This is a genomic window from Streptomyces sp. NPDC007872 (genome assembly GCF_042868165.1).
In the GTDB taxonomy this organism is placed as follows: domain Bacteria; phylum Actinomycetota; class Actinomycetes; order Streptomycetales; family Streptomycetaceae; genus Streptomyces.
In genome coordinates this window covers 1-224,175 of sequence record NZ_JBIAEA010000009.1, presented here as the reverse complement: position 1 = coordinate 224,175, position 224,175 = coordinate 1, and the positions used below count along the sequence as shown (strand labels likewise).

Annotated in this window: 208 protein-coding genes, 1 tRNA gene, 3 pseudogenes and 1 riboswitch (1 of these 213 only partly in view); of the genes and pseudogenes, 106 read left to right on the top strand and 106 right to left on the bottom strand. The window is 74.0% G+C overall.

Annotated elements, in window-relative coordinates:
- Positions 1-279, top strand: partial view of a uracil-DNA glycosylase gene (ung, locus tag ACFYNX_RS28430; protein ID WP_125660780.1) — the 3' portion only. 405 nt of this gene lie to the left of the window's left edge; only the last 279 of its 684 coding nucleotides appear in the window; its start codon lies beyond the left edge, outside the window; it ends in the stop codon at positions 277-279.
- Between the two features lie 69 nt (positions 280-348).
- Positions 349-822, top strand: coding sequence for a hypothetical protein (locus ACFYNX_RS28425; RefSeq protein WP_365547631.1), 474 nt, complete (start codon positions 349-351; stop codon positions 820-822).
- Between the two features lie 51 nt (positions 823-873).
- Here ACFYNX_RS28425 and ACFYNX_RS28420 read toward each other — a convergent pair whose 3' ends face one another.
- The 3 genes from ACFYNX_RS28420 to ACFYNX_RS28410 all read right to left on the bottom strand — a co-directional run bounded on the left by ACFYNX_RS28420 (position 874) and on the right by ACFYNX_RS28410 (position 2,522).
- Positions 874-1,170, bottom strand: coding sequence for a hypothetical protein (locus tag ACFYNX_RS28420; RefSeq protein ID WP_388665375.1), 297 nt, complete (start codon positions 1,168-1,170; stop codon positions 874-876).
- Positions 1,171-1,336: 166 nt separating this feature from the next.
- The gene (locus ACFYNX_RS28415) at positions 1,337-1,873 is read right to left on the bottom strand and encodes a DinB family protein (RefSeq protein ID WP_365547636.1); all 537 of its coding nucleotides are present in this window, start codon (positions 1,871-1,873) and stop codon (positions 1,337-1,339) included.
- A gap of 34 nt (positions 1,874-1,907) precedes the next feature.
- Positions 1,908-2,522, bottom strand: a complete 615-nt coding sequence (locus tag ACFYNX_RS28410; protein WP_388665373.1) for a TetR/AcrR family transcriptional regulator — start codon at positions 2,520-2,522, stop codon at positions 1,908-1,910.
- A gap of 119 nt (positions 2,523-2,641) precedes the next feature.
- Between ACFYNX_RS28410 and ACFYNX_RS28405 the strand changes: the two genes are divergently transcribed.
- Together ACFYNX_RS28405 and ACFYNX_RS28400 are read left to right on the top strand one after the other, a co-directional pair.
- The gene (locus ACFYNX_RS28405; RefSeq protein WP_388665371.1) at positions 2,642-3,931 is read left to right on the top strand and encodes an FAD-dependent monooxygenase; all 1,290 of its coding nucleotides are present in this window, start codon (positions 2,642-2,644) and stop codon (positions 3,929-3,931) included.
- A gap of 56 nt (positions 3,932-3,987) precedes the next feature.
- Positions 3,988-4,893: a Gfo/Idh/MocA family protein gene (locus tag ACFYNX_RS28400; protein ID WP_388665369.1), complete on the top strand. Its 906-nt coding sequence runs from the start codon at positions 3,988-3,990 to the stop codon at positions 4,891-4,893.
- A 44-nt stretch (positions 4,894-4,937) separates the two neighbouring features.
- Here ACFYNX_RS28400 and ACFYNX_RS28395 read toward each other — a convergent pair whose 3' ends face one another.
- The 3 genes from ACFYNX_RS28395 to ACFYNX_RS28385 form a co-directional block, all read right to left on the bottom strand.
- Positions 4,938-5,111, bottom strand: a complete 174-nt coding sequence (locus tag ACFYNX_RS28395) for a hypothetical protein (RefSeq protein WP_185893328.1) — start codon at positions 5,109-5,111, stop codon at positions 4,938-4,940.
- Between the two features lie 86 nt (positions 5,112-5,197).
- Positions 5,198-6,070, bottom strand: a complete 873-nt coding sequence (locus ACFYNX_RS28390; protein ID WP_388665367.1) for an undecaprenyl-diphosphate phosphatase — start codon at positions 6,068-6,070, stop codon at positions 5,198-5,200.
- Between the two features lie 139 nt (positions 6,071-6,209).
- On the bottom strand, positions 6,210-6,965 hold the full coding sequence (locus tag ACFYNX_RS28385) for a TVP38/TMEM64 family protein (RefSeq protein WP_388665365.1): 756 nt from the start codon (positions 6,963-6,965) through the stop codon (positions 6,210-6,212).
- A gap of 131 nt (positions 6,966-7,096) precedes the next feature.
- On the opposite strand from ACFYNX_RS28385, the gene ACFYNX_RS28380 reads away from it, so the two are divergent.
- The 3 genes from ACFYNX_RS28380 (at position 7,097) to ACFYNX_RS28370 (ending at position 9,741) form a co-directional block, all read left to right on the top strand.
- Positions 7,097-7,978: a DNA alkylation repair protein gene (locus tag ACFYNX_RS28380; protein WP_388665363.1), complete on the top strand. Its 882-nt coding sequence runs from the start codon at positions 7,097-7,099 to the stop codon at positions 7,976-7,978.
- Positions 7,975-8,829, top strand: a complete 855-nt coding sequence (locus ACFYNX_RS28375) for a patatin-like phospholipase family protein (protein WP_388665361.1) — start codon at positions 7,975-7,977, stop codon at positions 8,827-8,829. The genes ACFYNX_RS28380 and ACFYNX_RS28375 overlap by 4 nt, the downstream gene beginning before the upstream one ends.
- Positions 8,830-8,895: 66 nt before the next feature.
- Positions 8,896-9,741, top strand: coding sequence for a fused MFS/spermidine synthase (locus ACFYNX_RS28370; protein WP_365547656.1), 846 nt, complete (start codon positions 8,896-8,898; stop codon positions 9,739-9,741).
- On the opposite strand, the gene ACFYNX_RS28365 is transcribed toward ACFYNX_RS28370, so the two are convergent.
- Positions 9,703-11,055 carry an MFS transporter gene (locus ACFYNX_RS28365; protein WP_388665359.1) on the bottom strand — a complete coding sequence of 451 codons (1,353 nt, stop codon included), beginning with the start codon at positions 11,053-11,055 and terminating at the stop codon, positions 9,703-9,705. The genes ACFYNX_RS28370 and ACFYNX_RS28365 overlap by 39 nt on opposite strands.
- Positions 11,056-11,166: 111 nt before the next feature.
- Positions 11,167-12,306, bottom strand: coding sequence for a hypothetical protein (locus ACFYNX_RS28360; RefSeq protein WP_388665357.1), 1,140 nt, complete (start codon positions 12,304-12,306; stop codon positions 11,167-11,169).
- 133 nt (positions 12,307-12,439) lie between these two features.
- On the opposite strand from ACFYNX_RS28360, the gene ACFYNX_RS28355 reads away from it, so the two are divergent.
- Positions 12,440-12,877 carry a DUF4442 domain-containing protein gene (locus ACFYNX_RS28355; protein ID WP_030214413.1) on the top strand — a complete coding sequence of 146 codons (438 nt, stop codon included), beginning with the start codon at positions 12,440-12,442 and terminating at the stop codon, positions 12,875-12,877.
- A gap of 216 nt (positions 12,878-13,093) precedes the next feature.
- Positions 13,094-13,753 (top strand): DedA family protein, encoded by a 660-nt coding sequence (locus ACFYNX_RS28350; protein WP_388665355.1) that lies wholly within the window; start codon positions 13,094-13,096, stop codon positions 13,751-13,753.
- A gap of 77 nt (positions 13,754-13,830) precedes the next feature.
- Here ACFYNX_RS28350 and ACFYNX_RS28345 read toward each other — a convergent pair whose 3' ends face one another.
- A complete protein-coding gene (locus ACFYNX_RS28345) occupies positions 13,831-14,358 on the bottom strand; it encodes a gamma carbonic anhydrase family protein (protein ID WP_365547664.1) in 528 nt (175 codons plus the stop codon).
- A 147-nt stretch (positions 14,359-14,505) separates the two neighbouring features.
- Between ACFYNX_RS28345 and ACFYNX_RS28340 the strand changes: the two genes are divergently transcribed.
- Positions 14,506-15,264, top strand: coding sequence for an acyltransferase (locus ACFYNX_RS28340; protein WP_388665353.1), 759 nt, complete (start codon positions 14,506-14,508; stop codon positions 15,262-15,264).
- An 87-nt stretch (positions 15,265-15,351) separates the two neighbouring features.
- Positions 15,352-15,915, top strand: coding sequence for a YbaK/EbsC family protein (locus ACFYNX_RS28335; RefSeq protein ID WP_365547669.1), 564 nt, complete (start codon positions 15,352-15,354; stop codon positions 15,913-15,915).
- Between the two features lie 9 nt (positions 15,916-15,924).
- Here ACFYNX_RS28335 and ACFYNX_RS28330 read toward each other — a convergent pair whose 3' ends face one another.
- A complete protein-coding gene (locus ACFYNX_RS28330; protein ID WP_365547672.1) occupies positions 15,925-16,365 on the bottom strand; it encodes a CoA-binding protein in 441 nt (146 codons plus the stop codon).
- 124 nt (positions 16,366-16,489) lie between these two features.
- On the opposite strand from ACFYNX_RS28330, the gene ACFYNX_RS28325 reads away from it, so the two are divergent.
- The 3 genes from ACFYNX_RS28325 (at position 16,490) to ACFYNX_RS28315 (ending at position 21,474) form a co-directional block, all read left to right on the top strand.
- Positions 16,490-17,116 carry a YigZ family protein gene (locus ACFYNX_RS28325; RefSeq protein ID WP_388665350.1) on the top strand — a complete coding sequence of 209 codons (627 nt, stop codon included), beginning with the start codon at positions 16,490-16,492 and terminating at the stop codon, positions 17,114-17,116.
- A gap of 138 nt (positions 17,117-17,254) precedes the next feature.
- Positions 17,255-18,433: an exonuclease SbcCD subunit D gene (locus ACFYNX_RS28320; protein WP_388665348.1), complete on the top strand. Its 1,179-nt coding sequence runs from the start codon at positions 17,255-17,257 to the stop codon at positions 18,431-18,433.
- The gene (locus tag ACFYNX_RS28315; RefSeq protein WP_388665346.1) at positions 18,430-21,474 is read left to right on the top strand and encodes an AAA family ATPase; all 3,045 of its coding nucleotides are present in this window, start codon (positions 18,430-18,432) and stop codon (positions 21,472-21,474) included. The genes ACFYNX_RS28320 and ACFYNX_RS28315 overlap by 4 nt, the downstream gene beginning before the upstream one ends.
- On the opposite strand, the gene ACFYNX_RS28310 is transcribed toward ACFYNX_RS28315, so the two are convergent.
- The 3 genes from ACFYNX_RS28310 to ACFYNX_RS28300 all read right to left on the bottom strand — a co-directional run bounded on the left by ACFYNX_RS28310 (position 21,464) and on the right by ACFYNX_RS28300 (position 24,285).
- Positions 21,464-21,913 carry an Lrp/AsnC family transcriptional regulator gene (locus tag ACFYNX_RS28310; RefSeq protein ID WP_388665344.1) on the bottom strand — a complete coding sequence of 150 codons (450 nt, stop codon included), beginning with the start codon at positions 21,911-21,913 and terminating at the stop codon, positions 21,464-21,466. The genes ACFYNX_RS28315 and ACFYNX_RS28310 overlap by 11 nt on opposite strands.
- Before the next feature lie 121 nt (positions 21,914-22,034).
- Entirely contained in the window at positions 22,035-23,738 is a 1,704-nt protein-coding gene (locus tag ACFYNX_RS28305; protein WP_388665342.1) for a DUF885 domain-containing protein, read from the bottom strand.
- 49 nt (positions 23,739-23,787) lie between these two features.
- Complete coding sequence (locus tag ACFYNX_RS28300) at positions 23,788-24,285, bottom strand: Lrp/AsnC family transcriptional regulator (protein WP_125666854.1); 498 nt, start codon at positions 24,283-24,285, stop codon at positions 23,788-23,790.
- Between the two features lie 59 nt (positions 24,286-24,344).
- Between ACFYNX_RS28300 and ACFYNX_RS28295 the strand changes: the two genes are divergently transcribed.
- A complete protein-coding gene (locus ACFYNX_RS28295; RefSeq protein WP_388665340.1) occupies positions 24,345-25,562 on the top strand; it encodes a trans-sulfuration enzyme family protein in 1,218 nt (405 codons plus the stop codon).
- On the opposite strand, the gene ACFYNX_RS28290 is transcribed toward ACFYNX_RS28295, so the two are convergent.
- The 5 genes from ACFYNX_RS28290 to ACFYNX_RS28270 form a co-directional block, all read right to left on the bottom strand.
- Complete coding sequence (locus ACFYNX_RS28290) at positions 25,483-26,928, bottom strand: GNAT family N-acetyltransferase (RefSeq protein ID WP_388665338.1); 1,446 nt, start codon at positions 26,926-26,928, stop codon at positions 25,483-25,485. The genes ACFYNX_RS28295 and ACFYNX_RS28290 overlap by 80 nt on opposite strands.
- An 88-nt stretch (positions 26,929-27,016) precedes the next feature.
- Complete coding sequence (locus tag ACFYNX_RS28285; RefSeq protein ID WP_388665336.1) at positions 27,017-29,734, bottom strand: DUF6493 family protein; 2,718 nt, start codon at positions 29,732-29,734, stop codon at positions 27,017-27,019.
- A gap of 197 nt (positions 29,735-29,931) precedes the next feature.
- A complete protein-coding gene (locus ACFYNX_RS28280) occupies positions 29,932-31,305 on the bottom strand; it encodes an SWIM zinc finger family protein (protein WP_388665334.1) in 1,374 nt (457 codons plus the stop codon).
- A 167-nt stretch (positions 31,306-31,472) separates the two neighbouring features.
- Positions 31,473-33,161 (bottom strand): alkaline phosphatase D family protein, encoded by a 1,689-nt coding sequence (locus ACFYNX_RS28275; RefSeq protein ID WP_388665332.1) that lies wholly within the window; start codon positions 33,159-33,161, stop codon positions 31,473-31,475.
- A 163-nt stretch (positions 33,162-33,324) separates the two neighbouring features.
- The gene (locus ACFYNX_RS28270) at positions 33,325-34,818 is read right to left on the bottom strand and encodes a PLP-dependent aminotransferase family protein (protein ID WP_388665330.1); all 1,494 of its coding nucleotides are present in this window, start codon (positions 34,816-34,818) and stop codon (positions 33,325-33,327) included.
- Here ACFYNX_RS28270 and ACFYNX_RS28265 point away from each other — a divergent pair.
- Positions 34,809-35,702: pseudogene (locus ACFYNX_RS28265) on the top strand (EamA family transporter); the annotation flags it as partial. The gene ACFYNX_RS28270 and the pseudogene ACFYNX_RS28265 overlap by 10 nt on opposite strands.
- A 45-nt stretch (positions 35,703-35,747) precedes the next feature.
- On the opposite strand, the gene ACFYNX_RS28260 reads toward ACFYNX_RS28265, so the two are convergent.
- Positions 35,748-36,578 (bottom strand): alpha/beta fold hydrolase, encoded by an 831-nt coding sequence (locus ACFYNX_RS28260; RefSeq protein WP_388665328.1) that lies wholly within the window; start codon positions 36,576-36,578, stop codon positions 35,748-35,750.
- Between the two features lie 299 nt (positions 36,579-36,877).
- Here ACFYNX_RS28260 and sigJ point away from each other — a divergent pair, with 299 nt between their 5' ends.
- Positions 36,878-37,717, top strand: coding sequence for an RNA polymerase sigma factor SigJ (gene sigJ / locus ACFYNX_RS28255; protein ID WP_388665488.1), 840 nt, complete (start codon positions 36,878-36,880; stop codon positions 37,715-37,717).
- Between the two features lie 83 nt (positions 37,718-37,800).
- On the opposite strand, the gene ACFYNX_RS28250 is transcribed toward sigJ, so the two are convergent.
- Positions 37,801-38,523, bottom strand: coding sequence for a S1 family peptidase (locus tag ACFYNX_RS28250; RefSeq protein WP_388665326.1), 723 nt, complete (start codon positions 38,521-38,523; stop codon positions 37,801-37,803).
- A gap of 462 nt (positions 38,524-38,985) precedes the next feature.
- Here ACFYNX_RS28250 and ACFYNX_RS28245 point away from each other — a divergent pair, with 462 nt between their 5' ends.
- Complete coding sequence (locus tag ACFYNX_RS28245; protein WP_365547710.1) at positions 38,986-39,726, top strand: GntR family transcriptional regulator; 741 nt, start codon at positions 38,986-38,988, stop codon at positions 39,724-39,726.
- 58 nt (positions 39,727-39,784) lie between these two features.
- Here the strand turns inward: ACFYNX_RS28245 and ACFYNX_RS28240 are convergent, their stop codons facing one another.
- From ACFYNX_RS28240 to ACFYNX_RS28225, 4 genes are all read right to left on the bottom strand, one after another.
- Positions 39,785-40,942, bottom strand: coding sequence for an ROK family transcriptional regulator (locus ACFYNX_RS28240; protein WP_365547713.1), 1,158 nt, complete (start codon positions 40,940-40,942; stop codon positions 39,785-39,787).
- Positions 40,943-41,245: 303 nt separating this feature from the next.
- Positions 41,246-41,749 carry a G/U mismatch-specific DNA glycosylase gene (gene mug / locus ACFYNX_RS28235; RefSeq protein ID WP_125662368.1) on the bottom strand — a complete coding sequence of 168 codons (504 nt, stop codon included), beginning with the start codon at positions 41,747-41,749 and terminating at the stop codon, positions 41,246-41,248.
- A 62-nt stretch (positions 41,750-41,811) separates the two neighbouring features.
- Positions 41,812-43,254: an adenylosuccinate lyase gene (purB, locus tag ACFYNX_RS28230; protein WP_388665323.1), complete on the bottom strand. Its 1,443-nt coding sequence runs from the start codon at positions 43,252-43,254 to the stop codon at positions 41,812-41,814.
- Between the two features lie 74 nt (positions 43,255-43,328).
- Entirely contained in the window at positions 43,329-44,126 is a 798-nt protein-coding gene (locus ACFYNX_RS28225; RefSeq protein ID WP_388665321.1) for an SGNH/GDSL hydrolase family protein, read from the bottom strand.
- Between the two features lie 64 nt (positions 44,127-44,190).
- Between ACFYNX_RS28225 and ACFYNX_RS28220 the strand changes: the two genes are divergently transcribed.
- Entirely contained in the window at positions 44,191-45,213 is a 1,023-nt protein-coding gene (locus ACFYNX_RS28220) for a maleylpyruvate isomerase N-terminal domain-containing protein (protein ID WP_388665319.1), read from the top strand.
- A 59-nt stretch (positions 45,214-45,272) separates the two neighbouring features.
- Here the strand turns inward: ACFYNX_RS28220 and ACFYNX_RS28215 are convergent, their stop codons facing one another.
- From ACFYNX_RS28215 to bioB, 7 genes are all read right to left on the bottom strand, one after another.
- Positions 45,273-46,292, bottom strand: a complete 1,020-nt coding sequence (locus ACFYNX_RS28215) for a hemolysin family protein (protein ID WP_388665317.1) — start codon at positions 46,290-46,292, stop codon at positions 45,273-45,275.
- The gene (locus ACFYNX_RS28210; RefSeq protein ID WP_388665315.1) at positions 46,289-47,629 is read right to left on the bottom strand and encodes a hemolysin family protein; all 1,341 of its coding nucleotides are present in this window, start codon (positions 47,627-47,629) and stop codon (positions 46,289-46,291) included. Before ACFYNX_RS28210 ends, ACFYNX_RS28215 begins: the two co-directional genes overlap by 4 nt.
- 202 nt (positions 47,630-47,831) lie before the next feature.
- Positions 47,832-48,257: a GNAT family N-acetyltransferase gene (locus tag ACFYNX_RS28205; RefSeq protein ID WP_388665313.1), complete on the bottom strand. Its 426-nt coding sequence runs from the start codon at positions 48,255-48,257 to the stop codon at positions 47,832-47,834.
- 66 nt (positions 48,258-48,323) lie between these two features.
- Positions 48,324-48,989 (bottom strand): class I SAM-dependent methyltransferase, encoded by a 666-nt coding sequence (locus ACFYNX_RS28200; RefSeq protein WP_388665311.1) that lies wholly within the window; start codon positions 48,987-48,989, stop codon positions 48,324-48,326.
- Positions 48,990-49,162: 173 nt separating this feature from the next.
- On the bottom strand, positions 49,163-49,891 hold the full coding sequence (gene bioD, locus ACFYNX_RS28195) for a dethiobiotin synthase (protein ID WP_388665309.1): 729 nt from the start codon (positions 49,889-49,891) through the stop codon (positions 49,163-49,165).
- 19 nt (positions 49,892-49,910) lie between these two features.
- Complete coding sequence (locus ACFYNX_RS28190; protein WP_365548353.1) at positions 49,911-51,191, bottom strand: adenosylmethionine--8-amino-7-oxononanoate transaminase; 1,281 nt, start codon at positions 51,189-51,191, stop codon at positions 49,911-49,913.
- On the bottom strand, positions 51,184-52,503 hold the full coding sequence (gene bioB / locus ACFYNX_RS28185) for a biotin synthase BioB (RefSeq protein WP_388665306.1): 1,320 nt from the start codon (positions 52,501-52,503) through the stop codon (positions 51,184-51,186). The genes ACFYNX_RS28190 and bioB overlap by 8 nt, the downstream gene beginning before the upstream one ends.
- Positions 52,504-52,684: 181 nt before the next feature.
- Here bioB and ACFYNX_RS28180 point away from each other — a divergent pair, with 181 nt between their 5' ends.
- Positions 52,685-53,938: an 8-amino-7-oxononanoate synthase gene (locus ACFYNX_RS28180; RefSeq protein ID WP_388665304.1), complete on the top strand. Its 1,254-nt coding sequence runs from the start codon at positions 52,685-52,687 to the stop codon at positions 53,936-53,938.
- A gap of 164 nt (positions 53,939-54,102) precedes the next feature.
- A complete protein-coding gene (locus ACFYNX_RS28175) occupies positions 54,103-54,540 on the top strand; it encodes an ATP-binding protein (RefSeq protein ID WP_388665302.1) in 438 nt (145 codons plus the stop codon).
- Between the two features lie 104 nt (positions 54,541-54,644).
- On the opposite strand, the gene ACFYNX_RS28170 is transcribed toward ACFYNX_RS28175, so the two are convergent.
- The 3 genes from ACFYNX_RS28170 to ACFYNX_RS28160 all read right to left on the bottom strand — a co-directional run bounded on the left by ACFYNX_RS28170 (position 54,645) and on the right by ACFYNX_RS28160 (position 56,583).
- A complete protein-coding gene (locus ACFYNX_RS28170) occupies positions 54,645-55,121 on the bottom strand; it encodes a C40 family peptidase (RefSeq protein ID WP_388665300.1) in 477 nt (158 codons plus the stop codon).
- A 3-nt stretch (positions 55,122-55,124) separates the two neighbouring features.
- A riboswitch (cyclic di-AMP (ydaO/yuaA leader) is annotated at positions 55,125-55,255 on the bottom strand.
- A 400-nt stretch (positions 55,256-55,655) separates the two neighbouring features.
- On the bottom strand, positions 55,656-55,952 hold the full coding sequence (locus tag ACFYNX_RS28165; RefSeq protein WP_365548337.1) for a hypothetical protein: 297 nt from the start codon (positions 55,950-55,952) through the stop codon (positions 55,656-55,658).
- A gap of 7 nt (positions 55,953-55,959) precedes the next feature.
- On the bottom strand, positions 55,960-56,583 hold the full coding sequence (locus tag ACFYNX_RS28160) for an ATP-dependent Clp protease proteolytic subunit (protein WP_388665297.1): 624 nt from the start codon (positions 56,581-56,583) through the stop codon (positions 55,960-55,962).
- Positions 56,584-56,641: 58 nt separating this feature from the next.
- Here ACFYNX_RS28160 and ACFYNX_RS28155 point away from each other — a divergent pair, with 58 nt between their 5' ends.
- The 8 genes from ACFYNX_RS28155 (at position 56,642) to ACFYNX_RS28120 (ending at position 63,458) form a co-directional block, all read left to right on the top strand.
- Positions 56,642-56,920: a type II toxin-antitoxin system Phd/YefM family antitoxin gene (locus ACFYNX_RS28155; RefSeq protein ID WP_388665295.1), complete on the top strand. Its 279-nt coding sequence runs from the start codon at positions 56,642-56,644 to the stop codon at positions 56,918-56,920.
- Between the two features lie 193 nt (positions 56,921-57,113).
- Complete coding sequence (locus ACFYNX_RS28150; protein ID WP_125662317.1) at positions 57,114-57,416, top strand: urease subunit gamma; 303 nt, start codon at positions 57,114-57,116, stop codon at positions 57,414-57,416.
- A gap of 14 nt (positions 57,417-57,430) precedes the next feature.
- Positions 57,431-57,823, top strand: coding sequence for an urease subunit beta (locus ACFYNX_RS28145; RefSeq protein ID WP_388665292.1), 393 nt, complete (start codon positions 57,431-57,433; stop codon positions 57,821-57,823).
- Complete coding sequence (locus tag ACFYNX_RS28140; RefSeq protein ID WP_388665290.1) at positions 57,816-59,537, top strand: urease subunit alpha; 1,722 nt, start codon at positions 57,816-57,818, stop codon at positions 59,535-59,537. The genes ACFYNX_RS28145 and ACFYNX_RS28140 overlap by 8 nt, the downstream gene beginning before the upstream one ends.
- The gene (locus tag ACFYNX_RS28135; protein ID WP_388665288.1) at positions 59,537-60,226 is read left to right on the top strand and encodes an urease accessory protein UreF; all 690 of its coding nucleotides are present in this window, start codon (positions 59,537-59,539) and stop codon (positions 60,224-60,226) included. Before ACFYNX_RS28140 ends, ACFYNX_RS28135 begins: the two co-directional genes overlap by 1 nt.
- A gap of 55 nt (positions 60,227-60,281) precedes the next feature.
- A complete protein-coding gene (gene ureG / locus ACFYNX_RS28130; RefSeq protein WP_388665286.1) occupies positions 60,282-60,959 on the top strand; it encodes an urease accessory protein UreG in 678 nt (225 codons plus the stop codon).
- On the top strand, positions 60,956-61,699 hold the full coding sequence (locus tag ACFYNX_RS28125) for an urease accessory protein UreD (protein WP_388665486.1): 744 nt from the start codon (positions 60,956-60,958) through the stop codon (positions 61,697-61,699). Before ureG ends, ACFYNX_RS28125 begins: the two co-directional genes overlap by 4 nt.
- Positions 61,700-61,877: 178 nt before the next feature.
- Positions 61,878-63,458 (top strand): alpha/beta hydrolase, encoded by a 1,581-nt coding sequence (locus tag ACFYNX_RS28120; protein ID WP_388665284.1) that lies wholly within the window; start codon positions 61,878-61,880, stop codon positions 63,456-63,458.
- A gap of 49 nt (positions 63,459-63,507) precedes the next feature.
- On the opposite strand, the gene ACFYNX_RS28115 is transcribed toward ACFYNX_RS28120, so the two are convergent.
- Positions 63,508-64,551, bottom strand: coding sequence for an NAD-dependent epimerase/dehydratase family protein (locus ACFYNX_RS28115; protein WP_388665282.1), 1,044 nt, complete (start codon positions 64,549-64,551; stop codon positions 63,508-63,510).
- Between the two features lie 64 nt (positions 64,552-64,615).
- A complete protein-coding gene (locus ACFYNX_RS28110) occupies positions 64,616-65,356 on the bottom strand; it encodes a lysophospholipid acyltransferase family protein (RefSeq protein ID WP_365548309.1) in 741 nt (246 codons plus the stop codon).
- Positions 65,357-65,466: 110 nt separating this feature from the next.
- Here ACFYNX_RS28110 and ACFYNX_RS28105 point away from each other — a divergent pair, with 110 nt between their 5' ends.
- The gene (locus tag ACFYNX_RS28105) at positions 65,467-66,459 is read left to right on the top strand and encodes a DUF3048 domain-containing protein (RefSeq protein ID WP_388665279.1); all 993 of its coding nucleotides are present in this window, start codon (positions 65,467-65,469) and stop codon (positions 66,457-66,459) included.
- 18 nt (positions 66,460-66,477) lie between these two features.
- On the opposite strand, the gene ACFYNX_RS28100 is transcribed toward ACFYNX_RS28105, so the two are convergent.
- From ACFYNX_RS28100 to ACFYNX_RS28080, 5 genes are all read right to left on the bottom strand, one after another.
- Positions 66,478-66,711 (bottom strand): hypothetical protein, encoded by a 234-nt coding sequence (locus ACFYNX_RS28100; protein ID WP_388665277.1) that lies wholly within the window; start codon positions 66,709-66,711, stop codon positions 66,478-66,480.
- Between the two features lie 123 nt (positions 66,712-66,834).
- Positions 66,835-67,785, bottom strand: coding sequence for a cytochrome c oxidase assembly protein (locus ACFYNX_RS28095; protein ID WP_388665275.1), 951 nt, complete (start codon positions 67,783-67,785; stop codon positions 66,835-66,837).
- Between the two features lie 124 nt (positions 67,786-67,909).
- Positions 67,910-68,935 (bottom strand): 6-phosphofructokinase, encoded by a 1,026-nt coding sequence (locus ACFYNX_RS28090; RefSeq protein ID WP_125667137.1) that lies wholly within the window; start codon positions 68,933-68,935, stop codon positions 67,910-67,912.
- 158 nt (positions 68,936-69,093) lie between these two features.
- Positions 69,094-69,822, bottom strand: coding sequence for a type 1 glutamine amidotransferase (locus ACFYNX_RS28085; RefSeq protein WP_125667136.1), 729 nt, complete (start codon positions 69,820-69,822; stop codon positions 69,094-69,096).
- A 19-nt stretch (positions 69,823-69,841) separates the two neighbouring features.
- Positions 69,842-71,089 carry a MurT ligase domain-containing protein gene (locus ACFYNX_RS28080; RefSeq protein ID WP_388665272.1) on the bottom strand — a complete coding sequence of 416 codons (1,248 nt, stop codon included), beginning with the start codon at positions 71,087-71,089 and terminating at the stop codon, positions 69,842-69,844.
- Between the two features lie 126 nt (positions 71,090-71,215).
- On the opposite strand from ACFYNX_RS28080, the gene def reads away from it, so the two are divergent.
- Positions 71,216-71,776 carry a peptide deformylase gene (def, locus tag ACFYNX_RS28075; protein WP_388665270.1) on the top strand — a complete coding sequence of 187 codons (561 nt, stop codon included), beginning with the start codon at positions 71,216-71,218 and terminating at the stop codon, positions 71,774-71,776.
- A gap of 75 nt (positions 71,777-71,851) precedes the next feature.
- On the opposite strand, the gene ACFYNX_RS28070 is transcribed toward def, so the two are convergent.
- Entirely contained in the window at positions 71,852-72,499 is a 648-nt protein-coding gene (locus ACFYNX_RS28070; protein WP_125667133.1) for a TetR family transcriptional regulator, read from the bottom strand.
- 213 nt (positions 72,500-72,712) lie between these two features.
- Between ACFYNX_RS28070 and ACFYNX_RS28065 the strand changes: the two genes are divergently transcribed.
- The gene (locus tag ACFYNX_RS28065) at positions 72,713-73,927 is read left to right on the top strand and encodes an acyl-CoA dehydrogenase family protein (protein ID WP_365548287.1); all 1,215 of its coding nucleotides are present in this window, start codon (positions 72,713-72,715) and stop codon (positions 73,925-73,927) included.
- Between the two features lie 60 nt (positions 73,928-73,987).
- Here ACFYNX_RS28065 and ACFYNX_RS28060 read toward each other — a convergent pair whose 3' ends face one another.
- The 6 genes from ACFYNX_RS28060 to ACFYNX_RS28035 all read right to left on the bottom strand — a co-directional run bounded on the left by ACFYNX_RS28060 (position 73,988) and on the right by ACFYNX_RS28035 (position 80,163).
- Positions 73,988-74,533 carry a flavoprotein gene (locus ACFYNX_RS28060; RefSeq protein WP_388665267.1) on the bottom strand — a complete coding sequence of 182 codons (546 nt, stop codon included), beginning with the start codon at positions 74,531-74,533 and terminating at the stop codon, positions 73,988-73,990.
- 50 nt (positions 74,534-74,583) lie between these two features.
- The gene (locus ACFYNX_RS28055; RefSeq protein WP_388665265.1) at positions 74,584-75,795 is read right to left on the bottom strand and encodes a helix-turn-helix domain-containing protein; all 1,212 of its coding nucleotides are present in this window, start codon (positions 75,793-75,795) and stop codon (positions 74,584-74,586) included.
- Positions 75,796-76,012: 217 nt separating this feature from the next.
- On the bottom strand, positions 76,013-76,957 hold the full coding sequence (locus ACFYNX_RS28050) for a hypothetical protein (RefSeq protein WP_365548278.1): 945 nt from the start codon (positions 76,955-76,957) through the stop codon (positions 76,013-76,015).
- A 42-nt stretch (positions 76,958-76,999) separates the two neighbouring features.
- On the bottom strand, positions 77,000-78,655 hold the full coding sequence (locus ACFYNX_RS28045) for a DUF6801 domain-containing protein (RefSeq protein WP_388665263.1): 1,656 nt from the start codon (positions 78,653-78,655) through the stop codon (positions 77,000-77,002).
- 89 nt (positions 78,656-78,744) lie between these two features.
- On the bottom strand, positions 78,745-79,395 hold the full coding sequence (locus ACFYNX_RS28040; RefSeq protein ID WP_388665261.1) for a hypothetical protein: 651 nt from the start codon (positions 79,393-79,395) through the stop codon (positions 78,745-78,747).
- Positions 79,396-79,521: 126 nt separating this feature from the next.
- Positions 79,522-80,163 (bottom strand): hypothetical protein, encoded by a 642-nt coding sequence (locus tag ACFYNX_RS28035; protein WP_365548269.1) that lies wholly within the window; start codon positions 80,161-80,163, stop codon positions 79,522-79,524.
- Positions 80,164-80,871: 708 nt separating this feature from the next.
- Between ACFYNX_RS28035 and ACFYNX_RS28030 the strand changes: the two genes are divergently transcribed.
- The 13 genes and pseudogenes from ACFYNX_RS28030 to ACFYNX_RS27970 all read left to right on the top strand — a co-directional run bounded on the left by ACFYNX_RS28030 (position 80,872) and on the right by ACFYNX_RS27970 (position 93,107).
- The gene (locus ACFYNX_RS28030) at positions 80,872-81,885 is read left to right on the top strand and encodes an ABC transporter ATP-binding protein (protein WP_388665258.1); all 1,014 of its coding nucleotides are present in this window, start codon (positions 80,872-80,874) and stop codon (positions 81,883-81,885) included.
- A pseudogene (locus ACFYNX_RS28025) lies at positions 81,794-82,646 on the top strand (MlaE family ABC transporter permease); the annotation flags it as partial. The gene ACFYNX_RS28030 and the pseudogene ACFYNX_RS28025, both read left to right, overlap by 92 nt.
- Positions 82,647-82,651: 5 nt before the next feature.
- The gene (locus ACFYNX_RS28020) at positions 82,652-83,458 is read left to right on the top strand and encodes an ABC transporter permease (RefSeq protein WP_125667045.1); all 807 of its coding nucleotides are present in this window, start codon (positions 82,652-82,654) and stop codon (positions 83,456-83,458) included.
- A gap of 1 nt (position 83,459) precedes the next feature.
- Positions 83,460-84,713 (top strand): MCE family protein, encoded by a 1,254-nt coding sequence (locus ACFYNX_RS28015; RefSeq protein ID WP_388665256.1) that lies wholly within the window; start codon positions 83,460-83,462, stop codon positions 84,711-84,713.
- Entirely contained in the window at positions 84,710-85,765 is a 1,056-nt protein-coding gene (locus ACFYNX_RS28010; protein ID WP_365548258.1) for an MlaD family protein, read from the top strand. The genes ACFYNX_RS28015 and ACFYNX_RS28010 overlap by 4 nt, the downstream gene beginning before the upstream one ends.
- Positions 85,762-86,811 carry an MCE family protein gene (locus ACFYNX_RS28005; protein WP_365548255.1) on the top strand — a complete coding sequence of 350 codons (1,050 nt, stop codon included), beginning with the start codon at positions 85,762-85,764 and terminating at the stop codon, positions 86,809-86,811. The genes ACFYNX_RS28010 and ACFYNX_RS28005 overlap by 4 nt, the downstream gene beginning before the upstream one ends.
- Positions 86,808-87,833, top strand: a complete 1,026-nt coding sequence (locus ACFYNX_RS28000; RefSeq protein WP_388665254.1) for an MCE family protein — start codon at positions 86,808-86,810, stop codon at positions 87,831-87,833. Before ACFYNX_RS28005 ends, ACFYNX_RS28000 begins: the two co-directional genes overlap by 4 nt.
- A complete protein-coding gene (locus ACFYNX_RS27995; protein WP_388665252.1) occupies positions 87,830-89,140 on the top strand; it encodes an MCE family protein in 1,311 nt (436 codons plus the stop codon). The genes ACFYNX_RS28000 and ACFYNX_RS27995 overlap by 4 nt, the downstream gene beginning before the upstream one ends.
- Positions 89,137-90,432, top strand: coding sequence for an MCE family protein (locus ACFYNX_RS27990; protein ID WP_388665250.1), 1,296 nt, complete (start codon positions 89,137-89,139; stop codon positions 90,430-90,432). The genes ACFYNX_RS27995 and ACFYNX_RS27990 overlap by 4 nt, the downstream gene beginning before the upstream one ends.
- Entirely contained in the window at positions 90,429-90,959 is a 531-nt protein-coding gene (locus tag ACFYNX_RS27985; protein WP_388665248.1) for a hypothetical protein, read from the top strand. The genes ACFYNX_RS27990 and ACFYNX_RS27985 overlap by 4 nt, the downstream gene beginning before the upstream one ends.
- Positions 90,956-91,690 carry a hypothetical protein gene (locus ACFYNX_RS27980; RefSeq protein WP_388665246.1) on the top strand — a complete coding sequence of 245 codons (735 nt, stop codon included), beginning with the start codon at positions 90,956-90,958 and terminating at the stop codon, positions 91,688-91,690. The genes ACFYNX_RS27985 and ACFYNX_RS27980 overlap by 4 nt, the downstream gene beginning before the upstream one ends.
- Before the next feature lie 50 nt (positions 91,691-91,740).
- Entirely contained in the window at positions 91,741-92,283 is a 543-nt protein-coding gene (locus tag ACFYNX_RS27975) for a nuclear transport factor 2 family protein (RefSeq protein WP_388665244.1), read from the top strand.
- Between the two features lie 47 nt (positions 92,284-92,330).
- Positions 92,331-93,107: a hypothetical protein gene (locus tag ACFYNX_RS27970; protein WP_388665243.1), complete on the top strand. Its 777-nt coding sequence runs from the start codon at positions 92,331-92,333 to the stop codon at positions 93,105-93,107.
- Positions 93,108-93,197: 90 nt separating this feature from the next.
- Here ACFYNX_RS27970 and ACFYNX_RS27965 read toward each other — a convergent pair whose 3' ends face one another.
- Together ACFYNX_RS27965 and ACFYNX_RS27960 are read right to left on the bottom strand one after the other, a co-directional pair.
- Complete coding sequence (locus tag ACFYNX_RS27965) at positions 93,198-93,980, bottom strand: putative protein N(5)-glutamine methyltransferase (protein WP_365548234.1); 783 nt, start codon at positions 93,978-93,980, stop codon at positions 93,198-93,200.
- Positions 93,973-94,455, bottom strand: coding sequence for a glutathione peroxidase (locus ACFYNX_RS27960; protein ID WP_388665242.1), 483 nt, complete (start codon positions 94,453-94,455; stop codon positions 93,973-93,975). The genes ACFYNX_RS27965 and ACFYNX_RS27960 overlap by 8 nt, the downstream gene beginning before the upstream one ends.
- 46 nt (positions 94,456-94,501) lie before the next feature.
- Between ACFYNX_RS27960 and ACFYNX_RS27955 the strand changes: the two genes are divergently transcribed.
- Positions 94,502-94,729 (top strand): DUF6011 domain-containing protein, encoded by a 228-nt coding sequence (locus tag ACFYNX_RS27955; RefSeq protein ID WP_388665240.1) that lies wholly within the window; start codon positions 94,502-94,504, stop codon positions 94,727-94,729.
- Between the two features lie 110 nt (positions 94,730-94,839).
- Positions 94,840-95,910 carry an RNA ligase (ATP) gene (locus ACFYNX_RS27950; RefSeq protein WP_365548225.1) on the top strand — a complete coding sequence of 357 codons (1,071 nt, stop codon included), beginning with the start codon at positions 94,840-94,842 and terminating at the stop codon, positions 95,908-95,910.
- A gap of 16 nt (positions 95,911-95,926) precedes the next feature.
- Here ACFYNX_RS27950 and ACFYNX_RS27945 read toward each other — a convergent pair whose 3' ends face one another.
- Together ACFYNX_RS27945 and ACFYNX_RS27940 are read right to left on the bottom strand one after the other, a co-directional pair.
- Positions 95,927-96,790 (bottom strand): acyl-CoA thioesterase II, encoded by an 864-nt coding sequence (locus tag ACFYNX_RS27945; RefSeq protein WP_365548365.1) that lies wholly within the window; start codon positions 96,788-96,790, stop codon positions 95,927-95,929.
- Positions 96,791-96,803: 13 nt separating this feature from the next.
- Entirely contained in the window at positions 96,804-99,317 is a 2,514-nt protein-coding gene (locus ACFYNX_RS27940; protein WP_365548222.1) for a DUF3516 domain-containing protein, read from the bottom strand.
- Between the two features lie 132 nt (positions 99,318-99,449).
- Between ACFYNX_RS27940 and ACFYNX_RS27935 the strand changes: the two genes are divergently transcribed.
- Positions 99,450-100,241, top strand: a complete 792-nt coding sequence (locus ACFYNX_RS27935) for a metal-dependent hydrolase (RefSeq protein ID WP_365548219.1) — start codon at positions 99,450-99,452, stop codon at positions 100,239-100,241.
- 103 nt (positions 100,242-100,344) lie between these two features.
- Here ACFYNX_RS27935 and ACFYNX_RS27930 read toward each other — a convergent pair whose 3' ends face one another.
- Positions 100,345-102,126: an ABC transporter ATP-binding protein gene (locus ACFYNX_RS27930; RefSeq protein WP_388665237.1), complete on the bottom strand. Its 1,782-nt coding sequence runs from the start codon at positions 102,124-102,126 to the stop codon at positions 100,345-100,347.
- Complete coding sequence (locus ACFYNX_RS27925) at positions 102,123-103,937, bottom strand: ABC transporter transmembrane domain-containing protein (RefSeq protein ID WP_388665235.1); 1,815 nt, start codon at positions 103,935-103,937, stop codon at positions 102,123-102,125. The genes ACFYNX_RS27930 and ACFYNX_RS27925 overlap by 4 nt, the downstream gene beginning before the upstream one ends.
- Positions 103,938-104,126: 189 nt before the next feature.
- Here ACFYNX_RS27925 and ACFYNX_RS27920 point away from each other — a divergent pair, with 189 nt between their 5' ends.
- Positions 104,127-105,743, top strand: coding sequence for a peptide-N4-asparagine amidase (locus tag ACFYNX_RS27920; RefSeq protein ID WP_388665233.1), 1,617 nt, complete (start codon positions 104,127-104,129; stop codon positions 105,741-105,743).
- 66 nt (positions 105,744-105,809) lie between these two features.
- On the opposite strand, the gene ACFYNX_RS27915 is transcribed toward ACFYNX_RS27920, so the two are convergent.
- The 3 genes from ACFYNX_RS27915 to ACFYNX_RS27905 all read right to left on the bottom strand — a co-directional run bounded on the left by ACFYNX_RS27915 (position 105,810) and on the right by ACFYNX_RS27905 (position 110,897).
- On the bottom strand, positions 105,810-107,213 hold the full coding sequence (locus ACFYNX_RS27915) for a Gfo/Idh/MocA family oxidoreductase (RefSeq protein WP_365548212.1): 1,404 nt from the start codon (positions 107,211-107,213) through the stop codon (positions 105,810-105,812).
- Positions 107,214-107,408: 195 nt separating this feature from the next.
- Positions 107,409-110,333 carry an FAD-binding and (Fe-S)-binding domain-containing protein gene (locus ACFYNX_RS27910; RefSeq protein ID WP_388665230.1) on the bottom strand — a complete coding sequence of 975 codons (2,925 nt, stop codon included), beginning with the start codon at positions 110,331-110,333 and terminating at the stop codon, positions 107,409-107,411.
- Positions 110,334-110,372: 39 nt separating this feature from the next.
- Positions 110,373-110,897 (bottom strand): MarR family winged helix-turn-helix transcriptional regulator, encoded by a 525-nt coding sequence (locus tag ACFYNX_RS27905; protein WP_388665228.1) that lies wholly within the window; start codon positions 110,895-110,897, stop codon positions 110,373-110,375.
- 89 nt (positions 110,898-110,986) lie between these two features.
- On the opposite strand from ACFYNX_RS27905, the gene ACFYNX_RS27900 reads away from it, so the two are divergent.
- Together ACFYNX_RS27900 and mltG are read left to right on the top strand one after the other, a co-directional pair.
- Entirely contained in the window at positions 110,987-112,837 is a 1,851-nt protein-coding gene (locus ACFYNX_RS27900; protein ID WP_388665226.1) for an ABC transporter ATP-binding protein, read from the top strand.
- A gap of 91 nt (positions 112,838-112,928) precedes the next feature.
- The gene (mltG, locus tag ACFYNX_RS27895) at positions 112,929-113,807 is read left to right on the top strand and encodes an endolytic transglycosylase MltG (RefSeq protein WP_388665223.1); all 879 of its coding nucleotides are present in this window, start codon (positions 112,929-112,931) and stop codon (positions 113,805-113,807) included.
- Between the two features lie 73 nt (positions 113,808-113,880).
- On the opposite strand, the gene ACFYNX_RS27890 is transcribed toward mltG, so the two are convergent.
- The 5 genes from ACFYNX_RS27890 to ACFYNX_RS27870 form a co-directional block, all read right to left on the bottom strand.
- The gene (locus tag ACFYNX_RS27890; RefSeq protein WP_388665221.1) at positions 113,881-115,023 is read right to left on the bottom strand and encodes an NAD(P)-binding domain-containing protein; all 1,143 of its coding nucleotides are present in this window, start codon (positions 115,021-115,023) and stop codon (positions 113,881-113,883) included.
- 60 nt (positions 115,024-115,083) lie between these two features.
- Positions 115,084-116,295: an LLM class flavin-dependent oxidoreductase gene (locus ACFYNX_RS27885; protein ID WP_365548194.1), complete on the bottom strand. Its 1,212-nt coding sequence runs from the start codon at positions 116,293-116,295 to the stop codon at positions 115,084-115,086.
- Entirely contained in the window at positions 116,295-117,326 is a 1,032-nt protein-coding gene (locus ACFYNX_RS27880; RefSeq protein ID WP_388665219.1) for an ABC transporter substrate-binding protein, read from the bottom strand. The genes ACFYNX_RS27885 and ACFYNX_RS27880 overlap by 1 nt, the downstream gene beginning before the upstream one ends.
- Before the next feature lie 142 nt (positions 117,327-117,468).
- A complete protein-coding gene (locus tag ACFYNX_RS27875; RefSeq protein ID WP_388665217.1) occupies positions 117,469-118,200 on the bottom strand; it encodes an ABC transporter ATP-binding protein in 732 nt (243 codons plus the stop codon).
- Positions 118,173-119,048 carry an ABC transporter permease gene (locus ACFYNX_RS27870; RefSeq protein WP_388665215.1) on the bottom strand — a complete coding sequence of 292 codons (876 nt, stop codon included), beginning with the start codon at positions 119,046-119,048 and terminating at the stop codon, positions 118,173-118,175. The genes ACFYNX_RS27875 and ACFYNX_RS27870 overlap by 28 nt, the downstream gene beginning before the upstream one ends.
- 410 nt (positions 119,049-119,458) lie before the next feature.
- Here ACFYNX_RS27870 and ACFYNX_RS27865 point away from each other — a divergent pair, with 410 nt between their 5' ends.
- From ACFYNX_RS27865 to ACFYNX_RS27850, 4 genes are all read left to right on the top strand, one after another.
- Positions 119,459-120,619: a hypothetical protein gene (locus ACFYNX_RS27865; protein ID WP_388665213.1), complete on the top strand. Its 1,161-nt coding sequence runs from the start codon at positions 119,459-119,461 to the stop codon at positions 120,617-120,619.
- A 347-nt stretch (positions 120,620-120,966) separates the two neighbouring features.
- Positions 120,967-122,067 carry a helix-turn-helix domain-containing protein gene (locus tag ACFYNX_RS27860; protein ID WP_365548179.1) on the top strand — a complete coding sequence of 367 codons (1,101 nt, stop codon included), beginning with the start codon at positions 120,967-120,969 and terminating at the stop codon, positions 122,065-122,067.
- 76 nt (positions 122,068-122,143) lie between these two features.
- Positions 122,144-122,686: an FABP family protein gene (locus tag ACFYNX_RS27855; protein ID WP_388665211.1), complete on the top strand. Its 543-nt coding sequence runs from the start codon at positions 122,144-122,146 to the stop codon at positions 122,684-122,686.
- Between the two features lie 49 nt (positions 122,687-122,735).
- Positions 122,736-124,823: a prolyl oligopeptidase family protein gene (locus ACFYNX_RS27850; RefSeq protein WP_388665209.1), complete on the top strand. Its 2,088-nt coding sequence runs from the start codon at positions 122,736-122,738 to the stop codon at positions 124,821-124,823.
- Here the strand turns inward: ACFYNX_RS27850 and ACFYNX_RS27845 are convergent.
- Complete coding sequence (locus tag ACFYNX_RS27845) at positions 124,771-125,754, bottom strand: LuxR family transcriptional regulator (protein WP_388665207.1); 984 nt, start codon at positions 125,752-125,754, stop codon at positions 124,771-124,773. The two genes, ACFYNX_RS27850 and ACFYNX_RS27845, sit on opposite strands and share 53 nt — an antisense overlap.
- Before the next feature lie 148 nt (positions 125,755-125,902).
- Between ACFYNX_RS27845 and ACFYNX_RS27840 the strand changes: the two genes are divergently transcribed.
- The 8 genes and pseudogenes from ACFYNX_RS27840 to ACFYNX_RS27805 all read left to right on the top strand — a co-directional run bounded on the left by ACFYNX_RS27840 (position 125,903) and on the right by ACFYNX_RS27805 (position 133,278).
- The gene (locus ACFYNX_RS27840; protein WP_388665205.1) at positions 125,903-127,315 is read left to right on the top strand and encodes an aminopeptidase P family protein; all 1,413 of its coding nucleotides are present in this window, start codon (positions 125,903-125,905) and stop codon (positions 127,313-127,315) included.
- A gap of 196 nt (positions 127,316-127,511) precedes the next feature.
- Positions 127,512-128,699: an exo-alpha-sialidase gene (locus tag ACFYNX_RS27835; RefSeq protein ID WP_388665203.1), complete on the top strand. Its 1,188-nt coding sequence runs from the start codon at positions 127,512-127,514 to the stop codon at positions 128,697-128,699.
- A 96-nt stretch (positions 128,700-128,795) separates the two neighbouring features.
- Positions 128,796-129,200, top strand: coding sequence for a nuclear transport factor 2 family protein (locus tag ACFYNX_RS27830; protein WP_388665201.1), 405 nt, complete (start codon positions 128,796-128,798; stop codon positions 129,198-129,200).
- Positions 129,201-129,308: 108 nt separating this feature from the next.
- Positions 129,309-129,707, top strand: a complete 399-nt coding sequence (locus ACFYNX_RS27825; RefSeq protein ID WP_365548163.1) for an STAS domain-containing protein — start codon at positions 129,309-129,311, stop codon at positions 129,705-129,707.
- Between the two features lie 61 nt (positions 129,708-129,768).
- Positions 129,769-130,284: a PadR family transcriptional regulator gene (locus ACFYNX_RS27820; protein WP_365548160.1), complete on the top strand. Its 516-nt coding sequence runs from the start codon at positions 129,769-129,771 to the stop codon at positions 130,282-130,284.
- Positions 130,285-130,449: 165 nt separating this feature from the next.
- Positions 130,450-131,013, top strand: a pseudogene (locus tag ACFYNX_RS27815) (DUF2306 domain-containing protein); the annotation flags it as partial.
- A gap of 643 nt (positions 131,014-131,656) precedes the next feature.
- On the top strand, positions 131,657-132,607 hold the full coding sequence (locus tag ACFYNX_RS27810) for a hypothetical protein (RefSeq protein ID WP_388665496.1): 951 nt from the start codon (positions 131,657-131,659) through the stop codon (positions 132,605-132,607).
- 32 nt (positions 132,608-132,639) lie between these two features.
- Positions 132,640-133,278 (top strand): isochorismatase family protein, encoded by a 639-nt coding sequence (locus ACFYNX_RS27805; RefSeq protein WP_388665483.1) that lies wholly within the window; start codon positions 132,640-132,642, stop codon positions 133,276-133,278.
- Positions 133,279-133,561: 283 nt separating this feature from the next.
- Here ACFYNX_RS27805 and ACFYNX_RS27800 read toward each other — a convergent pair whose 3' ends face one another.
- A complete protein-coding gene (locus tag ACFYNX_RS27800) occupies positions 133,562-135,271 on the bottom strand; it encodes a protein kinase (protein WP_388665481.1) in 1,710 nt (569 codons plus the stop codon).
- Between the two features lie 465 nt (positions 135,272-135,736).
- Here ACFYNX_RS27800 and ACFYNX_RS27795 point away from each other — a divergent pair, with 465 nt between their 5' ends.
- Positions 135,737-137,731 carry a SpoIIE family protein phosphatase gene (locus ACFYNX_RS27795; RefSeq protein WP_388665198.1) on the top strand — a complete coding sequence of 665 codons (1,995 nt, stop codon included), beginning with the start codon at positions 135,737-135,739 and terminating at the stop codon, positions 137,729-137,731.
- A gap of 100 nt (positions 137,732-137,831) precedes the next feature.
- On the opposite strand, the gene ACFYNX_RS27790 is transcribed toward ACFYNX_RS27795, so the two are convergent.
- The 3 genes from ACFYNX_RS27790 to ACFYNX_RS27780 form a co-directional block, all read right to left on the bottom strand.
- Positions 137,832-138,227: a molybdopterin-binding protein gene (locus tag ACFYNX_RS27790; RefSeq protein WP_125668274.1), complete on the bottom strand. Its 396-nt coding sequence runs from the start codon at positions 138,225-138,227 to the stop codon at positions 137,832-137,834.
- A gap of 83 nt (positions 138,228-138,310) precedes the next feature.
- Positions 138,311-138,790 carry an Lrp/AsnC family transcriptional regulator gene (locus ACFYNX_RS27785; RefSeq protein WP_388665196.1) on the bottom strand — a complete coding sequence of 160 codons (480 nt, stop codon included), beginning with the start codon at positions 138,788-138,790 and terminating at the stop codon, positions 138,311-138,313.
- A gap of 67 nt (positions 138,791-138,857) precedes the next feature.
- Complete coding sequence (locus ACFYNX_RS27780; RefSeq protein ID WP_388665194.1) at positions 138,858-139,229, bottom strand: hypothetical protein; 372 nt, start codon at positions 139,227-139,229, stop codon at positions 138,858-138,860.
- 421 nt (positions 139,230-139,650) lie between these two features.
- On the opposite strand from ACFYNX_RS27780, the gene ACFYNX_RS27775 reads away from it, so the two are divergent.
- Positions 139,651-141,153, top strand: a complete 1,503-nt coding sequence (locus ACFYNX_RS27775) for an FUSC family protein (protein ID WP_388665479.1) — start codon at positions 139,651-139,653, stop codon at positions 141,151-141,153.
- Between the two features lie 124 nt (positions 141,154-141,277).
- Positions 141,278-142,342: a lactonase family protein gene (locus tag ACFYNX_RS27770; RefSeq protein WP_388665192.1), complete on the top strand. Its 1,065-nt coding sequence runs from the start codon at positions 141,278-141,280 to the stop codon at positions 142,340-142,342.
- A gap of 91 nt (positions 142,343-142,433) precedes the next feature.
- Here the strand turns inward: ACFYNX_RS27770 and ACFYNX_RS27765 are convergent, their stop codons facing one another.
- Entirely contained in the window at positions 142,434-143,357 is a 924-nt protein-coding gene (locus tag ACFYNX_RS27765; protein ID WP_125666910.1) for a sirohydrochlorin chelatase, read from the bottom strand.
- Positions 143,358-143,534: 177 nt separating this feature from the next.
- Complete coding sequence (locus ACFYNX_RS27760) at positions 143,535-144,539, bottom strand: N-acetylglucosamine kinase (protein WP_388665189.1); 1,005 nt, start codon at positions 144,537-144,539, stop codon at positions 143,535-143,537.
- Positions 144,540-144,622: 83 nt separating this feature from the next.
- Between ACFYNX_RS27760 and ACFYNX_RS27755 the strand changes: the two genes are divergently transcribed.
- On the top strand, positions 144,623-145,300 hold the full coding sequence (locus ACFYNX_RS27755; protein ID WP_125666912.1) for a uracil-DNA glycosylase: 678 nt from the start codon (positions 144,623-144,625) through the stop codon (positions 145,298-145,300).
- 22 nt (positions 145,301-145,322) lie between these two features.
- On the opposite strand, the gene ACFYNX_RS27750 is transcribed toward ACFYNX_RS27755, so the two are convergent.
- Positions 145,323-146,405 carry a WD40/YVTN/BNR-like repeat-containing protein gene (locus ACFYNX_RS27750; protein ID WP_388665187.1) on the bottom strand — a complete coding sequence of 361 codons (1,083 nt, stop codon included), beginning with the start codon at positions 146,403-146,405 and terminating at the stop codon, positions 145,323-145,325.
- Positions 146,406-146,572: 167 nt separating this feature from the next.
- A complete protein-coding gene (locus ACFYNX_RS27745; RefSeq protein WP_388665185.1) occupies positions 146,573-147,655 on the bottom strand; it encodes an NADH:flavin oxidoreductase/NADH oxidase in 1,083 nt (360 codons plus the stop codon).
- 137 nt (positions 147,656-147,792) lie between these two features.
- On the opposite strand from ACFYNX_RS27745, the gene ACFYNX_RS27740 reads away from it, so the two are divergent.
- Positions 147,793-148,191, top strand: a complete 399-nt coding sequence (locus ACFYNX_RS27740) for an ArsR/SmtB family transcription factor (RefSeq protein WP_388665183.1) — start codon at positions 147,793-147,795, stop codon at positions 148,189-148,191.
- A gap of 23 nt (positions 148,192-148,214) precedes the next feature.
- Here ACFYNX_RS27740 and ACFYNX_RS27735 read toward each other — a convergent pair whose 3' ends face one another.
- A complete protein-coding gene (locus ACFYNX_RS27735) occupies positions 148,215-148,862 on the bottom strand; it encodes a DUF305 domain-containing protein (RefSeq protein ID WP_388665181.1) in 648 nt (215 codons plus the stop codon).
- A 175-nt stretch (positions 148,863-149,037) separates the two neighbouring features.
- On the opposite strand from ACFYNX_RS27735, the gene ACFYNX_RS27730 reads away from it, so the two are divergent.
- On the top strand, positions 149,038-150,564 hold the full coding sequence (locus ACFYNX_RS27730; protein ID WP_365548114.1) for a hypothetical protein: 1,527 nt from the start codon (positions 149,038-149,040) through the stop codon (positions 150,562-150,564).
- On the opposite strand, the gene ACFYNX_RS27725 is transcribed toward ACFYNX_RS27730, so the two are convergent.
- From ACFYNX_RS27725 to ACFYNX_RS27710, 4 genes are all read right to left on the bottom strand, one after another.
- Complete coding sequence (locus ACFYNX_RS27725; protein ID WP_388665178.1) at positions 150,552-151,223, bottom strand: TetR/AcrR family transcriptional regulator; 672 nt, start codon at positions 151,221-151,223, stop codon at positions 150,552-150,554. The genes ACFYNX_RS27730 and ACFYNX_RS27725 overlap by 13 nt on opposite strands.
- A 129-nt stretch (positions 151,224-151,352) precedes the next feature.
- A complete protein-coding gene (locus ACFYNX_RS27720) occupies positions 151,353-152,039 on the bottom strand; it encodes a phosphatase PAP2 family protein (protein ID WP_388665176.1) in 687 nt (228 codons plus the stop codon).
- Between the two features lie 103 nt (positions 152,040-152,142).
- On the bottom strand, positions 152,143-153,078 hold the full coding sequence (locus ACFYNX_RS27715; RefSeq protein WP_365548108.1) for a M56 family metallopeptidase: 936 nt from the start codon (positions 153,076-153,078) through the stop codon (positions 152,143-152,145).
- A gap of 142 nt (positions 153,079-153,220) precedes the next feature.
- Entirely contained in the window at positions 153,221-153,793 is a 573-nt protein-coding gene (locus ACFYNX_RS27710; RefSeq protein WP_388665174.1) for a DUF5134 domain-containing protein, read from the bottom strand.
- 170 nt (positions 153,794-153,963) lie between these two features.
- On the opposite strand from ACFYNX_RS27710, the gene ACFYNX_RS27705 reads away from it, so the two are divergent.
- The 8 genes from ACFYNX_RS27705 to ACFYNX_RS27670 all read left to right on the top strand — a co-directional run bounded on the left by ACFYNX_RS27705 (position 153,964) and on the right by ACFYNX_RS27670 (position 159,621).
- Positions 153,964-154,515: a GNAT family N-acetyltransferase gene (locus ACFYNX_RS27705; RefSeq protein ID WP_388665172.1), complete on the top strand. Its 552-nt coding sequence runs from the start codon at positions 153,964-153,966 to the stop codon at positions 154,513-154,515.
- 191 nt (positions 154,516-154,706) lie between these two features.
- A complete protein-coding gene (locus tag ACFYNX_RS27700; protein ID WP_388665170.1) occupies positions 154,707-156,119 on the top strand; it encodes a DUF6421 family protein in 1,413 nt (470 codons plus the stop codon).
- Between the two features lie 83 nt (positions 156,120-156,202).
- Complete coding sequence (locus tag ACFYNX_RS27695; RefSeq protein WP_388665168.1) at positions 156,203-157,432, top strand: helix-turn-helix domain-containing protein; 1,230 nt, start codon at positions 156,203-156,205, stop codon at positions 157,430-157,432.
- 94 nt (positions 157,433-157,526) lie between these two features.
- Positions 157,527-157,757, top strand: a complete 231-nt coding sequence (locus ACFYNX_RS27690) for a hypothetical protein (RefSeq protein ID WP_388665166.1) — start codon at positions 157,527-157,529, stop codon at positions 157,755-157,757.
- On the top strand, positions 157,754-157,984 hold the full coding sequence (locus ACFYNX_RS27685; protein ID WP_388665165.1) for a hypothetical protein: 231 nt from the start codon (positions 157,754-157,756) through the stop codon (positions 157,982-157,984). Before ACFYNX_RS27690 ends, ACFYNX_RS27685 begins: the two co-directional genes overlap by 4 nt.
- 211 nt (positions 157,985-158,195) lie before the next feature.
- A tRNA-OTHER gene (locus ACFYNX_RS27680) sits at positions 158,196-158,295 on the top strand.
- A 97-nt stretch (positions 158,296-158,392) separates the two neighbouring features.
- Positions 158,393-158,857: a glycine-rich domain-containing protein gene (locus tag ACFYNX_RS27675; protein ID WP_388665163.1), complete on the top strand. Its 465-nt coding sequence runs from the start codon at positions 158,393-158,395 to the stop codon at positions 158,855-158,857.
- Between the two features lie 71 nt (positions 158,858-158,928).
- Positions 158,929-159,621, top strand: a complete 693-nt coding sequence (locus ACFYNX_RS27670) for a class I SAM-dependent methyltransferase (RefSeq protein WP_388665161.1) — start codon at positions 158,929-158,931, stop codon at positions 159,619-159,621.
- Positions 159,622-160,235: 614 nt separating this feature from the next.
- On the opposite strand, the gene nrdJ is transcribed toward ACFYNX_RS27670, so the two are convergent.
- The gene (gene nrdJ, locus ACFYNX_RS27665) at positions 160,236-161,921 is read right to left on the bottom strand and encodes a ribonucleoside-triphosphate reductase, adenosylcobalamin-dependent (RefSeq protein ID WP_388665159.1); all 1,686 of its coding nucleotides are present in this window, start codon (positions 161,919-161,921) and stop codon (positions 160,236-160,238) included.
- 116 nt (positions 161,922-162,037) lie between these two features.
- On the opposite strand from nrdJ, the gene ACFYNX_RS27660 reads away from it, so the two are divergent.
- The 4 genes from ACFYNX_RS27660 (at position 162,038) to ACFYNX_RS27645 (ending at position 164,935) form a co-directional block, all read left to right on the top strand.
- Positions 162,038-162,361 (top strand): hypothetical protein, encoded by a 324-nt coding sequence (locus ACFYNX_RS27660; RefSeq protein ID WP_388665157.1) that lies wholly within the window; start codon positions 162,038-162,040, stop codon positions 162,359-162,361.
- A gap of 44 nt (positions 162,362-162,405) precedes the next feature.
- Complete coding sequence (locus ACFYNX_RS27655; RefSeq protein WP_365548097.1) at positions 162,406-163,167, top strand: SDR family oxidoreductase; 762 nt, start codon at positions 162,406-162,408, stop codon at positions 163,165-163,167.
- On the top strand, positions 163,164-164,243 hold the full coding sequence (locus tag ACFYNX_RS27650; protein WP_388665477.1) for a threonine aldolase family protein: 1,080 nt from the start codon (positions 163,164-163,166) through the stop codon (positions 164,241-164,243). The genes ACFYNX_RS27655 and ACFYNX_RS27650 overlap by 4 nt, the downstream gene beginning before the upstream one ends.
- A 74-nt stretch (positions 164,244-164,317) precedes the next feature.
- Positions 164,318-164,935: a transglutaminase family protein gene (locus tag ACFYNX_RS27645; RefSeq protein ID WP_388665154.1), complete on the top strand. Its 618-nt coding sequence runs from the start codon at positions 164,318-164,320 to the stop codon at positions 164,933-164,935.
- Here ACFYNX_RS27645 and ACFYNX_RS27640 read toward each other — a convergent pair.
- The gene (locus tag ACFYNX_RS27640) at positions 164,922-165,641 is read right to left on the bottom strand and encodes a 1-acyl-sn-glycerol-3-phosphate acyltransferase (RefSeq protein ID WP_125665077.1); all 720 of its coding nucleotides are present in this window, start codon (positions 165,639-165,641) and stop codon (positions 164,922-164,924) included. The genes ACFYNX_RS27645 and ACFYNX_RS27640 overlap by 14 nt on opposite strands.
- A 247-nt stretch (positions 165,642-165,888) precedes the next feature.
- Between ACFYNX_RS27640 and ACFYNX_RS27635 the strand changes: the two genes are divergently transcribed.
- From ACFYNX_RS27635 to ACFYNX_RS27615, 5 genes are all read left to right on the top strand, one after another.
- Positions 165,889-166,200, top strand: coding sequence for a thioredoxin family protein (locus ACFYNX_RS27635; RefSeq protein WP_365548090.1), 312 nt, complete (start codon positions 165,889-165,891; stop codon positions 166,198-166,200).
- Positions 166,201-166,479: 279 nt separating this feature from the next.
- A complete protein-coding gene (locus tag ACFYNX_RS27630; protein WP_365548087.1) occupies positions 166,480-167,004 on the top strand; it encodes a flavin reductase family protein in 525 nt (174 codons plus the stop codon).
- Between the two features lie 199 nt (positions 167,005-167,203).
- Positions 167,204-167,989 (top strand): electron transfer flavoprotein subunit beta/FixA family protein, encoded by a 786-nt coding sequence (locus tag ACFYNX_RS27625; RefSeq protein ID WP_388665151.1) that lies wholly within the window; start codon positions 167,204-167,206, stop codon positions 167,987-167,989.
- A gap of 90 nt (positions 167,990-168,079) precedes the next feature.
- Positions 168,080-169,042 (top strand): electron transfer flavoprotein subunit alpha/FixB family protein, encoded by a 963-nt coding sequence (locus ACFYNX_RS27620; RefSeq protein ID WP_388665149.1) that lies wholly within the window; start codon positions 168,080-168,082, stop codon positions 169,040-169,042.
- A gap of 152 nt (positions 169,043-169,194) precedes the next feature.
- The gene (locus ACFYNX_RS27615; protein ID WP_365548078.1) at positions 169,195-170,484 is read left to right on the top strand and encodes a DUF6986 family protein; all 1,290 of its coding nucleotides are present in this window, start codon (positions 169,195-169,197) and stop codon (positions 170,482-170,484) included.
- A 46-nt stretch (positions 170,485-170,530) separates the two neighbouring features.
- On the opposite strand, the gene ACFYNX_RS27610 is transcribed toward ACFYNX_RS27615, so the two are convergent.
- Positions 170,531-171,565 (bottom strand): LacI family DNA-binding transcriptional regulator, encoded by a 1,035-nt coding sequence (locus tag ACFYNX_RS27610; protein WP_388665147.1) that lies wholly within the window; start codon positions 171,563-171,565, stop codon positions 170,531-170,533.
- Positions 171,566-171,717: 152 nt separating this feature from the next.
- Between ACFYNX_RS27610 and ACFYNX_RS27605 the strand changes: the two genes are divergently transcribed.
- Entirely contained in the window at positions 171,718-172,707 is a 990-nt protein-coding gene (locus ACFYNX_RS27605; protein ID WP_388665145.1) for an ROK family protein, read from the top strand.
- Between the two features lie 64 nt (positions 172,708-172,771).
- Here ACFYNX_RS27605 and ACFYNX_RS27600 read toward each other — a convergent pair whose 3' ends face one another.
- The gene (locus tag ACFYNX_RS27600) at positions 172,772-172,996 is read right to left on the bottom strand and encodes a hypothetical protein (RefSeq protein WP_365549485.1); all 225 of its coding nucleotides are present in this window, start codon (positions 172,994-172,996) and stop codon (positions 172,772-172,774) included.
- A gap of 147 nt (positions 172,997-173,143) precedes the next feature.
- On the opposite strand from ACFYNX_RS27600, the gene ACFYNX_RS27595 reads away from it, so the two are divergent.
- A complete protein-coding gene (locus ACFYNX_RS27595) occupies positions 173,144-174,178 on the top strand; it encodes an NUDIX domain-containing protein (RefSeq protein WP_365549482.1) in 1,035 nt (344 codons plus the stop codon).
- A 16-nt stretch (positions 174,179-174,194) separates the two neighbouring features.
- On the opposite strand, the gene ACFYNX_RS27590 is transcribed toward ACFYNX_RS27595, so the two are convergent.
- A complete protein-coding gene (locus ACFYNX_RS27590; RefSeq protein WP_365549479.1) occupies positions 174,195-174,893 on the bottom strand; it encodes an MBL fold metallo-hydrolase in 699 nt (232 codons plus the stop codon).
- 96 nt (positions 174,894-174,989) lie between these two features.
- Entirely contained in the window at positions 174,990-176,354 is a 1,365-nt protein-coding gene (locus tag ACFYNX_RS27585) for a dipeptidase (protein WP_388665142.1), read from the bottom strand.
- 414 nt (positions 176,355-176,768) lie between these two features.
- Here ACFYNX_RS27585 and ACFYNX_RS27580 point away from each other — a divergent pair, with 414 nt between their 5' ends.
- Positions 176,769-178,100, top strand: coding sequence for a geranylgeranyl reductase family protein (locus ACFYNX_RS27580; protein ID WP_388665475.1), 1,332 nt, complete (start codon positions 176,769-176,771; stop codon positions 178,098-178,100).
- 76 nt (positions 178,101-178,176) lie between these two features.
- On the opposite strand, the gene ACFYNX_RS27575 is transcribed toward ACFYNX_RS27580, so the two are convergent.
- A complete protein-coding gene (locus tag ACFYNX_RS27575; RefSeq protein WP_388665140.1) occupies positions 178,177-178,659 on the bottom strand; it encodes a nitroreductase family deazaflavin-dependent oxidoreductase in 483 nt (160 codons plus the stop codon).
- A 186-nt stretch (positions 178,660-178,845) separates the two neighbouring features.
- Here ACFYNX_RS27575 and ACFYNX_RS27570 point away from each other — a divergent pair, with 186 nt between their 5' ends.
- From ACFYNX_RS27570 to ACFYNX_RS27560, 3 genes are all read left to right on the top strand, one after another.
- Entirely contained in the window at positions 178,846-179,541 is a 696-nt protein-coding gene (locus tag ACFYNX_RS27570; protein ID WP_388665138.1) for a TetR/AcrR family transcriptional regulator, read from the top strand.
- Positions 179,542-179,674: 133 nt separating this feature from the next.
- Positions 179,675-180,874, top strand: a complete 1,200-nt coding sequence (locus ACFYNX_RS27565) for a sensor histidine kinase (protein ID WP_388665136.1) — start codon at positions 179,675-179,677, stop codon at positions 180,872-180,874.
- 92 nt (positions 180,875-180,966) lie between these two features.
- Positions 180,967-181,629: a response regulator gene (locus ACFYNX_RS27560; RefSeq protein WP_388665473.1), complete on the top strand. Its 663-nt coding sequence runs from the start codon at positions 180,967-180,969 to the stop codon at positions 181,627-181,629.
- 44 nt (positions 181,630-181,673) lie between these two features.
- Here ACFYNX_RS27560 and ACFYNX_RS27555 read toward each other — a convergent pair whose 3' ends face one another.
- Positions 181,674-183,185, bottom strand: a complete 1,512-nt coding sequence (locus ACFYNX_RS27555; protein ID WP_365549462.1) for an MFS transporter — start codon at positions 183,183-183,185, stop codon at positions 181,674-181,676.
- Between the two features lie 88 nt (positions 183,186-183,273).
- On the opposite strand from ACFYNX_RS27555, the gene ACFYNX_RS27550 reads away from it, so the two are divergent.
- The gene (locus ACFYNX_RS27550; protein WP_388665133.1) at positions 183,274-183,684 is read left to right on the top strand and encodes a MarR family winged helix-turn-helix transcriptional regulator; all 411 of its coding nucleotides are present in this window, start codon (positions 183,274-183,276) and stop codon (positions 183,682-183,684) included.
- 54 nt (positions 183,685-183,738) lie between these two features.
- Here ACFYNX_RS27550 and ACFYNX_RS27545 read toward each other — a convergent pair whose 3' ends face one another.
- From ACFYNX_RS27545 to ACFYNX_RS27535, 3 genes are all read right to left on the bottom strand, one after another.
- A complete protein-coding gene (locus ACFYNX_RS27545; protein WP_365549456.1) occupies positions 183,739-184,227 on the bottom strand; it encodes a VOC family protein in 489 nt (162 codons plus the stop codon).
- 102 nt (positions 184,228-184,329) lie between these two features.
- The gene (locus ACFYNX_RS27540) at positions 184,330-185,079 is read right to left on the bottom strand and encodes a maleylpyruvate isomerase family mycothiol-dependent enzyme (protein ID WP_388665471.1); all 750 of its coding nucleotides are present in this window, start codon (positions 185,077-185,079) and stop codon (positions 184,330-184,332) included.
- An 84-nt stretch (positions 185,080-185,163) separates the two neighbouring features.
- Positions 185,164-186,396: an MFS transporter gene (locus tag ACFYNX_RS27535; RefSeq protein ID WP_388665130.1), complete on the bottom strand. Its 1,233-nt coding sequence runs from the start codon at positions 186,394-186,396 to the stop codon at positions 185,164-185,166.
- 466 nt (positions 186,397-186,862) lie between these two features.
- On the opposite strand from ACFYNX_RS27535, the gene ACFYNX_RS27530 reads away from it, so the two are divergent.
- Positions 186,863-188,089: an ROK family protein gene (locus ACFYNX_RS27530; protein WP_365549450.1), complete on the top strand. Its 1,227-nt coding sequence runs from the start codon at positions 186,863-186,865 to the stop codon at positions 188,087-188,089.
- A 13-nt stretch (positions 188,090-188,102) separates the two neighbouring features.
- Here ACFYNX_RS27530 and ACFYNX_RS27525 read toward each other — a convergent pair whose 3' ends face one another.
- On the bottom strand, positions 188,103-188,567 hold the full coding sequence (locus tag ACFYNX_RS27525) for an SRPBCC domain-containing protein (RefSeq protein WP_388665127.1): 465 nt from the start codon (positions 188,565-188,567) through the stop codon (positions 188,103-188,105).
- 93 nt (positions 188,568-188,660) lie between these two features.
- On the opposite strand from ACFYNX_RS27525, the gene ACFYNX_RS27520 reads away from it, so the two are divergent.
- Positions 188,661-189,431, top strand: coding sequence for an SAM-dependent methyltransferase (locus tag ACFYNX_RS27520; protein ID WP_388665125.1), 771 nt, complete (start codon positions 188,661-188,663; stop codon positions 189,429-189,431).
- On the opposite strand, the gene ACFYNX_RS27515 is transcribed toward ACFYNX_RS27520, so the two are convergent.
- On the bottom strand, positions 189,404-190,000 hold the full coding sequence (locus ACFYNX_RS27515) for a DUF4865 family protein (protein WP_388665123.1): 597 nt from the start codon (positions 189,998-190,000) through the stop codon (positions 189,404-189,406). The genes ACFYNX_RS27520 and ACFYNX_RS27515 overlap by 28 nt on opposite strands.
- Positions 190,001-190,077: 77 nt before the next feature.
- Entirely contained in the window at positions 190,078-190,668 is a 591-nt protein-coding gene (locus tag ACFYNX_RS27510) for a TetR/AcrR family transcriptional regulator (RefSeq protein ID WP_388665121.1), read from the bottom strand.
- A 169-nt stretch (positions 190,669-190,837) separates the two neighbouring features.
- Between ACFYNX_RS27510 and ACFYNX_RS27505 the strand changes: the two genes are divergently transcribed.
- Positions 190,838-191,125 (top strand): SHOCT domain-containing protein, encoded by a 288-nt coding sequence (locus ACFYNX_RS27505; protein WP_365549436.1) that lies wholly within the window; start codon positions 190,838-190,840, stop codon positions 191,123-191,125.
- 42 nt (positions 191,126-191,167) lie between these two features.
- Here ACFYNX_RS27505 and ACFYNX_RS27500 read toward each other — a convergent pair whose 3' ends face one another.
- Positions 191,168-191,767, bottom strand: a complete 600-nt coding sequence (locus ACFYNX_RS27500) for an ATP-binding protein (protein WP_388665118.1) — start codon at positions 191,765-191,767, stop codon at positions 191,168-191,170.
- Positions 191,768-192,004: 237 nt separating this feature from the next.
- Positions 192,005-192,361, bottom strand: coding sequence for a hypothetical protein (locus tag ACFYNX_RS27495; protein ID WP_365549430.1), 357 nt, complete (start codon positions 192,359-192,361; stop codon positions 192,005-192,007).
- Positions 192,362-192,571: 210 nt separating this feature from the next.
- Between ACFYNX_RS27495 and ACFYNX_RS27490 the strand changes: the two genes are divergently transcribed.
- On the top strand, positions 192,572-193,783 hold the full coding sequence (locus ACFYNX_RS27490) for a pyridoxal-phosphate dependent enzyme (protein WP_388665116.1): 1,212 nt from the start codon (positions 192,572-192,574) through the stop codon (positions 193,781-193,783).
- Here ACFYNX_RS27490 and ACFYNX_RS27485 read toward each other — a convergent pair.
- From ACFYNX_RS27485 to ACFYNX_RS27475, 3 genes are all read right to left on the bottom strand, one after another.
- Complete coding sequence (locus tag ACFYNX_RS27485) at positions 193,743-194,243, bottom strand: SRPBCC family protein (RefSeq protein WP_365549424.1); 501 nt, start codon at positions 194,241-194,243, stop codon at positions 193,743-193,745. The genes ACFYNX_RS27490 and ACFYNX_RS27485 overlap by 41 nt on opposite strands.
- A gap of 162 nt (positions 194,244-194,405) precedes the next feature.
- Positions 194,406-194,846, bottom strand: a complete 441-nt coding sequence (locus ACFYNX_RS27480; protein WP_365549422.1) for an SRPBCC family protein — start codon at positions 194,844-194,846, stop codon at positions 194,406-194,408.
- The gene (locus tag ACFYNX_RS27475) at positions 194,843-195,670 is read right to left on the bottom strand and encodes a DeoR/GlpR family DNA-binding transcription regulator (RefSeq protein ID WP_388665114.1); all 828 of its coding nucleotides are present in this window, start codon (positions 195,668-195,670) and stop codon (positions 194,843-194,845) included. Before ACFYNX_RS27475 ends, ACFYNX_RS27480 begins: the two co-directional genes overlap by 4 nt.
- A 141-nt stretch (positions 195,671-195,811) precedes the next feature.
- Between ACFYNX_RS27475 and ACFYNX_RS27470 the strand changes: the two genes are divergently transcribed.
- Positions 195,812-198,265 carry a hypothetical protein gene (locus ACFYNX_RS27470; protein ID WP_388665112.1) on the top strand — a complete coding sequence of 818 codons (2,454 nt, stop codon included), beginning with the start codon at positions 195,812-195,814 and terminating at the stop codon, positions 198,263-198,265.
- Here the strand turns inward: ACFYNX_RS27470 and ACFYNX_RS27465 are convergent.
- The 5 genes from ACFYNX_RS27465 to ACFYNX_RS27445 form a co-directional block, all read right to left on the bottom strand.
- Entirely contained in the window at positions 198,235-200,667 is a 2,433-nt protein-coding gene (locus ACFYNX_RS27465) for a right-handed parallel beta-helix repeat-containing protein (protein WP_388665110.1), read from the bottom strand. The genes ACFYNX_RS27470 and ACFYNX_RS27465 overlap by 31 nt on opposite strands.
- Before the next feature lie 180 nt (positions 200,668-200,847).
- Positions 200,848-201,456, bottom strand: coding sequence for a hypothetical protein (locus ACFYNX_RS27460; RefSeq protein WP_365549411.1), 609 nt, complete (start codon positions 201,454-201,456; stop codon positions 200,848-200,850).
- A gap of 110 nt (positions 201,457-201,566) precedes the next feature.
- Complete coding sequence (locus ACFYNX_RS27455; protein ID WP_388665108.1) at positions 201,567-202,391, bottom strand: MOSC domain-containing protein; 825 nt, start codon at positions 202,389-202,391, stop codon at positions 201,567-201,569.
- Between the two features lie 51 nt (positions 202,392-202,442).
- Positions 202,443-202,946: a DUF6643 family protein gene (locus tag ACFYNX_RS27450; RefSeq protein WP_365549405.1), complete on the bottom strand. Its 504-nt coding sequence runs from the start codon at positions 202,944-202,946 to the stop codon at positions 202,443-202,445.
- A gap of 511 nt (positions 202,947-203,457) precedes the next feature.
- Positions 203,458-204,651: a glycosyltransferase gene (locus ACFYNX_RS27445; protein WP_388665106.1), complete on the bottom strand. Its 1,194-nt coding sequence runs from the start codon at positions 204,649-204,651 to the stop codon at positions 203,458-203,460.
- Positions 204,652-204,709: 58 nt separating this feature from the next.
- Between ACFYNX_RS27445 and ACFYNX_RS27440 the strand changes: the two genes are divergently transcribed.
- The 6 genes from ACFYNX_RS27440 to ACFYNX_RS27415 all read left to right on the top strand — a co-directional run bounded on the left by ACFYNX_RS27440 (position 204,710) and on the right by ACFYNX_RS27415 (position 211,451).
- Positions 204,710-205,504: a glutamate racemase gene (locus ACFYNX_RS27440; protein WP_388665104.1), complete on the top strand. Its 795-nt coding sequence runs from the start codon at positions 204,710-204,712 to the stop codon at positions 205,502-205,504.
- Between the two features lie 62 nt (positions 205,505-205,566).
- Complete coding sequence (locus tag ACFYNX_RS27435) at positions 205,567-206,133, top strand: hypothetical protein (RefSeq protein WP_388665102.1); 567 nt, start codon at positions 205,567-205,569, stop codon at positions 206,131-206,133.
- A 118-nt stretch (positions 206,134-206,251) separates the two neighbouring features.
- Positions 206,252-208,039, top strand: a complete 1,788-nt coding sequence (gene lnt / locus ACFYNX_RS27430) for an apolipoprotein N-acyltransferase (RefSeq protein ID WP_388665099.1) — start codon at positions 206,252-206,254, stop codon at positions 208,037-208,039.
- A gap of 83 nt (positions 208,040-208,122) precedes the next feature.
- Positions 208,123-208,605: an NUDIX domain-containing protein gene (locus ACFYNX_RS27425; RefSeq protein ID WP_365549394.1), complete on the top strand. Its 483-nt coding sequence runs from the start codon at positions 208,123-208,125 to the stop codon at positions 208,603-208,605.
- Positions 208,606-208,660: 55 nt separating this feature from the next.
- Complete coding sequence (locus ACFYNX_RS27420; protein ID WP_388665096.1) at positions 208,661-209,488, top strand: 3-hydroxybutyrate dehydrogenase; 828 nt, start codon at positions 208,661-208,663, stop codon at positions 209,486-209,488.
- 67 nt (positions 209,489-209,555) lie between these two features.
- Entirely contained in the window at positions 209,556-211,451 is a 1,896-nt protein-coding gene (locus tag ACFYNX_RS27415) for a helix-turn-helix domain-containing protein (protein WP_388665094.1), read from the top strand.
- A 69-nt stretch (positions 211,452-211,520) separates the two neighbouring features.
- Here ACFYNX_RS27415 and ACFYNX_RS27410 read toward each other — a convergent pair whose 3' ends face one another.
- The 6 genes from ACFYNX_RS27410 to ACFYNX_RS27385 form a co-directional block, all read right to left on the bottom strand.
- On the bottom strand, positions 211,521-212,888 hold the full coding sequence (locus ACFYNX_RS27410; RefSeq protein ID WP_365549387.1) for an MFS transporter: 1,368 nt from the start codon (positions 212,886-212,888) through the stop codon (positions 211,521-211,523).
- 843 nt (positions 212,889-213,731) lie between these two features.
- On the bottom strand, positions 213,732-214,703 hold the full coding sequence (locus ACFYNX_RS27405; protein WP_388665092.1) for a collagenase: 972 nt from the start codon (positions 214,701-214,703) through the stop codon (positions 213,732-213,734).
- A 460-nt stretch (positions 214,704-215,163) separates the two neighbouring features.
- Complete coding sequence (locus tag ACFYNX_RS27400) at positions 215,164-216,399, bottom strand: metalloprotease (RefSeq protein ID WP_388665090.1); 1,236 nt, start codon at positions 216,397-216,399, stop codon at positions 215,164-215,166.
- 83 nt (positions 216,400-216,482) lie between these two features.
- A complete protein-coding gene (locus ACFYNX_RS27395) occupies positions 216,483-217,250 on the bottom strand; it encodes a hypothetical protein (RefSeq protein WP_388665088.1) in 768 nt (255 codons plus the stop codon).
- A gap of 20 nt (positions 217,251-217,270) precedes the next feature.
- Complete coding sequence (locus ACFYNX_RS27390) at positions 217,271-217,867, bottom strand: papain-like cysteine protease family protein (protein ID WP_388665086.1); 597 nt, start codon at positions 217,865-217,867, stop codon at positions 217,271-217,273.
- Positions 217,868-218,628: 761 nt separating this feature from the next.
- Positions 218,629-219,537 (bottom strand): hypothetical protein, encoded by a 909-nt coding sequence (locus tag ACFYNX_RS27385; protein WP_388665084.1) that lies wholly within the window; start codon positions 219,535-219,537, stop codon positions 218,629-218,631.
- Between the two features lie 1,077 nt (positions 219,538-220,614).
- Between ACFYNX_RS27385 and ACFYNX_RS27380 the strand changes: the two genes are divergently transcribed.
- Together ACFYNX_RS27380 and ACFYNX_RS27375 are read left to right on the top strand one after the other, a co-directional pair.
- A complete protein-coding gene (locus ACFYNX_RS27380; protein WP_388665082.1) occupies positions 220,615-221,640 on the top strand; it encodes a glutaminase in 1,026 nt (341 codons plus the stop codon).
- 764 nt (positions 221,641-222,404) lie between these two features.
- Entirely contained in the window at positions 222,405-224,003 is a 1,599-nt protein-coding gene (locus ACFYNX_RS27375) for a M4 family metallopeptidase (protein WP_388665080.1), read from the top strand.
- The last annotated feature ends 172 nt before the right edge of the window (positions 224,004-224,175 follow it).

Here is a 224,175-nt window from a genome sequence, read left to right as displayed (position 1 = left end):
AACTCGCACAAGGGCAAGGGCTGGGAGAAGTTCACGGACGCGGTCATCACCGCGGTCGCCTCGCGCCCCGACCCGGCCGTCTTCGTCCTGTGGGGCAACTACGCGCAGAAGAAGCTGCCGCTCATCGACGAGGAGCGGCACGTGGTGGTGAAGGGCGCCCACCCCTCGCCCCTGTCGGCGAAGAAGTTCTTCGGATCGCACCCCTTCACGCAGATCGACGAGGCCGTGGCGGCCCAGGGCCACGAGCCGATCGACTGGCGCATCCCCGACCTCGGCTGAGCCTCGGCCCGATCCGGGCCGGCGACGGCTAGCGTCGGCCCTCCCAGTGGTGATCTTGTGGAGGTCGCGGTGACCGAGCAGCAGCAGGTGTCGGACGACGGGGTCATGACCAGGATCGGGCAGACCCTGATGCTGCTCCACGGCGGCGACCGCGAGGAGGCCCGCAACCGCTTCGGGACGCTCTGGCAGCAGATCGGCCCGGACGGGGACCCCCTGCACCGCTGCACCCTCGCGCACTACATGGCGGACACCCAGGACGACCCCGAGACCGAGCTGGCCTGGGACCTGCGGGCGCTGAGCGCGGCCGGGGACCTCACGGACGAGCGGCTCGCCGCGCACGACGCGTCGGCCGCGGTCCGGGCGCTGTACCCCTCGCTCCACCTCAACCTGGCCGCCGACTACGTCAAGCTCCACCGACCCGACGCCGCGCGCGCCCATCTGGACCTGGCCCGCGCGGCGTCGGCCCACCTCGACGACGACGGCTACGGGAACGGGGTACGGGCCGCGATCGAGCGCCTGGAGCTGCGACTGCGGGGGGAGTGAGGGACCGCCGACCGCTCTGGGAGGGCGCCCCCCCGGGGGCCTACCGCCGACTCACTGTCCGTACGGGGCGGGCGGCGCGGCCGGTCCGTACGGGGCCGGCCGGGCCGACGCGCGCGGCTGTTCCCGTCGTCGCGGTACGAGGTCGGGGCGGGGCTCCCGCGGAAGCGGCGGGGCCGCCGCGGACGGCGGGGGAGCGGGGAGCGCCGCTTCGAGGGCCTCGCGGGCCGGGCCGTCGACGATCTGCGGTGCGACGTCCTTCCCGGGCCGTACGGGCTCCGCCGCCGGGGCGGCGGGGGCGGGCGCGGCCGGTGGCGCGTCGACCGAGACGCAGCCGGTCAGGGCGGCCATCGCCGCCCCTAACAGGATCTTCGCTGTGGTTCGGGTTCCATGCACCCGCGCCACTCTGCTGCTCCGGCGGTGATCTTCGCGCCCCTACCGGCGGGGAATGCCCCGCACGGGTGAGCCGGCGCGTGTCCGCCCTTGACCCGCCGTGCGGCCCGGCGGTCCGGTCGCCTCAGTCGCCGGTCGCGCCGTCGATCCGCTCCCGGAGCAGGTCCGCGTGGCCGTTGTGGCGGGCGTACTCCTCGATCATGTGGAGGTAGATCCAGCGGAGGTTGTACTTCTCCCCGTTCTGGCGCCTGCCGACGCCCAGGTCGTCGAGGCCGCGGGTCGCCGCCAGGGCGCGGGCGTGGGCGATCTCGGCCTGCCAGGTGGCATGGGCCTCCTCGTAGGTGTCCCCCTCCCCGGTGTGGATGTCCCGGTCGAGGTCCTCCTCCGTCGAGTAGATCCAGGGGGCTTCCTCGCCGGCCAGGGTGTGGCGGAACCAGCCGCGCTCGACCTCGGCCATGTGCCGGACGAGACCGAGCAGGTTGAGGTCCGAGGGCGGGACGGAGGGGGTGCGCAGTCGGGCGTCGTCCAGCCCCTCGCACTTCCTCGCGAGGGTCGCGCGGTGGAAGTCGAGCCACTGCTCCAGCGCTTCGCGCTCGCCCGAGGTGGTGGACGGGGAGACGCGCGGGGTGGTGTCGCTCTGTTCGGTGATCATGCCCGGCATCGTCCCCCATGACCGGGAGACGGCGCCAGGGGATTCACGCCGGTGCGGACCGGGGCGGGCCCCCGAGCATGCCGCGCAACAACTCGTCGATTCCGGTGCGCAGTTCCGCGAGGCCCGGCACGGACGCGTGGAAGGAGCCCGCCGCGCAGGAGAACATCAGCCCCTCGGACCAGGCGATCAGGGACAGCGCGTGCCGTTCGGGGGACGCCGAGCCGGCCGCCGCCATCATCGCGGTCAGCGGGTCGTGGAACACCGCGCCCGCCCGGTCGAAGAAGCTCCGCAGCTCGGGGCGGCGGGTGGCCTCCAGGGCCAGCTCGTAGCGGGAGACGAGCAGCGGGCGGTGGTCGGTGAGGTAGCGGTGCAGGGCGAGGGCCAGCGCGTCCACGAGCGCGTCCCCGCCGCCGTCCGGACCCGGCATCTCGTGCGGGGTGAGGACCCGGGACTCCAGCTCGACCTGGCGCCGCACGGCCGTCTCCAGGAGGGCCTGGCGGGTGCGGGCGTGGTTGGACGTCGACCCCTGCGGCAGCCCGGCCCGCTCGTCCACGGCCCGGTGGGTGAGGCCCCGCATCCCCCGTTCGACGAGCAGGTCGAGGGCGGCGTCGCCGATCCGGTCGGCACGCGAGGCGGGGAAGTCGGGAACCGCGGTCATGGAGGACAACCTACTACCGGCCCCTCCCCGCGGCACTACACCTGTAGTACGGTCGTGGTGCCGGGGTCACTACACCTGTAGTTTCCGGTTCGACGGTCGCCCGCCCCGAGGGAGCAGCCATGGAACAGCACCGCGCCGACACGAGCCGCCCCGACCCGAGCCGCCCCGACGCAGACGGCTCCGGCCCGGACGGCCCCGACGCGCGCCGTGCCCTCGTCGTCGGAGCCGGCATCGGAGGGCTCACCGCCGCCGTCGCCCTGCACCGGCGGGGCTGGCGGGTCACCGTCCTGGAACGGGCCGCCGACCTCACCCCCGTCGGCGCCGGCATCGGCCTCGCGCCCAACGCCCAGCGGGCCCTGGACGTCGTCGGCCTCGGCGACCGGGTCCGCGCCCTCTCCGCCTGGCAGGGGGACGGTGGCATGCGGACCCCCGGCGGCCGCTGGCTCGTCCGTACCGACGCGGCGGCCGCCGCCGCGCGCTTCGGCGGCCCCCTCGTCCTCCTCCACCGCGCCACCCTCGTGGAGATCCTCACCTCCGCCCTCCCGGACGGGACCGTCCGGACCGGCACGACCGCCACGGTGACGGACCCGGGGGACGACCGACGCCCGGCCCGCGTCACGGCCGTGACCGGGAGAGGGGAGACGGAGTGGGAGGCCGAGCTCGTCCTCGCCGCCGACGGCATCCACTCCGCGACCCGGCGGGCGCTCTTCCCCGGCCACCCCGGCCCCCGCTACTCCGGCCGCACCAGTTGGCGCATGGTCGTGCCCGCCCCCGCACGCCCCTTCGCGCCGCACGAGACCTGGGGCGCCGGACGGTTGTGGGGCACCCAGCCGCTCAAGGACGGCCGGGTCTACGCGTACGCCATGGCCAATGCCCCCGAGGGCGCCCGCGCGCCCGACGACGAGAGGGCCGAACTCCTGCGCCTCTTCGAAGGCTGGCACCACCCGGTGCCCGAGCTCCTCGCCGCCGTCGCACCCGACCGGGTCCTGCGGCACGACGTGCACCACCTGATCACCCCGCTGCCCGCGTACCACCGGGGCAGGGTGGCCCTCCTCGGGGACGCCGCGCACGCGATGATGCCGTCCCTCGGCCAGGGCGGGAACCAGGCCGTCGAGGACGCCGTCGTCCTCGCCCACCACGCGTGCGCCGACGCCGCGTTCACGCCGAGCCGCGCGCTCGCCGCCTACACGGCGGACCGGCTGCCGCGCACCACCGCCGTCGTCCGCAAGGCCGCCCGCACCGGAGCGCTCACGATGCTCTCCGCCCGCCCGGCCGTCGCCCTGCGCTCCGCCCTCGTCGTCGCCGTCTCCCGTCTCGGACCCGGCTTCCTCCTGCGGGGCTTCGACGGCATCGCCGACTGGCGGCCGCCCGGCGGCCCGGCCCGCCCCGGCCCGTCCCGCGTAAGCTGACCGGCGCGAACGGCCCGTACGAGCGGGGCCGGCGAACGACGACAAGGGAGACACCCGTGAAGGTTGGCTGCATCGGACTCGGCGACATCGCGCAGAAGGCCTACCTCCCGGTCCTCGCCACCCTCCCCGGGGTCGAACTGCACCTCCAGACCCGCACCCCCGCCACCCTGGAGCGGGTCGCCGACACCCTGCACCTGCCCGCCGCCCGGCGCCACACCACCCTCGACGGGCTGCTCTCCGCCGGACTCGACGCGGCCTTCGTGCACGCCTCGACCGCCGCGCACGCCGAGATCGCCGAGCGGCTCGTCGAGGCCGGCGTCCCCACGTACGTCGACAAGCCCCTCGCCTACGAGTACGCCGACTCCGAGCGGATCGTGGAGCTCGCGGAGAAGCGCGCGGTCTCCCTCGCCATCGGCTTCAACCGGCGCTTCGCCCCGGGCTACGCCCAGTGCCTCGACCACCCGCGCGACCTGATCCTGCTCCAGAAGAACCGGATCGGCCTGCCCGAGGACCCCCGCACGCTGGTCCTCGACGACTTCATCCACGTCGTCGACACCCTGCGCTTCCTGCTGCCCGGCGAGGTCGAGCACGTCGACGTGCGGGCCCGGGTCCGCGACGGGCTCATGCACCACGTGGTGCTCCAGCTCTCCGGCGACGGGTTCACCGCCCTCGGCATGATGAACCGGATGAACGGCTCCACCGAGGAGGTCCTGGAGGTCTCGGGCCGGGACACCAAGCGCCAGGTCCTCAACCTCTCCGACGTCGTCGACCACAAGGGCCAGCCGACCGTCCGCCGGCGCGGCGACTGGGTGCCCGTGGCCCGCCAGCGCGGCATCGAGCAGGCCGTGCTCGCCTTCCTCGACGCGGTGCGCGAGGGCCGGGTGCTGGGCGCCCGCGACGCCCTGCTCACCCACGAACTGTGCGAGCGGGTCGTACGGGAGTCGCTGGCCCAGGCGTCCTGACGCACGGGGGCCTCCGGAGCCGTACGGGCGCCGCGCCGGGGAGCCTAAGCGGCGAGCTCCTGCTCGGCGCGCACCGCGGCCTCCCACTCGAGGAGCAGCCGGGCGTACTCCTCGCGGTCCGCCCCGGTGAGCTCGCCGCGGCCGAGCAGAGCACGGATCCGGCAGTTGATGACGGCGGGATCGGCGGTCTGGGCGGCGGGCTCGGGGGTCTTGGACATGAGGACAAGCCTACGGGGCGGGACTGACAGAACCGGCCCCCGGACGACGTGACTCGTGTCTCCGACGGGAGAGGAGCGGGAGACGATCAGCCCGCCGACTCGCCCGCGTGCGGGCTCAGGACGTCCGTGCCGACCAGGATGAAGAGCAGGATGCCCAGCAGGATCCGGTAGATCACGAAGGGCATGAAGCTCTTGGTGGTGATGAACTTCATGAACCACGCGATGACGGCGTAGCCGACGGCGAAGGCGATGATCGTCGCGAAGATCGTCGGGCCCCAGGAGACGTGCCCCTCGCCCGCGTCCTTCAGCTCGTACGCGCCCGAGGCGAGGACCGCCGGGATCGCGAGGAGGAAGGAGTAGCGGGCCGCCGCCTCGCGGGTGTAGCCCATGAGCAGGCCGCCGGAGATCGTCGCGCCCGAGCGGGAGACGCCGGGGACCAGGGCCATGGCCTGGCAGACGCCGTAGATCAGGCCGTCCCGCACGCCGAGGTCCTTGAGCGTCTTGCGCTCGCGGATCGCCCGGTGGCGGCCGCCGATCTCGTCCCGGGCGGCCAGCCGGTCCGCGACGCCGAGGACGACGCCCATGACGATCAGGGTGGTGGCGATGAGCCGCAGGTCCCGGAAGGGGCCCTCGATCTGGTCCTTGAGCGTGATGCCGAGGACGCCGATCGGGATCGAGCCGACGATCACCAGCCAGCCCATCTGGGCGTCGTGGTCGGACCGCATCGACTTGTCGGTGAGGGAACGGAACCAGGCCGAGACGATCCGGACGATGTCCTTGCGGAAGTAGATCAGGACCGCCGTCTCCGTACCGATCTGGGTGATCGCGGTGAACGCCGCCCCCGGATCGTGCCAGCCGGCGAACGCCGCCGTGAGGCGCAGGTGCGCGCTGGAGGAGATGGGGAGGAACTCCGTCAGCCCCTGGACGAGTCCCAGGATGAACGATTCGAACCAACTCATGGGGCCAGGGCCGTCCCGTTATGTACGTGTGTGGTCAGAAGGTCGTGCGCAGCGTACCGCCCAGAGGTGAAGAATCCCCCGACAGAGCATGTACACGAGGTAGCGCCCGCCATATCTCCCGGAACGCCGTCGGCAAACCTCAGCGGGCTCCTGCCACCAGCTCCGGCTCCGGCACGTCGTCCCGCGCGGGAGCCGCAGCCCGCAGGCCGTGGCGCTTGCGCCAGGCCACCACCGCGGCGCCGAGCCCCGACAGGACGATGAAGCCCGCGGAGAAGAGGAAGGCCGGCGAATCCGGCGAACCGGCCTGGGCGCCCGCCACCACGTACGCCGCCGTGTTCGGGACCGAACCGATCCCCGTCGCCAGGAGGAACGGCACGTACTTCATCCGGGAGACCGCCGCGCAGTAGTTGGCCGCGGCGAACGGCACCCCGGGGAACAGCCGGATCGCCAGCATCGAACGGAACCCGTGCCGGCTCAACTGCCCGTCCGCCGCCGTCAGCCAGCGGCCCCGCACCAGCGGCCGCAGCGCGTCCTGCCCCAGGTACCGGCCGAGGGTGAACGAGATCCCGGCGCCGAGCACCGTCCCCGCGACCGCCCCCGTCAGACCGGCGGCCGAGCCGAAGAGCGCGCCCGCCGCCAGGTTCAGGACGGGGCGCGGCACGAAGGCCGCCGTGCACACCCCGTACGCCAGGGCGAAGAGCAGCACCGCGTCCGCGCCGCTCGTCCGCGGCGGCCGGCCCGAGGCCAGCAGCCGCTGCGGCTCGTAGAGCACCACGAGGACGGCCGCCGTGAGCAGCAGCAGCGCGAGCAGCGAGAGGCGCGAGCGGGGGGCGAGGAGGGCCCGGGAACAGCGGGCGGCGAGGGAGCCCGGCGGCCGGGGCACGGAAGCGAGCATTCGGGGAGAGTAACGGACGGGTGCGTAGGAGCGCCGTAATGTGCGTCATGTCCGTCCGGACCGGATTCCGGAACGCGCCGCGACCGAGAGGCCCGTCCCATGACCGATTCCGTCGCCGGAGGGATCCCGCGATGACCGATCCCACGCCCGGGAGAGCCCCGGCCGAGAGGTCTCCGGCGGCCGGGGCCGCGTCCGGAGGAGCCTCGACCCGGAGGCCCCCGGCGGTCGGCCCCGGGGTCACGGGCGCCCCGGCCGAGACGCCCCTCACGGGGGTCGGTTCCGTACCCGCCAGCGCCCTCGCCGACACCGTCCTCGAACGGCTCACCGCCCTCTACCCCGCCGCCGGGAACCCCTTCCGCGCGCAGGAGACGGTCGCGTACATGAAGGGCGTCGCGCCCTTCCTCGGGGTGCGGACGCCCGAGCGCCGGGCCCTGTCCCGGACCGTCCTCGACGGCACCCCCCGCCCCGACGAGGACGACTGCGCCGCGATCGCCCTGCGCTGCTTCGCGCTGCCCGAGCGCGAGTACCACTACTTCGCCGTCGACTACCTCCGCCGCCACGTGCGGCGCTGCTCCTCCGGCTTCCTGCCCGTCGCCCGCCGCCTCGTCACCACCGTCTCCTGGTGGGACACGGTCGACCACCTCGCGGCCCACGTCGTCGGCGGCCTGGTCGCGGCCGACCCCGCCCTCGCCGCCGAGATGGACGCGTGGATCGACGACGAGGACCTGTGGGTCGCGCGCACCGCCCTCCTCCACCAGCTCCGCTTCAAGGGGGCCACCGACGCGGACCGCCTCTTCGGCCACTGCCTGCGCCGCGCCGGCCACCCCGACTTCTTCGTCCGCAAGGCGATCGGCTGGAGCCTGCGCGAGTACGCCAAGACGGCCCCCGCCGAGGTCCGCGCCTTCGTCGCCGCCCACGGATCCCGGCTCTCCCCCCTCTCCGTCCGCGAGGCCCTCAAGAACCTCACCCCGCCCGCCGATCTCCCCAACCGCCGGACCAGAATGGGGACATGACGCAGAAGACGGAGCGGCGGACGGCACTGGTACTGGGCGCGGGCGGCATGGTCGGGGCCGCCTGGGAGACCGGCGTGCTGCGGGGACTCCTCGACGCCGGCACCGACCTGACCGGGGCGGACCTCGTCGTCGGCAGCTCCGCCGGCGCGGTCGTCGGGGCGCGGCTCGGCGCGATCGGCCTCCCCGAGCTGTACGAGCGGGAGCTCGGCGACGAGGACGTGGAACCCGCCGCGCGCCTCGGAGGCCCCACGCTCCTGCGGTACGCCGTCGCCGTCCTGCGCTCCCGCACCCCGGAGGAGTACGGACGCAGGATCGGCCGGCTCGCCCTCGGGTCCCGCACCGTCGACGGGGCGACCCGCCGGGAGACCGTGGTCCGGCGGCTCGGACCGGCCACGGAGTGGCCCGGCCGGCCGCTGCTCGTGACCGCCGTCGACGCCGTCACCGGCGAGCTCGTCGCGTACGGCGCGACCGACGGCGTCCCCCTGGCCGACGCCGTCACCGCGAGCTGCGCCGTCCCCGGCCTCTGGCCCCCGGCCACCGTCGGCGGGCGCCGGCTGATCGACGGCGGCATCCACTCCACGGCCAACGCCCACCTCGCCGCCGGATACGAGGGTGTCGTCGTCCTCGCCCCCGACGGACGCGGCAGCAAGGTGATCCCCTCGCCGGAGCGGCAGGGCGCCGACCTCGCCGCCGCGGGGGCCCGCGTCGAGGTGATCACCCCCGACGCCGACTCCCGCGCGGCCTTCGGACGCAACGCGCTCGACCCCGCCCATCGGGCCGCCGCGGCCCGCGCCGGACGCGCCCAGGCCGCCCGCCACGCGAAGGCCGTCGCCGCCGTCCGGAACGGCTGACCCCGCGACCGGCGGGTGCCCGGCCCCGTCCCGCACCGGTCCGTCCCGCCCCGTCACAATGGAGGCGTGAACGAGCACATCCCCGTCGTCCGCGAGGTCGACCAGGGCACCGCGCGCCTGATGCCCGACGTGGACCGGGAGCGGGCCTGGCTCCTGACGGTCGACGGCGCACCCCAGTCGTACGTCGACCTCGACGACCCGGCACACCTGGAGTTCGAGTACGCGCGCCGGCTCGCCCACGTCGTCGACGGCGCGGCCGGCGAGGGCGAGCCACTGGACGTCCTGCACCTGGGCGGCGGGGCGCTCTCCCTGCCCCGGTACGTCGCCGTCACCCGGCCCGGCTCGCGCCAGGACGTGGTCGAGGCGGACCGCGGTCTGCTCGCCCTGGTCGCGGAGCACCTGCCGCTCCCCGCGGACTCCGGGATCGCCGTGCACGGCGCGGACGCCCGGCGCTGGCTGGAGGCGGCGCCCACCGCCTCGGCCGACCTGATCGTCGGCGACGTCTTCGGCGGCTCGCGCGTGCCCGCCCACCTCACCTCCGTCGAGTACGCGCGCGAGGTCGGGCGCGTCCTGCGGCCCGGCGGCGTCTACGCCGCCAACCTGGCCGACGGCGCCCCCTTCGCCTTCCTCCGCTCCCAGCTCGCCACCTTCGCCGCCGTCCTCCCCGAGCTCGCGCTCGTCGCCGAACCGGGGGTCCTGCGCGGCCGCCGCTTCGGCAACGCCGTCCTGGTCGCCTCCACGCGCCCGCTCGACACCGCCCGCCTCGCGCGCCGGGCCGCGGCGGACGCGTTCCCCGCGCGCGTGGAGCACGGGGACGCGCTCGCCCGGTTCACCGGGAACGCGGAACCGGTCGGGGACGCGGGGGCCGTGCCGTCACCCGTTCCCCCGGACGGCGCCTTCGGCATCGGCTGAGCGCGCCTGCGGCGGCACGGCTCCCGGCTCCTTCCCCACGGGCACGTGCGGACGCCGGGTCAGGTTCCGCACGTCCGGCACCAGCAGGACGAGGGCGGTGACGAGCACCATCAGCGCCGCCGCGCCCCACAGCGCCCCGCTCCGGCCGAACGCGCCCTCCGCCGGGCCCGCGAGCGCCGTCGTCAGCGGCAGCAGGGCCGTCGAACCGAACCAGTCGTAGGCGGAGACCCGGGACAGCTTCTCCTCCGGGATCTCCTGGTGCATCGTCGTCATCCACGAGACGCCGAAGACCTCGATCGCCACGCCGCTCACGAACATCGCGGCCGTCAGGCCGATCGCGGGCAGCGGCACCGCGAGCGCCGCCGAGGGCAGCGCGATCGGGAAGACGCCCAGCGTCCCGACGAACAGCATCCGGCGCGGCTTCCACCGGGTCATCAGGACCGCGCCGGCGACCGTCCCCACTCCGTACGCGGCGAGCGCGAAGCCCCAGGGGCGCGCGCCGCCCAGCTCCTCCCGGGCGACCAGCGGCCCGTACACCGCCTCGACCGCCCCGATCAGTCCCACCACCACGGAGAACTGGGCGACGATCGACCACAGCCAGGGGCGGCCGACGAACTCCTGCCAGCCCTCCCGCAGGTCGGCGAGGAGACCGCCGCCGGGGGCGCGCTCGGGGACGCCCTTCACGTCGAGGAAGGCGCGCAGCCCGCCCGCGACGGCGAAGGCGACGGCGTCGACCACGAGGACCCAGCCGGATCCGACGAAGGCGACGAGCGCGCCGCCGAGCGCGGCGCCACCGATGGAGGCGCCGTGCATCGCCATCCGGAAGACGGCGAACGCCCGGCTCGCCTGCTCCCCGCTGACGGTGGCCAGGAGCATGCCCTCGGCCGCCGGGTTGAAGAAGGCCTGGCCGGTGCCGCAGAGCGCGGTGAGCACCATCATCTGCCAGACGCGGGCCCCGCCGGAGAGGACGAGGGCGGCGAAGACGGCCTGCGACACGCAGTTGAGGGCGTTGGCGGCGACCATCACCCGGTGCCGGGGCAGCCGGTCGGCGACGGCGCCGCCGACGAGCAGGAAGAGGACGAGCGGCAGGAAGCGCGCCATCGCCACGAGGCCGACGTCGCCCGCGTCGCCGCCGGAGTCGAAGACCGCCCAGGTGGTGGCGATCAGGGCGCCGTGCGTGCCGAGGTTGGTCACGACCGTGGCGGCGGTCAGCAGGAGGTAGTTGCGTCCGGCCCACTCGGGCCGGCGGGAGCGGGTCGGGGCGGGGGAGCCGGGAGGGGCGGAGGGAGCGGGGGAGCCGGCGGGTGAGGTCACCCCGGGACTATCCCCGCCACCTGCCCGAACTGCCAAACCGCCGTGCGGACGGGCCGTGGCTCCCCGGGGCGGCGGCCCGCCGCCCCGGGAACCACCACTGGTCTCCGGCCGTCACGAGTCCTCGGCGAGCCGGACCGTGGAGAGGATCTGCCGGATCGTGGCGTCCGGCAGTTCGCCGGAGACGCCGTCGGCCGCGTTGAGGACCCAGGTCGAGAAGTCGTTCTTCGCGTTCTTGAAGGTGAAGGCGATCGCCTTGCCGTCCGACTCGCACTTGTTGCGCTTCTTGACGCCCGGCGCGGTGGCCGTCGACAGGCTGCCGGCCAGGCCCGACTTCGTCGTGTACGGCACGGCCTTGGTGATCTTGATCGTGTTGCGCGGCATGTGCTGCGCGTAGCCGCCCCACACCCACGTGGCGGCCTCGTTGTACGCGGCCTCCGCGGTGCTCTTGGCACCCTGGCCGCCCTTGGTGCCGGCCGACGCCAGGCTCCAGGACTCCTCGCTGCCGTCCTTGTTGGTGTCGTAGGTGCACCACTTGCTCTTGAGGTGCGTGGGCCCGGACATCGTGACGAGCGGGGTGCCGTCGCCCTTCTTCTCGTCCTCCAGGAAGCTGATCGTCCCGGGCTTCGCCACGTCCCACTCCGGCGGCACGTCGAAGAGGGTGCCGTACTTCGGGTTGTAGACGACCTTCCAGCCGGGGATCGTCGGCTGCCGCGCGGCGTCGTCGCGCGGGTTGTCGAGGTCGGACGACGGGCCGGGCTCGGGGGCCGTCGACGGGTCCACGGAGGCGGTGGCCGTCGCGGACGGCTTCGGGTCGGCGACGGCCGGCTTCTCGTCGTCCTCGCCGAGCACCAGGAAGGCGGTGACGCCGGCCGCGACGACCACGGCGGTCGCGGCGACGATCGCCACGACGGTCGTCCTCTTCTTCCCGCCGGGACCGCCCGGGCCGCCGGGCTGCCCCGGTCCCGGGACCGCGTACTGCTGCGGCACGGTCGGCTGCTGGTACGGGTTCACCTGTCCCGGCTGCGGGCCGTACCCCTGCTGCGGGTACCCCGGCGGGACCGGCGGCTGCCGGCCGTACCCCGGCTGCTGCTGCGGATGGCCCGGCTGCGCCGGTGGCTGCTGCGGGTATCCGGGCGGGGCCGGCGGCTGCTGGTACGGGTTCGGCTGCTGGTACCCCGGCTGCTGGTAGGGGTTCTGACTCTGGTCCTGCGGGTTCTGCTCGCCCCCGGGCGGCTGCTGTCCTGGCCACATGGCCAGTAACCATAGAGGTGCGGGGGGCGTCCGACCACGCCCGCCCCCGGTCCCGGGAGTCCGCGAAGGTCCCGAGGGGGATGGCCAAGAGTTCTACCCGCGAGTAACATCACGCTCCATGAGCGCAGACCAGATGACCGTCGGCGAGATGCTCGCCGCGACGGTTCCCATGGCCGGGACCCTGAACCTGGAGTTCCTGGAGACCACCGCCGAGCGCGCCGTCGTGCGCCTGCCGGACCAGCCCGCCTACCACAACCACGTCGGCGGCCCGCACGCCGGAGCGATGTTCACCCTGGCCGAGTCCGCCAGCGGCGCCATCGTGCTCGCCGCCTTCGGCGACCAGTTGAGCCGCGCGGTCCCGCTCGCCGTCAAGGCCGAGATCGGCTATAAGAAGCTGGCCATGGGCGTCGTCACCGCCACCGCCACCCTGGGCCGCCCCGCCGCCGAGGTCGTCGCCGAGCTCGACGCCGGACAGCGCCCGGAGTTCCCGGTGCGGATCGACATCACCCGCGAGGACGGCGCCGTGACCGGCGAGATGACCGTCGTATGGACCCTGCGCCCGAACGCCTGACCCGGCCGGACCGCCGCTCCTCCGCCCCCGCACCCCTTCCGGCGCGGGGGCGGACGCGTTCCGCCGGGCCCGGCCCGCCCCGGCGCTCGGCGTCGGGGCCCGGCCTCCCCGACCGGGTAGGCTTCCCCGGCGTGCCCGCCGCGGTGCACGCCGGCGCCACGTCCCCCGACCACGGACGGGGCGCGCACAGGGGAGTCCACACGGGAGGAAGCCGCGTTGCACGTCCAGGAGTGGCTGGAGACCATCCCCCCGATCGCCGTCTACGTCCTCGTGGGAGTGGTGATCGGGCTGGAGAGCCTGGGCATCCCGCTGCCCGGAGAGATCGTCCTCGTCAGCTCGGCGCTGCTCGCCTCGCAGCACGGCGACATCAATCCGTACGTGCTCGGCGCCTGCGCCACCGCCGGCGCGATCGTCGGGGACTCGATCGGCTACGCCATCGGCCGCAAGGGCGGCAGACCCCTGCTCGCCTGGCTGGGGAGCAAGTTCCCCAAGCACTTCAGCGAGGCCAACATCGGACTCGCGGAGAGCTCCTTCCGGAAGTGGGGCATGTGGGCGGTCTTCTTCGGCCGCTTCGTCGCCCTCCTGCGCATCTTCGCCGGACCGCTCGCGGGCGTGCTGCACATGCCGTACTGGAAGTTCCTCGTCGCCAACGTCTTCGGCGGCATCCTGTGGGCCGGCGGCACCACGGCCGTCATCTACTCGGTCGGCGTCGTCGCCGAGGCGTGGCTGAAGCGCTTCTCCTGGCTCGGCCTCGTCCTGGCCGTCCTGATCGGCCTCACCTCGATGCTGGTCATCAAGAACCGCGCCAAGAAGGCGGCCGCCGAGCGGGCCGCCGCGTCCGCCGCCGAGCCGGAGCCGGCCCCGGTCGCGGACTGAGCACCTCCCGTACGGCACGGAGGGCGGCACCCCGGCGGGGTGCCGCCCTCCTCCGCGTGCCCGCCGTCCGGGCGCGCTCAGTCCTCGAAGGCCTCCGCGTGGCCCTTGGCGAGGTGCAGGTACATCTCGGCGTTGAGCCGGATGCCCGCCTGCTCCTCCTCGGTCAGCGGGCGGCGCACCTTCGCCGGGACCCCCGCGACCAGTGAGCCCGGCGGGACCTCCATGCCCTGCGGGACGAGCGCCTGGGCGGCGACGAGCGACCCGGCGCCGATCCGGGCCCCGTTGAGGACCGTGGCGCCCATGCCGACGAGCACGTCGTCCTCGATGACGCAGCCGTGCACGGTCGCGTTGTGCCCGACGGTCACCCGGGCCCCGATCGAGACGGGGAAGCCGGGGTCGACGTGGACCGTGCAGTTGTCCTGGACGTTGGAGTCCTCGCCGATCTCGATCGGGCCGCAGTCCGCCCGCAGCACCGTGTGGTACCAGACGTTCGCGCGGGCGCCGAGGGTGACCTCGCCGAGGACCACCGAGGTGGGGGCGGTGAAGGCCGTCGGGTCGATCCGCGGCTCCTTGCCGCCCACACCCTTGATCAACGCCTCTGTCATGGTTCCTCGCTCCTGGTCGTCAGCGGTCGTGTCGCGCCCGGGGATGCCCCCGCGCCGCAGCCTATGCCGTGCTCATGACGGGACTCATGACGGACATCACAGCGCACGGCGGTCATCGGGCGCGGCGCCGCCGACTACCGTGTCCGGGTGCCCAGGAACAGAAACACGTTCTCATCCCTCGCCGCTTGGCGGCGCCGGGTCGTCGCGCACGCCCTCCAGGGCGGCTGGCGCTGGGCGCAGCAGGCCGGCGCCGTCACCGCCGAGCACCAGGGGAGGCTGCGCTTCCGCCGGCTCGGCGAGGGCACCCGGCTCGCCTTCCCGCAGGGCACGGTCTTCGGCGAGCGGTGGATCGAGATCGGCGCGTGCTGCATCATCGCCGAGCAGGTCACGCTGACCGCCGGGATGCTGCCGGACCTCGACCTCGGCACCGAGACGGTCCTGACCCTCGGCGACGGGGTCGTCCTCGGCCGGGGCAGCCACGTCATCGCCGACGCGAGGGTGACGATCGGCTCGGACACGTACTGCGGCCCGTACGTCTACATCACCTCGACGAACCACAGCTACGACGACCCGGACGAGCCGGTCGGCCGCCAGTGGCCCCGCTCGGCACCGGTCTCCATAGGCCCCGGCTGCTGGCTCGGCACGGGCGCGGTGGTCCTCCCCGGCGCGCGCCTCGGCCGGAACGTGGTCGTCGCGGCGGGCGCGGTCGTGCGCGGCGAGGTCCCCGACCACGCGGTCGTGGCCGGCGCCCCGGCGAAGGTGGTCCGGAGCTGGGACCCGGAGAACGGCTGGCAGCCCCCGCTCCGCACCCCCGCGCCGGTCCCGATCCCGCGGGACGTCACCCCCGAGCAGCTCGCGGCGCTCGCGGCGTGGGAGGTCGAACAGGCGGGCACGGCGGCGTCCTGAGGGCCTGTTCGGGACTGTTCGTACGTCCCCGCCCGTACTCCGAGACGGCGCCCCGTCCACCCCGCGCCGGTTGTTAGCGTGGCGGGCATGCGCGCACCCATCGGAGACTTCACCGACGCCCGCCCCGCCGCGGACCGCCTCGACCTCCTGACCGGACCCGTCGCCGCCGCCGTCCGCGCCTGGACGGGACCCGTCCCCGCGGACCAGGTGCTCTACGTCGACACCGACCCGGCCGTCGCCGACACCGCCGTCTTCGTCGAGCACCACGGCGCCGACCTCCTCGACACCTCCGCGAACTGCGTGGTCGTGGCGGCCAAGCGGGGCGGTGGGACGACCCTCGCCGCCTGCGTCGTCGGCTCCGCCACCCGCGTCGACGTCAACGGAGCGGTGCGCCGTCACCTCGGCGCCCGCAAGGCCTCGTTCGCCCCGATGGACACGGCCACCGGCGAGAGCGGCATGGAGTACGGCGGCATCACCCCCGTCGGCCTCCCCGCCGACTGGCCGCTCCTCGTGGACGCCGCCGTCGTCGACACGCCCTGGGTCCTCGTCGGCAGCGGCCGCCGCCGGGGCAAGCTCATCCTGCCGGGCAAGGCCCTCGGCCAACTCCCCGGCGCGGTCGTCCTGGAGGGCCTCGGCGTTCCCCCGGCCTGATCCTTCCGGTCAGCCCAGACGCGGGATCTCGATCGCCGGGCAGCGGTCCATCACCATGTCCAGGCCCGCCTCGCGCGTACGGGCGAAGGCGGCCTCGTCGATCACGTCGAGCTGGAACCAGACCGCCTTGGCGCCGATCGCCACGGCCTCGTCGGCGACCCCGCCCGCCAGGTCGCCGTTGACGAAGACGTCGACGACGTCGACCGGGAACGGGACCTCGGCGAGGGAGGCGTAACCCCGCTCGCCGTGGACCGTCTCCGCCTTCGGGTGGACCGGGACGATCCGCTTCCCGAAGCGCTGGAGGACGGCCGCGACCCCGTAGGCCGCCCGCGCCCGGTTGTTCGAGAGGCCCACCACCGCCCAGGTGTCGCCCGTGGACGTCAGGATCCGCCGTACCGCCTCCGACGCGGAGTACTCGGCGGGACCGGTGGTCGTGCTGTCGGCGCTCATCGTCTCTGCTGCCTCTCCTCGGCGCGGTCCGTCTCCTGGGGGAACGAGCCGCGCCGGTCCTTGATTCCCGCGGCCCCCACCGGCCGCCGGGGAGCGCCGGCCCGGCGGAACGTAGGCTGGCCGGATGCAGGAGCAGTACCGCACCTTGGCCCGCGAGGGCGTGCACGAGACCGAGGTCAACCGTTCGCGCTTCCTCTGCGCGCTCGCGCCCGTCGCCGACGAGCGGGAGGCGCAGGAGTTCGTCGCGCGCGTCCGCGCGGAGCACCCGACGGCCACCCACAACTGCTTCGCCTACGTCCTCGGCGCCGACGCCTCCGTGCAGCGGGCCGGCGACGACGGCGAACCGGGCGGCACGGCCGGCGTCCCCATGCTCCAGATGCTGCTGCGCCGCGAGGTGCGGTACGTCGCCGCCGTCGTCACCCGCTACTACGGCGGCGTGAAGCTCGGCGCGGGCGGTCTGATCCGTGCCTACGGGGGAGCGGTCGGCGAGGCCCTCGACGCGCTCGGCACCGTGACCCGGCAGCGCTTCCGGCTCGCCACCGTCACCGTCGACCACCAGCGGGCGGGCAAGCTGGAGAACGACCTGCGGGCGACGGGCCGCGTCGTCCGGGACGTGCGGTACGCCGACGCCGTCACGATCGGGATCGGCCTCCCCGACGCCGACGTCGAGGCCTTCCGCGCCTGGCTCGCCGACGCCACGGCGGGCACGGCCGCCCTCGAACTCGGCGGCGAGGCGTACGGCGACGTGTGACGCACGACCCCGGTGCCCCGTCACCGGGACGGCCGTCCCCACGCCCCCGCTCGGGATAGCGTGGTGGGCGCACACGAACGGCGACCGGTGCGGGACCGGTGGGGGAGGGACGGCACACATGCGGGGCGGGACGGCGACGTGAGGCTTCTGCACACCTCGGACTGGCACCTCGGCCGGTCCTTCCACCGCGTCGGACTCCTCGGCGCCCAGGCCGCCTTCCTCGACCACCTCGTGGCCACCGTCCGCGAGCACCGCGTCGACGCCGTCCTCGTCGCCGGCGACGTCTACGACCGGGCCGTGCCCCCGCTGCCCGCCGTCGAACTCTTCGACACCGCCCTGCACCGGCTCGCCGAGGCCGGGGTCCCCACCCTCATGATCTCCGGCAACCACGACTCGGCCCGCCGCCTCGGCGTCGGCGCCGGACTCATCGAACGGGCCGGCATCCACCTCCGCACGGACCCCGGCGGCGTCGGCACCCCCGTCGTCCTCGCCGACGCCCACGGCGACGTCGCCCTCTACGGCCTGCCCTACCTCGAACCCGTCCTCGTCCGCGAGCGGCTCGGCGCCGGGAAGGCCGGTCACGAGGCCGTGCTCACCGCCGCCATGGACCGGGTCCGCGCCGACCTCGCGGCCCGGCCCGCCGCCACCCGCTCCGTCGTCGTCGCCCACGCCTTCGTCGCCGGCGGCGCGCCCAGCGACAGCGAGCGGGACATCACCGTCGGCGGCGTCGCCGCCGTCCCCGCCGGGATCTTCGACGGCGTCGACTACGTCGCCCTCGGCCACCTCCACGGCAGCCAGACCCTCACCCCCCGCGTGCGCTACTCCGGCTCCCCCCTCGCGTACTCCTTCTCCGAGGCCGACCACCGCAAGACCATGTGGCTCGTCGACCTCGGCCCGGCGGGCCCCGACGGCGCGGAGCTCGACGCCGAACGCCTCGACTGCCCCGTCCCGCGTCCCCTCGCCCGGCTCCGGGGCCGGCTCGACGACCTCCTCGCCGACCCCGCGCACGCCCGCCACGAAGGCTCCTGGGTCGAGGCCACCCTCACCGACCCCGTACGGCCCGCCGACCCCATGAACCGGCTCGCCGAACGCTTCCCGCACACCCTCAACCTGGTCTTCGACCCCGAGCGGACCGGCGACGGCACCGGCGCCTCCTACGCCCGGCGGCTCCGGGACCGCAGCGACCAGCAGATCGCGGAGGACTTCGTGTCCCACGTGCGCGGCGGCGCGGCGCTCGACGGACCCGAACGGGCGGTCCTGTACGGCGCCTTCGACGACGTACGGGTCGACACGGCCGAGCGCGAGGTGGGCCGGTGAGGCTGCACCGCCTGGAGATCACCGCGTTCGGCCCCTTCGGCGCCACCCAGACCGTCGACTTCGACGCCCTGTCCTCCGCCGGCCTCTTCCTGCTCCACGGACCGACCGGCGCGGGCAAGACCTCCGTCCTCGACGCCGTCTGCTTCGCCCTGTACGGAAGCGTGCCCGGCGTCCGCCAGACCCCCGGCGGCTCCCTGCGCAGCGACCACGCCCCCGCCGGCACGTACACCGAGGTCCTCCTCGAACTGACCGTGGGTGACCGGCGGTTGGAGATCACCCGCCGCCCGGCCCAGCAGCGGCCCAAGCGGCGCGGCACCGGCTTCACCACCGAGAAGGCGCAGACCTGGCTGCGCGAGTACGACCCGGCCACCGGCGTCTGGAACGGCCTCAGCCGCTCCCACCAGGAGACCGGCGAGGAGATCACCCAGCTCCTCGGCATGAGCCGCGAGCAGTTCTGCCAGGTCGTCCTCCTCCCGCAGGGCGACTTCGCCCGCTTCCTGCGCGCCGACGCCGAGGCCCGGGGCAGGCTCCTCGGCCGCCTCTTCGACACCCGTCGCTTCGCCGCCGTCGAGGAACGCCTGGCCGACCTGCGGCGCGTGGCCGAACAGCGGGTGCGGGAGGGGGACGAGCGGCTGCTCGCCCTCGCCCACCGGATGGCCCAGGCCGCCGGCGGGCTCGACGCGGCCCGCACCCCGGTCGACGGCCGGCCCGGCGAACCCGGACTCGCCGCCTCCGTCCTCACCTGGGCCGCCGTCGCCCGCACCGAGGCGCGCGAGACCCTGGACGTCGCGGACGCGCGGCTCGCCGCCGCCGAGCTCCGGCGGACCGCGGCGCGCGCCGCCCTCGACGCCGAGCGCGACCTCGCCGCCCGCCAGGAGCGCCACGCCGACGCGCTGCGCCGCCGCGAGCGGATCGCCGAGCGCGCCCCCGAGCGCGACCGCCTCCGGACGACCCTGGACCGGAGCCTCCGGGCCGACCGGGTCGCCCCCGCCCTGGCCCTGCGCCGGGACGCCGAGCACGAGCACGCCGCCGCCCTGTCCGCCCTCGCCCGCTCCCGCGACCGGTTGCCGTCCGACCTCGCCGACGCCGGGACCGAGCAGCTCTCCGCCCTGGAGAACCGGATGCGCGGGGAGCTCGGCGGCCTCGGAGCGGCCCGCCGCGCCGAGCACCGCGCCGCCGCCGTCGCCGAGGAACGGACCGCACTGGCACGGGAGGCGCGCGCCGACGAGGACGTCCTGCGCGACGCGGCCGACTGGCTCGCCGGGTGGGAGCCGCGCCGCGCCCGGCTCGCCGAGCGCGTCGAGGCCGCCCGGGACGCCGCCGCCCGCGCCGAACACCTCGCGGGCCGCCTGGAGCCCGCCCGCCGCAGGCTCGCCGCGGCCCGCCGCCGCGACGCCCTGGCCCGGGGCGCCGAGGCGGCCGAGCACCGCCTCGCGGAGGCCCGCGAGCGGCGCAACGACGCCCACGAGACCTGGCTCGACGTCAAGTCCCGCCGCCTGGAGGGCATCGCCGCCGAACTCGCGGCCGGCCTCGCCCCCGGCGACCCCTGCCAGGTCTGCGGCTCCACCGCCCACCCGGCCCCCGCCCGCACCACCGCAGGCCACGTCGACCGCGCTGCCGAGGACGCCGCCTACGCGGCCTACGGCGACGCGGAGGAGACCCGTACGGCCGTCGAGCGCGAGCTGGCCGTCACCCGCGAGTCCTGGACGGCGGCCCGCTTGGAGGCCCGGACCGGACCGGACGACGACCCGGCCGCCGCCGACCCCACTGTCGAGGAACTCGCGTCCGAGGTGCGGGAGTTGGACGGACTCCACGCCGAGGCCCACGCGCTCGCCGGACAGGCGCACGCCGCGCGCGAGGCGCTCGCGCGGGCCGAGCGGGAGCACGAGGAGCGGGTGGCGGCGCAACGGGAGGCCGAGCGGAGGGTCGCCATCCGGACCTCGCGGCGCGAGACGCTGGACCGGCGCCTGGCCGAACTCGACGAGGAGATCGCCCGGGGACGCGGCGCGTTCGCCACCGTGGCCGAACACGCCGCCCGCCTGGAGCGGCGCGTCGAGCTCCTCGTCGACGCCGCCGGCACCGTGAGCGCCGCCGAACTCGCCGCCCGGCGCCTCAAGGAGGCCGACGACCGGCTCGCCGACGCCGCCTACCAGGAGGGCTTCACCACCCCCGACGAGGCCGCCGCCGCGCTCCTGGCCGAGCGGGAGCGCCGCGAGTTCCAGCAGCGCCTCGACGCCTGGCAGGCCGAGGAGGCCGTCGTCGCCGACCGGCTCGCCGAACCGGGCACCGCGGCCGCCGCCGCGCTCCCGCCAGCCGACCCGGCCGCCGCCGAGGCCGCCCACGCGGCGGCCGAACGCGCCCTGCGCGAGGCCGACTCCGCCCTCGCCGCCGCCCGCGAACGGGTCGCCGGCCTCACCGGGCTCTCCCGGCAGGCCGTCGCCGAGGTCCGCCGCCTGGGACCGCTCCGCGAGGAGTACGAACGGGTGGCCCGCCTCGCGGCCCTCACCGCCGGCACCTCCGCCGAGAACGAGCGCCGGATGCGCCTGGAGTCGTACGTCCTGGCCGCCCGGCTCGAACAGGTCGCCGCTGCCGCGACCGCCCGCCTCCTGCGCATGTCCTCGGGCCGCTACACGCTCGTCCACTCCGACGCCCGCTCCGGCTCCAAGCGGGCCGGCCTCGGGTTGCACGTCGTCGACGCCTGGACCGGCCACGAGCGCGACACGGCCACGCTCTCCGGTGGCGAGACCTTCTTCGCCTCCCTCGCCCTCGCCCTCGGCCTCGCCGACGTGGTCACGGACGAGGCGGGCGGCGTCCGGCTCGACACCCTCTTCATCGACGAGGGCTTCGGCAGCCTCGACGAGCAGACCCTCGATGAGGTCCTCGACGTCCTCGACTCGCTGCGCGAGCGGGACCGCAGCGTCGGCATCGTCAGCCACGTCGGGGACCTGCGCCGCCGGATCCCGGCCCAACTGGAGGTCGTCAAGGCGCGGCAGGGCTCGGCGGTGCGCCTTCGCACCGGCGGGGACGCGCTCAGCGGCTGAGGGGGCGCCGGGGCAGCGGCGAGGAGTAGACGACGCTGGTCGTCACCGCGCCGAGCCCGGAGATCTTCCCGGTGATCGTCTCCAGATCGCGCATGGAGCGGGCCGCGACCTTCAGGACGAAGCAGTCGTCACCGGTGACGTGGTGCGCCTCCAGGACCTCCGGCGTGCTGTCGAGCAGGTCGTGGAACGGCTTGTAGTTGCCGTGCGGATAGCGCAGCCGCACGAAGGCGAGGACGGTGAGCCCGAGCCGTTCCCGGTCGACGAGGGCGGTGTACCCGGTGATCACCCCGGCCTCCTCCAGGCGCCGCACCCGGTCGGTCACCGCGGACGGCGACATCGACACGGCGCGCGCGAGCTCGGCGAAGCTGGCGCGGCCCTCGGACTGGAGGGCCTCGAGGATGCGCCAGTCGGTGGCGTCCGGCGTGTAGGCGGTGGTCATGGGGGAGGAATAGCAGGAGGATCCCGTGCCGATCAAACGAGATCCCCTTGAACGAGATCCCCTCGTACGGGATCCCCGGCCGATCACGCGGACGGCCGGGGAACCGCCGCCCCGGCCCCGCTCAGAGCCGCGAGATCTCGTCCACCAGGTCGTCCAGGCCGAGGGGCCCCTGCGAAAGGGCCGCCATGTGCCAGGCCTTCGCGTCGAACGCCTCGCCGTGCGCCGCCCGGGCGTTGGCGCGGCCGAGCAGCCAGGCGCGCTCGCCCAGCTTGTAGCCGATCGCCTGACCGGGCACCGAGAGGTAGCGGGTCATCTCGCTCTCCACGAAGGCCGGCGGGCGGCTGCTGTGCCGCTGGAAGAACTCCTGGGCCAGTTGCGGGGTCCACCGCTCGCCCGGACGGAAGGGGGAGTCCGCCGGGATCTCCAGGCCCAGGTGCATGCCGATGTCCACGACGACCCGACAGGCGCGCATCATCTGGGCGTCGAGGTAGCCCAGGCGCCGCTCGGCGTCGGGCAGGAAGCCGAGCTCGTCCATCAGGCGCTCCGCGTACAGCGCCCAGCCCTCCATGTTGGCGCTGACCTTGCCGATGGTCGCCTGGTAGCGGGAGAGCCGGTCGGCGACGTGCGCCCACTGCGCGCTCTGGAGGTGGTGGCCCGGCACGCCCTCGTGGTACCAGGTCGACACCAGGTCGTACACCGGGAAGCGGGTCGCGCCGTCCACGGGCAGCCAGGTGCGGCCGGGGCGCGAGAAGTCCTCGGACGGGCCGGTGTAGTACGGCGCGGCGGCGCCGCCCGGCGGGGCGATGCGGGACTCCACCCGCCGCACCCGCTCGGCGAGTTCGAAGTGGGTGCCGTCGAGCGCCTCGATGGCCTCGTCCATGAGCCGCTGGAGCCAGGCGCGCACCTCGTCGACGCCCTCGATGTGGGCGCCGTGCTCGTCCAGGTGGGCGAGCGCCTCCCAGGGGTCCGCGCCGGGCAGGATCCGCTCGGCCTCGGTCCGCATCTCGCCGAGGAGCCGGTGGTACTCGGACCAGCCGTACGCGTAGGCCTGGTCGAGGTCCAGGTCGGTGCCGTTGAAGAAGCGGGACCAGCGCCGGTAGCGCTCGCGGCCCACCGTGTCCGGGGCGCCGGCGACGGCCGGGGCGTACACGTCCCGCATCCAGTCCCGCAGCGCCCCGACGGCCGCGGTGGCCTCCTTCCCCGCCGTCGCGAGTTCGGCGCGGAGCCCCGCGGGGAGCGCGTCGGGCCCGGTGGCGGCGAACTCCTCGAACCAGCCCGGCCGTCCGTCCGCCCCGTCCGCCCACTCGGTGAGCTGTCCGACGAAGGTGGCGGTGGCGCGGGGGCCGCCGAGCAGCCCGCGCTCCAGGCCGAGGGCGAGCGAGGAGCGGTAGCCCTCCAGGGCGGCCGGGACCGCGCGCAGACGGGACGCCACCGCCGTCCAGTCCTCCTCGGTCTCCGTCGGCATCACGGTGAAGGAGATGCGGACGCTGTGCGCGGGCGAGCGCATGTTGCTGACGGCGCGCAGACCCTCCTCGGCCTCGTGCACGGCCAGTTCGGCCGTCAGCCGCTCCCGCAGCAGCCGGGCGCACCGCCGCTCGGCGTCGCCGTCCGCGCCCGGCGCCCGCTCGGCCCCGTCGAGCCGGGCGAGCGTGCGGCGGGCGAGATCGGCCACGGCCCGCTGGCCGGCGGGCGAGAAGTCGGGCAGCAGTCCGGCGCTCTCCCTGACGCCCAAGTACGTGCCGACGATGGGGTCGAGGGCGATGAGTGCGTCGACGTGGTCGTCGGCGACCTGGCGGGGCAGCGGGCTGCTGGAGATCTCTGGCATGGGGGCCATCCTGGCCTCTCCGGCGGGCCGCCGTCACCCTCGTCGGGCCTCAGACGGCTGACAAGGAGGGGCCCGCAGAAGGCGGCAGGAGCGGCCCGCACTCCCACTGCTGGAAGATCAGCCGGGTCTCGACCCGGGCCACCTCGCGGCGGGAGGTGAACTCGTCCAGGACGAGTCGTTGCAGGTCGGTGGGGTCCGCCACGGCCACGTGCACCAGGTAGTCGTCGGGCCCGGTGAGGTGGAACAGCGCCCGGGACTCCGGCAGCGCCCGGATCCGTTCGACGAACGGACCGATCAGTTCCCTTCGGTGCGGGCGGACCTGGACGAGGAGGAGCGCTTCAAGGCCACGGCCGAGTTTGGCCGGATCCAGACGTAGTTGGTGACCGAGGATCACACCCGTGCGCCGCAGCCGGGCGACCCGGTCCAGGCAGGTGGAGGGAGCGACGCCGACTTCGGCGGCGAGCTCGCGGTAGGTGGTCCGGGCGTCGTTCTGCAGGAGGCGAAGAATGTGCAGATCGACCGGGTCCAGTACGACGGAATCGGCCATCGCCCGAACGTAGCACGGAGCTTTCCTGCTACTTGCCGGTATCCGTTCACAGTGCCGCCATGGACGCCATGGATCTCGGCCCCTCGGTCACCCCGAGGGCCCTTGCCACCGAAGCCGTGCACGCGGGCCGCGAGGACCTCGCCGACCTCGGGCTGCACGCCCCGCCGATCGACCTGTCCACCACCTACCCCTCGTACGACGCCCGGGCCGAGGCCGCCCGGATCGACGAGTTCGCCACCACCGGCGCCCGGCTCGACGGCCCGCCCGTCTACGCCCGGCTCGACAACCCGACCGTCGCCCGCTTCGAGGAGGCCCTCGCCCGTCTGGAGGGCACCGACGCGGCCGTCGCCTTCGCCAGCGGCATGGCGGCCCTGACCGCCGTCCTGCTCGCCCGGGCGAGCCAGGGCCTGCGCCACGTCGTCGCGGTCCGCCCGCTGTACGGCTGCAGCGACCACCTCCTGGACGCCGGTCTGCTCGGCACCGAGGTCACCTGGACCGACCCGGCCGGCATCGCGGAGGCGATCCGGCCCGACACCGGCCTGGTCATGGTCGAGTCGCCCGCCAACCCCACCCTCGCCGAGGCCGACATCCGGGCCCTCGCCCACTCCTGCGGCTCCGTGCCGCTCCTGGTCGACAACACCTTCGCCACCCCCGTCCTCCAGCGGCCGGTCGAGCAGGGCGCCCGGATCGTGCTGCACAGCGCCACCAAGTACCTCGGCGGCCACGGCGACGTCATGGGCGGGGTCGTCGCCTGCGACGAGGAGTTCGCGCGGACCCTCCGGCAGGTCCGCTTCGCCACCGGCGGGGTGCTCCACCCGCTCGCCGGCTACCTGCTGCTCCGCGGCCTCTCCACCCTGCCGGTGCGGGTGCGGGCGGCGTCCGCGACGGCCGCCGAACTCGTCCGGCGGCTCGCCACCGACCCCCGGATCGCCCGCGTCCACTACCCGCGGATCGGCGGCGCGATGATCGCCTTCGAGGTGTACGGGGAGCCGCACGACGTGATCGCCGGGGTGCGGCTGATCACCCCGGCGGTCAGCCTCGGCAGCGTCGACACCCTCATCCAGCACCCGGCCTCCATCAGCCACCGGATCGTGGCCGAGGGCGACCGGCGCTCGGCGGGCGTCAGCGACCGCCTGCTGCGGATGTCGGTCGGCCTGGAGGACGTCGAGGACCTCTGGCGGGACCTGACGTGGGCGCTCAGCGCTCCGCCGGCCGGGACCCTCCGTGCTGCTGCGTCCGGGCGCCCGGACGCGGTGCCGGGGCCAGCCGGGCGGTGATCACCAGGGTGCCCTCCTCGATCTGGTAGTCGAGGGGCAGGTTCAGCGCCCGCATCGCGGCCACCATTCCCGTGTTGGACGACTGGGTCACGGCGTACACGCTGTCGCAGTTCGCCTCCTCGGCCATCGCCACGAGCCGGCCGAGGAGCTCGGAGCCGATGCCGCGCCGCTGCCAGTCGTCCTCGACCATCAGCGCGACCTCCGTCTCGTCCCCGTCCCACAGCAGGTGGCCCAGGGCGACGAGGCGGCCGGACGCGGTCTGCACGGCGAGGGTGCGCCCGAAGCGGGGGCTGAGCAGGTGGTCGAGGTAGCGGTCGGCGTCGCCGACCGGACCGTGGTAGCGCAGGCCCAGGGTGCGGGCCGAGCAGCGGTCGTGCATGGCCCGCGCGGCGGCCAGGTCGCGCTGGTCGGCGCGGCGGACGGTGATCGCGTTGCCCTCGGGCAGGGTCAGCACGTCCCGGCCGCGCGGGAGGCGCGGGCCCAGGCGGGCGTCGAGCTCGACCAGGGCGCGCGCCCGCGCGAACTCGGTCGGGGTGAAGGGGAGATAGGGGCGCTCGACGACGAGCGTGCCGCCGTGCGGGTCGCGCAGCCGCATCACGGTCTCCTCCAGGACCCCTTCGACCGGGGCCTGCTCGCCGGTGGGACGTCCGGTGAGGGAGACGGCCGGCACGGAGTGGAGGGTGCAGCGGCCGAGGAGCTGGCGCAGCGCGAGCGGCAGTTCGGCCGCGTCGAGCGCCGTACGGGTGGCGAGCCCGAGGACCCGGGTGGGCGTGTCCACCAGGTCGTGGGCGTCGGCCCGCTCGGTCCAGGTGTCCCGGCCGCCGGCCGCCGCGGTCTCCCGGGCCAGGGCCTGGGCGGAGAGGTCGGCGGGGGCGCGCAGCAGGAACTCGTCGACCGTACCGTCCGCCAGCGGATGGGTCTGGAGGGTGAGGATGTCCACGTCCAGGCGGGCGAGGACCGTGCACAGGGCGGCGAGGCTGCCCGGGGTGTCCGCGACGGTGGTGCGCATCCGCCACAGCGAGGTCCCGGCCGCCCGGCCGGACCCGCCGTCCGCACCGGGCCCCTCCGCCGTCGCGGGCTCCGGCCGCGCGGCGGGGACGACGGCCGGATGCCCGCCGGGATCACCGGCGGGCGGGGCATGACTGGCATGACTGCGCCTCCGCGCCCACCAGGTGTGGAAGGCGGCGGTGGCGACCAGCGCGACCGCCGAGAACACCAGCAGGTAGGGGCCCTCCGGGCCCTTGGCGATGGTCTTGGCGATCGTGTCGGCCACCACCACGGCGGTGAACAGCGCGGCCAGCTCGATCAGGTCGTGCCGCCAGTGGTGCGGATGGCGGGCGCTCTTCGAGGACGTCACATCGGTCATGACTTCACTGTGGCCCAGTGGTGTTGCGTGATCACGAACGCTTTGTGACTGACGGGTTAAGCGCCCCTCTGGCGGCTTAACGACCGATTCAGGCCGTTTCTGTCGGAGGCTGATCGGCCTCCTGACGGAGTGCGTTCAGCAGCCGCTCGGCCTGGACGACGAGCTGCGAGGAACCCCGCGCCGAGGCCGCCGCATCGAGACCGTCGACCTCCCCCCGGGCCCCGCACCGCTCCACGCAGTCGGCCGCGACCGCGAGCAGTTCGCCCAGCCCCCGCACCGGCTTCGCCGCGCCGAGCAGCTCCGGCAGCATCGCCTCCAGGACCGCCCAGACCGTCCCGTACGCCCCCGTGACGGCCGCCGTACGAGCCGCGTCCGCCAGCCGGTTCGGCTTGAGCGAGCCCTCCGCCACCAGCCACGCCAGCTCCGCCCCGAGCGCCCGGGCGTTCAGCTCGCCCCGCGACGCCAGGACGAGCAGCGCGTCCACCGCCCGCAGCCGGTCGTCGGAGTCGAGGCAGCCGAGACCGAACGCCAGGGCCAGGTGCACCGCGCGGCCCACCGGCCCCCCGGCCTCGGCCAGCGCGGTCAGCGGCTCGGTCGTCCCGCGCTGGTCCCCGTCGACGGAGTGCGCCATGGCCGGAAGCAGACAGGCCGCCAGGACCTCGCGGTCGGCCGGGAGCACCGAAGCCCACTGCGCCCGGTCCCCGATCCAGTGGTAGCAGCGCCGGGGAGTCGCCCGCACGGCACCGCCCAGCCAGTGGAAGGCCGGCGGGAACTCCTCCCGGACCACGGCACGCTTCCCGAACTCCACCACGGTCCGGTCGACCAGCCACCACTTCCCCGAGAACTGCTCGGCCCCCCGGGGGAAGAACCGCACGGTCGCCCCCAGCGCGTCCTCGTCCCGCAGCCAGGCGGCGAGCCGCAGACCGGCCGGAGTGCCGAGCGCCGCCGCCTCCCCGGCCGCCCGCCCCGCCGACGGGTCGGTCCGCAGGACCCGCACCAGAGCCTGGGCGAGATCGACCGGGGCGGGCTCCACGGCCGCGTCCCGGTAGGCCCGCAGCCGCTCCACGAGGACCGCCGGATCGATCCCGCCGGTGTGCAGGGTCGGCGTGGCGAGCAGGAACGGCAGCCCGTCCGTGCCCACCAGGGCGGCGGCCTCCCACAGGCGCGCTTCGAGGACGCCCGACAGGCCCTCGTGGGAACAGGAGTCCCGGTCGGGCACCTCCGCCCGGTGGCCGTCGATCACCGACCGCTTCACGAGGCCGAGCAGCGACGCGAGCACCACGTGGATGCCGTGGGTGTAGTGCGTGAAGTGGTGGGGCGTCTCCCAGGTCCCCCTCGGGAACGCCTCCCGCACCGCCTCCACCACGGCCGCCCGATCCCGGTGCGCGTGCCGCACCAGACCGTCGAGCGCCCGCTCGAACGCCACGGGGTCCTCCATGAGCCCCTTCGCCACCAGCTCCTCCACCAGCGCGCCGACCGTGGCCGCCACGGGCGCCACCGGCTCCGGTCCCGGCACCGGCGGCAGGACCTCCTCGTACGGCCCGGCGTCGGCCGCCCCCAGGGCGTCCCCGAACAGCTCCACGGCCGCCCGCCGGTGCGCCGGGCCGAGCAGCCCGGCCGCCTCGGCCAGCTCCGCCCGCACCTCAGCGTCCACGGCGGACAGATACCTGCCCACCAGCTTGAGCGCCCGCTCCTGGACGCCGGTGTCCTCGTGCCCGAACGCCTCCGCGACGGCGGGCAGCAGCTCGCCTGCCGCGCCCCGCTCCCGCGCGAGCACCTTGCCCACCAGGGTGAGCTGGGCCCGCACCAGCTTCTTCTCGGTGCGGAAGAGCACCGCACCCGTCATCTCGGCCAGCGCCCCCGTCGGCAGCGCCCCCTCCACGGCGAGCCCCGCCAGGACCTCCTGCGCGTACCCGGCGACCGGCGACGGGGCGTCGGCCGCCATCCCGGTCCAGTCCGGGACCCGCTCCCGCAGCTCCTCCCGGGTCGGCGCGAGGAGCCGCAGCACCTCCAGCGGGAACCTCAGGTCCCGCGCCCGCCCGCCGCACAGCAGCCGGGACGCGCACAGGTCCACCACCCCGGCCCGGTCGAGCACCCCCTCCGCGACGAGCGTCGTGATCGCCGTGGGCCAGTGCGTGGGCGCCTCCGGACCGACCGACCAGGTCATCCGGTCGGGGGTCTCGCCCATCGAGAGCGCGTGCGCCACCAGGACCGGGGTCTGCGGGTCCGCGCGCAGCCGCTCCAGGAGCCGCTTGTCGGTCACCTTCCGCGTCCAGCCCAGGACGTAGCCGTCGGTCGCCGGGACCGGACAGCCGGAGCGCACCACGAGCCCGCGGATCAGTTCGTAGACGGTCTCCGCGACGTTCCGCCGCTTGGCGAGCCGTCCCGCCACGTCCGCCAGCCAGGCCGGGTCCCGGTCGGCGAGCACCGCCAGGACCGGGGTCGCGTCCTTGAGCTGCCAGCCCAGCATGTCGCCGCCGGCGAGCCAGGTCGAGGCCGCCGCCGCGCCCGTGTGGCACCCGGCCCCCGCCACGTACAGGCCGCGCCGGATCCGGGCCGCCTCCTGCCCCCGCTTCCAGTCCCAGGAGCGGACCTCGGCGCGCAGCGCCTTCAGCCTCCCGAGGGCCTCCTTGCGCGCGGCGGCGTCCAGCGGCTCCAGGAGCTTCGGCACCTGGCGGTCCCGCCCGGCGCGCACCGCGTCGAGCAGCCGCTCGACCGCCGCGCCGCCTCCGGTCGCACCTCGCGCACCGTCCTCCACCGACACCGCCGCACCGCTCTCCGCGCCGTTCTCCGCACCGATTTCCATGCCTGCCCCCATTGTCTTCCGTCCCGCCCCTTCGACCCGTTCCCCGATGCCGGCCACCGCTCCGGCCGCCCGCTCCCTGATGCCGGCCACCGCTCCGGCCGCCCGCTCCCTGATGCCGGCCACCGCCCCGGCCGCCCGTTTCCCGATGCCGGCCACCGCTCCGGCCGCCCGCTCCCCGATGCCCGCCGCCGGGCCCGTCACGGCGCGGCCCCGGCCGCGACCACCGCGCCCCGCCGGGCCATCCGCACCGCGAGCGCGTGCTTGCACGGCCCCCGGCGCCCCCGGTGGTCCGCCCACCACTGGCAGGTGCAGCTCAGGACCCCGTCCGACTCCCGCACCCGGTAGCGCCGGTCGCCCGAGGCCACCGCCGCCGACGCGCCGTCGAGCTCCACGGCCCCCTCCGCGACCAGTCGGCGCGCGCTCACCAGACGCGGGTTGTGGCGCTCGGCGCGGTCCGCGTCGTACGGCAGCTCCCGGTGGAAGTAGGCCGCGTCCGCCACGTCGTACCCCACCCGCCCGGCCGTGCCGAGCCGGGTCAGCGCCGCCCGCACCCGGTCGGCCGTCAGGCCCGCCTGCGCCGCGAGGTCGGCCGGGTCGATGCGCGGCTCCCAGGCGAGCAGCACCGCGACCAGCTCGGCGTCCTGCTCCGCCTCCTCCGTCGCGAGCGCCTCCAGGACCCCGCCCTCGCCGGAGAAGCCCCGCGCCGGGTCGGGCGACAGCGTGAGCGTCAGCCGCATGCCCGGCAGCGTCACCTCCCAGGCGCTCGCCGCGGCCGTGCCGTCCGGCACCGGCCCGTACACCCGCAGCCCCGTCGCGTACCGCAGCACCCGCTCCAGGGCGGCCAGCCGGTCCGGCCCCGGCAGGCAGACCGCGCCCGCGCCCGGCCGGGTCGTCGGCCGCAAGGTCCGGCCCGACTGCGTGATCCACAGCGGACCGCGCCCCCGGGATCGCGTGCGCGGCAGGGACCGGAGGAACCGCACGGCCTCCGCCCCCGTCAGCTCCGCCCGCAGGTCGAACCGCGCCGAGGCGACCTGGGCCTCGGCGAACCCCCGCAGCCAGCGGTCCGGCAGCGGCACCTTCTTCTCCACGACCGCGCCCGCGAGGGTGCTCACCGCCATCTCGTCGGGGCCGACCCGCAGGTGCAGCGGATCGTCCCCCGTCATCCGCGACAGCGCCTCGCGCAGCGGATCGTTGACGTCGACGTTGGTGGTGCCGTGCTCCGTCTCCGCGCCGCCCAGGCCCTCGTCGAGCACGTCCAGGCGCGCGTACACCCCGCCGCAGCCGGAGAAGGACTCGAACCGCAGCCGGTCCCCGTTCCCCGTCACCACCGGATCCAGCGAACCCGGCCGTGTCCGCTGGTAGTAGCGGGCCGCGGCCACGTCGGCGACCGCGAGCAGACCGCGGGCGGCGACCTGCGGCGAGGCCAGGAAGCCGGAGAAGAAGCGGGGACGGGCCTCGGCCCCGCGGGGCGTGAGGCCTCCCGCCGTCTCCAGACCGAGCAGCCGGCCGGAGCCCGTGGACTCCAGCGCGGACGGGCGTGCGTAGGCGAGCGCCTGTACGGATCGCGTCATGGAAAAACCGTAGGACCCACCACTGACAACGCCCCTCCGGAGGCCTTCCAGGACCGAGCCCTTTCAGGCCGGGGCCCTTCCAGGGCGGAACTCCTTCATGACGGAGCCCCATCGGGCCGGAACCTCCTCACCTCCTCAGGGCGGAGCCCCATCGGGCCGGAACCTCCTCACCTCCTCAGGGCGGAGCCCCATCGGGCCGGAACCCCCTCAGAGGCCCGGGGCCACTGCCCGACACGCCCCGGTCGCAGCACCTTGCTGAACAGCACCTTCCCGCCCTCCGCCCGCAGGCGCACGGTCAGGTCCCCGCTGTGGCCGTCGATGTCGACCTCGCCGAAGTACGAGGGGCTCTCCATCGGCGACAGGTTCCCCCGCTCCGGAGCCCGTATGAACACCCGGTCGGGCCCGAAGGTCCCGTCCAGCGCGCTCGCCGGGAACGCGCCCGCCGCCAGCGGCCCCGTCACGAACTCCCAGAAGGGGGCGAAGTCCTCGAAGGCCGCCCGCTCCGGCGCGTAGTGCTGCGCCGAGGTGTGGTGCACGTCCGCCGTCAGCCACAGCGTGCCGGTGATCCGCCGGTGCTTGACGAACCGCAGCAGCTCCGCGACCTGGAGCTCCCGGCCCAGCGGCGCGCCCGGGTCGCCCTGCGCGACCGCCTCGAAGTTCGCGGTCCCGTCCGGCACCACCAGGCCGATCGGCATGTCGGCCGCGAGCACCTTCCACACGGCCGTGGACGCGGCCAGCTCCCGCTTCAGCCAGGCCAGTTGCTCCGCGCCCAGGATGCCGGTGGTGTCGTCGGCCTGCCGGTTGGGAGAGTTGGGGTTCCGGTACGAGCGCATGTCGAGCACGAACACGTCGAGCAGCGGCCCGTACCGCACCACCCGGTGCACCCGCCGCCCGTGCCCGCCCCGCCCGCTCCGTCCGCCGTGTCCGCCCGGCACGTGGAGGGTGGAGACCGGCGTGTACTCGCCGAAGGCGCGCGCCGCCCGGGCGGCGAGGACGTCCACGTCCTTCTCCGCGTACCGGGGGTCGTCCAGGATCTGCCCCGGGTACCAGTTGTTCCGCACCTCGTGGTCGTCCCACTGCACGATCGACGGCACCTGCGCGTTGAACGCCCGGACGTTGTGGTCGAGGAGGTTGTACCGGAAGTTGCCCCGGTACTCGGCGAGGGTCTCGGCGACCTTCGCCTTCTCCGGCGTCGTGACGTTCCGCCAGACCCGCCCGTCCGGCAGGGTCACGCTCGGCTCGATCACCCCGTCCGCGTAGATCGCGTCCCCGCTGCACAGGAAGAAGTCCGGGTCGAGACGGCGCATCTCGTCGTACGCGCGGAAGCCGCCGATGTCCGGGTTGATGCCCCAGCCCTGCCCCGCGACGTCCCCGGACCACAGGAAGCGGACGCCGTCGCGGCGCCGGTCCGGGGCCGTGCGGAACGTGCCGGTGACCGGCTCGCCCGTACGGCGCGGGTCGTCCGGGTCCGCCAGGGTGACCCGGTAGTGGACCTGCTCGCCCGCCGGGAGGCCGCGCAGGGCCGTGGTGCCGGTGAAGTCCGTGCCCGCCCCGAGCAGCGGCCCGCGGTGGCGGCGTGCCCGCCGGAAGGACTCGGTCGCGGAGGTCTCGACGATCATGCGCGCCGGACGGTCGGAGCGCACCCACACCAGGCCGGAGGAGGCCGTGACGTCGCCCGCCTGCACGCCCCACGCGGCCCGGGGCCGGCCGGAGAGCGCGAACGCGGGGGCCGCGAGGCCGGCGCCGCCGAGGGCGAGCGCGGCCGACGCGGCCAGCGAGCCGCGCAGGAGGCCGCGCCGCGCGGGCGCGGACGCGGGGGCGGGCACGGGGGAGGAGCCGGGCACGGGGTGGGACATGGAAGGGCCTCCGGGAGGTGGTCGATTCCGGTCGTGGTCGCTACGCCGCCCCCTGCCTAACGGCCGGGAACGGCGCCCGCGCGAACCCCGCGTGAACAGATCGTCCCGCCGGTCCCGCCCCGTCCGGGCCTCCCGCGCGAACAGCCCACCCCACCGGCTCCGTTCAGCCCCCCACCGCCCCCGCCACCAGCCCGATCCCCTCCGCGATCGCCGACGGCGCCAGGTGCGCGTAGCCGATGACGAGCCGTACGTCCCCGTCCGCCGGGCGGGCCGTGCCGTACTCCTCCAGGGACCGCAGCGCCACCCCCGCCCCCGCCGCCCGCGCCAGGAACCGCTCCGGCGGGCCGAAGCGCGCCGGTGCGCGCGCGATGACGTGCAGTCCGGCCGCGATGCCGCTCACGCCGGTGCCGGGGAGGTGCTCGGCGAGGGCGGCGAGCAGCACGTCCCGCCGCTCCCGGTAGGCGCGCTGGCAGCGGCGCAGTTGCCGGTCGTACCCGCCCCGCGTCACGAACTCCGCGAGGACGGCCTGGTCGAGCACCGGATTGCCGAGGTCCATCGTCCGCTTCCGCTCCACGACCTCGTCGAGCAGCTCCTCGGGGACGAGCGTCCAGCCGAGCCGCAGCCCGGGCGCCAGCGACTTGCTGACCGACCCCGCGTAGACGACCCGCTCCGGATCGAGGCCCTGGAGCGCGCCGACCGGCGCCCGGTCGTACCGGAAGTCCCCGTCGTAGTCGTCCTCCAGGACGTAGCCGTCGACCGCCCGCGCCCAGTCGAGGAGCGCGGCGCGCCGCCCGGCCGACCAGCCGATCCCGGACGGGAACTGGTGCGAGGGCGTCACGACCACGGCCCGCACCCCCGAGGCGGCGAGCGGTCCCGGACGCAGGCCCTCCCCGTCCAGCGGCAGCCACACCGTCTCCATGCCGGTGGAGGCGAAGAGGCGTCCGTGCTCGGGGCTGCCGGGATCCTCGACGCCGACCGTGCGCAGTCCCCGCGCCCGCAGCACGAACCCCAGGAGCGTCGACGCCTGCGCCACGCCCGAACAGACCACGAGCCGCTCCGGATCGGCCACCACGCCCCGCCGTCGCGCCAGCATCCCGGCCAGCGCCTCGCGCAGTTCGGGAAGCCCGCGCGGGTCCGGGTAGCCGAGCGCCCGGTGGGGCAGCCGCGCCAGGACGGACCGCTGCGCCGCCGCCCACGCGCTCCTCGGGAACAGCGACAGGTCCGGGGTCCCCGGCCGGAAGTCCACCCGGACGCCCGGCCCCGGCACCCCGGCGCCCGGACCGCGCCCCCCGCGCCCGTCCGCCCCGGCCGTACCGCCCGTCCCGCCCCCGCCCCCGCCCCCGCCGGGCACCCGCACCGCGCCGCCCACCCAGGTCCCCGCGCCCCGTGCGCCGCGCAGGTACCCCTCGGCGGTGAGCTGCTCGTACGCCTCGGTGACGAGGCCCCGCGAGACGCCGAGGTCGGCCGCGAGCTCACGCGTGGACGGCAGCCGCGTCCCGACCGCGAGCCGCCCCGAGCGGACCGCCTCGCGCAGCGCCTCCTGGAGCGCCCGGCCCCGCCGCCGCGCCGGCGCCCCGGCGGCCGGGAGCAGCAGCTCCCACGCGGGCTGTCCGGCGGGATCCGTCGCCCCGCCCGAAGTGGTCCCCGATGGCGTCATGGAAGTGGACCTTAACGGGGGCCGCGCGGATTCCTAGCGTCGGGACCGTGAACGCGAACTCCTTGCGCGGCGTCCTGATCGTGACCCTCGCCTACGCCCTCGTCGGTGCCTCCTTCACCGCGAACAGCCTGCTCGGCGCCTATCCGTACGCGGGCGGACAGGCGCTCCGCTACGGGGCCGCCTGTCTGCTCCTGCTCCCGCTGCTCGGCCGCGGCGGGATCGCCCCGCTCCGGCTCCTGACCGCCCGGCACCGGCTGCGGCTCGCCGCCCTCGCGGCCGTCGGCATGGTCGGCTTCAACCTCGCGGTGCTGGCCGCCGAGCGGACCGCCGAACCGGCCGTCCCCGGCGTCCTGGTGGGCTGCGCGCCGGTCGTCGTCGCCGTCCTCGTCCCGCTGGCCGAGGGCCGCAGGCCGGCCCGCGCCGTGCTGTACGGGGCGCTGCTCGTCACCGCCGGCGCGTTCACCGTGCAGGGCTGGGGGCGTACGGACACGGCCGGGATCGGCTGGTCGCTGGCGGCGCTCGCGGGCGAGGTGGGGTTCACGGTCCTGGCCGTCCCGGTGCTGCGGATCCTCGGCCCGAAGCTGCTCACCGCCGCCGTCTGCGGGGTCGGCGCGGCCGAGGCGGCGCTCCTCGGCCTGCTCGCGGACGGCACCGGCTTCGTCCGGATGCCGACGGGCGTCGAGGCGGGGGCGCTCGCGTGGCAGGCGGTCCTGGCCACGGTCGTCGGCTTCGTCCTCTTCTACATGGGCGTCCAGCGGATCGGCGTGGAACGGGCCACCCTCTTCACCGGGGCGATCCCGGTCGCCGCCGCCCTGAGCGCCGCCCTGGTCGCGGGCGCCGCCTTCGGCCTCCCGCAGGCGGTCGGCAGCCTGCTCGTGGGGGCCGGCGCCGCCCTCGGCACCGGCCTGTTCACCCGTACGAAGACGGCCTCAGCGGCTGCCGTCCAGGATCACGCGCGCGACGAGGGCCGGATCGTCGTTCATGGGCACGTGGCCGCAGCCGGGCAGCCGGACGAGGCGCGCGGCGGGCAGGGCCCGCTTGGCGCGGACGCCCTGGCGGCGGAGGAGCAGCCGGTCGCGGGTGCCCCAGGCGACGGTGACGGGGACCGCGGGGACGTCGTCGCGGAAGAGCACGGTCCGGCCCGCCGCCAGGGTCTGGTGGAAGCCGGTCGCGCCGCGCAGCGCGAGCGTCTCGGCGACGACCGCCTCGGGTGAACGCCGCGCGGGCCGGGCGTAGATGGTGCTGGTGAGGGCGGTGCGTCCGGCGGGCGTGCGGGAGAGCCGCTCGATCACCGGCACGGGCAGCGACAGGGCCGCGCCGCGCATGGCCCGCAGCGTCCCGAAGGCGTACCGCCGCTCGGCCTCCGTCCAGAAGCCGGCGGGGGAGAGGGCGGTGACCGAACGCACCAGCTCCTCCCGGCCGAGCTCCAGCGCGAGCAGCCCGCCGAGCGAGTTCCCGGCCACGTGCGGACGCTCCACGCCGAGGGCCCCGCAGAAGGCGCCGAGGACGGGGACGACGCCGGACAGGTCGTACGGGGAGCCGTCCGGCAGCGCGTCGGAGGCGCCGAAGCCGGGCAGGTCGACGGCGATCACGTCCCGCTCGGCGGCCAGGACGTCGAGGACGGGCTCCCAGGCCTGCCAGTGGTGTCCGATGCCGTGGAGGAGCAGCAGGGGCTCGCCCGAGCCCCTCCTCTCGTACGTCAGGGACGTCGTGCGGGGACCCGTGGGGGTCTCGATCGTGAACGTGTTCCGTGCGGGCATGCGGACTCCCTGTCGAGGCGCTTCTTGGACGTCCCGTCAGTAAGAATTACCGGTCGGTAGCCGGGAGTTCAAGAGCCCGCTCCGAACTGGACAGGCCGCGGGAGGTGGGCTGGGATGGACGGGTGCCCACCGACATCCCCGCCGACGCCCCGCCCGGCACCACCGGACCCGCTTCCGGCGGTACCGGCGGCCCTGCCTCCGGCGATACCACCGACCCCGGCTCCGGCGGTACCACCGCTCCCGGCTCCGGCGGCGTTCCGACCGACGCCCTGACCGCGCTCTTCGAGGAGCACCGCCCGATGCTCCTCGGCGTCGCCTACCGGATGCTCGGGCGCGCCGCCGACGCCGAGGACGTCGTCCAGGAGGCCTGGCTGCGCTGGACCGCCGAGGACCGGGCCGCCGTCCGCGAACCGCGCGCCTTCCTCGTACGGATCACCACCCGCCTCGCCCTCGACCGGCTCCGGCTCGCCCACACGCGCCGCGAGACCTACGTCGGCCCCTGGCTTCCCGAGCCCGTCGTCACCGACTTCGGCCCGGCCGCCCCCGACACCGCCGAGCGCGCCCTGCTCGCCGACTCCGTCTCGCTCGCCGTCCTCGTCGTCCTCGAATCCCTCTCGCCCCTGGAGCGGGCCGTCTTCGTGCTGCGCGAGGCCTTCGGCTTCCCGTACGGGGAGATCGCCACCGCCCTGGACCGCTCCGAGGCGGCCGTGCGCCAGCTCGCCGGACGCGCCCGGCGCCACGTCGACGAGGGCAGGCCGCGCTACGACGTCGACCCGGCCGAGCGCCGCGACCTCACCGAACGCTTCCTCGCGGCGGCCTCCGGCGGCGACCTCGGCGAACTCCTCGCCCTGCTCGCGCCGGACGTGCGCCTCGTCGGCGACAGCGGCGGCAAGTCCAAGGCGCCGCTGCGGGTCATCGACACCGCGGCCAAGGTCGGCCGCTTCCTCAACGCCGTGGCCCGGGAGGCGGACTTCCTGTACGAGCACCGCCTCGTCGAGGTCAACGGCGCCCCGGCCCTGGTCTCGTTCATCGACGGGCACGTCGACACGGTGCTCCAGATCGAGGTCAGGGACGGACGCGTCCAGACCGTCCACATCATCCGGAACCCCGACAAGTTCCGGGGCCTGAAGGGCATCTGACGCAGAGCCGGGAAAGGGAAGGGCGAGGGACCTCCCACCGCACCGCGGCGGAAGGCCCCTCACCCGTCAGGGACGGAAGCGCGTCACACGCCCGCGATCGACTTGATCCAGGAGCGGTACGCCGTCACGTTGGTGTACGCCGTGGTGGTCTGGCGGTCGCTCGTGGAGGCGACGCCGACCTGGGCTCCGGCGGCCGTCATGGGGCCGCCGGAGTCGCCGCCGGCGGTGATGCCGTCGCCCCGGCGGGCACAGATCGCGGAGCCGCCGTAGGCGTCGGTGCAGCCGCCGGTGACGGTGACGTTGGCGACCTTCAGGTAGCGGGACTGGCAGGTGGCCTCCGAACCGCACTGGGACGTGGCGCCCCAGCCGTACACCTGGACGTTCTGGCCGACGCGCACGGTGCCCGGCTGGCCGAGCGTCGCGTAGGTCGCCGAGACGGAGCGGTCGAGGCGGACGAGGGCCAGGTCCGCGCTGTGCGTGTACGTCTGGGCGCCGTTGGCCACGGTGCCGCCGCTGTACTGGTCGAGGCTGCCGATGCGGAACGAGAGCCCGCCGCCGGTGACGCAGTGCTTGGCGGTGAGGATCCAGGTCGGGGCGATGATCGTGGCCGAACAGGTCTCCCGGCCGTTCGAGAGCAGCCGGGCCGCCCACGGGGCGTTCGAGGCGTAGCCGCCGCCGATGATCGGCTGCACGGCCCGGACCGCCGGGGCAGCGGGCGCCGGCGCCGCCGAGGCGCTGGGGGAGAGGAGGGCGAGGACGGAGACCGCCGCGGCCGCGAGGGCGGGCACGAGCCGTGAGATGCGCAAGGTTCCTCGATTCGGTGGGCGCGTCCGCCGGACGCGCGTGTGGGGGGCGGCGGCCCGGAGGGGGCCGCGCGCATGCCGGAGCCCCGCCGGCGGGGCGGTGGTTCGGCATGGACATGACCCATGATTCCGAAGGGAGGGGCGCGCGGGGTAATAACACTTGGCCATAACACGGCGCTCTCTCCCGCCGGGGCGCGCTTCTCGGCCGTCCGGCGCCGCCGGCGCCGCACGAACCCCCGCCTCCGCCGTCCCGGAGCGGGAGTTTTCCGCTACCGGCGCCTCACAGGGGTGCGAACGTCCTGTGAACGATCTAGGTCAGAGAGCCACATTCCGGGGTTTTCGGCGGAGGATTGGTCTTGACCAAGGGGGTGGCTCGCCTTATGGTCGCAGAGTTAGTGCAGGAACCTTTAATAAACAAGGGCGCGGAAAAACGCCGCGGGACACGGCGAATTGCGGAGGATCAGGGTGGGGACCACGCGGCTGGCATCGGTGCCGGAACCGAAATACCAGCACCTCAAGACGGTGATCGGCGAAGCGCTCGACTCGGACTTCGCCGTCGGGGAGATCCTCCCCAACGAGCGCGAGCTCGCCGCGCGCTTCGGCGTCGCCCGGGCCACGCTCCGGCAGGCCCTGGAGCAGTTGGAGCTGGAGGGGCGCCTCCAGCGGCGCCGCGGCGTCGGCACCACGGTCGCCCCGCCGCGCGTCGGCGTGGACGTCTCCACCACCCAGCACGCCTGGCCGGGCGTCGGCGACGAGGCCTGGCAGTCCCTGGACTCCGCCTCCGACGTCCCCCCGGCCGCCGTCGCGCGCGTCCTGGAGACCGGCGCCGAGGACCGGGTGCACGTCGTCCGCCGCCTCCGCATCAGCCAGGGCCAGCCGGTCGCCGCCGAACTGCTCTACGTGCCGGCCGACTCCGTCCCCGGCCTCAGCGGCATCGACGCCCCCGCGGGCACCGCCCGCGCCCGCGCCGTGCTCCGCGAGCTCCAGCACCTCGCCCTGGACGGCCAGGACCGCTCCGTCGAGCTCGGCTCCGCCCGCGCCGACGACGCCAAGGAGCTCGACCGGCTGCCGGGCGCGCCCGTCCTCGTCGTGACGACCCGCTACCTCTCCGGGGGCCGCACCGCCGCCGTCTCCGTCGCCACCTACCGCGCCGACACCTGCCGCCTCACCTTCGGCGACTCGGGCGACCTGGTCATGGCCTCGTAGCCGTCCTCCGTACGCCCCCGCCCGTACCGGCCCGTCCCGGGACCGCCCCTCCGGCGGTTCAGCGGCGGGCCGTCACCGTTCCGTCGACCGCGAAGAGCTGCTCCTCGACGTGGTCGAGGGCCAGGCGCAGCGCCCCCGTGCCCACCGCGGCCTCGCCCAGCAGGGACAGCACCACCCGGGGCGGCCGCAGGCAGAACCGGGCCAGCTCCTCGCGGAGCGGCTGGAGCACCCCGTCGAGACCGGCCGCCCAGCCGCCCACCACGACCAGCTCGGGGTCGATGGCCAGGACGAGGGCCGCCACGTCGTGCACGAGCCGCTGGATGAACCGCTCCACCGCCGCCTCCGCCCGCGCGTCGCCCTTCCTGGCCAGCGCGAAGACCTCCGCGACCGCCTGCTCGTCCAGCGGGTGCAGCGGCTCGTCCGTCGTCGAGAGCAGGTGCTCCGGGGTGACGCCCCGGCCGAGCAGGTGCAGGGCGCCGATCTCCCCGGCCGCCCCGCCGAAACCGCGGTGCAGCCGGCCGCCGATCAGCGAACCGGCCCCCGGGCTCAGCCCGGCCAGGACGAACACGATGTCGTCGGAGTCGGTCGCGGCACCCTTCCAGTGCTCGGCGACGGCCGCCGCGTTGGCGTCGTTCTCCACGATCACGGGGCAGCGGAAGGAGCGCCGCAGCCGCTCGCCGAGCGCGAGCCCCGTCCAGCCGGGCAGCGCCGTCCCCAGCCGCACGGTCCCGTCGGCCTCCACGATGCCGGGCGTGCCCACGCCCACGGCCCGCAGGTTGGACCGGGCGACCCCGGCCCTGCGCAGCACGTCCGCGACGACCGTGCGCACCCGGTCGAGCCGCTCGTCCTCGGGCGCCGTCTCCGACACCACGCGGGACCCCGCGCCGATGATCCGTCCGTCGAGGCCGGAGAGCAGGGCGGCCACCCGGTGCGGGCCGATCTCGATGCCGAGCAGGTGGCCGGCCTCCGCGCGGAAGCGGAACCTCCGCGCCGGACGCCCCTGCCGCCGGGCCTCGCCCTCCTCGGGCGCCGACTCGACGACGAGCCCGCCCTCCATGAGACCTTCGACGACGCCCTCGACCGTGGGCCGCGACAGACCGGTGATCCGGGTCAGATCGGTGAGCGTGGGCGCGTCGGCGCCCCGCAGCGCATGGAGTACCACCGCGGAGTTGATCCGCCGCAGCAGAGACGGATCCCCGCCGGTCAGCCGCCCCACCGTGTGTCCTCCCAGCTCGTGGCCCTTCAGCCGGATGGTACTCAATGGGTCCCGACGCGGCGAGTGCCGCCCCCGTCACGCTTGGGTGACGGTCCGTGCGCGCGGTGCCGACGGCGGTCCGGGCCCCCGGCCGGCGGAACCGGCGACGGACGGGCGCGTCCGGGAGGAAGCGGGAGGGGGTACGAAGCGGAACGGGACGTGCCGGACGCCCCGTTCACCGCCCGCGGGCCCGCGCGAGAGCCGTACGGGACCCCGGTCGCCGTACGGCCCCGGCCCGGTCCGCACGGCGGGACCGGAACCGCCCTACGCTCCCGCCTCCGGGAGCCCCGCCGCCTCGCGGAGCCGGGCGAACTCCTCGGCCATCGCCGCCGTCGACCAGTGGGCGTTGAGGCCGCTCGGGCTGGGCAGGGCCCAGATCCGGGTGGTGCCGATCGTCCGCTCCTGCGGCCCGATCACCGCCTTCGGCTCGTCGAAGGCCGCGCGGTACGCCGTGACGCCGGCGATCGCGAGCCAGCGCGGGGCCAGTCGCTCCACCCGCTCGGAGAGCAGCCGCCCGCCCTCCAGGTACTCCTCGCGGGTCAGCTCGTCGGCCCGCGCGGACGGCCGCGCCACCACGTTGGTGATCCCGAGGCCGTACGCCAGGAGCTCCTCCTGCTCGTCCGGCCGGAGCTGCCGCGGCGTGAACCCCGACAGGTGCAGCACCGGCCAGAACCGGTTGCCCGGCCGGGCGAAGTGGTGGCCGGACGCCGCCGTCATCAGACCCGGGTTGATCCCGCAGAAGAGCACCGAGAGGCCGCCCGCGACCACGTCCGGAACGACGCGGTCGCGAGCGGCCTCCAGCTCCTGCCGGGTGAACCGGGGGGAGGGGGTCAGAGGATCGCCCCGGGGGTGTAGGCGGCGGCCTCCGGGTGCTGCTTCACGATCGCGTCGACGCGCGCGACCACGGCGGCGACCTGGTCGGCGGCGGCACCCGTGAAGGACAGCTTGTCCGCCATCAGCTCGTCGAGCTGCGCCCGGTCCAGCGGGATGCGCTCGTCGGCGGCCAGCTTGTCGAGGAGCTCGTTGCGCTCGGCGCCCTGCTCGCGCATGGCGAGCGCGGAGGCCACGGCGTTCTCCTTGATGGCCTCGTGGGCGACCTCGCGGCCGACCCCGGCGCGCACCGCGCCCATGAGGACCTTGGTGGTCGCCAGGAAGGGCAGGTAGCGGTCGAGCTCGCGGGCGACGACGGCCGGGAAGGCGCCGAACTCGTCGAGCACGGTGAGGAAGGTCTCCAGGAGGCCGTCCAGGGCGAAGAAGGCGTCCGGCAGCGCGACCCGGCGGACCACGGAGCAGGACACGTCGCCCTCGTTCCACTGGTCGCCGGCCAGCTCGCCGGTCATCGAGGCGTAGCCGCGCAGGATGACCATGAGGCCGTTGACGCGCTCGCAGGAGCGGGTGTTCATCTTGTGCGGCATCGCCGAGGAGCCGACCTGGCCGGGCTTGAAGCCCTCGGTGACCAGCTCGTGGCCCGCCATCAGGCGGATCGTCTTGGCGGTCGAGGACGGCGCGGCGGCGAGCTGGACGAGGGCGGTGACCACGTCGTAGTCGAGCGAGCGCGGGTAGACCTGGCCGACCGAGGTGAAGGCGTGCGCGAAGCCGAGGTGACCGGCGATCCGCTGTTCGAGCTCGGCCAGCTTGCCGGCGTCGCCGCCGAGCAGGTCCAGCATGTCCTGCGCGGTGCCGACCGGGCCCTTGATGCCGCGCAGCGGGTAGCGGCCGAGCAGCTCCTCCAGGCGCGCGTACGCCACGAGCAGCTCGTCCGTCGCCGTCGCGAACCGCTTGCCGAGGGTGGTCGCCTGCGCGGCGACGTTGTGCGAGCGGCCGGCCATGACCAGCTCGGCGTACTCGGCGGAGAGCCGGCCCAGGCGGGCGAGGACGGCGACCGTGCGGTCCCGCATCAGCTCCAGGGAGAGCCGGATCTGGAGCTGCTCGACGTTCTCGGTGAGGTCGCGCGAGGTCATGCCCTTGTGGACGTGCTCGTGGCCGGCGAGGGCGTTGAACTCCTCGATGCGGGCCTTCACGTCGTGCCGGGTGACCTTCTCGCGCTCGGCGACGGAGCCGAGGTCGACCTGGTCGAGGACGCGCTCGTAGTCGGCGAGGGCCTCCTCCGGAACCTCGATCCCGAGGTCCTTCTGCGCACGCAGCACGGCGAGCCACAGGCGCCGCTCCAGCTTCACCTTCTGCTCGGGGGACCAGAGGACGGCGAGCTCCGCGGAGGCGTAGCGGCCGGCCAGAACGTTGGGGATGCGGGGCTTCGCAGTCACAGCAGTCACGTGGGCAGAGTTTACCTGGCGGTTTCTGCAGGTCGCCGCCGCCGCCCGATGTGGAGCTTGCTACGAGACGCGGGTCACGGGCGCTCCGACCGGACGCTCACCGAGGGCGCGTACGGAAGCAGCTCCGGGCGCTTGGGCGCGAGGCCGTCGCCGGAGGAGCGGCCGGTCAGACGCCGCCCGATCCAGGGGCCCAGGTGCTCCTTGGCGAAGCGGGCGTCCGCGAGCCGCCGGCTCGCCCAGCGGGGGCGCGCGGTCGGCGGCATCGGGGTGCGCCAGTCCTCCCCGGGCTCCAGGCCGAGGGTCTGCCACACGGCCTCGGCGACCCGCCGGTGCCCCTCGGCCGTCAGGTGGAGCCGGTCCACGTCCCAGAGGCGGGGGTCGCCGAGCGACGGCGCCCCGTACAGGTCGACGACCAGGGCGCCGTGCCGGGCGGCGAGCGCGTCGACGTGGGCGAAGAGCTCCTCCATCCGGGGCCGGAAGCGCTCCATGACGGGGCCGTTCCGGCCGGGGCTGCGCATCAGGACGAGCTGTCCGCAGGCGGGTGTGAGGCGTTCCACTGCCTCGGTGAGGAGGTCCCTCACCCGGACCATGTCGACCTTGGGGCGGAGGGTGTCGTTGAGGCCGCCGACGAGGGTGACCACATCGGCCTCCATCGTTGCGGCCGGGCCGACTTGCTCCTCGACGATCTGTCCGATGAGCTTCCCGCGCACGGCGAGGTTCGCGTAGCGGAAGCCGGGGGAGCGGGCGGCGAGACGGCCCGCGAGGGCGTCGGCCCAGCCTCCGTAGGAGCCGTCGGGCCTCAGGTCCGACATACCCTCGGTGAAGCTGTCGCCGAGGGCGACGAAACTGTTGTACGTGGCATTGATCTCCATGGCGGAGCGATCATACCGTGCGGTATGCGAGGCGTGCCGTGGAGAACCCGGGAGGGGAAGTCCGATGAGCGAAGCGCTCCTGAGCGCCCTGGCCGAGGCACTGGCCGGACTGGTGACGGCGGTCGAGGACGCCGACGAGGACGTCCTCGACCCCGATACGGCGGTGAGATGGCTGGAGTCCACCGGCCACACCCTTCTCTCCGGGCTCACGGCGGCCGACCGGCGGACCCTCGACGGGCTGCTGCGCGCGGCCGCCCCGCGCGCGCCTGAGGGCCCCCGGCGGGACGGGCCGCTCGGGGTCTCCGGCGGCTTCGGGCTCACCGGGGACACCCACGCCGCCGCCTGCGACGCCGTCCTGGACCACGCCCGCCGCCTCGCCGCCGTCGTCCGCGACGCCGACCCCGCGACGCCCGTCCCCGGCTGCCCCGACTGGACCCTCGCGGACCTCGCCCGGCACGTCGGCACCGTCCACCGCTGGGCCGAGCACCTCGTACGGACCCGCTCCGCCACCCGTATCCTCGCGGAGGACGTCCCCCTCGACCCGCCGGCCGGCCCCGCCGCGTACGCCGACTGGCTCGTCGCCGGCGCCGAGCGCTTCGCCGCCACCGCGCGCGACGCCGACCCGGACGCCCCCGTCTGGTCCCCGGGCGCCGACCCGCACGTCCGCCACTACCCCCGCCACGTGCTCTTCGAGACCCTGGTCCACCTCGCCGACGCCGAACTCGCCGTCGACGGGAAGACCGGCCCCCTCGACCCCGCCGCGGCCGCGGACGCCGTCGACCACTTCCTGACCGACGCCCCGTACATCGCCCGGATCGCGGAGCCGCTCTCCCGGCTCGGCCGGGACGGGACGGTCCTGCGCCTCACCGCCCGCGACACCGGGGCCGTCTGGACCATCGTCCCCGGCGGGGGCGGCTTCACCTGGACCCGGGGGAGCGGCGGCGCGGAGCCCACCGCCGCCGTCGAGGCGGACGCCGGGGAGCTGCTCCTCCTCCTGCACCGCCGCTACGGCGCCGACGACCCCTGCTTCACGCACACCGGCGACCGGGGCCTCCTGGACGACTGGCTGGCCGCCACCGCGCTCTGAACGAAGCCCGAAGGGCCCCGGGACGGATCCCGGGGCCCTTCGTCCTCCCTGCGCGGCCGCTACGACGCCGCGGGGCGCCCCACCAGCTCGCGCAGCACGTCCTCCATCGCCACGAGCCCGGCCTGCCGGTCGTTCTCGTCGAGGACCGCCGCCAGGTGCGTCCGGCTGCGGCGCATCGCGGTCAGGACGTCGTCCAGCGGCGTCTCCGCCCGCACCCGGGCGATCGGCCGCAGCGACGACACCGGGAACGGCAGGTCGCGCGGGACGATGTCCAGGGCGTCCTTGACGTGCAGATAGCCCAGGATGCGGCCCTCCGCGTCGACCACGGGGAAGCGGGAGAACCCGGTCCGCGCCGACAGCGCCTCCAGCTCCTCGGGGGTGGTGCCGACCGGGGTGGACACCACCTTGTCCGCCCGCATCACCACGTCCCGCACGGGACGGCGGCCCAGCTCCAGGGCGTCGTGCAGCCGCTCGGCGGCCCGGTCGTCCAGGAGCCCGGCGTCACCGGCGTCGGTGACCATGCGGGCCAGCTCGTCGTCCGAGAAGGTCGCGGACACCTCGTCCTTGACCTCCACCCGCAACAGCTTGAGCAGGGCGTTCGCGAAGGCGTTGATCGAGAAGATCACCGGCCGCAGCGCCCGGGCGAGCGTCACCAGGGGCGGCCCGAGCAGCAGCGCGGAGCGCGTCGGCTCGGCGAGCGCGATGTTCTTCGGCACCATCTCGCCGAGCAGCATGTGCAGGTACGTCGCGAGCGACAGGGCGATCACGAACGAGATCGGGTGCACCAGGCCGTGCGGGACGCCGACCGCGTCGAAGACCGGTTCGAGCAGGTGCGCGATGGCCGGCTCGGCGACGATGCCCAGGACCAGGGTGCAGAGCGTGATGCCGAGCTGGGCCGCCGCGAGCATCGCGGAGACGTGCTCCAGGCCCCACACCACACTGCGCGCCCGCTTGTCCCCGGCCTCGGCCAGGGGCTCGATCTGACTGCGGCGGACCGAGATCAGGGCGAACTCGGCGCCGACGAAGAAGGCGTTGACGACCAGGGTGAGCAGGCCGATCAGCAACTGGACCGCGATCATCGGCCGGCCTCCCCGGTCTCGTCCCCGGCGTCGTGCGCGGGCGCGTGCAGGAGCACGCGGGCCGCGCGCCGGCCCGAGGCGTCCACGACGTCGAGCCGCCAGCCGGCGAGCTCCACGCCGTCGCCGACGGCCGGGATGCGTCCCAGCTCGTGGGCGACGAAGCCCGCGAGCGTCTCGTACGGGCCGTCCGGCACCCGCAGGCCGATCGTGCCGACCTGGTCGGTGCGGGCCGCGCCGTCGGCGGACCACAGCGCGCGCCCGTCCGCGTCCTCGCCGGCCCGTGCCAGGTCCGGCGTCTCGTGCGGGTCGTGCTCGTCGCGGACCTCGCCGACGACCTCCTCGACGATGTCCTCCAGGGTGACGACCCCGGCCGTACCGCCGTACTCGTCGATGACGACCGCCATCGTCTGCTTCCCGGACAGCCGGTCCAGGAGCCTGTCCACGGTCAGCGTCTCGGGGACGAGCAGCGGCTCGCGCAGCATCTCCCCGATCGGGCGGCGGTACCGCTCGGCGGCCGGTATGGCGAGGACGTCCTTGATGTGGGCGATGCCGACGACCGCGTCGAGGCTGTTGCGGTAGACCGGGAAGCGGGACAGCCCGGTCGCGCGGGTCGCGTTCGCCACGTCCTCGGCGGTGGCCTGCACCTCCAGGGCGGTGACCTGCACGCGGGGCGTCATCACGTTCTCGGCGGTCAGCTCCGCCAGGTTCAGGGTGCGGACGAACAGCTCGGCCGTGTCCGCCTCCAGGGACCCCTCCTTCGCGGAGTGCCGGGCGAGGGCCACCAGCTCCTGCGGGGAGCGCGCGGAGGCCAGCTCCTCGGCCGGCTCCATGCCGAGCCGGCGCAGGATCCGGTTCGCGGTGTTGTTGAGGTGGCTGATCAGCGGCTTGAAGGCGGCCGTGAACACGCGCTGCGGCGTGGCCACCACCTTCGCCACGGCGAGCGGCGAGGAGATGGCCCAGTTCTTGGGGACCAGCTCGCCGACCACCATCAGGACCACGGTCGACAGGGCGGTGCCCAGGACCAGGGCCACCGAGGAGGCGACCGAGGCGGAGAGGCCGAGGGCCTCGACCGGGCCCTTGATCAGGGCGGCGATCGACGGCTCGGACAGCATGCCGACCACCAGGTTGGTGACGGTGATGCCGAGCTGGGCGCCGGAGAGCTGGAACGTCAGCGACCTGACGGCCTTGAGCGCGCCCTCCGCGCCGCGCTCGCCGCGCTTCGCGGCGGCTTCGAGTTCGCCGCGCTCGACCGTGGTCAGCGAGAACTCGGCCGCGACGAAGGCGCCGCACGCGAGGGAGAGCAGGAGCGCGAGGAGGAGCAGGAGCACTTCGGTCATCGGTTCACCTCCGTCCCATGATCACGCGGCGGGAGGAGGACCGCTCGGCGCCGACGGCCGGAGCCGCGGCTTTCGAGTCTTTCGGAACCAGTGCTACTGGGAGGCTCGCCCATGGGCGGACGCTCACACCTTTCGATCGTCGGGATGGGAGACCATGGTAAAGGACGGGCAAAGCGAGCATGTCGATCGCCCCCTGTGGTCCTTATCGCGCGAGCGGCTTCACCCAGCGGCGCCAGTGGTCCTCGCGCTGATACCCGGCGGCGGCCCAGAGCATCCGTCCCGTCTCGTTCGCCTCCAGGACCATGGCGTCCGCACGCCGCCCGCCGAGCACGGCGAACCGTTCCTCGGCCGCCCGCAGGAGCGCGGTGGAGATCCCCCGGCGCCGGTACGGGGGCAGGACGGCGAGCCGGTAGAGCGAGGCGCGCCAGCCGTCCCAGCCGGCGATCACGGACCCCACGATCCGCCCGTCGGCCACCGCGAGGAGCAGGGCCTCCGGGTCGCGCTCGACGAGCCGGGTGACCCCCGGCACGTCGTCCGAGACGGACGTCCCCTCGGCGGACTCCCGCCAGAAGGCCAGGACGGCCTCGGCCTCGTCGACGGTGGCGGCACGTATCTGCAGGTCGATCATGGCCGGATCCCATCACGGGGGCCACCGGCCGTGCCAGGGGGTTCCGGAGAGCGGGACGGCGGCGCCTCACCGCCTCGCCGTGCCCAGGACGCAGGGGGAGGACGGTAGTCTCGGTCCGCCCTCCGGGACGTCGAAGGAGCGGTACGGGCCGAGGACGAAACCGGCCTCCTCGATCTCCGCCGCCGGGACGCGGGAGGTGTGGCAGCCGCCGAAGAGCAGCGGCCACACCGTGCGGTCGAGACCCCGCTGCACCCGCGCGAGCCCGGGTGTGTCCGCCGCCCCGTGCTCGAAGAAGCGCAGCTCGCCGCCGGGACGCAGGACGCGGCGCAGCTCGGCGAGGGCCGCCGGCACGTCCCGTACCGTGCACAGGACCAGGGAGACCACCGCCGCGTCGAAGGCGCCGTCCGGCGCGGGCAGCGCCTCGGCCGTGCCCGGCACCACGGTCACCGGAACGGCGGCCCGCCGCGCGGCCTTCCCGGCCAGTTCGCGCAGCCGGTTCTCCGGCTCGACGGCCACGACCTCCGTGACCCCGACCGGATAGTGCGTGAAGTTCAGCCCGTTCCCGGCCCCGACCTCCACGACCCGGCCGGCGAGCCCGGCGAGCAGCTCGGCCCGGAGCGCCCCGATCCCGCCCCGGGTCTCGGCGGAGACGCTGAACCGGGCGTAGAAGCCGGCGAAGAGGGGGTGGCGCACCCGGGGCGGGCCCCCGGGTGCCGGCCGCGAAGACGTCATCGGATGCTCCTCGTGCCTGGGCGCGCGTACCTCCAGCCTACGGAGCCGCGCGCCCCGGGGCCGCACGACGGGCCGGGGCCCGGCCCGTACGAGGGGCCCGCACCCCGGGAGCACGGCCGGGACCGCGACCCGGGCGCGCGGGGCGCCGGAGTCCCCGGGCGCCCCGGCCGGTGTCAGCCCCCGTACGGCTCCGCGTGCGTTTCCGTGAACGCGTCCGCGTCCCACGTCCCGCCCAGGGCCGGGGCCAGCCAGTTCCCCGCCGTCGCGCGGAAGTCCGCCGGGGACAGGGAGCCCGAGCCCTCCGGTACGGCTCCGAGCAGGGGCGCGCCCGCCGCCTCCGGCAGGTCGGCCAGGTTGCAGCGGGCCGCCAGGTCCGGCGCGGCCGGCCAACTGCCGACCACCACGCCCAGGTGGCCGATGCCGCGCGCCCGCAGCGCCTCGCCGGTCAGGGCCGCCGAGTTGAGCGTCCCGAGCCCGGCCGGGGCCACCACCAGGACCGGCGCGCCGAGCAGCGCCGCCGCGTCCGCGAGCGTGCCGCCCTCCTCGTCGAAGCGGACGAGCAGCCCGCCCGCCCCCTCCACGAGGACCAGGTCGTGCTCGGCGGCCAGCTTCCGGGCGGCCTCGGCGACCTCCCGGGGCCCGACCGGTGCGAGCCCGGCCCGCCGGGCGGCCGTACCGGGGGCCAGCGGCTCCGGGAAGCGGCCCAGTTCGGCCGAGGCGGCGGCGCCCGAGAGCCGTACGACCTCGTCCGCGTCACCCCGCTCGTCCGGCCCGACGCCCGTCTGCGCCGGCTTCAGTACGGCGACCGACCGCCCGGCGGCGGTCGCGACGGCGGCGACGGCCGCGGTCACGACCGTCTTGCCGATCTCGGTCCCGGTGCCGCTGACGACGACGATTCCCACAGTCCGCTCCATCCTTCGGTCAGCCCGCCGCCGCGGCGGCCCGTACCGCCGCGCAGATCCGGGCCACGTCCTCGTCGCCGGTCACGTACGGCGGCATCGTGTAGATCAGGTCCCGGAACGGGCGCAGCCACACGCCCTCCCGGACCGCCGCGCGCGTCGCCGCCGCCATGTCGACCCCGTGGTCGAGCTGGACGACCCCGATCGCGCCGAGCACCCGCACGTCCCGCACGCCCGGCAGGGCGGCCGCCGGGGCGAGCCCCTCGCGCAGCCCGGCCTCGATCCGCTTGACCTCGACCTGCCAGTCCCGCGAGAGCAGCAGGTCGATCGAGGCCAGGGCCACCGCCGAGGCCAGCGGGTTCCCCATGAACGTCGGTCCGTGCGCCAGGACCGGCACCTCGCCCCGCGAGATCCCGTCGGCCACCCGGCCCGTGCAGAGCGTCGCGGCCATCGACAGGTAACCGCCCGTCAGCGCCTTGCCCACGCACATCACGTCGGGGGAGACTCCGGCCGCGTCGGCCGCGAACAGCGTGCCCGTGCGCCCGAACCCGGTCGCGATCTCGTCGAACACCAGCAGCACGCCGTGCTCGTCGCAGGCCTCCCGCAGCACCCGCAGATAGCCCGGGTCGTGGAAGCGCATCCCGCCCGCGCCCTGCACCACCGGCTCCACGACCACCGCGGCCAGCTCGTGCGCGTGCCGCCCGATCGCGGTCCGCAGCAGCTCCGCGTACGACTCCTCGTACGCGGCCGGCGGGGCGTCCGTGAAGACCTGCGGCTGGAGGACCCCGGTCCACAGCTCGTGCATCCCGCCCTCGGGGTCGCACACCGACATCGGCTGCCAGGTGTCCCCGTGGTAGCCGCCGCGCCAGGTGAGGAGCCGCCGCTTCTCGGGACGCCCGAGCGAACGCCAGTACTGCAGGCACATCTTGACCGCCACCTCGACGGAGACCGAGCCCGAGTCGCTGAGGAAGACGTGCCGCAGCGGCTCGGGGGTGATCTCCACGAGCCGGCTCGCGAGGCGGACGGCCGGCTCGTGGGTGAGCCCGCCGAACATGACGTGGCTCATCCGGTCGAGCTGGCCGCGCACCGCCTCGTTGAGGACGGGGTGGTTGTAGCCGTGGACCGCCGACCACCACGAGGACATGCCGTCGATCAACTCGGCCCGCCCCTCGGCGGGTTCGGCGAGCCGGAGGCGCACCCCGGACGCGGACGCGACGACCAGCGGCTCCGCGCGGCCCGGCATGGGGCCGTACGGGTGCCAGACGTGCGCCCGGTCCAGGGCGAGGAGCTCGTCGTTACGCATTCGGCGCGAGGTCCGTCCCGGCTCCCCGGCGGCGCACCGCCACCAGATCGGTCCGGGCGCCGCCCGGCGCGGCCTCGGCGGCCGGGGCCGCGCCGGGCTCCCGGTCCGGGACGTGACCGCCGCAGGGACCGCAGCCGCCACCGGAGTGCGAGCCGCAGCCCGTACCGGCCTCGGCCGACGCGTGCGAACCGCAGCCCGCGCCACCCTCCGCCGCGCCGCTCTCCGCCGGGGCGTGCGAGCCGCAACCGCCCCCGGCCTCCGCGCCCGCGCCCGAACCGCAGCCGCCGCCGGCCGCCGCGAGCGCGTCCGCGCGGTGCGCGGGCAGCGTGGGCGTGCCCATGCCCTCCACCTCGAAGCCCGCGTCCGCGATCATGTCCAGGTCGGCCTGGCCGGCCTGGCCCTCACTGGTGAGGTAGTCGCCCAGGAAGATCGAGTTCGCGATGTGCAGCGCGAGCGGCTGCATCGAGCGCAGGTGCACCTCGCGGCCGCCGGCGATCCGCACCTCGACGTCGGGGCAGACGAAGCGGACCATCGCCAGGATCCGCAGACAGCGCTGCGGGGTCAGGTTCCACTCCTTGGCGAGCGGGGTGCCCTCGAACGGGATGAGGAAGTTGACCGGCACCGAGTCCGAGCCCAGCTCCCGCAGCGCGTACACGACGTCGACCAGGTCCCCGTCGGCCTCGCCCATGCCCGCGATCAGGCCCGAACAGGCCGACAGGCCCGCCGCGTGCGCCTTCTGCACGGTGTCCACCCGGTCGGCGTACGTGTGGGTCTTGGTGATCCCCCCGTACGTCGCCTCGGAGGTGTTCAGGTTGTGGTTGTACGCGTCGGCGCCGGCCTCCCGCAGCCGCTCCGCCTGGCCGTCCGAGAGCAGGCCGAGGCAGGCGCACACCTCGACGCCCTCGTTCTGCTCCTTGATGGCCTCGATGGTCCTGCCGACCCGCTCCACGTCCCGGTCCGTCGGACCGCGCCCGCTCGCCACCAGGCACACCCGCTTGGCGCCGCCCGCGACGCCCGCCGCGGCGGCCTGCGACGCCTCGTCCGGCTTCAGCCAGGTGTACTTGAGGATCTCCGCCTTGGAGCCGAGCCGCTGCGAGCAGTACGAGCAGTCCTCGGGGCACAGGCCGGACTTGAGGTTGACCAGGTAGTTGAGCTTCACCCGCCGCCCGAACCACCGACGGCGCACCTTGCCGGCCGCGGCCACCACATCGAGCAGTTCGTCGTCGGAGGTCGCCAGGACGGCGAGCGCTTCTTCACGGGTCGGCGGCTCGCGCCGCAGCCCCTTCTCCACCAGCGTGTTCAGCAGGTCCATAACCGCTGATCCTTGCCTACCGCCCGCCCCCGGGCCAAGGAGGATCCGAACAAACGGCGCCGTTCGGGGTGTGTGGATGACCACACCACGATCCCGTTCTCCTGCGGTTAGGGTCTGTGCGCTGCCTACAAAAGCCGCCGACGGCCGACCGGCCGGCGAGGGCGCCGACGGAGGATCCCGCATGCCACAGGCCGACGACGCACAGGCCGCCGACGGACGGGCGGACGGGCGGGCGGACGACACACAGGCCGCCGACGCACGGGCCGACGACGCGCGGGCGGCCGCGGCTCCGCGCCGCACCGCCTTCGACTGGACCGACGCCGAGGCGCGCCGCCGGGCCGACGCCGGCCTCGTCCGCACGCTGCGGCCCCGGGCGGCCGAGTCGGACCTCCTCGACCTGGCGGGCAACGACTACCTGGGCCTCACCCGCAGGCCCGAGGTCACCGGGGCGGCGGCCGGGGCGGCCCGGCGCTGGGGCGCCGGCGCCACCGGCTCCCGGCTCGTCACCGGCACCACCCTGCTCCACACCGACCTGGAGCGCGAACTCGCCGCCTTCTGCGGCTTCGAGGCGGCCCTCGTCTTCTCCTCCGGCTACGCCGCCAACCTCGCCGTGCTCACCGCGCTCGGCGGCCGGGACTCCCTGATCGTCTCGGACGCCGCCAACCACGCCTCCCTGGTGGACGGCTGCCGCCTGGCGCGCGCCGAGACCGCCGTCGTCCCGCACGCCGACCCCGAGGCCGTACGCAAGACGCTGGAGGCCCACCCCGGGCGCCGGGCCCTCGTCGTCAGCGACTCCGTCTTCTCCGTCGACGGCGACCGGGCCCCGCTCGCGGAACTCGCCGCCGCCTGCCGCGCGCACGGCGCCGGGCTCGTCGTGGACGACGCCCACGGCTTCGGCGTCCTCGGCGACGGCGGCCGGGGCGCGTCGCACGGCGCCGGGCTAGCGGGCGACGAGGACGTGGTCGCCACCCTGACCCTCTCCAAGTCCCTGGGCAGCCAGGGCGGCGCGGTCCTCGGCCCGGCCCGGGTCATCGAGCACCTGGTGAACGCCGCCCGCACCTTCATCTTCGACACCGGCCTCGCCCCGGCCGCCGTCGGCGGCGCCCTCGCGAGCCTGCGCCTGATCGCGGCCGAACCGGGGCTCGCCGGGCGGGTCCGCGCCGTCGCCACCGGCCTGTACGAGCGGCTGACCGCGGCCGGCCTGACGGCGGCCCGGCCCGACGCGGCCGTGGTCTCGGTCCGCGCCCCCTCCCCGGAGGCGGCGCTGCGCTGGGCGGCGGACTGCCGGGAACAGGGCCTGGCGGTCGGCTGCTTCCGGCCCCCGTCCGTCCCCGACGGCGTCTCGCGCCTGCGCCTCACGGCACGCGCCGACCTGACAGATGCGCAGATCGACCGCGCCGTGGAGACGGTCCTGCGGACCGCGCCCGCCGTCTGACGTACGGGCCGGGGGCGTTCACACGTCGTACGGTTCACCGCTTCGGGCGACAGACGGGCCCTTTCCCGGTGGAACCCGGTACGGCGCGGCAGCATCGGTGGGACTCTGACGCGCAGTGCGAGATCCGGGGCAGCGGCCCCGGCGGGAAAGGGACAGAGTTCGCCATGGCAGACCATCAGGAAGCATCCGTCACCCTGCCGAGCGAGCCCGCCTCGGTCCCCACCGCCCGGCGGTTCGTCGCGGAGGTCCTCACCGACTGGGGGCTCGACGAGTTCTCCGACCAGGCGGACGCGGTCCGTCTGGTCGTCTCGGAACTGGCCACCAACGCCGTCCTGCACACCTTCGGTCAGTCGCCCACCTTCACGGTGGACGTCCGCCTGGACCGCGGCGAGCAGCTCCACGTCGGCGTCACGGACAGCCATCCGCGCCGCCCCCGCCGCCTTCCGGCGGCGGTCCAGCAGGACAACGGGCGCGGCATGGTGATCATCCGCTCCCTGGCGGCGGAGTCCGGCGGTCGCCTCTCGGTGACCCCGACCGCGGACGGCGGCAAGACGGTCGGCATCGTCCTGCCGTGGAAGGCGGCCGCACCGGTGGGCTGTTAGGGCCCGTCCGGCGACCGGGACCCCCCGGGACGGCGGTTCGGGTGCGGCGGCGCCACCGCACCCCCCGGCGTCCTCCACGGCGCCCGGTCAGCGCCCGGGCGGGGTCACCGGACGCGTCCGTAGTAGACCTTCGAGGACCAGATCTTGTCGAGCTTCACCCAGGAGCCCGTCTTGGGCGAGTGCCAGATCTTGCCGCTCCCGGCGTAGATGCCCACGTGGTAGACCTTCCCGCCGGAGTGGAAGAAGACCAGGTCCCCCTTCTGCCTGCTGCCGGCCGTGATGTGCCGGGTCTTGTTGTACTGCTGCTGCGCGGTGCGGGGCAGCGACTTGCCCGCCTTCTTGTACGCGTAGAGCGTCAGGCCCGAGCAGTCGAACCGGGAGGGCCCCGCGGCCCCGTAGCGGTACGGCGCCCCCTTCTTGGAGGCGGCGATGCTCAGCGCCTTGTTCGCGTGTGAGGTCACCGCCTGGGCCTCCGGTGCCGTGCCCGGCGCGAGCAGCGTGCCGCCGACGGCGGCGAGGGTGAGAGCCGAGACGGCTCCGGCCCGGGACAGCAGGGACGGGACGTGCATCTGCGCAGTCATGCGCAACCCTTCGTCAGCCGCCTGTGAAGGATGACCTGTCGGGTTCGGGCAGGCGAAGATGCCCGGCCGCGGCTGCGGCTTCACCCCAAGGGCCGGCCCCGCTGCGGAAACAGCGCGTACGGCCCGTACTGCTCGGGTCCTCCACTCCTGCCGATCCAATCCTGTCGACCAGGCGTCCGGGACGGCGGCAGGACTCGGCGTCCGCCCGGACCGCCCCGCCTCGGATGGCGGGGGCTTGTCGTCGGCAGGGATCTTGCCCCACAGCTTGGTCGAAATCCGAGTGGAAACAGCGATATGTGAGAGTCCTCACGACTGATCCATTCGGGTGGACAGGATGCTTTCGTGATCGTCGGAGGTTTGGCCCACGGGCCCCGCACCAGCAAGGGAGCGCCCGATTCGGCCGGATGTGTACCCCCGGTGCGCAACTCGCCGGAGCCATATGTCGACTCGTCGACTCCATCGAACGGACGAGTGCTTCCGGTGCGGCTGTCGGCCGTCCGGCCCTCGACACGACATGCCGGAATGTCAACTCCGTCAGGCCCGGGGGAGCGTGACCCGGCCGGCCCGCCGCTCCCCGTCCAACACCCGCAGGGCGCGCGCCAGGGTGTCCGCGTGGACCTCGCTCTCGCCCCGCGCGTGCATGAGCGCCAGGGCCTCGCGCAGCTCCTCCGCACGCCCCACCAGGGCCTGAGCCGCCCTCAGGGCCCCATAGGTATGCGTACTTCTGGATGGGTTGATCCTCCCCAGGAGGTCGACGACCGCGAGGTACGCGTCGACCAGCTCGCCCTCGGCCCGCGTCAGGGCCGGCAGCGGCGGCAGCTCGGGAACCACGGCCCGCTCACCGTGCCGCGCCGCCGGCCGCGGCGCGCCGGCTCGTGATCACGTGGTCCACGAGCCCGTACTCGACGGCGGCCGGGGCGTCCAGGACCGTGAGGCGGTCGAGGTCGGCGTCGACCCGCTCGCTGCTCCGTCCGGTGTGCTCGGCGAGCAGTCCGGCCATCAGGGCGCGCCGGCGGAGCAGTTCGCGGGCCTGGATGGCCATGTCGCCCGGCCGGCCCCGCAAGGGCTCCTCCACGGCGGGCTGCCGGAGCGTGACCCGGGCGCCGGGGAGCATCGTGCGCTTGCCCGGCGTCCCGGCGGCGAGCAGGACGGCGGCGGTGGAGGCGGCCTGGCCCAGGCAGGTGGTGGCCACGTCGCAGGCGAGCGTCCGGATCGTGTCGTGGATCGCGGTCATGGAGGTGACGGAGCCGCCGGGGGAGTTGATGTAGAGCGCGACGTCCCGGTCGGGCGCCGCGTACTCCAGGTACAGGAGCTGGCTGATCACGTCGTTGGACGAGGTCTCGTCGATCCGGGTGCCGAGGAAGACGATCCGGGACTCCATCAGCTTCGCGTACAGATCGAGGGTCCGGGCCCCGAAGGCGGTCCGCTCCGTGAACTCGGGCAGGACGTGTCGAGCATCCATGGCGGTCGCCTCCATCTGTAAAAAATGTACAGGACGTACAGGCCGTAAGATGAGGAGCATGACCTACGAGATCCCGGTGACGCAAGCGCGAGCCGAGCTCGCGGACCTCATCAACCGCGTCGTGTACGGCGGTGAACGCGTCGTCGTCACCCGCCACGGGAAGCCCCTCGTCGCCCTGGTGTCCGCCGCTGACCTGGACGTACTCGAAGCGGCGGCGCAGCAGGAGGAGGAGCGGGTGATCCGGTCGGTCTCCGGCTTCCACTCCGTCGACTCCGCCCCCGGCGAACAGGGGCGCTTCGGCCTCGCCGCCCGCCACCGCGAGCCCGGCGCGCCCTGAGGGGTCCGTGCGGGCGCCATCAGTCGGATGATCATGGGAACGCAAAGCCGGAGTTAACGAGCCGGAAAAACTTCCGCCCTAACGTGCAATGTCTCTCCGTGGGCCGCATCCAGGCAGTTCAACAGAGTGTTGACGGTCGGTAGGGTCCGCGCTGTCCGGGTGCCGTCCCGGTCGACGACTGTGAGGTGGAAGAGTGCAACTGAGCCCGCACGAGCAGGAGCGCCTGCTCATCCATGTGGCGGCGGACGTGGCCGAGAAGCGCCGGGCCCGGGGCGTACGGCTCAACCACCCCGAGGCCGTCGCCCTCCTGACCTCCCACATCCTGGAGGGCGCCCGCGACGGCCGGACCGTCGCCGAGCTGATGGCCTCCGGCCGCAAGGTGCTCACCCGCGCCGACGTCATGGAGGGCATCCCCGAGATGATCCACGACGTCCAGGTCGAGGCCACCTTCCCGGACGGCACCAAGCTCGTCACCGTCCACGACCCCATCGTCTGAGCGGGCGCCGCCGAATGATCCCCGGAGAGATCCTGCACGCGGACGGCCCCGTCGTCCTCAACGAGGGGCGCCCCGTCACCCGCCTCACCGTGCTCAACGCCGCCGACCGGCCCGTCCAGGTCGGCTCCCACTACCACTTCGCCGAGGTCAACCCCGGTCTGGAGTTCGACCGCGCCGCCGCGCGCGGGCGGCGGCTGCACATCGCCGCCGGGACCGCCGTCCGCTTCGAGCCCGGCATCCCGGTCGAGGTCGAACTCGTCCCGATCGCCGGCCGCCGCGTCGTGCCCGGACTGCGCGGCGAGACCGCCGGTCCGCTCGACGCGGAGACCGCCGGTCCGCTCGACGCCGAGACCCTCCCGAGCACCGAAGCGACCCCCGCCGGGGCGAACGGAGACCCCCGTGCCTGAGCTGCACCGCGCCGTGTACGCCGACCTGTTCGGCCCCACCACCGGCGACCGGATCCGCCTCGCCGACACCGACCTGTTCGTGGAGATCGAGGAGGACCGCTCCGGCGGCCCCGGCCGCGCGGGCGAGGAGGCCGTCTTCGGCGGCGGCAAGGTCATTCGCGAGTCCATGGGGCAGGCCCGCACCACCCGCGCCGAGGGCGCCCCCGACACCGTGATCACCGGCGCCGTGGTCATCGACCACTGGGGGATCGTCAAGGCCGACATCGGCATCCGGGACGGACGGATCACCGCCCTCGGCAAGGCCGGCAACCCCGACACCATGGACGGCGTCCACCCCGACCTCGTGATCGGCCCCGAGACCGAGGTCGTCGTCGGCAACGGGCGGATCGTCACCGCCGGAGCCGTCGACGCCCACGTCCACTTCATCTCGCCGACCGTCGTCGAACAGGCCCTCGCCACCGGTGTCACCACCCTCGTCGGCGGCGGCACCGGGCCGGCCGAGGGCACCAAGGCGACCACGATCACCCCCGGCCCCTGGCACCTGGCCCGGATGTTCGAGGCGCTCGACACCTTCCCCGTCAACATCGGCCTCCTCGGCAAGGGCAACACCATGTCCCTCGAGGCCATGCACTCCCAACTGCGCGGCGGAGCCCTCGGATTCAAGATCCACGAGGACTGGGGCGCCACCCCGGCCGTCATCGACGCCTGCCTGACCGTGTGCGAGGAGACGGGCGCCCAGCTCGCCATCCACACCGACACCCTGAACGAGGCCGGCTTCGTCGGCGACACCCTCGCCGCCATCGCCGGCCGCACCGTCCACGCGTACCACACCGAGGGCGCGGGCGGCGGGCACGCCCCCGACATCATCACGGTCGTCTCCGAGCCGTACGTCCTGCCCAGCTCCACCAACCCGACCCGGCCGCACACCGTCAACACCATCGAGGAACACCTCGACATGCTGATGGTCTGCCACCACCTCAACCCGGCCGTCCCCGAGGACCTCGCCTTCGCGGAGTCCCGCATCCGGCCCTCCACCATCGCCGCCGAGGACGTCCTGCACGACCTCGGCGCCCTCTCGATCATCTCCTCCGACTCCCAGGCCATGGGCCGGATCGGCGAGGTCGTCATGCGGACCTGGCAGACCGCCCACGTCATGAAGAAGCGGCGCGGCGCCCTGCCCGGGGACGGCCGCGCCGACAACCACCGGGCGCGCCGCTACGTCGCCAAGTACACGATCAACCCGGCCGCCGCCCAGGGCATGGACCACCTCATCGGCTCCGTCGAGCCCGGGAAGCTCGCCGACCTGGTGCTCTGGGAGCCCGCCTTCTTCGGTGTGAAGCCGCTCGTCGTCATGAAGGGCGGCCAGATCGCCCACGCCCAGATGGGCGACGCCAACGCCTCCATCCCCACGCCCCAGCCGATCCTGCCCCGGCCGATGTTCGGCGCGCTCGGCAAGGCCGCCGCGGCCGGCTCCTTCAACTTCGTCGCGGAGGCGGCGATCGAGGACGACCTGCCGCGACGCCTGGACGTGCACAAGGAGTTCACCCCCATCGGGAACACCCGGCGGGTCACCAAGGCCGACATGCGCGAGAACGACGCGCTGCCCCGGGTCGAGGTCGACGCGGACACCTTCACGGTGACCATCGACGGCGAGGCGGTCGAACCCGCCCCCGCCGCCGAACTGCCCATGGCCCAGCGCTACTTCCTCTTCTGATGGGGACGCGAACGGAGATGCGGACGGGGACGCGCTCGGCCCTGCTCGTGCTCGCCGACGGGCGGTTCCCCGCCGGCGGGCACGCCCACTCCGGAGGTGCCGAGGCCGCGGTCAAGGCCGGCCGGATCAAGGACGCCGACGACCTGGAGGCCTTCTGCCGGGGGCGCCTGCACACCACGGGCCTCACCTCCGCCGGGCTCGCCGCCGGAGCCGCGCACGGGCTCGACCCGGACGCGCTCGACGCGGCGGCCGACGCCCGCACCCCCTCGCCCGCCCTGCGTGCCGCCGCCCGCCGGCTCGGCCGCCAGATGATGCGGGCCGCCCGCGCCGCCTGGCCCGACCCCGGGCTCGACGCGCTCGCGGCCGCCTTCCCGCGCGGCGCCCACCAGCCCGTCGTCCTCGGCGCCGCCGCCCGGGCCGCCGGACTCGGCCCCGAGGACGCGGCGCACTGCGTGGCGTACGAGACGGTCGGCGGTCCCGCGACCGCGGTGGTGCGCCTCCTCGGCCTCGACCCCTACCGGGCCACCGCCGTCCTCGCCCGCCTCGCCCCCGACATGGACCGGGTCGCCGAGCGGGCGGCGGCCGCCGCCCGGGACGGGGTGGACGCCCTGCCGGCCGCCTCCGCGCCCCTGCTCGACCTCACCGCCGAACAGCACGCGTCCTGGCCGGTCCGCCTCTTCGCGTCCTGACGCCCCGGCGCCCCGCCCCCCCTTCCGCGACACACGACCACCCCGGAGCCGCCCCATGCACCTCGACCACGCCCACAGCCACCACGGCGCCGTCTCCGCCGACGCCCACCGCCCCGACGGCACCCGCCGCGCCCTGCGCGTCGGACTCGGCGGACCGGTCGGCTCCGGCAAGACCGCCACCGTCGCCGCCCTCTGCCGCGTCCTGCGCGACACCCTCTCCCTCGCCGTCGTCACCAACGACATCTACACCCGCGAGGACGCCGAGTTCCTGCTCCGCGAGGCCGTCCTGCCGCCCGAGCGCATCCGCGCCGTGGAGACCGGCGCCTGCCCGCACACCGCCATCCGCGACGACATCTCCGCCAACCTCGAAGCCGTCGAGGAGCTGGAGGACGCCGTCGGACCGCTCGACCTGATCCTCGTCGAGTCCGGCGGCGACAACCTCACCGCCACCTTCTCCAAGGGGCTCGTCGACGCCCAGATCTTCGTCATCGACGTGGCCGGCGGCGACGACATCCCCCGCAAGGGCGGCCCCGGCGTCACCACCGCCGACCTCCTCGTCGTCAACAAGACCGACCTCGCCCCGTACGTCGGCTCCGACCTGGAGCGGATGGCCCGCGACGCCGAGGAGCAGCGCGGCGACCTGCCCGTCCTCTTCACCTCCCTGCGCTCGGCGCAGGGCGTCGGGCCCGTCGCCGACTGGGTCGGGGCGCAGCTCGCGGCGTGGACCGCGTGAGCCTGCGCGCCACCGCCCGGATCGCCGCCGACGCCGACGGAGGGCTGCCGCTCCTGGTGAGCGACGGCCCGCTCGCCCTGCGCCGCACCCGGGCGGCGGAGCCGTACACCCGGGTCACCGTCGTCGGGGCGATGAGCGCCCCGCTCGGCGGCGACCGGCTCGCGATCGAGGCGGGGGTACGGGCCGGGGCCCGGCTCCTGGTCGACTCGGCCGCCGCCACCCTCGCCCTGCCGGGCCGGAGCGCCGGGCCCGCCGCGTACGACGTCCGGATCGACGTCGAGGACGACGGCGTGCTCCGCTGGCTGCCCGAGCAGGTCGTCTCCGTCGAGGGCTCGCACCTGCGGATGCGGACCACCGTCGAACTCGCCCCCACCGCCCGGCTCGTGCTGCGCGAGGAGCAGGTCCTCGGGCGGCACGGCGAACCGCCCGGCACCCTCGCCACCCGCCTCACCGTCCGCCGCGCCGGGCACCCCCTGCTCGACCAGGAGCTGTCCTTCGGCCCCGGCGCCCCCGGCGGCTGGGACGGCGGCGCGGTCCTCGGCGGCCACCGCGCCACCGGACAACTCCTCGTCGTCGACCCGGCGTTCGAAGAAAAGCCGGTGGAGACCCGGTTGCTCGGGGAGCACGCGGTGATCGCCCCGCTCGCCGGCCCCGCCGCCCTCGTCACCGCCGTGGCCCCGGACGCCCTGGCCCTGCGCCGCCTCCTCGACACCGCCCTGGACGCGCTCGCCCCGTTCTGAGCCCCACCGGCCCGCGCCGGACGGTTCACCGCTCAGCGGTACACCGCTCTCCGGTTATTGGTTCGGCAAAGAAACACCTGTTCTCCCTTTCCTCCCGGGTCCCCCTGGCGAAAGGATCCCCTGGACCACCAACACCCGGCGCCACCACGGGAAACGGCGCCCCACCGGGGGAGGACACATGAGACGCACCACAGTGCTCGGCTCGGCCGGCACGCTGATAGCGGGCACGCTCGTCGCGGGCGCGCTCGCGGCTCCGGCGGCGAACGCCGAGAGCAACCGGCACCACAAGGACGCCGAGTCGATCGGCGTCGCCGTGGCCGCGGCCAGGGCCGCGGCCACCGGCATCGACTGGCAGGACTGTCCGGCCGACTGGGGCCTGGAGAAGCCGATCCAGTGCGGCTGGGTCACCGTCCCCGTCGACTACGCCAAGCCCAACGGCAAGAAGATCAAGCTCGCCGTGGACCGGATCAACTCCACCGGCACCCCCGCCGAGCGCCAGGGCGCCCTGCTCTACAACCCCGGCGGCCCCGGCGCCTCCGGCCTGCGCTTCCCGCGCCGCGTCACCACCAAGAACGCCGTCTGGGCGGGCGCCGCCAAGGCCTACGACTTCGTCGGCTTCGACCCGCGCGGCGTCGGCCACTCGGCCCCCATCTCCTGCGTCGACCCGACCGAGTTCGTCAAGGGCCCCAAGGCCGACCCGGTCCCCGACAGCGAGGCCGACAAGCGCGCCCAGCGCAAGCTCGCCGCCGAGTACGCCGACGGCTGCGCCGAGAAGAGCGGCGCCATGCTGCCCTTCACGACCACGCCCAACAGCGCCCGCGACCTCGACGTCATCCGCGCCGCCCTCGGCGAGAAGAAGCTCAACTTCGTCGGCGTCTCCTACGGCACCTATCTCGGCGCGGTCTACGGGACCCTCTTCCCGACCCACGTCCGCCGCATGGTCCTCGACAGCGTCGTCAACCCCTCCCGGGACAAGATCTGGTACGAGGCCAACCTCGACCAGGACATCGCCTTCGAGGGCCGCCTCAAGGACTGGATGACCTGGGTCGCCCGCAACGACGCCGCGTACCACCTCGGCGACAGCTACGCCAAGGTCCGCAAGCAGTGGGACGTCCTGCGCGCCGCCGCCAAGAAGAACCCCCTCGGCGGCAAGGTCGGACCGGCCGAGCTCATCGGCTTCTTCCAGAACGCGCCCTACTACGACTCCATGTGGGCCCCGGTCGCGGAGGCCTGGAGCGCCTACGCCGCCGGTGACCCGCAGCCGCTGATCGACTCGGCCGCCGCCGACCCCACCGACACGGCCGGCAACATCTCCTCGGAGAACGGCAACGCCGTCTACACCGCCGTCGAGTGCGCCGACGCCCCCTGGCCGACCAGTTGGAAGAAGTGGGACCGGGACAACACCCGCCTCCACCAGAAGTACCCGTTCATGACCTGGGCCAACGCTTGGATGAACCTGCCCTGCGCCACCTGGGCGGCCCCGCACCGGCGGCCCGTCGAGGTGAAGACCCACCAGGGTCTGCCGCCGGTGCTCATCGCCCAGTCCGAGCGCGACGCCGCCACCCCGTACGACGGCGCCGTCGAGCTGCACAAGCGGTTCAAGGGCTCGCGCCTGATCACGGAGCGGGACGCCGGCTCGCACGGCATCACCGGCCTGGTCAACCCGTGCCTCAACACCAAGGTCGAGGCCTACCTGCTGACCGGGAAGCTGGACGCCAGGGACCAGACCTGCGCCCCGCACGCCACCCCGCAGCCGTAGCGGCACCGGCGCGGGGGTGGGGGGGAGCGCCCCTCCCTCCACCTCCGCGTCACCCGCGCGCCGCGAGCCAGGCGTCCTCCGCCGCGTAGTCGAACCAGTCCACCCCGTACTTCGCGAGGTTCGGGAACGCCTCCCGCCACTCCCGCTCCCGCACCCGTCCGGCCAGCCACTCCACCGTCTCCGGCAGCGAGTCGGCGTACGACACCACCGGCCGGTAGCCCAGCTCCCGCTCCGCCGCCGCCATGTCGTAGACGACCGGGTGCTCCGACGTCCACGGCGTGAGCCCCACCAGGCCCCCGGGGCCCTCCGGCGCCCCCTCGATCAGCACCCGCTCGCTCTCCACCCCCAGGACCGCGTCGATCGCGGCCCCGATCTCCGCCACCGTCGGCGCCTGCGGATCGGCGCCGTTGAGCACCCGGCTCCCCGGCCTCGCCGCCGCGAGCCGGACCAGCTCCGCGAGGTTGTCCACGTGCGCCGGGTGGAACCGCGACCTCCCGCCGTACGCGAGGATCCGCACCGGCCGCCCGTCGAGCGCCCGCTTCACGAACCACAGCTCGCGCGGCCCCGGGCAGTGCGGCCCGTGGATCGCGCCCGCCCGCAGCAGCGTCGTCGGCAGCGAGTCGCCCGCCGCGAGCAGCTCCCGCTCCAGGGCGATCTTCCGCGTCCCGTACGTGGCGTCGCCCGGTGCGACCGTCGGCCACTCCTCGGGGATCGGCACCGGGTAGGCGGGGAAGCCGCCCGGCTCGTCCTGGGTGTCGAAGCTGCGCCCCCGGTCGTCCTCGTAGACCGCGCCGCTCGACACCACCACCGCCGAACCGACCCGGTCGGCCAGCCCCGTCAACTGCCGGGCGTGGTCCCGGTCGTACGCGACGATGTCCACGAGCACGTCGCAGCCGTCGCCGATCCCCGCCGCGAGCGCCCCCTCCTCGGTCCGGTCGAGCCGCACCGACCGGACCTCCTCCGGCCACCTCCCGTCCCTGCCACCGCCCCGCGAGGCGGCCGTCACCTCCCAGCCGTCCGTGGCGAGGGCCCGTACGACCGCCCGCCCCACCTGTCCCGACGCTCCCAGCACGAACGCGTGTCCCTCGGTCATGCACCGGACGCTACGGCCGCCCGGTGCGCGGGCCCAGGGGTTTGCGCCGTGCGCGGATCCGCCCTCAGCGTTCCCCGCCGGGGAACTTTCGCGGCTCTCCGTCCGGCGCCCCGCCGGGCTTCCCGGCCCCGGCCTCCGCGGCCTTCACCACCGCCGCGTACTCGTCCACGTACTCCTGTCCCGACAGGCGCAGGATCTCGTACATGATCTCGTCCGTGACCGCGCGGACCACCGCCTTCCGGTCCTCCTGCCCGGCGAACCGGGAGAAGTCCATCGGCTCCCCGAACCGGATGGTGACCCGGCGGATCCGCGGCACGACCCGCCCCGGCGGCTGGATCTCGAAGGTCCCCACCATCGCGCAGGGCACCACCGGCACCCCGGCCCGCAGCGCCATCACCGCCACGCCCACCTTGCCCTTGTAGAGCCGCCCGTCGTGCGAACGGGTCCCCTCGGGATAGATGCCGAGCAACTCGCCCCGGTCGAGCACGCACAGGCCCTCGCGGATCGCCGCCTGCCCGGCCTCCTTGCCCGAGCGGTCCACCGGGATCTGCCCGGCGGCCCGGAAGAAGGCGGCCGTGAGCCGTCCCTTGAGGCCCGGCCCCGTGAAGTACTCCTGCTTCGCCAGGAAGGTGATCCGCCGGTCCAGGACGGCCGGCATCAGGAAGTGGTCGGAGAAGGAGAGGTGGTTGCCCGCCACGATCGCGGCCCCCTCCGCCGGGACGTGTTCGAGGCCCTCGATCCGCGGCCGGAACAGCAGCTTGAGCAGCGGCCCGAGGAGCACGTACTTCATCAACTGGTAGAACACCCGAGACCCCGTTCGCCCGTGCGACAGTCTCTCTGTCATCCGTTCGTCTTCCCGCCACGCCCGTTGTATCCGCACGCGGGCCCGTGGTCCACTGGTGGGGGAGCGTCACCATGACGAACGGGCACGGAACGAACGGAACGAGACGCCCCGGCCGGATCCTCACCGCGCTCCTCTGCGCGCTGACGGCGGCCGGGCTGTACGGCTGCTCCGGCACGGCCGCCCCGGACCCGCCCTCCGGCACCACGGCGCCCGCCGGCCGCTCGCCCTTCACGGGCCTCCCCGCCGGACCCGCCCCCGTCCTCGCCGTCAAGATCGACAACGTGGCGGCGGCCCGCCCCCACACCGGGCTCGGCGCGGCCGACCTCGTCTACGTCGAACAGGTCGAGGGCGGCACCACCCGGCTCCTGGCCGTGTACTCCTCCCGCCTCCCCGGGCGCGTCGGACCCGTCCGCAGCGCCCGCGAGTCCGACATCGCCCTGCTCGCCGCCTTCGGCCGGCCCGCCCTCGCCTACTCCGGGGCGCAGTCCGCCCTGAACCCGCTGCTCCGGGCCGCGCCGCTGTACCCCGTCACCGAGAGCACCGCGCCCGCCGCCTTCCTGCGCTCCCCGGACCGGGCCGCCCCGCACAACCTCTACCTGCGCCCCGCCCGCGCCCTCGCCGCCGCCCCGGACGCCGGGGACGCCGGGGACATCGGCCTCCGCTTCGGGGCCGCCCCACCGGACGGCACCCCGACCACCACCTCGACCGTCCGCTACCCGGCGGCCCGCTACGCCTTCACCTGGTCCGCCGCCGACCGCGCCTGGCGGGTCGCCATGGACGGCCGCGAGGCCCGCGCCACCGACACCGGACCGCTCACCCCGGAGACGGTCGTCGTCCAGCGCGTCACCGTCCGCCCCTCCGGCTTCCACGACCGGACCGGCGCGGTCTCCCCGTACACCGAGACCGTCGGCGAGGGCACCGCGCTCGTCCTGCGCGACGGGCGCGCCCACGAGGCCCGCTGGTCCCGGCCCTCCACCGCGTCCGGCACGTCCTTCACCACCCCGGACGGCGCGCCCCTGGCCTTCGCCCCGGAGCAGGTCTGGATCGTCCTCGCGCCGCGCTGAGGGGGCGTACGAAAGGGGTCAGAGGCCCGTGGGACCCATCGGGCCCATGGGGCCGGGGCGCTCCGGCGGGCGCCGGCGCGGACCGGCGGCGGCCGTCCCGCTCTCCGAGGCGGCGACCCCGATCGTCACCACGATCAGCACCATCAGACCGAACCAGAGCCAGCCGCTGCTGCCGAGCGCCACCGTGTACGCCGTCGTGAGCACCAGCGCGGCGCAGGTGAGCACCGTCATCGTCTTCGTGGGACCGGACATGGGTCCGTCCTCCTCCCGACCAGGCGACCGAGGCCGCGGAAGCCGTCCCGACCATGGTGACCCGCCGGAGGGGGCGCGCGCTACTCCCCGGACGCTCCGGCGTGCGCCGGAAACCGCCCCGGGTCAGTTCTGCCGCGCCCGGAGCGAGGCCAGGTAGGCGTTGTACGCCTCCAGCTCCTTGTCCCCGTCCCGGTCGGCGGCCCGGTCCTTGCGGACCGCCTGCCGCTGCTCGGAGTGGTACCACTGGTAGACGAGCGCGATGAGGACCAGCACGGACGGGATCTCGCTGAACGCCCAGGCGATGCCGCCCGCCGCGTTCTGGTCGGTGAGCGCGTCGATCCCCAGCGAGGCCGGCGGGCTCGCGTACGTCCCGACCATCGGCTCCGAGGCCATCATCAGCGCGATGCCGAAGAAGGCGTGGAACGGCATGCCCGCGAACAGTTCCAGCATCCGCATCACGTACCCCGGCCGGTGCGGGCCCGGGTCCACGCCCATGATCGGCCAGAAGAACACCACGCCGACCATCAGGAAGTGGACCATCATCCCGATGTGTCCGGGCTTCGAGCCCATCAGGAAGTCGAACAGGGGCGTGAAGTACAGCGCGTACAGGCTCGCGATGAACATCGGGATCGTGAAGCCGGGGTGCGTGACCACCTTCATGTACCGGCTGTGCAGCAGCTTCAGGAGCAGCTCGCGCGGCCCGGTCGAGCCCCGGCCCGCCACCGGCAGCGCCCGCAGCGCGAGCGTCATCGGCGCGCCGAGCAGCAGCAGGATCGGCGACAGCATGGAGACCACCATGTGCTGCACCATGTGCACGCTGAACATGACCATGCCGTAGTCGTTCAGCTTGGTGCACATCACGAGCGCGACCGTGAGGACGCCGACCGTGAAGAACGCCGTCCGGCTCACCGGCCACGCGTCCCCGCGCCGCCGCAGCCGCGCCACGCCCCACCCGTACAGGACGAGCGCCGCGAGGCAGCCGATCAGGAAGAAGGGGTCGGGAGAGAATTCCAGGCCCCGCCCCAGCGTGAACGGCGGCAGATCCGTGGTCATGCCGTGCCCGCTGTGATCCATCCGTACACTCCTGGAGCCCGATTCGCGCTTGTTGTCCGCACCAGACTAGAACCGCCCCCGGCCGCGGCGGCGACCGGGGGCGGGTGTCACGTACGGAAGGGCGTACGGTCACGCACGGGAGCCGTCAGAGCACGCACTCCGCCTCGGCGTAGCGGTCGGCCGGGACGGTCTTGAGGGTCTCCACGGCCCGCGCCAGCGGGACCATCGTGATGTCCGTGCCGCGCAGCGCGGTCAGCATGCCGAACTCGCCGCGGTGCGCCGCCTCCACCGCGTGCCAGCCGAAGCGGGTCGCGAGGACGCGGTCGTACGCGGTCGGGGTCCCGCCGCGCTGGACGTGGCCGAGGATGACCGGGCGGGCCTCCTTGCCGAGCCGTCGCTCCAGCTCCACGGAGAGCTGGTTGGCGACGCCGGTGAAGCGCTCGTGGCCGTAGATGTCGGTGCCGGCGGTCTTGAACTCCATCGAGCCCTCGCGCGGCTTCGCGCCCTCCGCGACCACCACGATCGCGAAGCGCTTGCCGTCCTCGAAGCGGGCGCCGACCCGGGCGGTCAGCTCGTCCATGTCGAAGGGGCGCTCCGGGACGACGACGGCGTGCGCGCCGGCCGCCATGCCGGAGTGCAGCGCTATCCAGCCGGTGTGGCGGCCCATGACCTCGACGACCAGGACCCGCTGGTGGGACTCGGCGGTGGTCTTCAGCCGGTCGAGGGCCTCGGTCGCCACGGTGACGGCCGTGTCGAAGCCGAAGGTGACGTCGGTGGAGGCGATGTCGTTGTCGATGGTCTTCGGGACGCCGACGATCGGGAGGCCCGCCTCGGAGAGCAGGTTCGCCGCCTTCAGGGTGCCCTCGCCGCCGATCGGGATGATGGCGTCCAGGCCGAGGTCCGCGACGTGGCCCCGGGCGCGCTCGACGCCGTCGACCAGATGGGCGGGCTGGACCCGGGAGGAGCCGAGGATGGTGCCGCCGCGGGCGAGGATGCCGCCCACCGCGTCGAGGTCCAGCTTGCGGTAGTCGCACTCCAGGAGGCCCTTCCACCCGTCGTGGAAGCCGATGACCTCGTCGCCGTGGTCCACCACGGCGCGGTGTACGACGGACCGGATGACAGCGTTCAGACCGGGGCAGTCTCCGCCGGAGGTGAGCACGCCAATGCGCATAGCCCGAAAACCTTTGCAACGTGGGCCGACTCCCGGACCACGTCGTCCGGCTGGATCCCCGCCACCCTATCGCCGCGGGGTGGCGGGGCCGAACCGGATGTCCGCACCGTGGACAGCGCACGTGCGTACGAGAGGTGCGGACGGACCGTGCGGGACGGTCAGGCGGGCTGCGTGGCCGCCGCGATGCGCTCGGCGCGCAGCGCCTCGTACCAGCGGTCGTCCGTCGGCGGCAGCGCGTTCACGTCGAGGGCCAGCTTCAGGAGCAGGTCCGCGATCTGCGGGTTGCGGGCCATGACGGGGCCGTGCATGTACGTGCCGAAGACGGTGTCGTTGTACGCGCCCTCGGTGCCGTCGCCGGTGCCGTTGCCCTTGCCGAGGACGGTCCGGGCGAACGGCCGGGCCGTCGGGCCGAGGTGGGTGATGCCCTGGTGGTTCTCGAACCCGGTGAGCTGGGGCAGGCCCAGGCGCGGGTCGATGTCCGCGAGGACGTCGCCGACGCACCGCTCGCCCTCGCCGCGGGTCGAGATCACGTCGATGAGCCCGAGGCCGGCCTCGCGCTCGCCGAGGTCGTTGATGAACTCGTGGCCCAGGATCTGGTAGCCGGCGCAGACCGAGAAGATGATCGCGCCGTTGGAGGCGGCCCGGCTCAGGCCGCCGTCCCGCCGCAGCCGCTCGGCCGCGAGCCGCTGCGGGCGGTCCTCGCCGCCGCCGATCAGGTAGATGTCGCCCGAGGTCGGCACCGGCTGGTCGCTGCGGACGTCGACGCGCTCGACGCTGAGACCGCGCTGGAGGGCGCGGCGCTCGACGACGAGGGCGTTGCCCTGGTCGCCGTAGGTGCTGAGCAGGTCCGGGTAGACCCAGACCAGGCGCAGGCTGCTGTCACTCATGCTGCATGTCCTCTACGGGTCAGTTGCCGACGCGGCGGCGGACGTCCTGGAAGGCGGTGTAGTTGGCGATCAGCTCGATCTGCCCGGGCGGGGCCATCGTGACGGCCTCGTCGAGGGTGTCGCAGACGCGGAAGTCCACGCCCGCGACCTCCAGGCGGACCGCCAGGTCGAGCCGGCGGTCGCCGATCACCATGATCGGGTGGCCGGCGAGCCGGCCGTAGTCGACGTCCCACAGCCAGGAGGTGTCCGTGCCGTCGGCGCCGCGCGCGTTGACGGAGAGGATCACCGGGGCCGGCGGGCCGTCGATGAGCGAGAACGTCTCCAGCCAGCCGGCCGGGTTCTTCGCGAGGAGCAGCCGCAGGTCGCGGTTCTGGAAGGAGACCACGTCGTAGCGGCCGGCGACGGCCTGCACCTGGTACATGCGCTCCAGGGCCACCTGCGGCGGCACCCCGAAGACGGCGGCGACGGCGGCCGAGGTGGTGGCGTTCGCCTTGTTGGCGCGGCCGGGGAGCTGGAGGCGGATCGGCCAGGCCGACCCGTGCGGGTCGAGCACGTGGTCACCGCTGAGCGCCCAGCTCGGCGCGGGGCGCCGGAAGCCGCACTCGCCGCAGAACCAGTCGTCGCCGGGGCGCTGCATGACGCCGCCGCAGGCGGGGCAGGACCAGGCGTCGTCCTTCCACTCCTGGCCCGCGGCGACCCACACCACGTTGGGGGAGGAGGAGGCGGCCCACACGATCAGCGGGTCGTCGGCGTTGGCGATGACCACGGCCTTGGTGCCGCTGAGGCCCTCGCGCCACTTCTCGGCGAGCATCCGGGTCTCGGCGGCGCGGTCGAGCTGGTCGCGGGAGAGGTTGAGCAGCGCGATCGCCTTGGGCGTGGTGTCCCGGGCGACGCCCGCGAGGTACTTCTCGTCGACCTCGATCACGCCGTACCGGGAGTCCGAGCCGCCGGCGAGCGCCGAGGTGATGCCCGCGGGCATGTTCGCGCCCAGGGCGTTCGAGACCACGGGGCCCGCGGCGCGCAGCGCCTCCGCGATCAGCCGGGTCGTGGTCGTCTTGCCGTTGGTCGCCGACACCAGGACGACGTCCAGGTGCTGGGCGAGGCGTCCGAGGAGGTCGGGGTCGAGCTTGAGCGCCACCCGGCCGCCGATCACCGATCCGCTGCCGCGTCCCGCCGCCCGCGACACCGCGGCCGCGGCCCTGCCCGCCGTCACGGCCAGCTTGGCGCGCGGCGACAGCGGCTCTGGATTACCGGGGTGTCCTGACATCGTTCTTGTTCCTCCTCGCGTCGGTCCGGGCTCAGCCTATCGAGATCCGGCCAGGAGCCCGAACAGCGGCACCGCCGAGCGATCGTACGAAACAGGCAGGTCACGGCGGACCGTACCCTTACCGGCATGCGAAACCGCCCCATCCCCGGCAGTTCCGGCCTGGTCCGAGCGATGACCCTGCTCGGCGACCCCGTGCTGCACGCGACCTGCGAGCCCGTCACCGACTTCGGACCCCAACTGGCCCGGCTCGTCGAGGACATGTTCGCCACGATGTACGCGGCGAACGGGGTGGGCCTGGCGGCGAACCAGGTGGGCGTGGGCCTGCGGGTCTTCGTCTACGACTGCCCCGACGACGAGGAGGTCCGCCACCTGGGGCACGTGGTGAACCCGCGCCTGGTGGAGGCGGACGGAGACGTGGTCAGGGGGCCGGAAGGGTGTCTCTCCCTGCCGGGCCTGGAGGCCCCGACGCCCCGGTTCGACCGCGCGGTGGTGGAGGGCGTGGACCTGGACGGGGCGCCGGTGCGGGTCGAGGGCACCGGGTTCTTCGCCCGCTGCCTCCAGCACGAGGCCGACCACCTGGCGGGCGGGGTCTACGCGGACCACGTCACGGGGTGGCGCAGATCACGTCTGCTGCGGGCGGTCCGCAAGCAGCCGTGGGGCGGCGGGGTCTCGGCCCTGGAGGGCTGAGGGGTTCCCCCGCGTGCGCGAGACCCTCTCCGGAAGTGCGCGGGGACCCTTTCCGGAAGCGCGCGGGGATCCTCGCTAGAAGCCCGGCCCGTCCGCGCGGTCGTCGGCCTCGGCCAGGCGGCCCCAGAGGAGGTCGGCCAGGCTGCGGACGAGCTCGGCGCGGGAGCAGGGGCGTTCGCCGAGCCACCAGTCGCCGGCCGCGTGCATCATGCCGACGATGCCGTGGCCCCAGATCCGGGCCTGGGCCTCGGCGGCGGGCCCCAGGTCGACGCGTTCGGCGATGACCTGGCCGAGCTCCTCGCCCATGCGGCGAAGGAGCGGGGCCGAGTGGCGGCCGACGTCGAAGCCCTGCTCGGTCTGGTGGGACTCCTCGGCGGGGTGCATGAGGAAGCGGTAGACCTGCGGCATCGCCTCGATCGAGGCGAGGTAGGTGTCGAGGGTGGACTCGACCCGGCGGCGCCGGTCGGCGGGGGCGTCGAGCGCGGCCCGCAGCGCGTCGAGGAGCGCGTCGGTGTGCCGGGTGGCGAGGGCGCGGTAGAGGCCGCCCTTGTCGCCGAAGTGGCGGTAGAGGATCGGCTTGGTGATGCCGGCCTCGGCCGCGATCGCGTTCATGGACGCCTTGGGGCCGTCCCGGAGCACCACCCGGTCCGCCGCCTCCAGCAGTTCGCGCCGCCGCTGCTCGGCGGGCGTCTGCCGGTCGGTGGTCCGGTGCGCGATGTCCATGTGCCTGTCTCCCCGGCCGTACGGTCTCGGTCCCGCCGTTCCGCGCCCGACGGTCCGGCGGTGCTGCGTGCTGTGTGTGTCGGGCCGTCGCAACGTAACACCCGGTCCGGCCCCGGTGCCGGTCGGGCCGGGCCGCCTCCGCGCAGGTTGACAGCCCCTACCCGGCGGTAACAGACTGCTGTTACCGCAAGTAACATACTGCTGGGAGGGAAAATGGGCGAGTTCACGTTCGAACTCAACGAGGACCAGAAGCAGGTGCGCGACTGGCTCCACGGCTTCGCGGCCGACGTCATGCGTCCCGCGGCCGCCGAGTGGGACGAGCGTGAGGAGACCCCCTGGCCGATCATCCAGGAGGCGGCCAAGCTCGGAATCTACTCCCTCGACTTCTACGCCCAGCAGTTCTTCGACCCGACCGGCCTCGGCATCCCCATGACGATGGAGGAGCTCTTCTGGGGCGACGCGGGCATCGCCCTCTCCATCGTCGGCACCGGCCTCGCCGCCGTCGGCGTCCTCGCCAACGGCACCGAGGAGCAGATCGGCACCTGGGTCCCGCAGATGTACGGCGACGCCAACGACGTCAAGGTCGCCGCCTTCTGCTCCTCCGAGCCCGACGCCGGCTCGGACGTCGCCTCCATGCGCACCCGGGCCGTCTACGACGGGGCCAAGGACGAGTGGGTCCTCAACGGCACCAAGACCTGGGCGACCAACGGCGGCATCGCCAACGTCCACGTCGTCGTCGCCGTCGTCGACCCGGAGCTCGGCTCCAAGGGCCACGCCTCCTTCATCGTGCCGCCGAACACCCCCGGCCTCTCCCAGGGCCAGAAGTTCCAGAAGCACGGCATCCGCGCCTCCCACACCGCCGAGGTCGTCCTGGAGGACGTCCGGATCCCCGGCCACTGCCTCCTGGGCGGCAAGGACAAGCTCGACGAACGCCTCGCCCGCGCCCGCGAGAAGGCCAAGGCGGGCGGCGAGCGCGTGAAGAACGCCGCGATGGCCACCTTCGAGGCCTCCCGCCCCGCCGTCGGCGCCATGGCCGTCGGCACCGCCCGCGCCGCGTACGAGGTGGCCCTCGACTACGCGAAGACCCGCGTCCAGTTCGGCCGCCCGATCATCGAGAACCAGGGCGTCGCCTTCCAGCTCGCCGACATGGCCACCCGGATCGACGCGGCCCGCCTCCTGGTCTGGCGCGCCTCCTGGATGGCGACCGCCGGCAAGCCCTTCACCTCGGCCGAGGGCTCCATGTCCAAGCTGTACGCCAGCGAGGTCGCCAAGGAGGTCACCGCCCAGGCCATCCAGATCCTCGGCGGCAACGGCTACACCCGCGAGTACCCGGTGGAGCGCATGCACAGGGATGCCGCCATCTACACCATCTTCGAGGGCACCAGCGAGATCCAGCGCCTGGTCATCAGCCGGACGATCGCCAAGTAAGTCAGGTCGCCGCGGCGCGCGTCCGCCCCGCACCCCCTCCCGGGGCGCGGGGCGGACGCGTCAGAACGGCCGGACCACGTCCCCGACCGCGTCCAGGGCGGTCCGCCACGGGTAGGCCGCCGGATCCCCCTGGCCCGGCTCGTGCGGCACGAACCCTCCCTCGCCGTACAGGACCCGCACGCCGGCGCCGCGCAGGATGTCCAGGGACAGGTCGAACCGGGGGTGCGCGGCGTACGCGGAGTTCACGCACGGCATCACCGCCATGGGGACCCGCTTCCCCATGCCCTCGGCCGCCACCGCGACGAGCCACGTGTCCGTGAGCCCGAGCGCCCACCGGTTGACCGTGTTGAAGGTGGCCGGCGCCACCACGATCGCGTCCGGCTCCGGCCACACGGCCGGCTCGCCGGGCAGCCGGTGGTCCCAGCGCACAGGGTGCCCGGTGAGGGCGGCGAGGCCGTCGAGGGAGCCGGCGAGCCAGCGGGCGGCCGTCGGCGTGAGGCCGAGGCACACGTCCCAGTTGTCGGCCTGCGCCTCCTCGACGACCCGTGCGACGTCGAAGACGGGGGAGGCGGCACTGCTGAACAGGTACAGGGTCCGATCGTTCATGACCGCCATCCGATCACATGGTGGTCGTACGAAGGCGATCCCGCCCGGACTCAGTCCTTCCGCTTCCCGTCGTGGAGGTGCAGCGAGCGCAGCACCGCTTCGAGGGCGAAGCGGTGGTCGGGGTCGAGGAGCCGGTCGCCGAAGTGGCTGTCCAGGTTCCGCAGGCGGTAGCGGACCGTCTGGGCGTGCACGCCCAGCATCTCGCCGACCTGCTCGGCCGGGGCCCGGGTGGAGACGTGGACGCGCAGGGTCTCGATCAGCCGGTCGCGCCGGCTGCCGGACAGCGCGTCGAGCGGGGCCAGTTCGCGCGCGGCGAGGTGGTGGACGAGCGCCGGGTCGGAGAGCAGCCACAACGTTGTCAGGTGGTCCTCGCAGCGCACCAGGGGCGCGTCCGGCACGACGCCGTCGTCGACGAGCTGGAGGACGCGCCGCGCCCAGCGGATGGAGTGGGCGGCCTGCGGCGGCGGCACGGTCAGACCGACGACGGCGGGGGTGCCGGCCAGGGCCGATTCGAGCATCGCGAGGCGCTCGGCGGTGAGCGGACCGGGGATGAGCAGGTGCGGCTGGGGAAGGCTGAGGTCGGCGAGGACGTCCCGGTCGAGGCCGGCCTGGACGAGTTCGGCGACCGGGGCCCGTAACGCGACCATGGTGCACTCGGAGGGCAGTTCCCAGGAGGACTCCCGGCACAGCTCGGCGATGGTCGTCCGGGGCAGCGGCGGACCGGCGAGGACGAGGTGGAGGAGCTGTCTGCGCAGCGCCGCCGTGTCCGACATCGCGCGCCCCTGGACCATGACGTACCCCTCGCGGGAGAGCGCCTCCAGCTCCTCGACGTAGGCGAAGAGGGCGTCCGCGAAGGCCAGGATGAGGGTGGGGGAGAGGTTGTACGTGCGCCCGATGCTCTTGGCCCGGCGCAGCGCGATGCGGGCGCCGAGACGGTAGGCGCCCTGCAGGGTGTCCAGGTCGCGGCCCTCGTAGGCCTCCACCCGGCCGAACTTGCGCAGCAGTTCGTCGCGGACGGCCGAGTTCGTCCCGGGGTCGGCGACCCGGTCCACGAAGGCCGCCAGGGCCTGCTCCACGCCCTGGCGGATCGCGTCCGAGTGGGGCCCGTTGAAGAGGTGGGCGTACACGGGGTAGGTCCGCTGGACCTCCACCCCGATCTCCTTGATGAGCCCGGGGATCTCCGGCCTCATCAGATCGGCGAACTCCCGGGGGAGCGGGTCGAGGGGCTCACCGACGCTCGGCGGCTGTGCGATAGCGGGCATGGACCGATCCCTTTGCTCTTCTGCGCGACCGGTGGGGGAACGGCGGTGCGGCGCCCCGCCCGGAGTACGGGGCGCCGCCACGGCCGTCAGGTGCGTACCTGCGGGAACTGCTGAAGCTAGGACACCTGCTCGTCGCTGTACACAACTTGCGCAGGAGTTGGCGTCCCCGGGAGGGCGAGCACCGCCGACTAGGCCGGTAATCGCCCCTGGGTGGCCGTTACTTGACGGCGGAGTGCCAGCTCTGGGAGAAGACCTTCCCGGCGTCGGGGGCGACGACCCCGGGCGCGTACAGGCCGGTCAGATAGGTCTGGGTGTTGTTGAGGACGAGGCTGTTCTTCCCGGCGGGGGAGGGCAGGCCCGTCTTGAGGTTGACCGCGCCGTCGATCAGGCCGAGCAGCCCGAGGCCGCAGCCGCTGGCGCCGGGGACGGCGAAGGTGTTGTCGCCCTGGGTGGAGCCGAGGAGGTTGATGCGGCTGATGTCGCCCTCCTCGTTCGGGGTGCCGTCGGCGCTGAAGCGGTCGAGGCCGAACTCGGGCGCGGTGAAGTTGCGCGGGCGCAGGAGGATCGGCTTCTCCTTGGTCCCGATGTAGCAGTTGCTGCCGAGGAACGGGTTCTCCAGGTGGATCCGGACCGGGAGCGTGACGATCGGCTGGTCGGTGAGGACGCCCGCGATCTGGTCGAAGTCCGAGGGGGTGCCGACCGACTCCAGGGTGGCGGTGATCTTGTTGAGCTTCCCGTCGGTCAACTGCTTGCAGATGCCGGAGATGAACGGGATGTCGCTCGGACACATCAGGCCGAGCAGGCCGCCGGGAACGGTGGCGGAGTCGGCGATGATCGCGCCGGAGGGCGGGGCGACGACCGTGCTGGTGCCGTCGGCGTTCTGGATGGCACCGATCTGGAGGTTGGTCTTCCCGGTGTTCACGGTCGTCTTGCCCAGCTTGATGGAGCCGCTGAGCGAGAAGGAGGCGACGCACTGCGGCGTCCTGTCGAGGCCGTCGGTGGCGAGCATCGCCGGGGCGTCGACGGGGCAGCGGGTGGACGGGGCCCAGCCGCCGTTCAGTTCGGGGACGGCGGCGGTCGCCGTGCCCATGGAGGCGAAGGCGCCGAGGGCGGTGAGGGCGGAGACGGTGGCCAGTTTCGTACGGGCGGGGACGAGGGGCATGGCGGAGGCCTTTCTGGCGGAAGGGGAACGGGGCGGGGCGGGTCAGCGCTCGGGCTTGGGGATGACGAGGGGCTGGGAGTCCTCGGTGCACTCGAGCGGGTTCCAGGCGTTGGGGTCGACGGCACAGGTCTGGCCCTGGATCTGCTTCACGTAGTTGCCGGGACCGGAGATGGAGGCGGTGAGCAGCCGGTCGAGGTCCTCTCCGTCGGCACCACAGCCCTCGAAGGCGGGAATGGTCGTCTCGCCGGTGAGCGGGCCGCCACTGGAGACCAGGTAGCCGACGGCGTCGGTGCCGTTGACGAGTTGTCCCTTCCCCAGGAGCACCAGGTGCTTCCCCGGGTGCCGGGCGGGGTCGGGATCGGTGGAGGTGAGCGGCTGCGCCGTACGGCAGGAGGGGCCCACGTCCAGTTCGACGCCGTTGACCTTGACGTCGAGGACGCGCAGGACGAGCGGTGCCCGGACCACGGTCTCCGTGAAGTTCGAGAAGTCCGACAGGAAGATGCGCAGGAGCGCTTCGACCGTGATGGGACCGGTCTGTTCCAGGACCATGGTCGCCGTGACCGGCTGGAAGTCGAAGGTCAGGAAGGTGGAGGTGAAGGGCGGGGTCTGTTTGCGCCCCTGGTAGGACAGGTTGGCCGTCGACGGGACGAAGAAGTTGATCTCGCCCGGTGGGGCGGGGTGGGGCGGCTCCCCCGAGAGGCCCTGTTCGATCAGCATGCAGGACAGCGGGAGGAGCGAGGCGCCTTTCAGTTTCCGCACGTTGGTGTAGCCGGTGACGTAGGCGGACAGCGACATGGGCGTCGGATTCTCGGTCAGGCAGGGGGGCGCCGCCGGCCGGGTCGCCGGTGTGGGGGACGCGTTCCCGTCGGCCGCCGTCGCGCTCTCGTCCGTCCGCCGGCCGACCCGCGGACCCTTCGGGGCTCCGCTCGTCCCGTTCGTGGTCTCCGGCTTCGTCGGGGCCGTCCGGTCCGCCGGGAGCGACGGCGCGGGCGGACCGGACGAGGGGGCGGACGGCGAAGGGACGGCCGATGACGTGGGAGGGGGTGTCGGTTCCGTGGTGGGGGCGTCCGCGCCGACCGGGAGGGTGACGAGCCGCATGCGCTCCCCGGCGTCCGGGCCGGGGGCGCAGGTGACGGAGAGGGACGCGGGGATGGTGGCCGCACCGTCGGCCGTGCTCGGGGCGAGGTCGACGGCGAACGCCCCGGCGACGAGGGTCAGATCGCCGGGGACGTCGGTCGTCAGGGAGGGGACGTCCCCGGTCGTGGTGAGCACGAGGGGTCCTTCGGCGGGCACGGCGACGGGCTGCGACGTACCGCTCCACGTGGCCTCCGCGCGCTTTTCGTTCTGGGCCACGCCGACCGCGAGCCGCGTCTCCGCCCGTACGGCGGCGGCCTTGAGCGCGGTGAGGTCGGCCACGGCCCCGGCGGGGAGTTCCACCGTCGTGGTGACGTCGGTGGGGCGTATCTCCTCGCCCACGGCCGCCCTTTCGGGGAAGGCCGCCGTGATCCGTACCGTCGCGGCCTGCTGTCCCGAAGGCAGGGTGCAGACGTAGGGCAGCGCGGTGTCGACCTTCAGCGTCCCCACGGCGACGGCCGAGGCCGGGAGCAGGGGGGCGAGCGCCACGAACGCGGCGACCGTCGCGCCGCGCGCGTGGACGCGGACGCGGGGGGATCGGGTGGTGGGCCCGGGGCCTCTCATCTGGGTGCTCCGCTCGGGTCGTTGGGTGCCGACGGGAGGAGGGGCCGGCGCGGGGCGCGGCCGGCCCGCGAAGGCGGGAAGCCGCGCCCTTACGGGTGGGAGCCGACGATCGTCGGGACAGTGGCGGTGCCCGTCTTCTTGAGCAGGTAGTCGGCCTTGACGATTAGACTGGCGCCGACCGGGGCGGCCTCACCGCAGTTGGTCTGCGAGACGACGGTCAGACCGCCGGTCGTGCCGGCGAGGTTCAGCCTGCCCGTCGCGTTGGTATAGGTGACGGGTATCGTCCCGCGGACCCGGAAGACGCAGGCGCCCCAGGTGACCCGGGTGTCGACGTCGCCGAGGTGGCCCCTGGTGACGCCGGCGGAGGCGTCGTGGTCCCGGGCGACGAGGGTCCAGGGGGTGGTGGGGGCGAAGCTCACGGTGCCGAGCACGCTGCTGCAGGGCACGCCGGGGGCGCCGAACGCGAAGGAGTCGACGGTGCCGACGGTGGCCGGGTTGCCGGTGGCGCTCCGCAGGCCGCCCGAGAAGGACGACCGCGAGCACGTCACGGCGATGCCGTTGTCCTTGACGAGTTCGATCAGCATGACGACGTTCGCGCTGTTCGTCGCGGAGACGCCGACCGGTGACGGACCCACGGTCCAGACGGTCGAGGGAGCCGCCGAGGCAGGGGCCGCCGCGAGGACGAACGCGGCCGCAGCCGCTCCGGCGGCGACGCCGCACTTCCTGATCGGTTCCTTCACGGTGCGGGACTCTCCTCGGTGGTCGTCGCCCCCGCGCGGGAGCGGAGGGGAAGGGCGGTGGGACGCGCGGACAGCCCGCGCCCGCCCGGCCGGGGTCACCGGCCGGGCGGACACGGAGGGAACGCCTTACGGGTTGGAGCCGACGATCGTCGGGATGACGGTGGTGCCCGTCTTCTTGACGAGGTAGTCGCCCTTGAAGGTCGGCTTGGCGCCCACCGGGACGGCGCTGCCGCAACCGGTCGACGAGACGACGGTCAGTTCGCCGGCGAGGCTGTTGACGGAGAGCTTGCCCGTCGAGTTGGTGTACGTGCCGGACGCCTTGCCCGTGACGCGGAAGACGCAGGCGCCCACGGTCACCTTGGCGTCGACGTTCCCGACGTAGCCCTTGGTGACCCCGGTCCCGGCGGTGTAGTCCTGCGCCACGATGGTCCAGGGGGTGGTCGCGACGGTGGTCACATTGCCCAGGACGCTGGTGCAGGGGGCGCCGGAGGCGCCGAAGGCGATGGCGCTGATGGAGGCGACGGTCGCCGGGTTGCCCGTGGCGCTGGACATCGAGGCCGTGGCGGTCGACTTCGTACACGTCATGGCGATGCCGTTGACGCTCAGGACGATGTTCCCGCTGTTCGTCGCGGAGGCGGCGACGGGCGACGGCGCCGGGCTGACGGTCCAGACCGTCGACGGCACGGCCGAGGCCGGGGACACCGCCAGGGCGAACGCGGCGGAGGCGCCACCGGCGACGACGGCGAGCTTTCTGATGGGCTTCTTCATGACTCTGGGACTCTCCTTGGGGATTGACCAGCAGAGGTGGCCGCGGTGGAGGGGGACGAGCGGCCGGCGGCACGGGATTCCCCGGCTGCGAAACCTGACGTTACTTGCGGGAAACTTAGCTGAACAATGGCGAAGTCCATGATTCTTTGAACTCGTTCCATTGCCTGTCAAGTGGGTGAGCGGTAACGGGAATCGCCTTGGTTCCGGGGTGCGCAATGTCGACAATTATGATCGATCGGTCGAGGGGTGGGATCAAGCCGCTCCGCAGCGGCCCCAGGGGCCCCGAAGAGGCGTGTATTCGCTCTTCCGGATGACAAGTCGAGGGGTGGCTCTGTTTCCCCGATGACAAATATCCGGCCGTTCTTCCCCGTCTTCCGAAAACTCGGAACCCGGTATTGCCCCGGGAGGTTACTCGGCCGTAACGTTCCCCGGGCGGCGCTCAGTCGCAGGTCGGCGCGCACCCACGGGCCGGACCGAGCACCGCAACGGGGTGCGGCTCCGCCGACGGAGACCCGCCCGCCGGGCCCTGAGGAGAAGCGATGCCCGCTGTATCTCGGCGGAGACAAGAACCGGTCCGGTCTTTGTCTCCGCGGTGACAAGAACGGCAATGGATCAAGGATCGCGGCGACGCGCCTATTGTCCCGGTGATCCGCACCGACTTAACGTGCGCCCGCGGTGCACACCCGACTCGCGCCTGCTGGAGGTGGTATGGGAATCGAAGTAGTCGTTGAGGGTCTGACCATGTCCTTCGGCAAGCAGAACATCTGGCAGGACGTGACGCTGACATTGCCGGCCGGAGAGGTGAGCGTGATGCTCGGCCCTTCCGGAACCGGCAAGACGGTCTTCCTGAAATCGCTCATCGGACTGCTGAAACCCCAGCGGGGCCGTGTCCTCATCAACGGGGTCGACATGGTCAGCAGCCCCGAGCGCGACATCTACGAGACCCGCAAGCTCTTCGGCCTCATGTTCCAGGACGGGGCCCTCTTCGGCTCCATGACCCTCTTCGACAACATCGCCTTCCCGCTGCGCGAGCACACCCGCAAGCGGGAGTCGGAGATCCGGCGCACCGTCATGGAGCGCATCGAACTCGTCGGCCTCCTCGGCGCCGAGGGGAAGCTGCCGGGCGAGATCAGCGGCGGCATGCGCAAGCGCGCCGGCCTCGCCCGCGCCCTCGTCCTCGACCCGCAGATCGTCCTGTGCGACGAACCGGACTCCGGGCTCGACCCCGTCCGCACCGCCTACCTGTCCCAGTTGCTCATCGACCTCAACGCGCGGATCGACGCGACGATGCTCATCGTCACCCACAACCTGGACATCGCCGCCACCGTCCCCGACAACATGGGGATGTTCTTCCGGCGCAACCTGGTCACCTTCGGCCCCCGCGAAGTCCTCCTCACCAGCGACGAACCGGTCGTCACCCAGTTCCTCGCGGGGCGCCGCGAAGGGCCCATCGGCATGTCCGAGGAGAAGGACGCCGCCACCCTCGCCGCCGAGGCCGACAGCGCCGGGGGCGCACGCGCCCACGCGCCCCGCGTCATCGTCCCGCAGTTGGAGCCCTCGCCCGGCCTGCCGCCCCGCGCCGCCGTCGCACGGCGCAGGGAACGGGTCCTCGGCATGCTCGACCGGCTGCCGCCCGCCGCCCGCGCCGCCATCGAGGACACCTACGCGCGGACCGCCGTGGCGCCCACCCTGCGCATGCCGGCCGCCGGGAGCGGCGCGTGATCACCGGCGCGCTGCGGCAGACCGGCCGCCTCTTCGCCCTCGCCGCCGAGGTGAGCAGGGCCGTCTTCCGGCGCCCCTTCCAGTTCCGGGAGTTCATCGAGCAGTTCTGGTTCGTCGCGAGCGTCACCATCCTGCCGGCCGCGCTCGTCTCGATCCCCTTCGGCGCCGTGATCGCCCTCCAGGTCGGCTCGCTCACCCAGCAGCTCGGCGCCCAGTCCTTCACCGGCGGCGCCAGCGTCCTCGCCGTCATCCAGCAGGCCAGCCCCCTCATCGTCGCCCTCCTGATCGCCGGCGCCGGCGGCTCCGCCATCTGCGCCGACCTCGGCTCCCGCACGATCCGCGAGGAGCTCGACGCCATGGAGGTCATGGGCGTCTCGCCCGTCCAGCGCCTGGTCGTCCCGCGCGTCCTCGCCACCATGGCGGTCGCCGTCCTCCTCAACGGCATGGTCTCCGTCGTCGGCACCCTGGGCGGCTACTTCTTCAACATCGTCCTCCAGGACGGCACCCCCGGCGCCTACCTCGCCAGCTTCTCCGCCCTCGCCCAACTGCCCGACCTCTACATCAGCGAACTCAAGGCCCTGATCTTCGGGTTCATCGCGGGCATCGTCGCCGCCTACCGGGGGCTCAACCCCCGCGGCGGCCCCAAGGGCGTCGGCGACGCCGTCAACCAGTCCGTCGTCATCACCTTCCTGCTGCTGTTCTTCGTGAACATGGTGCTGACGGGCATCTACCTGCAGATCGTCCCGCCGAAGGGAGGCTGAGGCCGATGGCCTCCCCGTTCGTCTGGCTCGACCGCTCCGGCGACCAGCTCCTGTTCTACGTCCGGGCCCTGCTCTGGATCCCGCGAACCCTGCGCCGCTACCTCAAGGAGGTGCAGCGGCTGCTCGCCGAGGTCGCCTTCGGCTCCGGCGGCCTCGGCGTCATCGGCGGCACCATCGGCGTGATGGTCGCGATGACCCTCTTCACCGGCACCGTCGTCGGCCTCCAGGGCCACGCGGCCCTCGAACAGATCGGCACCGCCGCCTTCACCGGCTTCGTCTCCGCCTACTTCAACACCCGGGAGATCGCCCCGCTCGTCGCCGGACTCGCCCTCTCCGCCACCGTCGGCGCCGGCTTCACCGCCCAGCTCGGCGCCATGCGCATCAACGAGGAGGTCGACGCCCTCGAAGGCATGGGCATCCGCTCCATGCCGTACCTGGTCACCACCCGCATCATCGCCGGCGTCGTCGCCATCGTCCCGCTCTACGCGATCGGCCTGCTCTCCTCCTACCTGGCCTCCCGTTACATCACGGTCCTCTTCAACGGACAGTCGGCGGGGACCTACGACCACTACTTCAACCTCTTCCTGTCACCGACGGACGTCCTCCTGTCGGTGCTCAAGGTGCTGGTCTTCAGCGTGATGGTGATCATCGCCCACTGCTACTACGGCTTCCGCGCCTCCGGCGGCCCCGCCGGCGTCGGCATCGCCGTCGGCCGCTCCGTGCGCAACGCCATCGTGCTGATCAGCGTCACCGACTTCTTCCTGTCGCTGGCCCTCTGGGGCGCGACCACGACCGTGAAGGTGGCGGGGTGAGATGAGCGATCCACGCGGCCAGACCCTGCGCCGCCGGTCCGCCGGCGTCGTCTTCCTCCTGGTGCCCGCCCTGCTCGCCTGGCTGGCGGTCGCCGTCTACGAGAAGCGCTTCACCGACTCCGACCCGGTCGTCGTCGAGACCGGCAGCGTCGGCAACGAGATGCACCTCGGCGCCGAGGTGAAGCTGCGCGGCGTCGTCGTCGGCGAGGTCCGCGCCATCGACTCCACCGGCACCGGGGCCCGGCTCACCCTCGCCATGCGGCCCGGCACCCTGGACCACGTCCCCTCCGACGTACGCGCCCAGATGCTGCCCACCACGCTCTTCGGCGAACGGTTCGTGGCCCTCGTACCGCCCGGCAACCCCTCGGCGAAGCCGCTGGGCCCCGGGTCCGTCATCCCCGAGGACCGCTCCGAGAACGCCGTCGAACTCCAGCAGGTCCTCGACAACGTCCTGCCCCTGCTGACCGCCGTCCAGCCGCAGAAGCTCTCGGCGACCCTCTCCGCCGTCTCCAAGGCGCTGGAGGGGCGCGGCGACCAGCTCGGCGACACCCTCACGCAACTCGACGCCCACCTGCGCGAGTTCAACCCCCACCTGCCCGCCCTCAACCGCGACCTGAAAGAACTCGTGAAGGTCAGCCACCTCTACGCGGACGCCGCCCCGGACATCCTCACCGCGCTCACCGACTTCACCACCACCAGCGGCACCCTCGCCGAGAAGGAGGCCGAACTGTCCGGCACCCTCGGCGCCACCACCCGCACGGCCCAGGACCTGACCACCTTCCTGCGCCAGAACAAGGACAACATCATCCGGCTCGGCGCCACGAGCAGGCCCACCCTGGAACTGCTCGCCGAGTACTCCCCGTCCTTCCCCTGCACCCTGCGCACCCTCGCCCAGTTCGTGCCCGCCATGGACAAGGCGCTCGGCAAGGGCACGAACCGGCCCGGACTCCACGTGAACGTCACCGCCGTGCCCGCGCGCGGCGCCTACGTCCCCGGCCGCGACACCCCCTCCTACGGCTCCGGCGGCGGCCCGCGCTGCCACCCCGTGCCCTACCTCGGCGCCTCCGTCGCACCCGCCGCCCGGGCCTCCGCCGCCGCCGACCAGGACCTCGGGCCCGCCAACTCCCCGCAGGAGAACGACCTCGTCAACGAACTCCTCGCCCCCGCCGCGAAGAAACGGCCCGGCGACCTGCCGGACTGGAGCAGCCTCCTGGCCGGACCCGCCTTCCGCGGAGCGGAGGTGACCCTCCGATGACGACGCCACCCGCCCACACGCGACGGCGCGGCCTGACCGGGACGGTCCTGAAGTCCCTCGTGTTCGTCCTGGTCACGGCGCTCGCCACCACCGTCCTCGGCTTCAGCATCGCCGACACCGGGGTCGGCTCCGCCACCCGCTCGTACAAGGCGCTCTTCACCGACGTCACCGGACTCGTGGAAGGCGACTCCGTCCGCATCGCCGGGGTCGAGGTCGGCGAGGTGACCGACGTGCGCGTCGTCGAACGGCGCACCGCCCAGGTCACCTTCACCGTCCGAGAGGACCGCACCCTGCCCCGCTCCGCGACCGCCGCCGTCAAGTACCTCGACATGGTCGGCCAGCGGTACGTCTCCCTCGACCGGGGCAGCGGCGCCCTGTCCGGCGCCCTCCAGTCCGGGGAGACCATCCCGCTGGAGCGCACCACGCCCGCACTCGACCTCACCCTGCTGTTCAACGGCTTCAAACCGCTCTTCGAGGGCCTCTCGCCCGCCGACGTCAACGACCTCGCCGGCTCCCTCGTCCAGGTCCTCCAGGGTGAGAGCGGCACCGTCGACAGCCTCCTGCGGCACATCGGCTCCCTCACGAAGACCGTCGCCGCCAAGGACGAGGTCGTCGGCCAGGTCATCACCCACCTCAACACCGTCCTGACCACCCTCAACCACCGCGAGGCCGGCTTCGAGGACCTCGTCGTCACCCTCCAGAAGCTCGTCACCGGCTTCAACGCCGACCGCAAACCCCTCGGCCAGGCCGTCCGGGCGATCGGCGACCTCACCACCACGACCGCCGGGCTGTTCCAGGAGGCACGCGCCCCCCTCAAGCAGGACATCCGCGAACTGGGCCGGCTCTCCGGGACCCTCGGCGACCACACCCCCCGCATCGAGTCCTTCCTCGCCAACACCCCCGCCAAGATGACCGCCCTGGCCCGCCTCTCCTCGTACGGGTCCTGGTTCAACCTCTACCTCTGCGAGGCGCGCGTGAGCGGCGTGGGCACCTCCGACGGCTCCGAGCCGCCGACCGGCGTCACCGTGACCGAATCGAGGTGCCGCGGATGAGCCGCCGCCCCCTGCTCAAGCCGGTCAAGGAGCGCAGCCCCGTCGCCGTCGCCGTCGTCGGACTCCTCCTCCTCGCCCTCCTCGCCGCCCTCGCGTACAACGTGGAACGCCTCCCCCTCGTCGGCGGCGACACCGCCTACAGCGCCGACTTCACCGAGGCCGCCGGACTCGACGAGGGCGACGAGGTGCGCATCGCCGGCGTCAAGGTCGGCCAGGTCACCGCCGTCGCCCTCGACGGACCCAAGGTCAAGGTGACGTTCGAGGTCGGCGACGCCTGGGTCGGCGACCGGTCGACCGCCGCCATCGCCATCAAGACCCTCCTGGGCGAGAAGTACCTGGCGCTCGACCCCCTGGGCTCCGCCCCGCAGGACCCCGGGACCCGCATCCCGCAGTCCCGCACCACCTCCCCGTACGACGTGACGCAGGCCTTCCAGGACCTCAGCGGCACCGTCGACGCACTCGACACGAAGAAGCTCGCGGACAGCTTCGCGACGATCTCCGACACCTTCAAGAACTCCCCGCCGCACGTCCGCAACGCCGCCACCGGCCTCTCCGAACTGTCGAGGACCGTCTCCAAGCGCGACGCCGAACTCGCCCGCCTCCTGGAGAACAGCGAGAAGTTCACCAAGACCCTGGAGGACAGGAAGTCCAGCTTCGAGACGCTCATCGAGGACGGCGGCTCGCTGCTCGGAGAGCTCAGGAAGCGCCGCGACGCCATCCGCGCCCTCCTCAAGGGCAGCAGGGAGCTGGGCACCCAGCTCGGCGGCCTCGTCGGCGACAACGACCGGCAGCTCGGCCCGACCCTCAAGTCCCTCGGCCGCGTCACCGAGGTCCTGGAGAGGAACAGCGGCAAGCTCGACCGGACCCTCGCGCTCGTCGGCCCGTACTACCGGCTCGTCGGCAACACCCTCGGCAACGGCCGCTGGTTCGACAGCTACCTGTGCGGCGTGGTGCCCCGGACCTACCTGCCCGAAGCCTCGCAGCCCACGACCGGATGCCTGCCGCCGAAACAGCCGGCGACGGGCAAGGGGAGCGGTGAACGATGACCAAGCCCAGAACGCCCCTCGCCGCCGGACTCGCCCTCGTGGTGCTCGCCGCCTGCGGATTCGTCGCCGTACGCGTCCTCGAACCCGACGGCACCCGCGTCACCGCCTACTTCGACCGGACGGTCGGCGTCTACGCCGGCTCCGACCTGCGCGTCCTCGGCGTCCGGGTCGGAGAGGTCGAGTCCGTCGAACCGCAGGGCACCCGCGTCCGCGTCCGGCTCCACCTCGACGAGGGCGTCCGCGTCCCCGCCGACGCCCGGGCCGTCGTCGTCGCCCCGAGCATCGTCGCCGACCGCTACGTCCAGCTCACCCCCGCCTACGGCACCGGCCCCGCCCTCGCCGACGGCGCCGAACTGCCCGCCTCGCGCAACCGCGTCCCCGTCGAGATCGACCAGCTCTACGCATCGATCACCGACCTGAGCGAGGCCCTCGGCCCGGACGGTGCCAACTCCGCAGGAGCCCTGTCCGCACTCCTGGACACCGGCGCGAAGAACCTCAAGGGCAACGGCGCCTCCATCGGCACCTCCATCGAGGAGTTCGGCAAGGCCGCCAAGACCCTCGACGGCAGCAGCGAGCAGCTCTTCACCAGCCTCGGACAGCTCCAGACCTTCACCACCATGCTCAAGAAGAAGGACGGCGACGTCCGCACCGCGCAGGAACGCCTGGACGAGGTCGTCGGCTACTTCGCCGAGAACAAGGACGACCTCACCGGCGCCCTGGAAGAACTCGGCAAGGCCCTCGCCCGGGTCAAGACCTTCATCAAGGACAACCGCGGCGAACTGAAGAAGAACGTCGACCGGCTCGTGCCCCTCACCCGGACCCTCGTCGACCAGCGGGCCTCCCTCGCCGAGGCCCTCGACGTCGCCCCGCTCGCCGCCGGCAACCTCGTCAACGCGTACGACCCGAAGACCCGCACCCTCGACGGCCGCGCCAACCTCAACGAGATCAGCATGGGCGGACCGCTGCTCCCGCTGCCGGTGGCCGGCGGCTCCGCGGCGGGCACCGGGAAGGGGGAGCGATGAGCCGCCCCACCTCGTCCGCCGGGAAGCTCCTCGGCGCCGGAGCCGTCGGCACCGTCGCCCTCGGCCTGGGCATCGCCGTCGTCCTCGGCCTGGTCCCCGCCCCTTCGCTCCGGTTCGACGGCATCGAGGACCTGCCGCTGCCCGGCGGCGCCGACCTCGGCCCCCACCCCTACACGGTCACCGCCGAACTCGACGACGTCCTGAGCCTCGTGCCGCAGTCCGCGGTCAAGGTCAACGACGTCGCCGTCGGACGCGTCACCGCCATCGAGCTGGTGCCCGGGAGCTGGACCGCCCGCGTCACCCTGAGGATCAACGGCGACGTCCGGCTGCCCGCCGACGCCGGCGCCCGCCTGGAGCAGTCCAGCCTCCTCGGCGAGAAGTACGTCCAGCTCGTCGCCCCGACCTCCGGCGGCACCGGACGGAGCGGCGTCCGACAGACGGCCGCAGGGCAGGGCGACGGCGGACGACTCACCGACGGCAGCGTCATCCCGCTGGCCCGCACCAGCCGGAACACGGAGGTCGAGGAGGTCTTCGGCGCCCTGTCCCTGCTGCTCAACGGCGGCGGCGTCAACCAGCTCAAGACCATCACCCGGGAGCTCAACGCGGCGCTCGGCGGACGCGAACCCGAGGTCCGCTCGATGCTGAACCGGGTGAACACCCTGGTCGGCAACCTGGACGCGCACCGGGGCGACATCACCCGCGCCCTCGACGGGGTCAACCGGCTCTCCGCCACCCTCGCCGGCCGCAAGAAGGACGTCGACACCGTCCTCACCGGTCTCTCGCCCGGCCTGAAGACGCTGGAGAACCAGCGGGGCTCCCTGCTGACCATGCTGCGCGCCCTGGACACCCTGTCCGGCGTCGCCGTGACCACCGTCAACGCGAGCAAGAAGGACATGGTGGCCGACCTGAAGGCCCTCGCGCCGACCCTGAGGGCGCTCGCGGACGCCGGCGCCGACCTGCCCGCGTCGCTCCAGGTCCTGCTGACGTACCCCTTCACCGACGAGGTGATGCGGGGCATCAAGGGCGACTACCTCAACACCTATCTGCACCTCGCCGCCGTCCCCGGCACCGAGGTGATCCCGCCCCTGGTCCCCAAGGCCGACCCCACCCCCGACCCCACCCCGTCGGCCCCGGAGACGACGGACCCGGAGCCCGAACCGGAACCGGAGCCAGAGCCGGAACCCGAGCCGGAACCCGAACCCGAACCGGGCGCCCGGCAGAGCCGGGGACAGAGCACCGGACCGGCCCTGCCGCTGCCCCCGGTCCGCACCGGCGGCACCCCGACGGACGGAGGCGAGAACCGGTGATCACCCGCACCGTACGGCTGAAGAACCTGGCGTTCCTCGTCATCGCCGTCCTCGTCCTCGGCTTCGTCGGCATCCGCTACGCCGACCTCGGCCGCCACGTCGGCGTCGGCGACCACTACACCGTCAAGGTCCACCTCGCCCGTACGGGAGGCCTGTTCACCCACTCCGACGTCACCTACCGGGGCGTCTCGGTCGGACGCGTCGGCGACATCGACCTCACCGCCGACGGGGTCGTCGCCGAACTGCGCATCAAGAAGTCCGCCCCCCGGATCCCCGCCGACGCGAAGGCCGTGGTCGCCGGGCTCTCCGCCGTCGGCGAGCAGTACATCGACCTGCGCCCCGAGAGCGACGGCGGCCCCTACCTCGCCGACGGCGCCCGCATCGAGCAGACCGACACCCAGGTGCCGGCCCCGGTCACCGACGTGCTCGCGAGCATGAACGACCTCACCACCTCCGTACCGCTCGACTCCCTGCGCACGGTCGTCGACGAGTTCGGCAAGGCCTTCGAGGGGCACGGCGACGACCTCCAGGCCCTCCTCGACAACGGCAGCGCGTTCGTCCGGGCCGCCGACCGGGCCCTGCCGTCCACCACACGGCTCATCGACGACGGCGAGGTCGTCCTGCGCACCCAGGCCGACGAGAGCCGCGCCATCCGGGGCTTCGCCACCGGAGCGCGCGACCTCGCCGCCGCCCTCAAGGGCTCCGACGCCGACCTGCGGCGCGTCCTGACCGTCACCCCCGACGCGGCCGGACAGGTCAGCGGCCTCCTGCGCGACCTCGACCCCAGCCTGGGCGTCGTCCTCGCCAACCTCCTGACCACCTCGGAGGTCGCCGTCACCCGGCAGCGCGGCATCGAGGAACTGCTCGTGACGTACCCGGCGGCCGTCTCGGCCGGAGCCACCGCCGTCGACGGCGGAAAGGTGAACTTCGGCATGGCGGTCACCTTCTTCAAGCCCCTGCCCTGCACCTCCGGATACGGCGGTACGCGCTACCGCAACGGCCTCGACCTGGGCACCGCGCCCGCCCTCAACACCGGTGCGGCCTGTACGGGCTCCGCGGCGGCCGGGATCAACGTCCGCGGCTCGGCGCACGCCCCGAAGGGCGGCCCCGTGCCCGCCCCGGCCACACCCGGCTCCCTGCCCTCGGGCAATACGGGCAGCACGGGTGGTACGGGCGGGACGACGGGCTCCCCGCGCCCGTCCCTGCCCGGCGCGCTCGCGCTGCCCGGCCAGGGCGACGGCCCGGCGGACATGGCCGGGCTCCTCGGCCTGGGCACCGGAGGCACGCGATGAGGCGGGCGGGGATCCTCGGCGCCGGCGCCCTCGTCGTCGCCCTCGGCTTCTGCGGCACCGGCGCGTGGACCTACGCGCAGGCCCGCTCCGACGAGGGCCTCTCCTTCGGCCGCGCACGGGACACCGCGCTCGCCGAGGGCCGGCGGCACCTCACCGTCCTGAACACGCTCGACGCCTCGACCCGCGAGCGCGCCGCGGCGGGCGTACGGGCCTGGCGCGACGCCTCCACCGGCCCGCTCCGCACCGAACTGGGCCGCACCGAGCCCGCGGTGGGCGCCTCGGCGCGCGCCACGGTCACCGAGGCCGCCCTCACCGCGCTCGACACCCGCGCCGGTACGGCGAAGCTCATCGCGACCGTACGCGTCGACGTCACCCCGCGCGGGGGCGCCACCGCGACCAGTGACCGCAAGCGCCTGGAGGCCGTCCTGACGCGCACCGGCGAGGACACGTGGAAGGTCGCGGCCCTGAGCGCGGTCCCCGTCGCGGGCGCGGAGGGAAGCGAGAAGGAGGAGGGCGGGGACGAGTGACGCGACTGCTGCGCGGAAGGGCCGGGGAGACGGACGGAAAGGCTCCGGAGCCGGGGGAGACGGCGATCGGGGCGGCTCCCGCCGAGGGCGGCCCCGAGCCGGACGCCCAAGACACCCCGGACACCCCGGACGACGGTGACAACGAGAGCGACAACGACAACGACAGCGACGGAGACGACGACAGCGACGGCGACAACGACAACGACGGCGACGACGGTGGCGGCCGGTTCACCCCCCGCCGGCGCACGGCCGTCCTCGTCGCGGCCGTCGTCGCCCTCCTCCTCGGTGGAAGCGGCTTCTTCTACGGCGCCCACCAGCTCCGGTCCACCCCGTCCGCCCGCAACCACGCGCTCACCGACACCGCCGCCACCACCCGCGTCGGCGGCGACGTCGGCGAGGGCCTCGCCCGGGTCTTCTCGTACGCGCCCGGCCAGGCGGACGCCGCCGAACGCTCCGCCGCGACCGTCCTCTCCGGACGCGCCGCACGCCAGTACACCGACCTGTTCGCCCAGGTCCGCGCGAGCCTGGTCGAGCAGCGCCTCACCCTCACCACCCAGGCCGTCCGCACCGGGGTGATCGACCTCCACGGGAACACCGCGCGCCTGCTCGTGTTCCTCGACCAGACCTCGCGGCGCGACACGGCACCCGCCACGTCCGCCGCCGCCCAGCTCACCGTCACCGCGGAGTTCCGGGACGACCGGTGGCTGATCGTCGACATCAAGGCCCGCTGACCATGGGCACGAACGTGCGCATGCGCACGAGCGGGAGACGGGAGCACTCCATGACACGCGCGGTCCGCACCCCGGCGGGCATCCGGCCGGCCCTGACGGTGGCCCTCGTGCTCACCCTCGTCGCGGGCGCCTTCGCGGCCTGGGCGGGCCGGGACTGGTACGCCGCGGCCCACGACGACTCCGCCGCGTACGCCGTGCAGCGCGACCGCGCGCTGGCGGCGGGGGAGCAGGCCGTGCAGAACCTCAACACGCTCGACCACCGGCGCGTGGACCAGGGCCTGGACCTCTGGGAGTCCTCCACGACCGGCGAGCTGCACGAGCAACTCGTGGACGGGCGAACGGAGTTCGCCGGACAGGTCAAGGCCGCGAAGACGGTGACCACGGCCCGGGTGCTCTCCGGCGCCGTCACCGAGCTCGACGACCGCGCGGGGCGGGCCCGGCTGCTCGTCGCCCTGCGCATCACCGTCACGACGCCCGACAGCAAGAGCACGGACAAGGACAGCCGCATGCTGGGCGAACTCACCCGGACCGACGGGCAGTGGAAGCTCAGTGCCCTGGGGCAGGCCCCCGTGGGCGGCTCGGCGGCCGGCTGACCGGCCCGCGTCCCGAGAGCCGCCCGCACCCGAAAGGACGACGCACGATGCCCACGCCCCGCCACCACCTCAACCGCCAGCGCCGCCGCCAGGCCCTCGCCACCGCCGCGCCCGAGGGCACGGACCCCCGCCCCCGCGCGTCCGTGGGCCTCCTGACCGGGCCGTCCCCCCGGACCGGACGGCCGACGACGGCGAAGCCCGTACGGGAGAAGGCCGGAGGGACGGCTGAAGAGACGGCCGGGGAGCCGGAGCGGAAGGTCACCGGCAGGAGGACCCGGTCACGCGGGCCCGTCCCCCTCGTGGTCCTCTGCGTCCTCACCCTCCTCCTCGGCGGCTTCGCCGGCTGGGCGCACAGCAGGGCGGCCGGGCTCCGCGACGACCCCGCCCGCGGCAACACGGCCCTCACCGACCTCGCCCGTACCAGCGAGATCAAGGGGCAGACCGCCGCGGCCGTCGCCGCGCTCTTCTCCTACGACCACGCCGACCCGGCCGCCTTCGAGAAGGCCGGGAAGACCCTGCTCACCGGGAAGGCCGTCGCACAGCACCGGACGCTGTTCGGCGGGGTGCTCGCCCGCGCGGCCGAGGAGAAGACGGTGATCACCACGGCGGTCACCGACAGCGCGGTCGAGCGGATCGACGGCGACCGCGCCCGGGTCCTGGTCTACGCCGACCAGAGCAGCGTGAGCACGGCCGGGACCGCCAAGGGCGGCAAGCAGCCGAAGGCACAGGACCAGGGGGTCTACGCGGGCGCCATGTTCGCCGTGGACGTCGTCCACCGGGACGGCCGCTGGCTCGTCGAGAACATCGACACGTTCGGCCGCTGAGCCGCTGAGCCATCGAACTGCCGAGCCGCCGAGCCGCCGAGTCACCGAACTGCCGAGCCGCCACGGGCCTTGCCTTCCGGGAAAGCCCGGTCACCCCGCCCGCGTGGCGACGAGCACCGTCGCGTACAGCTCCTCGCACGTGACGATCCGCGCCGCCAGGCCGTGCGCGGAGACCGCCCCCACCGCCCGGTCCGCCTGTCGCTCGCCCGTCTCCACCAGCAGGTGCCCGCCCGGCGCCAGCCACTCCGGCGCCCCGGCGGCGACCCGCCGCAGTACGTCGAGGCCGTCCGGGCCGCCGTCGAGCGTGACGAGCGGCTCGTGGTCGCGGGCCTCGGGCGGCAGCAGGCCGATGTCCCCGGTGGGCACGTACGGCACGTTGGCGACCAGGACGTCGACCCGGCCCCGCAGCTCCGGCGGCAGCGGCGCGAACAGGTCCCCCTCGTACACCCGGCCGCCCCGCGGCTCGACGTTCCGCCGGGCGCAGTCCACCGCCGCCGGCTCGACGTCCGAGGCGTGCACCTCCGCGCCCTCGACCCGGTCGAGCAGCACCGCGGCCGCCGCTCCCGAGCCGCAGCACAGGTCGACGCAGAGCGCGCCGGGCGCGGCCAGCTCCACCGCCCGCCCGACCAGGAACTCGGTCCGCCGCCGGGGCACGAACACCCCCGGGCCGACGGCGATCCGCAACCCGGCGAACTCCGCCCACCCCACGACGTGCTCCAGGGGCAGGCCGGCGGCCCGCCGCTCGACCATCAGGTCGAGCTCGGCGGGCCCGGGCGCCGCCGCGAGCAGCATCGCGGCCTCCTCCTCGGCGAAGACGCACCCGGCGGCCCGCAGCCGCTCGACCACCCCCGCGCCGTACGCCACGTCAGGCAAGCCGCGCCTCGACGGCCGCCACGACCTCGGGGGCGTCCGGCTCGGTGCGAGGACGGAAGCGGGTGACCTCCCCGTCCGCGCCGATCAGGAACTTCTCGAAGTTCCACTGCACGTCACCGGCCTCGCCCTCGGCGTCCGCGGCCTTCACCAGCTCCGCGTAGAGCGGGTGGCGGTCCGCGCCGTTGACGTCCGTCTTCTCCAGGAGCGGGAAGGACACCCCGTACGTCGTCGAGCAGAACGTCCGGATCTCCTCCGCGCTGCCCGGCTCCTGGCCCGCGAACTGGTTGCAGGGCACGCCGAGCACGGTGAGGCCGCGCTCCCCGTACTCCTTCTGCAGCCGCTCCAGACCCGCGTACTGCGGGGTCAGACCGCACTGGGAGGCGACGTTCACCACCAGGACCGCGCGGCCGCGGTAGTCGGCCAGGGTGACCGGCTCGCCGGTCAGGGTCTTCAGCGGGATGTCGTACAGGCTCATGGCCGCTCCTCGTGTGCACGGGGGGGGGATGGGGTTTGATCTGACCATGGGCGACGAACCACTGGCAATCCCGATCGACTCCACCGCACGCCCGGCGCCGCGCCGGGTCCTCTGCCGGCTCTGCGGCCGCCCCCTGACGGGCGCGGACTCGCGCCGCACCGGCCTCGGCCCGACCTGCGACGCCAAGCTCCACCCGCCGGGCCCGGAGATCCGCACCCGCCGCCACGAGGTGGAGCAGGACGCGCTGCCGGGCCTGGACCCGCCGGGGGCGTGAGCCGCGCGACGCTACCAGCCGCGAAAACCGGTGGGCCAGCGGTTTCCCGGCCCGGCAGGCTGGCCGGGATGAGAACGCCACCCGAGCCACCGGAACCGGAGTCCTGAACCGTGTCGACCCTGCGCGTCACCGCCGAAGTCCTGACCGTCCACCCCCACCCCGACGCCGACGCCCTGGAACTGGCCCAGGTCGGCCTCTACCGGGCCGTCGTCGCCAAGGGCGCCTACGAGACCGGCGACGCCGCCGTCTACATCCCCGAGCAGGCGGTGCTGCCCGCCGCGCTCATCGAGGAGCTGGGGCTGACCGGACGCCTCGCCGGCGGGAACGCGGACCGGGTCAAGGCGGTGCGGCTGCGCGGGGAGCTGTCCCAGGGACTCGTCTGCCGGCCCGCCGCCCTCGCGGACACCGACCTCGTACGGGCCGCGGCCGAGGGCACCGACTTCGCGGAGCGGCTCGGCATCGTCAAGTGGGTGCCGCCGATACCGACGCACATGAGCGGGGACGTGGAGGCCGCGCCGGACCTGCTGCCCTGGGTCGACGTCGAGAACCTCCAGCGCTACCCGGACGTCTTCGAGCCCGGCGAGCCCGTCGTCCTGACGGAGAAGCTCCACGGCACGGCCTGCCTGCTGACGTACGGGGCCGGGGACGGGCGCGTCCAGGTCTCCTCCAAGGGCTTCGGGGCCAAGGGCCTCGCCCTCAAGGAGGACCCGCGCAACCTGTACTGGCGCGCCGTCCACGGCCACGGCCTGGCCGCCGTCGCCGAGCGCCTGGCGAAGCGCCTCGGCGCCCGCCGCGTCGGCCTCTTCGGCGAGGTGTACGGCTCCGGTGTCCAGGACCTGGTGTACGGCGCCGACGCCCGGAGCGGGACCGTCGGCTACGCGCTGTTCGACGTGTCCGCCGAGATCGACGGACAGGTCCGCTGGCTGGACCCGGCCGAGGTCCTGGAGCCCGGCGAGGTCCCGCTCGTCCCGCGCCTGTACTCCGGCCCGTACGACCTGGACACCGTCCTCGCCCACGCGAGCGGCCGGGAGACGGTCTCCGGCCGGGAGGCGCACCTGCGGGAGGGCGTCGTCGTGCGGCCCGCGACCGAGCGGTACAGCCCGGTCCTGGGCGGCCGGGCCATCGCCAAGGCGGTCAGCCCGGCCTACCTCACCCGCAAGGGCGGCACCGAGTTCGAGTGAGCGGAGCCGAAGGGCCTCACAGCTTCCGGAACAGGCCCTCCTGGACCACCGACACCAGGAGCCTGCCCTCGCGGTCGTAGATCCGGCCCCGCGCGAGTCCCCGGCCGCCCGTGGCGATCGGGGACTCCTGGTCGTACAGGAACCACTCGTCCGCCCGGAACGGCCGGTGGAACCACATCGCGTGGTCCAGCGACGCCATGTCGAAGCCGCGCGGCCCCCAGAGGGGCTCGACCGGGATCCGGACCGCGTCGAGCAGGGTCATGTCCGAGGCGTACGTCAGGGCGCAGGTGTGGACCAGCGGGTCGTCGCCCAGCGGCCCCACGGCCCGCATCCACACCGCGCTGCGCGGGTCCGCGCCCTCGACCTCCTCCTTCGTCCAGCGCAGCCGGTCCACGTACCGGATGTCGAAGGGCTGCCGGCGGGCCATCCGCTCCAGGGCCTCCGGCAGCGCCCCGAGGTGGTCGCGGATCTCGTCCGCCAGCATCGGCAGGCCCTCCGGGTCCGTCAGGTGCCGGGGCGGGAGCTGGTGCTCGAAGCCCGCCTCCTCCGGCCGGTGGAAGGAGGCCGTCAGATTGAAGACCGTCCGCCCCTCCTGCACCGCCGTCACCCGGCGGGTCGTGAACGAGCGCCCGTCGCGCACCCGCTCCACCTGGTACACGATCGGCACCCCGGGGCGGCCCGGCCGCAGGAAGTAGGCGTGCAGCGAGTGCACCGGCCGGTCCTCCTCCACGGTCCGGCCGGCCGCCACCAGGGCCTGTCCGGCGACCTGCCCGCCGAAGACCCGCTGGAGCGACTCCTGCGGGCTGCGGCCCCGGAAGACGTCGACCTCGATCCGCTCCAGGTCGAGCAGGTCGACCAGTCTCTCGGCGGGGTTGGTCACCACGGAACTCCTCCTACAACTGTCCGACGGACGTCACGCGGACGACCGCGCGGCCCTCCTCGTCGGAGGCCGCGAGATCCACCTCCGCGCTGATGCCCCAGTCATGGTCGCCGTTGGGGTCGGCGAAGGTCTGCCGGACGCGCCACAGGCCGTGCGCCGCGTCCTCCTCGATGGCCAGCAGCTTCGGGCCGCGCGCGTCCGGACCCGTGCCGAGGTCGTCGTACTCGTCCCAGTACGCGTCCATCGCCCCGCCCCACGCGTCCGCGTCCCAGCCGGACTCGGCGTCCAGCTCGCCGAGCGCGTCCACGTTGTCCAGGGCGGCCAGCTCCACCCGGCGGAACAGGGCGTTGCGCACCAGGACCCGGAAGGCGCGGGCGTTGGCCGTGACCGGCTTGACCTGGTCGGCCTTCTCCTGGGCCTCCTCGGCCGTCTGGACCTCCGGGTTCGCCAACTGCTCCCACTCGTCGAGCAGGGAGGAGTCCACCTGGCGCACCATCTCGCCCAGCCAGGCGATCAGGTCCTCCAGGTCCTCGGTCTTCAGGTCGTCCGGGATGGTGTGGTCCAGCGCCTTGTACGCGCTCGCGAGGTACCGCAGGACGATGCCCTCGGTCCGCGCCAGCTCGTACCAGGAGGTGAACTCGGTGAAGGACAGGGCCCGTTCGTACATGTCGCGGATGACCGACTTCGGCGACACCGGGTGGTCGCCCACCCACGGGTGCGACGTCCGGTAGACGCCGTACGCGTGCCAGAGCAGCTCCTCCAGCGGCTTCGGGTACGAGATCTCCTGGAGCCGCTCCATCCGCTCCTCGTACTCGACGCCGTCCGCCTTCATCCTCCCCACGGCCTCGCCGCGCGCCTTGTTCTGCATGGCGGCGAGGATCTGGCGCGGGTCGTCGAGCGTCGACTCCACCACGGACACCATGTCCAGGGCGTACGAGGGCGATTCGGGGTCGAGGAGGTCGAACGCGGCGAGCGCGAACGTCGACAGCGGCTGGTTGAGCGCGAAGTCCTGCTGGAGGTCGACCGTCAGCCGGATCGTGCGGCCCTCGGCGTCCGGCTCGTCGAGCTGCTCCACCACGCCGCCGTCGAGCAGCGAGCGGTAGATCGCGATGGCCCGGCGGATGTGCCGCAACTGCGCCTTGCGCGGCTCGTGGTTGTCCTCCAGGAGCTTGCGCATCGCCTCGAAGGCGTTGCCCGGCCGGGCGATCACCGAGAGCAGCATGATGTTGGTGACCTTGAAGCGGGAGGTCAGCGGCTCCGGTTCGGCCGCGATCAGCTTCTCGAAGGTCGTGTCGCTCCAGGCGACGAAGCCCTCCGGGGCCTTCTTGCGGACCACCTTGCGGCGCTTCTTCGGGTCGTCGCCGGCCTTCGCGAGCGCCTTCTCGTTCTCGATGACGTGCTCGGGGGCCTGCGCGACGACCAGACCGGCCGTGTCGAAGCCGGCCCGCCCCGCCCGGCCCGCGATCTGGTGGAACTCGCGGGCGCGCAGCGTGCGCACCCGGTTGCCGTCGTACTTGGTGAGGGCCGTGAAGAGCACCGTGCGGATCGGCACGTTCACGCCCACGCCGAGCGTGTCCGTCCCGCAGATCACCTTCAGCAGACCGGCCTGCGCCAGCTTCTCCACCAGGCGCCGGTACTTGGGCAGCATGCCGGCGTGGTGCACGCCGATGCCGTGGCGCACGAACCGGGAGAGGTTCTGGCCGAACTTGGTGGTGAAGCGGAAGTTGCCGATCAGCTCGGCGATCCTGTCCTTCTCCTCGCGCGTGCACATGTTGATGCTCATCAGCGACTGCGCGCGCTCGACGGCCTGCGCCTGCGTGAAGTGCACGATGTAGACGGGCGCCTGCCGGGTCTCCAGGAGCTCCGTCAGGGTGTCCGTGATGGGGGTGAGCCGGTACTCGTACGAGAGCGGCACCGGCCGGGTTGCCGAGCGGACCACCGAGGTCGGCCGGCCCGTGCGCCGGGTCAGGTCCTTCTCGAACATCGACACGTCGCCGAGCGTCGCCGACATCAGGACGAACTGCGCCTGGGGGAGTTCGAGCAGCGGGATCTGCCAGGCCCAGCCGCGGTCCTGCTCGGCGTAGAAGTGGAACTCGTCCATGACGACCTGGCCGATGTCGGCGTACTTGCCGTCCCGCAGCGCGATCGAGGCGAGGACCTCCGCCGTGCAGCAGATCACCGGCGCGTCCGCGTTCACGGAGGCGTCGCCGGTCAGCATGCCGACGTTCTCGGTGCCGAAGAGCTTGCACAGGTCGAAGAACTTCTCCGACACCAGCGCCTTGATCGGCGCGGTGTAGAAGGTCACCTGGTCGTTCGCGAGCGCGGTGAAGTGCGCGCCCGCCGCCACCAGCGACTTTCCCGATCCGGTGGGGGTGGACAGGATGACGTTCGCCCCGGAGACGACCTCGATCAGCGCCTCTTCCTGGGCCGGGTAGAGCGTGATGCCCCGCTCCTCGGCCCAGGAGGAGAAGGCCTCGAAGAGGGCGTCGGGGTCGGCGGTCGGCGGAAGCTGGTCGATAAGGGTCACGCCCCCATCTTGCCTGGATTCCGTCCGGAGGAGGGAACCGGCCGGCGACGGTGTTGATCACGAGCGGTAGGCTCGTCCGTCGACCGGGCGCCAACCGAGCGGCCGGCAGGGGAGAAACGGGGCGGGCCAACCATGATGGGACCGGCGCACTCGCTGTCCGGAGCGGCGGCCTGGCTGGGGGTCGGGGCCCTCGCGGCGGCCTACGACCGCCCGATGCCCTGGCCGGTGCTCGTCGTCGGCGCGCTCATCTGCGCGGGCGCCGCCCTCGCCCCCGACCTCGACCACAAGTCCGCGACCATCTCGCGTTCCTTCGGGCCGCTCTCCAAGATCCTCTGCGGGATCATCGACAGGCTGTCGTACGCCGTCTACAAGGCCACCCGCTCCAAGGCCGACCCCCGGCGGACCGGCGGCCACCGGACCCTCACCCACACCTGGCTCTGGGCGGCCCTGATGGGCGTCGGGGCCTCCGCGGCGGCGGTCAGCGGCGGCCGGTGGGCGGTCCTCGCCCTCCTCTTCGTCCACCTCGTCCTGGCCGTGGAGGGTCTCCTGTGGAAGGCCGCCCGCGCCTCCAGCGACGTCCTGGTCTGGCTGCTCGGCGCGGCCGGCGCCTGGATCATGGCGGACATCCTGGAGGACCCCGGCAACGGCGCGAACTGGTTCTTCACCGGCCCCGGCCAGGAGTACCTGTGGCTCGGCCTGCCGATCGTCCTCGGCGCCCTCGTCCACGACATCGGCGACGCCCTGACGGTCTCGGGCTGCCCGGTCCTCTGGCCCATACCCGTCGGCCGCAAGTTCTGGTACCCGGTCGGCCCGCCCAAGTTCATGCGGTTCCGGGCCGGAAGCTGGGTCGAGCTGAAGGTCCTCACCCCCGCCTTCATGCTCCTGGGCGGGCTCGGCGGAGCCTTCGCGCTCGGTTACGTGTAGCTCCACCCGCACCTGTGGCTCCGCCCGCACAGGTGGCTCCGCCCGCACGGGAGAGGGCCCGCACCGGACATCCGGTGCGGGCCCTCTCCCGCGTGCGGCCCGGTCACCCGTGCCAGGACCGCCACAGCGCCGCGTACGCCCCGTCCGCCGCGACCAGCTCGTCGTGGCTGCCCAGCTCGCTGATCCGGCCCGACTCGACGACCGCGATCAGGTCGGCGTCGTGCGCGGTGTGCAGCCGGTGCGCGATCGCCACCACCGTGCGCCCGTCGAGGACCCGGCCCAGGGACCGCTCCAGGTGGCGGGCCGCCCGGGGGTCGAGCAGGGAGGTCGCCTCGTCCAGGACCAGGGTGTGCGGGTCCGCCAGGACGAGCCGGGCCAGGGCGATCTGCTGGGCCTGCGCCGGGGTCGGGGCCCGGCCGCCCGAGCCGACCTCGGTGTCCAGGCCCCCGTCGAGGCCCCGGGCCCAGTCCTCCGCGTCCACGGCCGCGAGCGCCGCCCACAGCTCGGTGTCGTCGGCCCCGGCCCTGGCCAGGAGCAGGTTGTCCCGGAGGGAGCCCACGAAGACGTGGTGCTCCTGGTTGACCAGGGCCACGTGCTCGCGGACCCGCTCGGCGGGCATCCGCGCCAGCTCGGCCGCGCCGAGGGTGACCGACCCGGCCCGGGGCGCGTACACCCCGGCGAGCAGCCGCCCGAGGGTGGACTTGCCCGCGCCGGACGGGCCGACCAGGGCGAGCCGGGTGCCCGGCGCCACCGTCAGGGTCACCTCGTGCAGCACGTCGACGCCCTCCCGGTAGCCGAACCGGACCCCGTCCGCCCGCACCGTCCGGCCCTCGGGCCGCACCGTCCCGTCGCCCGCCTCCGGCTCGACGTCCCGGACGCCGACGAGCCGGGCGAGCGACACCTGCGCGACCTGGAGCTCGTCGTACCAGCGCAGCACGATCCCGATCGGCTCCACCAGCATCTGCGCGAGCAGCGCGCCCGTGGTGAGCTGTCCCACGTCCATCCAGCCCCGCAGGACGAACGTCCCGCCGAGCAGCAGCACGACGCACAGCACCACCACGTGCGTGAGGTCCACGACGGGGAAGAGGACCGAGCGCAGGAAGAGCGTGTACCTCTCCCATCCGACCCACTGTCCGACCCGCCGGTCCGACAGGGCGACGCGGCGCGCACCGAGGCGGTGCGCCTCGACCGTGCGGCCCGCGTCGACGGTCTCCGCCAGCGCGGCGGCCACCGCCGCGTACCCCGAGGCCTCCGAGCGGTACGCCGAGGGCGCCCGCCGGAAGTACCACCGGCAGCCCACGACGAGCAGCGGCGCCGCGAGGAGCGGGGCGAGCACGAGCGGCGGGGCGGTCATCACGAGGCCGCCGAGCAGCAGCCCCGCCCACACGACGCCGACGGCGAGCTGGGGCACGGCCTCGCGCATGGCGTTGGCGAGCCGGTCGACGTCCGTGGTGATCCGGGAGAGCAGGTCGCCGGTCCCGGCCCGTTCGAGCACGCCCGGCGGCAGGCCCACCGCGCGCACCAGGAAGTCCTCGCGCAGGTCCGCGAGCATCTCCTCGCCGAGCACCGCCCCGCGCAGCCGCACCAGCCGCACGAAGACGGCCTGGACGAGCAGCGCGACCGCGAACAGCGCGACCGTCCGCTCCAGGTGCAGGTCCCGTGCCCCGGCCGCCAGGTCGTCCACCACCGAGCCGAGCAGGTAGGGGGCGACCATCGAGGCGATCACGGCGGCCGCGTTCACCCCCACGAGCAGGGCGAAGGCCTTGTGGTGGCGGCGGAGCAGGTCGCGGACGTAGGCGCGGACGGTCGCGGTCGCGGCGACCGGCAGCGTCGTCGCCGTCGTCGGGGCCCCCGGGTCGTACGAGGGCGGCGTCAGGCCGATCATGCCGATTCCCCTTCCCGTGCTTCGAGAGCGTCCCCGGGAGCGGGGACGGCGGCGAGCTCCTCGTCCGTCTCGCGGGTGACGACCGCGCGGTAGCGCGGCTCCCGGGCCAGCAGTTCGCGGTGGGTGCCGACGGCGACCGCCTCGCCCCCGTCGACCAGGACCACCCGGTCGGCGCGGTCCAGGAGCAGCGGCGAGGAGGCCAGGACGACGGTGGTCGCGCCCGCGCGCAGCCCGGCGATCCCGGCGGCCACCCGGGCCTCGGTGTGCGCGTCGACCGCCGAGGTCGGCTCGTCCAGGACGAGCACCTCCGGGTCGGCCACCAGGGACCGGGCGAGCGCGAGGCGCTGGCGCTGCCCGCCGGAGAGCGACCGGCCCCGCTCGCTGATCCGGGTCCGCATCGGGTCGCCCCCGGTGTCCACGGACGCCTGGGCCAGCGCGTCGAGGACGTCCTCGCAGCGGGCGGCGGCCAGCGCGTCCCCGGCCCGCACCACGCCCGACGCGGGCACGTCGAGCAGCTCGCGCAGGGTGCCGGAGAGCAGCACCGGGTCCTTGTCCTGCACGAGGACGGCGGTGCGGGCGGCCTCCAGGGGCAGTTCGTCCAGCGGGACCCCGCCCAGGAGCACCGAGGTGTGGTCCGCCTCCGGTTCGGCCGGGTGGCCGCCGAGCCGGTCCGCGAGCCGCCCGGCCGCGTCCGGGTCGCCGCAGACGACGGCGGTGAACAGACCGGCCGGGGCGCGCAGCCCGGTCAGCGGGTCGTACAGGTCGCCGCCCGCCTTCGGCTCCCCGTCCCCGGCGGCCGCGGTCGCGGTCGTCGTGGTGCGGGTCAGCGCGAGGACCCGCGCGGCCCGCTTCGCGGACGGCCGGGAGAAGGAGAAGGCCATCGCGATCTCCTCGAAGGTGCGCAGCGGATGGTGGGCGAGGGCCACGGCGCCGTAGACGGTGACCAGTTCGCCGACCGCGATCCGCCCGTCGAGCGCGAGCCGGACGCCGTGCACCACGACCGCGATGAGCAGCAGGCCGGGCAGCACGACCTGGACCGCGGCGATCAGCGCCCACATGCGGGCGCTGCGCACGGCCGCCCCGCGCACCTCCTGGGAGGCGGCGCGGTAGCGGCTCAGGAACAGCTCCTCGCCGCCGATGCCGCGCAGCACGCGCAGCCCGGCGACGGTGTCGGAGGCCAGCTCCGTGGCCCGGCCCGCCTTCTCGCGCTGTTCGTCCGCCCGGCGGGTCGCGCGGGGGAGCAGCGGCAGCACGGCGAGGGCGAGGACGGGCACGCCCACGGCCACCACCGCCCCCAGGGCGGGCTGGTAGACGAGGAGGCCCGCGCAGACGGCCACCAGGACGACGGCGCTCGCCGCGAACCGCGACAGGGCCTCGACGAACCAGCCGATCTTCTCGACGTCCCCGGTGGAGACGGCCACGACCTCGCCGGCCGCGACCCGCCGGGTCAGCACGGAGCCCAGCTCGGCGGTCTTGCGGGAGAGCAGTTGCTGCACCCGGGCGGCGGCGGTGATCCAGTTGGTGACGGCGGTGCGGTGCAGCATCACGTCGCCCGCCGCGATCGCGGCCCCGAAGGCGAGGAGCAGCGCCCCGGCGAGCCCGAGCCGCCCGCCGTCGCGGTCCACGACCGCCTGGACGGCGAGTCCGATGGGGAACGGCAGTCCGGCGATGCCCGCGTAGTGCAGCAGCCCCCAGGCCAGGGACCTGAGCTGCCCGCCGAGCTGTCGGCGGCCGAGCCAGACGAGGAACCGCGTGCCCGAACGGACGTCGGGGACCCCGGGATCGGCGTGGGGAAGATCTCGAATCTGCATGGCGTCCCAGGGTCTCCGGGTAGGGCGGGGGAGACGCGCGTCGGGGGTGCGACGGCGCCGGAAACCGTGCAAGGTTCGCGTTTCCCTCGGAGGCCGGGCAATCGATTTTCCCCAGGAGGGAACAGATCGCGCCACGTCCGATCATCGTCCTCTGGACCGGCCGGGGCCACCGCGCTTCACTTCCGCCCCATGAGATCACCCAGGACCACGAGGGCGATCGGCGCGCTGCTCCTGACCGCCGCCGCGCTGTTCACCCTCCAGCCGGCCGCCGCCGCGGGCCCGGACGGCCCCACGCCCCCGGCCGAGTTCACCACCGACTGGCACGACCCGGTCACCGCCGCCCCGCCCGTCGACACCCCCGGAACCCCGAGCTGCGAAGTCGTCCTCGCGGCCGCGCGGTTCCGCGACTTCACCCCGTACCGGGGGAGTTACACCCCGCCGAAGGAGTGCGGCACCGCCTGGAACAAGGTCGTCCTCCGCCTGGAGGGCACGGTGAAGGGCCGCCAGTACGACCGGCTCGGACACGTCGCCGTCGGCGGCGTCGAGATCCTCCGCACCTCCACGCCCCAGCCCTCGCCCGACGGCATCACCTGGTCCGTCGAGAAGGACGTCACCCGCTACCGCGACGTCCTCGCCCGGCCGCAGCCCGTCGAGATGCTCATCGGCAATGTCGTGAACGAGACGTACACCGGCGTCCTCGACGTCCGCGTCACCCTCACCTTCCACACCGCCCGGGGCCGCGTGAAGCCCGCCGCCGGCACCCCCGACCGGGTCCTCCCGCTCACCGGCGCCACCCTCACCACCCCGCGCAACACCGAACGCCTCCTCGCCGAGGTGTACGCCACCGGCTCGGGCGGCGGCTGCGAGGAGTACTGGTACCTCTCCGTCCCCGACGCCGCGCCCTCCTCCTGCCGGGCGTCCGGCGGACCGCACCGCGAGGTCCGCGTCTCCGTCGACGGACGCCTCGCCGGCATCGCCGCCCCCTTCCCCACGGTCTGGACCGGCGGCTGGTCCAACCCCTTCCTCTGGTACGTCACCCCCGGCCCCCGCGCCTTCGACGTGCGGCCGGTCGTCCACGACCTGACCCCCTTCGCCGGGATCCTCAACGACGGGCGCCCCCACCGCGTGGAGGTCACCGTCGCCGGCGTCCCGGCCGGCCAGGCGGGCTGGTCCGTGCCCACCAACATCCTCCTCTGGCAGGACGAGGGCAGCCGGGTCGTCACCGGGGGACTCGACCGGCACGAGGAGACCGCGCCCCGCAACTCCTCGGTGTACACGCCAGGTTCGGCGGACGCCCTCCACCGGCTCGACACCGACGCCGGCCACCGGCTCACCGTCGCCGGCCACCTGAACACCTCGCACGGCCGGGTCGCCACCACCGTCACTCGGACCGTCGGCCACACCTCCGTCCACCGCTGGGGCGAGGGGGAGAACCCGGACGCGCTCACCGCCCGCTGGACCGACCGCGAGACCGTGACCAGCGGCCGCACCACCACCCGCGCCGACCGTACGTACACCATGGACGGCGAGACCACGATCGGCGCGGGCGACCGGCTGCGGACCGTCCTCACGCTCGGGGACCGCGCCGACACCACCGTCCTGCGCGACGGACGGCGCCCGTCCCGGACGCACCTCGACGACACGTACACCGGCGACGCCACCTACACCACCGGCGTGCCGCGCGAGGAGCGGCACGCCGTCGGCACCACGACCGAGCGCTACCGCCTGTACGGCTCCGGGGGCTGCCACGACCGGACCCTGACGGCCGTCCAGGGCACCGTGACCCGGGACCTGCGCCGCTGCTGAGGAAGCCGTGCCCGGCGCCCCGCACGCGCGGGGGGCCGGGCACGGTCCTTCCCCGGGCCCCGGACCTCAGACCGGCTTCACCGAGTCCACGCCCGGGCGGGCCCGCTGCCACTCCCCGCGCGTGAAGTCCGGGATTTCCTGCGGCGCCCCGCCCGCCCTGATCGAGGCGTGGCTCAGCGGCACCGGAGCCGTCCAGACGGCGGCGTCGTACACGTCGAAGTCCGGCACGAGCCCCTTCTGCAGGCACTGCACCAGGCGGTAGACCATGAGGTAGTCCATGCCGCCGTGCGCGCCCGGCGGGTTGGCGTGCTCCTTCCACAGCCAGTGGTCGAACGCGGCGGCGTAGGCCGAGAAGTCGCCCCACTCGTCGTCCTTGTGGTCCGGCTCCAGATAGATCCGGGGCGGATAGTCCTCGAAGACGCCCCGGGTGCCGCCCAGGCTGTTGACCCTGCTGTACGGGTGCGGGGTGGAGACGTCGTGTTCGAGCCGGATCACCCGCCCCCTGGCCGTCCGGACGAGACTGACCGTCCGGTCGCTCCCGACGTACGTCTCCTTCCAGCTCGGGTCGCCGGACGGCACGTGCTCCTTCCGGTACTCGGCGAGTCCGAGCGCCGGGGTGCCGAGGCTGCTGATGCTCACCGCCCGGTCGCCCCGGTTGAGGTCCATGTAGTTCGCGACCGGGCCGAAGCCGTGGTTGGGGTAGAGGTCGCCGCGCAGCCGGGTGTGCCACAGCCGGCGCCAGGGCCCCTCGTAGTACGTCGGCGAGAACAGCAGGGCGCGCAGGTCGTGGTTGTACGCCCCCGCGCCGTGCAGGAGTTCGCCGAACTTCCCCGCGTGCGCCATCCGCAGGACCCGCATCTCGTTCCGCCCGTAGCAGCAGTTCTCCAACTGCATGCAGTGCCGGCGGGTCCGCTCCGAGAGGTCGACCAGCTCCCACAGCTCGTCGATCGTCATGGCGACCGGGCACTCCACGCCGACGTGCTTGCCGTTCAGCATCGCGGCCCGGGCGACGGCGAAGTGGGTGTCCCAGGGGGTGGCCACGTAGACGAGGTCGAGGTCGGTGCGGGCGCAGAGGTTCGCGTAGTCCTCCTCGCCGTTGGCGTACAGGGCGGGGGCCGGCTGTCCCGCGGCGACCACCCGCGCGGCGGCCCGCTCGGCCTTCTCCCGCACCGGGTCGCAGACGGCGACCACCCGCACCCAGGAGTGGGCGAGGAAGTGGCCGATCACGGAGCCGCCCCGGTTGCCGAAGCCGACGATGCCCACCCGGACCGTGGAACGGGCCTCGAAGGGGACCCCGGCCATGGTGGCGCCCCGGGGCGCCGGCACGGCCGCGGGGGCCGCTCCGGGAACCGCGTGGGCGGTCCCGGCCCCGGCGCCGACGGCGGTGAGACCGAGCCCCGCTCCGGCCGCCCCCGCGCCGGTCCTGAGGACCTCGCGGCGGCTCGGGGCGTGCGGCGTCTGCTCGTCCAAGGGACCTCCCGGGGCTGTGGGCACGGCTGCTCGATGCGTCCCGCACGGCCCCGGCTCCGGTGACCGACGGTGCGCGAGGGCGCCGACAGGCCCCCGTGCCGGACAGTCGGACCCTACTGTTCCGGATCCCGCCCGGGGTCGCACCGGACGCCGACTGTCACCCGAACGTACGAAGGCGCCGCCGCGCGGGGGAGGTCAGGGGCGCGTGGCGCGCTCCAGGGCGATCAGCGCCGACCGGTAGGTCCGGCCCGTCGCCCGGTCCATCCCGATCTCGCACGTCCGGTTGGCCGAGAGGTGCGCGTCGAACGGGCGGGCCGTGACCTCGGCCGCCTCCCGGGCCGTCGCCGACGCCGTCAGCTCCGGGTGCAGCATGCCCCGGTCGCCCGCGAAGGCGCAGCAGCCCGCGTCGGCGGGGACGACGACCTCCTCCGCGCAGGCCCCGGCCAGCCCGGTCAGCCGGTCCTCGACGCCCAGGTGCCGCATCGAACACGTCGGGTGGACCACGGCGGAGCCGACCCGGCGGCGCACGTCGAGCCGGGGGAGCAGCTCGTCCGCCGCCCACACCAGCGAGTCCACCACCGTGAGCCCGGCGTGCAGCTCCCGGTTCTCCTCCGTCAGGTACGGCACCACCTCGCGCGCGATGCCGAGCGTGCACGAGGAGGCGTCCACCACGAGCGGCAGCGTCCCGCCCGCCGTCCACCCCCAGGCCGCCTCGACGATCCGGTTGGCCATCACCTCGTTGCCCCGCTCGTACCCCTTGGAGTGCCAGATCGTCGCGCAGCAGGTGCCGGCCACGTCGTCCGGGATCCACACCGGCCGCCCGGCCCGCGCCGACACCGCGACGACGGCCTCGGGGAGCGAGGGCCCGGCCTCGCCGTCCGGTTCGCCGAAGATCCGGTTCACACAGGCCGGGTAGTAGACGGCGGTCGCCGCCGGGCGGTGGGTGCGGGGCAGCCGCCGCCGCGCCGCGCCGGGGACCTCCGGCAGCCACTCCGGTACGAGGTCGGGGCGGACCGCCCGGCGGGCGAGGGCGGTCACCGACTCCGCGACCCGGTCGCCGAGCCGGTCGGCGGCGGCGACCGCGAGCCGCGCGGAGGCCTCCACGGCCCGGAAGTTCTTCGCGGTCAGGGCGGCGATCCGCTCCTCGCCCGGCGAGTGCCGCTCGTGCCGGAACTCCTTCATCAGGGCGCCCGTGTCGATGCCGACCGGGCAGGCGAGCGCGCACGTGGAGTCGCCGGCGCAGGTGTCGACGGCGTCGTAGCCGTACTCCTCCAGGAGGCGGGTCTCGACCGGCGAGCCGTCGTTCTGCCGGAGCATCTCCCGGCGCAGCACGATCCGCTGGCGCGGCGTGGTCGTCAGGTCGTGGCTGGGGCAGGTCGGTTCGCAGAAGCCGCACTCGATGCAGGGGTCGGCGATCCGCTCCACGGCCGGGATCGTCTTCAGGCCGCGCAGATGGGCCTGCGGGTCGCGGTCCAGGATGACCCGCGGGGCCAGCACCCCGGCCGGGTCGAAGGCCTCCTTGATCCGCCACATCAGCTCGGTCGCCCGCGTCCCCCACTCCAGCTCCAGGAAGGGCGCGATGTTGCGGCCGGTGGCGTGCTCGGCCTTCAGGGAGCCGTCGAAGCGCTCCACGGTCAGCTTGCAGAACTCGTCCATGAAGGCCGCGTACCGCTCGACGTCCGAGGGGTCGGCCGCGTCGAAGGCGAGCAGGAAGTGCAGGTTGCCGTGGGCCGCGTGGCCGGCCACGGCCGCGTCGAAGCCGTGCTGCTCCTGGAGGTCGAGCAGCGCGGCGCAGGCCTCCGCGAGCCGGGCCGGCGGCACCGCGAAGTCCTCGGTGATCAGGGTCGTGCCGGAGGGGCGCGAGCCGCCGACCGCCGTCACGAACGCCTTGCGCGCCCTCCAGTAGCCGCCGATCCGCTTCGGGTCGCGGGTGAACGCGTTCTCCACGGACGCCACCGGGGCGACGAGGCCGAGCCCGGCGAGGACCCCGTCCGCCGCCCGCTCGCACGCCTCCAGGGCGGCCGGGTCCGGGGCCCGGAACTCGACCAGGAGCGCCGTGGTGTCCTTGGGCAGCTCGGCCCAGTCGGCGGGCACGCCCGCCACGCTGACCGAGGCCCGCAGCGTGTTGCCGTCCATCAGCTCGACGGCGATCGCACCGGCGTCGTTGAACAGCGGCACGGCCGCGGCGGCGGCCGGCAGCGAAGGGAAGAAGAGCAGCGCCGTGGAGACCTCGCGGTCCAGCGGCAGGGTGTCGAAGACGACCTCGGAGAGGAAGCCGAGGGTGCCCTCGGAGCCCACCATGAGGCCCCGCAGGATCTCGACGGGCGTGTCCCCGTCGAGGAAGGCGTCGAGCCGGTAGCCGTTGGTGTTCTTGAGGGTGTACTTGGCCCGGATGCGGGCGGTCAGCTCGGCGTCCGCCTCGATCTCGGCCTTCAGCGCGAGCAGCTCCGCGCAGAGCGCCGGTTCGGCGCGCGCCAGCTCCTCGTCGGCGTCCGGGTCGGCGGTGTCGACCACGGTGCCGCTCGGCAGGACGGCGGTGAGCGAGGCGACCGTCCGGTAGGAGTTGCGGGTCGTGCCGGCCGTCATGCCCGAGGCGTTGTTGGCGACGACCCCGCCGATCGTGCAGGCGATCGCGCTGGCGGGGTCGGGGCCGAGGACCCGCCCGTGGGGGGCGAGCGCCGCGTTGGCCCGCACGACGGTGGTGCCGGGGCGGATCCGGGCACGGGCGCCGCCGTCCAGGACCTCGACGCCGGCCCAGTGGCGGCGCACGTCCACGAGGACGTCCTCGCCCTGCGCCTGCCCGTTGAGACTGGTCCCGGCGGCCCGGAAGACGACCTCGCGGCCCTTGCCGTGGGCGTAGGACAGGACGGCGGAGACGTCGTCGATGTCCTCGGCGACCACGACGACCTGCGGGACGAAGCGGTAGGGGCTCGCGTCCGAGGCGTAGCGGACGAGGTCGGAGATCCTCCCGAGCACCTTCCCGGGGCCGAGGATCCCGGTCAGCTCCTCGCGCAGCCGGCGCGAGGTCCCCTTGGCGTGCAGATCCGGGACCCGGTCCGGGGCCGGGGTCCGCTCCCGGCCGGGACGGAGGGCCTGCGGATCCGGTTCCAGCAGCGGCATGTCACGGCTCCCCTTCGGCGCGATCCCGTCCCCGAGGGGTCAGCAGCCGCCCTCCGGGCCGGGGTCGACCAGGGCGGTCAGCAGGCCTCCGAGCACCTCGCGCTGTTCGGCGGTCAATGGGGCAAGGATGTCCTCTGCGGCCGCCCGGCGCGCGCTGCGCAGCTCCCGCAGCGTGGCGCGGCCCGCGTCGGTGAGCTCGATCCGGATCACGCGGCGGTTGTCCGGATCGGGCGCCCTGCGCACCCGGCCGGCCGCCTCCAGACCGTCGACGAGGCTGGTCACCGCCCTGGGGACGACCTCCAGACGGGCCGCGAGGTCGGCCATCCGGGGCGGCTCCCCGAAGGCCGCGACCGTGCGCAGGAGCCGGGACTGCGCGGGGGTGATGCCGACCGGCTCCAGGTGGCGCTTCTGGATGCGGTGCAGCCGGCGGGTGAGCCGGAGCAACTGCTCGGCGAGGAGTCCGTCGGCGTCGGAGGCGCCCGGCCCGCCCGCACGGCCCGGGGCGCCCTCCCCGCCCGTGCGGACGGGGGCGTCCGGATCGCTCGTGCGGTCGGTAGTGCTCATGACGGGAACAATATCAGGACCCCGTTCATTGTGAGTATAGGTAACAGTGACCTATGCTCTGATCGACACCGAGACCTCCGAAGGAGCCCATGCGCCCCCAGGAACAGTCCGAATGGACGCCCCCGCCCCGTGACCCCGGAGAACCGAAGGAGCCCGCCCAGGTGCGGCGCATCCTGCGGCTCTTCCGCCCCTACCGCGCGCGCCTGGCGCTCGTCGGCCTCCTGGTCGGCGCCGCCTCGCTCGTCTCGGTCGCCTCGCCGTTCCTGCTCAGGGAGATCCTGGACGTCGCGATCCCCCAGGGCCGCACCGGGCTGCTCAGCCTGCTCGCCCTCGGCATGATCGTCACCGCCGTCCTGACCAGCGTCTTCGGCGTGCTCCAGACCCTCATCTCGACCACCGTCGGCCAGCGCGTCATGCACGACCTGCGCACCGCGGTCTACGAGCAGCTCCAGCGGATGCCGCTCGCCTTCTTCACACGCACGCGCACCGGCGAGGTCCAGTCCCGCATCGCCAACGACATCGGCGGCATGCAGGCGACCGTCACCTCCACGGCCACCTCCCTCGTCTCCAACCTCACCGCCGTCGTCGCGACCGTCGTCGCCATGCTCGCCCTCGACTGGCGCCTCACCCTCGTCTCGCTGCTCCTGCTGCCGGTCTTCGTCTGGATCAGCCGCCGCGTCGGCCGCGAGCGCAAGCGGATCACCACCCAGCGCCAGAAGCAGATGGCCGTCATGGCCGCGACCGTCACCGAGTCCCTCTCGGTCAGCGGCATCCTGCTCGGCCGCACCATGGGCCGCGCCGACTCGCTGACCCGGTCCTTCGCCGAGGAGTCCGAGCGCCTGGTCGACCTGGAGGTCCGCTCCTCCATGGCCGGACGGTGGCGGATGTCCACCATCGGCATCGTCATGGCCGCCATGCCCGCCCTGATCTACTGGGCCGCCGGCCTGGCGACCGGATCGGCCGGCACCGCCATCTCCCTCGGCACGCTCGTCGCCTTCGTCTCGCTCCAGCAGGGCCTCTTCCGGCCCGCCGTCAGCCTGCTCTCCACCGGCGTGCAGATGCAGACCTCCCTCGCGCTCTTCCAGCGCATCTTCGAGTACCTCGACCTGCCCGTCGACATCACCGAGCCCGCCGAGCCGGTCCGGCTGCCGGCGGTCCGCGGCGAGGTCGCCTTCGAGAAGGTCGAGTTCTGGTACGACGCCGGGGCCCCCGGCCGCCCGACCCTGGACGCCGTCGACCTGACCGTCCCCGCCGGCGGCAGCCTGGCCGTCGTCGGCCCGACCGGCTCCGGCAAGTCCACCCTCAGCTATCTGGTGCCCCGGCTGTACGACGTCACCGAAGGGCGCGTCACCCTCGACGGGGTCGACGTGCGCGACCTGGACTTCGACACCCTCGCCCGCGCGGTCGGCGTCGTCTCGCAGGAGACGTACCTCTTCCACGCCTCCGTCGCCGACAACCTCCGCTTCGCCAAGCCGGACGCCACCGACGAGGAGATCGAGGCCGCCGCCCGCGCCGCCCAGATCCACGACCACATCGCCTCGCTGCCCGACGGCTACGACACCCTGGTCGGCGAGCGCGGCTACCGCTTCTCGGGCGGCGAGAAGCAGCGCCTCGCCATCGCGCGCACCATCCTGCGCGACCCGCCCGTGCTGATCCTCGACGAGGCGACCAGCGCCCTGGACACCCGCACCGAGCACGCCGTGCAGCGGGCCATCGACGCCCTGTCGGCCGGCCGCACCACGATCACCATCGCCCACCGGCTCTCCACCGTCCGCGACGCCGACCAGATCGTCGTCCTGGAGGAGGGGCGGATCGCCGAGCGCGGGACGCACGAGGAGCTGCTCGCCCGGGACGGGCGGTACGCCGCCCTGGTCCGCAGGGACGGCGCCACGCCCCCGGAGGACGAATCGGTGGGGGCGGCCGTCTCCCGGACCGCGTGAGCGTCCCGGGAGACGGCGCCCGGCCGCCGTACGGGGGCCGTCGCGTGCGGGGTTCCCCGGATTCCCGTACGGGCCGGGTTAGCGTGCGCCCATGACGTACCGGCCGACACCGTACGCACCCCCGCGCCGTTCCCGCCCTCCCCGGCCGCCCCGCCGCCCCCGCCTCACCCGGCGCGGGTGGCTGGTGCTCCTCCTCGGAGGCGTCCTCGCCGCCGCCGCGGTCACCGTCGCCCTGCTGCTCGCCCACGACGAGCGGCCGGCCGCCGAGCGGCCCCGGCCCCTGCTCGTCCCGGAGGGCTGGCGCTCGGCCCAGGTCTACACGGCCGTCGACCGGGCGCTCGGACTCCCTCCGGGAGCCGCCCGGAAGACCGCGACCGCCCCCACCACCGCCCTCCCGCTGCCCGCCGAGGCCCGCGGCAACCCCGAGGGCTACCTCTTCCCCGCCACCTATCCGGTCCTCTCCACCACCGCACCGGAGGGCCTGCTGCGCTTCATGGTGGACACGGCCGGAAAGCGGTTCGGCACCCCGGAGATCGCCGAGGGCGCCCGGTCCCACGGAATGAGCGTGTACGAGACGGTGATCGCGGCCAGCATCGTCCAGGCCGAGGCCGACAACCCGGACGACATGGCCAAGGTCGCCCGGGTCGTCCACAACCGGCTCGCCCGGGGCATGGCCCTCCAGATGGACTCGACCCTCAACTACGCCCTGGGCCGCAGCACCGTGGACACCACCCACGAGGACACCCGCTCCACCAGCCCGTACAACACCTACGCGCGCAAGGGCCTGCCGCCGACCCCCATCGGCAACCCGGGGGACCAGGCCCTGGAGGCGGTGGTCCGCCCGGCGGACGGGGACTGGCTCTACTTCGTCACGGTGGCCCCGGGCGACACCCGCTTCGCCGCCGACTACGCCTCCCACCGGGCGAACGTGGCCGAGTTCAACGCCCACCGGAAGGCGGAGAAGCCCTGAGACGGCGGGAACGGGCCCGCCGGCGAGGACGGGTCGGCCCGTCCGCGGGGACGGGTCGGCCGGCGGGGGCGGGTCAGCCCGCGGGGACGGCGGCCCGGTCCTGCTCCCGGCCCTCCTCGCGGTCCTTCTCGCGGCGCAGGAGCCGGCGGACGCCGGAGACCGCCGCGCGTCCGGCCCGGTTGGCGCCGATCGTCGAGGCCGAGGGGCCGTAGCCCACGAGGTGGACGCGCTCGTCCCGCACCGCGCGCGTGCCCTCCAGCCGGATGCCGCCGCCCGGCTCCCGCAGCCGCAGCGGGGTCAGGTGGTCGATCGCCGCCCGGAAGCCGGTCGCCCACAGGATCACGTCCACGTCGACGCTCCGGCCGTCGTCCCAGGCCACCCCGGTCGGGGTGATCCGGTCGAACATCGGGAGCCGGTCCAGGACCCCCCGCGCGCGTGCCGCCCGGATCGCGTCGTTGAGGGGCAGGCCGGTGACCGAGACGACGCTCTGCGGCGGCAGCCCGCGCCGCACCCGCTCCTCGACGAGCGCGACGGCCGCGCGGCCCTCCGCCTCGCCGAACGGGCCCTCCCGGAAGACGGGCTCGCGCCGGGTCACCCAGAAGGTGTCGGCGGCGACCTCGGCGATCTCCATCAGGTGCTGGGTGCCGGAGGCCCCGCCGCCCACCACGAGCACCCGCCGCCCGGCGAACTCCTCCGGACCCGGGTATCCGGCCGTGTGCAGTTGGCGGCCCCGGAAGGTCTCCTGGCCCGGGTAGCGCGGCCAGAAGGGGCGGTCCCAGGTGCCGGTGGCGTTGATCAGGGCCCGGGCCGCGTAGACGCCCTCCGAGGTCTCGACCCGGAGCCGGCCGCCCTCGCCCTCCCGGACGGCGGTCACGTCCACGGGCCGGTGGACCCGCAGGCCGAAGGTCCGCTCGTACGCGTCGAAGTAGCCGCCGATCACCTCGGAGGAGGGGCGCGCGGGGTCCGCGCCGGTCAGCTCCATCCCGGGCAGCGCGTGCATCCCGTGGACCTTGCCGTACGTGAGGGAGGGCCACCGGAACTGCCAGGCGCCGCCCGGGCGCGGGGCGTGGTCGAGGACGACGAAGTCCCGGTCCGGCTCCAGGCCGGTGCGCCGCAGGTGGAAGGCGGCGGAGAGGCCCGCCTGCCCGGCGCCGGTCACGACGACGTCCACCGCGCGCGCTTCCCCGGCCGCCTCTTCCCTCACGAAATCGTTCACGCTTCTACCAACCGGGGCGGGGGTGCGGATCTTCCCGCACCCCCGCCCCGCCGGCGGCTCCTACCGGCCGCCCGGCACCAGCAGCGGGGCGCCGCCCGGGGCCGAGGCCGGACGTCCGTTCGTCGCCGGGACGCCGAGGAGCGGGGAGGGCGGGGGAGCGGGCAGCAGTCCGCGCGCCGCCAGCTCCGGCGTCACGCCCTCGCCGAACCAGTACGCCTCCTCCAGGTGCGGGTAGCCCGACAGCACGAAGTGCTCCACCCCGAGGTCGTGGTACTCCTCGATCCGGTCCGCGACGTCGGCGTGGCTGCCGACGAGCGCGGTCCCGGCCCCGCCGCGCACCAGACCCACGCCCGCCCACAGGTTCGGCGAGATCTCCAGGCGCTCGCGGTCCAGCGAACCGCCCCGGTGCAGCGCCAGCATCCGCTGCTGGCCGACCGACTCGCTGCGGCCGAGGAGCTCCTGCGCGGCGGCGACCGTCTCGTCGTCCAGGTCGGAGAGCAGCCGGTCGGCGGTCGCCCACGCCTCGCGGGCCGAGTCCCGGGAGATGGTGTGCAGCCGGATGCCGAACCGGACCGTCCGGCCGCGCTCCTCCGCGAGCCGCCGGATCCAGTCGATCTTCTCCTTCACCTGCCACGGCGGCTCGCCCCACGTCAGGTACACGTCGGCGTGCTCCGCCGCCACCGGCCCGGCCGCCTCGGACGAGCCGCCGAAGAAGATCTCGGGCAGCGGGTCCGGCGGAAGGGCCGTGAGCCCGCCCTCGACGTGGAAGTGCTCGCCCTCGAAGTCGTACGGCCGCCCGCTCCACACGCCCCGCACCACCGAGAGGAACTCGGCCGTGCGCGCGTACCGCCGGTCGTGGTCCAGGTGGTCGCCGAAGCGGCGCTGCTCGGCCGAGTCGCCGCCGGTCACCACGTTGAGGAGGAGCCGGCCCCGGGTGATCCGCTGGTACGTGGACGCCATCTGGGCCGCGAGCACCGGTGAGATCACCCCCGGCCGGAACGCCACCAGGAACTTCAGGCGCTCGGTGTGCTGGGCGAGGGCGACCGTGGTCAGCCAGGCGTCCTCGCACCACGTGCCGGTCGGGGTCAGCACCGCCTCGAAGCCCAACTGCTCGGCCGCCTTGGCGATCTGGACCAGATAGTCGATGTCGGGCGCGCGCACCCCGGACACGGTCCGGTTCCGGGTGATCCCGCCGTCCGTGTAGGCGTGCCGGTCGACGAGGGTCCGGCCGTCGCCGCCGGTCGGCAGGAACCAGTGCAGATGGACGCTCATCAGGAGGCCTTTCCGTAGCTGCGCGCCGCGGTGGTCGACGGCGGCAGGTCCTTGTTGAAACGGGTGTCCACGTAGTCCGCGAAGCGGAACTTCCCGGGGATCAGCTTGAGTTCGGCGAAGGTGTCGGCGATCTTCTGCTCGGAGGCGATGGCCGCCTCGTCGAGGGCGACGGGGACGCGGGTGCCGTTGCTGCGCTTCACTGCGGCGAGCGCCACCTCGTACGGCAGGCCGGTCTCCTTCGCCCATGCCTTCGCCCACACCTCCGGGTGCTCGTACACCCAGTCCTGGGCGCGGCGCAGCCGCTCGACGAAGTCCCCGATGGCCTTCGCCTTCTCCTCGTCGGCGAGCGCCGAGGGGGAGGCGACCTGGAAGTTGAGGCCGTTGACGGATCCGCGCCCGTCGGTGAGGACCCGGCCCTTCCCGCTGAGCAGGACCTGCGAGGTGTACGGATCCCAGACGGCCCAGGCGTCCACCTTGCCGGTGGTGAACGCGGCCAGCGCGTCGGCGGGCTGGAGCAGGGTGACCCGGACGTCGGACGGCTTCAGACCGGCCTTCGCGAGCGCGGCGACGAGCTGGAAGTGGGCGGAGCTGCCCTGGGCGACGGCGACCTTCTTGCCCTTCAGGTCGCGCGCGGTGCGCAGCGGCGAGTCCCTGGGCACGAGGATCGCCTCGCCCGCCGGGTCACCGTGGCTCGCGGCGACCACGGTGATCTTCGAGCCGGCGCCGGCGGCGAAGACGGGCGGGGTGTTGCCGACGGAGCCGATGTCGACGGCTTTCGCGTTCACCGCCTCCAGGAGGGGTGGACCGGAGGTGAACGTCGACCAGGTGACGCGGTACGGCAGGTCGTCGAGCTCACCGGCGGCGCGCAGCAGGGCCTCGGCGCCGCCCTTCTGGTCGCCGACGTTCAGGACGAGGGAGCCCTTGCCGTCGGAGTTCGAGGACTCACCGGCCGCGGAGGCGCCGGAGCAGGCGGAGGCGAGGAGCGCCAGCGGCAGGAGCAGGGCGGCGAGGGACGGGCGGAAGGACTTCACGGGACTCTCTTCTCGGAGGGCGTACGGGGACCGGGGACGCGGGCGAAAGCGTGTGCGGGGGCGTGCGTGGGGACAGGGCGTATGCGGGGACGAGGGGCGTGCGCGGGCGTGCACGGGGACGGGGCGTGTACGGGGGCGGGGCTCAGGCCGCCTTCCCGGCGGCCTCCCCCTCCTCGACGCCGAGTTCGGCGAGCAGGCGGGTGCGGAGCGCGGCGAGCGCGGGGTCGCCGGGGGAGCGGGGCCGGTCGAGGCCGACGGCGGTGTCGTACGCGATGACCCCGTCCCGCATCACCAGCGCGCGGTCCGCGAGCAGCAGCGCCTCGTCCACGTCGTGCGTGACGAGCAGGACCGTGCAGCCGCGCCGCTGCCACAGCTCGGCCACCAGGCGCTGCGCCTTGATCCGGGTGAGCGCGTCGAGCGCGCCGAACGGCTCGTCGAGCAGCAGCAGGTCCGGATCCCGTACCAACGCCCTGGCGAGGGAGGCGCGCTGGGCCTCGCCGCCGGAGAGGGTCTTCGGCCAGGCGCCCGAGCGCTCGCCGAGGCCCACCTCGGCCAGGGCCTTCTCCGCGACCTCCCGGTCCGGCTTGCCCGGCAGGCCGAGCAGCACGTTGCGCCAGACCCTCTTCCAGGGCATGAGGCGCGGAGCCTGGAAGGCGACGGCGCGGCGGCGCGGGACCAGGACGGTGCCGGACACCTCCCGGTCGAGCCCGGCCAGGACGCGCAGCAGCGTGGACTTGCCGCAGCCGCTGTGCCCGAGCAGCGCGGTGAACTGCCCGGCGTGCAGGGTCAGATCGAGCCCGTCGACCACGGGCCGCCCGTCGAAGGAGCGGGTGAGGCCCCGGACGGTCACTGCCCGGTGAAGGTCGGTCGCCATTGCAGCAGCAGCCTTTCGAGAGTGCGGACGAGGGCGTCGGCGAGCAGGCCGAGGAAGGCGTAGACGACCAGGCAGACGACGATCACGTCCGTGCGGAAGAACTCCCGGGCCTGGTTCATGAGGAAGCCGATCCCGGCGTCGGCGTTGATCGACTCGCCGAAGACGAGCGCCAGCCAGGCCGTGGCGAGGGAGTACCGCAGACCGGTCATGGCGCCGGGCAGCGCGCCCGGCAGGACGACGTGCCGGACCAGGCCCCACCGGCCGAGCCCCAGGGACTCGCCGGCCTCGACGAGTTGGGCGTCGACGCCCCGGATCCCGGCGTACACGTTCAGATAGAGATGGAAGGCGACGCCCAGGGCGATGAGGGCCACCTTCGGGGCCTCCCCGATCCCCAGCCAGATGATGAACAGCGGGATGAGGCCGACCCAGGGGACCGTCCGCAGCATCTGCACGGGGGCGTCGACGAGGTCCTCCCCGAGCCGCGAGAGCCCGGACACCAGGGCGAGGGCGATCCCCACCGCCCCGCCGAGCAGCAGCCCCACGGCGACGCGGCGCAGCGAGATCCCCATGGCGTGCGGCAGCGTGCCGTCCCCGATCAGCTCGCCGCCCGCCCGGGCGACGGTCCCCGGCGACGCCAGCACGTCCGCCGGCAGCACCCCCGCCGAGCTCGACAGTTGCCAGAGGAGGAGCAGCAGCACCGGTCCGACGGCCCGGCGCAGCCAGCGGGGGACGGAGAAGCCGCGTCCGGATCCCCGTGCGGGGGTGAGGGACTCGACGCCCGAACGGGGCAGAACCGATATGTCGGGCGCGGAAGGGGCCGAGGGGGGTGGGGCGTGGTCGACCGTCATGACGGACTCCGGGAGGGAGGGGGCGGCGAGGGTGCGCGTCAGCGTCCGTGGGCGCGGAACGGGCGCGCGCACACGGCGATCAGGGCGTCAGGGGAGGAGCGGAGAGCGGTGAAAGGGCGTCAGCGGCCGCGGCGACACGCGGCGGAGGCCACCCGCAGCAGGTCGATGTGACCGCGCGTGGTGAGCAGGGCTGTACGCAACATGGCGCGAACGTAGCGGCCGTCACGGGACGGGTCAACGGTGTCTCGGAACGTGGACGCGCCGTCCCGGGATCCGAAACGAGGCGGGCCCGTGGCCCGCGCGTGATCCCCGCCCTCTAGTCTCCCTGGGGCCAACGGCCGTACTGAGCACCGGCAGCCGCACGGAGCCCCGGCGGCTCCACGAGACGCACCACCGACGGGGGACCACACATGACGTACCGGCGCGCGGCGATACCGGCGCTGATCGGCGGGCTGATCCTCGCCGCGCTCCTCTGGTGGGCGGGTGCGAGCACCCAGGCGCTGCACCTGCCCGGCACCGGAGGCACGCTCGGCGACGGGACGGCCGCCGAACTCGAACGCTGGCTGTCCCCCTGGGCGTACGACCCGCCGTCCGGGGTCCGCCTCGGCGCGGAGACGTCCGGCGGCACCGGGGACACCGCCACGAGCGACAGCGACCGCTACCGCGCGCTGTACGAGACCGGGCTCCAGATCCGCTTCGGCGCCCTCTTCGTCCTCTTCGCGCTCGGCGCGCTCCTCCTCGTCCGCAGGCTGCCGCCGGTCCGGGGCCGCACGACGGCCGCGTTCCTCGCGGTGTGGGCCTGGGGCGCGGTGGCCGGGGCCCTGGCGGTCACCGTGTCGACGCCGTGGCTGATCGCCGCGGCGGGGCACGGCAGTTACCGCTTCCTGCCCCAGTTGGCGGGCGCGGCCTCCTCGGGACGGCAGATCGTGCTGATCACCTCGCTGGTCGCGGCGGCGGCGACCGTGTTCACGGCCCGGATCGCCGTCAAGGACACCGAACCGCCGGCCCGCGCGGCCGTCCCGGCCCGCGCCGCGCGCCTGGCCGCCACCGCGGGGACGGCCCTGATCGCCCTGTCCCTGGTCGTCCTCTCGTACGACCGGGTCGCCGTCCTCCTCCAGACGGGTTTCACGGGCAGCGGCCTCCTCGCCGAACCGGGCGACCTGCTGCGCCAGTGGCTGCTGCTCGGCGGCTGGACCGGCCCGGCGGGCACGCCGGCCGGGGAGTGGCTCCTGTACCGCGCGCCCGACGCCCTGGTGCTCGTCGTGGTCTGGTGCGCCCTGCGGTGGCTGCCCGGCCTGCTCACCCGGGCCACCGTCCCCGCGACGGCGGTGGTCACGGTCTGCGCGACCGTCCTCGGCCTGCTGCTCTCCCAGGCGGCACGGATCGCGCTGAGCCCTGAGAGCCCGTACGGGGGCTTCGCGTACCGGATCGCCGGGCTCGGCCACGGCATCCCCGCCGCCCTCACCTGGGGCCTCCTCGCGGGCACGACCGCCGCCGTCGTCCTGCGGGTGACGGCACGGGGCGGGGAGCGGGCCCCCGCCCGACGACGGCGCGCCGGGGCGCCGACATGATCACGGAAGGTGATCACCACTGATCACACCCGGTCCGCGAACTCGTCTAACGTGTCTCCGCACGCTTCACGGACCGAAAACGGATGGGACAGGGCCCTTGCCGTCGTCGTCGCCCCCCCGGCGCCGACGACGGCAAGGGAACCAGGAGCCCGCGGCCGCCCCCTCGAACGGCCGCCGGCTCCCGGCGTAAACAGCTCCTCACGCGGTGAGCTGTGGAGGATCCCCCCCGTCCACCCCGCGCAAGGACAGGCATGACGCTAGACCGACTCCCACCCCCGCCCAAGGGCCCCACGCGCCACGGACAAGGCCTGACGTGCCACGACGGCCCGGTACGCGCCCGTGAGCCGGTGGAGCCGGCCCCCGCGGAGGCCCCGCGGCTCCCCGGCACGACTCCGGCGGCCTTCACCCGCCTGAACGCGGTGGCCGCCGCGCGCATCGGAGTCGACCCGGCCGCGTACGCCCATCTGCTCGGCATGGCCCCCGAACACCTGCGGGAGGACCGCTACCGGCCACCGGCGTCCACCAACATCCGCATCTGGGAGCTCATGACCCTGCAGGCCCCGTGGCACGAGGTCTCCCTGAACATGTCCCGCGCGAGCACCCTGGGAACCCTCGGCCTCTGGGACTACCTCCTCACCCAGGCGGCGACGCCGCTCGAAAGCCTCCGCGACGCCTCCGGCTTCATCGCCACGGTGGCGGACGCCGGCACCGAGGCCCTGCGGATCGACGTGGACGACCGGCACGTCACCATCAGCCACGTCAACGCGGCCGACCTCACCGACGAGGTCGCCTCCGCGATACGGGCCTACTCCCTCGCCCTGTTCCGGCAGAGGTTCAGCGAGAGCACCCGCCGCGACATCACCCCCGTCAAGGTCTCCCTCGCGGCACGCGCCCCCCGGACGCACCGCAGCCTCGCGGAGATGTACGGCACCCGGGCCGTCGAGTTCGCCAGTCCCGTCAACTCCATCACCTTCGAGACCGCCGACCTCACGGCGCCCCAGCCCCACGCCCCCGGCCTCTCCGCCCACCTGCGCAGACACGCCCGGCAGTCGCTGGACGAGGCCGTTCCCCTGCACGACTGGCTCGACGTCTTCCGCGCCACCCTCCGGACCGCCCTGGACGAGGAGACCCCCACCCTGCGGGACGCGGCCCGGCGGATGGCGCTCAGCACCCGCACGCTCCAGCGCCGCCTCGACGAACACCGGACCAGTTGGACGGAGGAGCTCCAGACCGTACGGCGCGAACACGCCCTCCGCCTGCTCGCGACCACCGGCATGACCCTCGACGCCATCGCCCGGCGCACCGGCTACGCCGACCCCCGCGGCCTGCGCCGTGCCGTCCACCGCTGGACCGGACAACCCGTCGCCGCCCTCCGCGCCCACGACGAGGACGGACACGCCGCGGAACCACCGGCCGCGGCGCTCCGCCCCGACCGGGGAGAATCCTGAGTCCCCGCACGACCCCGCCGAAGAGAACGACGTCCGGGCCGCGCACCGCGCGGTCCACGCCCCAGGAGCACGCCCCATGAGCGACCGCGACCGGCAGTACCCCTACCCCGACGCCCTCCGCCCGGACGCGGAGCCCGCGCCCCACGCCCTGCTCGCCCCGGTCCTCGGACTCCTGGGGACCTGGACCGGCCGGGGACGCGGCGGATACCCGTCGCTCGACGAGGACTTCGCGTACGAGCAGGAGGTCACGTTCAGCCACGACGGGCGGCCCTTCCTCCACTACGAGGCGCGCGCCTGGCTGATCGACGCGGACGGCACCCCGCTGCGGCCCTCGGCGCGGGAGAGCGGCTGGTGGCGGCTCCAGCCGGAGGGGCGCGTCGAGGCGCTGATCACCCAGCCCACCGGCATCGCGGAGCTCTCCGTCGGCCGCGCGGACGGCACCGCCGTCGACCTCGCCACCCACGAGGTCGCCCTCGCCCCCACCGCCAAGCGGGTCGACGCCACCCGCCGCCGCTACACCCTCGCCGGCCCGGACACCCTCGACGTCGTCCACGACCTCGCGGCCGTCGGCCGGCCGCTCCAGCACCACCTGGGCGTACGGCTGCGCCGGACCGCCTGACACCGGCGGCCCCCTTCGCCCGCGCGCGCCGGTCCCGCACAATACGGGGGTGAGCGATGACGACCCGTACCTGTGGCTGGAAGAAGTCTCCGGCGACGCCGCCCTCGCGTGGGTGGCCGAGCGGAACGCCGAGACGGCGGAGGCCCTGGCCGCCGACCCCGGGTTCGCCCCGCTGAAGGAGCGGCTGCGGGAGGTGCTCGACGCCTCGGACCGCATCCCGTACACCACCCGGCGCGGCGCGCACCTCTACAACTTCTGGCAGGACGCCGAGCACGTGCGCGGGCTGTGGCGGCGCACGACCCTGGAGCAGTACCGCAAGGACGAGCCCGAGTGGGAGGTCCTCCTCGACGTCGACGCGCTCGCCGCCGGGGAGGACGAGAAGTGGGTGTGGGACGGGGCGACCGTGCGCCGGCCCGGCCACGACCGGGCCCTGGTGCGCCTGTCGCGGGACGGCGCCGACGCCGCCGTGGTCCGCGAGTTCGACCTGGAGACGAAGGAGTTCGTCGCGGACGGCTTCCGGGTGCCGGAGGCGAAGACGCAGATCGGCTGGATCGACGCCGACACCGTCTTCGTCGGCACCGACACCGGACCGGGCTCCCTCACCGAATCCGGCTACCCCCGCACGGTCCGCAGGTGGCGGCGCGGGACCCCGCTGGAGACGGCCGCGACGGTCTTCGAGGCCGAGGCGGCGGACGTGTCCGCCTGGGGGTACCACGACGACACCCCCGGCTTCGAGCGGGACTTCGTCGGCCGCTCGCTGGACTTCTTCCGCGGCGAGACGTACCTCCTGGAGCCCGACGGGACGCCCGTACGGATCGACGTGCCCGACGACGCCTCCGCCTACGCGCACCGCCGGCACCTGATCGTCACCCCGAGGTCCGCGTGGCTGGGGCAACCGAGCGGTTCCCTCCTCGCGTTCGACTTCGACGCCTTCCTGGCGGGCGACCGCACCTTCGAGGTCCTGTTCACCCCCGACGAGCGGACCGCCCTCGCCGGGCACACCTGGACCCGCCACCACCTGATCCTCCAGACGATGCGCGACGTCAGCACCCGCATCGAGGTCCTCACCCCCACCGACGCGGGCCCCTGGGAGCGCGCGCCCCTCGTCGGGGTCCCGCCCCTCTCCGAGGTCGGCGTCACCGACACGGACCCGGACCGCTCCGACGAGTACTTCCTCGACGTGTCCGGGTTCCTCCAGCCCTCCACCCTCCACCGGGGCGAGATCGGCGGCGACACCGAGGTCCTCAAGCAGGCCCCGGCCCGCTTCGACGCGACCGGCCTGACCGTCGCCCAGCACTTCGCGACCTCCCGGGACGGCACGCGCGTGCCGTACTTCGTCATCGGCCCCGACCACGCCGCCACCGGCCCCGGCCCCACCCTGCTCTACGGCTACGGAGGCTTCGAGGTCTCCCTCACCCCCTCCTACGGCGCCGTACGGGGCCGGGCCTGGCTGGAGCGCGGCGGCACCCACGTCGTCGCCAACATCCGGGGCGGCGGCGAGTACGGCCCCGACTGGCACCAGGCCGCGCTCGGCGCCGCACGGCCGCGCGCCTTCGAGGACTTCGCTGCCGTCGCCGAGGACCTCGTCGCTCGGGGCGTCACCACCCCGGACCGGCTCGGCGCGGTGGGCGGCAGCAACGGCGGCCTGCTCATGGGCGCGATGCTCACCCGGCACCCCGAGCTGTTCGGCGCGATCGTCGCGCAGGTGCCGCTCCTCGACATGACCCGCTTCCACAAGCTCCTCGCGGGCGCGTCCTGGATCGCCGAGTACGGCGACCCGGACGACGAGGCCGACCTGCCGCACCTGCGGGACCTCTCCCCGTACCACCGCCTGGAGGCGGACCGGCCCTACCCGCCCGTCCTCCTGACGACCTCGACCCGCGACGACCGCGTCCACCCCGGCCACGCCCGCAAGACGGCGGCGCGGCTCCGGGAGCTCGGCCACCGCGTCCTGTTCCACGAGAACACCGGCGGCGGCCACGCGGGCGCGGGGGACAACGAACAGGCCGCCCACAACAGCGCCCTCCTGCACACCTTCCTGTGGCAGAACCTCACGAAGCCGGAGGACCGGGGGACGGCCGGCGTCACAGCCACCCCGAGCGCTGCGCCTGGAGCGCCATCTGGAACCGGCTCATAGCACCGAGCCGGGCCATCAGGACCTGGATCCGGCGGAAGAGCGTACGGCGGCTGACCCCCAGCTCCCGGGCGACGACGTCGTCGCCCGCCCCGGCCGCGAGCAGCCGGAGCAGCCGGCGGTCGGCGGGCAGCAGCCCCGCCGGCCGCACCGAACGGCCGTGCAGGGGCAGGGCGCCGCGCCAGGTCTGCTCGAAGAGCGCCACGAGCGCCGAGAGCAGACCGCACGGCTGCACCACGAGCATGCTGTTGTGGACGTCGGCCTCCCTGATGGAGAGCGACACCAGCGCGTACGCCTCGTCGATGATCAGCAGTTTCACCGGCACCGACGGCAGCACCCGCGCCTGCTCGCCCGCCTCCACGCACGGCTCGATCGACTCCTCCAACTGCCCCGGGTGCTCCAGGGACGCCTGCGAGTAGACGACCCGCTGCGTGATCCCGCGCGCCAGGGTCGCGAGCGCGTCGTCGGTGGCGCCCGGCAGCGGGAAGTACGGCGGCGAGTCGAGCTGCCGGATCTGCTCCCGCGCGCTGGCCCACGCCTGCCGCATCCGGGGCCCGACCGCCTCCCCGGTCACCACCTCGACCAGATCGTCGTGGTACGCCGCGAGCCGCTGCCGCCGGAACGCCTCGAACGCCCCGCCGACCGCGATCCGGGACTCGTCCAGTTCGGCCGCCCGGTGCCGGCCGAGGATCTCCAGACCCGCCGCCGGAGGCACGGGCGCCACCGGGTCCCCGCCGTCCGCGACGGCGCTCGCCAGACCCGCGCCGACCAGCTCGCCGTACGCCGCCGCGAGCCCGTCGCCCGCCAGACCGGCCGCCGCGCCGACCACGTCCAGCGGCGCGGGCCCGAGGTCCAGGAGGTGCGGGTAGAGCCGCCGGGCCCCCTCCCCGATCCCCAGGAGCCGGAGCGCCTCACCGAGCTTCACGTTCGCCATGGCCGCATTATCGCGGCCGCCACGGCCCGCCACGTCCGATCCGTGCCACTGGCGGATCCCGGCCACCAGCGGGCGCCGGGCGCAGTACCGTCCGGGGGCCGCCGACGCCCGGCGGTCGCGGGCACCCGACCGGAAGAAGGAGCAGGACATGGCGAAGGGTCGCAAGAACGGTCTCTACGAAGGCGTCTCCGAGGAACTCTCCGCCCTCATGAGGACGGGGTGGGCGGACACCGAGCGGCACGGGCTCGAACCCGACGAGCAGGCCCCGTACGCAGCCCGCCGCCGCGCCGCGCTCTCCGCGCTCTTCCCCGGCGAGCGCCTGGTCGTCCCCTCGGGCAACCTCAAGCAGCGCTCCAACGACGACACCTACCCGTTCCGTCCGTACTCGGGCTACGTGCACCTGACCGGCGACCGGGCCCGCGACGGCGCCCTCGTCCTCGAACCCCGCGACGGCGGCGGCCACGACGCGTACTGCTACCAACTGCCCCGCGACGGCCGGGAGGACGACGAGTTCTGGATCGGCTACACGGCCGAGCTGTGGACCGGGCGCCGCCGCTCCCTCGACGAGTCCGGGGCCGTCCTCGGGCTGCCCTGCCGCGACGTCCGCACCGCCGCCGAGGACCTGGCCGCCGGCTCCGGCGTCCCGACCCGGATCGTCCGGGGCGTCGACCCGGCGCTCGAAGCGGCCGTCACCACCGACGAGGAGCGCGACGAGGAGCTGGAGGAGGCGCTGAGCGGCCTCCGGCTCGTCAAGGACGCCTGGGAGATCGGCGAGCTGCGCAAGGCGGTCGACTCGACCGTGCGCGGCTTCACCGACTGCGTCGCGGAGCTCTCCCGCGCGGTCGCCTCCTCCGAGCGCTGGATCGAGGGCACCTTCTTCCGCCGGGCCCGCCTGGAGGGCAACTCCGTCGGCTACGGTTCGATCTGCGCCGCCGGCGAGCACGCCACGATCATGCACTGGACGGACAACGACGGGCCGGTGCGCCCCGGCGACCTGCTCCTCCTCGACGCCGGCGTGGAGACCCGCACCCTCTACACCGCCGACGTCACACGCACCCTTCCGATCAGCGGCACCTTCACCCCCGTCCAGCGCCGGGTGTACGACGCCGTGCACGAGGCGCAGGAGGCCGGGATGGCGGCGGTGCGGCCGGGCGCCCCCTACCGCGCCTTCCACGAGGCGGCGCAGCGCAGCCTGACGGCCCGGCTCGTCGAGTGGGGGTTCGTCGAGGGCCCGGTGGACCGCGCGTACGCCCTCGGCCTCCAGCGCCGCTTCACCATGGCGGGCACCGGCCACATGCTGGGCCTGGACGTCCACGACTGCGCGCGGGCGCGCACGGAGGAGTACGTCGACGGCGTCCTCGCGCCGGGCATGGTCCTGACCGTCGAGCCGGGCCTGTACTTCCAGCCCGACGACCTGACGGTGCCCGAGGAGTGGCGCGGCATCGGCGTCCGCATCGAGGACGACCTGCTCGTCACCGACGACGGCCACGAGAACCTGTCGGCGGGCCTGCCGCGCTCGGCGGACGAGGTCGAGGCGTGGATGGCGAGGGTGGCGGGCTGACGGGGGCGGCGGGCCGACCGGAGTGACGGGCCGCCGATGGGGGGTTACGGGCTGACCGGAGTGAGGGGCCGACGGGGGCTTACAGGCCTGCGGCACGGCGCGCCGTGCCGCCCGGCGGGGCTCCCCGCCCGGAGACTGTCCGGGAAGACCGCCGGGCGGCGGTCCGGGGGACGGTGCGACGGCAGGGAGGGTCCGCATGACGGTCGTCCGGACCTGGGGAGCGCTCCTGCTGACCGTGGCGGGGACGACCCCGGCCCTGGTCCCGGCACCGGCCCCGCCCCTGACGTCGTGCGTGGTGTCCGTCCCGTACACCGCCGGGACCGGCGGCTACGCGAGCTACCGCATCCCGGCCGCCGTGCGGACCCGCGGGGGCGCCGTCCTCGCCTTCGCCGAGGGGCGGGTCACCGGCGGCGGGGACAGCGGGCACATCGACGTCGTGGTGCGGCGCTCGGAGGACGGCGGGTGCACCTGGGGACCGCTCCGGGTCGTCGCCGACGGGGACGGCGACACGCGCGGCAACCCCGCGCCGGTCGTCGACCCGCGCTCCGGCGACGTGGTCCTGCTCAGCTCGTACAACGGCGCGGAGGCGACGGAGGAGCTGATCCTGCGCGGTGAGGTGCCGGCCGACCGGGGGCGCCGGGTCTTCGTCCAGCGCAGCGCCGACGACGGAAGGACCTTCTCCGCGCCGCGCGAGATCACCGCGCGCGTGAAGCTCCCCGGATGGCGCTGGTACGCCACCGGGCCGGGCCACGCCCTCGCCCTGACCCGGGGACCGCACGCGGGACGGCTCGTCGTCCCCGCCGACCACTCGGCGGCACCGCCCGCCGGGTCCACCGACACCGGACGGGAGCCCCGGTACTACGGGGCGCACGCGCTCCTCAGCGACGACGGCGGGCGCTCCTGGCGCCTCGGATTCGTGGACGCCACCCACGACGGCCACGTCAACGCCAACGAGACGACCGCCGCCGAACTCCCGGACGGCAGGATCTACCTCAACACCCGCGACCAGCTCGGTACGGCTCCGGGCAACCGCGCGGACGCCGTCTCGGGCGACGGCGGCGCCACCCTCGCACGGCCCTTCGCGCCCCAGCCCGCCCTGGACCGCGTCCCCGTCGTGCAGGGCAGCCTCCTGCACGCGGGCGGGGCCCTGCTGTTCTCGGCCCCCTCGGTGCCGGACGTCCGCGCCGAACCCGCCGTCTGGCGCCTCGCGGACGACGGCGGGACCGCCGCGCGGGTGCTGGCCGTCTCCCGGAGGAAGGCCGGCTACTCGGACCTGGTGCCCCTGGACGCCGGGACGGTCGGCCTGCTCCACGAGACCGGGACCGCGAGCCCGTACGAGACCCTGGAGTTCCGCCGCCTCCCCCTGGCGGAGCTGACGGGCTGACCCGGACCGCCTCCGGCGGCGACCCCTGGACGGAACGCGGACCATACGGTTAGCTGCTTCCGCACCTACTCAACTAGTTGCCTATGGAGTCGCGCCGTGCACCCGTTCCGTACCGCCGTGGAGAACCGCGACCTCGACGCCGTCGAGGCCCTGCTCGCCGAGGACGTCGTCTTCACCAGCCCCGTCGCCTTCCACCCGTACCCCGGCAAGGCCCTCACCGCCGCGATCCTGCGCGGGGTCCTGCGCGTCTTCTCCGACTTCCGGTACGTCCGCGAGATCGAGGGCGCGGACGGGCGCGACCACGCGCTCGTCTTCACCGCGAAGGTCGGGGACAAGGAGATCAACGGCTGCGACTTCCTCCACTTCGACGAGGAGGGGAGGATCGACGAGTTCACCGTCATGGTCCGCCCCCTCTCCGCCGCCCAGGCGCTCGCCGCCGCCATGGGTGCCGAGTTCGACCGCGTCAGGGAGGAGGCCGCAGGCCTCCGACCTGCGGAATAGAGCCGGCATTCGCCGATTCGGGTGACAGGGGGGAAGGTTGAACATCATCTCCGGGTAGGAGGGCGTCACGCTCGACGTGACACGCGGAGCCACCCCCTGGAGAGGTTCATGCAATTGATCCCCCGTCAAGGCCGCCACCTGGAGGCGAGTTCGTCCGGCGGTCGCACCGTCGTCGCCCTTCGGGGCGAGCTCGACCTCGTCCTGGTACGGCGCCTGCGACCCGGACTCGACGCCCTGGTCCGGGAGGCCGACGCCCTGACCCTCGACATCCGGGGACTCACCTTCTGCGACGCCAGCGGACTCGGCCTCCTCGTCCGCTGCGCCCAGCGCACGCGCGCACGGGGCGCGCGCTGGCGGCTCCTCTGCGACCAGCCGAGGATCCTCCGGCTCATCCGCCTGACCGCCCTCTGGGACGTCCTCCGCCCGGAGCCCGCACCGCCCGGCGGGCCCGGCTCTCCGGGCCGTTCCCCCTCCGGCCGTTCCCCCTCGGGACGCGCCGTGCCGTAGCGCCGGCCGGCGTGCCGCTCCGCGCGGCCCGGGCGGAAGGGGGCCGGGGTACGGTCGCCGCATGTCTGAAGTCCGGTTGACCACGCCCTCGTACCTCGTGCTCGGCATCATCGACAAACTGGGCGAGGCCAGCCCGTACGACGTGAAGGTCGAGGCGGCGCGGACCGTGGCGCCGTTCTGGTCCGTGCCGCACGCGCAGGTCTACGCCCAGTGCGACCGGCTCCTGGAGGCGGGACTCCTCTCGGAGGTGCGGCAGCCCGGAGGCCGGAACCGGCGGCTGATGAGCCTCACCGGGGCGGGCGCGGCCGCCCTGCGCGACTGGCTCGCCGATCCGGCCTTCGTCCCCGTCGAGGCCCGTGAGCGCGGCATCCTCAAGCTGTGGTTCGGGGCCAGCCCGCGCGTCCACGCCCCCGTCCAGGTCGAGGAGCACCGGAAGACCCTCGACGGGTACGAGGAACTGGCCCGCGACGTGGGCGAACTGCTCACGCGCGGACAGCGCGAGGCGCTGGAGTTCGGCATCCGCTACGAGCGGATGATGGTCGACTTCTGGCAGTGGGTCGAGAGCCGGGAGCCGTGACCCCGCTCCCCCGAAGTCCCGGTCCCTCGCGCGGATTCTTGTTACCGACCGGTTGACCCCGCCACCGCGCCCCCCTACCTTCCTCCGTAGACCCTCCATGGTCCAGACAGGACTATCGCGGTTGCGCACACGCGAACACCCGGGGACGGCGAAGGGGGAACCGCCGTGGAACGTCGACGACCGGCAGGCACCGGACGGGGGCGGGCGGCCGCCCTCGCGGTGACGGTGGTCTGCCTGGCGTACGCGCCGATCGCCGTCACCGAACTCTGGCCGTACGCCCGGCCGGGCGCGCCCGCCCTCGGCGAATGGGTCCTCGGCCGGACCGTCTCGCCGGAGTTCGTGGCCGAGGCCGTCCGCGACCGGGCGGAACCGTACGCGCGCAGCCTGGTCCCGCTGATCGTGCACTCGGTCCTCGGCGGCCTGCTGATGCTGCTCGGACCCGTGCAGCTCCTCTCGGCCGTCCGGCGCCGCGTCCGGCTGCACCGGACCGCCGGGGCCGTCTTCGCCGTCACCGTGTACGCGTCGATGGCGGGCGCCGCCCTCTACCTGGCGCGCACCCCGCCGGCGGAGGCGTTCAGCGGTGCCGCGTTCTGGATCGTCCTCGCCACCATCCTGGTGGGCACCGTCGGCAGCGTGACCTCCGGCGTCCTCGCCGCCGTCCGGGGCTTCCCGGACCTGCACCAGCGCTGGATGCTCCTCTGCTACGGCTTCCTGATGACCGCTCCGCTGCTGCGGCTCGAATGGGGCGCGCTGCCCCGGCTCTACCCGGGGCTCGACATCCTCGACGTCAACCGCGTCGCGCTCATGCACCTCGGCGCGCTCGTCGCCTTCGGCGCCCTGCTCGCCTCCCGCGCCCTCGACCGGCGCACCGCCGTCCCCGGCCTGACCGGCACCTGGTGCCCCGCGCCGGTCCGGGCCGCCGCCCACCTCGCGGGCGCCGCCGGCCTGGGGTGGCTCACCCCCTCGTTCCTCGACGGGGGCACGGCGGGGCGGCGGCTCCTGCTCGCGTACCTCGTCCCGTACGGGGTGACGTACGCCGTCATGGCCGTGCGGGCGGCGCGCGCCCGGGCCCGGGGGGCCCACTGGGCCGCCGAGGAGTGGGGACTGCACCTCGCCGCCCTGTGCCTGGCCCCCGCGTTCTCGGCGGCGACGGTCCCGGTCCTGGAGCGCGCCTTCGGCCTCGACCGGCCGACGGCCCTGATCGCGGGCGTCGGCATCGGCTGCGGCGTCCTCGCGTACGCGGCCGTCACGGTGGTGAGCCTGCGGATCCTGCACGCGCGCGAAGTCCTCAGGAGGCGGGGGGAGCCGGCGGACGGCCTGCCTCCCGCGCACACCGGGCCCGGGACGGTCGCCGTCGGGGAAGAGAGCGGACATGAGCGGCACCGGACGGCGGCCGGCCGTGGACGGAGGGACGCACGACGGCGGGACGCCCGATGGAGGGGCGCTCGACGGAGGGACGTCGGACGGCCGGGAACTCTCGCCCGGCATCGTGGTCCTGAGCAGTGTGGTCGGGGGCGTCAGCCTCACCGTCGGCGCCCTGCTCGCCGTCACGAGCCTGGCCGGGTACGCGGCGGGCGCCTGGGTGTCCCCGGAGGCGCTCAGCCCCGGACTCCTCGGCGCGGCGATGGCCGGCGTGGCACCCGCCCTCCTCACGATCGGCCGGGCCCGCGTCTGGGAGGAGGTACGAAGCCTCGTCCTGCCGCTCGTCACCGTCCTGGTCGGCCTCTTCGCGGTGAGCCTCCTGAACGGCGGCAGCCTCCAGGCGGCCGAGGGGAGGCCGCTGTTCCTCGCCCTGTTCAGCCTCGGCTGGGTCGCCGTCCTCGGCGTCCTCGCGCTCGGCGCCGTGGGCTGCCTCGTCGCGCAGTACCGGGCACGGGCGCGACCGGCGGCGGAGGGCAGGCGGGAGCCCGCCGCCCCGTTGCCCGCCTGGTCGAAACCGCCGCTCGCCGTGCTCGGCTCCGGCTGGCTCGGCATCGGGGCCGGCCTCCTCGCCCTCCCCGCCTTCTGGGGCCCGCTCGTGCCGTGGACGGTGAACCGCGCCGACGCGCAGGGCCTGGGGGTGTGGGCGCTCGCCCTCGGCATCGGCGTCCTCGCCTCCCTGGCCGAGGACGACCTGACCCGCCTCCGCCCGGCCCTCGGCGCGGTCCCGGCCGTGGCCCTCGCCGCCGCCGTCGTCCTGGCCGTCCACGCCCCGGACGTCGACTGGGCGTCGGGCCCCGGCGCCTCCCTCGTCGCCCTCCTCGCCGGCCTCCTGGCGACGGGCGTCTCCGGCCGGTGGCTCCTGAACAGGGCGTCCCGCGCTCCGAGGGCCGAAATCCCGTAGCGGTGGGGGCGGGCGGGCGACAGGATGCCGAAATGACCGACAGCACACAGCCCACGGACGCCCCGACCCCGAACACCCCCGCCGCGGACACCCCGGTCCCGGACCTCCCGCCCGTCGACGCCCTGATCGTCGTGGACGTGCAGACGGCGTTCGTCACCGGTGACGGGGCCGTGCCCGGGGCGGAACGGCTCGTCGACCGCACGACGGACCTGATCGCCCGGGCCCGGCGGGACGGGGCGCTCGTCGTCCACCTCCAGAACGACGGCCCGCCCGGGTCCGAGGACGAACCCCACACCCCCGGCTGGGAGTTGCACCACCGCGTGGAACCGGGCCCCCGGGAGCTGGTGATCCGCAAGCCCGAGGACGACGGCTTCCGGCGCACGCCCCTGGGCGGCGTCCTCACCGGCGCGGGGGTACGGGCGGTCGCCGTCTGCGGGGTGATGTCGGAGATGTGCGTGCAGGCGACGGCCCGTACGGCCCTGGCCCGCGGCTACCGGGTCGTCGTGCCCCACGACGCGCACGCCACCCAGGACGTCCCGGCGGTCCCGGGAATCGCCGAGACGGTCCCGGCCGCGACGGTCTCACGGGTGGCGGCGTACGCCCTCGGAAGCGACGCGGAGGTCACCGCCCCGGCTGCCGCCGTCACGTTCACGGCCCCCGGGAGGGCCTGACCGCCGGCCCCGAACGAGCGGAACGCGCCACGAACTCGTCCCGGAACGACGGCGAGCGGGCTGTTCGAAGGCTTGTCGACCTCTCTGCGGTGGAGGGAACATCCGACGCCCGCCGGTGCCGAACCCGGCGCACCGCCCGCTTCCGCGGGGCGCCGACGTCACGGACGAGGTCGTCCGCCCGCTCGCGGGGCGCTCCGGACCTCGTCGAGGATCCGGCGGACGGGGCGGCGGAGGCGGCGGGGGCATTCCGCCACCCCGAGGCCGGCCCGGCGGATCGGGGCCGTCAGTCCTCGAGGGGATAGGTGGCGGTCACCCGTCCCTTCGCGTCGGCCGCCAGATAGGCGGATCCGTACGCGCCGGACAGGTAGACGCTCATCCCGGCGTCGCTGTTCGTCAGTGTCGAGGCCGGGCTGACGACCAGGTAGCGGCTGGTCGGATCCTTCACCCCCAGCTCCTTCTCGGCACGCTTCAGGAGCGTCGGCAGGGCGTCCCACGCGAAGGAGTCCAGGTCCACCGGGACCGAGCCGGGGAAGACGGTGCCGCCGGGGCCCTGCCGGACGGCCACGTCCCCGCCCCGGTACATGTACTGGTCGTACCGCTTCGTGCTGCCCTTGACCATCGCCTCGGCGATCGCGTAGTCCGGGTACACGACGAACCTGCTGACCTTGGCGCCGCCCGAGGCCTCCTCGACGGCGGCGACGGCGGCCCGGACCCCGGCGGGCGTCAGCAGGTCCGCCTTGCCGGCGGTCTCCTCCGCCGTGGGCTCCTCCGCGGGGGCCGTCGTGGGCGCCGCCGACCCCACGGGCCGCTGGGCGCCCGGGACCTGCTGCGAGGGGGCGGCGACGGTCGGCCGGTCGTCCGGCTCGTGCGCTCCCCGGTCCCAGTTCACGACGGCGACGGGTATCCCCACCGCCAGGACCGCCACCACGGCGGCCGCCACGACGAGGCGCCGCCCGCGCCGCCGCCCGGGAGCGCCCGCCGCCACCGGGGCGGTCGCGGGGGACGCGCTGGGAAAGTCCGCCGGGGCGCCCGCCCCCGGAACCCCCGTCGGACCCGCGGCCGGCGGCGCGAGGTGGAACGAGGTCGCCCCCTCGGGACCGGCTCCGGGACCTCCGTGGCCTGCGTACCCGGCCGTCCCGGAGCCCGGCGCCCCGAAACCGGGCGTCCCCGACCCCGGCGCCCCGAAGCCCGGCACCCGGTCCCGTACCGCCCCGCCGTCCCCCGGCGCCCCCGTCGCGACGGCCGCCAGAGCCCGGTCCAGCTCCTCCGCGCCCGGGCGCGCCGCCGGGTCCCGTACGAGGAGCCGGGTCAGTACGCCGGTCAGCGCGCCGGCCCGGACCGGGGGAGGCACGTCGTCGGAGATGACCGCCGCCAGGGTCGCCAGGGTGTTCTCCCTGCGCAGCGGATGGCGGCCCTCCACCGCCACGTACAGCAGCATGGCCAGCGACCACAGGTCGGCCGCCGGGCCGCTCGTGCCGCCCCGGATCCGCTCGGGCGCCATGTAGTCCGGCGAGCCGATGATCGAACCGGAGGCGGTCAGGGAGGTGGACTCCTGGATCGCCGCGATGCCGAAGTCGGTGAGGACCGGCCGCCCGTCGGGCCGCAGCAGGACGTTGGCGGGCTTCACGTCGCGGTGCTCGATGCCCAGGCCGTGGGCGGCGCGCAGCGCCGAGAGCAGCTCGCGGCCGAGCGCGGCGGCCTCGGCGGGGGCCATCGTGCCCCGGTCGAGCCGGTCCTGGAGCGAGCCCCCGGTGACCAGCTCCATCACGAGCCACGGATAGGTGCCCTCGCCCGCGTCCACGATGTGGTGGATCGTCACCACGCCGGGGTGGTCGATCCGGGCCAGGGCGCGCGCCTCCCGCAGCACCCGCTCCCGCAGGGTCCGCGCGCCCTCGGTGTCGTACTCGGCCATCGCGGGGTCCGGCGGACGCACCTCCTTGAGCGCCACGTCCCGGTGGAGGGCCAGGTCGCGGGCGCGCCACACCGTCCCCATGCCGCCCCCGCCCAGCCGCTCCACCAGCTCGAAACGGCCGTCGATCACTCTGCTCACGCGCGCACCCCTGTACTCGGGTCGTTCTCTGGTCCTCGGAGCGGTACCGGCCCCCCGGCCGGCCCGCCGCCCCCTTCGCCGTACACGTTCACGTCCGCCCGAGTCCGTACGGATCCGCGTCCCGTACGGATCCGCATCCCGTACGGATCCACGTCCCGTACGCGTCCACCCGGAGCGTCCGCCCAGATCTTCGCCGTTACCGGCCCGTACTGTCACCTTCCGCCCCCGAGCGCCCGGGAACACCGAACGGCCGCACGCGCAGCGCCCGCCGACGATGTCTCGGATAGGGTGATTCGGTAGGAATCGCGCCCCCTGGGGCCGGCCGAGGCGTGGGGCGATGCGTTGGAGACTCACCAGTCGTCGAGCAGGGTTCCGCAGCCGCCCCGGGCGGCCGTGGGGGACGCCGGCGTGCTCCGCGAGCTGCTGCCGATCGCCCTCTGGCGGGAGGACGCCGACGGCCGCATCGTCGAGTGGTCCCTCGCCGCCCAGGACCTCCTCGGCCACCGCCCCGAGCACGTGCTCGGCCGGCTCGCCACCCCGCTCCTCGTCCCCGACGCCAACCGGGAGCTCGCCGACCGGCTCACCGTCCGCGTCCAGGCGGGCGAGACCATCATGGGCACGCTGCCCGTCCGCCACCGCGACGGCCACACGGTCGCCATGGAGATGTGGATCGTGCCGGCCGCCGACCCCGAGGGGCGGACGGGGGCGATGCTCATCGCCGTGGAGACCTCCGAGGTCCTGCGGATGCGCGAGAACCTGGCGGCGATGGAGAGCCTCTTCACCCAGTCGCCCATCGGCCTGGCCCTCCTCGGTCCCGACCTGCGCTTCCTGCGCGTCAACGACGCCCTGGCCCTGATGAACGGCGTCCCGGCCGCCGAGCACGTCGGCCGCCGCCTCGCCGAGGTCGTGCCGGGTGTCAACGCCGACTCGCTCGAAGCCCTCATGCGCCAGGTCCTCCACACCGGCACCGCCGTCGTCGACGCCCGCCGGGTCGGCCGCACCCCCGCCGACCCCGGCCGCGACCGCGTCTGGTCCTGCTCCTACGCCCCGCTCCTCGACCGCGGCGACCGCCGGCCCCTCGGGCTCATCGCCTCCCTCGTCGACATCACCGAGAGCCAGGAGGCGCACGGCGAGGTCGAGCGGGCCCGGCACCGCTTCGCCCTGCTCGCGGAGGCCGGCACCAGGATCGGCACCAGCCTGGACCTCGTGCGGACGGCCGAGGAGGCCGTCCGCTTCCTCGTCCCCCAGCTCGCCGACTCCGCCGACGTGCAGATGCTGGAGTCGGTCCTCGCGCCGGACGAGTCGGCCGCCTCCACCCGGGGCGTCCTGCGGCGGCTCGCCGCCCGCTTCCCCGAACCGACCGCCCCCACGGCCCAGCTCGTACCGGGGCAGACCTTCCAGATCCCGCTCGACTCCGCGTACGAGCGGGCCGTCGCCCAGGGGCGGCCCACCGACCTCTACACGTCCGACCTCCCGGCCCTCTTCGGCGGCCCGCGCGCCGAACCGCTGCGCACCTACTTCGCCGCCCGCATCGGCTCGGCGCGGCTCGTCCCCCTCGTGGCCCGGGGCAAGGTCCTCGGCACGATCACGGTGACCCGGCTGCGCGACCGCGAGCCCTTCGACGCCCAGGACCGGATCCTCGTCGACGAGGTCGTGGCCCGCGCCGCCCTCAACATCGACAACGCCCGGCTCTACACCACCCAGCGGGAGGCCGCCCTCACCCTCCAGCGCTCCCTCATCAACCACGCGCTCCCCGCCGTCGACGGTCTCGAACTCACCGGCCGCTACCTGCCCGCGAGCGCCCACGACGTCGGCGGCGACTGGTACGACGCCATCGCCCTGCCGGGCGGCAGGACCGGGCTCGTCATCGGCGACGTCATGGGCCACGGCATCCACGCGGCGGCCGTCATGGGCCAGTTGCGCACCGCCGTGCGGACCCTGGCCCGCCACGACATCCCGCCGGCCCGGATGCTCAGCTCCCTCGACGCGGTCGTGGCCGACCTGGGCGAGGACGAGATGGCGACCTGCGTGTACGCGGTCCACGACCCGGCCGCCGGCCGCTGGACGATCGCCCGCGCGGGGCATCCGCCGCCGGCCGTCGCCACCCCGGACGGGGCCGTCGGCTTCCTCGAAGGGCCGCCGGGCACCCCGCTGGGCACGGGCGCCCACGACTTCGGCACGGAGGAGGTCGTCCTGCCCCGGGGAGGGCTCCTCGTCCTCTACACGGACGGTCTCGTCGAGGCCCGCGACCGGGACCTCGACCAGGGCATGGGGCAGCTCGCCCGGGCGCTCCGGCCCCTCGACCGGCCCCTAGGCGCGCTGTGCGACGAGGTCCTCGTACGGCTCCTCGGCGGATCGGCCCAGGACGACGTGGCGGTCCTGGTCGCCCGGAGCCTCCGCTGAGCCCGCCGCCCCCGGCCCGTACGCGGTCGGGTCACGTCCGGTCGGGCCGCGTTCGGTCGGGTCACGTCCGGTCGGGCCGCGCCCGGTCGGGTCGCGCCCGTCAGGTCACGTCGATGTGCACGCTGGTCGACTTCACGCGCGCGGTGGCCTGCATGCCGACCTCCAGGCCCAGTTCCTCCACGGCCTCCCGGGTGAGCAGCGAGACGAGCCGGTGCGGACCGGCCTGGATCTCGACCTGGGCCGCGACGTCCCCGAGCTTGACGGCGGTCACGATCCCGGGGAACGCGTTGCGCGCCGAGGTGTACGACTCCTCGCCCTCCCCGGCGGCGCCCTGCCCGACCTCGACGGAGAAGGCGGCGAGGTCGCGGCCGTCGATGAGCCGCCGGCCGTTCTCGTCGCGGTGGGTGGTGACCCGGCCCGCGTCGGCCCAGCGGCGTGCGGTGTCGGGGCTGACGCCCAGCAGGCGGGCCGCCTGCCCGATGGTGTAGGACTGCATGCGCGCAAGATTAGACGGCTTCTCGCTGCATGTGCAATGCATACGTAAGCGTTTCAGCCGCATATGCGGCCCTGGGTGGAGGCTCAGGAAGCCCCGGGTCCCCGCCCGATCGCCTCGACCAGCGGCAGCAGCCGGTGGGGCACCCGCTCGCGTAGCGCGATCTCGGTCCGGGTGCGGACCACCCCGGGCAGTCGGATGAGGCGCTGGATGACGTCCTCCAGGTGCCCGGCGTCGCGCGCCACCACCCGGGTCAGCAGGTCGCCGCCCCCGGTGATGGAGAAGGCCTCCACGATCTCCGGCACGGACGCGAGGGCGTCCCCGACCTCGTCCAGGTGTCCCTGGGTCACCTCGACGTGCACGAAGGCGAGAACCGGGTGGCCGAGGGCGGCGGGGGAGAGGACGGGGCCGGTCGCGGTGATCACCCCGTCCCGTTCGAGCCGGTCGATCCGGGCCTGTACGGTGCCCCGCGCCACGCCCAGGATCCGCGCGTACTCGCGCACGCTCGTCCTCGGCTGCTCGATCAGCAGTCGCAGGATCCGGGTGTCGAGCTCGTCCACCGCCATGCCCCGCCGGCCTCCTTCGGTCCCGTCCGCCCGGGGCGACTCTACGCTTCCCGGGCCTCCGCGCCGCTCAGTCCTCCGCGCGGGCCGCGTGCCCGGCCCAGAGGACCAGGGGGAGCTGGAGGGGGAGGCGGCCGTAGGCGACGGCCCTGGCCGCCGCCGGGCGGTGGCGCCAGTCGTACGCCATCTTCACGTTGGCCGGGAAGACGGCCGCGAAGAAGAGGGCGCTCGCGCGGGCGCTCGCCCGGCGCGTCCTCGGCGCCGCGAGACCGGCGGCGAGCGCCAGCTCGGCGACCCCGCTGACCCGCGTCCAGGTCCTCGGGCTGCCCGGCAGGGCGCGCGGCACGATCGAGTCGAACGGCTTCGGCGCGAGGAAGTGGGTGGCGCCCGCGGCGGCCAGCAGGCCGGCGAGAGCGAGGGCGGAATGTGCGGGCCGGGGCATGGCGGTCCTCCGAGGCGACGGTGCGGAGCTGTTACTGACGGGTAAGTAAGAAGCGAGGATAGGCGGGAGCGGGGCGAACCGTCGAGGCCCGGAGTGCCTCCTTCCGCGATCCGGACCGCCGTCCCCGCCCGTCACGGCGGCGCCGATCCGGCGGAGATGGTCCGTTGGCCCACCAGTGGAGCGTCGGACGATCCGTTCACTGGACCGATGGTCCAGCACATCGGCGATGAGTTGAGCCAATGGGGCCCTCGATGTTTTCCTGTGTCGTATCCACGTACTTTCGGCGCCGTGCAGCGCCGGGGCGGCGACGAGGCCGGTCCGGACCGCGGCGCCTTCGTCGTGTCCGCGCGACCCCACCACCCCGGGGCGCCGCGCGGCCGGCGGAAGGCAAGACAAGGGGGCGGCCACAGCCGTGAAGAAGATGTTCGTGGCCCCGGATCCGGGGCTCGTCCGACTGCGCGTCTCCCTGCGGGCGGTCCTCGGCATCGGCCTCGCGGTCGCGCTCGCCGAGCTCGCGGGGTTCTCCCTCACCGCCTCCATCACGGCCGGCCTCGCCGCGCTGCTCGCCCTCTTCACCGTGGGCGACCCGACCGTGCGCCGCCAGGCCGTCACCACCGCCCTGCTGCCCGCCGCCGGCTTCCCCGTCCTCGCCCTGGCGACCCTCCTCCACGACCTCCCCCTCCTGCGCGACGCCGCCTGGCTCCTCGTCGTCTTCGCCGGGGTCTACGCCCGCCGCTGGGGGCCGCGCGGACACGCCCTCGGCATCTTCGCCTTCATGCAGTTCTTCGTGACGCAGTTCCTGCACGCGCTCCCCGCGCAGTTGCCGGAGCTGTACGCGGCCGTGGCCCTCGCCCTGCTCGCCTCCGGTGCCGTCCGCTTCGGCGCCTGGTGCGTCGAGCGGCGCGTCCCGCCGCCCGCCGCGCCCCTCCCGCTGCCGGGCGCCGGCCTCGCCCGCCACACCACCCGCCAGGCCTTCCAGGCCACCGCCGCCTGCGCCGTCGCCCTCGCCGCCGGTCAGTTGATCTCCCACGAGCGCTGGTACTGGGCCGTCGGCACCGCCTGGTGGATCTTCGTCAACACCGCCTCGCGCGGCGAGACCCTCGTCCGGGGCTTCCGCCGGGTCCTCGGCACCGTCACCGGCATCGCCGCCGGGCTCCTGATCGCCGTCCCCCTGGGCGGCGCGCCCGCCCCGACGGCCCTCCTGGTCGCCGTGTGCGTCTTCGGGATCTTCTACACCGCCCCGCTCTCCTATAGCTGGATGATGTTCTTCGTGACCGTCATGGCCGGTCTGCTCTACGGGCTGCTCGGCGTCCTGCACCCCGGGCTGCTGCTCCTGCGCTTCCAGGAGACCGCCGCCGGCGCGATCGGCGCCGCGATCGGCGTGGCCCTGCTGCCCGTGACCACCCACGCCGCCACCAACGCCTGGATCGAGCGGGCCGTGACCTGCGTCCACACCTGCACCACGGCCGCCGCCCGCCGGCTCGCCGGCGACCCGGCCGCCGACCCGGCGCCGCACGCCGCCGAGCTGGAACTCCTGCTCGGCCGGGTCCGGCTCTCCCTCGCCCCGCTCGTGCACCCGCTGAGCCCGCTGCGCGCCCGCAAGGCCCGCGCCCGCCGGGTGCTCGCCCTCCTGGACGACTGCGCCCGCGAGATCAGGGGCCTCGCCGCCGTCGCCGCCGACCCGGACGCCTCGCACGACGCCCGGCTCGCGGCCGCCGCCTGGCGCGTCGAGGCCGCCGTCCACGCCCTCGTACCCCCGGCGGAGCCCGCACGGTCCGCGGTCGCCGAGGCGGCCGGGGTGCCGCACCACCACCCCGGCGCCGAGGCCGCCCTCGGCCACCTGCACGGCCTGGAGCAGGCCCTCGTCGACCTCGCGGCGCCCCTGCGCACCTCCCCGCGCGCACCCCTGGTCCCGGCCGCCTGAACCGACCGCCCGCACTCGGGGGCCGGAACCGGTCCAGGTTCCGGCCTCTTGGTCTAGACCCCTGCTACCGTCGGCCGCGGAACGGCCGGCCGGACGAGGCCGGCGCCGGGACAGGGGAGACGCCGTGGGCGACGCAGGAACGGTCCGGAACGGGGAGCACGAGGGCGCGGTACGGGCCTGGATCGGCTCCTTCACCTCGGCGGGCGGACCCGGGGTCCTCGTCGCCGACGTGGATGCCGGGACGGGCGCGCTGACCGTCACCGGCGCGAGCGACGCCGTCGCCGACCCGTCCTTCCTCGCCCTCGCCGGCCCCCTGCTCTACGCCGTGTCCGAGACCGATGCGGGCGCCGTGGCCGCCTTCGACGTCACCGGGCCCGAGCCCCGGCCGCTCGGCGCGCCCGTCCCCGTCGACGGCTCCGGACCCACCCACCTCTCCCTGGCCGGAGGGCACGTCCTGACCGCCAACTACACCTCCGGCAGCGTCACCGTCCTGCCCCTGGCCGTCGACGGCACCGTCCGTCCCGCCACGGCGGTCCTGCGCCACGAGGGGAGCGGGCCCGTCGCGGACCGCCAGAGCGGCCCGCACGCCCACCAGGTGCTTCCCGACCCCAGCGGCCGCTGGGTCCTGAGCGTGGACCTCGGCACCGACTCCGTGTGGATCCACGCCCTCGACCCCGCGACCGAGGAGCCCTCCCTCCACGCCGAGACCGCGCTGCGCCCCGGCACGGGCCCGCGCCACCTCGCCTTCCACCCGTCCGGCACGCACGCGTACGTCCTGCACGAGCTGGAGCCCGTCCTCACCGTCTGCCGCTGGGACGCGGAGACCGGCACCCTCGAACCGCTCGGCGAGACCCGCGTCGTCCCCGAGGGCGCCCCCGGCCCCAGCTTCCCCTCCGAGGTGGTCGTCGCCCCCGACGGGCGCTTCCTCTGGGCCGCGATCCGCGGCGACGACGCCCTCGCCGTCCTCGCCCTCGACCCGGACGGGTCGAAGGCCGAGCTGACCGCCACCGTGCCCTGCGGCGGCACCTGGCCCCGCGACCTGACCCTCGCCCCCTCGGGACGGCACCTGTACGCGGCGAACGAGCGCTCCGGCGACGTCACCTGGTTCTCCCTCGACCCCGGGACCGGCGTCCCGTCCCGCGCGGGCGCGATCGAGGCCCCGGCGGCCTCCTGCGTCGTCCTGGGCTGACCCCCGGGCCTCCTCGCCCCCGGACGCGCCGAAGGGCCCGCACCGACCGGTGCGGGCCCTTCCGTGGGAGCGGCGAACGGCGTCGCGACCCTCAGAGCGCGGGCGCGCCCTGCGGCTGCTGCGGCGGGATGCCGAGCGCGGCCGAGTACTGCGAGAGGACCAGCTTGCCGATCGCCGGGTAGGCGCCCAGCGGCTCGGCGGCGGCGCACCCGGCCTCCTTCGAGGCCTCGTCGAGGAGCCCCTCGGCCAGTTCGGGACCGATCAGGTACGGCGCGAGGGCGAGCTGCTCCGAGCCCGCGGCGCGGAGCTGCTCGGCGACGGAGGCGATCGAGCCCTCCTGGTCGAGCGCGGCGGCGATCACCGGCACGGCGAGGCGCGCGGCGAGCAGCATGCCGGTGATCCCGGCGGCCTGCACGGCCTCCTCACCGCCGACCGTGGCCAGGATGATGCCGTCGGCGGCCGTGGTGACCGTGAACAGGCGGGCGCGGTCGGCGCGGGCCAGGCCCGCCTCCGACAGGCGCACGTGCAGCGCCTCGGCGAGCAGCGGGTGCGGACCGAGGACGTCGGTCAGCTCGGCGGTGTTGCCGCCGTCCATCACGGCCTGGCGGACCCGGCGCGTCTGGGCGCTGTCCGGTCCGGCGAGCAGCGGGACGACGACCGCGGCCGGACCCGTCGGGGCGGTGACCTCGCGGCCGGCGGCCACGGCCAGCTCGTACCGCTGGGTGCGCAGCGCCTCGACGGCCGTCAGCACGTTCGCCAGGGAGGGGAACTCGACGTCGTCGCCCTCCAGGAAGCCGATCACGGCCTCCAGGCCGGGCAGCTCGGAACGGGCGATGCTCACGACCTCTTCGGCCAGCGAGCGTATGGCGGCGGACGGCACGCCGGGCACGGCGAGAACCAGTGCGGGAGCGCCCTCGGGCGCCGCCGCGGGTTCGGGGCGACGGTGCCGCCCGGACTGGCGGGGTCGAGGCATTCGTACAGGCAGGCCGGAAGCAGGCCCAGTGGGGGAGCTCATGGCGCCGCATGCTACTGGTTTCGACCCCGCCGCCGTTCGCTGAGGTGCGGTCACGCGCCTTCTGTCCCCCTATGTCCCGTCCCCGGCGCCCCTTCCGTTCCGCTTCCGTTTCCCTCCGGTCCCGCCTCCGCCCGCGCCCGGCCCGCCACACCGGCCCCCACCTGGGCGGACACCCCGCTACGAGGCCCCCGCGCCGAACAGCCGGAGCAGCGACGGGTCCTCCGGCAGCCGGAGCGTCCCGGTGGCGAGCGCCGAGGCGAGGGAGATCGCCCCGGCCAGCGGATCCCCCGCGGCCTCCACCGTCCGGGCGTGCGGAAGCAGCTCCCCGAGCGCGGCCCGCAGGGGTACGAGCAGGGGGTCACCCATCCTGAACAGGCCCCCGGTCAGGGCCACCACGGCCCCGGTCCCGGCCGGGCACGCGGCCCCGGCCGCCTCCGCGATGTGCGTACCGGCCCGCGCGAGGATGTCCGCCGCCACCGGGTCCTCCGGGGCGCAGCGCCCCACCTCGGGCGCGAAGGAGGCGAGCACCGCGGGCCGGTCCGTCCGCGGATAGAGCACGCCCGGAAGGCCCGCCATCGGTCCGAACAGCTTCTCGGCCCGGTCCAGGAGGGCCGCCGAACCGCCGCGCCGCCCGTCGTACGCGCGCACGGCCGCCTCCAGGCCCGCCCGGCCGATCCAGGCGCCGCTGCCGCAGTCGCCCAGGAGGTGCCCCCAGCCGTCGGCCCGCCGCCAGGCCGCCAGGTCCGTGCCGAGCGCGATCATCCCGGTGCCGCCCGCGACGACCGCGCCCGGCCGCTGTCCGAGCGCCCCCGCGTACGCGGTGATCGCGTCGGCCGCGAGCGCGAGCCGCCGCACCCCCCACGCCGCCGCCAGCGCGCCCGGCAGCTCGGCCCGCAGCTCGTCCCCGAGGGTCGCCATGCCGGCGGCGCCCACGGCCGCGGCGAGCACCGGGCGCCCGCCGAAGGGCTCCGTCAGGGCGCCGACGGCCGGCAGGACCTGCTCCAGGAAGTGGGCGGCGGAGATCCCGCCCGGCCCGGTCCGCACCGGCTCGCGCGAGGCGCGGTCGCCGAGGAGCATGCCGGTCGCGGCGTCGGCCAGGGCGATCCGCAGCCCCGAACCGCCGGAGTCCACGCCGACGACCAGGCCGCCGGGACCGTGGGAGGGGGCGTTCGCGGAAACCAAGGTGCACCGTCCTCGTACGGGGAGGGGGAGGCCCGGTGGACGTCCGGGCCCGTTGTCACTGTAGGCCGGTAGAGTGACGGACCGTGACAGCGCGACCTTTGAGTGAACTGGTGGAGCCCGGCTGGGCGGAGGCCCTGAGCCCCGTCGCGGACCGTGTGGCGGCCATGGGCGACTTCCTGCGGGCGGAGATCGCCGCGGGCCGGACCTATCTGCCCTCCGGGCCGAACGTCCTGCGGGCCTTCCAGCAGCCCTTCGACGACGTGCGGGTCCTGATCGTGGGTCAGGACCCCTACCCCACCCCGGGGATGGCGATCGGGCTGAGCTTCGCGGTCGCGCCCGAGGTCCGCTCCCTGCCCGGCAGCCTGGAGAACATCTTCCGGGAGCTGCACACCGACCTGGGCCTGCCCCGGCCGTCCAACGGCGACCTGACCCCCTGGACCCGCCAGGGCGTCCTGCTGCTCAACAGGGCGCTGACCACCGCCCCGCGCAAGCCGGGCGCCCACCGGGACAAGGGCTGGGAGGAGGTCACCGAGCAGGCGATCCGCGCCCTCGCGGCCCGGGGCAAGCCCCTGGTGTCGATCCTGTGGGGCCGCGACGCCCGCAACACCCGCCCGTTCCTGAACGGCCTCCCGGCGGTCGAGTCCGCGCACCCCTCCCCGATGTCGGCGGACCGGGGCTTCTTCGGCTCCCGGCCCTTCAGCCGCGCCAACGAACTCCTGCTCGGCCTGGGCGCGCAGCCGGTGGACTGGCGCCTGCCCTGACCCGGGGCGCGGGCGGTGCCCCTCAGACCACCGCCGCCCGCACGCACAGCACGTCCGGCAGGTGCTCGGCGAGGAGGTGCCAGGTGTCCCCGTCGTCGGCGCTCGCGTACACCTCGCCGTTCCGGTTGCCGAAGTAGACGCCCGCCGGGTCCGCGTCGTCCGTGCACAGCGCGTCCCGCAGCACCGTGCCGTAGTGGTCGCCCCCGGGCAGCCCGGCCGTCAGCGGCTTCCATGTGTCCCCGGCGTCGGTCGTGCGGTAGACCCGGCACCGGCGGCCCGCGGGCACCCGGTCGGAGTCCGCCGTGATGGGGAAGAGGTAGGCGGTGCCGGGGCGGTGGGGGTGCGCGGCGACCGCGAACCCGAAGTCGGAGGGGAGCCCCGCGCCGATGTCGGACCAGAGGGCGCCCGCGTCGTCGCTGCGGAAGACGCCCCAGTGGTTCTGGAGGTAGAGCCGGTCCGGATCGCCCGCGTCCTGGGCGATCTTGTGGACGCACTGCCCGAACTCGGGGTGCGGGTCCGGCAGGAACACCGCGGACACGCCCTCGTTGGAGGGCTCCCAGGCCGCCCCGCCGTCCCTCGACCGGAAGACCCCGGCGGTCGACACCGCGACCGTGAGCGCGTCGGGGTCGCGGGGGTCGGTGACCACGGTGTGCACGGCCTCGCCGCCCCCGCCGGGCTCCCACCGCGACCGGGTCGGGTGCTCCCACAGCGGGCGGACCAGCTCGAAGGACTCGCCGCCGTCCGCCGACCGGAAGAGCGCGGCCGGCTCCGTCCCCGCGTACACCACGCCGGGGGAGTGCTCCGGCGCCGGGTGCAGTTGCCAGACGCGCTCCAGGGAGGCCCCGGTGTCCTCGGGGAACCGCACGGCCGGCCGGGCCGGCTCCGTCCAGCTCCGGCCGAGGTCGTCGGAGTGGAAGACGGACGGCCCCCAGTGGGCGCTGTCCCCGCCGACGAGCAGGCGCGGGGCCGGCCCCCGGGTGTCGACGGCGACCGAGTACACCGCCTGCGCGGGGAACGCCGGTTCCCCGAACTCCCATCGTCCGTCGTGCCTTCGGCCGATGAAGAGGCCCTTGCGGGTTCCCACGGTGAGGAGTACGTCGGGCATGGCTGCCACCTCCAGGACGCCTTTGTCACGGATACGGCCAGTCTGCACCCGCCCACTGACAACGCCTCCCGGACGCGCCCCAGGGCCTCCGGCAGGCGCCTCCGGGACGCGCCCCGGACCCCCGGGGCGCGCCTTCCGGACACGCCTCCGGATTCCCGGGGACCCCGTCAGATCGCCCAGGCGTACTGCGACGGAGCGTGGGTCTCCGCGCCCAGCTCGCGGGCGGCGCGGCGGGGCCAGGAGGCGTCGCGCAGCAGCTCGCGGCCCAGGAGGACCGCGTCGGCCTCGCCGTTGGCGACGATCTTCTCGGCCTGTCCGCTCTCGGTGATGAGCCCGACGGCGGCCACGGGCAGCCCGGTCTCCGCCTTGACGCGGGCGGCGAAGGGCACCTGGTAGCCGGGGCCGACCGGGATCCGGGCCGGTCCGCCGTTGCCGCCGCTGGAGACGTCGAGGAGGTCCACGCCGTGCTCGCGCAGCAGCGCGGCGAACCGCACGGTCTCGTCGGCCGTCCAGCCCCGCTCCTCCAGCCAGTCGGTGGCCGAGACGCGGAAGAAGACGGGCAGGTCCTCGGGCCACACGGCCCGCACCGCGTCGACGACCTCCAGGGCGAAGCGGGTCCGGTTCTCGAAGGAGCCGCCGTACGCGTCCGTGCGGTGGTTGCTGTGCGGGGAGAGGAACTCGCCGATGAGGTAGCCGTGGGCACCGTGCACCTCGACGACCTCGAACCCGGCCGCCAGGGCGCGGCGGGCCGCGTCCGCGAACTGCCCGGTGATCTCCCGGATCCGCTCCTCGGTCAGCTCGGTCGGCACCGGGTGGTCCTCGGCGAACGGGACCGGGCTGGGACCGGAGGGCTGCCAGCCGTCGCCGCCGGGCGCGACGGGCCCGCGGCCCTCCCAGGGGCGGTTGGTGGAGGCCTTGCGGCCGGCGTGACCGATCTGGATCCCCGGAACGGTGCCGTGCTCCTTGAGGAAGCCGGCGATCCGCCGCAGCCCCTCGGTCTGCGCGTCGTTCCAGAGGCCGAGGTCCGCCGGGCTGATGCGGCCCTCGGGGGCCACCGCGGTCGCCTCGACCAGGATCAGTCCGGCGCCGCCGGTGGCGCGGGCGGCGTAGTGGGCGAAGTGCCAGTCACGGGCGACCCCCGCCTCCGGTCCGGTCGTCTCCGCCGAGTACTGGCACATGGGCGCCATCCAGACCCGGTTGGGGAAGGTCAGGGACCTCAGGGTGAAGGGCTCGAACAGGGCGACGCTCATGACGGACTCCGTTTCGGGGTGCCTCGGTTCCGGGATGCCGTGAGGACGCTCGTACGATACTCACCGTACTACGGCGTCTGTCAAACTACGAGGTTCCTCGTACAATGGCTCCTTCCCGGAGAAGTGGAGCCGCCGCCATGACGACCACCACCAGCTCGCGCGTCCTCGAACACCCCGCGCGCGACCGGATCCGCCTCGAAGACGTGCTGCACGCGCTCGCGGACGCCGTGCGCCTGCGGATCGTGCGCGACATGGCGCGCGAGGACACCGAGCTGAGCTGCTCGTACTTCGACCTGCCGGTGACCAAGTCCACGACGACGCACCACTTCCGGGTGCTGCGCGAGAGCGGGGTCGTCCGGCAGGTGTACCGGGGGACGGCGAAGCTCAACGTCCTGCGCAGGGAGGACCTCGACGCCCTCTTCCCCGGCCTCCTCGACACCGTCCTCGCGGCGGCGGAGGCCCAGGCCGGCCGCGACGGGAACGGAGACGGGAGCGGCGACGGAAACGGGGGCGGCGACGGCGGCGCGACGGCCTGACGGCCGCCGGGAAGGGCCCGTCCCTACAGCGAGCGCATCCGGTTGATCTCCGACGTCTGCTGGGCGATCACGTCGTTCGCCATCTCCTCCACGAGGCCGTTGTTGCCCGCGCCCAGCAGCTCCGCCGCCATCGTCACGGCCCCCTGGTGGTGCGTGATCATGAGCTTCAGGAAGAGCTCGTCGAATGCCTTCCCCCGGGCCTTCCGCAACGCGGCCAACTGGGCGTCCGTGGCCATGCCCGGCATCGCGTGGTGGTCGTGCGCCCCCTGCTCGCGCGGCCCGCCGTTCTTCTCCAGCCACCCCTCCATCGCGCCGATCTCCGGCTTCTGCGCGGCCGAGATGCGTTCGGCGACCTTCCTGACCCCGTCGGACTCCGCCCGCCCCGGCACCAGTTCCGTCATCGTCAGGGCCTGGCGGTGGTGCACGATCATCATCTGGACGTACCGGAAGTCCGCGCCGTTCGGGCTCTCGTCGGGCAGCAGCCGGGCGGCCTCCTCGGGGGAGACCCGCCGGGCCGGTTCGCCCGGCTTCCCCGGCGCGATCACCGTCCCCCCGGTCGACGCCGCCCGCGGCGCGTCCTCTTCCGGCGCCGAGTCGCAGGCACCCAGGGCGAGTACGGCGACGGCGGACAGGGCCGCGACGGCGACGGCACGCTGACGGCGGATCAACAACGCGACCTCCAGGTGTTCTTGCGGGACCGGGTCCGTTCCTAGCACCTTTCTCCAGGGGACCGATCGGAATCCTTCATTACGTCTGTGTTGCCATCTGTTGAGATGTGCACGGCAAGGAAGATACTGCCGGGGTCCCACACCCGTTCAGGACCGAACGGACACCAGGGAGGACGGAGTGACTTCGTTGCGTACCCCGCGTACCACGACCGCCGCGCGCGACCCGCGTGGACGGATCAGACGCCTGGGCGTGGCATCCGCCGCGGCCGGACTGCTGGCCACACTGCTCGCCGCCGGGCCCGTGGCCGCCATCCCCGACCCGGGAGACGCCCCCGCGCGGACCGCGGTCTCCTCGGAACGGGCCGCCGACGCGCGCTCCGCGATCCGGAGCGGCGAGATACCCGGCGTGGACGAGATCGTCCACACCCGGAACATCGAGCACCTCGCGAACATCCCCAAGGACGCCCTGCCGGGCCTCAACACGGACCTCGCCTTCCAGGGCGAGTACGCCTTCGCCGGCAACTACGACGGCTTCCGCATCTTCGACATCAGCAGGCCGAAGTCCCCGAAGACCGTCGCCCAGGTCCTCTGCCCCGGCTCCCAGAACGACATCTCGGTCTCCGGCGACCTGCTCTTCCTCTCCACCGACTCCTCCCGGAGCGACGACTCCTGCGCGAGCACCACGCAGCCCGCCACGGTCAAGGAGTCCTGGGAGGGCATGAAGATCTTCGACATCAGCGACATCAGGAACCCGAAGTACGTCGCCTCCGTCGAGACCGCCTGCGGCTCCCACACCCACACGATCGTGCCGCAGCGCAAGGACGTGTACATCTACGTCTCGTCGTACGGCCCCGGCGCCGCGTTCCCGGACTGCCAGCCCCCGCACGACGGCATCTCGGTCATCAAGGTGCCCCGCAAGGCGCCCCAGAAGGCGAAGCTCGTCGGCTTCCCCGTCCTCTTCCCGGGCGAGGGCCCGGACGGCGGCGGCAACCCCGGCGCCCCCACCAACCCGGGCGTCTCCAAGACCACCGGCTGCCACGACATCACCGTGCTGCCCGAGGAGGACCTCGCGGCCGGCGCCTGCATGGGCGACGGCATCCTCTTCGACATCTCGGACCCCGAGCACCCGCGGGTGATCGACCGCGTCCAGGACAACGTCAACTTCGCGTTCTGGCACTCCGCGACCTTCAACCAGGACGCCGACAAGGTCGTCTTCACCGACGAGCTCGGCGGCGGCGGCGCGGCCACCTGCAACGCCGAGGTCGGCCCGAACCGGGGCGCCGACGGCATCTACGACATCGTCGGCAAGGGCAAGAAGCGCAAGCTCGTCTTCCGCGGCTACTTCAAGATCCCGCGCCACCAGGCCGCCACCGAGAACTGCGTCGCCCACAACGGCTCCCTGATCCCGGTCGAGGGCAAGGACCTCATGGTCCAGGCCTGGTACCAGGGCGGCGTCTCCGTCTGGGACTTCACCGACTCGGCCGAGCCGAAGGAGATCGCCTACTTCGAGCGCGGCCCGCTCTCCGACACCACCCTATCGGTCGGCGGCTCGTGGTCCGCCTACTACTACAACGGCCACATCTACTCGAACGACATCGCCAAGGGCCTCGACGTCCTGAAGATCTCCGACCGCCGCACCGACCCCGCGAAGCGGGTCCGCCTGGACGAGCTCAACGTCCAGACGCAGCCGTACTACTTCGACTGATCCGGCCCGCCGCGCACCTCGCGGCCCGCCGGTGACCTGAACGACGGCGCGCCGTCGGGCGGACCCCCGTCCGGCGGCGCGCCCCGCTCCCAGTCGAGGCCGTACCGCGCGAACAGCTCCGACCGCAGCCGCGTCCACGGCATCGGGGCCCCCGGCAGCAGCACCGCCACCACCGCGCCCATCAGCAGCGCCCGCAGCAGCGGATAGTCCGTGTCCACGTCCTCGGAGCCGTACCGCTCGACCGTGTCGCGCAGCAGGAAGGCGAGGCGCTGCTGCTCCTCGCACCGCACGAAGCCCTCGGCCTGCAGGATGCCCGCCATGTGGGTCCGCATCAGGGTCGGGCGCTCCACCGCGAGCCCCAGGATCGCGTCGATCGCGCGGGCCAGCCGCTCCCGGCCGTCCTCCGTGCGCGGCTCGCGTTCGAGCGCCGCCTCCAGCGTGAGGTGCATCAGCCGGTGCACCGCCGACTGGAGCAGTTGCCGCTTGCCCGGGAAGTAGTACGAGATCAGCCCCCGCGCCGTACCCGCCCGCTCCGCGATGTCGCCGAGCGTGGTCGCCTCGTAGCCCTTGGTGTCGACGAGCTCCACGGTGGCCTGCAGAATGCGCTCCCGCGACCGTCGCCGGAGCTCTTCATTGACCGATGGGCTACGCGGGGACATGCTGGACTCCTGCGTTGACTGGCTGCCGGCCAATATACTCGGCGCATCCCGTCGGCCTGCCTCCGTGGCGGACCGCCGGGGAGGCCGTCTGTTCTGGGCGACACGGGGGATCGTCCAGAACAGGCGGCTTCACCGTTCCCCCGCCCTTCCGCTCCCACCGTCCGCGCCACCGGTCCCGGGCGCGGCCGGTGTCCCGCGCCGCTCGCCCCGGCGGTACGCGAGGATCGCCACGGCCACGCAGAACCAGCCGAGGAGCCACCCCCCGACGACGTCCGAGGGCCAGTGGACGCCCAGATAGGCCCGGGTCCACCCCACTCCGAGCACCGACACGGCCGCGGCGCCCGCCAGCGCGCCCCAGCCGCGCCACTCCTCCCGCCAGTGCAGCGCGAGGACCCAGAGCAGCAGGCCGCAGGTGACCGTCGCCGTCATCGCGTGCCCGGACGGGAAGGCCGCGTAGTGCGCCTGGTCCACCGGATCGGGCCACTGGGGCCGCTCCCGCCCGACCAGTGCCTTCAGGCCCTGCTGGAGCAGCACGGCGAGGACGCTCGCCCCGACCACCCACAGGGCGAGCCGCCGCTCCCTCCGCCACCACAGCAGCACCGCCGTGCCGGCGACCAGGGCGCGCATCGTCAACGGGTCCCAGACCCAGTCGCTCAGGACGCGGTTGACGCGGGTGAGGCCGGGGTGGGCGACGGCGCCGCGGTGCAGCTCCTCTGCGACCGACCGGTCGAAGGAGAGCAGCGGCGACCAGTTGGCGGCGACGAGCGCGAGCAGCAGGGCGGACAGGACTCCGGAGACCACGGCGGAGGAGCGCATGCGCCGATCCTGCCCCAGGATCGCCGCCGCACGACCCCTCACACGCCCCGGATACCGTGCCGCACGTCCCGCGCGCCTCCCGGGACACCACGGGGGCCGACCTCTAGCCCAGCGCGCGCAGGGCCGGGACGAAGGCCACGAGCACCGGGACCACGGGCACCAGGGCCGCGGCCGCCGTCAGGCGCAGCCGGCGCCCCGCGGTGAGCCGGGGCGCCGCGGTCAGGAGGCGGTTCACCCGCTGGGGCAGACCCGCGCCCGGGGCCGGGCCGGGCCCGAACACCCCCCGGTCCTCGTTCAGTCCGACCAGCGCGAGCGCGATCGTCAGACGGCCGAACCGGCGCGAGGCCACGTCGTCGGCGGCCAGCTCCACCAGGCGGTGCATCTCCTCGCGGAAGGCCGTGAAGACGGGGATCCCCGGGAAACCGGCGGCCAGCGCCGCCGAGCAGTGCAGCAGCCAGTCGTGCCGGGCGCGGGCGTGGCCCTGCTCGTGCGCCAGGACCGCGTCCAGTTGGCGCCCCTTCAGCCGGCGCAGCGCCGCCGTGGTGATGACGAGCTGGGGCGTGGGCCCCGCCAGCCACCAGGCGTCCGCCCGCTCACCCTCCAGGACCACCAGGCGCTCGCCGCCCGGCTCCTCGCCGGGCATCAGGGGCGCGCGGACGAGCAGGTCGCAGCGGCGCTGCCGGCGCCGGGCGCGGGCCCGGCCGATCTCCCGGCCCAGCATCGCCCCGGACCACACCCCGCCGGCCGCGAGGGCCACCGCGAGCACGGCGGACCAGGGGCCGCTCGTGCCGAGCTCGTACGCCTCGACCACGGCGCTCGGCGCGGGCGCGAAGACCTGCCCCCGCACGGCCTGCCAGGCGGCGGAGGCGCTGAACGTCATGGAGAGCGCGAAGCTCAGCAGGACGGCGGCCACCACGCACTGCCACACCCACAGGGCCACCACGGGTTCTCGCTCGACCCAGTCCGCCCGGGACAGCAGCCGGGGGGCCGCGAGGGCGGTCAGGAGGCCGAGCAGGAACAGCGCGAGGGAGACCCACATGGCGCCAGCCTATGAGCGCGGTACCGGCCGGGGGTACGGGCGCGGAGATCAAGTGACGTACGCCACGGTTTCGTTGTCCGCCGGACGGCCGGTCGGACGCGTGCCCCTCCGTCCGGTGAGCGATTCGCCTCCCCCGGAGCGTTCAGAGCGTCACGAGCATCGCCACCATGCCCAGCGCCATCGACAGACGGCACGCCAGCGTCATCTCCGGCCCGCCCGCCCGGTCCGCCCCGCCCGCCGGCGCCGGACCGCCCGCGGGCGCCGCCACCGGGACGAGCCGCGTCCCCGCGCGGAGCACGTACGCCGCGTAATAGAGGAGGAGCCCGCCCGTGAGCACGGGTATGCCCCCCGCGCCCGTCGCCGTGTGCCCCGCGTGCGCCCCCGGCGCGCCCGGGACCGCCATCGCCACCGCCATGTAGACCATGGCGAGCGAGCCCACCAGGTGGTGCAGGTGGTGGCCGCCGTGCCGGGCGGCGAGCAGGCCGTGCAGCGCCGTCGCGCCGAACACCGCCGCGTACACCGCCCAGCTCCACCCCGGCGGCCTCAGGACCGCCGCGGGCAGCGCCATGGACGCCATCCCGAACCCCATCACCGCCTCGCCGCCCGCGGCCCGCCGCTCCTCCCCGGCGCACGCGCGCATCCGCAGCAGGCAGTACACGCCCGTCACCGCGCACAGGGCGACCAGCAGCCACCCGGACAGAGCCGGTCCGTGCACGGCACACCTCCCCCTCGACACCGTCCCTCCGCAGGAAGATGCCCGCCTCTCCGGAGGGGTACGCGGGCGCACGGTTGCGCACGGGCGTACGAGGGGGAGCGAAAGGTGCGCGCGTTAGGCTCGGGACGATCGCGCACGCCGATCGTCGACGCCCGAGGGGAGCCCCGTACATGGACACCGCCACGTCCCAGGAGACCGGCCGGATCAGCTATCGCGAAGCGGTCCTGGAGGACGTCCCCGTCCTCGTCCCGCTCGTGGAGTCGGCCTACCGGGGCGACGCCAGCCGGGCCGGCTGGACCACGGAGGCGGACATCCTCCAGGGGCAGCGCACCGACCCGGAGGGCGTGGCCGCCGTCATCACCGCCCCCGGCAGCCGCCTCCTGGTCGTCGAGCGGGACGGCGAGGCCGTCGCCTGCTGCCAGTTGGAGCACCGCGGCGAGGCCGCCTACTTCGGGATGTTCGCCGTCCGCCCCGAACTCCAGGGCGCGGGCCTCGGCAAGCGGATCATCGCGGAGGCCGAGCGCCGGGTGCGCGAGCTGTGGGACGTGCGCGAGATGCACATGACGGTGATCTCCGTGCGCGAGGAGCTGATCGCCTGGTACGAGCGGCGCGGCTACCGGCGGACGGGCCGGACGACGCCGTTCCCCTACGGCGACGAGCGCTTCGGCGTGCCCCGGCGCGACGACCTGGAGTTCGAGCTGCTGGTCAAGCCGCTGGTGTGAGCCGGGGCCCGGCGGGCCCGCGGGCACCGAAACGCCCCGAAGGGCGGAAGCGTGGCCTCACCCTCTGGCGACAGGAAAAACTTCTGTCGACAGGGGGGTCTCGCAGGATAATTTCCCTTGCTCCTCTTGTGGGGGAGAAGCGTCGATGTATACGGTGTCTTGACGCGAGGTTCTCCTGTGGAGGAAGAGGCATGACGGAAATTCTTGTGCAGGACGTGACCGGTGAGGGGATATCCACCGACGCCCGGGTGATCGACCACCCGGCCTGGCCCGAGCTCAAGAACGCCGTGGAGGAGATCCGCGCCTGGCAGCAGGCGGACGGCTCCGTCGACTTCGAGGCCGAGGACGCCCCCGCCCGCTCCCTCGTCGAGCTGACCCTCGACCGGGTCGTCGCCGCGGTCGAGCGGCTCGCCCCCCTCCTCCCGCACGACGCCGCCTACCACCGCGCCCTCGTCTCCGACCTGCGCAAGTGGGCCGCGAGCGGCTTCGCGGTGCCGGACTTCCTGGACGCGCTGCTCGCCTTCCAGCCGGCCGCCGACCGCGCCGACGGGCTCCAGCACCTCGTGCTCTTCCCGATGTACACGCAGAACGGCAACCCGGACCGCAACCTCGAGGCCGTCGTGCTCCGCATGGTCTGGCCCGAGTGGCTCGCCGACCTCGAGCGCACCCGCTACGACAACCCGCTCTTCTGCGGCATCACCTTCGAGGACTTCACCGCCGGGTACGACACCCACTCGGCCGTCCTCTTCCCGGAGACCATCGCCGTCCGCGAGGCCCCCGAGCGCTTCACCTGGGGCGGCATCTTCTGCGACCGCGAGGCCGCCCGCTTCCGCAAGGTCACCGAGGCCGCCGTCGACACCCTGGGCATCGAGCTGCCCGCCGACATCGCCGCCATGATCGACGACCAGGAGCGCTGCGAGAAGGCCTTCGTCCTCTGGGACATGGTCCACGACCGCACCCACAGCCACGGCGACCTGCCCTTCGACCCCTTCATGATCAAGCAGCGCCAGCCCTTCTGGATGTACGGCCTGGAGGAGCTCCGCTGCGACCTCACCGCTTTCAAGGAGGCCGTGAGGCTGGAGGCCGAGGGCAACACGCACGGCCGTGACGTCCAGTACGCCGTCCTCTTCGACCGCATGTTCCGCTTCCCGCTCTCCGGCGACCGGAACCGCAACTACGACGGCCTCGGCGGCCAGCTCCTCTTCGCGTACCTCCACCGGCACGACGTGGTGCGCTGGACGGACAACACGCTCAAGATCGACTGGCAGCGGGCCCCCGAGGTCACCAACCAGCTCTGCGCCGAGATCGAGAAGCTCTACCGCGACGGCATCGACCGCCCCAAGCTCGTCCACTGGTTCAAGGCGTACGAGCTGGTCTCCACCTACCTCGCCCCGCACCCGGGCTCCACGTGGGCCAAGGGCCCCGACGCCCTCGACCTCTCCCTGCCCCCGCGCAAGCTCGTCGACGACGTGCTTCCGGACGAGTTTCCGCTCAGCATGTTCTTCGAGGCCCTCGCCAAGAAGCTGAAGGGCGTGATCGCCGACACCAAGGGGATTCGCGGGGACTCTTCAGGTTTCAAGTTCGAGGTCGGCTCGACGAAGTAGAGCGCCTGATCGGTTGGCCCCCGTCTCCGGACGGGGGCCTTCTGCGTTCACCAACCGGCGTACGCTGGCATGGAGGTGATTCCATGTCGCTCCAAGAGAACGTCCGCAACCATCGGCGCCGCGAGGGATGGACGCAGGAACGGCTCGCCGAAGAGGCCGATCTCTCGGTGGGCACCATCCGCAAGGTCGAGCAAGGCGGGACTGCGTCCGTCGAGACGATTCACGCGCTCGCCCGAGCTCTCGGCACCACGACCTCCAGCCTGTTCGCCTCCGAGGCGCCGGCCCCCGTCCATGAGGCGGAAGGCGACGGCCCCAAGCTGACCGAGCTCCGCAAGGCGCTCATGCCTCCGATCGGACTGACCACGGTGGTGACCGAGCCCACCGACATCCGAGACCTGCACTCGATCGACTCGGACATCGCCGACTCGCACTCCCTGTACCACGCTGACCGCTACGACTCCGTCGCCAAGCGCCTGCCGGGCATTCTGCGCGCCAGTGAGACGGCGGTCGCCCTCAGCGACGGGGAAGCGCGCCAGCAGGCGGTCGTCACACGCGCTACCGCCTTCCTCCTGGCCGGGAAGTACCTCACCCAGGTGAGGCGCTACGACATGGCCTACCACGCCCTCTCGCGGGCCATCATGGACGCTCGCGATGCCGGCGAGACCCAGCTCGCAGCCACGGGCATCGTCGGGATGGGCTGGCTCCTCCTGCGACAGGACCGCTTCGACGAGGCCGAGCAACTGGCCGCCACCACGGCCGAGGAGATCGAACCCCGCCCTTCCACCGCCACGCCGGGCCAATGGGCCGTCTGGGGCGAGCTGAACCTCCGTGTCGCGTCCGCTGCCCGTCGCAACAACCGCCCCGACGTCGCCAAGCAGGCCCGACGCATGGCTGCGACCGCCGCGAGCGCCCTCGACCGCGAGCACATCGACTTCCGGGAGCACTGGACGACGTTCGGGCCCGTGACGGCCGAGGCGAAGGTGATTGAAGACCTCGCCCTCATCGGGGACGCCCGCGGAGTGCTCAATCGGGCCGACGACGGGCCCGTGGGCCGCAAGGCGGTCAAGAGGCTCGGCCGGCCGAGCGCGAACAACTGGTCTCGGCATCGCCTGGACGTCGCGAAGGCCCACGTGCTCCTCGGATCACACCAGGACGCGATGGACGAGCTCGCAGGCATCAAGGCCGAGGCTCCAGAGTGGCTGCGACACCAGGCGATGGCCCGTCACGTCATGCGGGACATTCTGAGTCACCGCAAGCGCACTCTGACCCAGGACATGCGCGACATGGCCGTTCACCTGGGCGTTGCAGGGTAACTACCATGCCTCGTAGTAGTTCCTGGCGATCAGTCAGGTAACTACCACGGGGCATGTCTGGTTCACCATGCTCACCCCTCGTAACTTCGTGGTCATGGCGAGCGACCAAGGAACCAGACCGGAAATCGGCGAGGTGGCCAAGGACTTGGGCACCGGCAAGATCGGCCTCGTGATGGGCGAGCAGCACGGCAAGGTGCAGCTCCGCCCCCTGAGCGGCGGCCTTGAGTGGGACGCGGAACCGCGCGAGATCGTTGCGCCCCGCGCGCAGGAGGAGCTGAGTGCTCGCCTTGCCGTCGCGAACAAGCGGTCGAGGTGGGGTCTGTGAGCAGAGTCTTCGCTCTGGCGAAGTGGACCATCACGCCCGACCGCGAGCCCGGCACCGAGCCGGTCACGCACGCCATGCAGTGCAAGGAGTGCGGGGAGAAGTCGGACGGCAGTGGTGACTGGGAAGCTCCTCAGTCCTGGGCGCTGATCCACTCCGGACGGAACCCGACGCACACCGGGTACCGCGAGATCATCACGCGGTCGTACCGAACGAGGATGAAGCAGTGATGCGCGTCCTCGGCCGGTACGCCGGCTTACTGATGATCATCATGATCAGCGCCTCATGCGGCCTGGTCCTCGGCGTCGCTGTAGCCGGCGCCCTCTGAACTGACCCGCCCTGCACCTACCCCGCAGGCTCCCCCGCCCGTGCGGCAGGGCGGGTCACCGGCCCACCGCCTCGTCGGCGTCTACCCCGCGCTCCGGCGGGGCGGTGGCACCATCCCCCGTAGCTCAGTCAGGAAGAGCACCGCAGTCCGGCAGGTTCTTTGCCTGTTCTTGCTTGCCGCGCGGAGACCCCGGTTCAAGTCCGGGCGAGGGAGCCGCCCCGCCCCCGTGGATCTCTTGGTCGAGTGCCAGGGGGCGGGGCCCGGCAAAACCAGCACGTTCATGCACCATCCGACGACGGAAGGTAAAAACGTGACCATCACCAATGTGCGACCGGAGCAGGCGGCAAGCCTCCTCGGCCCCGAGATGCGCGCCGACCTCATCGCGTTCGTCCGCGAGGACTACTGGCCCGAGCTCACCGACGACCTCGGCGAGCGCGGCGTGGACCAGATGATCGCCTTCCTCGCCGTGGCCGGCGCCACCGAGGAGAAGATGGCGCCGAGCCTGCGGGTCGACCAGTTCTGGCACGCCTTCATGCTGCACACCGCCTCGTACGCCGCGTTCTGCGACAACCTCGGCACCGGGTTCATCCACCACGTTCCGGACCGGAACTCGCACAACCCCGCCGAGGGTCGGAAGATGCTCGCCCGGACCCGCGACATCATCGAGGCGGCGGGCTTCAAGATCGACGCCGACTTCTGGCCGGCGGAGGGGAAGGTCGACTGCACCCAGAGCTACGCCGGGTGCACCGACAGCCCGGTGACCAAGGGCAAGTAGACCCATGATGTACGCAGCCGCCCGGTGCACGTTGCCGGGCGGCTGCGCCCGTGATCGAGAACGGATGATGAGTGGCTGACACCCGAAGCGCAGCGTGGGACACGTACGCGCAGACCAAGCCCCAGCGTCGGGCGACGAACGCGAAGGGGGAGACGACCTGGTTCAACTGGACGCAGCACCCTGACCACGGGCCGGGAGCGATGCTCCTGGATCTGCGCGAGGGGCAATCGGCCCTCGACCTCGGGTGCGGATCGGGCGGGAACCTGGCGCACCTGGCCACCCTCGGGATGCGTGCCGTGGGGGTCGACCTGTCGCCTCGGCAGATCGCCAAGGCGGTGGAGCGCTGGCCTGACGTCGACATGGACATCCACCAGGGCGAGGCGGTGGAGTTCCTGGAGAAGTGGCCGACCCACTTCGACGCGATCTACTCGGTGTTCGGCGCCGCCTACTTCACCGATCCCGACCTCATGCTCCCGGCCGTCCACGCGCGCCTGAAGCCCGGCGGCGTGTTCGCCATGTCGCAGAACCCTGCGGTCGAGGGGTGCTACGGCTGCCAGGCGTCGTACATCCCGCGCGGGGCCGACGAGGACCCTGCGATCGTCAAGCGATGGGACTACCCCGCAGACACCTGGGCGACGATGCTGAAGCAGCACGGCTTCGAGGAGGTCACCGTCACCATCCTGCCTGCCCCCGAGGCGGGTAAGAAGAAGATCGGCACGTTGCTGATCCGCGGCCGGCGCGGGCACGACTGGCCCCGGAACTGACGACGAAGCCCCCCTACCCGCGAAGGTAGGGGGGCTTCGTCATGTCGTCAGTTTGTATTTGAGTCGTAGCGCTGTGCTACCTTGAAGATCTGCGGGACTCCTCTGGAGGCAACCGTGCGAACGCGCCCAGCAGCCGGGCGCGAACGCTGAAAACGCAGACCCCTCGAAGTTCGCGGGGTGTTCGACCAAAGGGCTCCGGCAGTGCCTGAGTCCATCCGCCACACCGAGTTTGTTGACGGCTGCTCGACAGAACTCGACCGAGGTATCCACCCAGTCCGCCACTGGGCGGGATGCCTCACACCACCTGTTGTCACTTGGGTGGTCGGTCGAGTCTGTCGCGATTCGCTGGCCACCCCGTAAAGAGGGGCTTGAGCAGTGAACATGAGCCGTCCGGTTGCCATTCTGATGTCTTTCATGGCCTCCGTGAACGTCGGACTCTCGTGCGGCATCGTCGCGGGCTTCCTGGGGGAGACGCTGTCGACCAGGATTGCGTGGGGAGCCGGCGGCTTCCTGGGGTTTGCCCCCCTCTGCCTCGGAGCCCTCGCCTTCCTCTCCGGAGGTGGTGAGTCCGGCGGCCCCCGACCCGGTGAGATGAATCGGGGGCTGCCGGCCGGCTACCGGACCGGGCAGGCGCCGGAGGCGCAGTCCTCGTCCGTGCCGTCCTCGACGGAGGTCACGTCGTAGGCGCTGAACTCCTCCTCGGTGAGCCGCTCGTACGGGGCCTGTTCGCGGGTCCCGTCCGGCATCAGAGTGGTGCCCTTCAGGTCCGGGAGCCACATCTCGATGATCTCGGCGGCCTCGTCGACCGTGTACTTGCCTTCGGGGAAGTTCACCGTGAACGAGACCGCGTTGTCGGCGTACTCCTCCTGGTACATGGACTGGAAGGCGAGCATCGAGCTCAGACTGATCTCGTCGGCGGACTCCACGATCGCGGGGTCGTAGCCCAGGGCCTCGACCTCGGCGACCAGCTTCTCCTTGGTGGGGTAGGCCACGACCATCGTGTTGCCGGACTGGTCGTAGATGCACTTCTCCACCAGGTGGCCGGCGTTCACCGCTTCCTGCACGGTTGCGGCCTGGGCCGGGTCGGTCATGGAGAACCGGACGCGGCGCAGGAAGTACCGGGCGTAGATCGGGTGGATACCCTCGCTCACTCCGGGGAGCTTCGCGATCGAGCCGGTCGGGGCCACGGTGGTCACCTTCACGGGCTCTGGGACGCGGAGCTGGAAGGCGTACTCGCGGGCCTCGTCGCGGACGGCGTCGTACAGGTTACCCAGCAGGGTACGGAACGGCTCGTTGAACGGGGCGTTGGAGTAGCGGATGCCGATCTTGGCGAGGTAGCCCTGCACGCCGAGGTGGCCGACGCCCACGCGTCGCTCGCTGTGCATGACCTCGCGCTGCTGGTCGTCGGTCATGTCGCCGTAGGTGGCGCGTATCAGGAACCGCGTCATCAGCTCGTGCGCCCGGTACATGCCCTTGAAGTCGGGCCGGCCGCCCTCTTCCTTCGGGGCGAAGTAGTCGAGGTTGACGTGGCCGAGGACGCAGGCGCCGGTCTCGGGGAGCGCGATCTCGCCGCAGGGGTTGGTCGCGATGACGGGGTTGACCTCGCCCTCGTTGGAGTACGAGCTGTTCCAGTAGCCGGGCTCGCCGTTCCGGAGCATCCCTTCGACGACCTTCTTGTGGACCATCCAGGCCAGCTCGTTGCCACCGGGGCCGAAGTCGTCGTGCTTCGTGCCGTTGAGGTAGCCGACGAAGTCGTGGTCGATCTCGACGCTGATGTTCGTCGTCCAGTGCTTCGAGCCGTCCGCCTTGCAATCGAGGAAGGCGTCGATGAAGGGGTCGTTCCACTTGCAGATCGCCATGCGGGCCGAGCGGCGGACGCCGCCCGAGACGACGCACTCGGCGATGGCGTGGTCGATCTCCATCGCCTCGACGGGGGTCAGGTGCTCGTAGCCCCAGCCGAAGCCGTCGCCGACCTCGACGTGTCGCTCACCGACCGCGCCGTTCAGGACGACGGCGACCTCCTGGAGCATCCTGGCGAAGGGGCCGGGGCCCGACGCGGTGCCGCCGAAGGTCTTCAGCCGGCTGCCCTTGCAGCGCACGCGGGAGACGTCGTAGACGCGCTGCTTGTGCTTGACCGGCTCGTCGGTCATGGAGGTGTCGATCAGGTCGACGAGGGCGTCGGCCCAGCCCTCGCGGGAGTCCTCGACCTCGAAGGCGCCGGCCCAGTCGCTGTTGTACTCGGTGGAGAGCAGGCCCGCGGCCTTCATCTCCTCGTAGTCCTGGTGCATGGGGTCGCACACGACGTGGACACGGAATCAAGATCCCACTTGGGGTCTCCGACGAGCAGTGGGACCGCATCGAAGGCATCCTGGCAGGGGGGCGCAAGCCCAAGCCCGAGGATCGGCCGTGCTTCGAGATGTTGCTGGAGAAGCTGCGCGAGGACAAGGGGTGGCACGACTACGACCGCGATGAACGCATGGGTGGGAAGGGCTGGGGCTTCTTCTACCGCCTCGGGTGCCGCTGGTTCAGCGAGGGCATGTACGCCCAGGCCCTGGAAAATCTTGCCCCGTACGAGGGAATCGAAGCTCCTACTGGTTACACTCTGCCTCCCATGAAGATTTTCGGTGTAATCGACGATTCCCCGGAGGATGTAGTGAAATCTGAAGCGCACGAGCGAACTGCTTCCACCAAGGGGATCACCGCCGCCGGCGCCCCGCGCACCGAGCGGGCCGCCGCGTGAGCGCTCCTGCCGAGCACCCGGGGAAGACGGAGGAGACGGTGTCCATGAACGCCGACGGAAACGGCGCGCCGCTCGACGGCGCCGTCATCGCGGTCGCCGGCGCGGCCGGTCCCGCGGGCCGGGCCACGCTGCTGCGGCTCGCCGAGGCGGGCGCGACCGTGATCGCGTCCGACGCCGACCCGGCCCGCCTCGCGGAGGCCGTCGACGCGGCCCGCTACGCCCACGGCGGCGCCACGGTCGTCGGCGACACCGTCGACCTGCTCGACCTCGCCGCCACCCGCGACTGGGCCGCCAAGACCGAGAAGGAGTTCGGCCGGATCGACGGCCTGGTCCACCTCGTCGGCGGCTGGCGCGGCAGCGCCTCCTTCACGGAGACCGAGCTCAAGGACTGGGACTTCCTGGAGAAGCTCCTGGTCCGCACGGTCCAGCACACCTCGCTCGCCTTCCACGACCCGCTGCTCCGCGCGGGCGGCCGCGGCCGCTACGCCCTGATCAGCCAGGCCGGCGCCCACAAGCCGGTCGCCGGGAACGCCGCGTACAACGCGGGCAAGGCGGCGGCCGAGGCCTGGACCCTGGCCATGGCGGACTCCTTCCGCAAGCTGGGGGGCGACGACGGTCCGCAGGCGGCGGCTGCGATCCTGGTGATCAAGGCGTTGGTGCACGAGGCGATGCGCGCCGAGCGACCCAACGCGAAGTTCGCGGGCTTCACCGACGTCGACGACCTGGCCGCGGAGATCGCCGGCCTGTGGGACAAGTCCGCCCAGGAAGCGAATGGACAGCGTCTGTGGCTGACCCCCAAGCCGTGACCGCGGCCCTCGGCCCCCGGACCGACGCGCGCCGTCACCACGACCCGTCGGTCCGGGGCTTCGCCAGCGACAACTACGCCGGCGCCCACCCCGAGATCCTCGCGGCCCTCGCCCTCGCCAACGAAGGCCACCAGGTCGCCTACGGCGAGGACCGGTACACCGACCACCTCCAGCGGATCGTGCACAGCCACTTCGGTCAGGGCGCCGAGGCCTTCCCGGTCTTCAACGGCACCGGGGCCAACGTGACCGCCCTCCAGGCCCTCACCGACCGCTGGGGCGCCGTCGTCTGTGCCGAGTCCGCCCACATCAACGTGGACGAGGGCGGCGCGCCGGAACGGATGGGCGGCCTCAAGCTGCTCACCGTGCCGACCCCGGACGGCAAGCTCACCCCCGAGCTGATCGACCGGCAGGCCTGGGGCTGGGAGGACGAGCACCGGGCCATGCCCCAGGTCGTCTCGATCACCCAGAACACCGAGCTGGGCACCGTCTACACGGTGGACGAGATCCGCGCGATCGTGGAGCACGCCCACTCCAAGGGCATGAAGGTGCACCTCGACGGGGCCCGGATAGCCAACGCCGCCGCCTCGCTCGACGTGCCCATGCGCGCCTTCACCAACGCGGTGGGCGTGGACGTGCTCTCGTACGGCGGCACCAAGAACGGCATGATCTTCGGCGAGGCCGTGATCGTGCTGAACCCGGACGCGGTCAGCCACATGAAGCACCTGCGCAAGCTGTCCATGCAGCTCGCGTCGAAGATGCGCTTCGTGTCGGTGCAGTTGGAGGCGCTCCTCGCGAAGGACCTCTGGCTGCGCAACGCCCGCCACGCCAACGCGATGGCCCAGCGCCTCGCGGCCGGGGTGCGCGCCCTCGACGGGGTGGAGATCCTCTACCCGGTCCAGGCCAACGCGGTCTTCGCCCGCCTCCCGCACGAGGTGAGCCGCCGGCTCCAGGAGCGCTTCCGCTTCTACTTCTGGGACGAGGTCGCCGGCGACGTGCGCTGGATGTGCGCCTTCGACACCACGGAGGACGACGTGGACGCCTTCCTCCAGGCCCTGAAGGAAGAGCTGGCCCGCTAGCCCGCACTGCATGAGTATGCGGCCGGACGGAAATCGATTGATTCCGTCCGGCCGTCTTCGTAGGGTCGGCCCGTATGGAACTCGTCCAGCAGGACCCCGACATCAGCGCCTATCTGGCCGCGAGCGAAGCCGTCGACCACGGCCACCCGGTCGTCCGGGAGATCGCGCACCGTCTCTCCTTCGCGCACCCCGGCGCATACGCATACGCCGAAGCGGCCTTCGACCACGTACGCGACGACGTCCCGCACTCCATGGACACCGGCGACCCCCGCGTCACCTGGCGCGCCTCCGACGTCCTGGAGCTGCGCACCGGCATCTGCTACGCCAAGTCGATCGCGTACGCGGCGCTCCTGCGGGCCCGGGGCGTCCCGGCCGCCCTCTGCTACCAGCGCCTCACGGACGACGACGGCTCCCACCCCGTGGTGCACGGCCTCGTCGCCGTCCTGCTGCCCGGGGAGCGGACCTGGGCCCGCCAGGACCCGAGGGGCGACCGGCCGGGCATCGCCACCCGCTTCTCCCTCGGGGAGGAACGCCTCGCGCGGCCCGTACGGCCGGAACTCGGCGAGGTGGACTACCCGCCGCTCCACGCCGAACCCCACCCGGCCGTCCTGGCGGCCCTGCGGGCCGCGCCCGACCTGAGCCGCCTGGAGCGGACGCTCCCCGCGGAGCTCGGGCCGGTCAGGCTTCCTTGACCTGGGCCGGCGTCGGAGCCGTACCCCCGAGGTGCGCGGGCACCCACCAGGTGTCGCCCGCGTCCTTGGGGCGGACCGGGTAGGCGCGCTGCGCGGCCTCCAGGAGCTCCTGGACGCGCTCGCGCAGCCGCCGGGTGATGGCGCCCGCGTACTGGTCGGCGGGGGCCTCCACGGCCTCGCCGACGCGGATCGTCACCGGGATGTGGTTCCGCTTGAAGTTCCGCGGCCGGCCCTTCGTCCAGATCCGCTGGGTGCCCCACAGCGCCATCGGGATCAGCGGGACGCCCGCCTCCTGCGCGAGGCGCGCCGCGCCCGTCTTGAAGCCCTTGAGCGTGAAGGACGGGGAGATGGTGGCCTCGGGGAAGACGCCGATGATCTCGCCGGCCCGCAGCGACTCCAGGGCGTGCTTGTAGGCGTGCTCGCCCTGGGCGCGGTCCACCGGGATGTGCTTCATGCCGCGCATGAGCGGGCCCGAGACCTTGTGCCGGAAGACCGAGTCCTTCGCCATGAAGCGCACCAGGCGCTTCTGGGGCAGTGCGGCGAGACCGGTGAAGATGAAGTCCAGGTAGCTGATGTGATTGCTGACCAGGACGGCTCCGCCGGTGCGCGGGATGTGCTCCGAACCCTGCGTGTCGATCTTCAGGTCCAGCGCCTTGAACATGGTCAGGGCGGCGCCGATGACCGGCCGATAGACGAGTTCTGCCATCGGAGAGGAACCCCTTCTTCCTGCTTGTCCGGGGAGGGTTCTCCCGGCGAAGTTACGCGGCCGTAGGTTTTCGGCTTCGGGCAGATCGTGCCCCATGTGGGACGTCGTGACCAGCCTGAGCGGCCTCGGGCGGGGAGATTCTCGTCACTCGCGGTGGCGGGAACGGGAATCGAACGTCACCCCTGGAACGCTGTACCCCGTGACGCGCGGAACAGACGTGCGCGCACCGAGACGGAGGGGGGGAGGAATGAGCGAGGTCCTGGGGCCGGAGGTGCTCGGCGCCGCACTGGGGGAGCGGGCCACCCTGGTCCAGTTCTCGACCGCCTTCTGCCAGCCCTGCCGGGCGACCCGCCGCACCCTCGCCGAGGTCGCCGCGATGGTGCCCGGCGTGGGGCACGTCGAGATCGACGCCGAGGAGCGGCTCGACCTCGTGCGCGCGCTCGGCGTCGCGCGCACCCCCACCGTGTTCGTCCTCGACCGGACCGGCCGCGTCGTCCGCCGGGCCGCCGGACAGCCCCGCAGGGCGGACGTCATCGCCGCCCTGGGCCGGGCGGTCTGACGCGGTGACACCTCTTTCCCGTACGTGCGCGGCGACCCCCTCTCCTCGTGGGCACGCGGCGGCGCTCCTCCCCCGTACGCGCGCGGTGACGCTCCTCCCACATCGCGGTACGCACTTGACTGCACCCGCCACCGATCGTCACCCTGACGGAGTGACTCTGGAACTCCTTCTCTACGGGCGGGCCCACGTGGACCTGGCCCGCAACGCGAGCGCGCGCTGTCCGGGCGTCTGACCCACCCCAGGACTCCTCTCATGCCGCCCTCGCAGAAGGACAATTCCATGACGGTTTCGCCCGAGCTCCGCACCGTTCCCACGATCGGCGCGCCCCGGCAGGCCTCTCCCGATCTGCTCCGCTCCGTCTTCCGCCGGCACGCGGCCGGCGTCGCGGTCGTCACCGCGCACGGCGAGCGCCCCGTCGGGTTCACCGCGACCTCGCTCAACTCCGTCGCCGCCGAACCGCCCCTGATCTCCTTCGGCGTGGGCACCACGTCCTCCTCCTGGCCGGTGGTCTCCGAGGCCGAGTTCATCGGCGTGCACATACTCGGCGAGCACCAGCAGGAGCTGGCCGCCACCTTCGCGCGCAGCGGCGCCGACCGCTTCGGCGAGGGGACCCGCTGGAGCGTCGGTCCCGAGGGCGTGCCCGTGCTCGACGACGTCCTCGCCTGGCTGGTGTGCCGCGTCGTGGCCCGGGTGCCCGCCGGGGACCACCGGATCGTCATCGCGCAGGCGGTCGCGGGCGACCCGGACGGGGCGGGCCGGCCGCTCCTCTACCACCACGGACGCTTCAACGCGCTGCGCGACTGAGAGTTCCCGTACGCGCCGCTCTCCGCGCGTTGGGAAGGTCACACGGCTGAGCGCTTGCTCAGCGGTAACGAACTGGGTGTACTGGCGAGTAATATTTTGGTCGGGGCGTCCGGCGCCCCGACCGGAAACCCGCCCTTCAGGCGCCTATGCTGCGAGCAACAAGGCAGCCCAGTTATGACGATGCAGTAGGAGAGCCGGCGTGAGCTTGAGGATCGTTGTCTGTGTGAAGTACGTGCCCGACGCCACCGGCGACCGGCACTTCGCCGATGACCTGACGGTGGACCGCGACGACGTCGACGGCCTGCTGTCGGAGCTCGACGAGTACGCGGTCGAGCAGGCCCTGCAGATCGCGGAAGAGGCGGACGACGCCGAGGTCACCGTGCTCACGGTCGGCCCCGAGGACGCCAAGGACGCGCTGCGCAAGGCGCTGTCCATGGGTGCCGACAAGGCCGTCCACGTCGAGGACGACGACCTGCACGGCTCCGACGTCATGGGCACCTCGCTGGTGCTCGCCAAGGCCATCGAGAAGACCGGCTACGACGTGGTCATCGCCGGCATGGCCTCCACCGACGGCGTCATGGGCGTCCTGCCCGCGATCCTGGCCGAGCGCCTGGGCGTCCCGCAGGTCACGCTGCTCTCCGAGGTGAAGATCGAGGGCGGCAAGGTGACCGGCCGGCGCGACGGCGACGCCGCCTCCGAGCAGCTCGAGGCCTCCCTCCCGGCCGTCGTCTCCGTGACGGACCAGTCGGGCGAGGCGCGCTACCCGTCCTTCAAGGGCATCATGGCCGCCAAGAAGAAGCCGGTGGAGTCCCTGGACCTCTCCGACCTCGACCTGGAGGCCGAGGAAGTGGGTCTGGAGGGCGCGTGGACCGCGGTCGACTCCGCCACCGAGCGTCCGGCCCGCACGGCCGGCACGATCGTCAAGGACGAGGGCGAGGGCGGCAAGCAGCTCGCCGAGTTCCTCGCGGGCCAGAAGTTCATCTGAGACTTCAGCCGCGCGAGCCGGACGTGCGTCCGGGGACCCGCGCGAGCCGCCTCAGACCTCCCCCTCACCTTCGCAGGAGATTGAATCCCCATGGCTGAGATCCTCGTCTACGTCGACCACGTCGACGGAGCCGTCCGCAAGCCCACCCTGGAGCTGCTGACGCTCGCCCGCCGCCTCGGCGACCCGGTCGCCGTCGCCCTCGGCAACGGCGCCGCCGACACCGCCCCGGCCCTCGCCGAGCACGGCGCCGTCAAGGTCCTGACCGCCGACGCGCCCGAGTTCGCCGACTACCTGGTCGTTCCCAAGGTCGACGCCCTCCAGGCCGCCTACGACGCCGTGTCCCCGGCCGCCGTCCTCGTGCCGTCCTCGGCCGAGGCCAAGGAGATCGCGGCCCGCCTCGCGGTCCGCATCGGCTCCGGCGTCATCACCGACGCCGTGGACCTGGAGGCCGGTGACGAGGGCCCGGTGGCGACGCAGGCCGTGTTCGCCGCCTCCTTCACCACCAAGTCCCGCGTCTCCAAGGGCACCCCGGTCATCACGGTCAAGCCGAACTCGGCCCCCGTCGAGGCCGCCCCGGCCGCCGGCGCCGTCGAAGCCCTGTCGGTCTCCTTCGGCGCCCTGGCCACCGGCACCAAGGTCACCTCGCGCACCCCGCGCGAGTCGACCGGCCGCCCGGAGCTGACCGAGGCCGCGATCGTGGTCTCCGGCGGCCGCGGCGTCAACGGCGCCGAGAACTTCGCGATCATCGAGGCCCTCGCCGACTCGCTCGGCGCGGCCGTCGGCGCCTCGCGCGCCGCGGTGGACGCCGGCTGGTACCCGCACGCCAACCAGGTCGGCCAGACCGGCAAGTCGGTCTCGCCGCAGCTCTACATCGCGTCCGGCATCTCCGGCGCGATCCAGCACCGCGCGGGCATGCAGACCTCGAAGACGATCGTCGCGATCAACAAGGACGCCGAGGCGCCGATCTTCGAGCTCGTCGACTACGGCGTGGTGGGCGACCTCTTCGAGGTCGTCCCGCAGCTCACCGAAGAGGTCAAGACCCGCAAGGGCTGACCTGCGGTTCTGTCGGACCGGGGGCCGCACGGTGGATTCTCACCGTGCGGCCCCCGGCCGTTTCGGACACCCATTGACTCAGCTCCGGCCGCCGGTTAACTTCGCCATACGGATTGTTGATTCCGTGCAGCGGAAAACAGGAGGGTAGTGGGATGGGTCAGCAGGAGAAGGTGTCGACGAGCCTCGCGGGCGCGGTCAGCGAGGGCATCAGCGCCTCCCTCGCCGCGGTGGACGCCGAGCTGGACCGTCGCTACCCGGGAGACCCCGGCACTCGCCAGCCCGTCCACACCGTCTACGTCCCCGGCAACCTCTTCGACGCCGGCACCGTCCGCTCCTGGGGCGACCAGGCCCTCGCCGCCCTCGACGAACACGCCCCCGACGCCGCCTCCTTTGCCGCCGTCCTCGGCCTCTCCGACGACCTCGCCGAGGACGTGTACGGCCGCGTGCGGGCCAAGCTGGAGCGGGAGCCGATCGAGGACCTCCGGGTCGACTTCGAGGACGGCTACGGGGGCGACGACGAGGACCGGGACGCGGCCCGCGCCGCCCGGTTGGTCTCCGAGGCGTACGCGAACGGCACCGCCGCCCCGTACACGGGCATCCGGATGAAGTGCATGGAGGCCGCCGTACGCGACCGGGGCATCCGCACCACCGACGTCTTCCTCACCGGCCTCCTGGAGCACGGCGGCCTCCCCGAGGGCCTCGTCCTCACCCTCCCCAAGGTCACCTACCCCGAGCAGGTCACCGCCTTCGTGCGCCTCCTGGAGGCCTTCGAGAAGGCCCACGGCCTCGACGCCGGCCGCCTCGGCTTCGAGATCCAGATCGAGACCAGCCAGGCCATCCTCGCCGCCGACGGCACCGCCGCCGTCGCCCGCATGATCGGCGCCGCCGAGGGCCGCGCCACCGGGCTGCACTACGGCACCTTCGACTACAGCGCCTGCCTCGGCGTCTCCGCCGCCTACCAGGCCAGCGACCACCCGGCCGCCGACCACGCCAAGGCGATCATGCAGGTCGCCGCCGCCGGCACCGGCGTCCGCGTCTCCGACGGCTCCACCAACGTCCTGCCGGTCGGCTCCACCGCGCACGTCCACGAGGCCTGGCGCCTGCACTACGGGCTCACCCGGCGCGCCCTCGCCCGCGCCTACTACCAGGGCTGGGACATGCACCCCGGCCACATCCCCACCCGCTACGCCGCCGTCTTCGCCTTCTACCGCGAGGGCTTCGAGGCCGCCGCCAAGCGCCTCTCCGCCTACGCCAACCACGCGGGCGGCGACGTCATGGACGAGCCCGCCACCGCCAAGGCGCTCAGCTCCTACCTGCTGCGCGGCATCGACTGCGGCGCCCTCGACACCGCCGAGGTCGACGCCCTCACCGGCATGACCCGCGCCGCCCTCGACCGCTTCGCGGCCCCGCGCCGCGGCGACCTCACCGCCTCGGCCGAGTAGCCGCCCGGGAAGGACCGGCCGCCCGGGGAAAGCCGTCCGGCCGGCGTCAGGCCGCCGGCGGCGCGACCTCGCCCGAGCCGCGGGCGAGGAGCGTCGTGCCGAGCACCACCCGCTCCGGCGCCCCCTCGGCCCCGTCCAGGCGCCGGAACAAGCGCTCCGCCGCCGTCCGGCCGAGCGCGGCGGCGTCCTGGGCGACGACCGTGATGCCGAGCAGGTCGGCCAGTTCGATGTCGTCGAAACCGACCAGGGCGACCGGCCGGGCGTGCGCGGCGAGGATCCGGACGGCCGTGACGGTGACCCGGTTGTTCCCCGCGAAGAGCGCCGTCACCGGCTCCGGCGCGGCCAGCATCCCCCGTACCGCCGCGCCCACCCGCTCCGGGTCGGTCGGGCCCGGCGAGACCCACTCCTCCCGGACCGGCAGGCCCGCGTCCTCCATCGCCGCGCGGTAGCCCCGCAGCCGCTCGGCCGCCGTGTGGATCCGCGGCCGGTCGCCGACGAAGCCGATCCGGCGGTGACCGTGCGCGATCAGGTGGGCCGTGCCGTCGCGCGCCCCGCCGAAGCTGTCGGAGAGGACCGCGTCGGCGTCGATCCGCCCGGCGGGACGGTCGACGAAGACCGTGGCGACGCCCGCCCTGATCTCGGGCTCCAGGTACCGGTGGTCGTCACCGGCCGGGATGACGATGAGGCCGTCGACCCGGCGCGCGCACAGTGCCAGCGCCAGCTCCTGCTCCCGGTCGGGGTCCTCGGCGCTCGACCCGTTGATGAGGAGGGCCCCGTGCGCCCGCGCGACCTCCTCGACCGCCCGGCTCAGCGGACCGTAGAAGGGGTCGGCGAGGTCCTCCAGGACCAGGCCGACGGTCGCGGTCCTGCCCTTGCGCAGGACCCGCGCGCTGTCGTTGCGCCGGAAGCCGAGGACCTCGATGGCCTCCTGCACCCGCCGCTCGGTGTCGGGGGTGACGCCCGGCTCGCCGTTCACCACCCGGGACACCGTCTTCAGGCCCACGCCGGCCTTGGCGGCGACGTCCTTCATCGTGGGCCGGTTGCCGTAGCGGCGCTCGGAGCGGTGGGCGGTGTCGGCCACGGTCTGCGGCTCCTCCGTCGTGTCGGGACCCCGCCGTGGCCGGGCCGTCTTTCGGGCTCCGGACGAGCATAGGACCTGGACAACGTTGTCAGGCCGCGTGAGACCATACGGACGCCCGACCGTTCCCGGCCTTCCCCGGAGGTTTCCCGCCCATGCACACCGACCTCGCCACCGGCCTCGTCGTCGCCCTCGACATCGGGGGCACCAAGATCGCCGGGGCCCTGGTCGACGGAGAGGGGCGCGTCCGCGTCCGGTCCCGGCGGCCCACGCCCGCGCGTGAGGACGCCGAGACGGTGATGGCGGCGGTCGAGGACGTCCTCGGCGAACTCGCCGCCTCTCCGCTGTGGGAGGCCGCCGACGCCGTCGGCATCGGCAGCGCGGGCCCGGTCGACGCGGCCCGGGGGACCGTGAGCCCCGTCAACGTCCCCGGCTGGCGCGACTACCCGCTCGTCGAACGGGTCCACCGGGCCGCCGGCGGACGCCCCGTCACCCTCGTCGGCGACGGCGTCGCCATGACGGCGGCCGAACACTGGCTCGGAGCCGCCCGGGGCCACGACAACGCCCTCTGCCTCGTGGTCTCCACGGGCGTCGGCGGCGGCCTCGTTCTCGGCGGGCGCCTCCACCCCGGCCCCACCGGCAACGCCGGTCACATCGGGCACATCGTGGTCGAGTTGGACGGCGAGCCCTGCGCCTGCGGCGGGCGCGGCTGCGTCGAACGCGTCGCCAGCGGGCCCCACCTGGCGCGGCGCGCCCTGGAGAACGGCTGGCGGCCGGGGCCCGACGGCGACGTCTCCGCCGCCGCGGTGGCCGCCGCCGCGCGCGCCGGGGACCCGGTGGCCACCGCCGCGTTCGAGCGCGCGGCCCGGGCGCTCGCGGCGGGCATCGCCGCCACGGCGGCCCTCGTCGAGATCGACATCGCGGTCGTCGGCGGCGGGGTGGCGGGCGCCGGCGAAGTCCTCTTCGCCCCGCTCCGGCGCGGCCTCCGCGACTACGCCACGCTCTCCTTCGTACGGGACCTGACGGTCGTCCCCGCCCTCACGGGCACGGACGCGGGCCTCCTCGGCGCGGCGGCGGCCGCCACGCGCGCGCGGCAGCCGGGGGCGCGCACCGGCGCGAACGCGGGTGCCGGCACCGCTCCTTGAGCACGCGGGAACGGGGTGTGGGAGGAGAGGGAGCCGCGCGGCTCCCTCTCCTCCCACACCCCGTTCACTCCCGTACCCGCTCGGCCCTCCTCTGGCCGACCAGTCTGCCCTCGGCCGCCCTCCGCTCCGGCGGTCTCTGTTCGACGACCACCAGGAACGCGTCGGACTCCAGGTCCATCACGACCCGGGCGGGCACTCCCTCGTTCCGGCGCGCGCCGGCGAACTCCTCGGCAGGCCAACTGCCCCGCGGGCCGCCGGCGGGAAAACGTTCGAGAACCGTACGACTCATCTCCACACCCCTCGTGCTTGCCGTTCCCAACGACGGTTTCCCCGAAGCGTCACGCCCATGCCGATCGCTCCGCCGATCCATACGTTCGTGGTTTCCGTGGCAGGGTGTTGCGGGCAAGCCACAGGGGGCTACCGAAGAGGGGGAAACGTGATCGTCTGGATCAACGGGGCGTTCGGCGCGGGAAAGTCCGGCACCGCGCGCGAACTGGTCGATCTGATCCCGCACAGCACCCTGTACGACCCCGAGGCCACCGGCGACGCGGTGCGCCGGCTCCTTCCGGCCAAGCGGCTCGCCGAGGTCGAGGACTACCAGGACCTGCCGATCTGGCGGCGCCTCGTCGTCGACACGGCCGCCGCCCTGCTCGCCGAGGTCGGCGGCGTCCTGATCGTCCCCATGACCCTGCTCCGCCAGGAGTACCGGGACGAGATCTTCGGCGGGCTCGCCGCCCGCCGCATCGAGGTGCGCCACATCCTGCTCGCACCTGAGGAAACGATCCTGCGTCAGCGGATCGACACCCGGGAGGAGTACGGCGACCCCGAGGTCGACGCCCGCGTACGGGAGTGGAGCCACGGGCACGTGGACCCGTACCGCGCCGCCCTCGACTGGCTCGCCACCGACGCGTACACCGTCGACAACTCCGCGCTCACCGCGGCGGAGACCGCCCGGACCGTCGCCGACGCGGTCCGGGACGGGCGCGCGGCCCCCTGCGGGATCGTCCAGACGCCCGAACCGACCGGCGAGACCGTCGCCGCCGGCGTGCTGCTCTTCGACGAGCAGGACCGCTTCCTGCTCGTCGACCCCACCTACAAGCCCGGCTGGGAGTTCCCCGGCGGCGTCGTCGAGCCCGGCGAGCCCCCGGCCCGGGCCGGGATGCGGGAGGTGGCCGAGGAGGTCGGCCTCGCGCTCGACGCCGTGCCCCGGCTGCTGCTCGTCGACTGGGAACGCCCCGAGCCCCCCAAGTACGGAGGGCTGCGCCTCCTCTTCGACGGCGGCACCCTCCGGCCCGCCGACACCGGGCGGCTGAGCCTTCCCGGGGCCGAACTGCGCGACTGGCGCTTCGTCACCGAGGAGGAGGCCGCCGACCTGCTGCCGCCCGTCCGCTACCAGCGCCTCCGCTGGGCCCTGCGCGCGCGGGAACGGGGCACGGTCCTCAACCTGGAGGCCGGGGTGCCGGTGGGGTGAACCCCGCCGGAGCCGCTCAGACCGGGACCTCCCCGGCTGTCGCCGCCGCCCTCAGCCGGGCCGCCGCGTCCGTGACCACCGGCGCGCCGTGCCCGCAGCACAGCACCGACGGGTCGAGCTCCGCCAGCCTCCGCATCGACTCCAGGGCGAGGGCGCGGTCGACGTGGAACACGCCGAAGGTGACGCCCCGGACCGAGGCCACCGTGTCCCCGGCGAACAGCACGCCGTGGCGGGGGAGGTGCACGGCCATCGAGCCCGGGGTGTGGCCGGGGGTGTGGACCGCCACGGCCCCGTCGCCGAAGCCGAGCTCCTCGCCGTCCTCGACCTCGCGGTCCACCCGGGTCGGCGGCGCCTCCGGCACGGTCAGGCCGTGCGCGTACAGCGGGAGTTCCCAGTCCAGGAGGTCGGGCTCGGGCACCGGGGCCTCGCCCCGGACCACCGGCGCGTCCAGGCGGTGTGCCACGATCTCGGCCCCGTGGCGGTCCGCGAGCTCCTGGGCCGCGCCCACGTGGTCCCGGTGGCAGTGGGTCAGCACGATGCGGCGCAGCCGGTCCGGGTCCAGACCGGCCGCCCGTACGGCCGCCGCCGTCGCGTCCGCCGTCCCCGCCCAGCCCGCGTCGATCAGGGTCAGCTCCTCCTCGTCCCGCCAGAGGTAGGCCTGGCCGATGGAGTGGTCGAGCAGGTGAAGCCGTGGAGTCACGGTGATGGGGTCCATGCGGCGAACCTACGCGTCCACGCGGGTCCGCCGCCCGGTTCTACGCTCTCGGCGAGCTTCGCCGAACGCTGAACCCGATCGGGAACCGGCGAGCCGTCAGATCTGCTTCGAGCGCGCGTAGTTGACGAGGAAGTGCGCCTCGGCCACCGACAGGCGCTCCAGCTCCTCCGGGGACACGGACTCGTTGGGCGCGTGGATCTGCGCCTCCGGCTCGCTCAGGCCGATCAGCAGGATCTCCGCCTCCGGGTACAGCGAGGCCAGCGTGCTGCAGAGCGGGATCGAGCCGCCCAGGCCGGCCGTCTGCATCTCCTGACCGGGGTACGCGACCTCCATCGCCTCGGCCATCGAGGCGTACGCCGGGCTCGACGTGTCCGCCTGGAACGCCTGGCCCTGGCCGACCTGCTCCAGGGTCACCCGGGCGTTCCACGGGGTGTGGTTCTCGATGTGGGCGAAGAGCAGCTTCGTCGCCTCGGCCGCGTCCTGGCCCGGCGGCACCCGCAGGCTGACCTGCGCGCGGGCCGTCTTCGGGACGGACGGGGTGGCGCCGGCCACCGGGTGGCAGTCGATGCCGACGACGGTGACGGCGGGACGCGCCCAGATGCGGTCCGCGACCGTGCCGCCGCCCGGCAGGTCCACGCCCGGCAGCACCTTGGCGTCCTGGCGGAAGTTCTCCTCCGGGTACTGGAGGCCCTCCCACACCCGGTCGCCCGGCAGGCCGTCGATGACGGTCGAGCCGTCCGGGCCGCGCAGCGAGTCGAGCACGCGGATCAGCGCGGCGAGCGCGTCCGGGGCGGCGCCGCCGAACTGGCCGGAGTGCAGGTTGCCCTCCAGGGTGTCGATCCGCACCCGGATCATCGTCATGCCGCGCAGGGTCGCGGTCACCGTCGGCAGGCCCACCCGGAAGTTGCCCGCGTCGCCGATCACGATCGCGTCGGCGGTCAGCAGCTCGGGGTGCTCCTCCGCGTACCGCTCCAGACCGCCGGTGCCCTGCTCCTCCGAGCCCTCGACGATCACCTTCACCGTCACCGGGACGCCGCCGTTCGCCTTCAGGGCGCGCAGCGCGAGCAGGTGCAGGATCACCCCGCCCTTGCAGTCGGCCGTGCCGCGTCCGTACCAGCGGCCGTCGCGCTCGGTCAGCTCGAACGGCGGGGAGAGCCACGCGGCCTCGTCCAGCTTCGGCTGCACGTCGTAGTGCGCGTAGAGGAGGACGGTCGGGGCGCCGGCCGGGCCGGGCAGTATGCCGTACACGGCCTGCGAGCCGTCCGGGGTGTCGAGCAGGGCCACGTCCTGGAAGTCCTCGGCGCGCAGCGCGTCCGCGACCCAGTTCGCCGCCGCCTCGCATTCGCTGCGCGGGGCCACGTTCTCGTCCGCCACCGACTCGAAGGCCACCAGCTCCGTGAGCTCCGCCCTGGCGCGGGGCATCAGGGACCGTACGGTCTCGGCGATCGGATTCGAGGTCATGGGCACGCTCCTGATGGGTGCGACGTTACGACGGGAGGAGGCGTCCGTCGCGTGTCGTGGCGCGGCGAACGCACCGTCGATCCTACGGCCGGGGCCCCGGCTACCGCGCCGTAGGATGCGTCAGGAGCAGACCCCCGGTCGGATCAGGAGCAGAAGCACATCGTGAGCAGCGAGCACGCAGGGAACGCCGGTCCGGAGAACACCGAGCCCGAGGGCGCGGCTCCTGAGGGCAGCGGTGCGGAGGCGGCGAGGGACGGCGTCGGGGACGACGTCACGGGCGAGGGGGCGGGTGACGTGGCGGACGACGTGACGGAAGGCGCGGTGGGTGACGTGACGGACCGCGCCGGGGACGGGGCTTCCGCCGCGGACGACGGGACGGCGGACCCGGACGGCGCGGCGGACGTCTGGGACGTCGTGGTCGTCGGCGCCGGTCCGGCCGGCGCGTCCGCGGCCTACGCGGCGGCGGTGGCCGGGCGCCGGGTGCTCCTCCTGGAGAAGTCTGAGCTGCCCCGGTACAAGACCTGCGGCGGCGGCATCATCGGCCCCTCCCGCGACTCGCTCCCGCCGGGCTTCGAACTGCCCCTCCAGGACCGGGTGCACGCCGTCACCTTCTCCCTCGAAGGGCGCTTCGCCCGCACCCGCCGCTCGCGCCGGATGCTCTTCGGGCTCATCAACCGCCCCGAGTTCGACGCGCGGCTCGTCGAGCACGCGCAGAAGGCCGGTGCCGAACTGCGGACGGGCGCCACGGTGACCCGGGTGGAGCAGCACGGGCCGTCGGTGCCGGACCGGCGGACCGCCGCCGTCGTCCTGGCCGACGGCGAGACGATCCTGGCGCGCGCGGTCGTCGGCGCCGACGGCAGTGCCGGCCGCATAGGCGCTCACGTCGGGGTGAAGATGGGCCAGGTCGACCTGGGCCTGGAGGCGGAGATCCCCGTGCCGCCGTCCGTCGCCGAGGACTGGAAGGGCCGCGTCCTCATCGACTGGGGCCCGATGCCCGGCAGTTACGGATGGGTCTTCCCCAAGGGCGACACGCTGACCGTCGGCGTGATCTCGGCGCGCGGCGAGGGGGCCGCCACCAAGCGCTACCTGGAGGACTTCGTCGCCCGGCTCGGCCTGGCCGGCTTCGAGCCCTCGATCTCCTCCGGCCACCTGACCCGCTGCCGCACCGACGACTCGCCGCTCTCCCGCGGCCGGGTCCTGGTCTGCGGTGACGCGGCCGGTCTCCTGGAGCCGTGGACGCGCGAGGGCATCTCGTACGCGCTCCGCTCGGGCCGCCTCGCGGGCGAGTGGGCGGTCCGGGTCGCCGAGGCGAACGATGCGGTCGACGCGCGCCGCCAGGCCCTGAACTACGCCTTCGCCATCAAGGCGGGCCTCGGCGTGGAGATGGCGGTCGGGCGGCGGATGCTCGCCGTCTTCGAGCGGCGCCCGGGACTGCTGCACGCCACCCTCACGGGGCTGCGGCCGGCCTGGAACGCCTTCGCCGACATCACCCGGGGCTCGGCCACCCTCGGCGGCATGGTCCGCTCGAACGGTCTGGCCCGGCGGGCCCTGGAGATCCTGGACAAGCGGTTGGACACCTCGTCCGGCGTCGGCCCGGCGGGCCGGGGCGTCACGGCGAAGGAGCGGGGCGCGCCGGAGCCGGAGGACACGGACGAGACGGGGGCCGTACGGGGCGCGGCGGAGGGCACCGCGGAGGGCGCGGAGGAGACGAAGGGCACGGAGAAGGGCACGGAGACGGGCGTCTGACCCTCCGCGCGTGGCGGTTCGGTACGGCCGCCGGGAAGCGCGATCGACCCGTACGGGCTCCGCCGGCCCGGTCCGCTCACGCGGCCGGGGCGGCGGGGCCCGTCGTCGTGATGCGGAAGACGGGGTGCTTCGGCGCGGCGGCGCGCAGCTCGGCGTCGGAGGAGTCCGGGCCGACCCCGTCGAAGAAGATGCCGACCTCGGCCTTCCAGCGCTTGAGGTAGGCGCGGAGCAGCGGGGGCTTGGCGTCGTCGGCGACCTCGACGGCGGTGAACTCCTGCACGTGCTTGCCGAGGTGCAGCTCTCCGCCTCCGGCCGCCCGCATGTTGTGGGTCCACTGGACGTGGCCGCGGGGGGCCACGAGGTACTGGGCGCCGTCCACCGTCAGGAGGTTGACGGGGGTGCGGCGCCATTCACCGCTCTTGCGGCCGCGGACGGCGAGCACGCGGGAGCCCCAGACGCTGATGCCGCGGCGGGTCGTCCAGGCGACCACGCGGTTGAGGACGTTCACGGTGAACCAGCCGGGCTTCATCACGTGGGTGCCGGTGGGCTGGGCGGACATGGCTGCCTCCTGAGGGCTGCGGGGAGGGGGCGGGTGCGGGGCTTCCGGTGGCGAGAAAATCGTGAGCGGTGCTCTCGCTTGAGATCAGTGTGCACGGTTCGGTGCTCGCAATCAAGAGCGGTGCTCTCGTTTTGTTATGGCGCTCTTGTTTCGTGGCGGTGCTCTGCAAGTGGCACACTGCTCTCCATGACGACAGTCCAAGGAGCCCGCGCCCGCGCCCGCATCGAGATCACCGCCGCCATCAAGGACGAAGCCCGCAGCCAGCTCGCGGCGGAAGGCGCCGCCAAGCTGTCCCTGCGGGCCGTCGCCCGCGAGCTGGGCATGGTGTCCTCCGCGCTCTACCGCTACTTCCCGAGCCGCGACGACCTCCTCACGGCCCTGATCGTCGACGCCTACGACGCCGTCGGCGCCGCCGCCGAGCGGGCCGCCGCCGACTCGGCCGGGCAGCGACCGCTGGACCGCTGGACCGCCGTCTGCCGGGCGGTCCGCGCCTGGGCGGTCGCCCACCCCCACGAGTACGCCCTGATCTACGGCTCCCCGGTCCCCGGCTACAGCGCCCCCCAGGACACGGTCGGCCCCGCCGCCCGCGTCGGCCTCGCCCTGATCGGGATCGTCCGCCTGGCCCACACCGGCGAGGGCGTCGCCCTCCCCCCGCTCCCGGACGCCCTGCGCCCGGAGGCCGAGCGGATCGCCGCCGACATCGCCCCGGACCTCCCCCCGGCCCTCGCCGTCGCGCTCGTCGCCGCCTGGTCGCAGCTCTTCGGCCTGGTCTCCTTCGAGGTCTTCGGCCAGTTCCACCGCGTCGTCGAGGACCGCGACGCCTTCTTCGCCGCGGCCGCCCGCCGCCTGGGCCAGGACGTGGGCCTGCTTCCGCGCGGCTGAACCCGCTCGGCCCCGCGGCCCCGTCCCCCCACCGCCGTCCCCACTCCTGCACCGCCGTACTTCCGGTGGAGTAGGCCAGGCCACCCCCTCGGGCTGACGTCGGTGCGGGGCGGGCGCGGCTAGCGTGGCCGGTATGGACGAGGAGAGGGCGGACCGGCTCCCCGGCGGTCGCCGGAGCCGGTGGGAGCGGGGCGACGGCCGGCTGCCCTGGCGGTCGACGCTGCTGATCGCCCTGCTCGTGGTGGCGGGGAGCGGGTTCGCCGGACGCGACCAGACCGGCCGGGAGGCGCTTGACGCGGCCGGCCGGATCCTGCTGCTGCTCGGAGCGGTCCCGCTGCTGCTCCGTCACCGCAGGCCCGTGCCGGTGGTGTTCGCCGTCGCGGCCGTCACCCTCGGCTACCTGGCGGCCGGTTACCCGTACGGCCCGGTCTTCGCCCTGGTCGCCGTCGCCTGCTTCGCGGCCGTCGTACACGGTCACCGCGCCGCCGCCGCATGGGCCCTCGGCCTGCTCTGGACGGGCCACCTGCTGCTCGCGCACTGGCTCTACCGCCGGCTGCCCCCGGTCGGCGACGGGCCCGCGCCCTGGGGCCAGGAGATCACCGCGGCCGCCTTCGCCGTCGCCGTCCTCGCCGCCTCCGAGGCGATCCGGGAGAAGCGCGAGCAGCGGGCCCGGCGGCGGGCGGACCGGGCCGCCGCCGAACGGCGCCGCGCCGACGCGGAACGGCTCCGCATCGCCCGTGAACTCCACGACGTGCTCGCCCACTCGATCTCCGTGATCAACGTGCAGGCGGGCGTCGGCCTCGCCCTCCTGGACTCCGACCCCGAGCAGGCCCGCACCGCCCTGACCACCATCAAGGCGGCCAGCAAGGAGGCGCTCGGCGAGGTCCGCCAGGTCCTCGACACCCTCCGTACTCCCGGTGACGCCCCCCGCGCCCCGGCCCCCGGCCTCGACCGGCTGCCCGAACTCGTCGAACAGGCCGGGGCCGCGGGCCTCGCCGTCACCGTCGCGACGGACGGCCGGGCCGCTGCCCTGCCGCCCGGCGCCGACCTCGCCGCCTTCCGGATCGTGCAGGAGGCGCTCACCAACGTGGTGCGCCACTCCGGTTCCCGTACCGCCCGCGTACGGGTCGCGTACGGCTCCGGGCGCCTGGAGCTGACGGTCGACGACGACGGCCCCGCCACCGGCACCGAGGCCGGCGGCACCGGCAACGGCCTCGCCGGCATGCGGGAGCGGGCCGCCGCCCTCGGTGGCACCATCGAGGCGGGCACCCGCCCGGACGGCGGCTTCCGCGTCCACGCCGTCCTCCCGCTCGGACCCGAGGAGGCCTCGTGACCGAAGGAGGTCCCGTGACCGAAGGAGGCCCGGTGACCGGAAGCGGCCCGGCGGCCGGAGGAGACCCCGTGACCGAAGACGGCTCCGCCGCGATCCGGGTCCTGCTCGCCGACGACCAGTCGCTGGTACGGGCGGGGTTCCGCGCCCTGCTCGGCGCCCAGCCGGACATCGAGGTCGCGGGGGAGGCCGCCGACGGCGAGGAGGCCGTGGAACGGGTGCGCGCCCTGCGCCCCGACGTCGTCCTCATGGACATCCGGATGCCCCGGCTCGACGGCCTGGAGGCGACGCGGCGGATCACGGACGCCCCGGAGCTCGCCGGGGTGCGGGTCGTCATGCTGACCACCTTCGAGCTCGACGAGTACGTCTTCGAGGCGATCCGCGCCGGTGCCTCCGGGTTCCTCGTCAAGGACACCGAGCCGGACGAACTGCTGCGGGCCGTGCGCGCCGTCGTCCACGGGGACGCGCTGCTCTCCCCGGGCGTCACCCGCCGTCTGATCGAGGAGTTCGCGGCCCGCTCCAGGACCCCGGCGGCCACGGCCGCGCTCGACGCGCTGACCGAGCGGGAGCGGGAGGTGATGGCCCTCGTGGGCATCGGCCTGTCGAACGCGGAGATCGCCCGCCGGCTGGTCGTCAGCCCGCTCACCGCCAAGACCCACGTGAGCCGCGCCATGGTGAAGCTCGGTGCCCGCGACCGCGCCCAACTCGTCGTGCTGGCCTACGAGTCGGGGCTCGTGCGGCCGGGCTGGCTGGGCTGATCCGCCCGGCCGCACCCGTCCCCCGCCCCCGTACCTCCCGACGGTCAGTCGCGGAGGGCGACCTTCGCCGGGGCGGCCTCGGTCACCGGGCCGGCGTCCGAGGAGCGTGCGACCACGACCGACCCGGTCGCCGTGCCCCGCGGCCTCCGCAGCCCCGGCAGGGTGATGAGCAGTCCGGCGAGGGCGATGACCGCGACCACGGCCAGGCCCGGGCGGAAGCCGTCCAGGACCGCCTGCGGGGAGGCGTTCCCGCCGTGCCCGCCGCCCGCGGTGATGACGGCGGTGGTCACGGCGAGGAAGAACGCGCCGCCGACCTGGATCGAGGTGTTGAGCAGGCCCGAGACCATGCCCTGCTCGCGGTCGTCCACGCCGTTGGTGGCCTGGATGTTGAGCGAGGGGAAGACCAGGGCGCAGGCCGCGCCGATGAGCAGCATCGACGGCAGGATCACGGCCGCGTACCGCGGGACGAGCGAGATCCGCAGGAAGAGCGCGTATCCGACGACGAGGAGGGCGAAGCCGGTGGCGATCACCCGGGGCGTGCCGAACCGGTCCACGACGCCGCCGATCTTCGTGGACGAGAGGGCCACGAGCACACCGGCGGGCAGGAAGGCCAGCGCCGTCTGGAGCGCGGACCAGCCGAGCAGCGACTGCATGTACTGGGTCACGATGAACTGGAAGGCGACGTACGAGCCGAAGAACGCCGCCGCGCCGAGCTGGGCCCGGACCTGCGAGCCGGAGCGCAGCACCCCGAGCCGCACCAGGGGGCTCGCGCTGCGCCGTTCGATCAGGACGAAGGCGACGAGCAGGGCGGCGGCCGCCAGGAAGGACAGCAGGGTGCGGGCGGAGGCCCAGCCCGCCTCGGGGGCCTCGACGACGGTGAAGACGAGCAGCAGCATCGCGGACGTGCCGGTGACGGCGCCCGGCAGGTCGTAGCCGCCGGAGGAGTCGTCGCGGGAGCTGTGCGGGATGAGGCGCAGCGCGAAGGCGAGGGCGATCAGGGCGACGGGGGCGGGGAGCAGCATGGTCCACCGCCAGCTCAGCTCCGTGAGCAGCCCGGACAGGACGAGGCCCATGGAGAAGCCGGTGGCGGCGCAGGTGGTGTAGATGGACAGGGCCCGGTTGCGCTGCGGGCCCTCCTTGAAGGTGGTCGTGATGATCGACAGGCCGGCGGGGGCGGTGAAGGCGGCGCTGAGCCCCTTGACGAACCGGCTGGCGATGAGGAGGGGGCCGGAGTCGACGAGTCCGCCGAGCAGGGAGGCGAGCGCGAAGACGGCGAGCGCGATCAGGAAGACCCGGCGCCGGCCGAGCAGGTCGGCGGCGCGGCCGCCGAGGAGCAGCAGCCCTCCGTAGCCGAGGATGTAGCCGCTCACGATCCACTGGAGGGTGGCGGTGGACAGGTCGAGGTCGGCGGCGATCGAGGGCAGGGCGACGCCGACCATGGAGACGTCGAGGGCGTCGAGGAACATCGCGGCGCAGAGCACGAGCAGGGTGCCCCAGAGGCGCGGGCTCCAGCGCCCGGAGTCCGTCGTGGGCGCTTCGGTGAGCGGAGAGGTCATGGGCAGAGACAGTACATGCACGTGCATTGAATGCAAGAGCATTTAATTCCCGTGCAACAAAAGGGGTGGTTTCTGCTACCGTGCGGTCATGGCAGCGAACAAGTCCGAACGCGCGCTCGTGGACGAGTGGCGTGACGTCCTCGCCGTACACGCCCGGACGACCTGTGAGCTCGACCGGGCCCTCCATCCGCACGGGCTCGGTGCCAGTGACTTCGAGGTCCTCGACGTGCTCGCCGAGGGCGGGTCCGAGGGCGGGTCCGAGGGCGGTCCGGCGGCCTGGCGCGTCCAGGAGCTGGCCGACCGCGTCCACCTCAGCCAGAGCGCGCTGTCCCGGCTCGTCGCCCGCCTGGAGAAGGACGGCCTGGTCGCCCGGGGGATGTGTCCCGAGGACCGGCGCGGCGTCCAGGTGAGGCTCACCGAGAAGGGCCTCGACCGCCACACCGAGGTGAAGCCCCTCCAGCGCGAGATCCTGACCCGGATGCTGGACCGGTCTTCCTGAGCCGTCCGGCCCTCCCCGGGGCCGTCCGCCCGACCCTGATCCGCCGGGCGGGCCCTAGTTGGCGAAGCCGCCCTCCGGTTCGATGATCTCCAGGTTGGTGCCGTCGGGGTCGTTGAAGTAGGCGACCTTCGTGCCGAGGGCCGCGTCCGGGGTGACCTCGCCCGCGAGGAAGGTGTAGGGATCGCCCAGGAAGTCGTACCCGGCCTCCTCCATCCGGCGGTGGACCGCGTCGAGGTCGTCGACCCTGAAGCACAGGTGCATGGAACCGGGGCGGTCCGCCCGGCCGTTCGTGCGGTCGCCCGCCGGCTCCCGGAACTCGATGAGATCGATGCCGAGGCCGTCGATGTCGATCGTCGCGTACCGCAGCCTCGCGACCGGGAGACCCTGCGACCGGCCGAAGGGCACGCTGTCCATCGTTCCTTCCGCGGCGGGCTTCCGGCCGGTCAGGGCCGTGTAGAACGCGATCGACGCGTCCAGGTCCGAGACCGAGATCCCGACGTGGGCGGCCCGGGTGAGGTTCATCGGGGTGTCGGCGACAGGCATGACAGGCTCCCTCTTTCCGGCCCCGTGGAGGGCCATCCGGGCCCCATTCTTCCGACGGCCGCGCGGCGCGCATCCTGTCGCGGCGATCCGGGGCCCCCGGCGCTAGCCGATCGCCGACCTCTCCCGCCACAGGCGGACGAGGGAGGCGTCCCCGGTGACCGTGACCGCGTCCTCGGGCAGGCGGTTCCAGAGCGTCAGGTACAGCGACCCGGCCGGTCCGCTCAGTTCCGCGTCCACGGGGGCGGTGGCCGGAGAGCCGGTCGTGCGTTCCGTGCGCGGGGCGTCCGCCGAGAGCCGTACGGTCCAGACGTCGCCGGTGTCCGTCGCCCGCACCCGCAGGGTCCGGGGTTCGGGCGTGCGCACCCGGCTGCGGCTCCGGGCGTGGAAGGCGCCCAGCAGCTCGTCGATCCCGTCGGCGCCGACCGCCGGGGCCACCGGCCCGGGTCCCGCCGGGAGCGCCGATTCCGCGTCCGCGCGGTGGACGGTCGTCTCGTGCGCCTGCCGCCTGGCCCAGAAGGCGAGGGGCGACGGCGCCGGGAGGAACGTCCAGCACTCCAGCTCCTCCGGCGCGGCGCGCAGAGCGGCGACCAGGGCCGCGTGCCCCTCGCGGTAGTGGGCGAGCAGCGCGTCGCCGTCGAGCGCCGGTTCGCCGCCTTCCGGGCGGTACGTGATGTGTCCCTCGGTCACGAAGGCCGTGGCCCAGCGGTGCACCGTCGTCACGTGCCGGAGGAGGTCGCGGACCCGCCACCCCGGACAGACCGGCACCTCCGCGTCCGGCCCGGCCGCGGCCGCCGCCTCCGCCAGGCCCAGGCCCGCGCCGTCCAGCGCCTCGATGTGCTCCGCGACCTTCATCGTCCCCCCGGTGATCATGTCCATGGGGCGGATTCTGGCAGGTGCGAGGTGCGAGGTGCGGGGCGCGGCCCCGGGGCGGGTGCGTCAGACCGTCCGGACGGCCCTGGCGTCCCGGGCCCGGTAGCCCATCACCGCGGCACCGGCGGCGAGCACCGCGACCGTGGTGAGCGCGGCCGGCAGGGAGAACCAGTCGGCGAGGAACCCGATCGAGGGCGGGCCGAGCAGCATTCCGCCGTACCCGAGGGTGGACGCGGTCGCCACCCCGCCGGGGCCGGCGATCGCGCCGGCGCGGGCCACGGCGACGGGGAAGATGTTGGCGAGGCCGAGACCGGTCACGGCGAAGCCGAGGAGCGCGGCCCAGACGGTCGGCGCGAGCGCGCCGAGCAGCATCCCCGCGGCGGCGGTCGCGCCGCCCGCGACCAGGGTGCGGGTCTGCCCGAGGCGTTCGAGCAGCGCGGTGCCGGAGAGCCGTCCCGCCGTCATGGTCAGCGCGAACACGGAGTACCCGGCGGCGGCCACCCCGGGATGGGCGTGCAGGTCCTGGGTGAGGTGCAGGGCTCCCCAGTCGGCGAGCGCGCCCTCGCCGTACGCCGTGCAGAGCGCGATCAACCCGAAGACGAGGACCGTACGGCGCGGGGCCGGGGCACCCGGCCGCGTACCGGAGGCGGTGGACGGGGCGGGGAGGGCCTCGGGCGGGGCGGGGGAGGGGCGGCGCAGGAGTACGGGCCCGGCGGCGGCCGTCAGGGCCAGGCCGGCGACCGTGAGGCCGAGGAGGTGGACGGTGGGGGAGAGGCTTCCGGCGAGCAGCCCGCCGAGCCCCGCGCCCAGCATCCCGCCGAGGCTGAACGCGGCGTGGAAGCTCGGCATCACGGGGCGCCGCAGCGCGGTCACGACGTCCACGGCGGCGCTGTTCATGGCCACGTTGATGCCGCCGTACGCGGCGCCGAAGACCAGCAGGACGAGGCCGAGGGCGAGTGGGGAGCGGGTCAGCGCGGGCAGGACGACGGAGAGCGAGAGGAGTGCGGCGGTGGCGACGGTGACGGCGTGGGAGCCGTACCGGCGGCAGAGCCGCCCGGTCAGCGTCATGGTCACCACGGCACCCGCCGACACTCCGAGGAGCGCGAGGCCGAGGTCCCCGGCCGAGGCGCCGGTCTGCTCCTTGACGGCGGGGATCCGGACCACCCAGCCGGCGAACAGGAAGCCGTCGAGGGCGAAGAAGAGGGTCAGGGCGGAGCGGAGGCGGGACAGGGAACGGGTGGCGGTGTCTCCGCCGGAGTCCCCCGAGACGGCCGTCCGTACTTTGTTTAGTAGCGGCACAAACTCAGGATAGGGGTGAGCGACGGACGAATCAACCGGGGTGGGGCGGTTCCGGGAGCGTGCCGGGCGGGTTTTGTCTGCCATGGGGGGCGAGGCCTGGCCGTGGGGGCGGGCCCTTGCTACGGGGGCAGGCCCTGGCCAGGGAGCCGAACCCCCGCCATGGGAGCGGGCCCTGGCGGCAGGGATGGGCGCCCGGTCGCGGGAGGCCTTCGGCCGCGGGGCCGAGAGTCCGATCGCGGGGTCGGGCTCCCCGACCGCGAGGTCGGGATTCCGGTCGCGGAGTCGAGCGCCCGGTCCCGGAGGGTACGTCTCCGGCCGTGGGGCCGAGCCCCCGATCGCGGAGTCGGGCCCTCCGGCCCCGGAGTCGGGCCCTCCGGCCGTGGGGCCGAGAGGTTCCGGTGGTGGAGGGCGGGCCCGCACCCCCGTGAGGTCGGGGGCGTCGTCCGATCATGGGAGACTCGCCCCCATGAACGGCAAGGCGACGACGACCCGGACACGGCTGGACAGGGGGCGCAACGCGCTCGGCCCCGCGCTTGAGCTGGTGCACACCGGCAGGGCGCCGACCCGGGCCGTCCTCACCGCCGAGCTCGGCGTCACCCGCGCCACCGCCGGGGCCGTCGCCGCCGAGCTGGAGGCCCTCGGCCTCATCCGGGTCGACTCCAACCCCGGCGCCGCCGCGGGTTCCCAGGGCCGCCCCTCGCACCGGCTCGCCGTCGACGAGAAGGGTCCCGTCGCCCTCGCCGCGCAGGTCCACCCGGACGGCTTCCGGGCCGCGCTCGTCGGCCTCGGCGGCACGATCGTCGCCACGGCCCCCGGCAGCGTCGTCGTCTCCGCCGACCCCGCCCAGGTCCTCGGGGCCGTGGTCGAGGCCGGAGCGGTCCTCCTGGCGGAGAGCGGCCGCCGCTGCGTCGGGGCCGGCCTCGCCGTGCCCTCCGCGGTCGCCGAGCCCGAGGGCACCGCCCTCAACCCGCTCCACCTGGCCTGGCCCGCCGGGGCCCCGGTCCGGCAGATCTTCGCCGAGCGGGTGCGGGAGGCCGGCATCGAGGGCCCCGCCTTCACCGGCAACGACGTGAACCTCGCCGCCCTCGCCGAGCACCGCCACGGCGCCGGGCGCGGCGCCCGGGACCTGCTCTGCGTGGCCACCGGCCACCGGGGCGTCGGCGGCGCGCTCGTCCTCGACGGACGCCTGCACACCGGCAGCTCGGGCCTCGCCCTGGAGGTCGGCCACCTGACGGTGAACCCGGAGGGCCGCCCGTGCCACTGCGGCGGTCGCGGCTGCCTCGACGTCGAGACAGACCCGCTCGCCTTCCTCACGGCCGCCGGCCGCGTCCCCGGCCCCGAGGTCTCGCTGCTCCAGCAGTCCCGCGACCTGCTGCGCACCAGCCCGGACGACCCCGGCGTCCGGGTCGCCGTGGGGGAGCTGATCGACCGTCTCGGACTCGGCCTCGCCGGCCTGGTGAACATCCTCAACCCGGACCGGATCGTCCTCGGCGGCCTCCACCGCGAGCTCCTCGACGCCGACCCCGAGCGCCTCCGCGCGGTCGTCGCCGACCGCAGCCTCTGGGGCCGCAGCGGCGGCGTGCCGATCCTCCCCTGCACCCTGGACCACAACAGCCTCGTGGGCGCCGCCGAACTCGCCTGGCAGCCGGTCCTGGACGACCCCCTGGCGGCCCTCTCCCGCGAACCGGTCTGAGGAAGCCGCCCGACTACTCCGGGCGTCCTTCGAGCAGGGCCGCCAGCCGGTCCAGCGCCATGCGGGTGCCGGTCTCGTCGTCGGCGGCGGGGATCGCGTCCGGGACGCCCTCGTGGACGACCAGGACCTCGGTGCCGCCGCCGTCCGGGACCAGGGTCGTCGTCAGGGTCATGGCCCCGTGCAGCAGCGGGTCCGCCGTCTCGAACTCGACGACCTCGACGACCCGTTCGTCCGGCACCAGCTCCACGAAGCGGCCGTGGTACGTGTCCGTGCGCGGCCCCGACTTCCCGGCGCCGTCCTCCCCCTCGTACCGCAGCGACACCCGGAAGGCGCCCCCCTCGCGGGCGTCGAACTCGTGCACCCGGCAGCTCATGCCGTACGGCACCCGCCAGCGCGCGACGGCCTCCGGGTCGAGGAGCGTCCGGTAGACGGCCAGGGGCGGGGCGTCGACGTGGCGGGACACGCGCGTGGTGTACACCCTTCCCAGGCTGGGGCCCGTACGGCGTCTCCGCCCGGGACCGGGGCGAAAACCGGTGGGGCGGAGCGGCCGCACGACGTACCGTTCCGCCCCATGACCTCTTCCGGCTCCGCACTTCCCCCGCGCCTCGGCGGCCTCACCTTCCACGGGCCGCTCTCCGAGGCCCGTGCCGCCCGCGTCCTGGGGCGGCTCGCCGCCTCCGGGCCCGCCGACGTGCTCGACATCGGCTGCGGCTGGGGCGAGTTGCTCCTACGCCTCCTCGACGCCGTTCCCGGAGCCGAGGGGGTCGGGATCGACATCAACGGCGAGGACCTGGCCCGCGGCCGGGCCCTCGCCGAGGAGCGCGGGCTCGCCGGCCGCGTGGCCTTCGTCGAGGAGTCGGCGCTCGGCACCGACCGGGGCCCCGCCGACGCGGTCCTCTGCCTCGGGGCCGGCCAGGCGCTCTGCGACCCCGACCTGCCGTACGACCCCGCCGCCGTCCTGCGCGAACTCCGCCGGCTCGTCCGGCCCGGCGGCCGCGTCGTCCTGGGGGAGGGCTTCTGGGAGCGCGTCCCCACCGGGGCCGAACTGGCCGGGATGTGGCCCGGCGCCCGCGCCGACGACCACCTCTCCCTCGGCGCCCTCGTCGACCTCGCGATCGGGGCCGGTTTCCGGCCCGTCTGGATCGAGACGGCGAGCGCCGAGGAGTGGGAGGAGTTCGAGTCCGGCTACCGGTACGACACGGAGGTCTGGCTCGCGGCCCACCCCGGCCACCCGCTCGCCGCCGAGACGCGCGACCGCGTCGACCGGCAGCGTTCCAGTTGGCTGAACGGCTACCGCGGCGTCCTCGGCATCGCCTATCTGACGCTGGTCGCCACGGCCTGAGCCCCCAGCTCCGCCCGCCCCGGCTCCGACAGGTGGAGCACCCGGAAGCGCTCGCCCTCGCCGGACGGCGCCTCCGGGCCCGCCCACAGGGTGAAGGAGAGCAGCTCCCAGTGGCGCGGGTCCACCGCGAGTGCCGAGGCCACCACCCCGTCCCGGCGTGCCTCCCGCGCGTGCCGGGCCACCGCCTCCGCCACCGCCTCGCCCGGCGGGACCGCCTCCCCGAGCGGGGTCCTGCGCCGGGTCGCGGCGCGCGGCGCCGACGCGGGCGCCGGCCCCTCCGCGTACGCCACGCCCGTCCAGTGCTGCACCACCGGCCGGCCGAAGTCGTTCACGACGCCCTGGAAGCCCGCTCCCCAGAGGAAGGAGTTCATGCCCTCGGGCGTGACCCACAGGTAGAACGGCGCGTACTGGTTCACGGGCGAGTCCGCCCCGCGCTCCCGGACCAGGTACGCCTTCAGGCCCAGGCCCGGGAAGGCGTCGAGCAGATGGCCCCGGGTCGCCACCCGCTCATGGACGACGCCCATGTCGTAATCGGCGGGAAGCGTGATCTCGTACTGCATCGCGTGCACGGAACGGGCTCCGGTTCCTCTTCGGCGCGTCGGATTCGACGGGGCGGATTCGGTGGGTCGGATTCGGCGGGCCGGCCTCAGCGGGCCGGGCGCGGGGCGAGCAGCGCGAGCAGACCGCGTACGGCGCTGTCGAAGGGCGCCGGCGAACCCGTCGCGCGGGCCAGCACGTACCCGCCCTGCACCGTCGCCACGACCGTCGCGGCGGTCTCCTCCGGGTCCAGGGAGCCGTCCAGCTCGCCGCTGTCCCGTCCCTCCCGCACGATCGCGGCGAGACGGGCGCGCAGTCGGCCGATCACCTCCTCGACGGGGGCGCGCAGCTCCGGGTCCGCGATCACTTCGGGGTCCATGGTCAGCCGCCCCACCGGGCAGCCGCGCAGGACGTCGCGCTCGCGCAGCACGTACGCCTCGATCCGGGCGTACGCCGACCCCCCGCCCTCCAGGACCGCCCCGGCCGCCGCGTCCATCTCCCCGGCGGTCCGCCGGATCGCCGCCAGGGCGAGGTTCCGCTTGCCCGCGAAGTGGTGGTACATGCTGCCCTGGCCCGCGCCCGCCGCCTGCTGGACGGCCTTGGGGCTGGTGCCCAGGTAGCCGCGCTCCCACAGGAGTTCGCGGGTCGCCTCGACCAGCCGCTCGGAGGTCTCGTTCGTCCCCATGGCCGTACTGTACATACCAGTAGGTACAGAAGGAAGGAGAGTGGGGAGGACAGGGATGGGGGAGCGGGCGTACTCCCCGTGTCGTACGCGGGAAGCCGCTGCCCGTACGACGCGCGGGACCCCCTCCCGGGGCGACTCTCGGACCGGGGACGTTTCCCCACACGCACCGAGGAGCTGGAACGCCATGAACACACTCGCCCATGCGGGCCCCGGCCCGTGGGCCCTCTTCTTCCCCCTCGTCTGGGCCGTCGCCGTCGTCGGGGTCGTCACCCTCGCCCGCCGCGCCGGGTGGCGCCGGGGCCGGGACCTCCGCGCCGGTCGCGCCGGCGGGCCGGACGAGCACTCGCCGATCGCCCTGCTCGGCCACCGGTTCGCCGCCGGTGAGATCGACGAGGACGAGTACTGGCGGCGCCTCACCGTCCTGGAGGAGCAGTTCGGCCGCGCCGCGGGCCCCAAGGGGCGCGGGGCCTGAGGAGTACGGGGACGGTGACCCGCCCCCGCCCGCCCGGGTCCCTCAGCCCGCCCGGCCCGCCAGGACCGGGCGGGCGGCGGCCACCGCGGGGGCGGGGCTCAGGACCGGTTCGGCCGGGACGCCCAGGGGCACGGCGGGGACCCGCTCGTACCCGGTGAAGGGGCCCTCGGTCGCGGCGCCGTACACGACTTCCTCGCGCGTCTCGACGGGACCGCCCGCGGGCGGCGCCGCGAGGGTGAACCACACGACCTTCCCGTCGCCCTCGCACGGCCGGACGCCCCAGCTCTCGCTGACCGCGCCGACGAGGGCGAGGCCCCGGCCGGAGGTGGCGAGGCCGTCGGCCGGCGCGTCGGCCGGATCGCCGAACGGGCCCTCGGTCCGCGGCAGGCGCGGGTCGTGGTCCCTGACGGAGACCGTGAGCCGGTCGAGCAGCAGCTCGATCTCCACGGTGCACCGCTTGTCCGGCCGGGCGTGCCGGTGGACGTTGGTCAGGAGCTCGGTGACTCCCAGCAGGGCATGGTCGACCAGGGCGTCGAGATGCCAGTGGCGCAGATGCGCCGAGACAATCCTGCGGACCTGTCCGATCCGCTGCGGCAGGGCGTGGAGCTCCACCGCGTAGTACCTGCTCGGTTCGCTGATCACGGCTGCGACTCCCCGAAGTAGTCCGGAAGAAGACGAAGGTTCGGATCTCTCGTGCGGTCCAATGGGGTGACGGTTACAACGTACTGTCACCACCTGTCAACCCTCGGTGAGGTGATTCCAGCGTGGGCCAGGGGTGACCGTCCCGCAACTCACGGCGAACCGTGCCAGGTGGGAGAGGGCCCGGCGCGCCCGGCGCTCACGCCTGGCGTCAACGCCTCCCGGCGCCGGGCCCCTGTCTCAGCGTCGTCCCGCCGCCCGCCTGAGCGCGGCGAGGAAGCGGCCCGATTCCTTCGACTCCTCCGACTCCTCCGAGCCCTTCGGCTGCCCGGAGTCCGCCGTTCCGCCGTCGCGGCCGTTCTTGTGCAGCGTCAGCCGGTACCGGGTGCCGTTCACGGTCGCCACCGCCTCGTCCGGCCCCGCGAACCACGGGCGCCCCGCCCGCACCGCCGTCACCGGCGCGCTGTCGATCTCGCTGCCGTAACTGGTGAGCAGGGCGAGCCGCCCGTCCTCGATCCGCACCTCGCCCGCGCGCGTCAGCGAGCGCAGCCAGCGGTTGATCTCCACGCCCCTGGCGCTGAACTCCGGTTCCTGCATGCCGATCCGCACCTTCCCACCCGTTTTCCCGGATTGCCGCTCCCAGTGTGCCGGGCCGTCCGCGACCGCACCAGTGGCCCTCTCGCACACCCTTCCGCAAGTCTTCCCTATGGAAGGTCAAAGGGAACGTTTGCCCAGGTGAGAGCGGTATTGTCGGCAGTGGAGCACCCGGGGGAGCACCCCCGGGGAAGCGATCGAGGAGAAGCGCGGATGAGCACCACCGAGCACAGTGCGCAGAACGGTTCGCCGGCCACCCCCGGAGGCGCCGTCACCCCCGGCGGCACCGCCGCCCCCGGGGCCACCGCCATCTCCGGAGGCACCGCCACGGCGACCGTCGACGTCGACCGCAGCGACCCCGCCTACCGGGCCTGGCTGAAGGAGGCCGTCCGCAAGGTCCAGGCGGACGCCAACCGTTCGGCCGACACCCATCTGCTGCGCTTCCCGCTCCCCGAGCACTGGGGCATCGACCTCTACCTCAAGGACGAGTCCACCCACCCCACCGGCAGCCTCAAGCACCGGCTCGCCCGCTCCCTCTTCCTCTACGGCCTGTGCAACGGCTGGATCCGGCCGGACAAGCCCGTCATCGAGGCCTCCAGCGGTTCGACCGCCGTCTCCGAGGCGTACTTCGCCAAGCTCATCGGCGTCCCCTTCATCGCCGTCATGCCCCGCACGACCAGCCCCGAGAAGTGCCGGCTCATCGAGTTCCACGGCGGGCGCTGCCACTTCGTCGACGACTCGCGCACCATGTACGAGGAGTCCGCCGCCCTCGCCGAGCGCACCGGCGGCCACTACATGGACCAGTTCACCTACGCGGAGCGGGCCACCGACTGGCGGGGCAACAACAACATCGCCGAGTCGATGTACCAGCAGCTCAGGCTGGAGCGGTACCCGGAGCCGACCTGGATCGTGGCCACCGCGGGCACCGGCGGCACCTCGGCGACCATCGCCCGCTACGTGCACTACATGCAGCACGACACCCGGATCTGCGTCGCCGACCCCGAGAACTCCTGCTTCTTCGACGGCTGGACCCGGCACGACCCGCACGCCACCGCCGACTGCGGCTCCCGCATCGAGGGCATCGGCCGCCCCCGCATGGAACCGAGCTTCGTGCCCGGGGCCGTCGACCGCATGATGAAGGTGCCCGACGCGGCGAGCGTCGCCGCCGTCCGCGCCCTGGAGACGGCCATCGGCCGCAAGGCGGGCGGCTCCACCGGCACCGGCCTGTGGAGCGCCTTCAAGATCGTGGCCGAGATGGTCGCGCACGGGCACACCGGCAGCGTCGTCACCCTGATCTGCGACCCCGGCGACCGCTACCTCGACAAGTACTACTCCGACGACTGGCTGGCCGCCCAGGGCCTGGACATCGCCCCGTACACCGCCGCTATCGAGAGCTTCCTGGCGACGGGGGCCTGGCCGGAGTGAGCCGCCGGTCGAGCCGGCGCGCCGCGCCCCGGAACGACCGCCCCAGGCCCGGCCGCGCGCACCGCAGCGCGAGCCGGAACGCGGCCGGGCCGTCGGCGGCCATCGTCCACCGCAGCGTCGTGCCCCGACCGGCGGGGGAGAGGGCCCATTCCTCCGCCATGGCCGTGGGCCCGGGGGCGTTCGTCGTGTCCACCCGGTAGGCGTAGCGGACCCGGGGTTCGGCGGCCAGGATCGTCTCCTCCAGGGCGATCCCGCCTCGCAGCCGGACGCTGCGGCCCGTCCCGTCGCCCGTCGGGACGGCGGAGGCGAGGGCGGTGAACCAGGAGGGCGTGCTCCCCACCTCCACGGCCAGGGAGCGGTAGACGGCGGCGGGCGGGGCGGCCAGCGTCGCCGTGAACACCAGACGGACGGGCGCGGACGCGGTGAAGTCGAGCTCCACCGGCCTCAGTCGGCGTGCCATGGACCGGACCTCCCGGGGCGTGAGCGGAAGGAGCACCTTAACTGACCTGACGTCAACAGCACAGGAGCCGGGCGGTGTTGACGCCACGTCCACGTCCACGGACCCGGCCCCGGTCAGGGCCACGGCCTCGCCCACGGACGCGACTGCGGCGAGGCCCGCCCCTCACCCCTCCCGCAGCAGCCCGTCCACCGCCCGCCCGAACACCACCCGTCCCGCCCGCGCGAGCACCGGATCGAGGGCCCGCGGCACGCCCCGTACCGCCAGTTCCTCCGTCCACACCACGCGGCAGCCGCCGCCCGGCGCCTCCGTCACCTCGATCAGCGCCCAGCCCCGCACCACACGGCCGTGCTTCTCCAGACGGCAGGCGCCAGGACGGCCCGCCGACGGGGGCTCCCAGCGCACGACCTCCATCGGGTCGTCGAAGGACAGCCGGCCGATCCCGGTCCGGGCGGTGAACCGGGTCCCCACGCCGTTCGGCCCCGGCGTCAGCACCCTCGTCCGGGTCAGCGGCACCCGCCGCCCGTGCGCCGGCCAGTCCGTGAGCCGCCGCCACACCTCCTCCGGGGCCGCCGGCACGGTCCGCTCGACCCGGAAGGGGCTCACGCCCGCTCCTCGCCCGCCACCACGAGCCCCGGCACGTGCTCCGCCACCTCCGCCCGCACCCCCTCGGACAGGCCCCCGTCCGTCACCCAGGTGTCCACCTCGTCCAGCGAGGCGAACGAACTCAGGCCCAGCGTGCCCCACTTGGTGTGGTCGGCGACCACCACCACCCGGCGCGCCGAACGCATCAGGCAGGTGTTCGTCTCGGCCTCCGCCAGGTTCGGCGTCGACAGACCGGCCTCCACCGAGACGCCGTGCACCCCGAGGAAGAGCAGGTCGAAGTGGAGCGAGCGGATCGCCCGGTCCGCCACCGGCCCCACCAGGGCGTCGGACGGCGTGCGCACCCCGCCCGTCAGGACGACCGTCGCCGCCCCGCGCCGCGGCTCGCCCGAGCCGCCCGTCCGCCCCGCCTCGTGGAACACGTCCGCGACCCGCACCGAGTTGGTCACCACCGTCAGGTCCGGCACGTCCAGCAGGTGCCGGGCCAGCGCGTAGGTCGTCGTCCCGCCGGACAGGGCGATCGCCGTGCCCGGCGTCACCAGGGCCGCCGCCGCCCGCGCGATCTCGTCCTTGGCGCTCGGTTCGAGGACCGACTTGGCCTCGAAGCCCGGTTCGTGGGTGCTCGCCTCGATCACCGGAACGGCCCCGCCGTGCACCTTGGCCAGCACGCCCTGCCGGGCCAGCGCGTCCAGGTCGCGGCGGATCGTCATGTCCGAGACGCTCAGACGGCGGGTCAGTTCGTTGACCCGTACGCCGCCGCGCCGCCGGACCTCGTCGAGGATCAGGGCGCGCCGCTGCTCCGCGAGGAGGTTCTGGTTGTCAGTCACCGCCGGGGCCGGTCCTTCCGCAGGGGACGGGGGATATGGGGATGAGGGTGAAATTCGGTGAGGGACCGTGCGCGGCCGCGCGGCCGTCCGCGATCCTGTCTCCGACGTCGCATCTTCCCACCTCATGAGGGAGCCGCCCCAGTGTCCCCTGCCACACCCGCCCCGGAGAGCGGGGACGCGGCGCTCGAACTCCTCGTCCACGGAGTCGGCGGAGCCACCCCCCAGGACATGCTCGACGACCCCAGGACCGTGCGGATCACCGGCGACCGGACCGCCGCCGTGTACCGGCGGATCGAGGACGCCGACGCCGAGGAGCACCCCGAACGGTACGCCGGGCGCCCGGTCCCGGAGGCGTACTGCTGGTCCAATCTCACCTCCGGCGACGGCACCCGCGCGTTATGGCTGCTGCTCCTGCCCTTCATGGTCGCCAACCTCGCGCACTGGATGCGCCCGCCCGCCCCGGGCGGACACCGGCTCGTCCGGCTCTACGGGGTCCTCGTCCGGCTCGTCGCCCTCACCCTCACCGTCCTGCTCACCGCCGCCGCCTGCGAGGTCGCGCTCGACCTGACGGCCTGGCAGTGCGCCGCCGCCCCCGCCTGCGTCGACTCCGCCTCCTGGCTGGGCTTCCTCTCCGTCGAGCGCGGCGGCTGGTGGTCCGTGCCCGGCCGCCGCCTCGCCGTCGCCGCCCTCGTCCCGGCCGTCCTCGTCGGCCTGCTCTGGTACCTGTCCAACCGGACCTGGACCGCGTACGAGGCCCAGCGCCCGCCCACCGGCTACGACACGCCGTCGGCGCAGCGGGACACCGCCACCGTCGACCCGGGCTCCCGCGCCGCCCTCGGACGCCCCGGCTTCTGGTACGGCCGCCGTCTCGTCGCCCGGCTCAGGGCCGCCCACACCGCCGCCGGCTTCCTCACCGTCGCCGCCGCCCTCGTCACGGCCGCCGCCCGCCACGACACCGCCGCCCCCGGGACCGGAGCCGTCCTCGGCCGGATCCTCCAGGCCGCCGTCGCCGCCTTCGCCGTCGTCGTCCTCTGGGTCGTCTGCCGGCGCGGCCGCAGCGAGAACCGCCTCGACCTGCGGCTCGAACGCGCCCTGGTCTCCTGGCTGCCCGGCGCCTCCCTCGCCCTGCTCCTCGTCACCGTCCTGTACGCGGGCTGGTCCCGGCCCGGCTGGGCCTCGTCCGGGACCCTCCCGGGTGACGCCGTCTTCAGCGCCCTCACCGTCGCCCAGGGCGCCCTCGTCGTCGCCCTCGGCGCGGTCGCCCTCCTCCTCCAGCGCCCCCGCCGGGACCCCCGCACCGCCCTGTACGGGCTCGGCGGACCCGCCGTCGCCATGCTCGCCTGTGCCCTCGGCGGGATCATGTCCGGCGGCGTCGCCCAGCGCGTGGCCGACTGGCTCGACGGACCGGCCACCCCCGGCATGGGCGACCCGGGACCCCGGATAAGCCCGCCCGTCCTGCTCAGTTGGCAGGCGTCCGTCATCCCCGTCCTGCTCCTCCTCCTCGCCGTGCCCGCCGCCCTCCTCGCCGCGCGGACCGTGCTCGCCGCCCGGCGCCTGCGCTCCGAGGTCGAGGCCGACTACGCCACCGGCGACGAGCGCGACCCGGTCCGTACGGGACGGATCGCGATCGTCCGGGCGCGGGCGGCGCTCACCGACTCCGCACCCGTCCTCGTCGGCGTCGTCTCCGGCGCCACCCTGTTCCTCGGGGCCGCCTCCGTCGTCGGCGCCTGGGCCAGCGGGAATGTGCCGGGCCGGGCCTTCGACGGCGCCCACCCCGCGATCGCCGCCCTGGCCTCCGCCACCCAGGCCCTCGGCTCCTGGATGATCGGCTTCGGCTTCCTGCTCTTCGTCACCTGGGGCCGCCGCGCCTACCGGGACCCCTCCGCCCGCCGCACCATCGGCATCCTCTGGGACGTCGGCACCTTCTGGCCCCGCGCCGCCCACCCCTTCGCCCCGCCCTGCTACGCCGAGCGCGCGGTCCCCGACCTCACCTGGCGGATGAGCTCCTGGACCCGGCGCACCGGCGGCCGGCTCGTCATCTCCGGGCACTCCCAGGGCAGCGTCCTCGCCGCCGCCGCCGTCTGGCAGCTCAAGCCCGCCACCCGCCGCCGGGTTGCCCTGCTCACCTACGGCTCACCCCTGGAGCGGCTCTACGGACGCTGGTTCCCGGCCTACTTCGGTCCCGAGGCCCTGGGCTCCCTGAACCGCACGGTGCACTGCTGGAGCAACCTCTACCGCGCCACCGACCCGATCGGCGGGCCCGTCCGGGTCGTCGCCGAGGACGGGCGGCCCGCCGTCGACGAGCCGGTCCTGCTCGACCCGGTCGCCTACGGACGCACCCGCGACCACCCGCTGCCCGAACCGATCCTGGGCCACTCCGACTACCAGGCCGACCCGGGCTTCATCCACTGCCGCACCGGCCTCCTCGACCGCCTCCCGCCCGCCGTCCCCCGGCAGCGGGGGGCCGGGGAGCCGCCGGAGCCCTGCGGGAAGGGGGCTTCCGGACCGGGGACCTGCGGGAAGGGCGCCTCCGAAACCGAGGTCTCCGGCAGGGACGAGAGGGATCAGGGCAGCTCGGGCAAGTCGTCCGGGTAGAGCAGGGTCAGGTCGTCCGTGCTCGGCGCGTCGAGCGCGGCGACTCGCCCCGCGTGCCGCTCCACCATCGACTCGAAGGTCTGCCGCGCCGTGCGCCCGTTGCCGAAGGCCGGACCCTTGGGCAGCTTCGCGAAGTAGGCGAGCAGCGCCCCGTCCGTGCCCGGGGCGAGCCGGTACTCGTGCTCGTCCGCCTGCTGCCCCACGATCCGCAGCAGCTCCTCCGGCTCGTAGTCGCCGAAGGTGATGGTCCGCGAGAAGCGCGAGGCCACCCCCGGGTTCACGGTGAGGAACCGCTCCATCTCCGCCGTGTACCCGGCGACGATGACCACCACCGCGTCCCGGTGGTCCTCCATCAGCTTCACCAGGGTGTCGATCGCCTCGCGCCCGAAGTCGCGCCCCGAGTCCTCCGGCGACAGCGCGTACGCCTCGTCGACGAACAGCACCCCGCCGCGCGCCCGGTCGAACGCCTCCTGGGTGCGGATCGCCGTCGAACCGATGTGCTCGCCGACCAGGTCCACCCGGGACACCTCCACCAGGTGCCCGCGCTCCAGGACCCCGAGCGAGGCGAGGATCTCGCCGTACAGCCGGGCCACGGTCGTCTTGCCCGTGCCCGGGTTGCCCGTGAAGACCAGGTGGCGGCGGACCGAGGCCGCCTTGAACCCGGCCTCCCGGCGCCTGCGTCCCACCTCGATCATGTTGGTGAGGGTCCGCACCTCGTGCTTGACGCTCTCCAGGCCCACCAGGGCGTCCAGTTCGCCGAGCACGTCCTGCGAGGAGCGGGCCTCCGGGACGGGTTCCGGCGCCGGGGTCGGAGTCGCGGGCCGGGAGGCCGGTACGGTGCCGAGCAGCCCGGCCGTCCGCGTCTCCGCCAGGACCGTACCGCCGCCGGCCGGGGAGGAGCCGGAGCCGGAGGAGTCGGGTACGGAGGAGCGGACCGCGCTCTCGTCACTGGTGCACTCCTCCGCGACCGCGCCCTCCTCCGGGAACTCGTAACCGCCGCGCGCGCACCGCTCCGTACGGCACTTGCGCAGGGTCGTTCGGCAGCCGTCCGTGACGTGGAAGCCGTACCCGCCGCTGCCCGTCACCCGGCAGCCGTGGAAGGAGCCGCGCCCCTCCGCCGACACGTAGAAGCCGGCCTCGGCGGGCGAGGTGACCGTGCACCGCTCGATCGTGGGGTCGGCGCCCTTGGTGACGATGACCCCGGTCTGCACGGAGTCGATCGTGCAGCCGGACAGGGTGCCGCCGCTGCCGTGGTCGCGGAACCAGGCGCCCGTGGACGCCTCCCGGATCCGGCAGTCGTCGAGCTGGGCCGTCGCCCCGTCGCTCACCGACACCGCCGTGTTCCGCACCTGCGACAGGTCGCTGTCGACCACGTCCACGCGCGAGCCCCGGTCGAGGACGAACAGCGCGTCCGGCACGTCGTGCACCCGGCAGGCGTCGAGGACGGCGGTCGCCCCGTCGCTCACCCACACCGCCGGGTAGTCGCCGGTGCTGTCGTGGATCTCGCACTGGTTGGCGTCCACCCGGGTCCCCGGGTCCCACACCGACAGGCCGTTGCGGCCGAAGCGGCGGACGGTCGACCGGGTGAGCGTCAGGACCGAGCGCGAGCGCAGGTCGACCGCGTTCTCCGGGACGTCGTGGATGTCGCAGTCGGAGAGGGTGAGGACGGCGTCGGTGTCGAGGGTGATGCCGTCCGCCGACGTGCGGTGCACCGAGGAGTCGGTGAGGTGGGCGGTGGCGCGGGAGGCGATCTGGAGCCCGGCGCCCTTGATCTCGTACACCTCGCAGCCCACGCCCTCCAGGGCGCTGCCCTCGCCGGTGACGGCGATCCCGGCGCCGGAGGCGTGGTGCACCCGGCAGCGCTCCAGGCGTGGGTGCGCGCCGCCCCGCACCGAGACGCCCGCCTGTCCGGCGGACACCACCTCGCACTCCTCGAACACCCCGCCCGCGCCGTCGAGCACGGCGATGCCGATCCCCGCCGCGTTGTCGACCGTGCAGCGGCGGACCGTGGGCCGGGCGGCGCCCCGCACCTCGATCCCGGCGGCCGAGCGGGTCATGATCCGCAGGTCGAGCAGCTCGGGCGTGCCGTCCTCGACGAGCAGCGCGGGCGCCGCCACGTCCTGGCCCTCGACGTGCAGGTCCTGGAGGACGACGGAGGCGCGCAGGGTCAGCGGGACCCCGTCCGGGGGCGCGATCCGGACCGAGCCGACCCCGCCCTCGGGGCCGCGCAGGGTGACGGCCCGCCGCACCACCAGGTTCTCCCGGTAGGTCCCCGGGGCGACGGTGAGCACGTCCCCGTCGCCCGCGGCCTCCAGGGCGGCGGCGAGGGAGGGGTACTCACCCGTGCGGCGCCGCCACCGCGATGTGCCGGTGTGCGTCACCTGGACCGTGCCCTGTGCCATGGGTGTGTCCTGCCCCCGCCTCATGCCTCGCCGCTGATCCGATGCCCCACCGTAGCGCGCGCGGCGGCGTGGGGATGACGGGTCGCGTACCCCCGTCCGCACCGGGAACGCACCGGGTGCCCGGGGCGCGTCACCGCCGGTCCGGGGCGGTCCGGAGCGGTCGGGACCGGTCGGACCCGATCAGCTTCCGGTGCCGGTGCGGCCCCAGTCGGGGCCGGTCGCGGCCCACGCGCGGTCGAGGCGCGCGTACCGCAGCAGGACGAGCCGGCGGACCGCGAGCCGGCGGACGGTCTCGACCAGGAGGCCGGTGAGGAGCGCGGCCGTGAGCCCCGCGGTGATCGCGTGCGCGCGGGCGGCGTCCGGGCGCAGCGGCGGCGCCACCGGGCGCCCGGTCCGGTCCGTCCACAGGGCGAAGGTGTCGCCGGGGGCCGAGTGCCGCCGGGCCGTCGTCACCGTCCCCGTACGGGACGAGCCGTCCGGGGCCGTCCAGCGGGCCACCACGGAGCGGCGCAACCGCTCCTCCCCGCCGGCCTCGGCGGTCCGGGGCCCGCTCGCGGGCGCGTCGGCGGCCCGCACCACCCGGGCCGTCGTCGGCGTCCGCTGCTCCTGCTGCGCGCGGACCGCCCGCCGGAGCGTCTCGTCCGCGGACGTGCCGGTGCGCAGGCCGACCAGGGGAGCCGCGACGCAGAGCAGGACGACGGCGACGAGGGCGATCCACGCCTCGACGAGGTCCGTGGTCCGGCGCAGGGGGTTGCGCCGCCAGCGCCGGAGTCCCAGGGCTGCGCGCACGTCCGGCCCCCCTCGTTGTTCGCGGCTTCTCCAACGAGTGTGCCCCGGGGCCGCGTTCCCCGCCCGTCGGGGCGGCGAAGTGTGACGCGCGCCCCGCCCGCGGGGTGGGGTCAGTCCAGGACCTTGACGGCGTCGCCGACCCGGACCGTGCCGGTGTGCTCGGGGACGAGGTTCTGGCCGAAGAGGACCCGGCCGTCGCTCCTGCGGTGCCGGGCGAGGGTCCGCAGCGGCTCCTTGCCGCGCGCGGCGGTGAGCTGGTCGGTCGTGGTGACGACACAGCGTCCGCAGGGACGGGCGACCCGGAAGGTGACCTCTCCGACGGCGATCCGGGTCCAGTCGTCCTCCGCCCAGGGCCCGGTCCCCCCGACGACCAGGTTCGGCCGGAACCGGTTCATCGGCAGGGGGCCCTCCTCGGCCCGGTCGCCCCGGGCGATCAGGGAGTTGAGGGCGTCGAGCGAGGCGGTGGTGGTGACGAGCAGCGGATAGCCGTCCGCGAAGCTCACGGTCTCGCCGGGCAGCGCGTACGCGGGGTCCACCGGGCGCCGGTGCTCCGGCGCGTCCATGTGGACGAGCCGGAAGTCGCCCTCCAGGAACGCCGAGAGCCACACGGCCGCGCCGGGACCGGCCGGGACGGCTTCCACCGGCTTGTCGAACACGTCCACCGTGATCGTGGCCGAGGGGTGCGGCACCTTGACCGCCAGCGGCGGGTGTCCGGGCGCGGACAGGACGATCCCGCCGCCGGGCAGCGGTTCGGCCGCGGCCAGCGCCGTCCGGGGGTGACGGCGTTGGGTCACGACCTTGCCCGCCGCGTCGACGACGGCCCAGCGACGGTCCCCGGCCAGTCCCCAGGGCTGTACTTCGGCCTCCGCGTACGTCAGCGCGCGCATGGCCTTCACCGGGTGGACGTGGACGGAGCGGAGCACGGGAGAGGACATGGAGTCATCCTGCCAGCCGCCCCGGTCCGGGGACCCGTCGATGTGCCGGGGTCAGTAATTCCCGCCCTGGTAGGGACGGTTGTACGGGTCCGCGTAGGGGCCGGGGGCCGGTACCGGAGCGGGCCGGGGCGCCGCCGGACGCATCGCCTCGTAGCCGGCGGCGGCCGGGCGGGGCTGCTGCTGCGGGTACGGGCCGCCCGGGTAGCCGCGCGGGGCCGACGGCTGCTGCGGGATGTACGGGGCCGGAGCCTGCTGCAGGGGTACGGGGGCCATCTGCGGCGCGGGCTGCGGGTAGCCGTAACCGCCGTTGTAGGCGGGGGCGGGCTGCGGGGTGGGCGCCGCCGGGAGGGCGGGCAGCGCCGAGGAGAGCGCCGGCAGGTAGGAGCCGCTTCCACCGGTGGGGAAGCTGCTGCCGGTGTCGTAGGCGGCGGGCACTCGGATCGGGGCGATCTGAGGCGTGCCCCGCTCCGCGACCAGGGAGTCGTAGATCGGGGTGTCCGGGAAGGACGGCGCGGTGTGGTAACCGCCTCCATAGGTGGAGCGGGGGGAGGTCATGGCCATAAGTTAAGCCCACGATGTGCCGCTTGGGGAGACCGATTAGAGGGTTGTTTGACGGGCTTCGTGAAGCAGTGGATCCCCAATCCGATCGAACGTGACAAAACGGGACGGCGTTCTGTCTCAAGATCACGTAAAAGCCGAGTTCGGAGGGGGTTACCGGCCGGTCGGCGGCGTCGTCGCCCCGTCCGGTGCCCCCGGCATGAAGAACGCATAAAGAAAAGGTGCCGGGAGGGCACGGCAGAAGTGATCATGGGCATGATTGCCCGCTCTTCTTCGGCGCCCTTGATTGACCGTCAAGTCGGCGCCTCGGGGGTGACGCGTACGCGCCGAATTGACGGCACTACTCCCCGTCATTGAAAACGCTACTACCCGTATCGGAAATGCCTTTTCCGTGAAGGCGCCGGGCGGGGCGTCGGACGGAGGCGCCGGATGGAGGCACCGGATGGAGGCACCGGACGGGGGTGCCGGGCAGGTGCTTTGCGGCAGGGCGCCCGGCGCGGGCGCGCGTTCAACGCTCCGGCGCCGCCTCCGGGCGCGCGTACGTCCGCCCCTTCCACGCCGCGCCCCGGCCCCGGTGGTGCCGCACCGCCGAGTCCACCGTCATCAGCAGATAGAGGGACGCGGTGAACGGCAGCAGCGGGGCGAGCCACAGCGGCTGCCGGTAGTAACGGAGCATCGGCACGTACGACCCCGCCATCACCGCCCAGGCCGCACCCCCCGCCCAGGCCGCCGGCGCGTCCCCGCCCGCCGCGCCCGCCACCAGGGCCACCGGCGGCACCAGATAGACGACCACGAGCCCCGCGACCGTCCCCGCGAGCAGCGGCGGGCTGTGCCGGAGCTGGGCGTACGCGCTCCGCGCGACCATCCGCCACAGCTCGCCGAGCCCCGGGTACGGCCGGACGCTGTCGACCCGCTCCGCGAGGCCCAGCCAGATCCGTCCGCCGGCCCGCCGCACCGCCCGCGCCAGCGACACGTCGTCGATCACCGCCTGCCGGATCGCCTCCGGCACCCCCGCCGCCACCGCCGTCTCCGTCCGCAGCAGCACGCAGCCGCCCGCGGCCGCCGTCGCCCGGGGCCGCGGGCGGTTGATCCAGCGGAAGGGGTAGAGCTGCGCGAAGAAGTAGACGAACGCCGGCACGACCAGGCGCTCCCAGGCGCTCTCGACCCGCAGCCGGGCCATCTGCGACACCAGGTCCAGATCGTTTCCCACCGCCGCCGACACCAGGAGGCGCAGACTGTCCGGCCCGTGGGCGATGTCCGCGTCCGTCAGGAGCAGGAACTCCGGTCCACGCGCGCGTGCCAGCGCCATGCCGTGCCGCAGCGCCCACAGCTTCCCCGTCCACCCCGGCTCCGGTTCGCCCGGCGACGCCACGGTCAGCGGCAGCCCGCCGCACCGGCCCGCCAGCTCGACGGCGAGGCTCCCCGTGCCGTCCGTACTCCCGTCGTCGACGAGGATCACCTCCGCGACCCCCGGATAGTCCTGCGCGAGCAGCGACGGCAGACTCAGCGGCAGCACCCCGGCCTCGTCCCGCGCGGGCACGACCACCACCACGCGCGGCCACGCCCCCGGCTCCTCGCGCGCGTGCCCGTCGCCGCGCAGGGGCGGAAGCCGCTGGTCCGTGCGCCAGAAGAAGCCCTGGCCGAGCAGCAGCCAGACCCAGACGGCCAACGAGGCGAACGCGAACCAGGCAAGGGTGCTCATTCGCGGCAGTCTGCCCCAGAACGAGGGGGATACGGGGCCCATCGGCTAGGGTGACCGGGTGAAGATCGCGCTCATGGACTCCGGAATCGGCCTCCTCCCGGCGGCGGCCGCGGTGCGCCGGCTCCGGCCGGACGCGGACATCCTCCTCTCCAACGACCCCGACGGCATGCCGTGGGGCCCGCGCACCCCCGAGGACCTCACCGGGCGCGCCCTCGACGTCGCGCTCGCCGCCGGCGGGCACCGCCCGCGGGCGCTGATCGTGGCCTGCAACACCGCCACCGTGCACGCCCTGCCCGCCCTGCGCGCCGCCCTCGAACCGGACGTCCCCGTCATCGGTACCGTCCCCGCGATCAAGCCCGCCGCCGCGGGGGGCGGCAAGATCGCCATCTGGGCGACCCCGGCCACCACCGGCAGCGCCTACCAGCGCGGACTCATCCGTGACTTCGCCGGGGGCGCCGAGGTGACCGAGGTGCCCTGCCCGGGTCTCGCGGACGCCGTGGAGCACGCGGACCAGGAGGCCGTGGACCGGGCCGTCGCCGCCGCGGCCGCGCTCACCCCGACCGACGTCCGCGCCGTCGTCCTCGGCTGCACCCACTACGAGCTGGTCGAGGAGCGCATCCTCGCCGCCCTGGAGGCGCGCCGCCGGGAGGGCCTCCCGCCGCTCGTCTTCCACGGCTCCGCCGACGCCGTCGCCGCCCAGGCGCTGCGCCGGATCGGCGCCGAGCCCGCCCCCGACGCCGACCCCACCGGCACCCTCTCCGTCCTCCTCAGCGGACGCCCCGGCCGGCTCCCCACGGCCGCCCTCGCCTACGCCGAAGGACGCGGCCTCGCGGAGACCGCCCCCGCTCACTGAGCGTCACCGAAGGGCTCCTCTCCGGCGCGCCGCTCCGAACGGAACTGGGTATTCTTTCCGTTATGAGGGAATATTCCCGGGATCCCCGCGCCGACGAGTGGACGACCGCCGTCTGGACCGGCCGCGCCACCAACCGCTTCCAGTGGGTGGCCGCCGCGGCCGGCGCCGCCTGCGTGGCCCTGGGCGTCGCCCTCGCCGTCCAACTGCAGTGGACCTCGGGCATCGCGGCCCTCCTCATGGCGGTGATCGGCTGCGTCACGGTCGGACTGCTCGTCCTCTTCGGCACCCTCGCCTTCGTCCACGTGGCCGTGAAGGTCGACGACCGGGCCATGGAGGTCCGCTGCGGCCACATCGGCCTGCCGCGCCGCCGGATCCCGCTCTCCCACATCGTCGGCGCCGACTTCGCCCCGAGCGTCACCCCGCGCCACTGGGGCGGCTGGGGCTACCGCTGGCGCCCCGAGAAGGGCACGGCCGTGATCGTCCGGCGGGGCGAGGGCCTGGTCCTGCTCCTGGACGACGGACACACCTTCACGGTCACCGTCGACGGCGCCGAGTCCGCCGTCCGCGTCATCCGCGACCGCCTGCGCCGCCTGACCCCGCCGGGCCCGCCCGCGGCGACGGGGGCGTGACGGTCCGGATCCGGAGACCTCAGCCCCGCACTCGACCTGTTTCCGGGCCGGTCAGAGGGCTTCCCGCCGGGTCGCACCGGACGCCCGGCGGACAGGGGCGACCCGTAGACTCCGCAAGGTGAGCGCCACCATCACCCCCGTCGACGCGTCCGAAACCGACACCGCACCCGCGCCGGTCCACCGGCTGCGACGGTTCGCGCGGCCCGCCGCGGCCCTGCTGTCCGGGTTCGTGCTCTACCTGAGCTTCCCGCCGCGCCCCCTGTGGTGGCTCGCGCCGCCCGCCTTCGCCCTGCTCGGCTGGGCCCTGCGGGGCCGCCGGCTCCGCGCCGGCTTCGGCCTCGGGTACCTGGCCGGCCTCGGCTTCCTGCTCCCGCTCCTCGTGTGGACCGGCGAGGAGGTCGGCCCCGGCCCGTGGCTCGCGCTCGCCGCCGTCGAGGCGCTCTTCGTGGCCGCCGCGGGCCTCGGCGTCGCGGCCGTCTCCCGGCTCCCGGCATGGCCCTTCTTCGCCGCCGGGGTGTGGATCCTCGCGGAAGGGGCACGCGCGCGCGTGCCCTTCGGCGGCTTCCCCTGGGGCAAGGTCGCCTTCGGGCAGGCCGACGGCGTCTTCCTGCCGCTCGCCGCCGTCGGCGGCACCCCGCTGCTCGGCTTCGCCGTCGCCCTCTGCGGCTTCGGCCTGTACGAGGCGGCCCGGCTGATCCGCGCGCGCCGTACCCGGCACGGCCTCCATGCCACCGTCACCGCGGCGGACACCGGTACTGCTCCGGGCACCGTCACCGCTGCGGACATCCGTACTGCTCCGGACAGCGACAGGGCCGCCTCACCCGCCGCCGAGGCCGCTTCGAGCCCCGCCGACGCCCCCCGGTCGGCCCCCCGCACCTCCGGGGCCTCCGCCCCCCGCCGTACCGGCTCCGTCCCGCGCGGTCCGCTCGTCGCCGCCGCGCTCGCCGTGCTCCTCCCGGTCACCGGCGCGCTCGCCGCGCTGCCGCTCGTCGACGACTCCGCCGAGGACGGCACCGCCACCGTCGCCGCGGTCCAGGGCAACGTCCCCCGCCTCGGCCTCGACTTCAACGCCCAGCGCCGGGCCGTCCTCGACAACCACGCCGCCCGCACCCGCGAGCTCGCCGAGGCGGTGAAGGAGAAGCGCGAGCCGCAGCCCGACTTCGTGCTGTGGCCCGAGAACTCCTCGGACATCGACCCGTACGCGAACGCCGACGCCGCCGACGTCATCGACGAGGCCGTCCGCGCGATCGGCGCGCCCACCGTGATCGGCGCGGTCGTCGCCCCCGAGACCGGCAAGCTCCGCAACACCCTCATCCAGTGGGAGCCCGGGCTCGGCCCGGTCGCCACGTACGACAAGCGGCACGTCCAGCCCTTCGGCGAGTACATCCCGATGCGGCCCCTCGTCCGCCTCTTCAACAGCAACGTGGACCGGGTGCGCCGCGACTTCGGCCCCGGCACGAAGATCGGCGTCTTCGACCTCGCGGGAACGAAGGTCGGCCTCGCCACCTGCTACGAGGCGGCCTTCGACTGGGCCGTGCGCGACACCGTCACCCACGGCGCGCAGCTCATCACCGTCCCCAGCAACAACGCCACCTTCGGCCGCAGCGAGATGACCTACCAGCAGCTCGCGATGTCCCGGGTGCGCGCCGTCGAGCACAGCCGGGCGGTGGTCGTGCCCGTCACCAGCGGGGTCAGCGCGGTCATCCGCCCCGACGGCGAGGTCGTCGCGCAGACGAGGATGTTCACCCCGGACGTCCTGGTCGAGAAGGTGCCGCTGCGCTCCTCGCAGACCCCCGCGACCCGCATGGGCACCCTCCCCGAGTTCCTCCTCATGGCGCTCGCGGCCGCCGGTCTCGGCTGGTCGGCGCTCCGCTCCGTACGGGCCCGCCGCACGCGCGCGGAGTGAGCCGGGGCGACCGGGGGCAGGGCGGCGGAGGCCGGGGCGACGGGGCCGGCCGGGGGCGGCCGTACATGATCTAGGGTCGGTCCATGGCTACCCCTGACTTCATCCGGGCCCTGCGCGAGACGGCCGGTCATCAGCTCCTCTTCCTGCCCGGTGTGAGCGCCGTCGTGTTCGACGACCGGGGCCGGGTGCTGCTCGGACGGCGCTCCGACAACGGGCGCTGGTCGATCGTCGGCGGCATCGTCGAGCCGGGAGAGCAGCCCGCCGACTGCGCGGTGCGCGAGGTGTACGAGGAGACCGCCGTGCGCTGCGAGGCCGAGCGGATCGTGCTCGTCGAGACCCTCCGCAAGCCCGTCGTCTACCCCAACGGCGACCAGTGCCAGTTCATGGACGTGACCTTCCGCTGCCGCGCGGTCGGCGGGGAGGCACGGGTCAACGACGACGAGTCGACCGAGGTCGGCTGGTTCGAGGTCGACGACCTGCCGGAGATGAAGCGTTTCTCCCTTCTGCGGATCGAGAAGGCGCTCGCCGACGAACCCACATGGTTCCGCACCACAGCATCCGACTGAACTATGGGTCCGAAGCACATCGGTGGGGGAGGGGCCCCTTCATAGGGTGCGGAGCATGAGCGCTCCCGTCACCGCCTCCGGTACCGACCTCGCCGCACCCCTGCCCCGCGCGGCCGGACTCGCCCTCGACCTCACCGGCCGCACCGCGCTCGTCACCGGCGCGGCCGGCGGCATCGGCCGCGCCTGCGCGCTGCGGCTCGCCGCCGCCGGAGCCAGGGTCAGAGCCGTCGACCGGGCCGCCGAGGGCCTGGAGGCCCTGGCCGGGGAGGCCTCCGCGCTCCCCGGGGAGCTCGAACCGCGGCTGCTCGACCTGACCGACCTGGACGCCGCGGAGACGGCCGCCGCCGGCGCCGACATCCTCGTCAACAACGCCGGGCTCCAGCTCGTGCGCCCCATCGAGGACTTTCCGCCGGACGTCTTCCACACCGTCCTCACCGTGATGCTGGAGGCGCCGTTCCGGCTCATCCGGGGCGCCCTCCCGCACATGTACGGGCAGGGCTGGGGGCGGATCGTGAACATCTCCTCCGTCCACGGGCTGCGCGCCTCCGCCTTCAAGTCCGCCTATGTGGCCGCCAAACACGGTCTGGAGGGCCTCTCCAAGACCGCCGCCCTCGAAGGCGCCCCGCACGGGGTCACCTCCAACTGCGTCAACCCCGGCTACGTCCGCACCCCGCTCGTCGAACGCCAGATCGCCGACCAGGCCGCCGCCCACGGCATCCCGCCGGAGCGGGTCCTCGCGGAGGTCCTGCTCAAGGACGCGGCGCTCAAGCGGCTCATCGAACCGGAGGAGGTCGCCGAGGCCGTCCTCTACCTCTGCGCCCCCCAGGCCTCGTTCATCACCGGCACCTCCCTCACCCTCGACGGCGGCTGGACCGCCCACTGAAGGCGCCCCTGTGAAGGTCGTCCACAGGGGTGGTGCGACCACACGTACGGCAGGTATCCCTGTGTCCATGTCCCACGAACACGTCTCCTACCTCGAACTCCTCGCACGGGGAGCCGCGACGGAGGCCTACGACCGGCCCGTGCTGCTCGCCCGTGCGAGCGGCGCGGGCCCCGAGGCGCTGGCCGACCTCGAAGAGGCCAAGCAGCTCGCCCTGCGGGTCCGGGCCGAGCTGGAGGGACGGCGGCGGCGCGAGGCGGAGCTGTCCGCGCTCTTCGCCACCGCCCACGACCTCGCGGGACTCCGCGACCTCGACGCGGTCCTGCGCGCCATCGTCCAGCGCGCCCGCTCGCTCCTCGGCACCGAGGTCGCCTACCTCAGCCTCAACGACGCGGCCGCCGGCGACACCTACATGCGGGTCACCGAGGGCTCCGTCTCCGCCCGCTTCCAGCAGCTCCGGCTGGGCATGGGCGAGGGACTCGGCGGCCTCGTCGCCCAGACCGCCCGCCCCTACGTCACCGACGACTACTTCGACGACGCGCGCTTCCAGCACACCCGGACCATCGACACGGCCGTAAGGGACGAGGGCCTCGTCGCCATCCTCGGCGTGCCGCTCAGCCTCGGCAGCCAGGTCATCGGGGTGCTGTTCGCGGCCGACCGCAGGGCCAGGGTCTTCGAACGCGAACAGGTCGCGCTCCTCGGCTCCTTCGCCGCGCACGCCGCCGTCGCCATCGACACGGCCAACCTCCTCGCCGAGACCCGCTCGGCCCTCGCGGAGCTGGAACGGGCCAACGACATCATCCGCGAGCACAGCGGCGTCATCGAGCGGGCCTCCGAGGTCCACGACCGCCTCTCCGAGCTGGTCCTGCACGGCGGCGGCGTCCACGACGTAGCCCGTGCCGTCTCCGAAGTCCTCGGTGGGACCGTCGAGTTCACCGAGGCGGGGGCGGGCTCCGCGCGCCGCGCCGGGGGCCACGCCGTCCGCGAGGGCGACGACTGGCTCGCCGCGGTCTCCGCGGGCGGCGAGACCCTGGGCACCCTCGTCCTGCACGGCCGGCCCGACCTCGACCCCGTCGACCAGCGCACCCTGGAGCGCGCCGCCCTGGTCACCTCCCTGCTGCTGCTCGCCCGCCGCTCGGCGGGCGAGGCCGAACAGCGGGTACGGGGCGAACTCCTCGACGACCTCCTCGACGCCCCCGACCGGGACCGCCGCCTGCTGCGCGAGCGCGCCGCCCGCCTCCGCACCGACAGCGAGGCCCCGCACGTCGTCCTCGCCGCCCGCATCGACCGGCCCGCCGCCGGCGCCGCCGACACCGACGCGGGCCGCCGCGAGAGCGCCGACCGGCAGCGCTTGTGGTCGGCCGCCTCCCACCTGGCCGCCACCCGCCACGGACTGGCCTCCGCGCGCGACGGCGGTACGGTCCTGCTGCTGCCGCTCGGCCCCGGCGAGACCGCCGCCGAACTCGCCCGGCAGACCGCGAGGAACCTCGGCGGCACCCTGCGCGAGCAGATCACGGTCGGCGCATCCGCCCCCGTACGGGCGCCCCTTGACCACCCGGACCGGGTGGCCGTCGCGTACGAGGAGGCCCGCCGCTGCCTCGACGCGCTGGGGCTCCTGCACCGCTCGGGCCAGGGCGCCGCCGCCGAGGACCTCGGCTTCCTCGGCCTGCTGCTCGCGGACGGCCGGGACATCGGCGGCTTTGTCGACCGCACCGTCGGCCAGGTCGTCGCCTACGACCGGCGGCGCGGCACGGAGCTGGTCCGCACCCTGGACGCGTACTTCGCGAGCGGCATGAGTCCCGCCCGTACCAAGGACGAACTCCACGTCCACGTCAACACGGTGGCCCAGCGCCTGGAACGGATCGGCCGGCTCCTCGGCCCCGACTGGCAGTCCCCGTCGCGGGCCCTGGAGATCCAGCTCGCGCTGCGGCTGCACGCGCTCTCGGACGCGGTCGGGGGGAAGTGACGCACGGAAAGGCCCCGGGCCCCGCTCACGGCGAGCGGGGCCCGGGGCCTTTCCCGTACGTCCCGGGGGTCAGACGTCGGCGCGGACGCGGGAGTCCTCGGAGGTCCGCTCGGCGACCTCGCCGAGGTCCCTGTCGCGGGTCTCGCGGGCGCAGACGATCGCGACGACGGTCAGCAGCGCGGCGGCGATCACGTACAGGGAGATCGGGGTCGAGCTGTCGTGTTCGGCGAGCAGCGCGGTCGCGATGAGCGGGGCGGGCGCGCCGGCGGCGACGGAGGAGAACTGGGCGCCGATGGAGGCGCCGGAGTAGCGCATCCGGGTCGCGAACATCTCGGAGAAGAAGGCCGCCTGCGGCGCGTACATCGCCCCGTGCAGGACCAGGCCGACGGTGACGGCGAGCAGCAGGCTGCCGAAGGTGCTCCGGTCGATGAGCGCGAAGAAGGGGAACATCCAGGCCCCGACGCCGATCGCGCCGATCAGGTACACCGGCCGGCGCCCGATCCGGTCGGACAGCGCGCCCCAGAGCGGGATCACGGCGAAGTGGACGGCGGACCCGATGAGGACGGCGTTCAGGGCGGTCTGCTTGGAGAGGCCGACCTGGGTGGTCGCGTACACCAGGATGAACGCGGTGATCACGTAGTACGAGATGTTCTCCGCCATGCGGGCGCCCATCGCGATGAGCACGTCCCGCCAGTGGTGGCGCAGCACCGCCACGAGCGGCATCTTCTCGACCTGTCCGGCGACCGCCTTGCGCTCCTCGGCGGCGGCGAGCGCGGCCTTGAAGACGGGCGACTCGTCGACCGAGAGCCGGATCCACAGGCCGACGACCACGAGGACGCCGGAGAGCAGGAACGGGACGCGCCAGCCCCAGGAGGCGAAGGCGGCGTCCGAGAGCAGCGCGGTCAGCGCGGACAGCACACCGGTGGCCAGCAACTGCCCGGCCGGCGCGCCGGTCTGCGGCCACGAGGCCCAGAAGCCGCGCCGCTTGGCGTCCCCGTGCTCGGACACGAGCAGGACGGCCCCGCCCCACTCCCCGCCGAGCGCGAAGCCCTGCACGAGCCGCAGCACGGTCAGCAGCACGGGGGCCGCGGACCCGACGGTCGCGTGCGTCGGCAGCAGCCCGATGGCGAACGTCGCCCCGCCCATGAGCAGCAGGCTGAGCACCAGCAGCTTCTTCCGCCCGAGCCGGTCGCCGTAGTGCCCGAACACCAGCGCCCCGAGCGGCCGCGCGGCGAACCCGACCGCGTACGTCAGGAAGGACAGCAGGGTCCCCACCAGCGGATCGGACTCGGGGAAGAACAGCTTGTTGAACACGAGCGCCGCGGCGGACCCGTACAGGAAGAAGTCGTACCACTCGATGGTGGTGCCGATGAGGCTGGCGGCGACGATCTTCTTGAGGGAGTTGGGTGGCGTCGGGGAGGGTGTTGCGGCGGCCATGTGCACCACTTCCAGGCATGTGCGGGGACGTTTCGGTGTCGCCACACCGTAGGAAGTGGCAGGTCAAGGGCGTATGTGGTGGGACACCATAGTTCAGGGCGGACGAGTGCGCTCAGCCGCCATGACGGGCCTTCGCGGACCTTCCGGAGGGCCCGGAGGACTGGGGGAGCGGCTGCCTGCCCACAGCCCTGCCCCCGGCCGGCGAGAGCGGTCCCGCACCGGCCGAGGCGACCGCCTGGAAGTCAACGGAGGACAGCCGGGCCGCACGATGCGCCCGCAGACTGTTCGAGGCCGTTCAGGCCCTGACCCGCGCCGGCCGGAGCCACAGCTCCGTGGCCCGCGAGTTCGGCCTGGACCGCCGCACGGTGAGCAAATACGCCCGGGCCGGCACCTGGCAGAAGGTCATGCGCCGCCCGCTGGATCACCACCCACCCGCACCGCCGGAACCTCCACGTCAACGACCGCCTACCCCGGCTCCTCGACCACTGCCCCGAACTCAGACAGACTCACGACCTGGTCCGACGGTTCGCCGCCATGCTCGAGAACCGCGACGCGACGCCTCTCCCGGGCTGGCCGGCCGCGCCGGTGTCCCTCTCCTTCGCCACCGCGTCGTCCTGATCGCCCACCTACGCCGCCGCTACACGGACCGGCTGACCGCGTCACCGAGGTGATCTCCGACTACGAAGTTCCTGCCAGAGCCACCTTCTCGAGTACGCCGACACCGGACCTCGGCGGACTCCAGCGCTATCGCTGAACCATGCCGAATCCATGGATCTCGACTGTTCCTCTTCAGGATGGCGCCCGACGGGCCGGGCGCCATCTGTGGTCATGCGATCGGCACGGTCACGTCAGGAGCCAGCGGTTGAAGTCGGCGTCGTAGCGGGTTCCGATGGTCTGCTTGATGGAGGTGCGCGCCGCCTGCCAGGAGCCGGTGCGGTAGTACCCGAGGATCTTCGCCACGTCGTCCTGGTGGTTCTCCACCAGGTAGGAGACGGCCAGGTAGCCCCAGGCGTAGATCCGGTTCTGGTCGTGCTGCTGCGTGGTGTCGAACAGGGTGCTGAGCCTGTAGGTCTGCCGGCGGGCCTGGTCCGCGGCCCAGGTGTTGTGCTTGTCGAGGTAGCCGTAGGAGACGTACTCGGCCAGGCCCTCGATCCACCACAGGGTGGGGGTGGATATGTTGGCGTTCCAGTCGCCGTACATGTCGTAGCGGCCGTCGAGGTAGTGCGTGTACTCGTGGTTGAGGTTCTTGATCGTGAAGGTCCGGGCGGTCTCGTCGCGGTAGGCGATGAAGCGGGCCTGGTTCCCGGTCGCGGACGGGTTGCCCTCCTGGTAGGTCCCGCCGTTGTCGGTGGAGACCCCGTACATGCTGCCGGCCAGCCGCCGGTACTCGGAGCTGGAGTCGAACACCACCACCTCCAGAGTGGTGTTCCGGTCGCCCGCGACCGGCTGCCCGCTGTCCTTGACCACGTTGTGGAAGTAGGCGTCCTGGCCGGCGAGGCTGTCACAGGTCGCCTTGAGCTGCTGGGCGCTCATCCGCTGCGCGTTGATGCGCAGACTGCCGCTACAGGTGTGCTCGACGGGCAGGTTGGAGGCGACGGCCTGCGCCGCGACGGGACCGGGCGCGCCGGAGCGGACGGCGAAGGAGGTGGTCGCGGACGGCGCGGGGCCGGACGCGGCGGATGCCGGGGCGGGGGCGGTGACGGGCGACGTGGGGCTCGCGGAGGCCGGGAGGGCTGCGGAGAGCGTTGCTGCGGACGCCACGAGCGTCGAGAGCGCGATCTTCGTGAGACGGCGGTGAGCCGGAACCGTGGACACGTTTCTCCTCGGGGATGTCGGTCTTCGCGGTCGTCGGGACGGGGTGGCCCGATGCCCGCGAAGGGCGGGGGCGAGACGCCGGATTCCGTTTGGCACAGGGGGCCCGGACGGGTGGCGGGAATGCCGTGGTCTTCGGCCGGGCGGGGATGTGGCGCCGGACGGCTGGGATGTGAGAACCGCTCCGCGGCCCTTGAGGGGCCGGGGCCGGCGGTGGGCCGATCCCGCGGCTGTCGTACGGGTCTGTGCGCACAAGGCCGGGGCCGGGGCCTGCGCGCGGTCGCCCGGCGCAAGAGAAGGAGGCGCGGGTTCGGGGCGATACGAGGCGTGCGTCTTCGGTGGGTCGGCACTGTCGGCCGGGACGTTCTACCGGCCGCTCGTGCCGGTCCGGCGGCGGGCACGAGCGGATCCTTCGGCCGCCCGGTCTGCCGGGTGACGGGTCACCGGGCAGACCGGGGCCGGCTCAGTAGACGATCGTGTTGTTGTTGATGATGGTCTTGGCCGTGCCCGTGGTGGACAGGCCCTCCTTGGGGCGGTGCTCGGTGAAGTACTGGCGGAAGTCGCCGCTGACGTACTTGTTCATGAGCGTCAGGGTCTTGTTCCAGTTGCCGCCGTCGGGGCCGTTGGGGCCCCACAACTGGAGCAGTGAGGCGGTGACGCGGCTCTCGACCTTGTCGCCCGTGCCCCAGTTCCTCGTGGTGTTGCTGTCCAGCAGGTTGTAGGTGGCGCCGTTGTCGAACACGTAGTTGCCGTCGCCGAGTGCGTAGGCGGCGACGGCACTGGCGAAGCCCTCGGTCCAGGCGCAGGTGGTGGAGTCGCCGTAGCTCAGGTTGTGGTTCTCGCAGCCGTAGACGGGGGGCCACTTCTTGCCGTGCAGCTCCCACTGGAACCAGTGGCCGGCCTCGTGGAGGATCAGGTGCTTGGAGTCGGGGTTGTCGCCCTGGAGGACGACCCAGTCGGTGCCGTTGCTGGTGTCGCCGGGGTTGGAGGGGTGGTCCCAGTAGCCGCCGTCCGTGCCGTCCTGGCGCCAGGCGACGGTCAGGGCGTCGCACGCGGAGGTCTGGTTGGCGGTCCAGCAGGAGGAGGAGGTCCCGCGCTTCCAGTACAGCTCGTTCAGCGTGTCGACTATCTTGAAGGCCCGTTGCATGTTCGTCGGGACCTTGACCGTGCCCAGGTTGACGCTTCCCGCCGGGTACGTCCTGGTGGTGGTGTTGAAGGCGTACTGGGTGGTGTTCTTCCAGTTGGGGTCGCCGGTGTTCGCGGTGCCCGCCCCCACCACGCGCCACAGGGTGCCGGAGCTGGAGTAGAAGCGGACGTACGCTTCGGACAGGTTCGTGCTCCCGGTGTAACAGGCGGAGAAGGAACCGTTGTTGTGGTTGGTCAGGCCGCCGGCCAGTCTCTGTGCCTGGCTCGAGGGGCTGGTCTTGCCCCACAGCTCCCAGTTGGTGTTGCGGGCCTGCTGCGTGACCAGGGGCTTGTTGGTCCCCGCCTCGGCGCTGTAGTGGTCGTAGGACAGCGACCCGTTCAGACAGGTGGTCGTCGCGGCGGCGGCGGTGCCCGTCATGAGCGGGGTGGTCAGGGCGAGGCCGGTTCCGGCGGCCAGGGCCGCCGCCAGCAGGGTGCGCCGCTTCGGGAGGACGGCGTGCCGCCCGCCGGCCCTTTTCGGGGAGGTGGACGAGAGGCGCGAGCGGTGGGGCATGGAGCACTCCTGTGCTGAGAAGTGGGGGGTGAGGGGATGCCCGGCGGACGAAGAGCGGCTGCCGGACGGTCGGGGGCACGGTCCTAGGAGGAAGTGGCGTCTTCGACCGGGACGGTGGGCCGCCGAGATCGGGAACGGGACCGGAGAAGGGCTGCGAAGGCGCTGGTCGCGAGAAGGAGCACGGCGCCGAGGAGCAGCCGTACTTCTGTACCGGTCCCGGTGTGCCGTGCCGCGGGGTGTGCGGAGGTGGCCGGCGCGGTGGGTTGCCGCAGGGATTTCGTGTAGGCGGCGATCGAGAGGGCGGCGGACCGATGCGGCCGGCCGTCCTTGAGGGTCAGGAGCCGCAGGGCCCGCTGGTCGAGTGCGTACCATTCACGTCCGCGCGGGCCCTGGTCCTCGAAGAGGACCGCCCCCTCGTCGAGCCCCTGGGCCAGACGGGCTTCGGTGTCGTCCTGGGCCGCGGCCACCGCGGCCCAGGACGAAGCACCTCCCCCGGCCGACGGCACCGGTGCGACCTGGAGGGTCGTCGTACGGCCGTCGGAGGTTCGCGCGGTGACCGCCACGTAGCCCAGGACCGCGAGAGGGACGTCGCTCCGCCCTTGCCGGAAAGACGGGTTGAGCCGGTAGACGCAGACGCCGTGGTCCGTTACGTACAGCGGATCAGTGGCTCGTGCCGGGATGCCCAGGTTGCTGCGTGCCAGGTTCACCGCGGTCGGCGTGTGGGCTGCCCGGACCGCGGTCCGTACCCGTTCCGGCGGCAGCACCTCGACCACGGGGCGGGGCGCGGCTTGCGTCGCGTGGGCCTGCGGCAGTGGGCAGCACAGCACCGCGGCGAGGGCGACGCATCGCATGCGCCGTCGCACGGGCCGGCTCAGCCCTTCTTGCGGATGTTGTAGATGGAGTCGCTCCACGTGAACGTCGAGGACGGGGTGCGCACGCCGAGGTCCTTCCAGGCGACCGTGGTCTTGCGCTGGGAGCTCGGGCCCGGATCGGCGTAGCTGATGGTGGGGTTGGCGGTGCTGTAGGAGTCGTCGTAGCCGTAGATGACCATGGTGTGCTGGCTGCCCCGGCTGGAACCGCTGGTCCAGGTGACTCCCATGACCAGGGGGCTGTTGGCGTCGATCTCCTTCTTCACGGTGGAGAAGGGCAGGTACGACTGGGTCCAGGTGGCCGAATAGCCGGTGGCGTTGTACCCCTTGACGATCTTGGGCCACTCCAGACCCTCGTCGGGACAGGGCTGGTCGGCCGGCAGGTTCCTGGCGATGTGGCAGAACCGGTTCTGGTCGATCGGGGAGCCGTGGTACTTCTCGATGCCGGCGGCGGTCGCCGCCCAGCACCAGTAGCCGCCCTGCTGGACGTCCTGCGTGTAGGGGAGGTCGGCCGCTTGGGCACTCTGCGCGGTGCCGAAGGCGCCGAGTGCGGCCAGCGACACGGCGACGGCCGTTCGCAGGAGACGCGGAGGAATCATGGGACTGGCCTTCCTTCATGCCCTTGCGGCGATACGCCGGTGTGGCGCGGTCGGCAAGGAAAGGCGGTGGGGGGTGCCGAAAGACGAGTAATGCGGGCCCGGCCGTTCCTGCTGTACAGGGCCGGGGGAACTCCCTTTCACACCCGCGCCCTCTGTTAAGGGAACGTGCACGTCAGGAAAAGCGGCGATTTCCGCCGGTCGAACCGGGGAGAGCCGCCGATCGGTGGAGCCTTTATACATGCGCCGTGAGTCCACGCAATGGCACGGAAGTGCCACCGGCACTATTACGTCGGAACAAAGCGTGCGCTTCACGCTCAAAACACCTTCAATGGGCGCCGCTTGGAACGCAGACGGGGCGGGCTCGCCCCTCTACCGGTGCTCACTCTCGGCTCCGGGACGGCCGCGCCGGCCCTGGGCCTGCCCCTCGCGAAGAGTCGGGACAGCGGCTCGTGTCGTAGTGCGCCGACCCATGCCGACGGCGCCCCGGGAAGCGGTCGCGTTCATGCCGCAGGGTGAGGAGCCGTTTCCCGGGCCGGCCGAGGAAGTCGCGCGCATGGGCACTCAGCGGGGCCTTCGACGGTTCCGGTGTCGGCTCGTGGGCCGGCAGTCGCTCTCGCCGCGAGGCGACGGCTGCGCCGGTGGTGCGTCGAGCCCGTCCCGGCCGCCTTTCCCGGCCCGCGCCGGCCCGGTGGGTTCACCTCGGCAAGGCCTGTCCGGAGCCCTACGGGGGTGGAGACTGCGACTTGCTTCCCGGCAGCCCCTTACAACCAGCCTTCGGTACGGGCGTGCAGGCCGAGCTGGAAGCGGGAGGAGGCGCCGGCCAGTGACATCAGGCGCTCGATGGCACGGGCCAGCGTTCTTTTGCTGATGTTCAGGTTGCGGGCGGCGGCCTCGTCGGGGACGCCTGCCGCCAGCAGGGCGAGCAGGCGCCGGTCCACCGGGCGCAGCACGGTGTCTCCTTCGCTCCGGGCCGGGCCCAGAGGGCGGGCGGCCTTCCACGCGGACTCGAAGAGCGCGGAGAGGGCCGGCAGGAGGCTGCAGCGGTGGACCAGGAGCGCTCCGTGGTGGGTGTCGGCATGCATGGAACTGAGCGAGACCAGGGCCAGGCGGTCGTCGATCAGCATCATCTTCGCCGGTACGGAGGGGGCTGAGCGGGCTTCTTCTCCCGCTGCGACGCAGGGGAGGATGTTCTGCTGGTAGCGCTCGGCGTCCTCCACGGTGCTCTGCGCGTAGAGGACGCGGTAGGAAACCCCGCGGGCCAGGTTGTCGATCTCGATCGGGTTGGCGATGGACGGTGCCCCGTACGGCGCGGTGTCGAAGCTCCGCACCTGGGTGACAACGCCACGCTCCAGCTCGACCACCGTCCGTTGCAAGGAGGCTTGCTCGATCACTTCCACCGTGGGTGCGCCCGGTGCCAGGCTGTGCGTGCGGCGGTAGGAGTCGTAGGACGCGACAGCCGCGGTGACGGCGGCGGTAAGACGTGCCTGCTGCTGGGAGGCCAGCAGTTGGAGTCCTGCCGTCGGATCGAGGGGGACGACGGGGTCGTCGTCCTGATGCGGGGGAGCCAGCAAGGCGGACGACACCAACTGCTCAAGGGCGTCCCGCAGGTGGGGACCGGGCACTTCGAGGTCCGCGCCCAACTGCTCGCGTGTCAGGGGCCCGGTGTCCAACAGGTACCGATACGCCCGGGCGGCCAGCGGAGAGAGACCGAACGAGCCGAGTTGCGATTCCGTGACGGGAGACATGTCCGTCCTGCTCCTGTTGCGCTGCGCCCCCGACGACACCTCGGGCGGCGTAATGGTGCCGGTGGCACTTTTCCGCCGCCCAGTGGGTGGTGGCGAGTGTATAAAGAAAACACCGGACAGAGGAAGTCACAGCTTCCTGCAAACACATCTGTCGAGTCGTGCGCGACACACGGACGCATGACCTGTCGTCCTGCTGCCAGGCGATCCCTGGGCGGGACCGCCGGTGCCGGGGGGCACCGAAACCGCACTCCGCTCTCGATCCGCCGATTCCCTCGAAGAAGCGGGTCGAGAGCGGAACCCCATACTTTCCAGGCCTGCTTGCTGTGCGGGCGGAATCATTACCGACCGACCTGCGCCCTCACCTACCGATGTGAAGCGGCGGCCGTACAGAGCGACAAAAGGGAGAGGGCGCCATGACCATGCCCTATTTCCAGGTCAATGTTCCCACCAGAAGTTCCACGCACCCGGAACGCCACGGCTTCCACCTGTTCACCGGCCCCGCAGGCTGTGAACGGGAGGCCCTGCGGATCGCCCGTGAAACATGCGAGGCAGCACTCGACGCACAGGCCGCCGGCTCGCGCATGCCCCGCAGGGAGTACGGCGGCTGGGGAGCGAGCGGAATCCGACCCGGATGGGACTTCGACTGGTCGGCGGCATCCGTGAGGTGTTGGGACGACATCCATCTCTTCGGATGTGCGACCAGGGACTCCTTTGCGCACCCGTACGACGAGCGAGCCTGCTGAACGGGACCCGGTCGGTACACCCGGGACGCCCCGCCTCTTCCCCGTACGAACACCGAACAGGCGGGGCCGGCGACGAACCCCCCCGGTCCCGGCGTTCGAAAGACTCCAGCAGCTCCGGGACCGGCCCGATTCCCACCCGTACAGCTCCAAGCGTCTTTCCGCCGCCGAGCAACCTGCCACGTCTCACCCCGCCGCCTCCACCCTCGCCAGCATCCTCAGCACTTCCACCCGACTCACTCGGGCCGGTCGCTTCGAAACCGTGCTGAACCACATCGCGGAGGAAGTGGAGGGACTCGCCGACCGGGGCAGGCCGGCCGACTGCGTTCCCCTGCTCGCCGAGGCCGACCCGCGGCACTTCGGCATGGCCGTCGCGGAAGCGGACGGGACGGTCTACGGCGTCGGCGACTGGAAACGGCCCTTCTCGACACAGTCGATCACCAAGGTCTTCACCTTGGCCATGGCGTTGTCCCCGGAGGGCGAGCACCCGTGGCGGGGCGTGGGCCGTGAGCCTGCGGGAAACCCCTTCGACTCCCTGGTACAGCCGGAACACGAGAACGGCGTGCCGCGCAACCCGCTCATCAACGCCGGCGCCCTTGTGGTGACCGACCGGCTCCAGGCCCTCACCGCGGACGCCGCCGGCCGGGCACTGGAGCTGCTGCGCACTGAAAGCGGCAACCCGACGATCGACTTCGTGCCGGAAGTCGCCGCCTGCGAAGCGACCCACGGAGGCCGCAACGCCGCGCCGGCGCACTTCATGGCCTCCTGCGGCAACCGCACCACCCCGGTGCCCGACCTGCTCGCCGCCTACTTCTGGCAGTGCTCGATCGCCGCGTCCTGCAAGGACCCGGCCCTCGCCGCCGGTTTCCTCGCGCGGCACGTTCCCGCAGACCACCAGGCACAAGTTCACCAGACCCGTGGCACTTCACCGTCGCCCGGCTCAACTGCCGAGCGCCCTCAAGAACCACGTCCGGAAACGGTCGATCCGCCGGAAGCGATCGACGGCTTCCTTCGCGGCGAACGGATAGGACTCGACAGCCTCGCAGAGCAACCCCACCTCGGATCGGCACATCAATGCCGATGCCTCTTCGCGTTACCTCACGCACGGCAAAGCCTGCCCAAGGCTTGCAGGCAGTGGTCCCCTGCTCCCGATCGCCACGGTCGTCGCCGACACCTCGCACTGCTCCGGCCAGCACAAACGCATGGCATGGGCATCCGGGTTCCGGCCGGCCGGCAGGGGCGGTCGAAGCATGCGGGCCGTGTCCCGGTTCCGTGTTCGAGCGGGTAGCTGTGGGCACTCGGAAGCAGGGCAGGAGAGGGACACTCGCAAGGAGCGTCTGCAGCCAGGGCTGTTCCGGCAAGCCTCCGGCAGAACGCACCCCCTGTCCGCGCCCGGACCGCTGGTCCGCACGAGTCGATCTCCGCACCGTACAAGACGACGGAATGGGCAAGGAGGCACGAAGGCTGGGGTTTTCGGCTGCCGAAGGGCAGGGCGCCGGGCTATCCGGCCGGGCCTGTACAGAAACTGCACGCGCAGTTCTTTCCCGCACGCTCGCGCACAAAGCCGGCCAACCGATGCTGGGCAGACCTCATACGTCCACTGCGCGACCTTGCGAGTTCGGTTGACCGACACCCCAGCTTGCGCCCTTTCCCGCGTTCCCGAACATCCGTGAAGCCGGTTCTACGTATACGTAATCAACCTCCCGCGACCAGGGCGGAAGTGTCGCCCATCCGCCTTGCCCTCGTCCTCGCGGTTGAGATCCTGTCCCACGGCAGCCAATCCCTCCCCTCAGGACCATGCGCCGCAACCCCCGGCGGGGCCTTCAGCGTTGGATGGACTTCGGCATCGGCATCGACGCCAATACGACGTCTCACTTTGTTAATTTCCTTGCAACCATGTGAACACCCACGGCAGTTTTACCGCTTCAGCCCGCAATTCGGACAAGCAATGGGTGACATGCTCATGCGAATGTGGCTAACTTCTTCTCGGCCCGAGGTCAACCACCCTGGGGCCAGGCGTTACTGACACCTTTCCACCCCCCACTTGTACGCATGGGAGCACACGTGTCTTCTTCCATATCCCGCAAGCGCCTCGTCCTGACCGGCGGCGCCACCGCCGTCGTGGTGGCCGTGCTGGCCGCCGGCGGTACGACGATCGCGGGTGCCACTCCCCGGGCCGCGGCACCGGACGCCTCGCCGGCGGGCACGGCCTCGGCCCTGGGGCTCGACGGCAAGGAGAAGCTGGTCGTCCGCGATGTCGTCAAGGACGCGGACGGCACCACTCACACCCGCTACGACCGCACCTACGCCGGACTGCCCGTCCTCGGCGGCGACCTGATCGTCCACCGTGCGGGCAACGGGGCGGTCAAGGGCGTGACCCGGGCCACCGACCGTTCCCTCGGGGTCGGCTCCCTGACGCCGAAGCTGACGCCGGGCGCCGCGAAGACGGCTGCGGTGAAGGCGGCCGAGGCCGCCGACGTCGAGAAGCCCGTCGTCGAGGCGGACAAGGCGCCGCGCAAGGTCGTCTGGGCGGCCGGCGGCGCCCCCGTCCTCGCCTACGAGACCGTCGTCGGCGGCGTGCAGGAGGACGGCACCCCCAGCCGTCTGCACGTCGTCACCGACGCCGCCACCGGCGAGAAGCTCGCCGAGTACCAGGCGATCCACAACGTCGCCGACGACACCAGCCAGTACAGCGGCAAGGTCGATCTGGTCAGTACGCGCATCACGAACGGCTACCAGCTCGTCGACGGCACCCGCGGCAACCACCGCACGGTGGACCTGAACAACAGGCAGAGCGGCGCGGGCACCCTCTTCACCGACACCGACAACGTCTGGGGCGACGGGACGGCGGCCAGCCGGCAGACCGCGGCCGTCGACGCCGCCTACGGCTTCGCCAAGACCCACGACTTCTACAAGGACGTGCTGGGGCGCGACGGCATCAGGAACGACGGCAAGGCGCCCACCTCCTACGTCCACTACGACGTCAAGCACGCCAACGCCTACTTCGACGACGAGACCTTCTCCATCTACTACGGCGACGGCGCGGACGGGAAGCACCCCCTGACCCAGCTCGACGTGGCCGGCCACGAGTTCACCCACGGCGTCACCGCCGCCACCGCGGGCCTCGTCTACAGCGGCGAGTCGGGAGGGCTGAACGAGGCGACCTCCGACATCTTCGGCACCGCCATCGAGTTCCAGGCCGCCAACCCCCTCGACCAGGGCGACTACTTCCTGGGCGAGAAGATCGACTACTTCGGCAACGGCAAGCCGCTGCGCTACCAGGACACCCCCAGCCGGGACGGCAAGTCCGCCGACTACTGGGACGCGAAGACCAAGGACCTCGACGTCCACCACTCCTCCGGCATCGCCAACCACTTCTTCTACCTGCTCTCCGAGGGCAGCGGTACCAAGAAGATCAACGGCGTCCAGCACGAGAGCCGCACCAAGGACGGCTCCACCGTCACCGGCATCGGCCGGGACAAGGCCGTGAAGATCTGGTACAAGGCCCTGACCTCGTACTTCACCTCCACGACCACCTACGCGGCGGCCCGCAAGGGCACCGTCCAGGCCGCCACCGACCTCTACGGCGCGAACAGCACCGAGGTCGCGGCCGTGAAGGCCGCCTGGACCGGAGTCAACGTCAAGGGCTGACCCCGCCCACTCCGTCAAGCACCCCTATGCACGACCCCGGTGCCGGTCTCTGTGTCCACGAGAGGCCGGCACCCGGCAGTGCCGTAACGGTCCTTCTCTTCGGGCCACGCTCTTAGAGGTCGTTTTCGCCCGATGGTTCATCCCATCACGGGATGAACCATCGGGCGAAAAC

What these genes read in the sequence shown, in the direction of transcription:
- ACFYNX_RS28305 (WP_388665342.1), bottom strand. Translation starts at nt 23,738, where the DNA reads ATGCCAGAGATCTCCAGCAGCCCGCTGCCCCGCCAGGTCGCCGACGAC.
- ACFYNX_RS27705 (WP_388665172.1), top strand. Translation starts at nt 153,964, where the DNA reads ATGGACACCGCCACGTCCCAGGAGACCGGCCGGATCAGCTATCGCGAA.
- ACFYNX_RS28285 (WP_388665336.1), bottom strand. Translation starts at nt 29,734, where the DNA reads ATGGAAATCGGTGCGGAGAACGGCGCGGAGAGCGGTGCGGCGGTGTCG.
- ACFYNX_RS27775 (WP_388665479.1), top strand. Translation starts at nt 139,651, where the DNA reads ATGTTCGTGGCCCCGGATCCGGGGCTCGTCCGACTGCGCGTCTCCCTG.
- ACFYNX_RS28380 (WP_388665363.1), top strand. Translation starts at nt 7,097, where the DNA reads ATGACCGATCCCACGCCCGGGAGAGCCCCGGCCGAGAGGTCTCCGGCG.
- ACFYNX_RS27630 (WP_365548087.1), top strand. Translation starts at nt 166,480, where the DNA reads ATGACGGTTTCGCCCGAGCTCCGCACCGTTCCCACGATCGGCGCGCCC.
- ACFYNX_RS27855 (WP_388665211.1), top strand. Translation starts at nt 122,144, where the DNA reads ATGAGCGACCGCGACCGGCAGTACCCCTACCCCGACGCCCTCCGCCCG.
- ACFYNX_RS27555 (WP_365549462.1), bottom strand. Translation starts at nt 183,185, where the DNA reads ATGACCTCTCCGCTCACCGAAGCGCCCACGACGGACTCCGGGCGCTGG.
- ACFYNX_RS27715 (WP_365548108.1), bottom strand. Translation starts at nt 153,078, where the DNA reads ATGTGGGTCTCCCTCGCGCTGTTCCTGCTCGGCCTCCTGACCGCCCTC.
- ACFYNX_RS28300 (WP_125666854.1), bottom strand. Translation starts at nt 24,285, where the DNA reads ATGGCCGATTCCGTCGTACTGGACCCGGTCGATCTGCACATTCTTCGC.
- ACFYNX_RS27725 (WP_388665178.1), bottom strand. Translation starts at nt 151,223, where the DNA reads ATGTCCCCGCGTAGCCCATCGGTCAATGAAGAGCTCCGGCGACGGTCG.
- ACFYNX_RS27640 (WP_125665077.1), bottom strand. Translation starts at nt 165,641, where the DNA reads ATGGCAGAACTCGTCTATCGGCCGGTCATCGGCGCCGCCCTGACCATG.
- ACFYNX_RS28115 (WP_388665282.1), bottom strand. Translation starts at nt 64,551, where the DNA reads ATGACCGAGGGACACGCGTTCGTGCTGGGAGCGTCGGGACAGGTGGGG.
- ACFYNX_RS28005 (WP_365548255.1), top strand. Translation starts at nt 85,762, where the DNA reads ATGAGCCGCCGCCCCCTGCTCAAGCCGGTCAAGGAGCGCAGCCCCGTC.
- ACFYNX_RS27690 (WP_388665166.1), top strand. Translation starts at nt 157,527, where the DNA reads ATGGCGAGCGACCAAGGAACCAGACCGGAAATCGGCGAGGTGGCCAAG.
- ACFYNX_RS27800 (WP_388665481.1), bottom strand. Translation starts at nt 135,271, where the DNA reads ATGGGGACGGTGTGGCGCGCCCGCGACCTGGCCCTCCACCGGGACGTG.
- ACFYNX_RS27925 (WP_388665235.1), bottom strand. Translation starts at nt 103,937, where the DNA reads ATGCAGATTCGAGATCTTCCCCACGCCGATCCCGGGGTCCCCGACGTC.
- ACFYNX_RS28360 (WP_388665357.1), bottom strand. Translation starts at nt 12,306, where the DNA reads ATGTGGCCAGGACAGCAGCCGCCCGGGGGCGAGCAGAACCCGCAGGAC.
- ACFYNX_RS28000 (WP_388665254.1), top strand. Translation starts at nt 86,808, where the DNA reads ATGACCAAGCCCAGAACGCCCCTCGCCGCCGGACTCGCCCTCGTGGTG.
- ACFYNX_RS27790 (WP_125668274.1), bottom strand. Translation starts at nt 138,227, where the DNA reads ATGCAGTCCTACACCATCGGGCAGGCGGCCCGCCTGCTGGGCGTCAGC.
- ACFYNX_RS28200 (WP_388665311.1), bottom strand. Translation starts at nt 48,989, where the DNA reads ATGACGTCTTCGCGGCCGGCACCCGGGGGCCCGCCCCGGGTGCGCCAC.
- ACFYNX_RS28030 (WP_388665258.1), top strand. Translation starts at nt 80,872, where the DNA reads ATGGGAATCGAAGTAGTCGTTGAGGGTCTGACCATGTCCTTCGGCAAG.
- ACFYNX_RS28060 (WP_388665267.1), bottom strand. Translation starts at nt 74,533, where the DNA reads ATGAACGATCGGACCCTGTACCTGTTCAGCAGTGCCGCCTCCCCCGTC.
- ACFYNX_RS28355 (WP_030214413.1), top strand. Translation starts at nt 12,440, where the DNA reads ATGACCGTCGGCGAGATGCTCGCCGCGACGGTTCCCATGGCCGGGACC.
- ACFYNX_RS27575 (WP_388665140.1), bottom strand. Translation starts at nt 178,659, where the DNA reads ATGTCCGCCCAGCCCACCGGCACCCACGTGATGAAGCCCGGCTGGTTC.
- ACFYNX_RS28135 (WP_388665288.1), top strand. Translation starts at nt 59,537, where the DNA reads ATGGGGACGCGAACGGAGATGCGGACGGGGACGCGCTCGGCCCTGCTC.
- ACFYNX_RS28335 (WP_365547669.1), top strand. Translation starts at nt 15,352, where the DNA reads ATGCGCGCACCCATCGGAGACTTCACCGACGCCCGCCCCGCCGCGGAC.
- ACFYNX_RS27585 (WP_388665142.1), bottom strand. Translation starts at nt 176,354, where the DNA reads ATGACCTCGAATCCGATCGCCGAGACCGTACGGTCCCTGATGCCCCGC.
- mltG (WP_388665223.1), top strand. Translation starts at nt 112,929, where the DNA reads ATGACGTACCGGCCGACACCGTACGCACCCCCGCGCCGTTCCCGCCCT.
- ACFYNX_RS27970 (WP_388665243.1), top strand. Translation starts at nt 92,331, where the DNA reads ATGCCCACGCCCCGCCACCACCTCAACCGCCAGCGCCGCCGCCAGGCC.
- ACFYNX_RS27975 (WP_388665244.1), top strand. Translation starts at nt 91,741, where the DNA reads ATGACACGCGCGGTCCGCACCCCGGCGGGCATCCGGCCGGCCCTGACG.
- ACFYNX_RS27375 (WP_388665080.1), top strand. Translation starts at nt 222,405, where the DNA reads ATGGGAGCACACGTGTCTTCTTCCATATCCCGCAAGCGCCTCGTCCTG.
- ACFYNX_RS27845 (WP_388665207.1), bottom strand. Translation starts at nt 125,754, where the DNA reads ATGGCGAACGTGAAGCTCGGTGAGGCGCTCCGGCTCCTGGGGATCGGG.
- ACFYNX_RS27565 (WP_388665136.1), top strand. Translation starts at nt 179,675, where the DNA reads ATGGACGAGGAGAGGGCGGACCGGCTCCCCGGCGGTCGCCGGAGCCGG.
- ACFYNX_RS28190 (WP_365548353.1), bottom strand. Translation starts at nt 51,191, where the DNA reads ATGCGTAACGACGAGCTCCTCGCCCTGGACCGGGCGCACGTCTGGCAC.
- ACFYNX_RS28020 (WP_125667045.1), top strand. Translation starts at nt 82,652, where the DNA reads ATGGCCTCCCCGTTCGTCTGGCTCGACCGCTCCGGCGACCAGCTCCTG.
- ACFYNX_RS28105 (WP_388665279.1), top strand. Translation starts at nt 65,467, where the DNA reads ATGACGAACGGGCACGGAACGAACGGAACGAGACGCCCCGGCCGGATC.
- ACFYNX_RS28385 (WP_388665365.1), bottom strand. Translation starts at nt 6,965, where the DNA reads ATGCTCGCTTCCGTGCCCCGGCCGCCGGGCTCCCTCGCCGCCCGCTGT.
- ACFYNX_RS27935 (WP_365548219.1), top strand. Translation starts at nt 99,450, where the DNA reads ATGATGGGACCGGCGCACTCGCTGTCCGGAGCGGCGGCCTGGCTGGGG.
- ACFYNX_RS28395 (WP_185893328.1), bottom strand. Translation starts at nt 5,111, where the DNA reads ATGTCCAAGACCCCCGAGCCCGCCGCCCAGACCGCCGATCCCGCCGTC.
- ACFYNX_RS28035 (WP_365548269.1), bottom strand. Translation starts at nt 80,163, where the DNA reads ATGAAGAAGCCCATCAGAAAGCTCGCCGTCGTCGCCGGTGGCGCCTCC.
- ACFYNX_RS27920 (WP_388665233.1), top strand. Translation starts at nt 104,127, where the DNA reads ATGAGATCACCCAGGACCACGAGGGCGATCGGCGCGCTGCTCCTGACC.
- ACFYNX_RS28415 (WP_365547636.1), bottom strand. Translation starts at nt 1,873, where the DNA reads ATGCCGGGCATGATCACCGAACAGAGCGACACCACCCCGCGCGTCTCC.
- ACFYNX_RS27485 (WP_365549424.1), bottom strand. Translation starts at nt 194,243, where the DNA reads ATGGCACGCCGACTGAGGCCGGTGGAGCTCGACTTCACCGCGTCCGCG.
- ACFYNX_RS28155 (WP_388665295.1), top strand. Translation starts at nt 56,642, where the DNA reads ATGACCTACGAGATCCCGGTGACGCAAGCGCGAGCCGAGCTCGCGGAC.
- ACFYNX_RS27435 (WP_388665102.1), top strand. Translation starts at nt 205,567, where the DNA reads ATGAGGGAATATTCCCGGGATCCCCGCGCCGACGAGTGGACGACCGCC.
- ACFYNX_RS28170 (WP_388665300.1), bottom strand. Translation starts at nt 55,121, where the DNA reads ATGACTGCGCAGATGCACGTCCCGTCCCTGCTGTCCCGGGCCGGAGCC.
- ACFYNX_RS27395 (WP_388665088.1), bottom strand. Translation starts at nt 217,250, where the DNA reads ATGCGATGCGTCGCCCTCGCCGCGGTGCTGTGCTGCCCACTGCCGCAG.
- ACFYNX_RS28145 (WP_388665292.1), top strand. Translation starts at nt 57,431, where the DNA reads ATGATCCCCGGAGAGATCCTGCACGCGGACGGCCCCGTCGTCCTCAAC.
- ACFYNX_RS27570 (WP_388665138.1), top strand. Translation starts at nt 178,846, where the DNA reads ATGACGACAGTCCAAGGAGCCCGCGCCCGCGCCCGCATCGAGATCACC.
- ACFYNX_RS28120 (WP_388665284.1), top strand. Translation starts at nt 61,878, where the DNA reads ATGAGACGCACCACAGTGCTCGGCTCGGCCGGCACGCTGATAGCGGGC.
- ACFYNX_RS27865 (WP_388665213.1), top strand. Translation starts at nt 119,459, where the DNA reads ATGACGTACCGGCGCGCGGCGATACCGGCGCTGATCGGCGGGCTGATC.
- ACFYNX_RS28175 (WP_388665302.1), top strand. Translation starts at nt 54,103, where the DNA reads ATGGCAGACCATCAGGAAGCATCCGTCACCCTGCCGAGCGAGCCCGCC.
- ACFYNX_RS28065 (WP_365548287.1), top strand. Translation starts at nt 72,713, where the DNA reads ATGGGCGAGTTCACGTTCGAACTCAACGAGGACCAGAAGCAGGTGCGC.
- ACFYNX_RS27445 (WP_388665106.1), bottom strand. Translation starts at nt 204,651, where the DNA reads ATGAGCACCCTTGCCTGGTTCGCGTTCGCCTCGTTGGCCGTCTGGGTC.
- ACFYNX_RS27400 (WP_388665090.1), bottom strand. Translation starts at nt 216,399, where the DNA reads ATGCCCCACCGCTCGCGCCTCTCGTCCACCTCCCCGAAAAGGGCCGGC.
- ACFYNX_RS28050 (WP_365548278.1), bottom strand. Translation starts at nt 76,957, where the DNA reads ATGCCCCTCGTCCCCGCCCGTACGAAACTGGCCACCGTCTCCGCCCTC.
- ACFYNX_RS28220 (WP_388665319.1), top strand. Translation starts at nt 44,191, where the DNA reads ATGAGCGAAGCGCTCCTGAGCGCCCTGGCCGAGGCACTGGCCGGACTG.
- ACFYNX_RS27805 (WP_388665483.1), top strand. Translation starts at nt 132,640, where the DNA reads ATGACCGACAGCACACAGCCCACGGACGCCCCGACCCCGAACACCCCC.
- ACFYNX_RS28280 (WP_388665334.1), bottom strand. Translation starts at nt 31,305, where the DNA reads ATGACGCGATCCGTACAGGCGCTCGCCTACGCACGCCCGTCCGCGCTG.
- ACFYNX_RS27660 (WP_388665157.1), top strand. Translation starts at nt 162,038, where the DNA reads ATGTTGCTGGAGAAGCTGCGCGAGGACAAGGGGTGGCACGACTACGAC.
- def (WP_388665270.1), top strand. Translation starts at nt 71,216, where the DNA reads ATGCGAAACCGCCCCATCCCCGGCAGTTCCGGCCTGGTCCGAGCGATG.
- ACFYNX_RS28275 (WP_388665332.1), bottom strand. Translation starts at nt 33,161, where the DNA reads ATGTCCCACCCCGTGCCCGGCTCCTCCCCCGTGCCCGCCCCCGCGTCC.
- ACFYNX_RS28045 (WP_388665263.1), bottom strand. Translation starts at nt 78,655, where the DNA reads ATGAGAGGCCCCGGGCCCACCACCCGATCCCCCCGCGTCCGCGTCCAC.
- ACFYNX_RS27620 (WP_388665149.1), top strand. Translation starts at nt 168,080, where the DNA reads ATGGCTGAGATCCTCGTCTACGTCGACCACGTCGACGGAGCCGTCCGC.
- ACFYNX_RS27825 (WP_365548163.1), top strand. Translation starts at nt 129,309, where the DNA reads ATGCAATTGATCCCCCGTCAAGGCCGCCACCTGGAGGCGAGTTCGTCC.
- ACFYNX_RS27450 (WP_365549405.1), bottom strand. Translation starts at nt 202,946, where the DNA reads ATGACCTCCCCCCGCTCCACCTATGGAGGCGGTTACCACACCGCGCCG.
- ACFYNX_RS27505 (WP_365549436.1), top strand. Translation starts at nt 190,838, where the DNA reads ATGAACACACTCGCCCATGCGGGCCCCGGCCCGTGGGCCCTCTTCTTC.
- ACFYNX_RS28290 (WP_388665338.1), bottom strand. Translation starts at nt 26,928, where the DNA reads ATGACCGATGTGACGTCCTCGAAGAGCGCCCGCCATCCGCACCACTGG.
- ACFYNX_RS28090 (WP_125667137.1), bottom strand. Translation starts at nt 68,935, where the DNA reads ATGCGCATTGGCGTGCTCACCTCCGGCGGAGACTGCCCCGGTCTGAAC.
- ACFYNX_RS28080 (WP_388665272.1), bottom strand. Translation starts at nt 71,089, where the DNA reads ATGTCAGGACACCCCGGTAATCCAGAGCCGCTGTCGCCGCGCGCCAAG.
- ACFYNX_RS28345 (WP_365547664.1), bottom strand. Translation starts at nt 14,358, where the DNA reads ATGACAGAGGCGTTGATCAAGGGTGTGGGCGGCAAGGAGCCGCGGATC.
- ACFYNX_RS27875 (WP_388665217.1), bottom strand. Translation starts at nt 118,200, where the DNA reads ATGGCGACCGACCTTCACCGGGCAGTGACCGTCCGGGGCCTCACCCGC.
- ACFYNX_RS28055 (WP_388665265.1), bottom strand. Translation starts at nt 75,795, where the DNA reads ATGCCCGCTATCGCACAGCCGCCGAGCGTCGGTGAGCCCCTCGACCCG.
- ACFYNX_RS27810 (WP_388665496.1), top strand. Translation starts at nt 131,657, where the DNA reads ATGAGCGGCACCGGACGGCGGCCGGCCGTGGACGGAGGGACGCACGAC.
- ACFYNX_RS27590 (WP_365549479.1), bottom strand. Translation starts at nt 174,893, where the DNA reads ATGGACCCCATCACCGTGACTCCACGGCTTCACCTGCTCGACCACTCC.
- ACFYNX_RS27645 (WP_388665154.1), top strand. Translation starts at nt 164,318, where the DNA reads ATGGAACTCGTCCAGCAGGACCCCGACATCAGCGCCTATCTGGCCGCG.
- ACFYNX_RS27900 (WP_388665226.1), top strand. Translation starts at nt 110,987, where the DNA reads ATGCGCCCCCAGGAACAGTCCGAATGGACGCCCCCGCCCCGTGACCCC.
- ACFYNX_RS28330 (WP_365547672.1), bottom strand. Translation starts at nt 16,365, where the DNA reads ATGAGCGCCGACAGCACGACCACCGGTCCCGCCGAGTACTCCGCGTCG.
- ACFYNX_RS27835 (WP_388665203.1), top strand. Translation starts at nt 127,512, where the DNA reads ATGACGGTCGTCCGGACCTGGGGAGCGCTCCTGCTGACCGTGGCGGGG.
- ACFYNX_RS27820 (WP_365548160.1), top strand. Translation starts at nt 129,769, where the DNA reads ATGTCTGAAGTCCGGTTGACCACGCCCTCGTACCTCGTGCTCGGCATC.
- ACFYNX_RS27960 (WP_388665242.1), bottom strand. Translation starts at nt 94,455, where the DNA reads ATGAGCCTGTACGACATCCCGCTGAAGACCCTGACCGGCGAGCCGGTC.
- ACFYNX_RS27750 (WP_388665187.1), bottom strand. Translation starts at nt 146,405, where the DNA reads ATGCCCGACGTACTCCTCACCGTGGGAACCCGCAAGGGCCTCTTCATC.
- ACFYNX_RS27605 (WP_388665145.1), top strand. Translation starts at nt 171,718, where the DNA reads ATGCACACCGACCTCGCCACCGGCCTCGTCGTCGCCCTCGACATCGGG.
- ACFYNX_RS28205 (WP_388665313.1), bottom strand. Translation starts at nt 48,257, where the DNA reads ATGATCGACCTGCAGATACGTGCCGCCACCGTCGACGAGGCCGAGGCC.
- ACFYNX_RS28375 (WP_388665361.1), top strand. Translation starts at nt 7,975, where the DNA reads ATGACGCAGAAGACGGAGCGGCGGACGGCACTGGTACTGGGCGCGGGC.
- ACFYNX_RS28100 (WP_388665277.1), bottom strand. Translation starts at nt 66,711, where the DNA reads ATGTCCGGTCCCACGAAGACGATGACGGTGCTCACCTGCGCCGCGCTG.
- ACFYNX_RS27425 (WP_365549394.1), top strand. Translation starts at nt 208,123, where the DNA reads ATGGCTACCCCTGACTTCATCCGGGCCCTGCGCGAGACGGCCGGTCAT.
- ACFYNX_RS28210 (WP_388665315.1), bottom strand. Translation starts at nt 47,629, where the DNA reads ATGACCGAAGTGCTCCTGCTCCTCCTCGCGCTCCTGCTCTCCCTCGCG.
- ACFYNX_RS27600 (WP_365549485.1), bottom strand. Translation starts at nt 172,996, where the DNA reads ATGAGTCGTACGGTTCTCGAACGTTTTCCCGCCGGCGGCCCGCGGGGC.
- ACFYNX_RS27390 (WP_388665086.1), bottom strand. Translation starts at nt 217,867, where the DNA reads ATGATTCCTCCGCGTCTCCTGCGAACGGCCGTCGCCGTGTCGCTGGCC.
- ACFYNX_RS28070 (WP_125667133.1), bottom strand. Translation starts at nt 72,499, where the DNA reads ATGGACATCGCGCACCGGACCACCGACCGGCAGACGCCCGCCGAGCAG.
- ACFYNX_RS28015 (WP_388665256.1), top strand. Translation starts at nt 83,460, where the DNA reads ATGAGCGATCCACGCGGCCAGACCCTGCGCCGCCGGTCCGCCGGCGTC.
- ACFYNX_RS27955 (WP_388665240.1), top strand. Translation starts at nt 94,502, where the DNA reads ATGGGCGACGAACCACTGGCAATCCCGATCGACTCCACCGCACGCCCG.
- ACFYNX_RS27520 (WP_388665125.1), top strand. Translation starts at nt 188,661, where the DNA reads ATGACCTCTTCCGGCTCCGCACTTCCCCCGCGCCTCGGCGGCCTCACC.
- ACFYNX_RS27490 (WP_388665116.1), top strand. Translation starts at nt 192,572, where the DNA reads ATGAGCACCACCGAGCACAGTGCGCAGAACGGTTCGCCGGCCACCCCC.
- ACFYNX_RS27995 (WP_388665252.1), top strand. Translation starts at nt 87,830, where the DNA reads ATGAGCCGCCCCACCTCGTCCGCCGGGAAGCTCCTCGGCGCCGGAGCC.
- ACFYNX_RS27465 (WP_388665110.1), bottom strand. Translation starts at nt 200,667, where the DNA reads ATGGCACAGGGCACGGTCCAGGTGACGCACACCGGCACATCGCGGTGG.
- ACFYNX_RS27885 (WP_365548194.1), bottom strand. Translation starts at nt 116,295, where the DNA reads ATGAGCGTCCATCTGCACTGGTTCCTGCCGACCGGCGGCGACGGCCGG.
- ureG (WP_388665286.1), top strand. Translation starts at nt 60,282, where the DNA reads ATGCACCTCGACCACGCCCACAGCCACCACGGCGCCGTCTCCGCCGAC.
- ACFYNX_RS27545 (WP_365549456.1), bottom strand. Translation starts at nt 184,227, where the DNA reads ATGCCTGTCGCCGACACCCCGATGAACCTCACCCGGGCCGCCCACGTC.
- ACFYNX_RS27410 (WP_365549387.1), bottom strand. Translation starts at nt 212,888, where the DNA reads ATGGCCGCCGCAACACCCTCCCCGACGCCACCCAACTCCCTCAAGAAG.
- ACFYNX_RS28310 (WP_388665344.1), bottom strand. Translation starts at nt 21,913, where the DNA reads ATGACCACCGCCTACACGCCGGACGCCACCGACTGGCGCATCCTCGAG.
- ACFYNX_RS27420 (WP_388665096.1), top strand. Translation starts at nt 208,661, where the DNA reads ATGAGCGCTCCCGTCACCGCCTCCGGTACCGACCTCGCCGCACCCCTG.
- ACFYNX_RS28085 (WP_125667136.1), bottom strand. Translation starts at nt 69,822, where the DNA reads ATGAGTGACAGCAGCCTGCGCCTGGTCTGGGTCTACCCGGACCTGCTC.
- ACFYNX_RS27910 (WP_388665230.1), bottom strand. Translation starts at nt 110,333, where the DNA reads ATGCCGCTGCTGGAACCGGATCCGCAGGCCCTCCGTCCCGGCCGGGAG.
- ACFYNX_RS27930 (WP_388665237.1), bottom strand. Translation starts at nt 102,126, where the DNA reads ATGATCGGCCTGACGCCGCCCTCGTACGACCCGGGGGCCCCGACGACG.
- ACFYNX_RS27870 (WP_388665215.1), bottom strand. Translation starts at nt 119,048, where the DNA reads ATGACGGTCGACCACGCCCCACCCCCCTCGGCCCCTTCCGCGCCCGAC.
- ACFYNX_RS27765 (WP_125666910.1), bottom strand. Translation starts at nt 143,357, where the DNA reads ATGAGCTCCCCCACTGGGCCTGCTTCCGGCCTGCCTGTACGAATGCCT.
- ACFYNX_RS27540 (WP_388665471.1), bottom strand. Translation starts at nt 185,079, where the DNA reads ATGAAGGTCGCGGAGCACATCGAGGCGCTGGACGGCGCGGGCCTGGGC.
- ACFYNX_RS27785 (WP_388665196.1), bottom strand. Translation starts at nt 138,790, where the DNA reads ATGGCGGTGGACGAGCTCGACACCCGGATCCTGCGACTGCTGATCGAG.
- ACFYNX_RS27550 (WP_388665133.1), top strand. Translation starts at nt 183,274, where the DNA reads ATGGCAGCGAACAAGTCCGAACGCGCGCTCGTGGACGAGTGGCGTGAC.
- ACFYNX_RS27720 (WP_388665176.1), bottom strand. Translation starts at nt 152,039, where the DNA reads ATGCGCTCCTCCGCCGTGGTCTCCGGAGTCCTGTCCGCCCTGCTGCTC.
- ACFYNX_RS28095 (WP_388665275.1), bottom strand. Translation starts at nt 67,785, where the DNA reads ATGGATCACAGCGGGCACGGCATGACCACGGATCTGCCGCCGTTCACG.
- ACFYNX_RS28010 (WP_365548258.1), top strand. Translation starts at nt 84,710, where the DNA reads ATGACGACGCCACCCGCCCACACGCGACGGCGCGGCCTGACCGGGACG.
- ACFYNX_RS27495 (WP_365549430.1), bottom strand. Translation starts at nt 192,361, where the DNA reads ATGCAGGAACCGGAGTTCAGCGCCAGGGGCGTGGAGATCAACCGCTGG.
- ACFYNX_RS27780 (WP_388665194.1), bottom strand. Translation starts at nt 139,229, where the DNA reads ATGCCCCGGCCCGCACATTCCGCCCTCGCTCTCGCCGGCCTGCTGGCC.
- ACFYNX_RS27840 (WP_388665205.1), top strand. Translation starts at nt 125,903, where the DNA reads ATGGCGAAGGGTCGCAAGAACGGTCTCTACGAAGGCGTCTCCGAGGAA.
- ACFYNX_RS27655 (WP_365548097.1), top strand. Translation starts at nt 162,406, where the DNA reads ATGAACGCCGACGGAAACGGCGCGCCGCTCGACGGCGCCGTCATCGCG.
- ACFYNX_RS28180 (WP_388665304.1), top strand. Translation starts at nt 52,685, where the DNA reads ATGCCACAGGCCGACGACGCACAGGCCGCCGACGGACGGGCGGACGGG.
- ACFYNX_RS28420 (WP_388665375.1), bottom strand. Translation starts at nt 1,170, where the DNA reads ATGGCCGCCCTGACCGGCTGCGTCTCGGTCGACGCGCCACCGGCCGCG.
- ACFYNX_RS28260 (WP_388665328.1), bottom strand. Translation starts at nt 36,578, where the DNA reads ATGCCCGCACGGAACACGTTCACGATCGAGACCCCCACGGGTCCCCGC.
- ACFYNX_RS27510 (WP_388665121.1), bottom strand. Translation starts at nt 190,668, where the DNA reads ATGTACAGTACGGCCATGGGGACGAACGAGACCTCCGAGCGGCTGGTC.
- ACFYNX_RS27415 (WP_388665094.1), top strand. Translation starts at nt 209,556, where the DNA reads ATGTCCCACGAACACGTCTCCTACCTCGAACTCCTCGCACGGGGAGCC.
- ACFYNX_RS28225 (WP_388665321.1), bottom strand. Translation starts at nt 44,126, where the DNA reads ATGGAGATCAATGCCACGTACAACAGTTTCGTCGCCCTCGGCGACAGC.
- ACFYNX_RS27700 (WP_388665170.1), top strand. Translation starts at nt 154,707, where the DNA reads ATGACGGAAATTCTTGTGCAGGACGTGACCGGTGAGGGGATATCCACC.
- ACFYNX_RS28215 (WP_388665317.1), bottom strand. Translation starts at nt 46,292, where the DNA reads ATGATCGCGGTCCAGTTGCTGATCGGCCTGCTCACCCTGGTCGTCAAC.
- ACFYNX_RS27695 (WP_388665168.1), top strand. Translation starts at nt 156,203, where the DNA reads ATGTCGCTCCAAGAGAACGTCCGCAACCATCGGCGCCGCGAGGGATGG.
- ACFYNX_RS27635 (WP_365548090.1), top strand. Translation starts at nt 165,889, where the DNA reads ATGAGCGAGGTCCTGGGGCCGGAGGTGCTCGGCGCCGCACTGGGGGAG.
- ACFYNX_RS27740 (WP_388665183.1), top strand. Translation starts at nt 147,793, where the DNA reads ATGACGACCACCACCAGCTCGCGCGTCCTCGAACACCCCGCGCGCGAC.
- ACFYNX_RS28270 (WP_388665330.1), bottom strand. Translation starts at nt 34,818, where the DNA reads ATGACGCCATCGGGGACCACTTCGGGCGGGGCGACGGATCCCGCCGGA.
- ACFYNX_RS28325 (WP_388665350.1), top strand. Translation starts at nt 16,490, where the DNA reads ATGCAGGAGCAGTACCGCACCTTGGCCCGCGAGGGCGTGCACGAGACC.
- ACFYNX_RS28405 (WP_388665371.1), top strand. Translation starts at nt 2,642, where the DNA reads ATGGAACAGCACCGCGCCGACACGAGCCGCCCCGACCCGAGCCGCCCC.
- ACFYNX_RS28410 (WP_388665373.1), bottom strand. Translation starts at nt 2,522, where the DNA reads ATGACCGCGGTTCCCGACTTCCCCGCCTCGCGTGCCGACCGGATCGGC.
- ACFYNX_RS27905 (WP_388665228.1), bottom strand. Translation starts at nt 110,897, where the DNA reads ATGAGCACTACCGACCGCACGAGCGATCCGGACGCCCCCGTCCGCACG.
- ACFYNX_RS28390 (WP_388665367.1), bottom strand. Translation starts at nt 6,070, where the DNA reads ATGAGTTGGTTCGAATCGTTCATCCTGGGACTCGTCCAGGGGCTGACG.
- ACFYNX_RS27985 (WP_388665248.1), top strand. Translation starts at nt 90,429, where the DNA reads ATGAGGCGGGCGGGGATCCTCGGCGCCGGCGCCCTCGTCGTCGCCCTC.
- bioB (WP_388665306.1), bottom strand. Translation starts at nt 52,503, where the DNA reads ATGGACCTGCTGAACACGCTGGTGGAGAAGGGGCTGCGGCGCGAGCCG.
- ACFYNX_RS27530 (WP_365549450.1), top strand. Translation starts at nt 186,863, where the DNA reads ATGAACGGCAAGGCGACGACGACCCGGACACGGCTGGACAGGGGGCGC.
- sigJ (WP_388665488.1), top strand. Translation starts at nt 36,878, where the DNA reads ATGCTCCTCGGCGTCGCCTACCGGATGCTCGGGCGCGCCGCCGACGCC.
- ACFYNX_RS28160 (WP_388665297.1), bottom strand. Translation starts at nt 56,583, where the DNA reads ATGGATGCTCGACACGTCCTGCCCGAGTTCACGGAGCGGACCGCCTTC.
- ACFYNX_RS28295 (WP_388665340.1), top strand. Translation starts at nt 24,345, where the DNA reads ATGGACGCCATGGATCTCGGCCCCTCGGTCACCCCGAGGGCCCTTGCC.
- ACFYNX_RS27615 (WP_365548078.1), top strand. Translation starts at nt 169,195, where the DNA reads ATGGGTCAGCAGGAGAAGGTGTCGACGAGCCTCGCGGGCGCGGTCAGC.
- ACFYNX_RS27455 (WP_388665108.1), bottom strand. Translation starts at nt 202,391, where the DNA reads ATGTCCTCTCCCGTGCTCCGCTCCGTCCACGTCCACCCGGTGAAGGCC.
- ACFYNX_RS27745 (WP_388665185.1), bottom strand. Translation starts at nt 147,655, where the DNA reads ATGAGCGTCGCCCTGTTCGAGCCCTTCACCCTGAGGTCCCTGACCTTC.